The organism is Psychrobacter aquaticus CMS 56 (assembly GCF_000471625.1).
Taxonomy (GTDB): Bacteria; Pseudomonadota; Gammaproteobacteria; order Pseudomonadales; family Moraxellaceae; genus Psychrobacter; species Psychrobacter aquaticus.
The window spans coordinates 230686-396837 of sequence record NZ_AUSW01000035.1 but is presented as its reverse complement, the minus strand read 5'-3'; the positions used below and the strand labels follow the sequence as shown (position 1 = coordinate 396837).

Here is a 166152-nt window from a genome sequence, read left to right as displayed (position 1 = left end):
TATATAGTGGATTTCACAAAGCTTATCCTGAAGGCGATGAACGTAAAAAAATCAATTTGGCCTTTAAGAACTTGTTTGAGGTGATTAAAAGCGAGAAAATCTTTGAGAACGCCACTGCCGATCAAGTCATGATGGATGCTATTTTTGGTGCACCTAGTATTTTCTTTGATGATGAGCAATTAGAGCTTAATAAATTGTTTTCTGATAATTACATGTAAAAAGCGAGTAGGTGTGGGGCGGTCCAGCTATATTAGAGTAGCTCAAAGGATATCGAAAAAAATAATTATTATGATTATAATCCTCTAATAAAACCCACCTTTATGAGGTGGACTTTATTAGAATGCTTTGTCAGTATTGTGCTTATTCTATAAAGAAAATGTAGTCAACGTTTTTATCATTTTTTCCAGAGCCTTCGACTACAACAACTTTAAAATATTTTATTTTGTTTTTAAGAGAATTTTTGAGGAGATAATCAAAATGTCTAAATGCGTCATCTGCAATGCTACCTAGATAATAATTCTCATCTTCATCCTGACTTCCTGCAGACTCTGCATCACGCATACTCCAGTAAGCGTCTTCGATATCCTGATCATCAATTCTTTCTATAACATATTCGCTTAGCTCCCAACACTCAAGCCGTGACAGGTCCAAACCCGAATCTGTCGCTGACTTTTCAAAAATGTTAGGGGATCCGTCATCATATGCTAAATCAGGGTCCGTAAGACCATAAAACCTATCAAAATCTTTATTTATAATCTCTTTGAGAATCTCAAGAATTTCTTCGGTAAAACCATTGCTCTTAGCAAATTCGTTCATTATATTCCCTCTAAAAGTTGTTTACTTTGTTATTAAATACGCATAGTAATATTTTTTGCCTTAGTAAACATATGAAAGCAATTTCTCAGTTTTACAAAAGTTTTTTACTATGAATAACATACCTTAGACTATAATGAATTTACAGACAGTCGACAATGATAATTTTCAACTATCACGCTAATCATCTGACATTGCCACATTGTAATGCTTTTTGAGCTTACACATATGATGATATTTGACCACATGTTGTTGGAAGTCCTGAACAATCTTTGTCTGAGGTAGTAGGGTAGGAGTTCAATTTTAGGCTCAGCAATAGTTATTAATCATTAGTTGCTTTCAACTCATCTAAATAATCAGCCCATGCCTGCATCATGTCACGCCTTTCGTCCAAAAAAACCGTTCTATTATAGGCGCGACCGTGCATATCACGCACGTTATGGCCAAGTTGCATTTCTACTAAGCTTTCAGGGTATTTGAGTTTTTCTACAATCAAAGTTCTGGCTGTCGCTCGAAAACCGTGTATAGTTTGCTTAGTACCGTCATAACCAAGGCGTTTTAAAGCTTGGTTCATTGTATTTTCTGACATAGGTTGCACAGTCGTATGCACAGCAGGGAATAGATATTTACTGCGAGTATGTAAAGACAGCTCGCGTATCAGATCAATCGCTTGTCTTGGTAGTGGCACAATAAGAGATAAGCCCGTCCTACGTTGCGTTTTTCGAGGCGTAAACGTCCAAGTACCCTCGTCTAAACAAAAGTCATTCCATAGAGCATAACGCAGCTCACCAGCCCTCACAAACAGCATAGGTATTAGCTTGATAGCAGTCCTAACCTCAAACGATCCTTGGTAGTCATCGATAGCATTTAGCAGTACACCCAACTCTTTTGGATCGATAGTAGTAGGGTGGTGTTTTGTCACTGGAACCTGTAACGCGCCTATCAAGTCTTGGGTGATATCGCGCTCACATCTAGCGGTTTGCACGCCATACCTAAATACCTGACCAGCCATAGTGCGCATCTTAATTGCTGTTTCTAAGTAACCTTGCGCTTCAGCACTGCGGCAAGCGTCGAGCACATCAATAGGTTTGATATCTCTGATAGGTATATCACCAATAAACTTGTTTAATCGCCTTAACTGCCTGTGGTTATTGGCTGTCGTTGACTTGGCTATGTGTGTTTTTCGGCTCATATACTCTTCTGCTATCGCTGAAAAAGTATTATTTGACTGCAATAATTGCTCGCGCTCATCCTCTATTCTTTGTTGCTGAGGATCAATACCTTCTGCTAATAACGCGCGTATCTCTTTACGTTGTTCGCGTGCTTGTGCCAGTGATACGTCAGGATAAAGTCCAAGCGTCATAGTTGCATGCTTCTTAGTAACCGGCCTTACATAATTCATTCGCCAAGATTTAGCTCCCATTGCAGTGACATATAAATACATGCCGCCACCGTCTGCAAGCTTATAAGCCTTGTCTTGCATCTTTGCCTGCTTAACCTGTGTGTCGGTTAAAGCTTTGATGGTTTTAGCCATAATAAAGGTATCCTGTTTAGGGGTATCGATCGATACCCTGTAGAATACCCTTAAAATAGTGATATGAAAAGGTATCATAAGTTATATCAAGTTATGATACGATATATTAAAACAACAGAAAACCCCACAGCGTAAGGCTTATGGGGTTATTTGATAGATTAAGATAGTGTTTGATGGTGCGCCCACCAAGACTCGAACTCGGATCGATCGCTTAGGAGGCAACTGCTCTATCCTGTTGAGCTATAGGCGCATTATGGAGTGACATTGTAGAAAAAACCCGCTATAAAAGCAATCAGCAAAATCTAAATAAAAACAATTTACGCTCAATCACCGTTGCTAAGGGCGTCAGCAACATCTACAGAAGTATCACCTGATACTTGTTTTGCTTGTGATGTGGGATTAAACAAGTCGTTTACGCTGTTTTTATAACCCTCGATATTATCGTAATCGTATTTTTTTAATACATCTTGGCCTACGCTTGAAACCAAAAAATTGCGGAAATTAATCGCCGCCGTATTGTTTGTCAAAATTACGCCTTCAAGCGCTTGCTCATCTTTTAATGCATAGCTAAAAGAGTTCAATGTGCGCGTCTCTGTACTATTGGTTTTAGCGTTATTGGCTTCGTTGTCTATAGTGTTGGCATCAGCGTTACTGGTATCTGCTTTATTTTGAGCAAATTCTTTTTGAGAATTTTTTAGTTCTGCTTGTAATGGCGCAAGACGTTCTGTCGTTAGAGTGTCATTAGCGACAATCATGTCTGTGCCCACCCCAACGTTTGAGTGCTCACTCTTGCTAGCAGTGTTATTTGGCAAGGTTAAAAGCTTATTAGCAGGGACGTAGTTGGCCATTACTTGTACATTAGGATAGCGAGACTCAAAGCTGACGATGATTTCGTCTAATGGCGCTTGTAAGTTTTCTTCTATTTGCACATATAAGACACTTTTGGAGACGGTCTTTTCGGCATCGCCCTCGGTTATGGTTGTGGGCTCGTTTTGGTTTGCCATGATAGGCAGCGGATCTATATTTTTACGATTGTGAATCCATAACCAGGTGAAGACAGCAATAAAGAGTATCAGCAGCAGTAAAATCAGCCCAGCCAGTAGCAGCTTGTAGTCTCTCATATATTACCGCTCTTCTATTAGTTCGTTTATTTTAAAATTTAAATAAGGTGAGGTATGCGACGCCGCCTTTAGGGTAAAGCGGCGTTTGGTTCAAAGCTGTTGATGCAGCACTTCATCCACCAAATCCGCCAGCATTTGTGCAAAGATATCTGTTTTTGCAGACGCCGTCATTGGCTGCTCACTACTTTTTTGACCCGCATTGTCGTTAGCATTGGGTGCGTCAGGTTGATAGTTTGAAGGGGAAGTGGGCAGATTGTCAATGGCTTTCGCGGAGGCGGTCGCTTGATGCGCTGCCAGTGGGGATTGACCTGTCGTAAGTTTGTCTTTAAGCCATTTAAAACCATGTGTTTCCCACCATGCCTCAAAGCGTGGTAATGGACTGCCACGTAAGGCAACAGGGAAATTTAACGTTCGTAATTTTTGTGCTAATACAGGGTCTTTAATGGTTTGGCGACTACTAAGGTAAAGCGCACTGCTCTCACCAGTATAGAGCCGCCTGTTCTGCCATGATCTATCATCAATTTTCATACGCGGCAATTGCCATAATTCACCGCGATAGTAAACAACATATAAACGTTGTTTGGGACAAACGAAAATGGCATCAATGGGGCGCAAAGGCATAGGATTTAGTCATCTCGTTGGCAAAAAAGTGAGGTGCTAACGATAAAGGGTAAGCGTTGATTTATCAAAAACACCCACCTCATCCTCTCTTTTTTTAATATGGGTAGCATCACAATGTAATCATGGTGGCGATATAATTATAGCAATCATGGCACAAAGCGACACTGACTGTCGCAAGGTATTATAATACTGGCGTCTCTACTAGTAAACGTTCACTTTCAATGGCACACTGATAACCAGCGCGCCTTGTCAGCGTTATCAATTTTTTATATCGATTGAATTGAGGACACGCCCTATACTGTTCTTTAAAGTTGTCATTATATTAGCAGAAATGTAGCCCAGTGACGACTGCCAAACATGTATTGGTGAGTGTCGTAAGCGGCTTGGTTTTTACGTTTATCAAGGCCATCAAGCACAGGTTCTTTTGACTGAGCAACTGATTTTATCTAGCGCGTGCTTATCAGACTTCCTATGCTGTTACTTCAATTTCTATTACCTTAATCAGATTATCCGCTATGTTTACCATTATTCAGTCGCACCGTACCGAAAAACTCGTTGATCAATTGCTTGTGCAATATCAGTCAAAGAATCAATCTGTGTTCGAGCCTTTTATTGTCATTGTACCTTCAATGGTATTGGGTGACTGGTTGGACAAGACGATTGCCAGTCGTGCTGGCATCAGTACGTTGGTGCGTACCAAATTTTGGGGTCAGTATCAGTGGACGCTGATGCAGGACGTGCTAAGCCGTCACAATGCCTATTTGTTAGAGCACAACCCTGAGATAGCCGTTTTAAATGTGCCTGAAGTTGCCGTATTATCACCAACAGTGATGCAGTGGCGACTGTTTGGATATCTGACTTATTATCAAGAGTTGATTGTCAAAAATGAGGCACATCCAGTACATCCACTACTGGCCTCTTTGATTGATGAGCCACAAGAAGGGGTGAAGCAAGAGGCTCTAAAACTAGACGCAGCACAACAAGATAAGCCGCAACAAGATGCGCGCATTTGGCAGCTGGCAAGTGATTTGGCCCGAGTGTTTAACCGCTACTTAACTCACCGTGAGGATTGGCTGGCATTATGGTCACATAACAAGCCGCTTAATGTAGATGAGTTAATAGCAGACAAAGACGCGTTGTCTCTGCGCTTTGATAAGTATGCGCGCGGTACGCCTGAGTGGTTGGTTGAACATTATGTAGAACTGGAAGCTTCGCAGCGATTCTTGTGGTCGCATTTGTTTGCCGATGTTCATCAGCACCGTGTGAGCATTGAGGACAACTTTTGGTCAGCTTTGAAGCACAATAAGGCAAATGAGCGTGATCAATTGCCCAAGGTATTGCGCATCTTTACCATTCAGCAATTGCCTCAGACCGAGCTTGACTTTTTACAGCGCTTATCGCAATACATGGATATTACCTTATTACATTACAATCCCTCAAAGCTGTTTTGGGCAGATATTGTCGATAAGTCGTGGTTACAGCGTCAACAGATCATCAATCCTGAAAGCGTGTTTTTACGTGATTATGGTCACAGTTTGCTGTCACGTTTGGGAAAACAATCTCGCGATACCTTTGCCATGCTTGCCAATCTATCAGGTAATGAGCAGTACCAAGAGGCGCTTGTAGAGTGGCAAGACAATTTTGATGATGGGTTTGGTGATGAGGCAGGTCAAGGTGTTGCTCATGATGCCTACGATATTGATGACAATACTTATCAGCAGACGCAAAATAGCCCAAGCTTGTTGCGACGTTTGCAAAACGATGTGTTGATGCTGGATGAGCAATCGACACAACAGGCGACAGCGGCAAAAGTGTCAGAGGCGGTCAGTCAGCAAATAGAATTGGGCTTTGAGCAAGAAGCGTCAGATACGCCTTGGTACGACGATGAGGTATTAGAAAATAAACGCTTTGAAAAGGATCGTTTTTGGGCCATATCATCGCAAGACAATAGCCTAAGCATTCATTCGTGTCACAATTTACAGCGTCAGCTTGAAGTACTGCGTATCATGATTGGACGCTGGCTCAACGAACCCATTAAAGCCAATGAAAAAAAACGCCATATATCCGACATTGTGGTTTTGTTACCTGATGTTGAGCGTCACCACGCGCTCATTGGCTCTATTTTTGTCAATGGTAAAGGTCAGGATGGTTTGACCCTACCTGCAAAAGTAACGGGTGTTGTCGATACTGATATTCGTCAGCTATGGGAAGCGATTATCGGGTTTTACAAATTGTTGGGTAGTCATAGCGCTCGTTTTGAAGCAGCTGAGGTTTTAGATTGGCTGATGTTACCTCCTTTGTTTGAAAGCTTTGGTCTGACTCATGAGCAAATGAGCCGTGGTTGCGATTTGTTGGTAGAGGCGGGCTTTATCCGCGGTTTTGATGAGCGACACCTTAAGCAAACCTTAGACGCTAATGACTACGACTATCGCTTTAGTTTTGCCCAAGCATTAGACAGATTGGCCTTAGGATTAGTGATGCCAGAGGCCAGTTTGAGTGATTGTTTATATCCTTTGCATGAGGATGACTGGGCGAGTACGGCTTTGCCTGAGATGAGTTTGCCATTGCCACAAGTGAGCCTAAATGATGCAATGGTTGTTGAAGCGCTTAGCCGTATCTATGTAGGTTTGGTTGAACGACGTGACGATCATACCCAACGAATGAAAGCGGAAGATTGGCTCGATCAGATTGAGACGCAAGTGATCCATCGCTATTTTGGCGATGTCGATCAAACTCGTACGATGCGCGCCATATATAATGCTATGAATGGCTTTAAATCAAGTTTGCGAGCCAATCGTCATTATAGACAGTACTCTAGCGGTGATAGCGCCAATAAGGAAGTTGAGCAAAGGCTGGCAGGCGTTGAGCAATTGCCATTAAAACTGAGCTTTATGCTAGATAGTATCGAAGACGAGCTAGAAAGTCAGCAAGTCAGTGCTGAGCCAACGGGCGTGATTACGTTTGGTCGATTTGGGGCGCTTAGGAACGTGCCTTTTGAATTAGTGGTGATGCTTAATATGGATCTCTCGGAGTTTCCTGCGCGTGACCGTGATAACCGATATGATTTGATAAAAGCCACCAATGCTCGTCGCGGTGATAGAGTCAGTGAAGATGATGACAATGGTGCATTTTTGGATGCGCTGCTATGCGCACGTAGCGCGTGCTGGATATTTTATAATGGTCAAAGCCTGACGGATATGCATGAGCACTTGCCAGCCAATCCTGTCAGTGAGTTGCTACAATTCTTACAAGGTGAGGTACAGTGGCAAGTGAATTCGCTTGAAACCTTGCCTGAAAATATCGATCCAACGACTGAGAGCCTCAAACGCTATTTACCTAAGCTGATCAAACAGTGGTTGGTGACGGAACATCCAGCACTGCCTTTTCATCGCAGTCTGTTTGAGACAGAAGTTGAAGATGACACATTTGAGCAGGAAAAACAGACCAACCTATCCAATCTCAGTGTTAATGAGAGTCAGTCCACTGCTGATGCTCAGAATAATAACGCCATCACGGTATCTGATGAGCTAGATACTTTATTAAATAAGGCCATGCGTAAAACCAAATTGGCACAGAAAAAACAATTTCCCCCCGCGCCGTTATGGCAAGCCGTGTTTGATACCTTAAGCGGTAAGATAGCTAGCAAGTACACGCAATTGGTTGGCTTACCTAATAAAGCGCAATACGAAGCAATCGCTACGATGCTTGGTCAAGGCTTGGGTCAATTGGGGGAAATAGATGAGCAAACTTTGTCTGTATTGGCTGATATGTTAGCACTAGAGGGTGCTCTTGATGTCAATAACACGACTAAAGCGGCTGTCCCAACTGTGTTTGATTCCTTATTTGATATTGGGGAGATAGACATTGAAGGGGGATTAGTCTATCAAGTACGTCACCCTGCCAAAGCATTTTTACGTACTCAGAAGGTGCATGTGGTACAAGGCGAAGCAGCGATGGCGCACCAAGAGCCATTGTTTTTGGATAACCTGACGACTTATCAGATTAAAGAACATTTGATTCAGTCATTAGTTGCCGATGCAACCGAGCCAAGTAATGGCAATACGGCCATTGAAAATACCAACGCCACTATGATGTATCAAAAAATGATACCGGCAGGGGTGGCTCGCCAAACCAGCATACCCAACCAAAAGCAAAAACTACAACAGCAATGTGCCGAATTTAGAGAGCAATTGATTGCTAATGGCTTCGATGGTTTCGACATAGGTAGTGGCTATAGAGAGAGATCAGTTAGCAATGGCTTGCAACTGCTTACCCCAACGATAGAAAAACCTATCGAAGTCAGAGATGTGGCAACGGTTTTGAACGCGAGCCATCATCAAGCAGACAGCGACTCAGATCGTCAGGCAAAAACAGAAGCATGGCGTAAATTGCTGCCTGCCTCTATTAAAATAAAAGGCTTAGTACCGATATCAGTATCGCTAAACACGGATAATCAGTCAAACCTGTCTTATGCTGAGCAATCACCCAAGCAATGGTTGAATATCTTACCGAACTCTGCCAGCCCCAGACATTTACTCAAGTTTTGGTTGTCACATTTATATTGGCAAGTGGCCAGACGTACCACTAATGAACAAGTGGCATTGAGTGATGGGGTCAGTATTTGGCGCTTTAATAAAGCCAGCTCGCAAGTGGATAATTATAAAAATGCGATGACATTTAAGCTAAGCCCCATTGTGTATGAAGATGCGGTCATTGAGCTGATTAAGTGGGCGATTTTTGGCAACCTGTCAGGTCAAGTGCCGATTACGCTACTGCCTGAGTATGCACTCAGTTACCTTGGTAAGTGCGCAAAAGCTGAAGAAAATGAGAGTACAACTGAGCGTTATTGGCCAAAACGAGCAGATTTTTCTGATTGGCTAAGACCCAGTTATTATTCAGACGCGGTATACGATACTTGCTCACAGCATGTCATTTGGCAATACGTATTGCGTGATCAAGATGCCTTTCAAGCTTTATCAGGGGCATTAACCACCTTGGCGCAACCATTGTATCAGCCGATGTTTGCTGCATTAAGCGGTTTAGATAATTAGCTAGAACGGCTAACGCCCAGTTTATTTCGCTTAGTTTCTTTTGGCCTCATAGATTTTGACCTTGTAGATAATAATGAAAAGTATCCACCTATATGACAGACTTTAGTGACACAACTGATATCTCTACACAGCCGCATTTATTTGATGAGTATTCAAGTGAATGTGATGATTTGACTGCGATGGCTGAGCCTAAAGCAGATGTGACACCAGCGGTGGCCGTTGAATTAACGGGTAAGCATCTTATCGAAGCCTCAGCAGGGACGGGCAAGACGTGGACGCTAACTGGTATTGTGCTGCGCTTGCTGATTGAAGCACGGCGAGCGCCAGAGCAAATCATTGCCACGACTTTTACGCGAGCAGCTGCAGCGGAGATGCGTCAGCGCATTCATGATCGTTTGGTAGAGTTCTATCAGCTTCTACAATGGATCAATAACCTGAGTGCGAATACCAACAATAAAAACAGCTTATATCCCAATATATTGCAGGTGATGCCTGACAGTAATGAGGATAGACCAGCAGGTAATGATTTAAGTATCGATTCAAACGCTCAGACAGACATTGATGCGTTCAATCAAGATCTTGACCATGACCAACAGGCGGCTAAGGAAAAGCGCGCACAGGTAAGAAAAGCGCGTGACGAGTGGTTAATACAGCAAGCCAAACATGTACGCTTAGATAAAATTATGCAAGATCCTGTGAATCTGCACTTGGTCGGTTATTTATTAGATCATGTGTATAGCTACCCAATGGCGGAGGCGCTTCGACGCACCGCACTAGTATTAACCACATTGGATAAGCTTTTTGTCGGTACGCTGGATAGCTTGGCACAAAAATGGTTGACCGAATACAGTAGCGAGACTGGTCACCAGCAAGGTATGGCGATCATTGAAGACAGCAGCATTGAGCAAGTGACCGACAGTATTATTCATGATGAGCTGCGCCAATTTCAAAGCCGCTTATATCATGAGCAGCCCAAACTGTACGCACTGATGGATCAGCAAGGCAATCTGACAGCAGTGAGCGATCATAAAAAGTTTGTTTCTCGTTCGCTCAATTTTATTTCTGCACCGATTGATGAGATAAGATTGGAAGAAGGTTTTGACTTTACTGCGTATGAAAAGCTTATTGCTGAATTTGCACAGTTAGATTTGGCAGATATTCAGCCCTATTTGAATCCTGATTACAGAAAGTCGCAAGGATTCAATGGACGTTCTAACTTAACTAAACAGTTTGATGCCCTCGTTGAGGTACATCAAAAGATAGCAAAATATCAGTTGGCATTTAATAGTTATTTAAATGAGAGCGAACGTAAGATTTTGACTTCATTACAGGATGCTAGATATCCAGATGAAGACGGCAAAATTAAAAACTTCAATAAGAATAAAGAGAAAGAGCATCAGACGCTTTTTGAATTGGAGACCATTAGCAAGTTAATGACGCTTTTAGACATGGTTGAAGGATTAAATCAGCATATTGTTCTGATATTAGCCAATCTTAACCGTCACATTGTGCTTGCCGTACGTGATAGATTGCCAGTGATTTTAGAGGAACGAGGGGAGACGACCTTTAGCTTACAAATGGTGCGTTTAAACCAAGCATTAACGGGACGACAAGGCCATAAGCTGGCACGTTATATTCGTCATCATTATCCAGTGGCATTGATTGATGAGTCGCAAGATATCAATGGTGAGCAAGCCATTATGATTGAAAGCATTTATTTGCCAAAAAATAAGCAAACACAAGAAGAAAAAGATAAACCGTCAGGATCTAGTAAAACCAATCGTGAGTTTTTGCTATTGGTGGGTGATCCAAAGCAGGCCATTTATGGGTTTCGTGGTGGCGATGTGTCCAACTATAACTATATGAAAGCTCAGTTTGACACCAGCAGTCGTTGGACGCTCGATACCAACCGCCGCTCAAATGCAGGCGTGATTCATGCGCTAAACTGCTGGTTTGGCATGCCAACGGCGACAACTGATAATAATAAATTATCGCAGCTGGGTAGCGGTATTTATTACCAGTATATCAAAGCAGAAAAGCTAGAATATGAATTGTCTTGGTTTAAGTATTTAGACATACAAGGCAATAACTTGGTGACAGAGGTACTCTCTGCTCAGCCAGTAAGCGTATTGCACTTGCCTAGTGGTAAAGACGTAGAGCTTGAGTACGATGAGCATGAAATCACCGCGCGTCATATTGCCACTTTGCTCAGCAGTGGTCAGACACTAAAAGGCAAAGCCATCCAGCCTAGCGATATTGGTGTGCTGGCACGTGCCAAAAAAGATTTAAAGCGAGTTGAAGATGAGTTGGTGAAACTGGGTGTGCCGACTTTGACCACCAGTGATGTCAGTATCTTGGAGACTATTATGGCAGAAGATATCGCAGCACTGCTTAGCGCCATGCTATATCCGTATCGCCATGACATGATTAATCGGGTATTGACCAGTCATCTCTATGGCCTTAGCATCAAAGACGTTAAAGCGATGATGACGGACCATGAGTCAGGTATTATCGAGGCCAGCAGTACAACACGCGCTCATTCAAAAAATGCGTCAACGATCGATAATAACAAAAGCTATCAGGACTTTATTACCTACCTAAAAGAAGGGGCGCAGCGATGGCAGCATTTTGGCATATTGTCGGCGTTACATTACTTACTTGACAAAAGCCCTTTGCAGCCACAAGGTGTTTGGCAATCTTTGGCGGCTCACACTGAAGGCGATCGGCATATCATGGATCTGCGCCATTTAATGGATGTATTGGCGCAGTATGGTACAGGCATGGGTGAGCACGAGTTGTTGGCTTGGTTTAGGCAGCACATAGATGCCGCGCCCAATAGTGATTGGGCCAAGCAGTATCCACTACCGACAGAGTCTGGCGTGCAGCTCATGACCATTCATAAGTCAAAAGGACTTGAGTTCCCCATTGTCTATGTATTGGGTATGGGTAATGCCAGTAGAAAATCTGGTAATAAAGAAAATTATGGCCTCTATTTATATAATGCCGCACAAGCCCCTTCTGCAATGGTGCAGCAATCACTACAAAATCAATTAACTGGCAATAAGCGCCGCTTCTCTCCATTACAAGGCTCTGCCACCACCGACGATTACTACACTGACATCGAGACAAATGAGGGGTTTGATGAGCTGCGTAGGCTTGGTTATGTGGCATTTACGCGCGCCAGTGAGCAACTCTATGTAGTACTGCAAGACCCGAAAAAAAATGTGAATCCTGGGTTAAAACCCGTGTTTTATTGGTTTGACTCGGTAGAAGCAACTTTTGAATTGCCTGATAGACTTAAGGGTACGATAGGCATGATCAGAGGACACAAAGTCAATGAGTTCTATAATGACAACTATGCGAACCATGCCAAATCAGCAGGCTTGAACGATGCGACTCCGCTTACTACGATCAAACCCATGACAGAGACTATTGAGTACGATGCTTTTTCAGAGGTCATGAAAACCAATTATTTTTATGGCTGGGCTAAGACCAGTTTTACTGCGCTGGCCCGTCAGTTGGACGAATCCACACAAGCGATGGTGATAGTGGATGAGCGTATTGATGACGCCATAGATATTGACATGAGAAACACATCCGCTTCGGATGAGCCATTATCCAATAGCAGTGAGTCTCCTAAAGACGTCAATGAACTAACTCTCAAGTTGGAAGATGATATCCGCTTTACCTTTGTTAAAGGCGCTAATGCTGGTACATTTTTGCACGAGATATTTGAAAAAATTGATTTTACCAATAAATCGCAGTGGTCTGGGGTGATTGATAGAGCGGTTAATAGCTATCAGTTGCCGCTGGTCTATAGCAGTGCCGAGCAGCAAAGCCGTCGATTACAAAGCAATAAGGACATAGCGGGCGTTCTGCTTGATCTTGATTCGATAGATACGACGAAACATGACGCATTAATTAATTGGATTGAAGAAGTGATAGATGCGCCGTTATTGGCATCCAATCAACCCTTACGTTCTCTTAGCGCCAGTCAGCGGTTTGCTGAATTAGAGTTCAATATGGGGTTGTCAGAGCGGTTTAAAGCACAGGATATCAATAAGCTGTTTCAACAATATCTGCCTAATGACATAGACAAACACGTCAACCTTGTTGCGCAGAATAAAACGCATTTGTATCGTTATTTGCGCGGCGAAATTGACTTAGTGTATGAGCATGCGGGCAGATATTACGTGGTCGATTACAAAAGTAATTTCTTAGGAAATAGCCTAAGCGATTACGATGAAAGTACACTAAAGCAGGCCATGTCCAAAGCAGGATATTGGTTACAAGCAGCCATTTACCAAGTAGCGTTGCATCGGTTTCTCTCCATGAGAATTCAGGATTACGCAGGCAACGAAGATAAGTATTTAGGCCCTGTAGAGTATGTGTTTTTACGTGGCGTATACGATCCATGTTCCCAAGCGATCAATAACACATCATCTAATACGAGGGAGCCTGATGGTAGCACAGCACATAATAACCGCTATGGACTGGTGACTTGGGATATCCCAATTGATTTTATTAAAGGGTTAGACACGTTATTTGGCTTGCCTGATTCGTAAGTGCTCAATACAAACTAGTCATCCAAAAAAGATCATATCGATTAAGCAGACCAACATAGAGACAAGCATACAATGAGTAATGACAATAAAAGCAAGGCAGCGATTGGCGTACAAGAAAGCTGGGCCAGCAATCTCAGCGACTACATTCTATTACGCCGTCAGCAGACCTATGCAGCGTATAACGCGACACATACAAAAGCTGACACCAATAGTGATCAAATTGATAAAGCAGAAAGCAGTAATTTATTCACTGCTTTTTTGGTTATGTTAGCAAGGCATTTAGAAGAAGGGCATACGGTATTAACTATTGAGGAAGCTGAGGATGAAGTGCCATTGCAAGGCCAAATCAATAATGAGATCGTTGCGCTATATGGGTGGCAACAAGCGTTGTTAACAATGCTAGCAACACCAATCTTTGCCTTGATACAACCTCAGATGAACACGCAAGTAGAAGATGATTCGACAGCTGAAATATCACTATTTGTTTTGCTCGATATTTTATTTGATAAGGGAGGTCAGCTCTGGACGCAACTTGCCCTTAGTAATCACGAAAAGGAGATACTAAACAAGCGCTTTATGACGATTGCCAGCTTATACCAACTACTGAAAAATACAGATTTAAATTTTTTCATAGATTTGGTCAGTCAACACACTTTATTCGCAGAAGTTGACAATAATATTACCAAAAAAAATAGCCTAAGCAAAAATAATCAACCTATTATCTATAAAAAAACTAAAAATCAAAAAGAATCAGCAGTATCGATAACTTTTTGGCTACATCGCTCTTGGCAAGCGGAGTTTAACCTAGCAAAGCATATCAGTACTATTTTAAATCAGCCCATCACCCCTCTAAAATTATCAATACCTAAACATTTAAACGAACAACAAATAAAAGCCATTAACGTGGCCAACAATAATGCATTCAGTATCATCACTGGAGGTCCAGGCACAGGCAAAACCTATACTGTCGCCCAGCTCGTTATTGCGTTACAACAAGCTACAGAGAGTAGGGATGCGCAGCAAGAGAGCATCAAATTCAGTACAGATAGCGCAAGCCTAGCGCTCGCAGCACCGACTGGTAAAGCAGCACAGCGAATGCAAGAGTCTTTGCAAGCGGCTCTAGATGCATCAGACGTTAAAATGCAATTACAAGAAGCCAAAACCATCCATCGCTTACTGGGAATTGGTCGAACGGGTAGACCGCGTTATGATGCCACTAATCCATTGGGTGAGGACATCATTATTATTGATGAGGCGTCAATGCTCGGTGTTGAATTGGCCAATTATCTTGTTAGCGCCATAAAGCCGGGTGCAAGGCTGATACTGTTGGGAGATGCCAACCAGTTAGCAGCAGTAGATGCAGGAGCAGTTCTGGCTGATTTGTGTCATATTCCGATATTGCAATCCATTCATGCAGAGCTACTCGAAAGCCGCCGTTTTAGCGCCGAATCGGGCATTGGTAAACTTGCGAATCAAATCAATCAAACAGAGGTAGATACCCAAAAAATTTGGCAACTGTTGAAACAAGATGATGCATTGAGCTTTCAATACGTGAACACCTTGCAGATAGACGAGCTTAATAATAAGATAAAAAATAGCCTAAGCAAAGAAAAAATATTTTAAAGATAACCAAAAACTACCATCCCTACATAAGAAAGATTAAAAATCTTCTAGAGAATTCGATAGAAAAATCCGTGCCAGCATTAGTAAATTCAACAGTCGCCTCGCTGGTGGAAGTATTTAACCAATTCAGGGTCTTAAGCGCTGGTCATAATGGCGAATGGGGCGATCACTATATCAATAACTATCTGACCCAATGGCACCTTACTGAACTTAAGCTACCACTGGGTCAGAACACATGGTTCCATGGTCGTCCTGTTATGGTTCTACAGAATAACTATGAGCTAGGATTGTTTAATGGTGATATTGGTTTTTGTTTGCAGACAGGCGACGAAAGAGGTCGGTTGGAAGTGTTTTTTGAGAATAAAGCGCAAGGTATCGCTGTCAACCTGCTAAATGAAGAGGTAATTGCTACCGCATATGCGATGACCATTCATAAGTCACAGGGATCTGAGTTTGATCATGTTGCCATTACTTTTGACAATAGTCATGCCAGATTGCTCAGTAAAGAGCTTATTTATACAGCAGTGACACGGGCTAAAAAACAAGTGACCATATATAGTACAAAATACGCGTTTGAAAAAGCGGTTCAGACGCCAACTGAGCGCCAAACTGGCTTGACGTTGCAATTTGAAAACTTAATAGACAAATATTAAGAAATATAAAAAGAGGATTAAAGTTGCATACCTTTGATACTGTGCTAGAGCATATTAATAAAGTTATTTATAAGCCTAACCAATTGACTATTACTTCAACTAAGGAGGAACAACAAAATCTAGAATATGCTGCTGGTACATTTGAGTTAATCAACAAATTGACTGTTAAAACAGTTAGATTCAGAGTGGCTAAGAAAACACCTACCAAAGTAGGGCAGTTTGTTACTTTTTGGGAAAAGGATTCCAAAGGTATTAATCAACCTTTTCAATATGATTCATCACCAGACTTATTAGTAATCACTACATCTAAAGATAACAATACATGTGGGCAGTTTGTTTTTCCAAAAAATGTCCTGCTTAGACATAATATTCTTAAGTCTCATTTTACAAAAGGTAAGATGGGTATAAGGGTATATCCTAGTTGGGATAAGCCAACCAGTAGTACTGCTTTAAAGACCCAAAGTTGGCAGCTCGATTATTTCTTCATGGTTAATAATAAAAGCATACTGCCTATAGCAAAAATAAGAGCATTGTATGAGTAGTAAAATTAATAGTAAGTGTAAAAATCCAAACGCAAAAAAAGCATCCGACTTGGATGCTTTTTAATATAATAAGTAGATAAAGTTTATTAACGTTAAACTTTGTCTTCTTTAATCGCGTAAATACCCGGCAAATGACGCAAGTAACCATGAAAGTCCATGCCACAACCATACACATAGCGATCTGCAACATTGATACCGACAAAATCAACTTCAAAATCTGCAACTTTGCGGTCATGTTCTTTATTAAGTAGAACACAAGATTCGATTGATAGTGGCTTTTCTTTACTCAGTTCTTCGACGACTGCTTTTAACGTGATACCTTCATCAAAAATATCATCAATCAGTAATACATGCTCACCAGCAATATTGACATCAGGCTTGAATTTCCAATCAAGCTCACTGGTGCCTTCATTATCGCGATAACGTGTTGCATGGATATAATGCATACGATGATAGAATGTCAGATGAGTCAATAACTGACCGGCTGGGATAAGTCCACCGTTCATAACGACCATAACAATAGGGTTCAAACCAGCATAATGCAAGTTAAGCTGGGCGGCAAGACGCTCATAAGCAGCAGCGACTTCAATACTGCTGATAAGGCACTCTGAGTTGCGCAGGGTTTTTTCTATTTCTTGATTACTAATTTGGGTCATGAGTTGCGCCTTCGGTAAAAGTGCCGCCTATTTTAGCAAATTTTAGTAAATTTGCCCAACGTTACGTTTCTAATAAAAATAATAATATTTATTACTCTGGTTTTTCTATGATGAAAGGACGGTAATAGTTGGCTAAACGATTCAACGAACGATCTGGTAAGTCAGGCAGCAGCTTGTTAAGTGCCATACTCATGCCTTTATCGATGGCGGCTTTGGCAACGGGTACCGATTTGCGTTTAATCATACCAAGCTTAAGTGTTTCGGCGTAACGACTGATAAAATGCGTTAAGGTCGCTTCATTCATTGTTTCAAGCGCTATTTTAAATGGCTTTGTATCTACATGCTCAGGCGTAATGGCGGCAAAACCTTTGTTAATGACGTCCGCATCCGCTTCAGATAACTTAAAACCCACACGCTTTATACCGTCATTATCAATAAAAGTCGCCTGATCTCTTAAAAAATGAAAGCTCGGAAGTACTTCTTCGTTATTTTCTTTGCCAAGTAAGATATTAAGTAGCGTGTCTGTCGCCCGTTCAACCGTTACCACCACTTTACGCATAGCAGCTTGACGTTCAGGGTTTGGAATAATCTCAACCAAGCCAACCAATAAATTATCGATAAGATCGCGCGCGGTTTGATGGGTCAGTGCGTCACGGTAGGGGTAATAATCTACTTTTTCATTCGATGCAACGACTTGTTCGGCTTCAGTGATGAATGCTTTTAACTTATCTGAAGGTACGAATCCAAAATAATGTGCCATTATACTTCCTTTATTTGTTTTTTTAATGCCTTACGAACGTTACATCTATCGCTAAATCAGTTACTATTTCAGCAGAATACCCAGCAAAGACTCACCACGCTCAATGCGGATTAGTGATGTACCTTGGTTATAACATGCAAGGCTCAGTTGAATAGTGACGATCTTGCAGGATTTTTATGATTTGCCTAACAATCGATGAGATGAGTCACTCATGGCACACTAATTTAGCATATTTTTGATATTTTGATTTAAAAAGCTTGAACTTCTAAGGCTATCTACCACTTATCTAGGGAGAGATAACATGAATAGTGCTATTGTACTGGTGTTTGGCGTTGCCGCCATGCTTTGCGGCTATATATTTTACTCAAAATTTATCGCCACCAAAATTTTGGCGTTGGACAACAGTCGTCCCACGCCAGCGCATACGATGAAAGATGGGGTCGATTACATCCCCACCAATAAGTATGTGTTATGGGGCCATCATTTCACGTCAGTAGCAGGGGCGGCACCGATTATCGGCCCTGCGATTGCAGTCATTTGGGGCTGGGTGCCTGCCATCATTTGGGTGGTCTTGGGCACTATTTTTATGGCTGGTGTACACGACATGTCAGCTATTTGGGCGAGTATGCGTAATAGAGGGCAGTCGATTGGCTCTATTGCTGGTACGGTCATGGGCACCCGTGTTCGAAGCTTGATGATGGTCGTTATCTTTTTATTACTACTGATGGTAAATGCTGTATTTGGCGTTGCTATTGCGAATATGATGATCAAAACACCCTCTGCTGTGTTGCCAGTATGGGGCGCTTTAGTGGTTGCCTTTATTATCGGTCAGTGTATTTATCGCTACAAGATGAATTTGGTTTGGGTGTCCATTATTGGGGTAAGCGCTTTATACGGACTTATTTATCTTGGCCCCATGTTCCCTATTGTATTGCCTGAGACTGTTTTTGGGTTGCCTGACAATGCAGTCTGGATTTTGATTTTATTTGCCTATGCAGCGATTGCATCGTTACTGCCTGTTTGGATGCTGCTGCAACCGCGTGATTATATCAATGGCTTGCAGTTGTTTGTTGGTTTGATTTTATTGTATGCCGCTATTTTTATCGCCACACCCAACATTGTCGCGCCAGCTATCAACACTGCGCTACCAATTGGTACACCATCCATTATGCCGTTATTGTTTGTCACCATCGCTTGTGGTGCAATCTCAGGATTTCATGGATTGGTGGCGACGGGAACCACTTCCAAACAAATTGATAAAGAAGAAGATGCGCGTTTCGTGGGTTACTTTGGTGCCTTTGGTGAAGGCATGCTGGCACTTGGTGCAATTCTCGCTGCCACCGCAGGTTTTGCGACTCTTGGCGATTGGCAAGCGGTTTATCAAAAGTTTGGCGACGGCTCCATTGGTGCCTTTATTGACGGTGGTGCTACCATCCTAAGTGCAGGTGTTGGCATCGATATGGTACTAGCACAGACGATGCTGACTGTAATGGCTGCATTGTTTGCAGGGACTACGATGGATACTGGTGTACGCTTGCAACGTTATATTTTCCAAGAATTCGGTGAGTTTTATAACTTGCCAGTATTGAATAAAAGCGTGGTCGCAACGTTACTTGCCGTCGGTAGCTGTCTGTTATTGGCGTTTGGCGCTGGTGGTATTGATGGTGCGGGTGGTATGATCATTTGGCCACTATTTGGTACGACCAATCAGCTCATGGCAGCCTTAACATTGATGGTCGTAACGGTCATCTTGTTGCGTAAAGGTAAACCCGTCTGGTATACCTTAGCGCCATTATCGTTCTTGTTGGTTATGACAGTCTTTGCGCTATTGATTCAGCTCAAAACTTTTTACACAGATGGCAATTGGCTGCTTATCATTATGGATATCATCATTTTGATAGCAACGGTCTTAGTGACATTTGAGAGTCTGTCAGTGCTACGCAAAGAATGGTCATTGCACAAAGGCAAGAGTGATGTCTAAAATCGATGTCTAAAACCTAGGTATCAGTAAACAAGCATCATTAAAATTGCATTTCTATCAAAAACGCCAGCCGCAATCGCTGGCGTTTTTTGTCTTATATAGGCATGATAGATAATAAGAAATAAGCAAAATATGAGTAGACTATGGAAAATACAACGGAAAACGGAAATACGCCAGACAGCGATACTGTAAGTATTCAGCCGTGGTGGCAGCGGTTTGTGACGGGATTAAACGAGTTTTATCATGCGCCTTATCGCCAAACGATGGCACGTGCCGCACGTGATGAAGAGGATTTTTTTATGCTACTCATGTTTGCCGAAAGCTTAGGAATTGACAATCCTGCCAGCTTTTATACGTTAGAGTTGCAGCCATTGTTCTTAGAAAATTTCCATGAATGGCACACGCGAATGGGTATGGACAGATGTCCTTTTGACCATGTTGGTTGCTGTTAGCTATCGCCAAATCAATATAAAAAAGAGTCTCGATAGAGACAAATGGGACTGAGATAGATTTTTAATGAAGAAATGAGAGACAAGTATGGCACTGCATCCGCTACCTAAATTAGTAGAACAACTCACCACGCAACCGATTATATTTATCGGTGGTAAAGGTGGGGTAGGTAAAACCACGACGGCCGCTGCACTTGCCAGCTATTATGCAAGCCAGCAGCAAAAGACCTTGATAGTCTCAACTGATCCAGCGCATAGCTTGGGCGATGTACTGAATACACGTTTAAATAATGAGAAAACTTCGATAACGCCTTATCTGGATGCCATTGAGCTAAATCCTGATGTTATCGTTGACGAGCATTTTTCTCAAGTTGAGCGCACCATTACCGCCTATGCCAATCCCGATATGATGCCAAAAATCCGTGAGCATCTGCGACTGTCAAAGTCAGCGCCTGGTGCACAAGAAGCGGCGATGCTCGAATCTATGTGTCAGCATTTGGTCACGGCAGCAGATGCCAATTACGAACATATTATTTTTGATACAGCACCGACGGGTCATACCTTGCGGTTACTCGTACTGCCAGAGATGATGGGCGCATGGACAGATGGTCTATTGGCTCAGCAGCGGCGACAAGCAAAACTGCGGTCGGTAGCGACGCATTTGGACAGTCACAACCAAAACCAAAAACAGACCGCGCCTAAACATGATCTAGCCAATCCATTTGCTGCAAAAAAATCTGATCGTTGGGAGCAAGCGGTGTCCGTGCTAGAAAAACGCAAACAGCTGTTCCGTCAGGCAGGATTGCTACTTCATGATCGCGCGCAGACGGCGATTGTGTTGGTGATGACCGCTGATGTGTTGCCATTGGCCGAAACCAAACGGGCGATCGAACAATTAGAAGACAGTAAACTCACACCCGCAGCGATTGTTATCAATCAGTTGATATCACCCACTCAGTCTGATGAATTTTGGCGTCATCGTGCTGAGCGCCAACAGCAACTGATGCAAGATATCGAACAAAATTTTACGAATTATCCGCTTTATCCCATTTATTTACAGCAGACAGATGTGCGCGGTACGGAGGCACTGAGTGCATTATTATATTCCGTGCCATAAAGGACAAAAGCCAAACTGAATGCGTTTTATAGGCAGTGAGAAATTTGCAATCACGATTCTTGCTTATATGATTGCAATTTACCTGACAGTGACCATGCCATGTCTGCTCGTAGCAATTGTGCTTGCTCGGATTTGCCACTACTGAGCGACGACCATTGTGGTTTGCCACGGGCTTTTTTTAGCTCACTTGGTAATTTATGCGGCGGCCACACAGTAATGGGATGATTTTCCTTACTCACATCGTCATCACTGGAAGTTTCAAGGTTATTTTTCTCGCCTTTATGTTCTTTATACAACAGTTGAGTGGCATCTGTAGCAGCATGACCGCGATGACGTAGGGCCGTGAGTAAATCTATTGACCGAGTCGCCAAAAGGGTCAGCGTAGCGGGGTCAATGTATAAACGTTTTACCCCAGTAATCCTATCGGCAATACTGCTGGTATTCGACAGCAATCCACCTGCGATACCGCCTATCGCCGCGCCCAATCCCAATGTCGTTCCCAATGCGGCGGCATCAATGCCTAGCCCTAATAATGCACCGGCGGCAGCACCAGAAGTGGTACGAATGCCATAGCTTTTGAGTAGTTCAGGATCAAACGGATCTTGCTGATATGCTTGCAATTCAAGCGGAGTCGCTGCTACTGCATTGTCATAAAACTTGTATAAATTAAGCAAGCTGTGCTGCATCGTGCGCTCGCTTTGCCGAACGGCTTCTTGCATTTGCTGCAAAACGGGCAGTGGGTCATCATCGTCACCAATCTCGCGCACAAAGGCCGCCACATTTAACAAAAAATCAGCAATGATAATATGGGCTTCGTCATACAGCTGTGCCCAATTTTCGGTACGCCGCGCCATAAGCTGTTCCAGCATTTCAGAGTGGGTGAGCATAGTGGCTAGGTTTTTCCATAGCCGCATCTCATCTTCAAACTCAAAAGCCACCGAGTCAAAGCGCGTCGAGATATGTAGATTTCGTCTTGCCAGCATGGTCTGCCACTCGTCGATATTGGCATCCTGACTGTCAGTAAAATTAAAGACAGGCATAACGGGTATTGCTGCCCATGACAAAATCGGCAACTCATCTTTATACTTACCCAATACAGGCTCTCGAGCATCTACCACGTAGATGGCCATATCACTTGCCAACAACTGACGAATCACTTTGGCTTCTTGGCTATAGTCATCGCCCTGCAAGTCATAACCCTGAGAAGCACCACTGGCTGCACCTTGGGCAATATCTGCCGCTAAAAACTGCTGCAAGCGCTCAATACCATCACGGCGACTGGCAGTATTGTCCTCCAGCCAATCCATGAGTCCTGATGCATCCTCTAAACCGGGAGTATCATATAACGCCACCAACACTTCACCTGTTTGACTGTCTGTTAGCTGTGCTTGCTCGACGTGGCGTGTGGTCGCTGCTTCGTTTTTGACTTCACCAAAATAGACATCACGTAATAGAGTACGCAGTATGGAGGTTTTGCCAGTATTGGTGTGACCCACAACGGCCAATTTGAGCGCTTCACCACTGGCAATGGTTTTTTTTGTGATATTTTTCACTGTATCTGGCATTGTATCTGGTGTTGATGTCTCAGCAAATAACGGCTGCTTACCCTCCGTGTTATCCTGAGTTGGCATTGACTGAGTCACAGGCAGTTCAGGGATATCAGTGTTTGCCTCGTAAGCTTTGTCTGCAAAGAGACCAACAGGCTTATTGTGATCGTGATTATCTTTTTTATTGTCATTATTCATAATAGCGTCTTATATTGATTGATGACCAAAAACAGCAGCCATCTATAGTAAAAATCTGGCTAAGCGTTGATTAAGCGACTACGTTCTAACTAAGCATCGGTATTGACCAAACCTATTTTTCGAGCAGACAGCGCGGTTTGCCACTGTTGGTCACGAACGTTTTTATTATCTGATAATTCCAATCCAGCGCCTTCTTGATCCGATTTATCTTCACTAAAACCCGTTTCACCAAGTAATTGTACAATTAACCCATCTTTTGCATGACTGGCGATTTGGTCAAGTTTGCGTAGCGTGCCGCGGTCAGGCAGCGCTTTGCTATGAATGCCCAACAACACTTGTACAGGATGATGGTCTAAATAAATTTTTAGTCGTGCCATGTCTTCACGATCATCAATGATACCGAAGTTCTCAACGTCATTATTGTCATGCAAATCAGTACCCACACCAGATTGCCACCAGTTGTCTTGCGCTGATGGATATTCTAGTAACGCCACCACTTTCTTGCCAGCGCTGACCGTCGCTTTTGGGGCGATAGGCGCTGGTGCTTGCTTAAAATCATCGGCATCCACGACATGGCGTTGCCAAAAGTTTAGTATTTTTTGATAATAAGGCTGTTTGATGTCCAAACGCATTTTTTTACGGCGAAACATGAGTGCACAAAACATCCATGCTATCGCTCGCGGCACGATACCGTACAGCAATAAACTGCCCACCAACAAGCCCGCCCATTGCCGTGCCACAGAGAGTGACATCGCCTCGGTCACCAATCGGCTCTGTACGATGGAGGCATTGTCCGGTACATCAAATCCCACCATGCTTGGTAACCAGCCAAGTATCTGAGTCAACGTAATGAGCGCCTGATCGGAGAGTAGGGTTGACTCCCAGCTAAAGCTATACTGACGTACGACTAATAAAAATATAATCGCCAGTAGCATACCTGTTAACGTGGCCAGCCATAACTGATGACTGAATTTGCCAAGATACCAGCGCATACCACTGTGCTGCAATTGACGTTCGTACAAGTCGACTGCCGCCTTCGTCACATCATCTTTACCACGGATAAGATAACTGGGACTCACAAAACTGGCAAACCAGTTCGAAGATGGTTTGCCGCGATTGACCAAGGTCAGTAGCAGCCAGCCTACCAGCATAATGGTATGGAAACCCAGCAGGCAGACCAATACATAAAAGAAATTCACCACGTTGGTCTGTAATAACGTAAATAACCCTAAAAACCCTGACAGACACCACACCACACTCATAACAACCATGATGCCTTTAATACGACCCTCAATCTTACCCAGCACTTGTGCCATAGCGCCATTACTGTCGATACGCGATGCCCTGCGCTGCAACTTTTGTATCGGTTTGCCATCCTCGCCTTGTAGCTTTTCGGTGATAAGCAGCGGGTCAGTGGCAAAGACATGATGCTGAGTCTCAAGCGTGCGTACCAGCTCAGTCAATTGATCTTGGGGAGATAGCATAAGGCGATAACATCCGTATAAAAGCGTTTATTTGGAGACATTTCTAATGATTGTAGCGTATATATAATTGAGGTTTTATACCTTTTTGTCATGGTAAATCTGATAAAAATACGCCAAAATTGGTCATAACAGGACGATATTAATGACAAATCTCATAAGACGCCGTTAACAATAATCAAAAAAAGGAATCGTTATGAATCATAAAACGTGTCTAATTATCGGTGGTACGGGTGGCATCGGCAGAGCCATGGTGGAGCAGTTAGTAGACAGCACGACCAATCATGGCGATACAGTTAGCGAAAGCTCTAGTGAAAAAGACAACCGCCAAATTTTTGCGACGTATCATAAAAATGTGCCTGATTTTGCCGCGGACAATTTGCACTGGATACCCATGGACATCTGCGATGAACAGAGCATCAAACAAGCGACTGATGTCATTCGTCAAAAAGCCACTCATATTGACTGGGTCATCAATTGTGCAGGGCTATTACACACGGCAACGCAGCAACCAGAGAAAGCGCTGCGTCAGGTTGAGACTGAGTTTTTTTTGCAGAATATGCAAGTAAATGCGTTGGCAAGCTTGCTCATTGCCAAACACATCAAACCACTATTGGCGAGCGCTTGCCGTAGTAATGACCATCCAGCCGTTTTTGCGACGATATCGGCACGTGTGGGCAGTATCAGTGACAATCAGCTGGGCGGTTGGTACAGCTATCGGATGAGTAAAGCGGCGTTGAATATGGGTATGAAAAATCTGAGTATCGAGTGGAGCAGATCACTCAAAGACGTGTGCGTCGTGGTCATGCAGCCGGGTACGGTAAATACCCAATTGTCAGCACCGTTTCAAGGCAACGTGGCTGACGGACACTTATTCTCGCCAGCCTATAGTGCCGAATGCTTATTAGAAGTGCTAAGCCGTATGACAGGCGCACAATCAGGTAGCTTCGTTGATTGGGCAGGTGAGTCTATACCGTGGTAGTGGGCAATAATAGTAGACAGTAACGGTTTGCTGCGTGACATAAAAAACGTTCGAGCCAGCTAATTCATCAACTGTTTAAATCATCAAGTACAGCAGACCCAAAATAAACAGCGCGGCCATAATAAACAGCAAAAAGCTGATGACTTTGGTCGCGGTGGTGGCCGTACCTGTTTGCTCTTTGCGCACTTTGGTTTTTTTGGCAACGTGCAGAACCATTTTTACATGCTCAATATTATCCTCAAGATAATGATCGCCTTCCGGCACAAAGCCCAAAGACTCGTAAAAGCTGAGCAAATAGACTTGTGCAGAGATGATAATAGGGCGTTTTTTGCCATATTTCTTACGGCAATACGCGATGGCATGAGTCATCATTTGCCTTGATAAACCCTCACCTCGGTGCTCTGGCAGTACGAGCACACGACCAATGGCAGACATGTCGGTATTGCTAGCCTTAATAGTAGGATCGGCTACAGACAAATTGGATTTTAACTTGTTAAATTCAGGCGGAATAATGCGGCAATAACCCACCAAAGCCTCATTTTGATGAGCGACAAGGTGCAGACAATCAAAGTCCACTTCATCCATGTCTTGATAAGGGCAGTTTTGTTCGACCACAAATACTTGTGAGCGCGCTTTTAAGATATGGTAAAGATCAACTGAGGTCAGCTCATCAAACGTTTTGATAGAAAATTCACAGGTCATAATTCAGCAGCTTTTGGCAAATCGATTATTGATGATTCATTAATTGATAGAGATGAAACATTGAGGTGTTGCAAATGAATGGCATTATAACGATATAAACGTCTATCAACCATTGATAGTTTGACTGATCTTGTCCAAGTTCAAACTATCAGACATGGCACTAAATATCTCAAAGTACTTCCCACCTTTTTCATACAGCTCCTCATGCGTGCCATTCTCGACCACTTGACCGTTTTCGATCACCACTAAGTCATCAGCGTCAATGATTTGGGCGATGTTATGCGAAACCATAATCACTGTGCGGTCTTTTTTGATCAAATCTAGGCTTTTTTTGACCTGTTGACTGGCGATGGCATCGAGACTGGCGGTCGGCTCATCCAAAAACACAATGGGCGGATCTTTTAGGAACATCCTTGCCAGCGCAATACGCTGCTGCTGACCACCAGACAGGGATTTTGCCGTACTCTCATAACCATTCGCCAGTTTGATGACTTGGTCATGAATGGAGGCTTTTTTGGCAGCGACAATGATATCTTCGTCACTTGCCTCAATATTACCATAGCGAATATTTTCACTGATTGTCCCTGAGAAAATATGATTGCTTTGTAGCACCAAACCGATACGCTGGCGTAACTCATGGGTGTCACAGTCGGCTAGGTCACGCCCATCTAACAAAATCTTGCCCGCATCTGGCTCATAGAATTTTACCAATAGGCTAATAATAGTACTCTTGCCAGCGCCGCTCAAACCGACTAGCGCAGTAATGCGATTGGGCTTGATGGTAAAGCTGACGTCTTTTAGCGCCTGTGTGCCATTGGGATAGGTAAAATCGACATTTTTAAGCTCGATATGACCTTTAAGATCGGGGTTTTTTATGCCATTGATATTTTCAACTTGCTCGTCATCTTCTAAAATATCAAAAAACCCTTCAGCATAAGTCAGCGCATTATTGATTTGATCATAGATACGGTGCAGCTGCCGGATAGGGGCAGCGACGTTCTGAAACAGCATGACATGAAATAAAATCATGCCGATGGTCATCTCGCCTTTTAACACAAAATAAGAGGTGAGCAAAATAATCACAACCACACCAATTTGTTCAATAAAGGTCTTTATTGCATCATAAATAAAACCAATGCTACGAATACGCAGCTGATTGTCAGTCATGTCTTTTTGAATGGCGAGGTGTTTTTCGGCCTCTATAGGCTCACGAACAAAGGATTTGACCACACTAATAGAGTTAATGATCGAAATCACCAAACCGCTTTTGGCTTCTCGAAACCCTCGCATCTGCCGACGAAACCCTTGCAAACGTCTCGCTTGTTTTTGACTGATAAAAAAGTAAATCGGAATGATGATAAGACCGACCAGACCAATCCAAAAATTGGTCGAAAACATAATAACGAGCGAGACAATCGCACTGGCAAACAACGGTAGCATGTCGATAAAGAAGTTTTGGACTAAGGTCGTCAGGCTGCTCACGCCCAAGTCGATACGGGTTTGCAGTTTACCACTGTCATTCTCGCTACTGGTATAAAATGCCATGCGATACGTCAAAATACGCTCGATGATTTTTTGTGATAAATCCCGAGACAGATTGATACGGATTTTTTCACCAAAAAATCGTTGGCCAAATGAGATAAATATCGACAGTATCTCCTTGGTTAATAACACCGCGCTGATGATCGTTAACATGCGTACACCAGCCGCCCAAGGATCGGACAAGGTGGCGATTTTGGTTAAGGTATCGACAGCATATCGCAGCACAAAGGCATTGACCTGCGCGGTAAATGAGCCAAGCACTGTCAAAATGAGAGTAGCGATAATCAACGTCTTGTAAGGTGCAGCAAAGACGGCAAGTTTTTTGAGGATATCCCATAGCAAAGCCCGCCGCTCCGTTTTTTTGAGCGGCGGTTTTTTGTCTAAGGGTGCGCGGCGTGTCTGGGAAGGTGTTGGCATAATTAGTTTACGTATTATTACATTAGATAAAAAAATTAATTTCTACTAAAACTATAGTTTTTTATCTATTTCTTTAAGTTATTTGTAATCGCATTAGAGTAGTCACTATGAGCCATTATTACTGATTTATATGACATATAAGCTTCAAAATTCAACTCAGCAGAAGGTCTAAAGCCTTTATAGTCAAAAATATCTTCTCCCATTCGTTGTGCTAGTCTAGCCATGGCTATAATAAACATTTCTCCGTATTGACGGCCAAAAGGTGTCATCTTATTCATGTATCGTTGCTTGGCTGAAGGATTAGAGTCTACATGAGCACCACCACCTTTATCTGCTATATCTCTGATAACATCTCTAACTTGTAAAGTTGTAGGATGGTGAGTTAAATACTGTTCAACCCATGTTGGTATATCTATCATTTTTTTTGATTAGCGAATATAAAATTTGGAATTACTAATCCATTAGTATATTGCATCAACTCGAAAGGCATCGTTGCAATTCTGCTAGTATTGCTAGAATTCTGAATTATCTGTACAGAAGAACTCTCATTCTCATCCCAGTTTATATCTTCTAAGGCGTTTAGTTTTATATCTGGGAAAACCCTTGGAAGCAAAGAGTTATCCTTTTTTCTATTTGAATCACAAAATAGAATCCGTAATTGACCTGCAAGAGGCTTATACATATATGGTTCGTTTGCATAATAGGACTTTAAACAAGAATCAATAATAAGGAATGACTCTTTGAGTTGTTCCTTCAAATATGTATCTTCAATCATATTAAAATTTCCAAATTATTAAAACGAATCCGCTGGCACAAACACTTCACCGACCATGATACGCCTTGCCGAGCGACTCATCGACACTTTTTTGGCTTGCCAGCGACCATCAATCAGTTCTGTCTTTCCGCCAACCAATAATGTGCCAGATGGATGACCGAAACGTACTTCGTTCAGCGCCTGACCACCAGCGGCTTCGTTGACCAATGTCCCTTGTGTGGTGGCTGAGGCGGCAATGGCGACGGCTGCTGTGCCCATCATGGCATGATGCAATTGCCCCATACTCATGGCACGCACGACTAGATCAATGTCTTTGGCTTCAACCGCCTTACCGCTAGAAGCGCTGTAGCTTTGGGCAGGGGCTACCCAAGCAAGCTTAGGAATGTGCTGGCTGGTTTGAGCCTCACTTATGTCTTGGAACAGTCCCATAGCGACACCGCCTTTGGCACGGATTGTCTCAAGTTTGGTAAGTAAATCGCTGTCGCTATTAATATCACCTTGTAGCTCAGTCCCTGTAAACCCTAAATCTTCTGCGCGCATAAAGATGGTTGGAATACCTGCGCTAATAAAGGTCGCCTTGACGCTATCGGTCTCTAAGCCACAGCCAGACACATCAAAGTCATCGACCAGGTTGTCCGTAGGGAACATATCACTTGAAGAATCGACAGGATCAATAAATTCAATTTTGACTTCAGCGGCGGGGAAAGTGACGCCGTCTAATTCAAAATCGCCCGTTTCTTGGACGTGAACCTTACCTTGCGCGTCCGTATATACAGGCACATGGGCGATGATGGTTTTGCCGATGTTTTCTTGCCAAATGCGTACTTCGAGAATACCGCTTTCCGCACTTTTTGCCACTTTAGCGGTATCCACCAGCCCCATATTGATGGCACAAGCGCCAACCGCTGCCGTCAAGTTACCGCAATTACCCGCCCAATCAATCATAGGCTTGGCAATATTCACTTGTCCAAACAGATAGTTGACATCATGGTCATCGCTATCCGCTGGTGACAAAATAACCGTTTTTGACGTGCTAGACGTACCATTACCCAAACCGTCAATTTGTTTACCATAGGGATCTGGGCTACCGACGACTCGCAATAAGAAATTGTCACGGTCACTACCTGCTTGCTGACAGCGTTCTGGTAAATCAGACAATTTAAAGAACATGCCTTTTGAAGTACCACCGCGCATATAGGTAGCGGGGATGGAGATTTGCGGGGCGAAAGGTTGATTTGATTCGGTCATTATAGAAAGTCCTTTTTCAATTTATCAGAATGGGATTCGGTAATATCTAATAATTGTGGTAAAATGCTACAACAGTATAACTTGCTGAGTTTTAACTTATTTAGGAGAATATCATGGCAACAGCCAGTATCCGACTTGATCGATCGTTAGTCGACAAAGCGCATGCAATTGCAAAAGCTCAACATCGTACACCACCAAAGCAAATTGAACATTGGGCGACTATCGGTCAAATTATGGAAGATAATCCTGACCTATCCTATGAATTTGTGCGCCAGCTATTAATTGCCAAAGCAGAAGTCGATGCTGGTATGGTTGAGCCTTTCGAATTTGGATAGTTTATGTTGGGAAAATAATGAAGCCATCTTTAAGTATTGTTCAATCACATAGTTTTAAAAAAGCCGTTAAAAAATTACATAAAAACCAAAAGTCTGATTTAGATGACGCTATACGTGCCATCGTTGATGACCCTAATCTAGGTACACAGAAGGCAGGTGACTTGTCCGCTGTACGTGTTTATAAGTTTAAAATGGTAAAGCAGTTAACGCTACTAGCCTATCAAATTGATGATGGTGAATTGGTTTTGACTTTATTAATGGTAGGGGCACACGAAAATTTTTATCGCGACGTTAAATTGATACTTTAGCATAGAGATTCTTCTGAATCTGATCATTTCGATACTGGGCGATAGACGTCGCTAGATGAGCTGCATTAGCAGACGACTTTAACAAATAAAGTGTCTCAATCAAGCTATTGTACAAGCGACATGACAACCATATCATTATCATTCTGACGGTTTATAAAAACTATATCATTACCATCGTTTACTGTATCTAAGACAGCTTGAAAGTCTCTGTTTGCTTCAGAAAAGCTGATAATTTTCATAGAGTCTCTCTTAGTAATAACTTCTATAAAGTATCATACAAATATCCGTTACTATCAACGAAAAAACTGATGTCATATAACCAAGCTATACAACATCGGCGCTTTTATACTTGCTTGCCTGTCATGCTAAACCTTAAACAACCTAAACAATATCTAACGTCCCTTCGATAAACTCTTTAGCAAATCGCTGTAGCATGCCGCCAGCGTTATACATTTTGACTTCATCAGCGGTATCCAATCGGCAGATGATGGGCGTTTCAGTGGTGCTACCATCCGTACGATGAATGACCAAAGTCATCAGCCCGCCAGCAGAAACCTCACCGGTGACATCAAATACTTCTGTGCCATCAATAGCCAACGTGTTTCGCGTCGTGCCTTTTTCAAACTGCAATGGAAGCGCGCCCATGCCGACCAAGTTTTGACGATGAATACGCTCAAAGTCCTCAGCGACGACCGCTTCCACACCCGCCAAGCGCACGCCTTTCGCTGCCCAGTCACGGCTTGAGCCTTGACCATAGCCGTCACCCGCGATAATGATAAGCGGCTGTTCGCGGTTCATGTAGGTTTCAATCGCCTCCCACATGCGCATGACCTGACCTTCTGGTTCTACACGTGCCAGCGAGCCTTGAATCACGTTGCCATGCCTACCATCAATGCCATCACGAACCATCTCGTTGAGCAGTTTAGGATTAGCAAACGTAGCACGTTGGGCGGTTAAATGATCGCCGCGATGGGTAGCATAAGAGTTATAGTCTTCCGCTGGTAAACCCATGGTATCGAGATACTCGCCAGCAGCAGAATCCCCCAAAATCGCATTAGAAGGTGACAAATGGTCGGTGGTGATGTTGTCACCTAATACGGCAAGCGGACGCATACCAGTGAGTTTATTCATCGCCGCCATTTTCCCTTCCCAATACGGTGGACGGCGAATATACGTGGTCTGATCACGCCAGTCATAGAGTGGACTTAATGCTTTACCTGTATCTTTTTTGGCTTCATCAAACATCGGGATGTAGACGGCGTTAAACTGCTCTGGCTTCACCGCTTTGGCAACGATCGCATCCACTTCGTCATCATCGAACCAGATGTCTTTTAGATAAACGTCATTGCCATTTTGATCTTTACCTAGTGAGTCTTTTTCGATATCAAAACGAATGTTACCCGCGATGGCATAGGCAATAACGAGTGGCGGTGATGCTAAAAATGCTTGCTTGGCATAAGGATGAATACGACCGTCAAAGTTACGGTTGCCAGACAGTACCGCCGTGGTGAATAAATCACGGTCAATGATTTCTTGCTCAATATCAGGGTCAAGCGCACCGCTCATACCGTTACACGTGGTACAAGCAAAGCCAACCACATCAAAGCCAATCTCTTGCAGCTCAGGCATGAGACCTGCTTCTTCTAAGTACATTTTGACCGTTTTTGAGCCGGGCGCGAGTGAGGATTTTACCCAAGGTTTACGCAATAAGCCTTTGGCATTGGCGTTACGGGCAACCAAACCTGCAGCCACCATGTTGCGAGGGTTAGAGGTATTGGTACAGCTGGTAATGGCCGCAATAATCACCGCACCATCTGGCATGAGACCATCTTTTGGTTCAGGGAGTTTTTCATCAGCACCATGAGCGATGCCTTTGGCAACTAAATCGGTGGTCGATACGCGTGCATGTGGACGCGACGGCCCTGCCATATTACGGACGACCGCTGACAAATCAAAATCAAGCACGCGCGCGTATTCCACGTTTTCCATACCATCAGCCCATAGTCCTGTTTGCTTGGCATATTGCTCAACCAATTTTATTTGCGCTTCAGAACGACCTGTCAGACGTAAATAGTCGATGGTTTGCTCATCGATATAGAACATCGCAGCCGTTGCGCCATATTCAGGCGTCATATTGGAGATAGAAGCGCGGTCACCAACGCTTAATTGGCGTGCGCCTTCACCGAAGAATTCAATATAAGTCGAAACCACGCCTGCATCACGCAAAAACTCCGTCATGGCCAGCACCAAATCCGTACCCGTAATGCCTTTCTGCAATTTACCCGTTAGCTTGACACCAACATAATCTGGCAGGCGCATGTAGGATGGGTTACCTAGCATGACGCTTTCGGCCTCTAATCCGCCAACACCAATGGAGATTACACCCAATGCGTCAACCATTGGCGTGTGACTGTCTGTACCGACCAAGGTATCAGCAAACGCAACTGACTCACCGGCTTTATTCTGTACCACTTGGACGACAGGCGACATTTTTTCTAGGTTGATTTGATGCATGATGCCGTTACCGGGTGGCACGACGTTGACATTGTCAAAGGCATACTGACACCAGTTGATGAAGTGAAAGCGGTCATCGTTACGGCGCTCTTCGATGGCACGGTTTTTCTCAAAAGCGTTTTCTTCAAAGCCGGCATGTTCAACGGCTAGTGAGTGGTCAACGATGAGCTGGGTCGGCACAATAGGATTGACTTTAGAAGGGTCACCGCCTTGCTCAGCGATGGCATCACGTAGACCTGCCAAATCTACAAAGGCGGTCTGTCCCAAGATATCATGACAAACGACGCGGGCAGGATACCAAGGAAAATCTAAGTCTTGTTTGCCCTCTATATGCTGCTTGAGTGCAGCCGTTAAATCTTCTGGTGGACAACGACGAACCAAATTTTCACACAATACTTTTGAGCAAAACGGGAGTTTGTCATACGCGCCCGCTTCGATATTTTCAATGGCTGCGCGTGTGTCAAAGTAATAAAGGTCAGTGCCGGGCAAGGGCTTTTTAAATTCATCGTTCATTGGCTGTACTAGAGCGTTGTCCATAAGTCACCTTTGGCGGTTGGCTAATTTGAATAGGAGAAAAAAAGGGGTAAATTTTTTAGCAAAATCGTTTATCAATATAAAATTCAATTTTGCTAAAAAAATTAAGCTAATGGTAGGATGCGCATGGCACATCCTACAAACTAAATTCTATTTAATATTAACTTGACGCGCACTCATCTCTGGCACAGCACGCAATTCTTCACCGATATATTCCGCACTTGGGCGAATGATACGGTTGTTGGCACGTTGCTCAAACACGTGTGATGCCCAACCAGTCAAGCGCGAACACACAAAAATTGGCGTGAACAGTTTGGTTGGAATACCCATGAAGTGATAGGCCGATGCATGGAAAAAGTCAGCATTACAGAACAGTTTTTTCTCACGCCACATGACTTCTTCACAGCGTACTGAGACAGGGTATAGCACGGTATCGCCAACGTCAGCGGCCAATTTTTCAGCCCATTCTTTGATGACCACGTTACGCGGATCTGATTCACTATAGATAGCGTGACCAAAGCCCATAATTTTGTCTTTACGTGCCAGCATCGCCATCATCTCGGTTTCAGCTTCATCCGCTGAGCCAAAGCCTTCAATCATATCCATCGCCGCCTCATTCGCGCCGCCATGCAAGTGACCACGCAGTGAGCCAATCGCGCCTGTGATACAAGAATGGATATCAGACAGCGTAGACGCACACACGCGAGCGGTGAAAGTTGAGGCGTTAAACTCATGCTCAGCATACAAGATAAGGGAGACGTTCATGACCTTGGTGTGTAGCTCGTTTGGCTTTTCACCTTTTAGCAGATGTAAGAAATGACCGCCAATGGTTTCATCGTCTGTTTCTGTCTCGATACGCACGTTGTCATGGGTAAAGCGATACCAGTAGTTGATAATGGATGGGAACACCGCCAACATGCGATCGGTTTGATCATTTTGCTCGGCAAAGTCTGTCTCGGTCTCAAGGTTACCAAGCATCGAGCAGCCCGTACGTAATACGTCCATGGGATGGGCGCTGGCAGGAATACGCTCAAGCACGTCTTTGAGCGCTTGAGGCAGACCCCGCAGGGTTTTTAGCTTGGCTTGATAAGCATCAAGCTCACTTTGCGTTGGCAAGTTGCCATAAAGTAGCAAGTAGGCCACTTCCTCAAAAATGCATTTGTCCGCCAGCTCCGACACGTCATAACCGCGATAAGTCAGACCAGAGCCTGATTTTCCGACGGTTGAGAGTGCGGTTTTACCAGCGACTTGTCCACGAAGACCTGCGCCTGAAAGTTCTTTCTGTGCTGCCATGATTAAAATCCTTTTATTGGTGGCTTTTTTAGAGGTTGGTTAAAGTGAAGTGAGAAATACTTATTTGTTATCGGCAAACAATTTGTCTAGCGTTTGCTCAAACTCATGATAGTTTAAGAAGTCATATAGCTCCATACGGGTCTGCATGGTATCAACGACTTTTTCTTGCGTGCCATCATTTATTAAATGCTGATAGACATTCAATGCTGCTTTGTTCATTGCCCGAAACGCTGACAATGGGTACAGCACCATATCGACACCCACGCCATATAATTGCTCGGTGGTATATAAATCGGTTTGACCAAACTCAGTCATATTGGCTAACACGGGAATATCTAATACTTCTGTAAACTTGCGATACATCTCGATATCGGTTAAGGCTTCGGCAAAGATCATATCAGCGCCTGCCTCAGCAAAGGCAACAGCGCGCTCAACAGCGGCATCTAGTCCTTCAACGGATAAGGCATCAGTACGTGCCATTACCACAAAATCAGGGTCAGTTTTGGCATCTAGCGCGGCTTTTAGACGATCGACCATCTCTGAGATACTGACGATTTCTTTATTAGGGCGATGACCACAGCGTTTTTGTGAGACTTGGTCTTCGATATGTACCGCCGCCACGCCTGCCTTTTCCATTTTTCTGATGGTTTGAGCAATATTAAAAGCGCCACCAAAGCCTGTATCGATATCGACCAGTAACGGCGTGTCTACGGCATCGGTAATGCGACGTGCATCTTCTAAGACATTATCCAAACTGGTCATACCTAGGTCAGGCAGGCCAAATGAGGCATTGGCGACGCCTGCACCAGAGAGATATAGTGCTTGGTGACCGACTTGCGTTGCCATCATCGCGGTATAGGCGTTAATCGCGCCCGCAATTTGTAGCGGTTGATTGTTATCGTTTTTTTGTTTCAGGGCACTGCGAAAGCGAGCACCAGCCGTTGCTAAAGTCATGTCGTAATCCTTACATGGAGGGGTGATTATTCTCGTTATTGTCATCGATTATACGCAATTATCAATCATTGCAAAGCAACGTTTCATTATCAATAATTAGTATTATTTAATTTATTTTTAATTAATATTAATATTATTTGATAATTGAATAGTGCTATCCAATTATCAATGATTCGTAAGAGCCAGTATTCAAATTGCTAAAACGATAAAGGTATTAGGCATGTATTTTTTTACATTTATTTACAAATATAAAGGGTAAGTGGTTGCCCATTGTTATTATCTTTTAGGCAGAAAAAAGCCCTTGTAGCGAGGCGACAAAGGCTTTTTTTATTTGAAGGAAGACAGTTTATTTCAGCAGCGTATTATTTAAACAAACACATTTAACCAAATAGACCGGCAAGATTGGCTAGGAATAATAATGCAAAACCTGTCAAGAAGATTAAACCCGCGATAGACAAGGCATTCATACCAACGGACAGTTTTTTATGGCTTTTGACCAATGTGTAGTTCAACCAACCAAAGATAGGAGCGGACACAAATGCTGATACCATCGCAAACTTCAACATAGCGCCTAATTGACCCGTAAAGAAGGTGATAATCACCAAACCGCCACCGATGGCATAAGTCGTCCAAAAAGCGATTTGTTTTTTATTGATCTCGCTCTCACCTTTGAGCAAACGCCAGCACTCAGCGTTGGCGCGGCCATAACCGTCCGCACAAGTGATGGTGGTGCCAAACATACACATAAAGGCGACGAAGGCGACCAGCAATCTCGACCATTCACCAATGGTCGCGGTGTACATGTTAATCAGCTGATTAACATACGCGCCGCCCACCAGCTCAATCTCTTGACCTGAGCCATACTGAACAAACACACCGAGCGCCAAGAAAAACAACGCCAAAATTGCGGAAACCAAGTAACCAACGTTGAAATCAAGTAAGCCCTGACGGTGCGTGGTGTGATCGGCTTTAACCTTGGCCGACGTCCACATAGAGGTAATCGCGGCAAACTCAAGTGGCGCTGGCATCCAGCCCATCAGTGCCACGATGAATCCTAATGTGGCGAGATTCCAAGGCGAGGCGGCAACAAAGTCCACTGCCATGACGGTTGGCTTGCCAGCAGCAATAACCACTGCGGCCACCGTGGCTGCTGTCAGGGCGATCATAATCCACTTGGTCACGCCATCGAGCAGCTTATAATGTCCCGCAATCAGAAAAAACCACGACACAACCACGATGATTAAGGACAGAGTTATCGTCGATAAGGCAAGGGAGGTAGGTAACATAAAGCCCAATATCACCGCAGCAAGCAGCGATACGGCACCTGTACTAATGACGGCTGATAGTATAGATAGAATGAAATAGACCCACAGATAAACCTTTGAGCGTTTGGCATAACCTGCAATCAAACTCTCGCCTGTATCGTAGACGTAGTCGGTGGCAAAACGAAAAAACGGATATTTAAAAACGTTGGCCAAAATAATCATAATCGCCAACTGCCAACCATAGATGGCACCGGCCTGCGTTGAGGAAATCAAGTGCGAGCCACCGATAGCAGCAGTGGCCATCAAAATACCTGGACCAAAGATGCGCCAACTAAAGCCTTCCTGGCTGGTAGCGCTATCAAGGTTCTGTGTTCGTTGTGTGGTCATAAATACCTCAAATTATATCAAGCGACAGCCTATCACTGACCAGTGATAGGCTGTCTGCCACTAGAATAATAGGTTAAGAAACAAGAGAATAAATAAACAAAACAGAAACGTTTAGCAGCGACTTTAGCACACCTATAATGAGACAAGATAATCATTATTTTGCGTACTTAAGCCAATAAATCATTATGAATCGAATTATTGTTTATAAATTATTAACAATTACTATCTATTAGCGCTATTAATTTGATAATGGCTGTCAATATTTAGATATGCTGATTGTTAAGTAAATTGCTGACGCCGATAGGTAATCCCGCGCTGCTCATACACATGATAGATAGCAGTGAGCAGATCGGGTATTTTTGGATGGACAAAGTCTTTTAAGGTATGCAAATAAATAGGGGAGGTGACGTTTTCATGCACCAAGCGTTGATAACTGATTTGTTCGGTACGCACGGTTTGAAGGCTGGCAGGGACCAGCGTAATTCCTTCGCCAGCTGCCACCAAGCCGAGCGCTACTTGTAAGTCACTCACTGTCGTGGTCATAAATGGTGAAATACCGTATTGTGCAAACAAATGCAATAAGGGTTCAGTGATAGGTGCGCTAAACGATACAGGCTCGTTGGTTACACGGTGGCTGTTTGTATGCGTGGCCAGTTTATCGCTTGTTGGCTGTGCTTGTGTCACAGCAGCCGATATGGGCAAATGGGTTTGGTGATATAAAATCAAGCGATTGTTCGCCAAATCTATCAAGCGCTGCTCACGTACATGAGCTAGCGGATGGGATTTTGGCAATGCCACAACGTAACGCTCATGGCGAAGCAATATTTGCTGAATCCAAGGGTCTTGATGAGCAAAGCGCCCAAAACCAATATCTATCTCACCAGATTTGAGCGCATCCATTTGTTGATAGGAGCTGATGTCTTTGAGAGTGACGTCAATATTGGGGCTGGCTTGCTTTAACATGGCAATGATTTCAGGCAGCAAACCATAAAGCACTGAGGGTACAAAGCCTATATTTAGCGCGCTGCTTGGTGCTGATAACCGCTGAGCCATGCTGGTGACGGTATCAATCTCTGTCAATATGGTACTGATTTTGTCGTAAAAAAACGCGCCAGCCTCGGTCAGATGCAGCGGTCTGTGATAACGGTCAATCAATTCTACTCCCATTTCTGTCTCAAGCTGCTTAAGCAAACGACTCAGACTGGGCTGTGATAACCCTGTCTTGGTTGCAGCCGCGCTAAAACTGCGCAAATCTGCAATGGCAATAAACGCATTCAGCTGTTTTAAATCCATGTTTTTTGCCTATATTTTACAAATACTGATACGATAAAATAAATTGTGCTTGAAGATAATGAGACGAGCAATTATATTGTTTGCCAACAGCATTGTTACAATGGTTACATTTTAGCAAGAAACATCATCATACCATTGCCAAAATTTTGAGTCGTCAAGAAATCCTATATCAGTATTGTTTTTGATAGGTTACATGAGTTTGACACTGCAAATCATATTTTTTTGGGATAGGTATCACGTCATTTTGGCAATCATTTAAGGCCAGTCCCATACACTGGTTTGGTATCATCCTATGAGCGACAAAAAAAACGACTTTGAAACGGATTTTGAGGAAAAATGGGCTGAAATTTCCAGTAAAAAATCACGCAATGTTACTAACAATAACATCTACGAACGCTTTATCAGTCGTGTTCAGAATGAGGATGGCAATAATAGTGAGACTGATGATGTCGAACCGTTAGAAAATGCTAAAAACTCATCTGCCTTGAATTCATCTGCTTTTGAGCCTTTGAGTGCAAACGAGCTTGAGTTGTTCTCAGGTCAAGACACGGGTAGAGAAGTAGGGCTGGAGGCAACAGATGCGCCCTTTGATTTTTTAGCTCAAGAAACACAGGTAAGTAGAGACTTATTACCAGATGCACACATATCATCGCAAGACAGTCATTTAAATGAACCTTCATTTAATATTGGATCTGATGGCAGTTATGGCGCTCCTACCAATAAAACCACTGGGCTAGCTGATACTAAAGAAAATACTTACATACCAGACAGTGCTAGCGTGATTTCTCAAGAGTCACCAATACAGTCAGCCGTCAAAGAATCAATACCATCACAAGATAAGCTCGCGAGTAGCAAAAAACCACTCATCATTGGTATGATTTTTGGCTCATTATTGATTGTTATTATTGTCGTAACGCTTATTTTTACTGGTATTTTATCAACTTCAACAGAGAAAGCTGTTCCTGCGGCGACTGAACCTGCCAGTCCGGTCATTACTAGTACAGCGCAGCCAACGAGTACGATAGACAATCCGATTTCTGTTGATGCCAGCTCTACCGATAACTTGGCAGTAGAGGCGCAACAGGGCAATATTAGCGCAACCAATCAGGATCAGAATGCTGTCACTAATAACGTGGTAGTAGTAGAAATGCCTAAAACTGCGCCTGCCATCGCTGACGAATCGAATACTGAGGCAGCCATCACTTACGAGGATTTTAGACAAGAGTCACAGAGCACCTTGTACCGAGAAACCGATGACTAGCGTAAAGAACTACACATCGCCTTTTGCCATATGCTCTTCAAAAGAGAGTCGCATATGGAAAAAGCAGACATCACACTCGATGTCTGCTTTTTTTATTTCAAAACGGCTTTTTTTAACTCATTATCATCTCTGAGGCGTAATCAAATACTTCTCACCAGTCGCTTGTTTGCCATAAGCAGCAATTGACTGTAACTGCAACGCTTCTTGCAGTGTGACTTCATGCGTATAACTGCTGGCAAATATAGTGGTGATTTCTTCTGCCACGCGTTTGCGCATCGATGCGACCGTCTCGGTGCCGAGCTTGCCAAGTACATTGAACAATAAGAACCCATTAACACCCCACGCAAAACCAAAGTTACGGTTCAGCGTAATAGGGCCACGGTCTAATGCACCATAAATATACGCTTGTTTAAACGTGTTTGAGCCATAAACGCTGTATTCTTCCACATCACGAGTGATGGCTGCTTCCATACAGTTCAGAATATCGCTGGTCAATTGACCACCGCCAATAGGGTCGAATGAAATAGTGGCACCTGTTTCGGCAATCGCTGCCGTTAAATCTCCAATGAACGCATCACTGCTTGAATTAACCACATATTTTGCGCCCATATCACGTAATAATTTTTCTTGTTCTTCTTTACGCACGATATTGATCAAATCAATACCATCGGCCATACAGATGCGGTTGAGCATTTGACCGAGGCTAGACGCTGCTGCCGCATGGATGATGGCCTTGTGACTTTCAGCACGCATGGTTTCGACCATCGCTAATGCGGTAAGTGGATTTACAAAAGACGAGGCGGCTTCTTTAGCCGTTGTACCTTCTTTTAATTCTAGGCAGTTTCTTACATTGACGCAGTGATATTGACGATAGGTTCCGCCGCCAATCACAGCCACCATTTTACCCATTAATGCTTCTGCTGCGGGCGATGAGCCTGCTGCTACCACCGTGCCAGCGCCTTCGTTGCCCACAGGCGTGTTCTTATTCACACGCGTTTTGAGTGCTGGCATGACTTTGGCAGGAACATCAGCCGTAATAATAGGGTTTTGATCAGTGCCTGATTGTACAGCAGTTGACATATCAGCCGCGCTAAACATTACCCCAAAATCAGATGGGTTCAACGGTGCCGCTTCAATGCGGACGACGACTTCGTCAGCACCAGGCTGCGGCATCCCGATATCTTGTAAGCTAAGTGTTAGTTTGTTGTCGTCACTGATGGTTGAAACCAGTTGGATATTTTTATCGGTCATAATTTTTTGCTCCAGCGAATGATGAGATATGTGGCACACTTACATTATTTAGACTGCGTTGCTTGTATCTGAGCTTTCACATGCGTCATAAATTTGGGCATACTTGCTACGCGATCTGCTTCTATCTTCTGGCCAATGTCAGATTGTCTCATAGTCTTACTCCATTCTTTCATACCTGGTATCTCTGCCAACACATCCCAGTCAAGCTGGGTCGAGCCAACGACGTTGACAATAGCGTTGACATAATGAACATAAATGTCAGCCATCGTGAACTCTTTACCTGCGATCCAAGGTGAAAAATGGCATAAGCGATTTAAAGCAGGAATGCCACGGGCGAGCACTTGACGTACTTCTTGTTTGAGGGCATCAGGCGCATCGGTGCCTGAAAAAACATAAGAAATCAGGCGACGACTTGGCAATTCAAAATAAAGCTCTGCTATTTTCATAATTTGACGCACAGCTGCACGCTCTGTAGCCGATTCAGGATACAGCGGTATGGCAGGGTAGGTCTCTTCAATGAAGTCGCAAATGACACTCGACTCTGACAGACTAATGCCGTCAGCCGCTGTAATAGCAGGCACTTTGCCCATTGGGCTGACAGCAAGTAGCTCATCGCTACCAGTAAATATAAGGTTTTCTTGAAATGGGATTTCTTTATATAACAGAGTATGTTTTATTATGTTGTAATAGTTGCTCGCAGCAAAACCGTGTAAAGTAATCATAAGTTATTTTTCTATTGTTAATGTGTGGGTTGTTTTTATTAGCGAAGCTTAAGCTAAACATATTATCGCCGTTTTTAATAGAGCAATATATAGCAGAAACCATGACTCACCATTACCTTTAAAACCATAGTAAAGCCAAAACACTTAACGATTGATACTGATATGTTAGTAATTGAGTATTTATTGAAGGGAGGTGATATTGAATCAGGCGCGTAAAATAAGTATCTCGGTAAATTTATCAAAACAAAGAGTGATGAAATCGCTAGCGCGTCACCGAATTTTTTGGAAATGGAAAGCTATAGCGTACCGTACAAAGCCATAGACTTTTAGTTAAAAGAATAAAATTAACCAGCCAATGTTAATTAGGATATAACATCGTAAAACAAACCTTATTTAACATAATATACATTATGCGAAAACAAACCAACGGGTTTGGAGGTTGAGTCATATCCATTCATATTGCTTAATTATATTGGCTTTCTGCTAACGACACGTTTCTAGCAAATGCTTTCGTAAAGATCTACCATCGTTATCCAAAATTACATCTGCCACTTGGCAATCAGCCTTACCATCAGAATCACTACACGACAACTCATAATAGATCTGGCTACCTTTTGCCAAGCTTACCTGAACCAATCCTTGCTCAGTTACCGCAAACTGTTTGTCTTGTTCGTAATCAGGATCTTGCGAGTTCCATAACACATCGTAACCCACATGACAGGACATTTGCGTTTGATCAAAATAATCTCGCTCAGCTTGCATAGCCGCTTGTAATTCAGTATTAGCATATTGCTGCAATACCGTAGGATTATCCATACCTTCATTATCGATATCTTGCTGATACATTTTGGTAATGGTGGCTATTTTCATCGCAGTCATCGTTGGTGCCGGCGCTATACTATCCGCCATGACCGGATAAGTAGCGACTAGTCCCATTGTCAATAACAGCGTCAGTGAGTGATATATCGTCATGGCGTTCTCTACGAGCCTAAATCATATGAGGATCATGACCTATTACATCATACCCATATGCTGACTCTGCTGTATTATCGTATCATTCAGGTTTATCAATTAAAAACCCTATATATTCACAATAATGATTATATCGCCAACCGTTGCGATAAGGATACTTATGACGACATTATCTACACTCAAAGCCCATTCCTTTAAATTGGCTACTGGCGGATTTTTGTCTTTTTTATTGGTGGCAACAGGTTGTCAGTCTTTTGCTAAGCCTAACGCGACTATTTTCAATCCAGCCAAGGTAAACTCATCAACAGCCGTTGTCTCTGATATGAGTCAACAAGCCCTTAGACAACAAGCGTTACGTATCCAGCGTACGCTCGCTAATAAAGACTATGCCAGTATCACCAATGACATTCATCCAACGCGTGGCGTTCGTTTATCAATGTATGCTTATGTGCGGCCTGAAACAGACAAAGTTTTTAGTCGTGAACAATATGCTCAATACTTGCAACAGTCAAAAATCCGCTTCACATGGGGCGAAAAAGACGGTACTGGTGACCTTTTAATCGAGCCATTACCTACCTACTTGGACACTTGGGTAAATGCTAAAAAGTTCAATAACGCGAGTATAGGCATTAATGACTTTAAAAATAATGGCAACTCTATCAATAATTTAAAGAAAATATATCAAAATTCAGATGTGGTTGAGTTTTATTATGCAGGAACTGAGCAATATTCGGGTATGGATTGGCGAGTGCTGCGTCTGGTATTTGATGAGTATCAAGGCAAGCGCTATTTAGTCGCCATTATTAATGACCCATGGACAGTTTGATTAAAAGTATAAACCGTTGATTTTTTATTAAAAAAGGGCAACACATTGCATGTGACGCACCGCCCTTTTCTATTGATTGTCACTGTATTATATTCAATAAATGATATATTCCGAGTTTTATGACTTTGTCTCAAGTGGCGTTTGCCGAAAAAACTTAACCATAATGTTATAAATATCAGGATATGCGTCCACCAGCTTTTGCGGTGTCTCAAAAAACACCTCGCTAAGCACCGCAAAGAACTCTGCTGGATTGGTTGCACCATAACGATCAAGTCCTGACTTGCGATGGGTTTGGAAGTCTTCAAAATCACGGCTCATTACCTCAGTCCACCTAGCGGGATCCATATCTGGTTGCAGCGGCGGAAAGCCATTGGCGCGACCATTAAGCATATCAAGTTTATGCACAAACTCATGAATCACGACATTATGCCCGTCGCGCTCGCCTGAGTGCTTGGCATCTTTCCATGACAGAATGACGGGACCACGCTGCCATGCTTCACCGCTACGGTGTTGCTGACCCTCGTGGACAATGCCGAATTCATCTACGGTAGTACTGTCGCTCTTATATGAACCGTTATAAATGATGACCGACGACCAGCCAGCATACCACTCAAGGCTGAGGTTTAAAATGGGCAGGCACGCTTGTAAGGCGATGGACTGCCTAACAGCGTCAGTAATCTCAAAACCTTGAGCGCCAGTGATCGACTTATCATCCAAAAATAAGGTTGCTAAATCAAATAGGCGGCTTAGCTCGTCTTGATCCAATCTATCAAGTATGACAATACGCTCAGCCGCTTGCGTCCAGTCTTCCGCGGTAAATGGGCTGTTGTCCAATATACGCTGATCGCGCCAGTCTTTTATGATGCTGAACATGTTGGATTTCCTCTATTTTTAGTTTTCAATATACGTCTTTTATTATTACTAAGGTTAAATATTGCCTATCAAACCTCCAGCGACAACATGTTCATAATCAATTTAATTAACGTCTCTTTTTGATTCGGGTCAGACTCAGCGACCAGCAACGTTAATGCGGCAAGCCCCGTATTATTAATAACCATTTCACCTTGCTCATTAAACAGTCGATTATTACGATGTAAAAAATCTACAAACAAAAAAGCACCACTGCGCTTATTGCCATCAACGAAAGGATGATTTTTCACCATAAAATACAATAAATGCGCCGCTTTACTCTCAATCGTTGGATAAGCAGGCTCGCCAAACACCGTTTGCTCTAAATTACCAAGCACACTACTCAAGCCATCGCCACGAGGCTTGGCAAATAGCGCCGTCGCCTCGCCTCTGTCTATTAATTGCAATTTTAAATCATTGAGCGCTGTCATCGCTTCAGTCGGACTGGGTAATACGCCGCCCTCCTGTCCTGCTGGATCATCTAACAGACCTTCATCATAGCGTTGCAACCATAAAAATGTCTGTGTATAGCGACTGATTATTTCAATTAAGCCGCGTCCTTCATCCGTGTTCAGCTCAGGACTTTGGGCAGTTTTTTTGATTAAGTTTAACGCTTGCTGTAATTCGGCAGAGTTTTTATCAAAGCGCTGTTGGTTAAGCGTATATCCTTGCACCAAGTATTCACGTAAGCGCTGGGTTGCCCACCGTCTAAACTGTACACCTTGCGGCGATTTAATACGGTAACCTACCGAAATAACCACATCCAAGTCATAAAAAGTCACGGGTCGATCAGCATTTGCAATATGCATTTTTTGCATATTGCTTTTTTCAAATACTTCTTCATCGCTCATAGCGTTGGCAATATGACGTGAGATAACGGACTGATCACGACCAAACAATTCGGTCATTTGTGCTTGCGACAGCCAAACCGTCTCTTGTTCAAAACGTACGTCTACTTGTGCTTTCCCATCCGCACTCTCGTATATCTCAATTTTTGAGTTCTCACTATTTTCAGTCGCTTTCATTTATGTGACCTCTACTCATACATAAATCATATTTATCAATTGCTGCTAATAGCTAATAACATGAATTACTCAGCAATGGGTGCTCAGAATCCACTTATAGACTACCTTATAATAAGCCCAGGCCCTTTAACTAACTAAATCTTATTTTTACGCATTTTATCGCCTATTTTTTCAGTAAATTTACCATAACAGAGGCAATAAAAAACCCAAGTCAGTACATATACTGATTTGGGTTTGGTTTAACGTCTTGAATGCCATCATTACGATGTCTCATTCGGTGTTGTGTAATCTACCTCATAACCTGGTACATGGAAGACTCACTGGACTGCACCTAGATAACACCTCTAGTGCATTAGCTCAACCACGATTGCGTGGTTGCGCCAGCGAGCTAATGACACTAGAGGTGTTATCTAGGTATTAGCAGGACTGAAACAGTCTTCCTTGGGTAAAATGTAATGGCTTGACTCGTGGACGACGCAGCATCGTCCTTCACCAAGAATGGCGAAACGCTAAATCTCACAACGTCCCTATTTTGCCTGAATCTCAATTAGGCTGTCAATCAATCTTTGTTTAATAATTACAGTTTTTGATACGCATGCGTCATATAGTGTCGCACAATTATGTTTGTTTGCTTGAGCGTCATTCAGTGTCGTGTTTCTATTTTTTGATTGACAAAAGTTCTTGATATTTATTCTCAAATAGGCTTTTATATGCTTACAAAATAACATTCGCTGACACCATTATTATTAAGGCAAACCTCTATGAGCCTTTCATTCAAAAAAATCCAGCATGCTTGGCAGGTACAAGACCCAAGCTTGGTCGAAAAGCTTTGTTTATTAGCTCAGCAGCCCGATCCGTTACCTGAGTCGCCGATACCAGGTGACGAGCTGACATTTGAGCGATTTTTAAATAAGGTAATGAGTTATTCGTTCCGTGAGCAGCACCCTGAGGTACAGTTTGCAGAGCGCGTGGCTATGATTGCAACTTTAGAGGCAGATGAAGGCACATACTCCCTTCCTGATCGCTACAAAATCTACTTGATCTTAATCGCGCTTTGGGAAGAAAAAAGTGCTTATTCACGGGCTATTTTAAAGCAAGCGATTAACGAGCTGCTCTTAAGTTATGGCGTTTGGAAAGGGTTAAAGTATATTTATAAAGTGGCAGAATATGAGCAAGATTATGAGGTTTTTGCGTCTATTGCTGCCAAAATTGATTTGCATCGTTTTGACAAAAGCGCACGAGACCCTGTCAGTCTTGCCACCAAAACCTATATGAGCCTCAGATCATGGCGCTATCTGCGTAAACTTGGGCAACAGATGCCTACTGGCTATATCGACGCAGCCGTCTCTGTACTTGCCAGCTATGATGAAGCCATGACAGTCGGCCAGCCGCCGCAGCTTAATAGCTGGGTGCTCAATCATATTTGTTTTCATAATTCGATTGATTATGGTGTCAATCGCTTTCATAGCCATACACCACGCAAATTATTTGATAGCAAGGGCCGCGCTTTTAAAGAAGCGTGGCAACGTGATACTGCACCACTTATCAGACTGCTGGCCACGGCTAAAAATGAAGCCATACGGCAGTTTGCGACTGACAGCTTAAAGCATGATTTTAAGATTCAGCTGCGTGATGTCAGCTGCCAAACCATTCAATACCTATCTGCAGGCTATGCACACAGTCAGGCACGCGATGAGACGATTGTATGGCTGATTGAGCAATCCCCGAATTTTGAGAAATCTAAATTTATGACACTTGGATTACATGAAGTGGTGCTCAAGTTATTACATTCAAAATATCCTGCCGCCTATCAGTATGCCATCGATTATGCTAAAAGCTATGCCCAAGCACTGCCATTATCTGAGCTGATGCTACTGGCAATCTCAGATTGCGAGCCGGTTCGTGGCTTTGCAATCAATGTTATTTTAAGTCGCAATCCTGTCACTGATGTCGGGGTATCAGGTTGGGGGCAACTACTAGATACGATTTATCACCATCGTATTGCGGCCGAGCAACTTAGTAAACACTTCACACGTCGTGATCTGACTGCTGAATGGTTTTTTGCGCGACTGACCAGCAATCAGCGCTACAGCACACGCTTTGCCGTACGCAGAATGCCTGAGTTATATAGCGCGCATGAGCTTGGCAGTGACTATTTTATTCGTTTAGCAGTACAGCTGGACACCTCTGATAATAATGACAGTGCGTTGCTGTGCATGGAGTTTTTGCTGCAAGAACTCAAACGCCTTGATTTAAGCCATATCGATAGCACAATTTGGCAATATTTATTGCTGCATCCACTGGCGCAAGAGACAATCATTGATTGGATTAATGAAGATATTTTATCAGCAGCCAAGATGGACATGAGTTATTGGCATACCCTCGCCTATGAACCTGATTGGCATAGCAGTAGTGAGGTGGTGCAGCTCAAAACCTCTCCTTATCTCACCAATTATAGCCATGGTCATGATGACATAAATCATCATTTGAACTCAGATACGGTCAAACAATGGCAAAAAAACTTAGCCTTTGATGACTATTTGGCAGATACCGTACGTGGCTGGCTCGCTGATGTGCGAAGGTTTGCGCCAACGCAATTGACATTTGATTGGCTAATGACACTTGCACGCAGCGAGCAGACAGCCTACCGCGAATTTGCGATTGAGCGTATCAATAAAGGCTTTCTACCTGCTGATTTTTTAGTTAATCAGAACACACTCTCAGAAGAAAACATAAACCAAGAAGTACACATCGCTGTCGCTGATACTGAGGTTGATTTGGCTGGTCAACGCTATTTGTTCACTGGGAAAATGCAAAGCATGAGCCGTGGCGACGCTGAAAAACTGGTCAAAGCCGCCAATGGCGCTATCAGTAGTGCCGTTAATAATAAACTGGACTATCTAGTGATTGGCGATGAAGGCTCGCCTCTGTATGGTGCAGGTCGAAAAGGCAGCAAGCAACTCAAGGCCGAAGAGTTGATCACCGCAGGAGCAACACTCAAGATTATCTCCGAAACCGCGTTTTTGCAGATGCTGACCGGACAATCGCGCGCAGTATCCGAAGACGACACCATGGCAGGTTCTGAAGTATTGTGGGCAATGGCGGTTGATGACCCTACTGCTCCCATCAGTGAGCTTGCTATCCATTATTTGAGCCATCACCATGAACAGATTTGCATGGCATTGACGGACAGACCTGTCGATCCGGATGCCATTATTCCTGCTTCTTTTTTTAGTGCGGAACGCGTCATTCCTTTATTACAAAGCAGTCAGCAAGCGCTACGCAACTTTGGACTTTTATTGACAGAGTATGAACTGGCAAGATGGTCCCCGACTCCGACGTTGTGGCTGATTATGGCAGAGTCTCCTTATACAGAGGTCACGCAGTTATTACAGCGAGCACTATTGGCAGCCCCATCTGTTAGCAATCGCGCTTATCATGTGTCTGCAGAAAAATTAAACGAGACCATGCTCAACACATTCATTGGCAGCAAAAAACGACGGGCGCGACAACTGGGCATGACATTATTACAGCGTCATCGCCAATTTCAGAACCCACAGGCGCTTTATATACTCAGTCAAAGCACTGATCGTGAAGTACGCTATGCAGCGGTGACCATGCTTTGGCAACATTATAAGACGCGCCATGTCTCACCACATTGGCAGCCAGCCGATCAATACTATAAATCTCAAGCTGATGACGTTGACACAAAAAACACAAGCCACGCCCAGCCAAGTGATTGGTCCACCAATCCCCCTGCCGATTTAAATCAGTTATTAATGCTCCTAAAACGTGGACTGTTTGAGTTGCCACCAGGACGACTGAGCAACTCACAAGGCGACAATCGCGTAAGCACGCAAAAGCATGAATCAAGCCGTTACTCACAGCGCACTGATAAAACACACGTGGCGACAGACCAAAAGCAAACTGTCTCGCCCAAACCCATACCTGCCAGCCAAGCAAAATTGGCCTTGATTGAGACGTTCCGTGATGTGGGATTGGCCGATGAGCATTTTGCTGCACTGATAATGCCTTCCTTATTCACCTTTACCCATTCAGCAGGCAAGATGGAGCGTCATGCATGTTTGGTCGCGGTCACGCGCTTATTGCACCGCTACCCCAATCTGTCCATGCATTTGTAGCCTATAGCCGCCATTTCAACTGAGATCAGATCATGAACACAACCACATTGCCCTATTGGGGTCATATCATAGGCTTGGTCAGCAGACAGCCTGATACTGAGCACGTATCAAAAAACACAAAGTCATCAGCGTTACCAAGCACGCAAGGTCGCAGTTTATTTATCACCCACCAGTCATTAGGCACTGACGGTAATAATATGGCTACTAACAATGCAACCTTGTATCGACTCGATAATATGGGTGCACAAGTAAGCTTATCAACAACAGCTTTACCTTGTGCGATGGATGCCATTATTACTACTGCCAATGACAGTATCATCATGCTCGGCTGTAACGGTCATTTATATGAGACTGACTGGCAGGCAGAGGTTATCAATCAAATCAGTACTGATTCGTTACTCACAGTTATTACTGATACGGCAAATAATACCAAAGACGCAGCGTCTGCATATTTGCCAGCAGATAAATCCCCACAAGCCATTGCTATGAGCACGCTGCATCAAGCTGTCATCGTGCTATATCCTCACCATATTGTCATTTGTCCGTTTTTTGGTAACGCCTCTTCACAATCGTCAGCGCAAGTAGGAGCGACAGGTGCAAGAATTATTGTACAGCCTTATTCTGACAATCAGCCACAGCGCGCCACCGCCCTTGCTACCTCAAGCGATGGTAAATGGTTGGTGGTAGGAGATGATCTGGGTATCGTCAGCAGTTATCAATGGATAAATAGCGATGATAATACGAATACCAACGCTCAGTTGATACAAAGTAGCAGTAAGCCACTACACCAAGGCCGCGTCAATGCCTTATGTTTTGAGCCTATCAGTCATTATTTTTTTTCGGTCAGGTACAGACAAGCATCTTTATCGCACCCATGTACAAGGGGAGCTACAGGCGATAGATAGAGCCAAGTCCAGCCATCATGGTCAAATGATCACCGCGCTTTGTGTTTCAGATACACGCCTATTTAGTAGTGCAGATGATGGCAGTATTAAGTCATGGGCATTTGAGAAAGGTCAACCAAGCACTTGCAAGGAAGACATTGGTAAAACGCAGCGACTGGCATATACAAGCTATGCAGAAAAACCTGCGCTACTTGCCGTTGGTACGGATCAAAGTTTGCGTTTTTTACCCATTGATGAAGAGCAAAACGGTAAGCTGCTGACGGTCGCCCATGTCATTAAAGACGGTTATCATCGCATTCAGCAGCTACTAACCGACAGCAGCAATAATAGTGAAGCGGCATTTTTAGACGGTATCGCACTGCTTGAATCACAAGTCGATCATCAGACCCTCAAGCTGATTGAACGCATTCTGGCAGATCGCAGCAATGGCTTGAGCGCCAGCCGTGCATTACAGCTGGTGCAATGGCTGGCAGGTACAGAACTTGCGGCGCGTTTACCGATACTTGAGGAACAACTCGGTTCAGCACGCAGCAGCAGTGTCCGCCTTGCAGCATTTGATGGGTTAGCAGCGGCTACCGCTGATACCAGTAGCTTGCACACCTTGCCAGCCTATTTAGAGTATGCCCTTAGTCGCACTAATGAAGATGTCATTAGTGCAGCGCTACAAGGCTATCTAAAAATTGCCATTGGTGACGTGGACAGACAACGCCGTGTTTTACCGATTTTGCAGGGTGCGTTGTCGCACTCTATGCTACCCATTCGCCGCCAAGCCTTAGCAGCACTTGAGTATTTACTACCAGACGCCAGCCCAAAAGCGGATTTTATGGCTTTGGACAGCCGCTATCCTGATACCATTCAGACAGGACTGATTCGGCTATATCAGCGTGGCTTATTAGACCACCCAGAAGTGGCGCGCCAGTTGATGTTGCTACAAGGTCATCATCAAACTGACGTTAGACAAACTGCCTTTTATACCGCTTTACTGGCGCAGCCTGAGCTTATTACTGCCTTAAAGCACCAAGCTAATGCTCAAAATGATACACAACTGCTGCGCACCCTAACTGACTTTGATGATTTTCGCTTATTGCGTGGTACGGTCTTTGATAACTTAAAAATTGATAAGCGTACGACAGATCATTATGAGCTATTAAATACCAAGATAGGTACACGTCTTGAGCATCAAAACAACAGCCAAAATACGGATAATAACAACGTCACTGAAAATGCACCTAATAGCCAAGCTGTTAGCCTTGCCCTAAGTACGCAAGATTTTGTCACGCAAACAGAGCAAACACCTGCGAAAAAAGTAAAAGAAGTATCAAAAAATACACCTAACGCGGCCGTATTGACACGTCCCATACTCAGCAACTCCTGCCTTGATCCGCTGTTACAAAATCTGAGCAACCGCCACGACGACATCAGTTTTCGCGCCGCCTATGCACTCGCCTGTTTACAGGATAAACGCGCATTTGGCACCTTAATACGTTTTATGCATCATGATAATGATGCGTTCGTTCGTACAGGGGTCGCGGCAGCGCTCGGCCATCTACAGATCGCCGACGGTCAAGCCATTTTGCCTACCTTGCTTGACGATGCCGATGCTGGCGTACGCCAAGTAGCCATGAGTGCCTTGGGCAAGTTGGTGAATGATGACTTATCTTGGGTAGCGTTTGGTTTTGCTTCAACGCATCAAGACATTCATGAGCGCGCGCTTGCGATATTGTTAACGCAAGTACTTAATAACAAAAAAAAGTCCGTTGACTCACCCAGCATGAGCGCGATATTAGAGCAGGCACTGAATAATCCCTTTACTAGCATCCGTCTCGAGGTGGTTAAAGTACTGCTTAATCGAGCACTTGAACGCGCCTCCAAAACCGCCATCATCAGTATGATTGAAAAGCTACAGCACAGTCTGTTTGAAGACGTGCATCAAGTAGCACTAGAAGAATGGCAGCGATTGCTATTACAAAATCCATCAAAAACGGGTGAGAATCCAGACGATGTAGACATTAATCAATCCGTACTGACCTTACTGCTTGCAGATACCTTTGCCAATATTCGTAAGCAAGCCTTTGATACCGCGCTTAAAAACAGCAAGCGATTGGGATTCACCAATCTGCTACTGACCGCGCTTGCCAGCCCTCATCTCGATACCAAACGTTTGGCGCTTAATCATTTACAAGCCAAAGCCAGTAAACAGCAGCTACGTGCGCTAATGCCTGCCTTAATGGCGTTATTGGCAGACAATAGTATAGATTTGCGCCAACAGGCATTAGAGGTCGCTTTAACCCTAACCGACAGCGGTGTGTTATCCAATCACAGCTCAGATGATGCTGCAAATGACAATAATATCAGTTTGGTCGATTATGAGGCGTTACTTAACGCAGGATTAAATAGCCCTTACCCTGATATTCAGCTGACCGTTGCCAAATTGCTGGCAAGTCAAGCCAGTAGCTACCCCGAGCCCATAAAAGCACAGTACGAAACAAAAGCTTATGAGGTATTTACACAGTACCTGAACAAAGATATGCCCATATCCACGGGCAAAAGTAAAAACAACGACGATTACCAGCAGTGGCATCAGCATATCACCGAAGCGCTGACTGGTTTGGCCGCACTCTCTGATCCAAAAAACCATAACGCCTTGGACTGGTATGCACGCTATCTACACCATTCTGATGCCGATTTTAAAGGGCTTGCACCTAAGCTTATGTACATTACCACGGCTCAAGATGCCGAGTTACTGGCCACATGGCAAAAAGATGAACGCCCCCTCGTCCGTCAATCCGCCAGTTTGGCCTTGGCGGTTTGGGGCGATGGTCGCGGGCAGCACTTTTTTAACAATACCGCGAGTAATGGTGCGCGTACCAGTGACAGCCATAATGATAGCTTGCGCCATCTTGTCGAGCCTATGAGTCCTATTCAGTGGCTGCAAGCACGATCGGGTTTGGGTATTACTCAAGCTCAGCAACTGCACGTGTTATTTGACAACCAATCTTATGCGCCTGCTGCCGGATTATTGCTGATATTTGATGCCTTAGCAGCGCCGCTTACCCGACCTAAGCGCTTAATAGAAGCGCTTAGCTTTGCAGATAATGATACCGCCGTTGTGTATGCTCATATTTTGGCGCGCTTTGGTCTACCTATGATGTCCAATTGGCAATATCTCAGTGAACACCTTACTTTAAAGATTGGCAATATTTTGTCTGCGCACCCAACCGTTTTGACGATGCTATCAGAGACCAGCGGCGTAAACGCGTGTAACACTATTGACGCGCGTGCCAGCATATTCAGTACTGTGGATATCAACAGCTTACAGCAGCTTGCATATTTGACTCAGCACGAGCAGCCCTTAATACGCGCTCACGCAGTGCAGGTGTTGTGCAATTTATCGAATCTATTGACGCTACGACCTTATGACCAAGAGGCACAAGTGCTTACCGCCCTACAAACGTGGCAGCGCAGCATCAATGCCTTACTTCAGCGTCATCACTGCCCAAAGCATATCGATGATCTTAACCAAATAAGTGCGAGCAACACAGCTACTGACTATGATTATCAAACACTGGCTTTTGGTGCATGGCTTGGTGTTATTCGTGAAAGCGAGGATAATCACAGCAGCACAGAGCAAGCCATTCGCGGGCTCATGTGGCTTACTACGCAGCCTGTAGTATCAAACACGGTATCAGCCAGCATATCAGACGACGACTATCAACCTGCGGTGATGGAGGCGACGGACTGGTCAGACAGTGTCAGTCGTGTGCTGTTGCCCCTATTGCACCGCCATCATATTGAGACACGTGAGCTGGTTTGGGACTGCTTGTCTCAGCTGCCCATACCTGCATCAAGACTGGCAGAACATGCAATGAGCGCGCCTTATCGCGATATGGTCAAGCGCGGTTTGCACTGTCTAATTGGTAGCCTAGAGACTGAATCGACCGTGATTGACAACAAAGATGACGCCAGCAATCAACAACTGAGCAATTTGCTAACCACCAATCATGAGCTCTTGGCAGAAGAGACTTACCAGCTACTAAAAGAGCGTCTGGGTCATTTGCCAGCCAGCTTAATGGCGCTGAAAACCGAGAGCCTGCCACTCTTGCGACAACTGGTTAGTGAGTGGCGTCAGGTCACAACGCGCACCTCTAACAAAGCCGCCCTAGCAGCCAACGCCTCTGAGCAAATATTATCAGAGCAAGCATTGCGCCAAGACAAGTTGACCTTTTTATTACAAGCGCGCCATTGTCATGATTGGCAAACACGCTATCAAACCTTTATGCAGCTCATCGATTTTGATGAGGTATTATTTGCTGATACAAGGTTTAGCGATACTCTGCTGATTGACGATTTATTTGTCTTTTTAGTGGACAGTACGAGCAAGCATGAGCAAGGTCAAGTACTCTCTCTCATCACTCAAGCATTGCAATCTTATCAGCGTATTAGAGCGGCGCAGATTGAGAATTTTGATAAAAATGCGATCGAGCAAGTCGCTCAGACGACTTACAGTCAACTGCTTGCTTTACTGGACAACTCATCGATCAGGCTGTCAAACGCGGACGTATACAGGTGTATTGCCGCGCTTCGCGATACGAATTTGGCCGCGCCACTACGGCAACGCTTGCAACAGTTGTTTGAGCATCCGGAGAGCGACGCACCTCAAGAGCGCCAGCAGCTGTTTGACGTATTAGTGATGATAAGTGGCTATGATCAACCCATTGACGATTATCTGAGTGAGCATAAAGACTTACGCTGGCTGCAACGCCAGCACCCAAGAGACCTTGAAGCGCTATTGTCCTTATTTACTTTATTACTTCGCTATGCCGACTACGCACATGCCGCCCAGCTGTTCAGATCATTGGCTTGGATGCCTGCCGTGAGCATGCCAGATGATGCTGAGGATAGAAATGATATCGCGGGGCGTATCGATAATGTTTTGGCACTATCTTATGACCAGCTACCCGACAAATATGTTCAAAACCTGATCAAAGCGGTCTCTTACCGTGTTAAAAAACGTGAAAACAATGCAAGTATACTAAAAAGCATACTCAAAAAAGCGCTGTCACATAAAGAGGCACAAGTACCGTTTTTGGCAGCAGAGGGCTTGGCACACTGCGGCAATAGCGAAGGATTGAGCACCTTAATGGCCAGTATTGACTACCATGCCGATGGTAGTGTTCGCCGCCGTAGCGTACTTGCCATCGGCGAGATGATGCGCGTTAAGCCAGCAGACATGCCAGCACAGTCGCCTTTAAGCCAAACGACTGAGACGACAGCTGCGCTATATAAGGCTTATGATAAGTTGATCAAACTGGCAGAAGAGAATGAGCACTATTTACAAGATGTGGCTTGTGAAGCCTTGGGACATATCGCTCATGGTGGCCACTTTGAATACAGTGCGCAGATTTTTGCATTATTAAAATCGCAGTTATCAGACCCTGAATTGCAGCCTTATAATCCTGCGATCACTCATTGGCTAAATGGGCTACGTTGGCTAAACACAGCCGCCGCTTGGGCAGAGATTCGTCGCTATATACAGCGTCAGTTGTCTGAGCAATTACCGTTTGCACCGCAGCAACATGCCATCTCGCTACTAGCGCATCACGACAGTGAGGCGAGCAAGGCGTTACTGATAGATATTCTTAGCCAACATACCAATCATGAAGCGATACTGGAAGCCGCTTATACGGCCGCGCAAAACCTGTGGGGTGACCGTACTGATCACATTTATCCATACGATTGGGCCGCAATACAAAACATCCATGAAGATTTTGCTGCCAGCTTAGCAACGCTTAGTTTAAAACGTATTGTCAAGCATAGCAGCATTGATACGCTTGCACCATTTATCACTCAGTATAGCCACCAACTGCCCACGCAGACGTGTATCACCCTACAAAACGCCTTACTGGCGAAACCTGAGATGAGTCCGTCACAATTGGGCAGTTTGATTGATAGCTCTGATGCGCAGATACAGCATTTGGGACTGCGCTATTTAACACAGTACCCTAGCCAGTATTTCGATACGCAGATGCAAGCCGCCTGCAAACGCTATCTGACAGCCGCACAGCACAAATGGCAATCCTTACTTGATAGCGTCACCGCGCAATCAGCGATGATGAGTCATACTGCATGGCTAAATGATGTGCAGCAGGTGATGAACACTATCACCACGCTGTTATGGCTCATTTGTCGCTACACCGCACCCAGTGATTCAGTGTTTGAGTGGTTAGCTTCGCAACTGTCATCACCTGTCATCAGTAGCGTCACCACGCTTGCCACTGCGGTCAATCAGTATTGGCAGCAAGCCTTATTGGGGCTACTGGCACGGCAAGAAAACGACGATCATCTGCTTATTGAGCTGATGCCAATCTTGACGACCATAGCAAATGCCCAGATAGTACAACTGGCGGCAGACAATAGAGCCCTACTGTCTACCTTGCTTGAGCGTCTCAGTTTGCAAGGCGATCAATCGGTCAAACTAAATGAAACAAAAACACTGCCTACCGACACGCCTCAAACAAACCTAAACCAGCAGCTACTGGTATGGATAAAAGCAAAAGACGCCGCCGCGCTATATCACTGTGCGCAGGGCAACAACGTTGATACGTCAATACAGGTAGGTGCCATCGAAGCACTCGGACAGCTGCACGACCCCAAGATTGGCACGTGGCTTGAGTCTCTAATAAATACAATTGCTAGTGCTGACCACCATACTGACGTTGAGCTGAAAAAACTGGCTTACAAAGTTTTGCGGCGCTGGCAACGGGGTATGGAACGTGCGCAGCAAAAACGCCCACAAGCGCCAAATATAGAGGTGCTGAAGGCCGCTCATACAAAGCGGACAGCCAAGCAACAGAATCAGGTCGAAGGACATCATTATGACCAATAATCTAGTAGAAAACACAATCGAGCAAAATGCAGATAGCACGCCAGCAGACCATGTTAATAGTGCTAATGGCATGATGATGCAGCTACAGTATGCCGCGCCCAGCCATGTGAGCTTATCTGAGAATAATCAATCTGATCACACCCAACATGTGGCGCTGTTTACACAGATGCATCGCGATGCAGTCAGTTTTCATGGCAGAGTCAAAGATCCGCTTGTGTTTCGAGACAGCTTGCTCGCCTTATTTGACGTGGTCAGTAGCGATTACCGCTATGTACCAAAAGATCGCGCCGCTTATACAGTTTTTAGGCAAATGCGCCGTGCCAGTCGCAACAAAAACTTGTTTTCTGCCCAGCGTGATTATTTCACGTGGTTATTTAATAACGATCCTCTCGCCTTTTGTATCCTTGACCCTATCATTCAAGTGCATCAAGAGGGTGTCAGCTTTGAGGTGTTTAGCCGTGATGAAGGCTGCTATGCGCAGTTGACTTTGCAGCGTGATTTGTTTGAAATGGACTCTGATACGGTGCTAGGTACCACCAGTATCGACTACAGCAGCGCCTTGTTTGACGGTATAGAGCAGATTCGTGATCATCAGACGACCACGTTAGATATTGGTCAAGAGGCTGTGCGTTTGCAACGATCAGAATCCTCAGAGACAGATGACGGCGAACCTGAAGACAAAAATGAAGTCATCGAAAAACGCATCAATGTGCCCAAAAGCTGGATACGGGCATTATTGCAAGTACAGTCAGCAGGTCAGCTGGCCAAAGAGCGTATTGATCTCGACCCTATTGCTTTGTACAACGTGTTGTTTGAGCTGCGCATGCATGCCGATATCAAGGGTAAGCGCCGCGGCTTATTAATCGAGCTGATACCGCAGCAGCTACCCGTGATAATTTTAGAGCCATTTGACATCGCCGTCACCAGCCAAGTGAGTCGCCAGCAAACCCCGTATCAAGGACAAAAATCCAAGCTCATTCGCTTGTGGGGTCGCCGTCGTCTGAGTTTGTTAAAGCGCTTGTTACCGCATACTGATACCGTTAGTGTGTCGTTGCTTGGACAAGGTATGCCAAGCTACTGGACGCTCACAGGTAAAGGATTTCATTTTACCTTTGCCATGACAGGCTTTAGCCAAGCTAATTGGTCGCAGTCACTAAATTTTGATTTACTATTGCCCAAACGTCCGCAGTACAATGTGCTTGATAGTGATTATAAAGAAAACAATAACGTATTGCCGTTGATGCAAGCACTGGCCGAACAGCCAAGCGGTATTGATGCTTTGAGCGAGCGTTTAAGTACGCAAGACAACCCCATTACAACCAGTTATGTACGCCAGCAGCTGCTATCAGGTGCGCAGCAGGGTTTGATTCGCTATGATATTGCCAATCAATCTTATTACTATCGTCCGCTGACGCAAACGCCGCTAGAGATGGCGCAGTTTGCACATCATAACGAGGCAGAGAAACAGGCCTTTGACTTAGTGAGCCGCGAAGATAGCGTACAAAATCTCAGCGTGCAAACCGTGGTGACGCAAGGCGTATCCATCAGCGCAGATATTCAGGTTAAGGAAGATCGCCGCACCTATCGCAGCCAGTTGCAACTGGGCGAGGATGGCTTGGTCAGCCGTGCCGAGTGCAGCTGTCCGCAGTACTTGCAGCATCGCCTCAGCCAAGGTGTATGCGCGCATCTTATTGCTCTACGCTTGAGCTACCATCAGTACGACCACACGCAAACAAACAGCTGGCATGACACGCGCACACTCAGCAAACGTGTTCCCAAGCATCATCAAAAATCACAGAAAGCAGCACCATACCCAGCGCAAAACGTATTTAAGACGAAACAGCAATCAGCCAACAATGCTGCTCGATCAACGCTGTCCGCCAATGACATATTGGATTTATCGGCTCTTGCACAAGGTTTGACGCCAATTGACACGGATGCAAGGCAGACGACACGTAAACATACTGGGCACACTATCAGTTATGTGCATTTGACTTGCGACCATAAAAAAGTGCTGATCGAACATATTATGGATAATGACAGTACGCGCCAGCAGTTCGTATTTAACCAACCTGCCCAAGCACACGCCGCATTTTTACAACACATTGCCAGATTTGAAGCTCAAGGCTTTATCGAAAATAAAGGGGTATGATTTATGAGCACAGTAAACAGTCAGCAAACCGACTATATCAGCCCCGCGCAGACGATGACGCCTGCTGAGCGCCAATGGCAACAACTTTGGCAAGATATTGAGGAAGCTGGCGGACGCTATCAATATATCCAGCAGCAAATGCTGCAACACGGCTTTATAGTCGAGCGTAAGCCCATTGATAATATGACGGCAAAAGAGCGCGAACGTTATAAAAAGTCCCTCAAAAAAGAAGCCGCTGAAGAAAAAAGTCTCAAAAAACAGGCATGGCAAGCTTACAAAGCGCAGCACATCGTTTATCTGGGTCGCCATATCTATTGGTCAGATGATACCAGCATGGACAAATGGGATGTCAAAGACGCTAGCAATCGACTCATTGAAAACAAACTGCCACTTATAAGCAAACATACTCAATTGGCAGAAGCCGTCAATCTGACTGTACCGCAGCTAAAAGGGCTTTGCTATCAAAGAGACGTGGCTACCAATATTCCCTACACGCATTTTACGATTAACAAACGTAACGGCACACCTCGGCATATATGGTCGCCTATTCCTCGTCTAAAATTTGTTCAGCGCTGGATTCTAGAAAACATCTTAAATAACTTAATGACGCACGGCGCAGCTCACGGTTTTGTCCGCGGTAAATCCATTGTTACCAACGCAGCCGTGCACAGCAATAGTGCCCTATTAATCAAGCTTGATGTAAAAGATTTCTTCCCTAGTGTACATTGGCGACGCGTCAAAGGCGTGTTTCGTCACGCAGGCTACCCTGAGAAAATAGCCATTTTACTGGCTTTATTATGTACGGAATCACCAAGGCAGGTCGTTCAGCAAAATGGCACAACTTATTATGTCGCCCTTAGTGACAGAGCGTTACCGCAAGGCGCGCCTACCAGTCCGGCATTGACAAATATTGTGTGTTTGAACCTTGATCGTCGCCTAACAGGACTGGCAGATAAAGTTGGTCTGCGCTATAGCCGCTACGCCGATGATTTAACGTTTAGCTTACCTGTCAGTTCTACGAGCGCTGAAAATAATGTTCAGGCTAATGTTCAGGCTAATGTCCAGCCTGCTGATCACAACCAGTTGATTGGACAGCTACTGGGTTCCGTACAGAAGATTTTGCGTGAGGAAGGATTTACTTTAAACAATGATAAGACGCGTGTCATTCGTACTGGCAATCAGCACAATGTGACGGGCATGGTGATCAATGGCGAAGGCGTACCAAGAGTACCGCGTCACATAAAACGTATGCTACGTGCAGCGCTTCATAACCTAGCCTCAGGGCAGCCTTTACGTGAGGATGAAACGCTTGAAACTTTATCAGGATATGCCTCTTGGATCGCCTCAGCAGAGCAGGAACTGGGTCAAAACTACTTAGCAAAAATTGATACGCTGCGCGAGCAAGCCAAAGTAGTAGAGACTAAGAGTAGCGCTGAAAGCACATCTTTGCTGAATGAATAATTTTATGGGCGGGTAATATCGGGCAGATAAAATGCTGTTTTACCTGCCCATATCTTTACTAAAACTTTATTGTGCCATGCCTTCATCTTGTAAATACTCATACAGGCCTTCAGCAAAATGCCGGTAGCCTGCCTGATTGGCATGAATTCGATCGGATTTTAGAGTGTCATCTGATAGTACCGCTGACCAACCGCCAGAGTATAAAGGCACATCTTGAGCACTAGCAATATCTTCGTACAATGGATTGTCACTTGCTTTACCGAACAAGGCACTGGTACTAAAGTATGGCTCTGCAATGAGGACAACGTCGATATTCGCAGACTTTAACGTATCAATAGTGGCAATAATGTTGGCGCGCGTCTTATCAGGCGGCAGACGTTGCAACACATCATTACCTCCAACGCCAAGCAGCACCAATTCAGGCGCTTGTTTTACAATCTCATTCACTCGAGCGAGCACATCTGCGGATGTGTCACCATTGACCCCTGCATTGATGACTTTCCATGTACTCAGTTCAGCCAGTACCATAGGATAAGCTGTTTCTAAGTTTGTACCATAACCATAAGTCAAAGAGTCCCCGAGCGCAACGACTGTACTACCCGCTGGCAAAACTGCTTGCTGTGGCTCGCTGCTACAGGCAGTCATACCTATGCTGGCTGCTAATCCCACACTGACCAGCGCTAAAAATCTCTCCGCGAATTTCATGTCTGCTCTTCTCCTATCACTCACATCAATTCAATTTATTGCATTTAAGTTAAGATTGCTCAATAACCATTACTTAACTCTTGTTGTATATTGTTTAGCATACGTTGTATAGTTATTACAAGATATAGACTACCTGTTGATTGTAATACAAGTGCTAGCCGACTGAGCATAGACAGTGTGTTTGTCATAAATGATAACTTTAACAAGGATATGTGAGGTATTTATGAATCAGAAGTCATCTCAAAGTCAATCTCAGACTCAAAACAAAGACGAAGGAAACACTAAAAACCAGAGTCAGAGCCAAAGTCAATCCATAAAATCACACAATGCTGATAGCGACAATCTTACAGTGACAACTGCCAAAGAACCTTTGCCAAAGTCTGAAAAAAAGGCAAAAAGTTTCGATGAGCTGCAGACGGGTAAAGGCCAGTATCGGCCAGTTGCACAAGTAGTTGGTAACTGGCTTGACAATATCAACATGGACGCCCTTAACTATTTAAATGAACAAGCAGAAAACATTTTTTACCGCAAAGGGGTTACCTTTACGGTTTATAGTGATGCTCAGAATATCGAGCGTATGATTCCATTTGATATCATTCCACGTATTATCGCCGCAAGCGAATGGAAACAGATAGAAGCTGGTTGTAAACAACGTATCACCGCGCTCAACGCTTTTTTGCATGACATCTATCATGACCAAGCCATCATGAAGGCCGATATCGTGCCTGCCAGTTACGTCTATGCCAGTGGCTGCTACGAGCCTTGGATGATGGGCATTGAGCTGGACAAGCCAATCTACTCGCACATCAGCGGTATTGACTTGATTCGAGACGAGACGGGCAAGTTTTGTGTTTTAGAGGACAATTTACGTACTCCGTCAGGCGTCTCGTACATGCTTGAAAGCCGTAATATATCAGAGACGCTATTGTCGGATATATTCGCTGACACCCCTATTATGGGCATCAGTGATTATCCCAACCGTCTCAAAGCCTGTCTTGCCAGCTCAACGTCCAAATATGATCCACAAGTCGTCATCTTAACCCCAGGACGTTTTAATAGCGCCTATTATGAACATGCCTTTTTAGCGCATGAAATGAATGTGCCACTGGTACATGGTTATGATTTGGTTGTTGAAGACAGCAAAGTCTACATGCAAGGCATTCGTGGTAAGGTACAAGTCGATGTGATCTATCGCCGTATTGATGACCCATATATTGACCCGCTGGCCTTTCAGTCTGATTCTATATTGGGCGTGTCAGGACTCATGAGTGCCTACCGTGCTGGCAATGTGGTTATCGTTAATGCACCCGGTACTGGTGTCGCTGATGATAAGAGTCTATATCCTTTCGTGCCAGATATGATTAAGTTCTATTTAAATGAAGAGCCTATTTTACCCAATATCGAAACCTATCAGTGCCGTAAGCCTGATGAGCTAAAATACGTACTCGATAATTTAGACAAACTGGTGGTAAAAGAAACTCAAGGCTCAGGCGGCTATGGGATGCTTATTGGCCCAACGTCGACCAAAAAAGAGATCGAAGAGTATCGCCTGCGCCTGCTTGAAAATCCAGCTGGTTTTATTGCCCAGCCGACCATCTCTTTATCCACTAACCCCACTGCCGTAAGTGACGGTATCGCGCCAAGGCACATTGATTTGCGTCCCTTTGTTCTCAGTCATGGCGATGGCTCAGTGGACATTGTGCCAGGTGGCTTAACGCGAGTAGCAATGGTTGAAGGCTCGCTAGTCGTCAACTCCTCTCAAGGCGGTGGTATTAAAGACACGTGGGTCGTCGATGACAGCCATTTACCGTCCTCTACCAAAAAAACCAATGGTCAAGCCGACAGATGCACGCCTGCCTCATTAGACTCCAATAGTTCAGCTCATACCAACTATTATAATCGTGTACAACCGCTAGAAGCTGGCTATGAAACGCTAGATGATGCGCCAATGATACTGCTACTCTCCACCGCCAGTCATTTAATATGGCTAGGTCGATATAGCGAGCGCCTGTATTACTATGACGATGTTATGAAAAAACTCATCAAAGATGATCTCAAAAAATCACAAGTGAAGCACTTAATCAGCCATTTAGGTTTTGATGTAGATGAAGATGAGTCGCTTAGAACCATGAAAGCGCAAATGCTGTCTGATTTAGAAAAAAATATCATCCCAAACATCGTGCAGTCGATTGATGACAATGTGCAGGAGGCCAAAGGCGTCATTGGTAAAGATACCGCCGAGTTATATAACTTGATCAAGCGGCTCTCAAGCGCAGGCACGTATCGGGCAGCGACCTTGCAGCTACATGCTTGTAATGCTGCTATGAAACAAGAACACCCGACGGTGACTGGATTTTGGCAATTAGGTCGTCATTTTGAGCAGCTAGAGCGTGCGGTTTTGTTAGAAGAAGACTCAATAGAAATCAGTCTTGAATTTAAGTACTGGATCAATGAGTTACCGGAGAACACGCGCTGGCGTGAGCTGACGCGTCTGGCCAATCAGATGATCAGATCGAAGAAATTCAGTGATTTTGAGCTGATTAGTAAAGAGTTCAATATCATATTGCGTCAAGGTGTCTAGCCGCAAACCAATAATAGGTGTTAATGAGACATATGAAATAAACAGAAAAATAGGAAGATATTATGAAACTTCAAATCAGCCATCAAACCAACTATTATTATGGCGAGCTTGCACAACGTAGCGTCCAGTACATACGCATGACGCCCATGCAGATGCCGCACCAAATCATTCATAAATGGGAGGTGATGCTCCCCAAAGTGGCCACCAATCAAAAAGACGGTTTTGGCAATGACTGGCTCACTCTCAGTCGTAACGAGGCTCATAACAATCTACAAATGCAAGCGTCAGGTATCGTCGAGATCGATACGGAGACCACCCGTGTAGAGGATACGCCTCATGTCCCCTACCTATTGTTTACAGTACAAACACCTCTGACCAAGTGTTCAGAAGAGATGCGCGAATTTGCTGCGCCTTATCTAAAAACCCCGACCCATGACAGCCTAAAAGCATTGGCCAATGCTCTCATCATGAAAATGCCTTTTATAAAAAATGTGACTCATGTCGGTACGACTGCTGCAGAATCTTTTGCGACAAGCGCAGGCGTGTGTCAAGACCATACGCATGTGTTTTTGAGTCTCTTACGAGATCAACAAATCCCAGCCCGTTATGTATCGGGCTATCTGTATGACGACACCGAAAATCACATGGCGAGTCATGCATGGGCAGAGGTATGGTTGGATGGTTACTGGTATACTTTTGATATCTCAAATCAGCTGTTTCAACCAAACTCGCATGTCTACGTCGCTGTTGGTCGAGACTACTTAGATACCGCTCCTGTGCGCGGTGTCAGAATGGGCGGCGGTTACGAAAATCTTTACAGTCAAGTACTGGTCACAAGACTATCATAACATTCACTAATTTTATTACGTTTATGCATTAAAGGGTTTTTATGACTTATTGTGCTGCTATTCGCCTAAAAGACGGTATGGTCTTTGCTAGCGACACCCGTACCAATGCGGGCGTTGACCATATATCGACATTCAGGAAACTGTATCAATATGGCATTGAAGGCGAGCGGTTTATGGTGCTACAGACAGCTGGTAGCTTAGCGACATCGCAAGCGGTATTCAACAAACTACAAAACGACATTGATCAGCGCCTTGAGAGTAATCTCAATACTGTCACGACGTTATTTGATGCCGCGCAGATGGTTGGTGAATGTATGCGCGAAAAAATGAACCATGCAAAAAAAGTCGCTAATGCTAGTGTCGATGGCGCATTTACTAGCTCATTTATGCTCGGCGGTCAAATTAAAGGCCAGCCACCTGAGCTATATAGAATCTATCCTGAAGGCAACTGTATCAAAGCCACTGAAGATACACCGTTCTTTCAATTAGGTGAGAGCAAATACGGCAAGCCTATTTTGGATCGTTCTGTCAGCTATGACACGGATGTGAAACACGCAGCGCGGGCGTTAATGCTATCCTTTGACTCAACGATTCACTCAAACTTATCAGTAGGCATGCCGATAGATTTTGTGCTTTATAACAATGATAGTCTAACCCTGCCCAAAGGCCGCCGTATCGATGAGCATGATGCGTACTTTAATACCATTCGTCATCAGTGGTCAGAGGCATTACGTCGTACTTTGGTTGAATTACCTAAGAGCCCTGACGACTACTGGGAATAACAGCCTCGTGCTACATAAGGCTTTGGTTGTGTCCTAATCTGAAAACGGTCGTGACGCCAATAAAAATGGTGCGGTACGACTCTCTTTTGATTGGGCGACAATATCGGGCGTGCCTTGTGCGACAATCAAGCCGCCCGCATCCCCTGCTCCTGGCCCAATATCGATAATCCAATCGCTGTTACTGGCCACTTGCATATCGTGCTCAACCATAATGACGGTGTTGCCAGCATCGACCAGACCATTTAATTGTGCCATGAGCATGGTTACATCGGCAGGATGTAGACCCGTGGTTGGTTCATCCAATATGTATAGCGTGTCGCCGCGTTGTATCCGTTGCAGCTCAGTTGCCAGCTTGATACGCTGAGCTTCACCGCCTGACAGCTCGGTAGCTGGCTGACCTAGGCGTAAATAACCAAGCCCCACTTGTAGCAAAGCCTCTAAGGCGCGTAAAATAGGCGCTTCATCAATAAAGAACGCATGAGCTGCTTCGACCGTCAAATCCAGCACTTCGGCAATATTTTTGTCTCGATAAGTAATGGCCAAGGTTTCCTCATCATAGCGCTGACCATGACAAACCTGACAAGGCGCATAGACGCTCGGCAAAAACAACAGCTCGACACTGACAAACCCCAAGCCTTCGCAATTTGGGCAACGTCCCTTTGGCGTATTGAATGAAAAGCGACCCGCATCAAAACCATGAGCTTTTGCTTGTTTGGTTGCCGCAAACCGTTTACGCACCTCATCAAATAATCCTGTATACGTTGCCAGATTGGATCGCGGCGTCCGTCCGATTGCTTTTTGATTGATATTAATAAGGCGGCGTACGTATTCCATACCAGCAATGATTTCACCGCTCGTTACGGATTCAAGCTCTTGTTCAAGCAGATCCGCCTCACCTACAGGTGACTCCGCGACCATTTTTTGACCCAATGCCTCATTGATAAGCTCTACCAATGCTTGGCTGACAAGACTCGATTTTCCTGAGCCTGAGACGCCAGTGACACTGGTCATCACCCCAAGCGGAAACGCCACGTCTAGACCTTTTATATTATTGCGTTCAATATTTGCAAGCTTGAGCCATGCGCTTGGCTGTCTTATGCTAGATTTTGACTGATCGTTAGTCGTATCGGCAAAGAGGTATTGACCAGTATGCGACTGCGCAATCTCACGCAGCCCCTCGATAGGCCCGCTATAGACAATCTGTCCGCCATGTGTGCCAGCCTTTGGCCCGACATCAACCACCCAATCTGCGTGCCTAATTACGCTAACGTCATGCTCAACCACAAACACGGAGTTACCAGCCGTGATTAACTCATCCAAGGCACCTAGTAATGCTTGAGTGTCGGCAGGATGTAAACCTGCCGATGGCTCATCAAGCACATAAACCACGCCAAAAAGTTGCGAGCGAATTTGCGTCGCTAGTCGCAGACGCTGTAGCTCACCTGGCGACAACGTTGGTGTTGTGCGTTCTAGCGATAAGTAGCCAAGTCCGAGCCTAGTCATCGCGTCCACACGGGAGAGAATATCACTGGCAATACGCTGGGCAACGATGGCTTTTTCACGGTTTGGTATGTCATCGGCTAGCTTTGTATGAGCGGTCTTCTCAAGTTTGAGTGCCAGCTCCGTGAGGGTCAGCTGTGACAGCTCGCCAATATCCAATCCTGCAAATTTAACGGACAGCGATTCTTTTTTTAGCTTCTTGCCATGACACTCTGGACACTCAGATATTTGCATAAACTGCGAGACGCGTTTTTTGGTACGCGGGCTTTGGGTAGTGGCAAAAGAATGCAAAATGAAATTCTTGGCACTGGTAAAAGTGCCCATGTAGTTCGGCTTTTCGCCTGTCTCAATCGCCTCGCGCGTTTGCTCAATATTGTATTCAGGATAGACCGGCACCGTGGGTGTTTCATCAGTGAACAAGATCCAGTCACGGTTTTTTTTTGGTAGTGTGTGCCAAGGCTCATCAATATTATGTCCTAGCGTGGTTAATATACGGCTAAGATTTTGACCTTGCCACGCAGGCGGCCATGCGGCGATCGCCCGTTCACGAATGGTCTTGGTGTTATCTGGAACCAGTAGCTCTTCTGTCACCTCAAACACGCGGCCAATGCCCGAACACCTCGGACAAGCGCCATCTGGCGTATTGGGCGAAAACGCATCAGCATACAGCATTTCTTGTCCTGCTGGATATGCGCCTGCTCGTGAGTACAGCATACGTAAACCATTGGAGATGGTAGTCACACTGCCCACGGATGAGCGTACCGAGGGTGTACCACGCTGCTGTTGCAGAGCGACAGCTGGTGGCAACCCTTCTATTGCATCGACGTCTGGCTCATCGACTTGATCGATCAGGCGTCTTGCATAAGGAGACACGGAATCAAGATAGCGGCGTTGAGATTCGGCAAACAACGTCCCAAATGCCAATGAGGATTTGCCTGAACCTGATATACCTGTGAAGACCACTAACGCATTGCGCGGTAAATCAACATCAATGTTCTTTAGGTTATGAACACGCGCGCCCCTAACCTGAATATTGTTGTTATTGTTAAGATAGCTTTTACGCTTATTCGGAGTGTTTTTATTATTTGTATTAGCCATAAAGTTATGAGTCCTTTTAAATCACTGTTTCAAGGGTAACACGTACTCATCAAAGGCTAAGGCTAGGCTTACGTATTAGTAGTACAGAGAGACAAAACGATAACTTAAATGATGGGCATTTTGACAACAAAAAACCCGCAGTAAAGCGGGCTTAGTTCGGCGATAAGACAATATTAAGCCAATAGTGGTTTATATCTTGGGATACGATCAATAACACCAACTGCATCCTGATATAACTACCAAGTATATTTAATGCATATGCTATATATTCACACAAATGATCAATCATTCAGTCATGAAGACTAATTACAATATAGATAAAAAAAGTTGAATAAAACCCTCTTAAAGACCAAATACTAGATTTTGAGTGGGTTTATAAAATACTAGCTTGGTACTTAGTTAGTGGTTTTTTCGAATTCCTTAAAATCTGACTTACGAATTTTTGCATGTACCCCTTTGGTTTTATCAACTACTTGCGACACCTCAAAATCGGTTGCAGCGCTTAAATAAGCATAAGCTATTGATTCATCGATGCCATACTCCTGATTCAAGAAACGAATGGCTTCACGAGTAGACTTCTTCATTGCTTCATCTAGATCTGCATCTAAGCCCGGTGTGATCCAAAACTCAGCGTTCTCTGCCAAAGGTTGCTCAATTTTTTTACCCGGTACAGGGTCCTTCCCCGCTTTTAACAATGTGAATTTAAACGTCGCACGGGCAGACGCTTCTAGCGCTGTCAGTGCCACCTCGCCGTCACCTTGTGCAAAATGACTGTCGCCTGTATAAAACAAAGCACCGTCTACTTGCACTGGATAGTAGACAGTGGAACCAGCGCCCAATTCATTAATGTCTATATTACCACCATAAAACGAAGGAGGTACTGAATGTACTTTTTCTGAGGTGTTAGCCGCAACACCCATTAATCCCATAAACGGGCTAAGTGGAAAACGGATAGACGAACCAGAATCAGCCTCTAAAACACCTTCATAATCACCTGAGGCATTTTTTTCTATGGGTGTGAATACTGAAACATTGCCATAGCGTTCAGGATTATCAGCGGAGGCACCTGCTTGGGGTGTCTTTTTAGGAAACTCTCCAGGTAAAGCGCCCTTACCATGACGATTAGAAATCACACCATAAGGCACACGCGGCTCTACTTTTAATACCTCTACTTTTAATACGTCACCAGGTTTCGCTCCCTTTATTTCAATAGGACCCGTCACGATATGAGGCCCATCTTTATCAAAATCGTGGCTCAATGTGGAATTGGTGATCGCTTTTGCTTCATCCAAAATAAATGCTGCGTTGACTCCTTTTGAAGTAAAAAACTTTTCAGCGTCACGTCCCTGATCTTCAAGTAATCCCTCATGGGACACCGTATCAAATGTGACAGTGCTACCAGATGCCACAGATAGCACTGGCTTGGCATCTTTATTGGGTAAATAACCCCACGTGATGGTATTCAAAGTTGATGGTACGTAATAGTTTCCTTTATAGTCACCTTCTGTTAACCGAACAGGTTTGTTAGACATTTGCTTGAGCATAATAAAACTGTCTGCATAAGATGCCGAAGTACCAAGTGCGCTAAGAACAAACAAGGAAAGAACTGTATTTTTAAACATAAAACATACCCTTAATAGTTAAATAGATTATAAGTACATCTATCACGTGGCAAGTTTTATACCATTCCAAAAACGCCGTTTTCGCTAAGCATTGCACTATTTTGTGACATCGATTTGACTTAACTTAGTGCATTGCCGAATAAAAAGAACCCCTTTAGAGCATCAATCTATTTTAACGATACTCTAATGCATCAAGACACCACCAACCGCATCAGGTGGGTACTGATATAACCGCCAAACGTGCCCACCGCATAACCCAAAATTCCCAAAAATACGCCTACTGGCGCAAGCGACGGATGAAATGCCGTCGCGACAATTGGGGCTGATGATGCGCCGCCCGTATTAGCATTGGAACCAACCGCCAAAAAGAAAAATGGCGCGCGGATGAGTCTAGCGACAGCAAAAATGATGATGACATGGATACTCATCCATAAAAAGCCAATAAGCAATAGTCGCCACTGCGAGACAATGCCAGCCAAATTGATCTGCATACCGATTGCCGCAATCAATACAAAGATAAACACTGTACCGATTTTAGACGCGCCCGCATGATCGAGCCTGCGGACTTTGGTAAATGAGAATCCAACACCGATTAAGGTAATAATGACCACCATCCAAAAAAACGCACTAGCAAAGCTGTATTGTACCGCCCATTTATACGGCGCAAAAAATTCTGCAATTTGCTCGCCCAAAAAGTGCGCCACCCCGACCATGGCAAAGCACAAACCAAACATCACCATCAAATCATTTAAGGTGGCAGGACGAGCATGGTCACGCTCATAACTCTCGACCGCTTTAACAACTTTATCGATGCTACTGGTATCTGCCTTTAGGAAACGGTCTATTTTGTCACTGTGTTTTGCCATCACCAAAATCGCTAGTAACCACAGTGAGGCGTTGGTGGTATCCACCAAAATCATCATGCCAAACAAATCATCGCTGACCCCAAACAGCTCCTTCATTGCCGCTTGGTTGGCCGCGCCGCCAATCCAACTCCCCGCCACGGCCGAAAACCCGCGCCATAACGTATCATCGGTAAACATCGAAGGCGACACCCACTTAGCTATTCCTAAACTAATGGGGCCACTGATGATAATGGCGATACTGGCAGCGAAGAACATGGCAATCGCTTTCCAACCTAAGCCAAGTATTTTGGGCACATCCATCGACAAGGTCATCAATAGCAAACTGGCTGGCAATAGATAAGTCGCAGTAAAGCCATAAATTTGTGAGCCGATACCGTCAGCAAAAACCCCTAAACTATTTAGTGTGGCTGGTATAAAGCAGCATAGTACAATACCGGGCAATACCGCATAAAATCGTTGCCAGAATTTACTGGGCAACCCTTGGGTATAAAAAACCAAACCGATGATGGCCATAATAATGCCAAACGCTAACGGCAGGCTATCAATGGCTAAATGTGAGGTAACAGGCATCAAGGCGCTCCGAGAGATACAACTGGCAAAAGTGAATCAGTATAGACAAGGCGAAAAAGACGCGCAAGCCACTATCTTGTACTCGCCACTCAAGACAGCCATAGATGCAAAGCAAGCAAACGCAAAAAAGCCAGATAACAAGTATCTGGCTTTTTTTGTACTAGGTTATATAGTTAGATCAAAAGCTTCGATCAACCATTAACAATAGTGTTATTACGAGTTGTTACCACGGTTGCCGCCGTTCGGACGACCTTGACCACGGCTGTCAGAACGACCTGCTGGACGACCTTGGCTGCCACTTGGACGACCACGACCAGTTGCTGCACGCTCACCACGTGGAACGCCAGTGCTATCGCCACGGCTTGGGCCGCCAGTACGCTTGCCTTGATACGGCTTGCCACCTGAACGCTCATTTGGTTTGCCTGACGCGTCACGTGGCTTACCTTGATAACCGCTGTCATTGCTGGCGCGTTGACCAGTAGGTGCGCTGTCGCTTGAACGACCACGAGCATTAGCGGGATTACCTTGATAGCCACCGCTTGAGCGACCACGGCCTTGACCATTACCGCCGCCACTTGAGCGACCACGACCACGGCCACGACCATTACCTTTGTTTTCGCTAGGTACATAAGTCTTCTTAGGCTCCATGCCTTCGATGATACATACTTCCATTTTGCGATCTAAATAACGGTTGATAGCGTTTAGCTGTGGACGATCATCCATGCTACATAAGCTGATAGCGATACCAGTACGACCAGCACGACCACAACGACCGATACGATGGACGTAATCTTCTGTTTGACGCGGTAAGTCATAGTTAATGACGTGCGAGATGGCTGGTATGTCTAAACCACGAGCGGCAACATCCGTTGCTACTAGGATTTTAACTTTGCCATTACGCAAGTCTTGAACGATACGGTTACGCTTGCTTTGTGGCAAATCACCATGTAGGAAGCTGGCTTTATGACCGGCTTCTTGTAGCTGCTTGGCCAGTTTTTCAGTGCTACGTTTAGTAGCAGCAAAGATAATTATCTGTTCCATATCTTGCTGGCAAACGATTTTGTCAAGCAATCTGTTTTTGTGATCAAAGTCATCACAGTAATACACTTTTTCTTCGATGTGTGCAGATTCTACTTTGATTGATACACGCTCAGGGTTCTTAGTGAAGCTGGCAGCGATTTTACCTACTGGGCCATCCCAAGTCGCTGAACACATAATCGTTTGACGATCAGTAGGCGCGGCACGTAGGATGTCACTGATATCATCAGCAAAACCCATGTCAAGCATACGGTCAGCTTCATCAAGTACCAATACTTCTAGGTTTGATAGGTCAACACGGCCCGCATTGATATGGTCAAGTAGGCGACCAGGAGTCGCAACAATCACTTGAACGCCTTTTTTCAAAGCAGTGATCTGACCATTGTATGGTGCGCCGCCCACTAATGGCACGCAGAATAGACCGCGCATGTCTTTAGAGTAAGTACGGACACTGTCATGTACTTGCTGAGCAAGCTCACGCGTTGGCGTTAGGATAAGGGCTTTGGTTAGTTTGTCAAAGCTAGTAGCACGGCTTAAGCGATCAAGTACTGGGATGACGAATGCCGCCGTTTTACCACTACCCGTTTGCGCTGACAATAAAAGGTCACGACCGGCTAGAGCAAAAGGAATGGCTTGTTCTTGAATAGGTGTTGGATTGGTATAGCCACTGCGATCAAGCGCAGTAAGAATTGGCTTAGCAATACCAAGATCGGTAAAGGTGACTTTATTATTTTCTTCAGTGGCGTCAGTAGCAGCCGCTTGAGTGTCAGTGTTTGCAGTAGCGTTTGGTGTATTGGTGCTTTCGATGATGCCGTTTTCAGCGGCGATTGCAGATAAGATGTCAGTCATAAGAATCCTTGGTAAGTATAAGCTGCTGTAAATTCAGCAAGCTTGATGCATACCACTGATAACCGTTCACCACGCTGCCTTTATTAAAGAACTATCGGACCACATAAAAGTGTCGATAATCAGAAGCCAAGCCAATTAAGCTTAGAGCCTCTACAATAAATGCGTTCGTGCTGTCTGACGTATTTTGGTGGTAGTGCCGAGTGTCTCATCCTTGATCGATATAAGCGCATTATTGATGCTTTGTCCAAAGCAAATAACCGCAAACAACAACCAATTTAGTCCAAATTTATAGACTAACAGATAAGATATGAGTCAAAAATAACTGATATATTTATAAGGCGTTATTTAAGTACACAAAATCATCGGCAACAATTACTTATGGTCATCCTAGACCCAAAATCGCAGGCGATGTTATCAATCTCATAATTCACGAAAGCATAAGCTAACGTGGCGACGCAGTATAACACATTAAAAAATTATCTGTACCTATTTTTTAAATTATTGTAGAAATTCGTTCGATATTATCAATCATGACCCGCTTAAATCAGTCATGCAACAAGTAATTCGTTGATTGCGTTAGCCGCTATGACATTATTTTAACGTCAGTGACATAAGTGGGTAGCTGCCATGCCCCGCCTGCTTCAATCAGTCGACACAGTCCAGTGGTGCTTTCGTGACTTTTTTCAAAGCCGCTACCAGTCCATACCCAATCGACCTTACTTAAACAGTCACCAATACCGCGCCCTTTGAGAACTGAGGTTATTTTACCTTTATCGTAGCCAGTAGCATCAGTTGTGACCAGCTTCGGCTTATAAGGCTTGCTATCATTAATGACCCACATACCTATGCCTGTGTTGTAAGCGCCTGTCCAACAATCATGCTGTACTAGCAGCTGCGAGCTATTTAGGCGGCTGACACGCCATGGCGATTTATCTGACAGATTTGGGCAGTCAATATCGACCTCTTTTATCGTACCTTTCATTAGTGTGACTAATTGCGAAGCTCGCATAGCAAACTTCTTGTTGGTATTGGAAACGGCTTTCGGGTTAGGCGCTACAAAGCGCAGGGTTGGCATAGATTTAGGCGACAGTACTCTACTATTAGGCTTGGTCGCGGCATCATTATGAATAAAGGCGCTTGATGTTCCTACTCGGCCTTGAGCATCGTCGGCCTTGAGCATAACGGCACTCGCGCCTTTGTCAGAAAGCTGCCAGCGCGAGTTACGCAGTACCAGTTCGATCTTGCTGGATTTAGTCAGAGCTTCTAATAGAGCGCTTACTTGCGTAGCGGTCAAATCAGCACTCCCCGCTGCGGCTGAAAAAGGTTTGATCTCGCCATAATTTCTATCGTTAATAAACAAAGAGATACGGTGACGATTGCCCAGTTGCATTAAAGCCTTGGATGAACTTTCTTTGGCACCGCCAAGCTTTACTTTGCCATCGACAACAGCGTTTACGCCAGCGCGACGTACCAGCAATACCGATATAGGAAATTCGCTATTGTTTTCTGCTTGGTAGCCAGCTAGCCGGCAAGTACGAGTATTGTCACAGACGACCTGCCAGTCTTGACTGGTAAATTCAATCCCCGTGCTTGCCATACTTGCTGTGCTAAAGAAAGCGGTGCTTATAACCGCACATATGGATATAGGGAGTAGTATTTTATTTTTTATCATTAATAATAGCGTCTTTTTTATTTTTTTAATATTGATGTTCGAATACGTGATGTAATACGATTTTGAGTAACTAAAAACGTATCTACATTGCCGCTCCTGATTGGTACTAACGTTAGGGTGAGAAAAAATGAGATCGCCAGTGCTTTCCTGTAAAGGCAGGGTCATCAGCTTACTACTATCATTCTTCATAATCGTTACTCATCAATAGAAGAAGTATAAACACCAGTCCATTAGGAGTAGTGCACCGCTATCTTAACGTACCAATGTTTCTATCTGTTATACTAATGTATTTTTATGTAAAAAATCAAAGTATGTTGCTATTAGGTATAATCATATATGAGTATATACAAACAATAAAGTCAATAAAAAAGCTGATAAACGAATCGCTTATCAGCCTTATTGCTACTATAAATGCCTGTTATCCATTGAAAAATTAAACCATTGGTTGTAACGGCAAGTCTACAGCACGTTTAATGGCAGGACGTTCGGCAATTTTCTGCGCCCAACGTTTTACATGTTCATAGTCATCTACTTGTAGAAACTCTGCGGCATCGTAGAGCTTGCCAAGTACCAGTTGTCCATACCATGCCCAAATAATCATGTCGGCAATATTATAATCTTCTTCCTTATCGCCACACATATACTCACTATTTTTGAGATGGGTATCAAGTACGTCAAGCTGTCGTTTGGTTTCCATCGTATAGCGGTTGATTGGATACTCAAGTGGTTCAGGTGCATACGCGTAAAAATGTCCAAAACCGCCGCCTAAAAAGGGCGCGCTGCCCATTTGCCACATGACCCAAGACAGACAGTCGGCCCGAGCTTTGCCAGCCTCTAAAGGAATGAATTTGCCAAATTTTTCTGCTAAATACATCAAGATTGCACCGGATTCAAAGACAGCAATAGGCTCGCCCCCTTCTTTATTAGAATGATCGACCAACGCTGGAATCTTTGAGTTGGGATTGATAGCCACAAACCCCGAACCAAACTGATCGCCTGCCGAGATATCGATTTTGTAAGCGTCATATTCAGCGCCTTTGAGACCAAGCTCTGCCAATTCTTCTAGCAGCATATTGACCTTGACGCCATTTGGCGTGTTTAGTGAATAGAGCTGTAGCGGAGCTTCGCCTACTGGTAGCGTTTTATCATGGCGCGCGCCAGCTGTCGGACGATTGATGCTGGCAAACTTACCGCCGTTGTCTTTATCCTGTACCCAAACCTTTGGTGGTACATATTTATCATTTTGGCCATCGGCATGGTTGCTAGATTTAGTATTGTCCTGACTCATAACATATCCTCAGTTGGTGTTTTTGGTGTTATTAATACTTCTGCTAACGTTATTTACCTATGTTTTTTTCTTAAGCCGTTAGCGAAAGTCCACTATAGCGAGAACCAACCCCTACATTAAAGTCCTCTCTTGTAATCAGTGTGATTGTCTATTTGCTTGTGGTTTTATAACATTGTTCCAGAGTTGTTACCTTGCGTCACTTTTATTATGATTCAGTCTTTCTTATACTAGTCCGCTTATATAACGATTGGATCGTAAATGTACTATTTATTTTATTTACGATGCCATATCTAATGAGATTGAGATGGTAACGCTAACCCCAACACAAGAAAAATACCTGCCCTATGTCCTAGCGGTAGCGCTATTCATGCAGATCCTAGATGCCACCATTTTAAATACGTCATTACCGCAAATGGCACAAGCGCTGGGTGAGTCGCCCCTAAAGATGCAATGGGCCGTGATCAGTTATGCGTTGACCTTGGCTATTTTTATTCCTATTAGTGGGTTTTTAGCCGATAAATATGGCACTCGTCGAGTGTTTTTATCAGCAATCATCATCTTCTGTATTGGCTCGCTACTATGCGCCGCCTCCCCTACGTTAGATTTTTTGATTGGTTCGCGCATCATTCAAGGTATTGGCGGTGCCATGATGACCCCCGTTGCCCGTTTAATATTGGTCAAGTCTTATCCACGCAATAAGCTTTTAACGGTAATGAACTTTGCGGTGATTCCCGCATTGGTAGCGCCTTTGGTAGGGCCTGTTTTGGGTGGTTACATCGTACAATACACCAGCTGGCATTGGATTTTTTTGATTAATATACCAATGGGGTTGGTCGGCTTTATCTTGGGTAAAAAAATGGTACCCGCTTTATTTGAGGATACCAAACGTCTCGATTGGACGGGGTTTTTATTGTTTGCAGCAGCGGCTTGTGGATTTACTATGGCCGTTGAATTTGGGTCGCAGACAGGTCGTGGATTTTATGGGTTATTAATGGGTTTGGGCGCGAGTATATTGATTGGTGCTTACGTCTGGCATGCCAAGCGGCGAGCTATGCCGTTATTTCCCCTGAGTTTGTTTGATATTCGCACCTTTCGTGTTGGTATTACTGGCAATCTATTCACGCGCCTCGGTATCAGTGCCGTGCCATTTTTATTGCCGCTATTATTACAAGTGGTATTTGAGTATTCACCTTCGCAAGCTGGCTGGCTACTTGCGCCCATTGCGGTGGGCGCCATTGGGGTTAAGCCATTTGTCAGTAAAATCATTCAACGCTTTAGCTACCGCAAAGTTCTGGTCTACAATACCTTATTTATGGGATCGCTTATCCTTGTCTTGACGCAGTTCAATGATGCCTCACAATGGCTTTGGTTTATACCTATTCTGACGGTGATGGGCGCCTGTAACTCCATGCAGTTTAGTGCAATGAACACCATTACTATCGGTGATTTAGAAGGCGCGCAGACCAGTAGCGGCAACAGCTTGATGGCAGTCAATCAACAGCTGGCTATTAGCTTTGGTATCGCTTTTGGTGCAGCGGTGCTCAATATCTTACGTGAGCAGTTTGAAATGGACACCTTAACGGCATTCCATATCACTTATTGGATAATGGGAGTTTTAACCATTCTGTCAGGATTGTACTTTTTGCGCCTAAAGCCTGAAGATGGTCGTGGTTTATATTAGACACAAAAAAGCCAGCGGGTAATTGATATTTATCAAACACACGCTGGCAAGTTTGAACGGCTGAGCTGCTCATTCCGTACGCAGAAATGATTTAGGGCGTATCGTCGTCATTGATTTTCGATTGGATATATCGTTCTACTCCAATGCTTTCAATCAAGTCTTCCTGCGTCTCTAACCAATCTTGATACTCTTCATTGCCATCTTTTAAAGTAACCAGTAGTTGACGAGAGACATAGTCAGCCTGCGTCTCACATAAGGTGATAGCATCCGTAATAATGGCAAATTTTTGCTTTTCTAATCGCAAATTACAGTCAATCATTTCTGGTACATCTTCACCTACCAGCACTTTACCCAATTCTTGTAGGTTCGGCAGACCACCCAATAACAAGATACGCGCAATCAGCTCATCTGACCACTTCATCTCGGCGATAGACTGTTTGTACAACGAGTCATTAAGCGCTTCTAATCCCCAATGACGGGCAATACGCGCATGTAAAAAATACTGATTAATGGCAATTAGTGACTGTCCAAGCACTTTATTTAAAGCGCGAATGACCTCTTTATTTCCTTTCATTGTCTCTCTCCTTTTCTGTTTGCTATTCAAAATAAATATTGTCGTCGATCTTAATATCTACAAGGATATTAAACAAGATTGGGAGTGACTTCAGCCATTTGACTTTGTAAATAATTGGGCAAACCTATCATGTTGATAAGGCGTAACTGTTGTTCGAGCCAATGTGCGTGATCTTCTTCGGTGTCTTTGAGCTGTTCAACCAGCATCTCACGTGTGACGTAATCGCGTTCTGCTTCACAAAGCGCAATACCGTCTTTTAGATGCTGCTGTACTTGATACTCTAAATCCAAATCAAGTTGCAGCATTTCAGGAACAGTGCTGCCAATATTAATGGAATCGACAGTCATTTTTGGCGTGCCACTCAGCATGAGAATACGGCGGATAATCGCTTGAGCGTGCAAGGTCTCATCTGCCATCTCATGATGAATACGCTCATACAACTTGCCATAATGCCACTCAGCATACATTTCTGAGTGAATAAAATACTGGTCACGAGCCGCAAGCTCACCACCTAACAAGAAATTCAAATAATCAATGACTTTTTGGCTACCTATCATAACCCATACTCCCCTATTTATATTTTACGGATATTAGGGCGTGTTCTCATTCTTGTTCAGATTGAGGACATACCCAAGTATATTCACAATAATTTATATAATAAAAGCATTATTGGTGAACTGATCCGTAAAAATCAGAATCAACAAAACGTCCTATAACGTTACAAAGATATAGTAACATATGGGTTCTGTAGAGCTTGTAATATTATGAACTAAGAATAAGATGCTAATTGAGAATCATAATTAGCTCGCATGGCCGTCAGCGATTTTATAAAGCAGTTATATGCAGATAGATGCGTAATTATTTGAGTCATTAAAGATAGAGAGTGCCTTAACCAGTTATGCTAAACGGCATAGGCCAAGACATCTAAGTTGGCGTGATGCTCATCTAAATAATCATTGACCATGGGTTCACAGCAGCCACAGCAAGTCGCAACGTCGAGAGTATTTTTTAGACCGTCAAGGGTATCAATGCCTGCAGCAATGGCGGCTTTGATTTGCTTTTCTTTTACGTCGTTACAGATACATACGTACATGGACTGCTCCTCTGAATACCGCTATTTTTTACTGCTTATGTATATAAAGTGTCGCTAAGGCAAATCTTAGATGAACTGCTTGCTTTGCCTTATGACGCAACATCATGTTAATTGCTTTGTGTATAATAACGATAACTATTATCGTTTGCAATAGTATTTGCTGATTAATTTTGCATAAAATATTGTTATATTACACGTACTTAATTAATGTAAGTAAATACAAGCATTCATGTAACCGGATTATATCAAAGGTAGTAGATTAACGACGAACTGTAAATTAGCTCATTTTTTAATCGATTTTGTTTATTACTGCTGGTATATTGAACGCCTATTAATGAAGCCCTATTGGAATTGCTCTATGTCTGATAATAATTTTACGATACAACCTATCGAGTTATTTAAAGTTTTATCCGATCCGACACGCTTAAAAATATTTCAAATTCTATTCAAAAAAGAAGCGCGCTGTGTGGGTGAGCTGGTGGAAATACTCGATCAACCCCAACCAACAATATCGCGTCATTTGAATCATTTAAAGAAACTGGGTGTTTTACACTGTGTTCGTGATGGCACGTGGATGTGGTACGAAGTTGCTGATGACCTGCCAGAATGGTGCCGAGACATTTTAGATATCACTTATGAGCAAATACTCACCAAAGATATCAATATGCCAAAGCCTGCCTAAATCCTCCTGCCTAAATAATATTGGTATTAAGATGTGCTTAGACATGCTTGAACGCATAAAAAAGACCTATGAGTAATAGGTCTTCTTTTATTTTGGAGGATATGGTTGCTGATAGGACTGTTGCCTCAAACCTGTTTATACCAAATCTAAGAAGTCACTGATAAACGCATTGGCGGGCTGGTGTATCAGCTCCTCTGACGTCCCTACCTGCTCTACTCGTCCTTGGTTCATGACAACAATCTCATCAGAGACCGCACGGGCTTCTTCTTGATCATGCGTCACCATAATACTGGTGATGCCCAGCTCATGATGAATGTTTTTTAGCCAAGTACGTAGCTCTTTACGCACTTTGGCATCCAATGCCCCAAATGGCTCATCGAGTAACAATAATTTTGGCTTCACCGCTAAGGCTCGGGCCAACGCAATGCGCTGACGCTGACCACCCGATAACTGATGCGGATAAGCATTGGCAATGTGTGGTAACTGTACTAAATCTAGTAGCTCAGCGACGCGTTTATTGATATCAGCCTTGCTTGGACGCTCGTTTTTTGGCAATAAGGTCAAGCCAAACGCGACATTGTCCGCGATATTTTTATGACGAAACAGGGCGTAGTGCTGAAACATAAAGCCAATATGGCGTTTTTGTACAGGCGTATCGGTTACATCCAGCTCATCGAATAATATTTGCCCAGAGTCGGCATATTCTAAACCCGCGATAATACGCAGCAACGTGGTTTTACCGCAGCCTGATGGCCCCAGTAACGTAGTCAATTTGCCAGTTGGTACGGTGATATTGATATCGTCCAAGGCGGTGAATTGACCAAATTTTTTATTAACGTTGCGAATCTCGATGCTCATAATGGGTTCTCTTATTATATCTTTTGACGTGTCGTGGTGGTTGTCCCAGCAACGACTCATTTATAAAATATTCGGTTTTCTATGGCTTATCTAATACTACGCATTTAAAAAGTATCGTTTAAGACTTATCTTGACTTTTTGGAACAGTCGCGTTGGCGCTCACTGGCAGCTCAGGCGCACTTGCCAGCCGCTCAGACTTGGCAAACTTACGCTCTTGTAGCTTGGTCATGACTTGCTGAATAAGGAGTGTCACCAGTGCCAGTGCCGCCAGTAAGCTCGATAGGGCAAAAGCGGCCGTAAAGTTATAATCGTTATAAGCAATCTCAACCAATAATGGCATGGTATTGGTCTCCCCGCGAATGTGACCTGACACCACACTCACCGCGCCAAACTCACCCATCGCTCGTGCATTGGTCAAAATCAAACCGTAAAGCAGCGCCCATTTGATATTTGGCAACGTCACATGCCAAAAAGTCTGCCAACCAGTAGCGCCCAAAGTCAATGCGGCTTGCTCCTCAGAGTCGCCTTGAGTCTGCATCAGCGGTATCAGCTCACGTGCCACAAATGGGAAAGTGACAAATAGGGTTGCCAAAATAATACCTGGAACCGCGTAAATCACTTGAAAACCCATGCTCTCAAGCCAGCCACCAACCGTGGAGTTGAGGCCGAATAACAATACAAACATCAAACCTGCCACAACGGGCGACACCGAAAAGGGTAAATCAAGCAACGTGGTGACCAGCTGTTTGCCTTTGAACTGATAACGCGTCACGAGCCATGCAATCGCAACACCCATTACCATGTTGATGGGCAAGACAATGGCCGCTGTAATTAAGGTAAGTCTGATCGCTTGTAGCGCTTCAGGATCAACCAGCGATGCGATATACAACTGCCAGCCACCTTTGAATGCTTCGTAAAACACGGCCAGCAATGGGACGACCAACATGATAACCATAAATAGCACAGCGATAACGATAAAAGTGCGGCGTATCCATGGCGTATCTTTGGTTGCTGGATTGCTTTGGTAGTCGTAGCTATTGGAGATTTGCATATTAGCGAGCTCCTACACGGCGCGACAGCTTCCACTGTACGATATTGATGGTCAATAAAATGACAAATGAGATCATTAGCATAAATAATGCAACCGCAGAAGCGCCTTGAACGTCGAACTGCTCAAGCTTACTGATGATAATCAGTGGTAAAATCTCAGACTGCATCGGAATATTGCCTGCAATAAAAATCACCGAACCATACTCGCCCGTGGCACGTGCAAACATCATCCCCGCACCCATCAACAAAGCGGGTAGCAGCTCTGGTAGGATAACCTTGCGAAACGTCGTTAAGCGATTGGCGCCCAGTACCGCTGAGGCTTCTTCAAACTCAACCGACAGCTCCGCTAAAACAGGCTGGACAGCACGAACAATAAAAGGAAAACTCACCACAACCAAGGCCAACCAAATACCTATTGGCGTAAAAGCGACCTGAATATCAAATTTGGCGAACCATTGTCCTATGAGGCCGTTTGGGGCATAAAGAGTGGCAAGCGAGATACCAGTGACTGCCGTTGGCAAAGCAAATGGCAGATCAACCAGCGCATTGATTAGTGATTTACCCCAAAATTCATAACGAACCAACACCCATGCCACCAGCGTACCGAATACCATATTGGTGAGCATGGCTAAAAATGACATCCATAAGCTCAGCTTGATAGCAGCAGTGACCTGCGGTTGAGTAATGGTTTCCCAAAACCCCGTCCAGCCCATTTGTGTGGTGGTATAAGCCATCATGGCAAACGGTAATACCACCAATAACGATAAACTAAAGACAGTAATGCCCATGCTCAGACCGAACCCCGGCAACACATTGCGTTGACGCAAACGTGTCAGCCACCCTTTTTTAGCAAGGGGTTTGCTGGCAGAAGAAGATGTTGCACTCATAGTGATGTCCTATTGCCTATCTGATGGTACTTATCGTAAGACCATGTTGTATCAAAGTTATGATTGGTCCGTCTATTTTATAAAGGACTGGTTTACAAATAATTATGTCATAAAGGACATAGCGTAGAACGCCATGTCCTTTATGGGTTTTTTTATGACTTAATGCCTATACTAACTGCTGGGCGTTTATTAGTGCGGTTACTGCGCTTTAATAATGATTATTGCGGCGCATTAATGGCCAGCTGATCGAATACCCCGCCATCACTGAAATAAGTACTCATGATTTCATCCCATGTACCAAAGGCATCATTTGGGCTGAAAGTATCAAGTGGTGGCAATTTGTCACTGTTTTTATCAAGCACACTTTTGACGCTAGGACGTAAGTATAAATCGGCCGCCAACTGCTGAGCAGGCTCGCTCCATAAGTAATCAAGATAGGCTGTTGCGGCCTCGGTTGTGCCTTTTTTGTCAGTCACTGATTTCACAACTGCCACTGGGCTTTCTGACTTGATAGAATATTTTGGATAAACGATATCTACTTTACCGGCACCAAAATCATTGACTGCCAAATTGGCTTCGTTTTCAAAAGTCACTAAAACATCACCAATCCCGCGCTGTACAAACGTCGTCGTGGCGGCACGTCCGCCGTTCTCATAAACTTTGACGTTTTTGAGCATGTCTCTGACATAGTTTTTTGCTGCTGCTTCATCATTGTTAAAAGCGTTTAAACCATAACCGTAAGCACCCAAGAAGGCATAACGACCATTACCCGTGACTTTTGGGTTGGCCATGACAATCTCAACGCCTTCTTTGGTCAGATCCTGCCAGTCATTGATGCCTTTTGGATTACCTTTACGCACCAACAAGACGATAGTACTGGTAAATGGCACGGCATTATCAGGGAATTTGCTTGCCCAATCGGATTCAACCAAGCCTTTTTTCTCAAGCAGCTCAATGTCAGAGCCTTGGTTCATGGTTGCGACATCTGCTTGCAGACCACTAGCAATCGATAGTGCTTGTTTACTGGAGCCACCATGTGACTGCTTGATGAGAATCTCGCTGTCTGGATTTTCAGCTTTGTAGTGCTCAACAAATAGTGGATTGTAGTCTTTATAAAAGTCACGGGATACATCATAAGAAACGTTTAGTAGCTCGATATTTTGACCTGTTGCCGTACCATCCGCACCCGCCTCTGCCTGTTCATTGTTGCTACAGCCAGCAAGTCCCAAGGTCAATGCAACGCCAGCAATGCTCAAGACGTTAAGTGTTTTGCTTTTTTGTTGATAACGCGTGGCGTATGTCATGAGTCCCTCGAAGGTATCTGTTGAGTAATACAAGTATGCTAACAGCGTCGTCTTATTATGTTTAATGATGAATATGCGTATGTTATTGCCAAAAAGGAATAACCAGCGGCTATTTTACTCGTGCCAGCTGATCAAAACGTCCCCCATCGACAAAGAATGTCTCCATAATCTGATCCCACGAGCCAAAGACAGTTGTTGGCTCAAAAGTAGTGATGGCAGGTAAAGTGTCTTTGTGGGCCGCGAGAATTTGCTCATTACTAGGACGCATATACATCTGTGCCAGCAACTCCTGTGCAGGTGCCTCCCATAGGCCTTTTAAATACGCATTGGCTGCCGTCGTCTTGCCACCTTTATCAGTGACCGCAGTCACGACTGCAACTGGATTGCTAATCAAAATAGAATAGCTTGGATAAACGATATCAACTTGTCCCTTGGCAAATTGATTGGCGACCAGATGTGCTTCATTTTCGGTAGTAATCAGCACATCACCTAGGCCGCGCTGGGCGAAGCTGGTCGTCGCGGCCCGCGCCCCATTGTCATAAGTGACCACATTTGCTAGCAGTTTTTGGATAAAGGCATTGGTTTGGACAGGGTTTTGGTTGCTGTCTTCTTTAAAACGGTGCAAGCCATAGCCATAAGCGCCTAAGAAGGCATAGCGTGCAGTACCACTGGTTTTTGGGTTGGGGATGACCACATCAATGTCACTGCGTGCTAAGTCTGACCAATCTTTGATGTTTTTTGGATTGCCATCGCGCACCAATAGCACCATGGTGCTGGTATAGGGTACGGCATTGTTTGGTAATGCTTGTTGCCAGTCATCAGCGACCAAGCCTTTTTCGACCAGCAGGTTTACATCGCTTTCTTGGTTAAAAGTCACCACATCCGCTTGCAAGCCGTTAGCAACGGATAGCGCCTGTTTGCTCGAGCCACCATGCGATTGATTGATATTTACTTTACTGTTTGAATTTGCTTTTTGATAGTCATCACTAAACAGTACGTTGTATTCTTTATAAAAATCACGTGACACATCATAAGAGACATTTAATAGCTCGATATTTTGCTGCTCGCCTGCTGCATTGGTGTCGTTGGAGCTACAGCCGATCGTAAACAAAGTAACAGCCAGTAGGCTACTAATACTAAGAATGCGCGTTTGCACGCCTGTGTTAGTCATTTTTTTGCTCATTGGTTGCATAGGTGTTCTCAATAAAGTGAATAGAACCATTTTTTCAACATACCGATAAAAATATAAAACCGATAACGCCTTGAGTGCGGCTCTATGGATAATGAGAACCATGCTAGCAGTTTGTTTGACAAAGTCTTAATGATGAATCCGCTTATCGAGTGTTTAACTTGGCATAAGTCAGTGTGGTATTTGGTCTCATGTTGAAGCGTGTCCTTATTCTTGAATTTTTCACAAAAAAAGGGATTAGACGATAAGCCTAATCCCTTTTTCCTAGTTCCTTTTTTTACTGCTCAATGTTCTTGATACTTAGCTATTTGGCAGGTTTTTATACAGCAGAGGCACCCGTTAGTTTGACCTCAGCGCGTTCCTCGCGAGCGATACCAGCATAATAAGCACGCAGTATCTCTAACACTTCTGGACGGCTAAAGTTCTCTGGCACGTCTTCATCTTCTGATAGCGCTTTACGCAGCTTTGTCCCTGACACTTTGACATGTTCAGTGGCATCATGTGGGCAAGTTTTGTCAGAAGCCATTGCGTTACAAGCGTTGCACCAGAATGTCCAGCCGATTTTTAATGGTTGGGTAATCAGATCGTCTTTACCGACATATTCAAAGATAGTCTGCGCGTCAAATGCGCCATAATAATCACCAACGCCTGCGTGGTCACGGCCAACAATCAAATGGCTACAGCCATAGTTTTGGCGAAAGACTGCATGCAATAATGCTTCGCGTGGTCCAGCGTAACGCATATCTAATGGGTAACCCGCTTGAATCACTGTGTCTTTTCTAAAGTAGTTATCAATCAGGGTTTTGATCGCTTCTTGGCGTACTTCTGCTGGAATATCGCCCGGCTTTAATGCGCCTAGTAATGAATGTATCAATACGCCATCACAAATCTCGATGGCAATCTTGGCCAAATATTCGTGCGAGCGATGCATCGGGTTACGAGTTTGAAAGGCCGCGACCGTTTTCCAGCCTTTGGCATCCAAAATCTCGCGCGTTTCGGCGGGCGTTTTGTAGATTTCTGGATATAGCGCTGGGAACTCGCCTTCACTCAATACTTCAACACTGCCAGCGACATTGACCGCTTCTTGATTCAGTACTTGCTGAACGCCCGGATGCTCTGGATCGGTCGTGGTAAATACTTGTTGGCACTCATGTGCTTTATCAATCGTATACGTCTCTTCTACCGTTAAGATGCCCATGATTTCGCCATCTTGTGCGACCAAGGCCACTTTGTCACCTTGAGTCAAACTGTCGGCAGTGGCTTTAGGCGATGACAAGGTAATAGGAATTGGCCAAAACAAGCCAGCATTGTCACCACTTTGCAAGCGCATGTTATCTACCACGCCTTGCCAGTCGGCTTGATTCATAAAACCATTCAACGGCGTAAAACCGCCAATACCAAACATGATCAAATCACCACGCTCACGAGAGCTTAGAGTAATGGTCGGCAATGTGCTGGCAAGTGTCAATGCTTGATCACGAGCCTCACCATTTAACAACAGAGGCTTAAGCGTTGAGCTACCGTGCGGAGGTACGAGTTTTGATGATGCTTGATTATTAGTGGTAGATGTCATATTGATTTTAAAACCTCAAAGGATGATATGAAAAAAATTGATGAATAACTGGTAAATGAATGATTAAATAGCGTCAGAACAATTTTTTGAATTTATGGATTACATTCGATAAGCATAGGCTACCTAACTTTCGTTATGAAAATTTATGCTGTGTTTGGATATGGATATGTCTGAAAGGAATTTATGTTTCAAGCGCCAAGCTTATATGATGGTAAACTGAATTATTCATAATGCGATTGGCAATAAAACCTATTACACACGCAAATCATTTTCGTCGCTGCCTTTAAGCCAAAAAACAAAATTGAGATTACGTCATGTATCAATATAATTACGCTGACCAAACCTTGGTAGAGGAACGAGTTGCGCAATTTCGCGACCAAACCGAACGGTTTTTGGCAGGTGAATTGCCAGAAGAACAGTTTTTACCGCTGCGCCTGCAAAACGGTCTTTATATTCAACGTTATGCGCCAATGTTGCGCATTGCTATTCCTTATGGATTACTTGCCAGTTACCAATTGCGCAAGTTGGCAGAAATTACCCGTAAATATGATAAAGGTTACGGGCACTTTACCACTCGTACCAACATTCAGCTGAACTGGCCAAAACTCGAAGAAGTGCCAGATATTTTGGCGGAGTTGGCCACCGTACAGATGCACGCGATTCAGACGTCGGGCAACTGTATTCGTAATACCACGACCGATCCTTATGCGGGTATTCACCAAGAAGAAATTGCCGACCCACGCCCCTATTGCGAGATTATTCGCCAGTGGTCAACGTTTCACCCTGAGTTTGCTTTTTTGCCACGTAAGTTTAAGATTGCCGTCGTTGGTACTGCCAATGACCGTGCTGCGACACAAGTACATGATGTCGGACTGCACGTAAAAACCAATGACGAAGGCGAGCTTGGTTTTGAAGTGTTGGTTGGTGGCGGACTGGGGCGTACGCCAGTGATTGGTAAGGTCATTAACGAATTCTTGCCGCGTCAGCATTTGCTCAGCTATTTGGATGCGATTCTACGCGTCTATAATCTGCACGGTCGCCGCGATAATAAGTACAAAGCCCGTATCAAGATATTGGTTGAAAGCATGGGCGGCCCCGCCTTTGCTAAATTGGTCGATGCCGAGTGGCAAGCGCATACCAAAGATGGCCCACTTACCTTAACCGATGCCAATTTTGCGACTGCCAGTAGTTTTTTCACTGAACCTGATTATGTGGCCTTTGATGCACTACAAACGCAGTCTGAATTGCAGCAGCAACTCAATGCAGATAAAGACTTTGCCAATTGGTATAACCAAAACACTGTGGCGCATAAAATCGCTGGCTATCGTGCTGTGGTGATTTCCTTAAAAGCAGGTTTGGTGGATGGTCGCTACGTGCCTTCAGGTGATGTTAGCGAATCACAAATGGATGCCTTAGCCGATCTTGCTGATAAATACAGTTTTGGAGAGCTGCGCGGTACTTATCAGCAGAACTTGGTATTTGCTGACGTGCAAGCTAATCATTTGTACGAGTTGTGGCAACAGCTGTCTGATCTACACTTGGCCCGCGCCAACATCAATACGCTAACAGACATGATTGTTTGCCCAGGTTGGGACTATTGCTCACTGGCCAATGCCACCACTCATAATATCGCTGAGCAAATCGAAAAACAGTTTGATGATCTCGACTATCTTTATGACTTGGGTGAGATTCGCCTCAATATGTCAGGCTGCATGAACGCCTGTGCGCATCACCATACAGGTGATATCGGTATCCTTGGTGTCGATAAAAAGGGTGAGCATTGGTATCAAATCAGCCTTGGTGGCAACTCCAGTAACGATGCAAAAATCGGTAAGATATTGGGCAAAGCCGTACCAGCTGATGACGTAGCTGTTACCCTACAAAAAATATTAGACGTCTATTTAGAGCAGCGTGTGAGTAACGATAACGACGTAGAGCGCTTTGGTGATTTGGTCGATCGTGTTGGTATCGCCCCATTTAAGGAGAAGGTCTATGGGTAATCATCATGTATTAAACAGCGATGGTATCGATATCAGTCAAGACGACACATGGTTGGCCCTGAGCACCAATGAGGTGCCCGATGGCATTGCCCTAACCCATATATCATTACTTGAGCTGCTGCAAAAACAAGAAAAGCTTGAGATTGTTTTGCCGTTTGCTGATTTGCTCGATAATGAAGGAAAAATAGCTGGCGGGCTACTACAACAAGTACGTGAACTGGTTAGCCAACATGCCAGCCGAGTCGGCGTTTGGGTGACATCTGATAGCGATGCCGATGTATTGGCTGGCTTGCCTGAGTTTTTATTACAGCAAGACTTAATCGTCATTCATGTCCCCGCCTTTACTGATGGTCGCGGCTTTAGTTATGCCCAAACGCTGCGTCAAATCGGCTATCAAGGGGAGATTCGCATGGCAGGCAAGTTTGGTCGTGATCAAATTGCCTACCTGTTGCGTGCGGGTGTCGATAGCTTTGTGCTCAGTGAGCATGATATGCATTCTATCTCCGATATCAGTCAAGCCTTTAACGCGCTTGCCAGCAGTTACGATGGTCGAGATGCCTCAGCGTTACCAATGTTCTCAAACGTTTAGTACGTATTGCTATGAACCAATTTTTATAAAAATTTTATTCTTACTACCTTTTATATGAACCATTATTAAGGAATATATTATGAGCCAATTACACCCAAATCTAGATATCGATCAAGCCAACCAAGAACTACAAGGCAAGTCGCCAGAAGAAATCGTCGCGTGGGCATTGACTCAAGCAAAAAACCCAATTATCACCACCAATTTCCGCCCTTACGAGTCAGCGATATTGCATTTGGTCGCCAAGCAACGTCCTGACATTACCGTATTGTGGGTTGATTCAGGCTATAACACTGATGCCACCTATCAGTTTGCCAATAAGGTCATCCGTGATTTGAACTTAAACGTTGTCACGTACATTCCTAAGCAAACGGCTGCGCATCGTGATTCGACCATGAACGGTATCCCAGGTATCGACAATCCACAGCACGATGCGTTCACTGATCAGGTAAAACTTGAGCCATTCCGCCGTGCCTTAGATGAATTAAAGCCTGACGTTTGGTTTAATGCGATTCGCAAAGATCAAACAGAGTTCCGCCAAGGTCTTGACGTGCTTAGTTTGTCAAAAGATGGTGTCTTAAAAGTAGCGCCGTTGTTCGAAAAAACAGATGCTGATTTGGATATTTATCTTGAAGAGCATAACTTGCCAAATGAGTTTGATTACTTTGATCCAACTAAAGTAGAAGAAAGCCGTGAATGTGGTTTGCATACACAGTTGTAGACAAACACCGAGCAATCAACAGTTTTAAGAAAAAAGAAGCGCTGACATTAAAATCACCGCTTCTTTTTTGCATTTGGTATTGCCCATCTGATTTAAATAAGACATAAAAAGTAATATTTTCAAAAAATCAGAGATTACTTTTTACGTTTTATCGTATAACATTGAGTCACTTTATGGCTTATCTTCAAAACCTGCACGTCATTGACCCATTTTTTACGTTAAACAATGAATGATGTTGTCGCCTTCATCAATATGGATATCTGTTATGCGCTCTATAAAAAAAATCGATTCACTGTACGAAAAGCTTCATGATAAATTGCCTTCAGTAGGCAAAGCCGCCTCTTTTTTGACAGGCGCTGGTGTCCTCACTGCCAATAGTATGGCCGTTGGTCTACCCATCTGGACTTTGGGCGCTGCTAAAGTATTGACCGGATCAAAGCTCGCTGACGATGCCTTGGTTGAGATTACCAAATACTGGATTAATAGTAATAATGCCGTGATTGACCATGCGCTACCCCATAAAGACTGGCGCATCAACCTTCCTGAAGACCTTAGCGAAGACAAGCAATATCTGCTGGTCAGTAACCATCAGTCTTGGGTCGATACCAGTATTGTGCAATACATAAGCCAAGACAGGTTGCCTTTAACGCGGTTCTTTACTAAGTTTAATTTGATTTATATTCCCGTTATCGGCCAAGCCTTTTACTTCTTAGACTTCCCAATGATTAAGCGCTTTTCTCCCAAAGCGATGGCGAAGAACTCAGAACTTAAAAATAAAAATTTAATTGAGGCCAAGCGCGCGTGTCGTCAATTAAAAAACAAACCTTTTGCCTTACTTAACTATTTAGAAGGGACGCGTTTTACTGCAGAAAAACACGACAAGCAAGGCTCACCTTATCAGCATTTATTAAAACCACGGGCTGGCGGTTTGTCATTAGCGATTAATGCGCTGGGCGAGCAACTAGACTCGATCTTAGACGTTACTATCGTATATCCCGATGGCACTCCTGACTATGATGATTTGTGGAAAGGTAATATTCGTCGTTTGGGCGTCGATGTGACGCGTTTGAAGATTCCAGATGAACTATTTGCTGCGATTATGGATGGCGGTTATGACCGTGATGAAGCCACCAAAAAGATGATGTTTGATTGGTTAGAGAACATTTGGCAACAAAAAGATGCGCGTATTACTAAGATGCTGAGTGAGTTTGCATAACTTGTTGGTAGCGGTTAAATATTATTTATTTTCTTGAATAAGACATACACTATTTTGTCACTTTCACCTCAATTGTGTATGTCTTTTCAAAATTTTTACCAGAAAAATTCGTGCCGTAGGTGTTGCCTGATATATAAACGCTTAAAATTCATATTCATAATATGATGTCCATTTATTTACTGGGCATCACTTCAATCGTATATTTCTTTTCAAATTGTTTACCAGGGAAATTGGTTCCATATGTATCTCCTGCAATATAAATATAGATAGGATTTGATGTTGTAGGTGTGCCAGTAACGGTCAAAAGGTTATAGTCTTTATAGCCTCCCTCTGCAATACTTGGAATAATTATAAAATTAGCATCAGACACTTCAGAGTAAAAACCAACTCCAACCACCACACCGCCTGAAATATCTATATTCGTCTCATAAGGCTGATTTAGGTAAGCATCAGGCAATCTATCAGGCGATACTTTCACAGGATCGCTGCATCCTATTACTAACAAGCTTGACACAAATATTATATATTTTTTTATCATTTTATTTTCCAATCACAATCGCTTGAAAATGGTATTTTTGAAATTCTGCGAAACTCAAGTTCAATTTTATAGGTCTGGCTATTTCTCCCCATGTAAATAATTTTAGCTTGACAGTATCAGAGGATTTTATGTCAGTCCTTATAGGGATGCCGTCACTATTGCGTAGCTGGTCAGTCCACATTATCCAATGGTTAGGGAGATTAATAGTCGGTAAGTCTTGCCCTGAAATAAACCCAGAGTTCACCAAAGAGATGACGTGATAATTAGGATTACTCTGATAGCTGTTTATTTTTATGATGTTTGTTGGTCTATCTAGAACGAATGTTTCAACATGTCGATAGTTTGCATTTTTTACATATCACCTTATCGCCCATGCGAGCGACTTGAACGCCGTTGTGCGTGGTATGCGGTGAACCTGTAATGACCTTGCCGCCGTGAGTGGTCTTTGCACCCACGGTGATATAAGCTGCCATGGTCTTATCCTAAACTGCCTATTTTAAAACTGATACTATCATATAAAGTCATTAGCAAACAATTATCTATTTTTATAAATTTACTATTCCGTTTCTCAGCAAAAACTGTCATTATCATGTCAAAAACGAATATACTAATGCCAATTCACTACGTGAGCGTGCGCCTGTGATACCTCATAATGAGAATACATTTACATTGACTGAATAACTGGTGATGCTATGAACACCTTCCCGCTATTTTTTAAACTAGAAGATCGCAAAGTACTTATCGTGGGCGGCGGTGAAGTGGCGCTGCGTAAAGCTGATTTACTCAGCCGTGCAGGGGCTTGTATCACTATTCTTGCACCAGATATTAGTCATGAGATACAAGAGCTGTTAAGTGATAGCAAGCACGAACTGATTTATGAGAATTACGATAAAGCGCATATGTCAGGCTCGCGCGTTATCATTGCAGCGACCGATGATGAGACCCTAAACCATCAAATTCATGCCGACGCCACTGATCTAAATATTCCCGTAAACGTGGTCGATACCCCTCCTTTATGCGATTTTATTTTTCCAGCAATTATAGATCGCAATCCCATTGTGATTGGTATCTCATCCAATGGCAAAGCGCCTGTGCTCGCCCGTCTATTGCGGGCACGTCTTGAGACATTGATCCCGCAGGGTTATGGAAAATTGGCCAAGCTTGCTGGCGATTTTCGCGCTGAAGTGAAAGCCAAAATTCCGACTTTGACTGGACGTCGGCAGTTTTGGGAGCGCGCATTTGAAGGTCAAGTCAGTCAGCTGATGTTTGCTGGTAATGAAAAAGAAGCGGCCGCACAACTGCAAGCTGACTTAGATAGTACAGCGGCCGCCATTCACAAAAAAAATGACGCTGAACCAGTAGCAAAAGAAGCCACTACGATCAATCCTATAATGTCAGATGAGTCTATAGAAGAGACCTCGGCGGTGGGAGAGGTATATATTGTCGGTGCAGGCCCAGGCGATCCCGAGCTCCTCACTTTTAAAGCGCTGCGTTTGATGCAGCAAGCGGATATTGTTTATTATGATGCGCTGGTATCACCGCAAGTATTAGATCTATGCCGCCGTGACGCTGACAAAGTGTTTGTCGGCAAAAAACGCAGCAACCATACAGTGGCACAGCTTGGTATCAATGAATTATTGGTCAATAGTGCCAAAGAAGGTCGGCGTGTGGTACGCCTAAAAGGTGGCGATCCGTTCATCTTTGGCCGCGGCGGCGAAGAGATTGAAAGTCTGCGCGCACATGGCGTTCCTTATCAAGTCGTACCCGGTATCACTGCTGCTAATGCCGCTGCCAGCTATGCAGGAATCCCCCTAACCCACCGTGATCATTCGCAGTCAGTGCGCTTTGTCACTGGATTTTTGAAGGCGGGCGCACCGAATAACAACTTTAAGAGCTTTTTAAATACCGATGAGACAGTGGTGTTTTATATGGGGCTGCATTCGCTGCCACGTTTGATAGAAGGGTTGATTGACGCAGGGCGCAGTGCGGACACGCCCATCGCCATTGTCTCTAATGCCAGTATGCCAAACCAGCAAGTATTGACTGGAACGCTTGCAACCATTGTTGCTCAGCAAGAAGAGGCACAATTACCAACGCCTGCCCTACTTATTATGGGCGATGTGGTCAGTCTTCAGCACGATTTGTCTTGGTATAATCAGCACAATCAAAATAGTGATCACACAGCGGACAACTGGCTACGTGAAGGCGTTTTTGCTATCAATAAAGACAAAAAGACATCTACACGTCAGCAAGCCCATGCGCTGTCTATGGTTGCAAATCTTGCAGAGTAATAAGATAAGGTTTGAGACAGTAGGCTAGAAAACGTTTATCATTAATTTCAAGTATTTCCCAAAAGCCCTACCAGAATATTGGTAGGGCTTTTTTAATACGTTGCAACAGAGCAAACCGCTACAAATCTTGCTAGAATGACAGTCTTTTAATATATGTCATTAAGCGCACCTATGCCCACACCTACCGTCTTAAAATCCATGCCCACCAAAGCGTTAAACGTTTTGCACACATCCGACTGGCATTTGGGGCGAAGGCTTTACGGGCGACTGCGCTATGATGAATTTGCCGCATTTTTAAATTGGCTACAAGACACTATTAGCGCGCAGCATGTGGACGTATTAATCGTCGCTGGTGATGTCTTCGATACTATGACGCCAAGCAATAAAGCCCAAGCGCTGTATTATGAGTTTTTGGGTAAAGTGTCAAAATCATGCTGTCAACATGTGGTCATCGTGGCTGGCAATCATGATTCACCGACATTTTTGGATGCACCAAGCCATGTCCTAAAGTTTTTAAACGTTCATGTGATTGGTACTGCTTGTGAAGACTTAAACGATGAGGTATTGGTTTTAGATGATGTAAATGGTACGCCGCATTGCATCATTGCCGCTGTGCCCTACCTGCGTGACCGTGATGTACGTAGCAGTCAGGCTGGCGAGTCCGGTCAAATCAAAGATGCCAATGTCATTGCTGGTATCCGCGCGCACTATGACAAAGTTGCAGACATCGCCAAAGTGAAGCAAGTCGAATTAATCGAAGCACATCAACGTCATATTCCCATTATTGCCACAGGCCATCTATTCGCTGCTGGTGGTCAAACGACCGATGATGATGGGGTACGCGAGCTTTATGTTGGTTCACTTGGCAAGGTCTCAGCCGACATGTTTGATGCTGGTTTTGATTATGTGGCGCTTGGCCATTTACATGTTCCGCAGCGCGTGGGTGGTCGTGAGCACATTCGCTACTCAGGCTCACCCATTGCTATGGGCTTTGGTGAAGCGCGGCAGCAAAAACAAGTATTGCTCGTACAGTTTGGGGCAGCAGCGGACGTTTTTTTTGATAAAGAAGAAATAGCGTCAAACACAATCATTGAAAATGCTACAGCTGCAATTGTGCCGATGAAAGAAACAGCTAGAAAAGCTGTGAATCAAGCAACTGACTTTATGGATGATTTATTTGGTTTCGATGAGCCATTAGAAGATAGTGAATTGGCAAATATTGCTGCCAAAGAGAGCAATATCGATCAGCGTAATGAAGATATCCAATCAACTCCTACTGATTTGACTATTTCTAACAAGACTTCTAACAAAGTACTGCACCAAGATGGCTCGAATCAGATGCAAGTCACTTCCTTACCCATTCCAAAATTTCAACAATTGGCGCAAATATCTGGTGACTTAACAACGATTGCCCAAACCATTGACGCACTTACCAAAAATGAATCCATTTGGTTGGAGATTATTTATACAGGTGATGACGTTATTAGTGAGTTGCGTGAGCATATTCAAGCAATGATAGATGGGCTGCCGTGTGAAGTGTTAAAAATCAAAAATACGCGCACGTATAATAAAGTCCTTAATCAACAACAAAACTCTGAGACGCTACAAGACCTAGACGAGCAAGAAGTTTTTGAGCGGTGCTTGATGGCTCATAATGTCCCTGATGAACAAAAACCAACCTTACGAGATGCTTATGAGCAAATCGTTCATGGCTTGCATCACGAAGATAAACAGGCCGAATAATACAAGTTGCTTACAAACCGCTTACTCCGTTTTTCCATCATCATCAGCACCATTGCTACCATATGTTTCATAATTATTCTTCACAATAATTCTCATAAAAATAAGAGTTGCCCATGCGCTTAATTGAACTCAGACTCAAAAACCTCAACTCGCTAAAAGGTGAATGGCATATTGATTTTGCTGACACGGCTTTTACCAATGAAGGGATATTTGCAATCACAGGACAGACTGGGGCTGGCAAAACCACCATATTGGATGCTATTTGCTTGGCACTCTATAGCCAAACGCCAAGATTGGGTGATATCACTGGGTCGACAAATGAGATCATGACACAAGGCACAGGTGAATGTTCGGCAGAAGTCATCATTGAGATAGATGCCATACGTTATCAATGCTCATGGTATCAGCATCGCGCTCACAAAAAAGCCAAAGGCAACCTACTACCGATCAAGCATGAAATCAGTGAGGTGAAAACGGGTAAAATCTTGGAGGAAAAAAAATCCAAAACATCGGCCTATATCCAAGAGTTAATAGGTATGGATTTTAACCAATTTACTCGCTCCATCATGCTCGCACAGGGCAGTTTTGCCGCCTTTTTAAAATCAGATATTGGCGACAGAGCCGCCATTTTAGAAAAAATAACGGGTACAGACATCTATGCCAAAATCTCATTAAATGTTCATGAAAAAAAACGCACTGAGGAAGAAGTGCTTGGTCAATTGCAGGCGGGTGTGAATGGCTTATCCTTGTTAAACCTTGAAGACGAAACCCTATTATCAGCAGAGCTAGAAGACCTTAACGAGCAGCAAAGCAGGCAGCGCCAAACCTTTAATGCCTTGAGTGCGCAACTTCAATGGTTGGATAATGTGCAGCAGTTGCAGCAAAATCTCTTAACTTACCAGACCGAATTTTCAGCAGCACAGCAAGCACAGAAAACCTTTATTCCAGAAGCGCAGCGCTTAGAAGTGGCTAATAAAGCCTTAGAGATTGACAGCCAATTTCGAGAGCTTAGCTATAGCCGAGATACGGTCAAGAGAATGGGTCTTGAGCAGCAAGATTTACTTAATAAGATTCCAACTCAGCAAGAAGTACTGACACAAGCTTCAACCCATCTAGAGAATATCAATACCACTGCAAAGCAAGCCACGGACCGCCTCCAGACCACCTTGCCTGTCATTGCAAAGACACGTGCCTTGGATGCTGAGATAAAACAGCAATCCCATTCTTTAACCAACGATAATCAACGTAAAGACATATTAGTCAATAGTACGAAACGATTACGCCAAGAAATAGCTAGCCACCGGCAAAAAGAACAAGAAACAAAGGCTCAGCTTACCAGTATAGAAAAGTACTTTCGCGATCATCAAGAGCTAAACGATCTTGATAAAGATATGGAGAAATTTGATAACAGCTGTCGCCAATTAAAGATGCTGTTAGAAGATAATTCCAACCTAACGACCAACAAAATTGCCTATAGCAATCAAGCTCGCCAGCTACAGATTGATCTTGATAAATTATCTAAGCAGCAAGATGCAGAGAAGTTATTAATAACGCAGCAACGCGGGCAACTTGCCAGCCTACAGCAGCAGAAAGCCACACTCATTCAACATCAGCCCATTGCTAATATGCGTAGCGAGCAAGAGCAAATTGATCGAAGCTGTACTCAGATTGTGCAAGCCAATATAAAGTTAGAACAGCTGTTGGAGCGTACTAGCCAAATTGAATATATCAATGCAACGTTACCCAAACTGAACCAAGAGCTTAAGACTTTAGAAGATTTGATTGTCAGTCGCAAGATAGATATTGAAGACGCTAAGAGTAAACGACAAGAAAAAAACGATCATCTGAATTTACTGCAAAAGGTCGCTAAGCTTGAAGATTATATAGTAGAGCTAGAGGATGGGTCGCCCTGCCCACTTTGCGGTGCGCATGAGCATCCTTATGGTAAACAGCACCCGTTATTAGACAAAGATACCGACGCCAATGCTGCCCAAAAACAACCGTCTAAGACGCAATTAACTCAGCAACACATAGCTGAAATAAAAACCGTTATTGATAACCTTGAACAGGCTTTATCCAAACATCATATCGATCATGCCACCAAAAAAGAAGCCATCAAAAATCAACAGCAGCAGTTAGCGCCCTTACAGCAGCAATCTAAAATATTACACGCTGATATTCAGTCTTACTTCTCCTCGCTATTTGATACTGAGAATAGTTATTCTGAATTGACTATGGCGATTATCCATCCGCTTGCACAGATGAGCAGTGATATCAATACAACCGATATTAATATCAATCACTGTTTATCCTTATTAGACACCGTAAAACACAAACTGACTGAGCATAAACAGTCTCTTAAAACGATAGTGGTCAAATATGACAATCTAACTGAAAGTGCTGTAACACTCAGCACTAACATCGAAGCCGATGAAAGGCAGCAACAGCTACTTAGTCGTGACATTAATAATCTGACGACTGATATCAAGCTTAATACTCAAAAAATTGAAAGTGTCGAAGACAAGATCACCACTAATTTTTCTGAACTAATACCCATAACTACCAATATTTCATCTTTAGTGAGTAAATACCCAACGGATAAATATAAAAATTGTTTAACTATGGCGCTCAAATCGACAGACATTCAAGACGCATTGAAGCAACTGGATAATAGTTTTGATAAACAAACGGTAATAGACAGCGCAGACTATGACAGTCATATTGAAAAACTTCGTCAGCAGCGCAGCGTTTTGAATCAGCTAAAACAACAGTTTAATGAGCAGAAGAACAGCCAACAGCAATTCATAAATACTTTGAGCAGTCTGACGGCAAATATTGGTAGCAAGCAGACACAGCTCACCGATGATGAGACAGCGCTCACAGACTTAGAGGAGTTGATTGATAATAAAACAGATGACATCGAAAAACTAAAGACAAACAGAAAGGCGCTATTCGCAGATAAAGAGACAGACCACGAAGAAAACCAGTTACGTGGTGCTGCTGATGAAGCTAATGCCAAACAAGTCATAGCGCAAAGACAGCTAGATACTATACAACAGTCTCTCGCGCAGTTAAAGATTAGAGAACAACAGCTAGCCACAGAGCTAAAATCGGCGGCGGCTATACTACATACTCAGCAACACATCTTTACTGACTTACTGGTAGAGTCACATTTCGTAGATGAAGCCGCTTTTGTTAGTGCGCGTCTGCCTAAAGAAGCGCGTGAGGCACTACATATACGTAAACTGGCAATTGATAGCGCGCTACAACAGGCTAAGGTACAGTTAGACAATACCCAGCAAGCGTTAGAGCAAAAAATTGCCACACCTATGACAGATGAAGACCGAGAAACACTTGCTGGCAAGTACCATCAAATACAGACAGATATTGATGGGTTAAGTCAAAAAATCGGTGCGCTTGATCAAAAGCTCAAGGATAACGACAACCAAAAAGGACAACAGGCCACGCAGCTGATTGCGATTGATGAACAAAAACAAAAATTGCAAGTGTGGCAGCAATTACATACGTTAATCGGCTCAGCAGATGGCAAAAAATACCGTACCTTTGCACAAGGACTGACGTTTCAGGTCATGATCAAACATGCCAACAGCCAACTACAAAAAATGAGTGATCGCTATTTACTCATTCATGATGAAGACAGCCCGCTTGAGCTCAATGTCATTGATAATTATCAAGGCGGCGATGTTCGCAGTACCAAAAATCTATCAGGCGGTGAAGGTTTTATTATCAGCTTAGCGCTCGCACTCGGACTGTCACAGATGGCCAGCCATAATATTCGTGTGGACTCGCTATTTTTGGATGAAGGGTTTGGCACACTTGATGAAGAATCGCTTGATATTGCGCTTGATACCTTAACCAGCTTGCAACAAGAAGGAAAATTGATCGGCATCATCTCGCACGTACAGGCTTTAAAAGATCGTATTTTAACTCAAATAAAAGTAGAAAAAATCTCAGGCGGTTTCAGTCAGATTACTGGTCAAGGTTGCCAAAAAGTCATCAATTAAAACCTATGGTCGGTGAAAAGTGATATCGATACCACGCATACTGCTGGTGCGACTTTAAAGTATTTCAACATTTATGAATATAAAAAACCACCGTTAATCAATAACGGTGGTTTTTTTAAACGAATAAACTGATTTAATATATGTTACTTAGTGACCAGACCACTTAACTCACTCATCAATACTGAAAGAGTTGATAGCCCCACTTGAGTGTTTTCATTATTGCTATGAAGCTCATCAAGTTTGTGCATTTCTGCCTCTACTGACGCCAGCTGATCTAAATGGCGTGAGCGCCACTCGCTAAACGCTTGCTTCGCATCAGGTTTTGACAGTACCGCATCCATCAATAGGCGCAAGCTACGTGACAGCTCGTTCACTAAAGCATGGCGGGCACGGCGATCCCAATAATCTTGCTGCGGTAAAATGGCGATATGGTCCATCATCCAATCTAACTGCAATACTTGATAGGCCTCAAAGTATAGCGTTGCAATCTCATCGACAGGACGCGCATATTGCTCAGCCAAAAGAGCGGCATCTAGCGCATCGACATGATATGGCAGCATGGCAAACAAGGCAGCATCATTATTGGACAGATCATTTTGCATCAAGCTTGTGGTGTCTTCTTGCAAATACTGCGCAAATTGCTGTTCGATGAAACCGCCTGATTTGGTCAGTTTTTCGACACTATTGCCAAAGCGGCTAATCATATCAGCGACTTGGAGGTCTTGACCAAAGGCATTGATGAACCACACGACACCGCGCTCAAGCGCATCACGCAGACGTAGCTCAAGATTTAGCAGCAACTTGGCATCGACTTGATTGTCCAACGCTTCAAGCGTATTCCAAGCTTTTGATACATTAAAGACATCACGGCTAATGGCATAACCACGAACGATGGTTGCCAATGATTGATCGGTCTCTTCATAGAGACGGAACAGTGCTTCAATACCCAAACGGTTGACGACACTGTTGGTCAAATAAGTACTGATTATTTCACGATGCAAGCGGTGTTCAGTCATCTCATCAAAGAAGCGCGACGCCAGCTCATCAGGGAAGTATTTACGCAACTCGTTGATGAAATATGGGTCATCTGGTAAGTCGGATAATAGCAAGTTGTCATAAACCCACATTTTACCATAAGCCATGACAACGGCCAATTCAGGATTGGTCAGACCGGTATCTACTTTTTGACGTTTTGCAATTTCTTCATCTGATGGCAGATATTCGATCGCACGGTCAAGACGGCCTTCACTTTCTAACATTTGAATAAAACGTTGATGCTCGCTCAAATTTGCTGTTGCAAGGATATGGCTAAGCTCAAGCGCTTGCGGTTGTAGGTAGTTTTGGCGCAATACCAACTCTGCCACTGTATCGGTCATGCTCTCTAACAGCTCATTGCGCTGCTTTAGCGTCATATCCCCTTGCTCAACGACCTTGCCAAGTAGGATTTTGATATTGACTTCGTGATCTGAACAATTAACACCGCCTGAGTTGTCAATGGCATCGGTATAAATGCGGCCACCTGTTTGTGCGTATTCGATACGCCCTTGCTGGGTAAAGCCTAAGTTACCGCCTTCACCAACGATGGCAGCACGCAGCTCATTACCATTGATACGCAGCGCATCATTGGCACGGTCTCCAACATCAGCATGCGTTTCATTAACGCTTTTGACATAGGTGCCGATACCGCCATTCCAAAGCAGATCAACAGGTGCCCGTAGTAAGGCACTAATCAAATCGTTAGGCGTCAGGCTGTCTTCACTAATATCAAAAACGGCCTTCATCTCTGGGCTAATTATGATGGTTTTGTCTTGACGAGAGAATATACCACCGCCTTGGCTGATTAATGATTGCTCATAATCTTCCCACGATGAGCGCGGCATCTCAAACAAGCGGGCGCGCTCTGCATAAGAGCTAGCAGTATCTGGATTGGGGTCGATAAAAATATGTAGATGGTTAAAGGCTGCAACCAGCTTGGTATGGGTTGAGAGCAACATACCGTTGCCGAATACGTCGCCACTCATATCACCAATACCAACCACGGTAAAGTCATCACGGTTTTGGATATCCATACCGCGCATACGGAAGTGACGCTTGACAGACTCCCAACCACCGCGTGCCGTAATACCCATTGCCTTATGATCGTAGCCTACCGAGCCACCTGAAGCAAAGGCGTCATCCAGCCAAAAATTGTATTCGGCAGCCAATGCGTTGGCGATATCAGAAAAAGTCGCGGTGCCTTTGTCTGCAGCAACCACCAAATACGGATCGTCTTCATCATGGCGCACGGTGTTGGCTGGCGGGACAATGTTACCATCGATAATATTATCGGTAATATCAAGCATACCTCTTAAGAACGTCTGATAACAGGCGATACCTTCAGCTTGGAATACTTCACGGCCATCTGCCATAGTTTTATTTTTGACAATAAAGCCACCTTTTGAACCGACAGGGACAATGACCGCATTTTTGACCATCTGTGCTTTGACCAAACCCAGCACTTCGGTACGGAAATCTTCCATGCGATCCGACCAGCGCAGACCACCGCGAGCCACTTTGCCGCCTCGTAAATGCACCGCTTCAACACGTGGTGAATAGACAAATATCTCAAACATCGGCTTGGGCAATGGGAGATTTGGAATGTCTGCTGCCAAAAATTTAAATGACAAACGGTCTTTACGCTGACCATTTGCATCCGTTTGATAAAAGTTGGTGCGAATCATGGCGTTAATTAAGTCTAAATACCAACGCAAGATACGGTCTTCATCTAGGCTATCCACATCTGCGAGTGCTGCATTGATCTGTGCTTGAAACTGAGCGGTTTTTTCTTGGCGCTCATTCGTACTATATTTAGGATTCATACGTGCATCGAACAGACTACCCAGCGCTACACTGATATCGTTGTTTTTTACAACCGTTTGTTGAATATAGGTACTAGAGAATGGTGCTTTTGCTTGCATCATATAACGCGATAATGCCCGTAGCAACACCACATCATAAGTATCAAGATTGGTCGTCAATATTAGCTCATTGAAAGAATCGCTTTCGACCTGTCCTGCCCAAATCTGCTTAAGGCTGTCTTCAAACTGACCACGTACCACTTGCATATTGACAGTATCAACATGCTCTAGCGTCAGCTCATACTCTTGCATCCAGATAGGTTGCTCTGGTAGGTCGAACTCATAAGTCTGGGCTGAAATGACCGATACCCCAAAGTTTTCGAGGATTGGCAATACTTTGGATAAGATGACCGGTTGCTCACGACCATACAGTTTGAGGTGTAGCTGGTTTCTGGCATCACCCGTTGACTGATACAAATGCCAAATCATTGGCTGCTCTGCTGTCAGTTTGGCCAAGCGTTTGGTGTCTTCAACGGCAGTACGGGCATCAAAACTTTCTTGATAAGCGGCAGGAATATAGTTCAAAAAGCGACGGTTTAACGCATTGGCTTGCTGCTCACCCACATTATCGAGTAGCATTTTTTGATAGCTGTCACTCCATGATTGCATTAATGCAGACAACTTAGCTTCAAGCGCTTCTGTATTAACGTCATTCACTTGACCTGGCACCGTGCGTACATGCACATGGACGCGAGCGTGAGCAGATTCGTTGAACTCAGTCGTAAATCCTGATGATGTCCCACCATAAGCTTCTTTTAGGACGTTTTGTACCTTGATACGCAGCTCAGTGTTGAACTTATCGCGTGGAATATAGACCAAACACGAGACAAAACGCTGATAATGATCGACACGGCTGAACAGGCGCAGACTTTTCTTGTCTTGCAATTGGCTAATACCAGAAACGATAGGATACAGTTCCTCGACGCTGGCTTGAAATAAGTCATCACGTGGCAGTGTGTTAATCACATGCATCAATTTATGATGAGCATGACCATCACGTGGCAATTCTGCCATCATCATAATTTTATTGGCTTTGTCACGTAACAAAGGTATTTGTTGTACAGTAAGTTGATAGGCTTGTGACGTCAGTAAACCAATGAATCGATATTCACCGACCAGCTTGCCATTGTCATCAAACTTATGAATACCCAAAAAGTCCATATATACCGAGCGATGTATGGGTGATACACGGCTTGATTTCGAGAGCATCAGTACACGAGGCTCAGTCAATAACTGCTTTAATACTTTAGGCAACTGACTAAAGCTTGCTGACAACTTATCTTCTTCAGCACCACGCAACAAACCGAGACCGCTATTGCCAATGGCAAATAAATCCAAGTCGACAGGTTCAGCATTGGTTTTTACTTCGATAGACTGACCGCCTTCTAAACGGTATTCACGGTAACCCAAGAAGATAAAATGGTCGTCCAATATCCAATCTAAAAACGCTTGTATCTCTTGCTGTGAATAAAACACTTCTGGCAACGGCTTATTGGCCAGTTCAGCTTTGATATCAGTCAGCTGCGCACGCATTTGTTTCCAATCACCAACGACCGTATCTAGGGTATCGATTTTGGCCAGCAGCGTTTGTTGCAGCGTGTCCAAATTTTCATTATCTTGATACGCAATTTCGCAATGAATCAAAGACAAATGAGAGGTCGCACTTTCATGTGCGCCTTCGACATGCGTAATTTGTCTATTATCGTCACGCTTAACGCTAACAATGATGTTATAAGTACGGTGTACATCAATCCCTTCTGCTTCCAGACTCATTAGGATCGTGTCGACTAAAAATGGTCTGTCATAAGCCACGATTTGAATAACAGTATGCGAGCTATGAAAATGTTGCTCTTCTGCCTTTGGATTGAACACCGACAATTGCGGCTTGCTACCATCATAGGCTTTAAGGAGCGTAAAATGATGGAGTGCCATGCCTGCCAAGTCAGCATTGCTGATGGCTTTTGCTGTCTCTTGATGCAGCGGCTGATAATAGCTATGAATAAAATGGTCAAATAACGATTTGTCTTTTTGTACATAACTGGTAGCAATATCGCTTATTTGGCTGATGCGCTCTTTTGCGATACTGAGGGAGTTTGGCATGTCCTTCGTCCTTTTTTACAAGTTTGGTTTGTCATTTATTTATTTGAGTTTATTAATCGGTATTACCTACTCACACCGCATCAATATATTAAATGTTATTTATGAGGCGAAGCAGTCTATCCATTCATGCAAATTATTCTAATTTTTCTTGGTTTTTTAAGTTTTTCTCCTTGTTTTACTCTTATATTTTAGGAATATTTAGCAATCAGGATTTAACACCATTAATCTAGTGAAGTTTAACGCACATGGGCCGCCAGCTAAAGCGTACAACATCATTTCATGAATCAGCAACACTTCGATAACATTTGCTAATGAGACATGCCGACGTTTTGACGTTTTATTGGGGATTCATAGCTAGCAAGTGGATACTCATGGCAATCGGTACACACTTTTTGTTAGAATATGCCGATGTACTGAAAAGTGTGTGAATAACTCATTATTAACTTTAAGGGTCAGATGTATGATGAATATTTTGGTGATTGGTTCAGGTGGTCGCGAACACGCACTAGCATGGCAATGTGCAAAAGATAACAATGTAAAAAATATCTACGTCGCGCCGGGTAATGCAGGCACTGCCCTTGAACCTAAATGCCAAAACGTTGTTTTAGAAACAAGCGATGATGCTAACGAACACAGTGCGGTCATCGAATTTTGTCAAAACAACGCTATTGATATGGTCATCGTTGGTCCAGAAGCGCCGTTAGTTACTGGCATCATCAATGCTTGCCGTGATGCTGGTATCAAAGCATGGGGGCCAACGGCATATTGTGCGCAGTTAGAAGGCTCAAAAACATTTGCCAAAGAATTTATGGAAAAGAATAATATTCCAACGGCGGCTTACCAAGGTTTTACGGATGCTGATGCTGCCAAAGCTTATATCGATGAGCAAGGCGCCCCAATCGTTATCAAAGCAGATGGACTCGCCGCAGGTAAAGGCGTCATCGTTGCCGAAACTATCGAACAGGCGCATGAAGCAATAGATGACATGCTTGCGGACAATAAATTCGGTGATGCTGGTAGCCGTGTGGTGATTGAGCAGTTTTTGCAAGGGGAAGAAGCCAGCTTTATTTGTATGATCGATGGCGAAAACATTTTACCAATGGCAACCAGCCAAGATCACAAACGTGCATTTGAAGGTGATACAGGCCCGAACACAGGCGGCATGGGCGCATACTCTCCTGCTCCAGTCGTGACGCAAGCAGTCCATGACAAGGTGATGACCCAAGTTATCCAGCCAGTGGTTGATGCGATGAAAGAGGCTGGTCACCCTTATACTGGGTTTTTGTATGCAGGTTTGATGATTGATAAAGCAGGCGACCCTTATGTGATTGAATTCAATTGCCGTTTTGGCGACCCAGAAACACAGCCTATTTTGATGCGTTTGCAATCTTCGATGGTTGATTTGGTCACCCAAGGGCTGGCAGGTCAATTGCCTAGTGATGCTAAATGGGATACGCGCCCAGCTCTAGGTATCGTTGTTGCCTCAAAGGGTTATCCAGAAACCTCATCAAAAGGTGATGTGATCGCTGGCTTGCCAGAACTTGAAAACTCTAACTCCAATGCCGTTAAAGTATTCCACGCTGGCACTGCATTTTCTGACAGTGATGCTGTAGATAATGAAAAAGAAGTGATAACCAATGGCGGACGTGTATTGTGTGTCACCGCGTTGGCAGATAGTATCTTGGATGCTCAACAAGCCGCATTAGCCGTCACAGGGGCGATTAGTTTTGATGGTGCGCAGTATCGTCGCGATATTGGTCATCATGCCATCGCTCGTGAAAATGCTAAATAAACTATTAGCAGTCAGTCGATAAATTATTTGGGCTGATTTATATCCTTGTTCTTATTCGACCTAGCCTTATGCTAGGTCTTATTTTTATCATCATTATTTACAATCATACTTCAGCTTACAAAGTCACAGCCATCGTTCAGCTAAGGCTCATCAACCAAATGTGCTTTATATGGTACAATTTTGTACCTGTGCATCACATCTCCCTTGTATTGTAGGTTTCGAACCCACACATCAATAGCAACTGGATGAATGATTATATTTATGGCAAATGATACGTCTAAACCTGTTAGCAATAAGCAATCAATTGATAATTTAAAAACCTCAGGATTTGAGCGTCGAATGTCGATTGCCAAAACTTCCTTAAATATTGGTCGCCGTTGGGCGGGCAATAGTGTGTCTGGTATGTTCTTAAATAAAGAAGCGCGTACAGCACGTAACCAAATATTTATGGAAGCACAGGCCAATTATCTTGCGTCAGAGCTTGGTAAGTTAAAAGGTTCGGTCGTTAAAATTGGTCAAATGCTGGCGATCTATGGTGAGCATATATTGCCACCCGAAATCACACGTGCGCTGCAGACGCTGAATGATGATACAGCGACCTTATCATGGCCAACGATGGAACTCACATTACGTCAGTTGTTGGGTGATAAGTTAAATGATCTTGACGTTGACCCTACTCCTATTGGAACCGCTTCTCTCGCCCAAGTCCACCGTGCTACAGTCATCGCAACTGGTGAACAAGTCGTATTGAAGATCCAATATCCGGGTGTGGCAGATGCGATCAACTCAGACCTTGCTTTATTTAAGCAACTATTAAAAGTGAGTAATATCGTTCCGCAAACCCGCTCACTCGATGCGTGGTTTGAAGAGATACGCGACCTCCTACATCACGAGGTTGATTACGAAGCGGAAGCCGCGACGACAGAACGCTTCTATGAACGTTTAATCAATGATCCACGTTATATAGTTCCTAAAATTAACCGTACTTATTCTACAAAACGTCTACTGTGCATGTCTTATGAGCCAGGTATTACGGTGATCTCTGATGCGCTGCAATTGCTGCCTCATGAGCGCCGTAATGCTATCGGTCAAGCGGCCATTGAAATCATGATGCAAGAGATTTTTGTGTGGGGTGAGATGCAGACGGATCCAAATTTTGGTAATTATTTGGTTCGTGTGAGTGATAATGAAGACGATATCGACAAATTAGTATTGTTAGATTTTGGTGCTATTCGTGAGTTTGATAATCATCTGTTAACTATCGCTCATGGCTTATTAAAAGCGGGTTATCGCCATGACCATCAAGCAATGATGTTGGCAATGACTGGTTATGATTTTTTCGATAGTATGAGTGACAAGGTACGTTTTGATATTGCTTCGTTGTTTCTATTGGCTACGGAGCCTTTTAGTGACCCTGCAATAAACCCTGATATTCCTGCTGATTGTTTGGATGAGAACAATCGTTATATTTGGGCAAACAGTAAGCTGCACTCGCGCCTTTCTACCAAAGCCACACGAGCGATGCAATCTTTTGAATTTAATCTCCCACCAAAAGAGTTTATGTTTATCAGCCGTAAGTTCATTGGCGCTTATACTTTTTTGACGGTTTTAGACGCATATACGAATTCTAATAAGTTGGTAAAGCCGTACTTATAATGCAGATGGCTACCGATTTTTTGACCGCTCTTTTAGGAGCGGTTTTTATAGTTTATCTTTTGTCTGCTTAGGCTATTTTATATATAATAACATTAGGTATTAGTATATGACGTGATTATTTTTATATAATAAGTACTTAGGCTATTTTTTGATTAACAGCATCAACCTGCCAATCGTCAAATCTTGTTTTATAACCTTCCGGTTTTTGCATGCACAGCTCCCAACAGGTCTCGCCGCGTGCTAAATACTTAACCTCAAAGTGCGTACGTTGGCTGTCATCAATGACTTGATAGCGCTCATTAGGTAATGACCATGTATCAGTTGCTTGCTGCTCAGCGTTGTCCATATATGCTTCGATATTGGTTACTAGCGTCACTTCCCCGCCTACTTGTAAGCGTGATAATAGGAATTCAAAAAAAGGCATATTCAACCATTGTTGGTTTGGGTTGTGCTGTTCGGGATTGGGATAAAGAATAAAAATTTTCGCCACACTATTAGGCGCGATCGCATGAACGATCCAAGCGATTGCATCAGCATGGATAGCATCCAAATTTGATGCGTTTTGCATCGTTGCCAATTTTGCAAAAGCCTCAAACTTATTGCGCGTACGCTCAATCGCAATCAAATGCTTATCTGCGTTTTGTGCTGCAAAGCTAAGCGCATGCTTGCCCTTCCCTGCACCAACCTCTAATATCAAAGGCACATTGTCTTTATTTTCACCAATTATGTTTGGAACCAAAAAATCACGCGGTGGCGATAGTTTGTCTGGTCGAAATGCTCGCGCTTGTTGATGCGTAAGCTCGATATTGTCAGTCATCTACTGTCCTTAGGGTATTTGTCTTTTGTCATTATTCGGCCACATGCTATTATATAGACAATCGATTTCGATAGTAATAAGCGATCACGCGCAACCCGCTACTATAGTCTATAGTCAAACCACAATAGAAATGGTGCATACGTGAATTGTGTTCTACTGGTATAAATTTTTTTCGCTGGCTGTTCGCAAACGTGACAGATGCTTCATAAAATTTACACCAGCAGAACTTTAACCTCTTTAAAATGGATCAACTATATTAATTGTAACGTAGATAGAGACATACAAGCCGCCATTCGCTGATGATACCAATTGTTCAAGCAACCTCAAGGATATGCTCACCTTTATTATGAATGACTCTACTTCCAAGACCTCACCCAAGACTTACCCTTGTCCACGTTGCGGTACGCAAACGGCATGGCAAGACAATAAATACAAGCCATTTTGTAGTAGTCAATGCAAACTGATTGACTTAGGTGCATGGGCAAATGAAGATTACACCTTACCTGCAGAAACCACGCCCTTCTCTGACGAACTATAACCCCTACTTTTCAATCTACCACACCAAGGATATTTTATATGTCTGCTACTTACCTGATGCCCACTTATAACCGTCAACCAATCAGCTTTACGCGTGGTTCAGGCAGTTGGCTGTACACCAAAGACGAAACCCCTTACCTAGATGCATTGACCGGCATTGCGGTGTGTGGACTGGGGCATTGCCATCCACAAGTGACTGACGCCATTCAGCAGCAAGCGGCGACCTTAGTACATACGAGTAATCTATTTGGCATCGATTGGCAAGAGCGTGCTGGAGAAATACTCTGTACTTCTGCCCAAATGGATAGCGTGTTTTTTGCCAATAGTGGTGCTGAAGCAAACGAAGCGGCGTTAAAACTCGCTCGTCTGTATGCCCATAAACAAGGTTTTAAACGTCCTAAAGTCATTGTTATGGAACAGTCATTTCACGGTCGTACATTACTGTCATTATCAGCCACTGCCAATCCGAAAGCGCGTGAAGGATTTTATACCTTAGATGATGACTTTATCCGTGTACCTTTTGGTGACATTGCCGTGATTAAGCAAGCTGCGCAAGATCATGACGATATTTGTGCCATCTTTGTAGAGCCTATTCAAGGTGAAGGTGGCCTCAATACGGCTGCCAATGGTTTTACTTATCTTGAAGAATTACAAGCAGAATGTGAGGCGCATAATTGGCTATTTATGCTGGATGAGGTACAAACAGGCAATGGACGTACAGGTAAATATTTTGCTTATCAGCACAGCAAGGCGCGCCCTGATGTATTGACGACAGCCAAAGGCTTAGGTAACGGCTTTCCAATCGGTGCTTGTATGGTACGTGGCCGCGCAAATGGCTTATTCGGTGCTGGCAGTCACGGCTCTACTTATGGGGGTACGCCACTCGCCAGTCGCGTGGTACATAGCGTCTATGACGTGCTAGCAAACAGTGACATCATGGACAATGCCGTCACTGAAGGGCTATTCATCCGTGAGACCATAGTTGATGCATTAGGGCAATATGGTGTGAGTAGCCGCGGTGCTGGCATGATGATTGGTATCTCATTACCTGAAAACATGGATTGTAGCCAGCTGGTAGATCGTGCGCGTGATGAACAAAAACTCATCATCAACATCACTGGTGGTCATGTTGTACGCTTATTACCGCCGCTTAATATGAGCCGTGATGAAAGCACACAAGTGGCTGAACGTTTGATCGATTTATTAAAACCGTCTTTTTAGAACATATCTTGAGAGTCAGCCATTCTTAAGCTAAAAAAGCCGATAGATATACATTATCTATCGGCTTTTTGCTTGGTGCTAATTAACTGTTATCAGCCTGTCATCAAATCACTATTTAGTTCGCATGAAAATATTTTTTTAATACTTCTAAACAGCGAGTGATTTTGGCTGGCTGTTGTTCGCGATTTAAGGTAACCGCGTAGAGCACAAAGCTTGGCAGCTGATAACCAGTCAATACTTCGACCAAATCGCCACTTTCAAGCTCCTTTTTGATATCCATCTCCATCATTCTAACCAAACCATGACCTTCTTTGGCCAATGTCGTAGCCATAAAGACGTTATTGGTATAAATGCGCGAATTCATTTTGGTGCGGGTTTTTTTACCCGTTTCTGTTTGAACCAAATCAATCTGGTTGGCGTCTTTCATGATTTCAATACAAATCAGTTGATGATCGGCCAAATCTTTGGGCGTTTGCAGCTTGGTATGCTGACGTAAATACTGCGGTGAGGCGACAAGCATCTGACGCACATCCGTCAATGGATGATTGCTTAGATTAGAGTCATTAATAGTAGGACTCATACGAATGGCGATGTCGATGCGTTCATCAATCATATCAATATAATGATTGTCCGCCAAATAAGTGATACTGAGATCATCATGAGCCGCCATCCATGTAGAGAGTGCTGGCAAAATATGATTGACACCAAGCTCGGGCGTGGTCGCCACGCGCAAACTGCCCGCTAGCTCGTCACGCAACTGATTGACCTTAATTCGACCTTGCTCGGCAGCACTGACCACATCTTTGGCGGCCTCATAAAAGCTCTCACCAGCTTCTGTTAAGCTCAGCTTACGAGTTGAGCGATGCAATAGCACCACGCCCAGCTCATTCTCTAATGAACGAATTTGTTGACTCACTGCACTTGTTGTAATACCAAGCTCACGAGCAGAGCCGCTGAAAGAACCATGTCCAACCACACTGGCGAACACAGCCATACCGCGTAAATTATCTAACATATTCTCACCTAAGCTACGTTTTAATTTTTAATATAACTTAACCATTATAACGGATTTTAAATACCTCATTGATATTAAATACTTTGCTATGATTGGGATAGACTTATTTTACCTATAATAAAAGCAAAAATATCAAGGCGATGGTAACAGATCACCTTGATATTCTATATGAGGATTGTGTCTAATAACTATATATACTTTTAAATAGTTTTAACAAAAATCTTTTTGATTGTTTAATACAACTGAATCTTACCCATTTTCCCTTCGCCGCGCTCAGTCAGATATTGCATCACTGGCGTATTAAGCAGCTTGGATTCTGCCACAGTTTTGGCCTGTACCAAACGTTTTTGTTGGCGGCGTTCAGGTGTTTTATCATCAGCTTGCATAACACTACCATCAATTTTTAGGTCAATTTCTGCTTGCATAAATTGCTGTTGTAACTTTGCTGCTAATTGTTGAAAAGTAACTTGCAGATGCCGACTGTCCACACTTGTAATAAAAGTGGCTTTACCATTACACAGGCCTGTCATCATACCTTGACGCGCCAGCGCCAATTCATCTTGAGCAAGCACATCGGCTTCACGCGCCGTTTGTAGCCAATAATCCCATTTCTCTGGTGTCCACTCACCTATCAACTCTTGAGGAGGACAACGCAGTAAAGTACGGGGATCATCAGATTCTGATAATAATTGAGAATCATTTACATCAGGCTCAACAATCGGTTCAGGCTCAACAATCGGTTCAGGCTCAACAATCGGTTCAGGCTCAACAATCGGTTCAGGCTCAACAATCGGTTCAGGCTCAACAATCGGTTCAGGCTCAACAATCGGTTCAGGCTCTTGGCCATAAATCTCATCTATGCTTGACTCATTATCATCATAGTTGGTGTTTTTCAACACTTCACTGCTTTGTACTTGATAATCGACATCATAAGGCTGTAATGGTGGCACTGAAGCCAGATGTGCCTGAACGTTTGCAGGCTGCGGCGCAGAAGGCGTATGTTCTATCGCTGGTGTTTTTTCAGATGAACCAGAATGCTCATAAGTAGGGCTGAGCACTTCGTCTACAGGTAGTGGACGAAAGGCCAATAAGCGCAAAATACACATTTCGAGCGCTTGCATTGGCGTACTGGCCAGCTTAACGCCCTCTCGGGCTTGCACAACAATCTCATAATAGAGCTGTAATACATCAGGGCTGATATGCTGTGCAAGCGCATTGATATCTTGTGCCTGTGCCTCATTCACATTAAGGGCAACGTCAGGTAATAATTGAGTCAAAGCCAATTGATGTAATAGCTCAGCGAGTCCATCAAACATACTGGTGGCATCGACCATCTGCGCACGCATTTGCTCAATATGAGCGGCGACGGCAGATTTGTCATGGTTATAAATATCTGTAATTAAACGCACCAAATCCGCGGCATCAATCAGTCCAAGCATCGCATTAACAGTGGCATCATCTAGCGCCCCTTGACCAAAAGCGATGGCTTGATCGGTCAATGACAAGGCATCACGTACCGAGCCTTTTGCCGCACTCGCTAACTGCCAAAGCGCGGGCTGTGTGTACGCGACGTGCTCTTGGGTAAGGATGTTTGCTAAATGCTCGCTGAGTAGCGTTTGCGGCAGCGGGCGCAGCACAAATTGCAAACAGCGAGATATAATGGTAATCGGTAATTTCTGTGGGTCAGTCGTCGCGAGCAGAAACTTCACATGCTCCGGCGGCTCTTCTAGCGTTTTAAGTAGCGCGTTAAAACTATGCGTCGACAGCATATGCACTTCATCAATGAGATATACCTTATAACGCCCTTGGCTTGGCGCATAAGGAACGTTGTCTAGCAGCTCACGCGTGTCTTCAACCTTAGTACGAGAGGCGGCATCAATTTCAATAAGATCAATAAAACGCCCTTGATCGATAGCCACACAGTTATCACACACACCGCAAGGCGTGCTGGTAATACCCGTATCGCAGTTCAAACATTTAGATAAAATACGCGCAATCGTCGTTTTACCCACACCGCGCGTACCAGTAAAAAGGTAGGCATGATGCAGACGATTATAATCAATCGCATTGATCAGCGCTTGCGAGACGTGCGTTTGTCCAATCAACTCATGAAAGTTTTTGGGACGGTACTTGCGAGCCAAAACTTGATATTGCTGCGACATAGCTATCCATTGTGCCAAGTAGTTAAAGTGCTTATTTTAAGTGTATTTTTGAATGCCTATTATAGCAAAAAGCCAGCGCATTCGTCTGGCTTCTTACCGATTCTATAATAGCTTATCTCACGAATAATAAGCCATTTTAATTAAAGACTGACTAACTATTAGTCATGTTTACGGCGCATATGCGGGAATAAGATTACATCACGAATACTGGCAGAGTCAGTCAACAACATCACCAAACGATCAATACCAATACCCTCACCTGCTGTTGGCGGTAGGCCGTAAGACAAGGCTTCAATGTACTCTTCATCAAAATGCATGGCTTCATCATCACCAGCGTCTTTTTCAGCGACTTGTCCGCGGAAGCGTTCAGCCTGATCTGCTGGATCATTAAGCTCGCTAAAGCCATTAGCCAATTCACGACCGCCGACAAACAGCTCGAAGCGATCCGTAATCTCAGGGTTGTCATCACTACGGCGTGCCAATGGTGACGTTTCTGCTGGATATTCAGTAATAAAAGTTGGCTGGCGCAATTGATGCTCAGCGGTTTCTTCAAAAATAATGGTCTGCAACTTACCCACCCCAAAGACATCTTTGACTTGTTGCTTAAGAGTTGTTGCTGCGTACTCTGCTAGATACTCACGATCATTAATACGGGTCATATCAAAGTTTTCTGCATATGTTGCAATCGCATCCGACATAGACAGACGTGCAAATGGCGCTTTTAGGCTAATGGCTTCTTCTTGATAAGTGATCTCAGTGGTTCCCAATATATCCGTCGCCAACTCGTTAAATAAGCGCTCAGTCAAGTCCATCAAATCATGATAATCAGCATACGCTTGATAAAACTCAATCATGGTAAATTCAGGGTTATGACGGGTTGATACGCCTTCATTACGGAAACTACGGTTAATCTCAAATACTTTTTCAAAACCACCAACGACTAAGCGCTTGAGATAAAGCTCAGGAGCGATACGCAGATACAACGGCATATCAAGCGCATTATGATGGGTCACAAACGGACGCGCCACCGCACCACCTGGAATGGGGTGCATCATTGGCGTTTCGACTTCCATAAAACGCTCATTCAACATAAATTTACGAATACCGCTAATGACTTGACTACGCACCATAAAGGTATCACGGGTCGTCTCATTGGTCATCAAATCAAGATGACGGTTACGGTAGCGAGCTTCCACATCAGCCAAACCATGAAACTTATTCGGCATTGGACGTAAGGATTTGGTCAGAAGACTGATTTCTTCGATGTGCACATACAAATCACCTTTGCCCGAGCGACCGATATATCCTGAAACACCAACGATGTCTCCCAAATCTAGTGACTTAATGCTTGCACGTGTCTCGTCATCAAGCTCTTTGCGTGCCACATATAGCTGAATACGGCCCGTCATGTCTTGGATCACAATAAATGATCCACGGTTCAGCATGACGCGACCCGCTACGTTTACTTCTGTTTTTTCGCCATTAGCAGCCTTTTCTTCGATTTCTTGTTTTGAGACGCCATCAAAAGCCGTTTGTAAATCTTGCGCATAATCCGTACGTTTAAATGTATTCGGATACGGCTGTTTACCTGACGCGCTGATATCGTCTAGCTTGGCTTGCAGCTGTGCAATCAGCTCATTGGTATCTTGTACTGGAGTTTGTTCTTGATTTTGATTATTGGCTTTTGACATAACGCTCTCAAATTTTGATAAGTTAGTTTTTATATTTAAAAATTTATAAGATTAATCTACACACAAAAATCCTTTAGCAACGCCACCTTCAATGGTTTGACTGCAACCAAAAGGGCTATCATTGGCCGCGCACGTTCCTTTTACGTTTGCCGTGCCAGCCTCAATAGCAGTATCCGAATTGGTACATTTGCCTTGGCACTCAGAACTATTACTACAAGATTTTCCGGCATCTGAAAACTGCTGTACACAGCGATATGCTTGTAGTCGACCTTCTTTGGTGTACTTACCACCTTTTGCAAGGCATTCTTTTGCCAGTATCTCTACGCTTTTGGAGGGATAGGTGGCGTCGCTTTGTTCACTAGTCATTGCTGGTGTCTGACAGGCAGATATAAACAATAAAGAAAACAAACCCATAAAAAACAAAGCCAAACGATTATTCATAATAGTGCTCACAGGTAAAATATGGATCGATTTATAGGACGATTTAGGACAATACTGGTTTTTGCTGCTGCACTCACTAATAAAATATTACTGGTCACCGCCGATACTGGCCATCAAGTCAGCCTGATGCTCACGCAATAGCGCATCAAGGATTTCATCCAAATCGCCTTCCATAATAGCATCGAGCTTGTACAACGTTAGGTTAATTCGATGATCGGTCATACGACCTTGCGGGAAATTGTAAGTGCGAATACGCTCTGAACGGTCGCCACTACCTACCAAATCACGACGTATGGTGTCGGCGGCATCAACCTGCGCTTGTACCTTAACTTGCTGAATTTTGGATACCAGCATTTTCATGGCTTGGGCACGGTTTTTGTGTTGGCTGCGTTCTTGTTGACACTCTACCACGGTACCAGTAGGAATGTGCGTCAAACGTACAGCTGAGTCCGTGGTGTTAACATGTTGACCACCCGCACCTGATGAGCGGAAGGTGTCAAAACGAATGTCTGCTGGATTAAGGTCAACCGTATCATCAATCTCAACTTCAGGCATGACGGCGACGGTACAAGCTGATGTATGCACACGGCCTTGGCTTTCCGTTTCAGGCACACGCTGAACACGGTGCACACCAGATTCGAACTTGAGACGACCATAGACGCTATTACCCGAGACGCGAGTAATGATTTCTTTATAACCACCGTGCTCACCTTCACTGGCTGACAGCACTTCCACCGTCCAGCCCTGAGTCTGTGCGTACTTTTGGTACATACGGAACAAATCGCCGGAGAAAATTGCCGCTTCGTCACCGCCTGTACCTGCACGAATTTCCAAAAACGCTGGCACTTTGTCATTGGGGTCTTTTGGTAGCATCATGAGGTTGAGCGCTTCTTCCATCTCTACGATGGTGTCACGTGCATTATCAATCTCTTCTTGCATCATCTCTTTCATGTCAGGATCTGAGGCTTCTTTTAGCATGGCCTCTGCATCGGCCTGATCCGTTTCTGCACGCACATAGTTCTGCCATAAAGTAGTGATGTCCATCAAGTCGCTGTGTTCGACAGACAGTTCACGGAATTTATTATTATCACTGATGACGCTAGGATCTGATAATAAGGCGGTGACCTCTTCATAACGGTCTACCATCTGGTCTAAACGCAGGCGTAAGGATTCTTTCATAAAAGGACTTTTAATTAGATAAGAGGAATAAGAGCGTGATTATAGCAAATTTTTCGGGGTAAATTAAAACCTCTGAGCAATCTTGTGGTTATTGTGGACAATCGGGCCAGCATAAACCTCGCACCTCTCCTTGTACTGATATATTGTCATCCGTATCATCTTATGTTTATAACATGCTAATCATCAAAAAATACTGACACAAAAAAATAGCTAAGAACATTCTTAGCTATTTTGGTTACTACAAAAAACTCAGGATAAAAATTAAACTTTACGAACCAGTACCGAGCCGATTGAGTAACCAGCGCCAAATGAGCAAATAACACCCAAATCACCTGATGCTAACTCATCTTTATAGCGGTGGAAAACAATCATCGGACTGGCTGAGCTGGTATTGGCAAACTCAGCAATGACGCTCGGCGCAATTGATTTATCTGCGTCTTTGCCAACTACTGTACGCAATATCAGATCAAGCATGTTAGCATTGGCTTGGTGTAGCCACATCATCTTCACATCGCTGGCTTGCAGTTCATTCTCATGCAAATGCTCGGTGATAATCTCTGATACTTTGGGACAAACTTCGCGGAATACTTTACGGCCATTTTGCAAAAATAACTTAGGTGTGACAGGTTCATTGATATCAGCATACATCTCAGTCTGCGCGGCCAAATACTCAGAACGATCCATAAACCCATATTCATTGGTGATATTTGTCGAAAATTCTGTAAATAGCTTAGCATTAAGGATTTCATAGCCTCTTGGCGTATCTAAATCTTCAACAATAGAAGCCGTCGCTGCATCACCAAAAATGAAATGGCTATCACGATTGCGCCAGTTTAGATGCGCTGAGGTAATCTCAACGTTGACCACAGCAACACGTTTGGCAAGACCAGAAACAATAGAACCATGCGCTTGTGATAGACCAAAAGTTGCCGCACTACAGGCGACGTTCATATCATAAGCAAAACCGCCGACCATACCAATCTCATTTTGAATTTCGATGGCAACGGCAGGATAAGTGCGCTGAAAGCTTGAACAAGCAAGAATGATACCATCTAAATCATTGGCCTCAAGCCCTGCGTCAGCCAGTGCGTCTTTCAACGCTGCAGCACCCATTTCTGCCATGACAGACAGCTCTTCGCCCAAATTACGGTAAGCAATAACAGGTGCCATAATCTCAGGGTTTAAAATACCCTCTTTTTCCATCACATAACGTGATTTGATACCAGATACCTTTTCGATAAAGGCCGCTGATGAAGGTTGAAGTGCCGTCACAGTCTCTGCTGCTATCTCATCAGCATGCTCTGTATTATAATTATCAACATACTGGTTAAATGACTCTACCAATTCTTCATTACTAATACTATAAGGTGGGATATACAGGCCTGTGCCTGTGATACAAGTCGTCATGATAAGCTTCCTTGTCTACTACTATAGGGCTTGGGATAAGCATAAAGGTGGAAAAATAACCGTCATTCGTTTTCAGTGAATAACTGTAAACTTAAAATCAGTGCCTTTATTATGCCTGAATATTATTATTTTTCTAATACTTTGTTACAAATAACCTGTTTGTTGCGAAAAATTAGCAAAGATTGCCTCATTTTTAGGCAGCTACGTTATAATTAGCACGGTTCAGTAACCATCAGCTCGCCTGATTTCTGCTAAATACCATTTTCTACTAAATACAATCAATGCTCACATTTGGAAATGCAATGATAGAACTTGTTCACTGGTTATTTGGTCAATACGCTGATTATTCAACCCTATTCATAATGCTTGAGTTGATTGCTGTTATATTCGGTGTGGCAAGCGTCCTGCTCGCAAGCAAAACCAATATTTTGGTCTTTCCTATTGGCCTAGTTAGTACCGCTATTTTTGTTTATCTGTTATGGAAATGGCAGCTGTTTGGCGATATGTTTATCAATGCCTATTACACTATCATGAGCATTTATGGCTGGGTGAATTGGTCGAAAAGTAAGAAAGATAAAGAATATAAGCAATATCAAGATCATATACACCCAACTGGACAACAAAAAAACCAGATATCAACAAGCGTGAACACCCAACATACTATTGAGGTGACTCACCTAAATGCAAAAGACATACCGATATTAACGGCTCTAGCCACGGCGACTATCGCCTTTGTCGCGGGTGTTTATTACTTTCGGCCAGTGATTAATAATGGTTTTAGCTTCGATGGTGCGACCCTGGGTCTGCATTTATTTACATGGGTTGACTATACCGATATGCTAACCACTGCCTTATTCTTAATGGCGATGTGGCTCATGGCGCGGCGTAAAATTGAGCATTGGATACTTTGGATAATTGCCGATGCTATCTCCGTCCCTTTATACTTTTATAAAGGTCTCACCTTTACCGCGCTACAATATGTCGTTTTTACTTTCATCGCAATCTGGGCTTATTATGAATGGCAACGTCGCTATCGCCTCCAATCTCATCCAGCATACGCCTAAATCTGTCGTCAATGTAGCGATATTAGGGGCAGAAAGTACTGGCAAGACCACGCTGTGCCGTGATTTGGCGAGCCATTTTGGCAGCCCTTGGGTCGCAGAATACATGCGCACTTACCTGCAAGCGAAATGGGATGACGAGCAATTAACTTGTACGCGGGAGGATCTACTTCCTATCGCGCAAGGCCAAATAGCGTTAGAGAACCAACTGGCCAAACAAGCGGCGCAAATGCCAGACAAACATCATTATTTGTTTTGTGATACCAGTCTGTTTGAACTGATGGTTTACGCCAACTGGTATTATGGCGACTGCCCAAAAGCGTTAACTCATGCAGCATTGGCGCATCATTATGATCTGATACTATTGACTGACGTTGATGTCCCATGGGTCGCTGATGATCTACGTGACAGTCCGCACCAGCGTGAAGAAATCAGCCAGTATTTTGCCAGTCAGCTAAATAGGCATCAAAAACCATTTAGGCGTATTAGCGGCGGACGAGTTGAGCGAGTACAACAAGTGGTTGAATGGCTTGCTGAAATAACTAATATATCATCTGTGAAGTAGACAACTTATCCTTCTATTTTTAGAAATCTTAAGAGATATCCATGCTAAAAAACCTTGAACGCTACTTAGAAAGAACCATATTTAATAGTCGCTGGATACTAGCGCCTTTTTATTTAGGGCTCGTCTTAGGGATTATTTTATTATTTATAAAATTCATTCAAAAAACAATCATGATGTTCACTACTGTAGTGAACGCTTCTGTATCAGATGTCATTGTTAATATATTGGTGTTAGTCGATCTCTCCTTAGTAGCCAGTTTATTATTAATTATCATATTTAGTGGCTATGAGATATTTGTCTCAAAAATTGACACGGGTGATCACGTTGATCGACCTAGTTGGATGGGAAAAGTAGATTTTTCTGGTCTAAAATTAAAAGTCATTGGAGCCATCGTCGCTATTTCTGCTATTGATCTTTTAAAATCATTTATGGATATCCCTGATGAATTAAGTGATGCTGAAGCGGATAAACTGATGTGGAAGGTAATTATTCATATGACTTTTGTATTTTCTGGTTTATTGTTTGCAGTAATGGATAAAGTGGTTGGCGATACCAAAAAGCACTAGCATTACTTGTCTTATACAACCCGTTTGCTTAGTGCTCTTTGAATGTTTGTTATCTAACAATCTGGCTATTTAACGCCTTTGCCCATTCTTTACAGTTGTTCTCACAACGTTCACAGAGCTGGTCGGGCTCAGAGATATGATCCACATAGCCACAATGCATACACGCGTAATAAACCCCCGACTCTATCTTTTCGACTGGCTGATATTGTTTAGGGAAAAGCGGCATGCCATAGCGAGTTTTTTCAGGTGCATATAACAATACACTAAAGTTACCATCTGTCTCTAGCAGTCCAGTACGCACTTGCCCCAGATGTTCAACACCTTGTTGGCGCATTTCAGCAAAAAATTCATCATGTGACATTTTGCCTTTTTTAATCTTATCAAGTACCAGCTTACCTTCCTCTACAATATAAAGCGATTGACCCTCCAAAAGATTTTCAAACGCCTGAAAACTCGTCATAGCCCAAGTGCACAAACGATAAAGAAAGATAACGATACTCATAATAAGCACTGCCTGAATAATCGGCAAGTCCTCAGTAAACATAGGATCACCAGCGATAGATCCTAGAGATAAAATAATCGTCAGCTCAAAGATAGACAGTTGACGGACACCGCGCTTGCCTGTGAACCGTAAACACGTAATAATCAGCACGAACATCACTATGACACGTATTAAAATTTCAACGGCAAACGCCCAAGTCGTGTCGTAAATAAAAATACTTGCCCAATCCATATTTTTGTTTCCTATGTATCATTTAAGAAAAAGTTCGCGTATTTTATGCGAAAACTCACTTACCAATTGTAGGAATTATTTTGAAAGCCACGCTTTATACCGTCATTGCATTGGTTGCATTTGCCGCGAACTCTTTGTTTTGTAGAATGGCATTGGCAGAGGGGTATATAGATGCATGGAGCTTTACCATCATTCGGCTCTTAAGTGCTGCCGCCTGTCTGGGTATTATCATGACAATCCATACTTACCACTTACGGCGTCAAGCAGCAGAGCTTGGTAGTATCATCTCGACGGAGGCCATTTTAAACGATAAAGGCAGCTGGTTGAGCAGCAGCAGCTTGGTAGTTTATGCATTGTGCTTTTCGATTGCTTATGTGGCACTTGACACTGGCACAGGCGCGTTGATTCTATTTTCAGCTGTTCAGCTCACTATGATTGGTTGGGGTATTTACAAAAAAGAGCAATTAAGCGCCTTACAATGGATGGCATTTATCGTAGCAGTAATAGGATTTATTTATCTAATGCTACCTTCAGCCGCTGTCCCTTCACTGATGGCTGCGACACTCATGGCCATGAGTGGTGTGGCTTGGGGCGTGTACAGTATACGCGGTAAATCGTGCGTGTCACCGCTACGAGCCACAGGTTTTAATTTTATTAGAAGTCTAACAGCGATTCCGATACTGGCATTTGTAGGAATTTATCTGGGTGATGTAGCCATCAATAATTTCAGTTTAGACCATATAACAACCAAGGGAATAGTACTAGCATCTGTGTCAGGGGCGATCGCCTCTGGCATGGGCTACAGTATTTGGTATACCGCAATGCCTTTATTAAAAACCACACAAGCTGCCGTTGTACAACTGTGTGTGCCCGTGCTTGCAGCGACACTCGGCGTGGTATTTTTATCTGAGCCATTAACGATGCGGTTCGTTGTAGCAAGCGCAGTCATCTTAGGCGCTGTTTTGGTGTTTATTTTAAATAAAAAAGTACCGATAGCAGCAACTAAAAAAATAATGTAGACCGACTAATACTCGACAACAACAGTTTTGTCTATTGCCCTTGCAATAAACGACAATTCACCCTTATCAACAACATTCAGTCAAACTGCCTTATCAAAAACTACGATGTTTTGTTGCAGACTTATGCTTTTCTCTTTCCTCTTCAATTCTTGATAATATCTCAATAAACTCTATGATTTGTGCGCTATTTATTAGATAAGGATCAAAGTTAGTGCCTACCGAAAACTTACGCACGTATTCTCTATCCTGATCGCTAAGACTTAGATGCTTCATTGACCATTTACCCCAGCGTCGCTGTTTAACTTCAGTGCATTCTATAACTTGTAACGAAAAATGCCTTTCATCTTTAAACAACTTTCTCAACAACTCATTAATAACAGGTCTTGGACCTTCAATACTTTGGAGAAAATAGTCTTCACTGATTACTAAAGCACCAGTAACACCATTGCTCTGATTATTTCTATGTGCTTGTGCAAGGATACGAGTCACTTCCACATTTTTGTTACTTGCGTTATGACGGCTAACATAAGTCAAACGTAAAATAATATGCTCGCCTTGAGGCATATTTGAGTCTCCTTTTGCGAAAAGCTCAGACTGCTCCATAAAACTCCCCCGTGGCTTGGCTAAAATTTAATTAAATAACGTATCAAATAATTGATCAAGACAAGGCTAACTCATTCTGCATTTAAGCATTTTATAAAACCTATTTACATTATTTAGTTGTTTATGATCAATAGTGACCACTCTCTACTAGCTATAACCTAAAAAACCGATTCAAACAGTCTTAACGAATTTTTATTCTTTATCAAGCATATTGAAGTAACACTAATAGGTATTGCTAATGCTAATCGCCCTACTAAACAAGTGACTTGTTTTTATATTAGGCTCTGCAAGTAGCGTATGACTGTTTATTGTATTTAAACGACGAGTCCTCAATGCAGCTGCCAATAAAGCGGATTTCCATACACTTTGGCAAAGTAATCAATCAACGTTCTAACATTTAGTGAAACATGACGAGTGTTGGGATAGATAGCAGCTATATGTTGGGGCGTTGTTTTCACGGCGGTATTATAGTTGGGCAGTAATTTCACTAATGTACCGTCTTTTAAGTGATCGCCAATTAGCCAATCAGGGAATAGGACAATACCCATGCCTTTTAGGGCGGATACCAATAAGGATTCTGCATTATTGGACATAAGTAAGGCAGGCGCCAAGCAAGAAATCCAGTCTTCGTTTTTTGTCTTAAACAGCCAACGATTTGGGCCCGACGAACCTTTATATACCAACCCTTTATGATGGATCAAATCTGCGGGCGTTTGCGGTTTACCGTGTTTGTTTATGTACTCTGGAGCGGCGGCAAGATGATAAGTTTGCTCACCAAAAATACGTGCATGAAAGGCCGAGTCATTCAAAGTTCCAATTCTAAAAATAACGTCTGTCGCATCATGATGAGGGTCAATAAAGTCATCAGTCAACGTCAAGTCTAGCTGTAATTTGGGATACTGCGCACTAAGCTCTGGCAACCAAGGCGCGATATGTCGTTGTCCAAAAAATACGGGAGCATTGATTCTTAGTAACCCACCCGGCTCTAATGTCCTATCTTGCAACTCCTTTTTTGCCGCGTCCATGCTTTCGGTAATGGACTGTGCATAGATCATAAATACGCGACCCGCTTCAGTTGGGATAACGGCACGGGTATTACGATAAAAAAGCTGTTGCCCCAACGAGTCTTCTAATTGCTTGATAATACGGGACACTTTAGAGGCCGACACGCCTTCTTTTCGAGCCACCACCGAAAAACTCTGAGCATTAAAAACATTGATATAAAAAAGTAAGGTTTTTATGCTGATGCTATCTACCGTATTCATTTGTGCAACTTATGCAAAGGTCATTTCCATATTATAGCGTTTTTTGTGGGGATAAGCTGCTGTAGACTACACGCTATTGCTCATTAAGGATTTTTTCATGCAAATATTATTAGTGCTTATTGTCGTTTTAGGCGGCATGGGTTTATCTGTAGAAGCGGGACTACTTGGACCCTTAGGGAGTCAGGTTGGTGAGCTGTGGGCGACACTGAGTATTTTTGGTGTAGGTGCAGCACTGACATTCTTTTTAATGTTGTTTTTTAGTCCACGAGACAGCCCTTCGTTCTTCTCACAGCCGCCTTTATTGCTCGTGGGTGGTGTTTTAGGCCCTATTTACGTTGTGATATTGACGGTGGTGACTCCTGTCATTGGGGTGGCGATGACCATGATTGGCATACTTGCTGGGCAGGTATCTAAGAGTTTGATAATAGATCACTACGGGCTATTTGGTACTACGGAAAGAAAAATAGACAAGAGAAGAATTATTGCTTTGTTGTTTATTATTGCAGCACTGTTTTTCATGGCAAAGGGGTAAAATAAATGACGCTTTTTTTGATGATTATATTAGCAATAATTGGCGGCGCTACTTTGAGCGTTCAAGCAGCATTAAATGGTCGCCTTGGCGGCAACGTGGGCGTGTTCAAAAGTGCTTTTTTAACCTTTTCTGTGGGCGCTGTCGTGACAGCCTTACTTATCTTCTTCTTTGAACCAAATCATCCTGTTACCTTGATGGATGTGCCCAAGTGGCAGCTTTTGGGCGCATTGTGCGGCGTTCCTTATATTGTCATTATGGTGGTTGCAGTACAACGTATTGGTACGGCAGTAGCAACTGTAGCCGTTATTTTTGGGCAACTGAGTATGAGCGTGTTAATCGATAACTTTGGTTGGTTGGGCAATGAAGCAATCAGCTTATCTGGTAGTCGTATCAGTGCTTTAATCTGTCTCGCTATTGCCCTTTATTTTATTCATTCTAGTAGCAAATCAGAACCCAAAATCGCTTAATAACATGGTGTACTCTTGCTGACTGACCTGTGTTTATACTGAACCTTTTTATTAGCTATGTTCTATGTCTCTACTTTTTAAGATTCTGAATTTCTTCATCAAGCTGCACGCGTCGTTGATGTGTATACGTTGTTAAACAGCCATTGAGCGCCATTGAGTAGGCACTGCCACCAGTAAAATTGCGAGCAGAAAATTTACAGGCTTTGTCTCTAAAGTCAATCCATGCTAGTTGCACTGTCTTTAACTGCTTTTTCTCACTGCTATTTAATAGACGCTGTAGATCACTGTATGAACGATTCAGTTTCTTGTCTTCAGCTGACAATTCAGTTGCTGTGCATTTATTCATATCTGCCTGCGTATAAGCATTGTCGCAGGCATTGGCTGCTGATGCTTGCGCAGTAGCGAATAGTCCAACTGAAAACAGTGCAATACCAGACATTTTTTTCAAATTATTTTTAATCAATTGCATATGACACCTCGTAGCTATGATGGAATTCAAGAATTTTAGCATAGGGGTTACTCGACTTTTATCTCAATCCTGTTAAGAAAGGTCACAAGCCCGATTTTGAGTAAAACGACTATTACGATTTATACCACTGTAAAGCAGCAGTTCTCTACAACCCTTAACGATAAAGGCTTTATCGATGAATGATAACTACTGTATATAACCTTATAGGGGTTGTCATAGCCGTTATAAAATTTGATTTATCGAGTATAACGGTTGAAAACCCAAGATCTCAGGCCCTTTATTTACATTAAGATACTGAATAAAAGAAGTGACTAGCTTAATATCGAGTATTGATATCTTTCAATGAATAATTTAAAAAGGGCTATAAACCATGTCAAACAACTCCCCTAATAATAACGTAGAAAATGACTCACCAGAAACTCGTAAAAACAGTCCTGTCACATCTGTAGAAGTCTTAAAGGGTGATGATGTCATTTCTGATGACGAACATTCTGATCATCAAGACGATAAGTCTAATAAAGACGATAAGTCTAATAAAGACGACACGTCTGATAAAGATGACACGTCTGATAAAGACGACACGTCTGATAAAGACGACACGTCTGATAAAGACGACACGTCTGATAAAGATGACAAGTCTGATAAAGATGACAAGTCTGATAAAGATGACAAGTCTGATAAAGACGACACGTCTGATAAAGACGACACGTCTGATAAAGACGACAAGTCTGATAAAGATGACAAGTCTGATAAAGATGACAAGTCTGATAAAGATGACAAGTCTGATAAAAGCGTGACGATAGCCAATATCTATCAGTGGGCTACTAAACTCAAAGATGACTTTATGTCTGATAAAAGCGATAAGTCTGACGACAATAAGTCTGATAAGTCATCCGATAGTGACAACTCTAATGATGATAGATCAGACAGCGATAAGTCTGACAAAGATGACAAGTACAGTGCCACAGTAGCCAATATTTACCAATGGGCTGCTAAGCTTAAAGACGATCTTAAGTCTGAAGCTTCTGGTATGACTCATGGGGTTTCTGAAAAAGCAGTTGCATTACTATTAAATAAACTCTTAGTTGGCGTAGATGCTGAATTAGAGGCCTTTGATAAAAAGGTAGAAGATTCTGAAGAATCAGTACCTAATGCAAAAGAAGAACGCAGTAAGCTTGTCGATAAAAAAGAAAAATACCAAGGTATGATCGATCAATTAGAAAGCTAATCAGCCACTTGCCCAGTCTATTCGTTTTAGGCTAAAGGCACCATAAATCCAGTGTTAGATGTTTGCATAAAACGTCTGACACTGGATTTTTTATTGTCTTTTTTTCCTAACTCAGTGCTAGTCACATTTTTATAAATAGTATAGCTATTAATGTCTCGATGGTACGTTCTGTTGATTGTCGTTAGCCATGATAAGGATAAAAAGAAAAAAATAGTTGACTTAATGCATAAATTCATATTATAACATATATAATATTCGTTATTTTGAATATAATGAGATACTCTTTTTTCTAGGCACGCTCATAAGAAGAACTATGGAGGAACCAACATGATGTATTTAAGCTACACTCTCAAATGCTGGGCATTAGGTGTCACTTTTTTCTTGGTTTTTTATTTTATGGTGGTTATGAGTGATCCAAGCTTTAGCAAATATCTTTATATGCTGGCACTCAGCACTTTATTATTTCCCATTGCTAAGCGTGCCATCGATACGATGACAGATTTTTTCACATCAAAAAATGTATTATTTAATGGCTTATTACTTTCGATGTTGATTAATATTGTCATTTGGATATTTACGCCATTTATCGTGGCGCTCACCGCGATTGCATTTATATTCTATAGCGTGGGTGTGCTGACAGAAAAAATCAGTCATTAGGGCATGTTGGAACATTCAAACATGACACTGACAGAGACTATTTATGAATATCAAACCCGCCTTAATTTTTTCAAATAAAAAGGCTGGATTAGTAATTACCAATCCAGCCTAAAAAATCAAAAATACTTTCTGATTTTAACCCACCTTATCCCACACTTTACTCAGACGTTTCGGCGATACCGCCATACGAGTTTTCATCGGTTGCGCAAATAATTGAATACGGTACTCCTCCACCATCCAGCGATACTCACTGATGGCTTCTTTGTCCGCACGCCCTGCCAGCCGCTCCATATGTAAATCCAACGCATAGACACCATCAAGGTCAGCATCCAAATTGTGCTCGAGGCGCTCAAGACGTATCTCTAGTGCTTCAAGATAACGCGGATACTGTTGCCAGTGGCTATAATCCATCCGATAAACAAAATCAGCCAAATGCAGATCTTCTAGCTGATCTTCGATATCTTCGATAGATTCACCGAATATCTCACGATCAAGCATCAATAACCCTTGGCGGATACGCTGCCAGCGGGTATAGACGTTTTTGAGCGTTTTTATCACACTTTGTCCCGTCAATAAGAAGTTGCCAGCCACTACTTCCAAAGTTTGCTCATACTCCGCTGGGGTAAAAGGCAATTCTTCAGCCAGACCAACGGCAATGCTATCAGCGCTTTCAGGCAAATCCATACTGTGATCAAACAATACATAGTGTTCTTCAAGCGCCGCATCTAATGCCGCATCAATGACGATGGTTTTAAGCTTTTCCATATCACCGAGTGGCGCAAATGCCAGCTTGAATATATTGTCAATTTGACTGGTTAGCTGTTTTTTCTTGGCACCAAGCTTGCTTTTTATTAAGGTTAAGACACCGATTCGGTGCGCTTGTAATGCTGCATTAACGTCCGTATATTGATGAATCGATACCGCTTCGCCTGCCTCATCAGCGACGAGCGCCGCAAACTGCTTCATCACCACGCCTGCGCTATGATGGTTTTTACTAAAGGCAAAATGCTCAGGAAATTCTGTGTGTACCCCTTGCTGCTCATTTACCGCTTGACTGGTCTCTGAGGCATGACGAATCTGTAGCGTCTGCAAATCACGGCCTTTTTCGATAATACGGTTTTTATCATCGACCACACAGATTTGAGGCTGCAAATAACGATCAATCGTAGCTGGATTAAAATTCTCTGGCGTCACTAATATGATGCCGCGACGGTTTAGCGCTTGGCACAATTGTTTTAGCAACCCCTGGCCAACAGCAGGCTGTAACTCGTCAAACAAGCTATCGGCAGTGTCAGGAATCGGTACAATCTGACGGCGAATATCTTTTGGTAATGACTTGAGTAATTGCAATACCAGCTCAAAGCGCCAACCGGGTACGCCCCAAAGCAGCTCAATCGCATCTAACTGCGGTAATGCAGCAAGTGGCACACGAATGGTCACACCATCGTCATCGCTCGCTGGATCAAAGACATAACGTAATGGTAATTTTAGATCACCCAATTTCCACACTTCTGGAAAATCGCCTGTGGTCGGTGCTTGGCTATTGAGCACGTCATCATCAGTAAAGAATAAATGCTTGGTGTCCGTTTTTTCAACCTCGGCACGCCAGTCTTCAAAGGCTTTGCGACTGGCAATATGTTCAGGGATTTTCTTATCATAAAACTGATACAGTGACTCTTCATCAACCAATAAATCACGGCGGCGTAATTTGTCTTCAATGCGTTCGATGTCGGCGATTTTGTCCATATTATGCTGCAAAAATGGCGCTTGCCGACCCAAATTGCCCGTTACCAAACCATCGCGGATAAAAATTTCCCGTGATTCGCTGAGATTGACTTGTTCATAATTGGTCAGCTGCTTACTGATAATAATAAGACCAAACAAGCTGATCTGAGCATAGGCTTTGACACGGCCGGTTTTTTTCGACCAATGCGGCTCAAAATAGTGATACTTTAACAAGTTGCCTGCTGCTGAAATGATCCATTCTGGTTCAATCTTGGCAACGGTACGCATAAACACTTGCGAGGTTTCGACCATCTCAAACGCCATGACCCAAGGTGGTATTTGTTTAAATACTGTACTGGCTGGGAATATTTTGGCTTTTTGCTGACGAGCTGCTAAATATTCGCCACGATTTTCAGTTTTATGAGCAATAATAGATAACAAGCCTGTTAACAATGCTCGGTGTAAATTGGCATACTTAACAGCGCGCAGTTCTTCATCATCGATTGCTGTAGGGTCGCTGGTCACATTTTCTATAGAGGTACTTTTGTCAGTGCCTTTATCAGCAATTTTTACCTCATTAACATCGGTAAGATTCAGCTCGGTCACCATTTGTACCAATTGCCGATGCGTCTGATGCCATTCACGCACACGCGGAAAGCTCAGATAGTTTTTCTTAGCAAACTGCTTGCGCTGATTACCAGACAACTTATTACCGTCTTCATCTTTTTCAAATAAGGCTTTCCAGAGACTTAAATAGAATAAAAAGTCAGAGTCATCTTGACGGAAGATGGCATGCTTTTGATCGGCTTGGGTGCGTTTATTAGCAGGACGCTCACGTGGGTCTTGTACGGCAAGCGCGGCCACCACAATGAGCATTTCACGAATACAGTCAAAATCAGAGCCAGCAACCAACATACGTGCCAGCCTTGGATCAATTGGCATACGCGCCATTTTTTGACCTGTCGCTGTCAGACTTAGGTGATCAAGTCCTTTTTTAGATTTCGGCTTGCTGGTTTGATTAACAGGAGCGGATTCACTTTTGACCGTAATCGCGCCCAATTCATCAAGCAATTTGTGCCCATCCGTCACCAATCGGCTATCAGGCGGCTCGATAAACTCAAAGTCATCGACACTGCCCAAACGTAAGTTCGCCATCTGTAAAATAACAGACGCCAAATTCGTACGTAAAATCTCAGGCTCCGTAAACTCAGGACGACCACTAAAGTCTTCTTCGCTATAAAGACGAATACAAACACCTGGTGCAACACGACCACAGCGACCTTTACGCTGGTTGGCGGCAGCTTGTGAGATTGCTTCAATCGGTAAACGCTGCACGCGTGAGCGATACGAGTAACGCGAAATCCGCGCAAATCCCAAGTCAATCACATAGCGAATACCGGGGACAGTCAATGCGGTTTCGGCAACGTTGGTCGCGATGACAATCCGTCGACCGCGACCTGATGGCTGAAAGATACGCTGCTGCTCTTCATAGGTTTGCCGTGCAAACAGCGGCAGTACTTCTGTATGCTTGGGGCCATGACGCTCAAGCACTTCTTGTAACTCACGAATCTCAGCTTCAGTCGCCGCAAATATCAAAATATCCGCTTGGTCGGCATGACCTTTATTTTGTGCATCGCTAAAGCATTCTTCTACCGCCGCAACCACTGCGCGAGGCAAATTTTCTTCAAAGTCATCGTAGCTGTCATCGTCCGAGCTGGTCACAGGCTCATCGGTCAGCGGACGATAACGAACTTCTACTGGAAAGCTGCGCCCTTCAACATTAAAGATAGGCGCAGGTACTTGACGTTTTAGCTTAGTATCGTAGCGACTAAAGTATTCACTAAAGCGCTTGGTATCTAACGTGGCTGAAGTAATAATGACTTTTAAATCAGGACGTTTGGGCAGTAACTTTTTGAGATAGCCCATAATAAAGTCAATATTTAAGCTGCGCTCATGGGCTTCATCAATGATAATGGTGTCGTATTTACTTAAGAAGCGATCATGGCCCAACTCAGCCAGCAAAATACCGTCAGTCATGAGCTTAACGACGGATTGCGCTGTGCCTTGCTCATTAAAACGAATCTTGAAACTAACCGTATTACCCAATTGTTCGCCCAATTCTTCTGCAATACGGTTTGCCACACTGCGTGCTGCCAATCTGCGCGGTTGCGTGTGCCCTATTTGCCCCGTGATACCACGTCCTGCCAGCATCGCCAGCTTGGGTAATTGTGTTGTCTTACCAGAGCCGGTCTCACCCGCGACAATGATGACTTGGTTATCAATGATGGCTTGTACTAAGTCTTCTGCCCGTTGACTAACAGGTAAATCAAGGTTTAATTTGGCAGGTAAATCACTCGGAATACTATCCATACGCGCCTGCACTGCTTGCTGTGAGCGAGTTTTTATTTTGTCGTATTGCGCGCGTTTTTTAGTAAGGACATCATCTGCTTTGTCACTTTTGCCTACATTATTATCACTATTATCTTTAGATTTCTTACTAGACACAGCTGCGCGTGCCAACTCTCGCTCAAGACGACTCAGTAAATAGCTGTCTTTGGCAAGCACTGGCAAATCAGTAGTATCATCTATCGAAGATATTCTTTCATTATTTGGTTCAATAACTGAATGCTCATAGTCTTGTAGCGTTGACTTATTTGTATCGTGATTATCCGCTGTAGTAGATTTGTTTAAAGTGTTATTCTTGGAAGTATTGGGCATATTTACTTAGGCTATTTATTATTTGGAAGTGCTTAGATTATGGGGGTAATTTGAGTGTGATTCAAGCGGGTTATTTTTGGTTGCGAACCTACATTTTGTTCCACAACCACTGGGCAATAAAATATCTTTCTTAGATTTAATAAATAGTATTAAATGAAGTAGCCTGGTTATGAACATTGAGTTACATATATTCAAAGCTAAATAGATGGCCTAAATAATAAAGTCAGTCACTACTGGTATAAATGATCTGTTGGCTGGTAGCAGCTCCCTCAAAAAAGGTATGTATTTTCTGTAGTGCCAGCCTAGGAAAAGGAAGATGTAACGAAAGTATTAGTTTTTCAAACGCTACCACCTCATTAGCTAAAGCTCTAGCTGTTTCAGGTTGAATCTGCGGATTATCATAAAGATTGTCAATCAACCACGTCAATTGTGGAAAGTTAACATTATCGTGAATTTGATAAAAGGTGGGTAGTATCTCATCAGAGATTTGGCAGCGCCTTTTGCGAATCATTCCAATTTTGTAGTACATATCTAGTGACATATTACGATAACTTCCTTAAATTCTTAATACTCAAGTATCCCACGTATTCTTTATCTTCACTAGTACTGATACTCTCATTAATTGCATCGCAAATAGGCTCAATCAAAAGCTGAGCGTTTGAGATAAGATCGTTTACGTTGTATATCTCATCTATGTCGACCTCAAACTTATCATCGATATGCGAGGCGGCATTGAAAGATGAGTCTTTATCTTTAAACGTAAACTGCTTATAAAACGCGCTTTGTTTTGCTTGTTTAATAGCAGCTGCCTGACTGGTGGCGACAATAAGTAATTTGTAATGAAATTCTTCAAAGCTGCCCTGCTGATAGCCACCTAAGTTGATAAAGAATAACTTTAAATCTGGATTATTCTCTGTTCGGTTACTTGACTCAACCAAACGAATAGCATAATTGTCTACTCTGGTAATCGCTCGGTACGAATCAATATGCCACTTATTTTTTACTTCAGGCCAGTGACTATTGATATCCGCTATTAGCCCGCTGACATGATTGGCAACGCCAAAAAAAATATCGTGCTGTTCAATCAAACGGCCTTTGGGGCGACCGCCAAGTTGAACCATATATAGCGTTAGCATATTACGCAGTCCTTATTAGCAACTCATCATAGATAGTATTTATTTGATGGCCTTTGTCGCCTTATCCGAAAACATTTTAACAGTATCACAATGACAATACTCGCCCTGTCTTTAAGGCAAATGCCCAATCTTCACGCCCATTTTGTAAAGCCAGTGTTGCCGCGGCTTCATGATCATAAGCCACATTGATATGCTCAGTCTGCCAGCGTTTACCCTGCTGGGTCTCAACATAACTAATAAGGGCGTAATTGGCATGGGGAGAATAGGTTTGCATTTTATGAACAATCGGCAAATCATCTTCATAAGCCGGATAACCAACGCTACCTGTGTTGATAATAGTTTGTCCTGATGACAGCTTTACTGTACGCGGGATATGCGTATGACCACAGATGACAACAGCACTATCAATACCGTCAAGCAATGCCAGGATATCTGCATCACCACGCACTATCGGCTGACCCGTTTCTATATTCTCCAGCAAATACATCATGTCATCAGTTGGTGATCCATGGCATAGATAGACATCTTCACTTAATTGATAATCAAATGGCAAAGAGCGCATCCAGTCCAGCGCCTCTTTAGGCAAATTTTTTGACAATAAGATCCAGCGTTGCATTAGCAGCAATATCCGCTTCAGTCGCCTCATAAATCTGTCTATCCTGATTACCGCAAATGGTAACAATATCGTCTCGGTACGTCATCAGTAGCTTATAAGTTGCCTTAGGAGCAATTGGCCCGTATAAGATATCACCAAGATTGACAACTTGATCGACATCGCGATTTTTGATGTCAGCCATGACGGCTTCAAGAGCAAAGACATTGCTGTGAATATCCGAAATAGCAGCGATTGTATTCAGATGTTTAGTATTAGAGTGCATCATGAGATTTATTTTTCCTTACAAATACATATATCAAAAATAAAAGTGAATAAAAAACCCGATCTCTCAACAGTCGTGAGGAATCGGGTTTTTATTTAACCATAAAATTCTAATAAACAACTTTTTTACAACAAGAAGAAGTAAGCCCATAGACCCACAATAAATGTGGCGATGATATTAAGAATAACACCAACACGTATCATCTCTGTTTGCTTAATCAGACCCGTACCAAACACAATAGCGTTTGGCGGCGTGGCAACAGGTAGCATAAAGGCACAAGAAGCGCCAATACCGATGATAAGTACTAAGACCTCGCTCGGTATACCCATGTGCTCAGCAATTGCCACAAATACAGGTACCAAGAGCGCTGCTGAAGCCGTGTTTGATGCAAACTCTGTCAAGAAAATAATAAAAGCGGAGATCGCAAGCATCACAACCAATAGTGGTGCTGTTTGTAAGCCATTAGCAACCGTCTCACCCAGTACTAATGACGCACCTGATACTTTTAGGATATTCGATAGCGCAATACCGCCACCGAATAACATCAATACGCCCCAATCCGTGTTGTCCGACACTTGTTTCCAAGATACTAGACCCAAACTCACGACCGCCACTGCTGCAAGCAATGCAATAACTGCATCCGTATCTTCGATACCAACTGCAGCACCAATTTGTTTAGAAAGTATCCAACTGACTGCCGTTACAATGAAAACTGTAATTGTCAATATGCGTGTCTTGTTCCAAGGAATGAACTCATCTTGCTCTAGCTTCATAGTACGGTTTAGGTTGGGCTTTAGATACAAATACATCGCACCCAATAATACTGGTAATAGGACCAGCATCATTGGAATACCAAACTTCATCCAATCAACAAACGCAATATCCAAGGCTTTTGCGGCAATCGCATTGGGTGGCGAGCCAACAATCGTACCCAAACCACCCAAACTTGCTGAATAAGCAATACCAAGTAGTACAAATACAAATGTACCGCGGTCTTCTTTACTATCTACTTGCGTTAAAATACCGAGTGCAAGTGGTAGCATCATTGCCGTTGTTGCCGTATTTGAAATCCACATTGACAAAAACGCAGTGACACCAAAAATTAATAATACAGCGGTACTTAGCTTGCCACCTGATAACGATAGAATCTTTAGAGCGATCTTTCTATCAAGCTTTTGTACATGCAATGCGGCAGCCAAGGCAAAGCCACCAAAGAAAAGATAAATAATGGGGCTAGCAAAGCTTTGCAGACCTACTTCAGCATTAAAATCAGGAATGCCAATCAATGTCCCAACCACAACCACTAAGATTGCAGTGATAGTGACGTGTATTGCCTCAGTGAGCCATAGCACACCAATAAAAAATAACAATGCGAGCCCTTTATTGGCACTGACCTCAAATGGTAATACGCTATAAATAATAAAACTAATAATTGCTGCAATGGCGACAACAATCAATCCTTTTCCCGTTCCCTTTGGGAACGTATCCGTAAATAAATACTCGTTACCATCATCAGGCAGATGGCTATCCAGTTTTTTCTCTGACATAAATTATCCTTATCGCATCCAGAGTGAGTATGAAGTCGAAAATTATTGCAACACATACTTGTTATAAAACATCATGATATTCATATAGCGAACATTACGCGCGAAAATATCATATCAGAATAACTTATATATGAATACATTTTGATTAATTTTGTTTTTTTAAGATATCTGTTTGATTCGTTAACAGTAATTACCTCTCGACTTTGTTCGATTTTTCAACAATGGTTCTCTCACCGCTTTGTATGAAGACCCTGATTGATAAAAAATTACATAAAGCCCCTAAACATTCATCATTTGGGACTATACAAGCAAAAACTGATACCACATAATCGAAAGGTTAAATAGAAAATCATCAATAAAAACAAAAGGAATGACGTTATGACAGACGCAAACAAAACTGATGCAACCACCAAAATGGCACCAAAAGATATCAATCAAGATGGTTTGGCCAAAAAAGACCAACAGCGTACTGATGACTCTGCGCTGGATATGATGCAAGGTTTGCACGAACATGAAGACCATAAAGAAGAAGGCAAAAACTAAAACCTTGCCTCAAATTTAAGGTAAAACTATTATTAGATTAAACGTTAAAAGTATCAGCTAAACACATAGCTTTAAAATATAAGATAAAACATGAAAGGCACTTATCACTATGATGAGTGCCTTTCATGTTTTGGCACTCTTTTTTCTGGTAAGTGATCTGAAGCATGGTTATATAAAAATGCTGCCGTCAGTACAATCGCAATCGGTACAAATAAAGCTTCATAACCGACTTTAGCAAATAAGAATGCTCCTACTGTACTGCCTCCGCAAAAACAATACCAAATAATGGCCTGAAAACCTAGTGTGGGTTTACTGATAGGTCGACCTGCCAGCCAATTGCCGATGGCAGCACCCATATCTGACGTTAGCCCTGTCAAATGGGTGGTACGAATAACTGCCCCACTATAAGTTGCCACCATAGCATTCTGTAATCCGCATGCCATCGCTGCTGCTAGCTGTCCCAAATAATCATGCTGCTGATATAACCAATAGCTAATCAACAGCAGTGCTGCTTCTATATATAGGGCGCGTCCGTAGCGGCTTCCCAATTTCAATGAGACTTGTCCTATGATAAAACCGCTCAATATCGCGCCTGCCAAAAAGGACAACAACAGCGCACCGATATACAAAATACTGCGGGTATCTAAGTAGGCAATAGCCGCTGCAAATAAGCTCACATTACCAGTGACATGCGAGACCGACAAATTGGCAAAACCCATCAACGCTGCCGTATTAACACAGCCTGCACTAAAGGCCAGTACCGCGCCGCCCCACAATATCCATCTTGGTAATTTGGTTATCACATCTGTCACCTAAGAGTCGTCTCAAAACAGCGACCAGTATAACCAAAAAAGACAGCCCGTTGGCTGCCATCCTTGTGTCTCAAACTATACAATCAATAATCAAGAGTCATTATTTCGGCTCATCGAGCATCATTAACTGCTCACTGATGGCAACGGTATTAAAACCGGCATCAACAAACATAATCTCACCTGTGATACCAGAAGCCCATGGTGACAGTAAGAACAAAGCGGCATTGCCTACTTCCGTCTGCGTGATATTACGCTGTAATGGCGCAATCTTTTCGCTAATATCAAGCATTTTGCGGAATGATTTGATGCCACTAGCAGCAAGCGTACGGATAGGACCTGCCGAGATGGCATTAACACGAATGCCTTCACCGCCCATAGAGGTCGCAAGATAGCGAACACTGGCTTCAAGACTGGCTTTTGCCATACCCATCACATTATAATTTGGCAATACCGAAATACTGCCTTCATAAGTCAACGTCAACATAGAACCATGACGCATCGCAAGCAACGCACGCGATTCTTTAGCCAATGCGACAAAGCTATAACTTGAGATATCATGTGCGATATGACTGCCTTCACGAGTCGTCGCGTTAACAAAATCGCCATCCAACTGATCCATCGGCGCAAAGCCAATGGCATGTACCACACCATCAATACCATCACCCCAATGTGCAGTCACTTGCTCAAAGCAAGCAGTAATAGAGTCATCCGATGCGACGTCACACTCTAATACCAAATCCGCTTCAAATTTCTCTGCGGCCATATCCACACGTTTTTTGATTTTATCGTTTGGATACGTCAGAATCAATGATGCGCCTTCACGGTGTAGCGCTTCAGCGATTGCCCAAGCGATAGAAAGTTTGCTTGCGATGCCAGTTACGACAAACCGTTGTCCTTGCAGTAGCATAGTGTTTCCTTTTGAATCGAACAAGATTATTTGAATTATAAAATGATCTAGCGTGGTCAGATATGATAGATATCACGTAGTGACCAAATACAAATTAAAAAATAACATTATACACGAATTCATTTAAGTAAACAGTCGTAAACTCTATTCACTTACCGTAGCGCTTAATAACGATTAAACGCTCAACTGCTTGCTACAGCAGTATGAAGTTCAGGAGATTTCAAGTATAATCACAGCCCTTCCAGCTTGCACAATTTTTATAAGAATCCTTACATAATAGGATTTAGCGTTAAGCTACACCCACATTTTGGATGGCTGCCAAACTTATGAGTAACACCCCAATCATAACATCAGATTACCAAGAAAGCGTCGAATCATATCGTCAATTGATTCTCTCAACTGGCGAAGATTTAGAACGTCCTGGTCTTGCAGAGACGCCGCTGCGTGCCGCAAAAGCTTTTGCTCATTTGACCCAAGGCTATCATCAAAGCTTGGACGAAGTCGTCAATGATGCCCTCTTTCCATCGAACAATCGCGAGCTAGTATTGGTACAAAATATTGAATTTTATTCGTTGTGCGAACATCATATGTTGCCTTTTCATGGTGTCGCGCACGTGGGTTATTTGCCCAACGGTCAAGTATTGGGGTTATCAAAATTTGCCCGTATTGTCGATATGTTCGCCCGTCGTTTACAAGTTCAAGAAAATTTAAGCGATCAAGTCGCCCAAACCATTATGGATGTGACTGGCTGCCGCGGTGTTGCCATAGTGATGGATGCGGCGCATATGTGTATGATGATGCGCGGTGTGAATAAGCAACACTCCACCACCCGTACGACATCAATGCTGGGCGAGTTTGTCCATGATAATCAGGCGCGCACTGAGTTTTTGAGCGCGATACCTAGACGTCAACCAGCGTTTTAACGCTTTAAAAAACAATAAATAAAGAAAAAAGGATACTTAGGTATCCTTTTTTTATGCGCATCGTTCAACGTAGCCGTGATTCATACCAATCCCAAAAATCAGAGTAGCAAGAAAAACCAGCGCCTGTACTACGCAGGTAAGCTACACGAGTTTGACACGGCTAATCGTATTTTTTGGTTTGATATAACAAGGTTTAATTGGACGACTATACTTCATCAACCCAATTACCGTAGCCTTCTGCCTCCATTTGCGCCAGTGGAATGAAACGCATCGCTGCTGAATTCATGCAATAACGCTTGCCAGTCGGTGCTGGCCCATCGTCAAACACATGACCCACGTGTGAATCAGCGTAGCGGCTACGAATTTCTGTACGAGTGCCAAATATTCCCCGATCTTCCTTTTCAACCACACTATCAGCGCTCAATGGACGAGTAAAGCTTGGCCAACCAGTTCCGGACTTGTATTGATCCCGAGAAGAATATAGTGGCTCCCCCGAGATCACGTCAACATATAAACCAGGCTCTTTATTATCCCAATATTCATTATCGAAAGCGCGCTCAGTACCGTCTTTTTGAGTGACCTCGTATTGAATGTCACTGAGTGATTTCTTTAGCTCATCCTGCGTCGGCTTCACAAAAGTATCTGGATTAAATCCTGAGCTAGCATTAATGATTGGCGCATTGCTCGATGCTACTTGTTCACCAGTGGCCGTAGTAGGCTTGAATTGACTAAAATCCAGCTCGTAGTTTTTGCCATAGACACTTTCTATAAACTGATAGCGACCAGAATTGAAAGTATAAGCCTTATAGCGCAGTGGGTTCTTTTTGTAATAATCTTGATGATATTCTTCTGCTGGATAAAAAGTGCTGGCAGGTACAATCTCAATCACGACTGGCTTATCATAGACACCAGCGTCTTGTAACGATTGCTTAGCAGCTTCCGCTATCTGCTTTTCTTGCGCATTGTTATAAAAAATTGCAGGACGATACTGCGTCCCGCGGTCTACAAATTGACCTTGATCATCGGTAGGATCTGCCATTCGCCACAATGCCTGAACGATACCATTGTAGGTAATTTTCGTTGGATCATAATATACTTGTGCCGCTTCAGTATGACCCGTACTACCCGCTGACACGGTACTATAAGTTGGATTGGTGGACTGACCACCTGTATAGCCTGAAACCACTTCAACAACACCAGGTATTTTTTCATAACCAGCTTCCACACACCAAAAACAGCCACCAGCAACCGTAGCTACTGCCAAATTTGGATCAGTAGGCGCATAAGGATTATCGACGGGCGTATTTTTCACAATAGAAGTATTTTCGGGAACGGTACAACCAACATAAAGAACACTACTCGCTATGATGACTATACCAACGACTTTGGCCTGTAACTTATAACTCACTGATAATTGGCGTGTCATAAAAAGCTCCTAAAAGTAATGTCATGTAGCCATCGTAACCGTTAGGTATCACTGAAATATTCCTAAATTGTTATATATTGAACGGTTCAAAAAATAAAGCCAATTATCCTTTGGATAATAGACTTTATTTTGTATACAGTTATGCGACCTTATCGCTATTTTTAGCTTGATCTACCTGCTCGTCACTTACCTGCTTAATTTTCATTAAAATCTCTTTTATCTCAGACGCTGATAAATAAGTTGGCACCGCATAAGTATCACTGACTTCTTTGGCAGCGGCTTTGGCAATGCTATCAAAGTCACTAGTTTTCATACCTTTGACAGTCGGATTAATATTTAGAGTTTTAATCAAATCACGTACTTGAGTGATAAAGTTATCGGTTATGTTACTGTCACTACCAATAGTTTGACCCTCTTTTATCATGCCAGTTTTTTTGGCCAAGGACGCCAATCTTTTTTTGCTGGCGTCACGGTTTACATCAAGCACATAAGGCAACACAATAGCGTTAGCGCGACCATGAGGAATACTATAATACGCGCCCAATTGGTGAGCAATCGCATGTACATACCCAAGGCCAGCTTTGTTAAAGGCAATACCACCATAATGCGCTGCAATACCCATCTCTTCTCTTGCTTTTAGATCACTGCCATCTTTATAAGCCAATGGTAAATAGTGCATTACAGATTTGACCGCAGAGGCCGCATAATAATCAGTCTCGACGCTGGCGTTTGCACTCATCCACGCTTCTAATGCATGCGTCAATACATCAATACCAGTGTCTGCCGTAATATGCGCCGGCATTCCTTTCATAATAACAGGGTCGATAGCCGCCGCTAATGGCACTATTCGTGGGTCGATAGACAGAGATTTTTGATGGGTTGTATCGTCTGATACGACCGCGCCAAGCGTGGCTTCTGAGCCAGTTCCAGCAGTGGTAGGAACACAATATAAAGGTACTGAAGGCTTTCTTGCTTTAAGAATACCAATGAGCTTTTTAGGTTGACAGTCATTGCCTTGCGACATAGCAATCATCTTAGCGGCATCAATCACTGAGCCGCCGCCAATAGCGATTATCGAATCGCACTCAGCCTCTAAAGATTGGCGCAGTCCTTCTTCGATTACCTTAAAAGTAGGGTCTGGCGTCACACCATCATAGAGTTTATAGCTGATATTTTTTGCGTCTAGATAATCAGTGACTTTGGCAGGTATACCCAGCTTAGTTAGCACGGAGTCTGTGACGATAAAAACATTGGTATTGCCTTCGCTAATGAGCATGTCGCATAGCGCTTCACAAGAAGTCTCGCCGACAAATAACATAGGTCTTCTGATAGGTATCACATGAGAAAATACTTTTAGCACTTTGGCGCGAGTTTTGGCAACGGCCAAATAACCTGCGTGCTGTAATCCATCTGTACTCATCAATTTAGCAATGCTTTTTTGTTTTTTCATGGGCATAAAATCCTTTTTAGTGATGTGAGTAATAGCAATGACGATCATTTTAATGAGCAAATGATGACTGCCAAAACTTATTGTACCACTGCCATTTTTAGTATGTCGCTATTATTATGAACGGCTATGTTTTGACATTTTTTATGGTGAATAAACTAAACCATGCTTGCTTGCAATAACTGCTTGGCATACGGATGTTGTGGGTTATTGAAAATATCTTCGGTACGTCCTGACTCTACGCACATGCCGTCTTTGAGCACCATAATATGCTGACATAACGCCCGTACTACTTTTAAATCATGACTGATAAAGACATAACTGACGTGCAATTTTTCTTGAATTTCACGGAGTAAGTTAACTACTGTTACCTGCGTGGTACTGTCAAGCGCAGAGGTAGGCTCATCCAATATTAAGAGACTTGGCTTCATGATAAGTGCGCGCGCCAATGCCACACGTTGACGCTGACCCCCTGACAACTCATGTGGATAACGCTGCGCAAACTCAGCTGGCAAATATACAGTAGCCAAACTGTCTATCACTGCTTGCTGCCGCACAGCTTTATCGACGCCTTGTACGAGTAGCCCTTCTTCAATGGTCTGCATAACGGTCATACGCGGATTGATACTGGCAAATGGATCTTGAAAAACCATTTGAATCTGCGAGCGGAACTGGCGTAACTCGCTTTTTGACAATGCTGAAATATCTTGGTCATTGACTACTATCTGTCCACTCACCTGTGCTTGATTACTGAGTAACTGACTAAGCGCAAGTGCAATCGTCGTTTTTCCAGAGCCTGACTCACCAACGATACCCAATGCCTGCCCTTTTTGTAGCGTCATATTGACGTTTTTGATTGCATCGAACCAACGTTTGGTACTACCAAATAAGTTTTTTTCCATTGGAAATCGTACTTGAAGGTTATTTACTTCCAATACTTTTAAATGCTGACTTTGTTCATTGACTGATAAGTTCAACGCCTGCCCAAAATCTTGCTTAATAAGCGTTCGTGTGTATTCTGCTTTAGGTTGGTTAAACACAGTAGCAGTTTGACTTTGCTCAATTGTCTGTCCTTGACGCATCACGATGACCTCATCACTATAACGCCTGACCAGATTCAGGTCATGACTGATTAGTATCATCGCCATATTGTGCTGGCGTTTTAGATCATCTAATAGCGCAAGTATGTCATGTTGCAAGCTAATATCAAGCGCAGTGGTTGGTTCATCAGCAATTAAAACGTCAGGCTGCTGTGCCAATGCCATAGCAATCATCACACGTTGGCGCTGACCGCCTGATAATTCATGCGGATAGCGTTTCAGCTTATCGGCAGGGTCAGTGATGTTGACATCCTCTAACAAAGCGATGCTTTTGTCTCGCCATTGCTTTTTGGGTACACCGCTGAGGCGCAGTGATTCAGCGATTTGCTTGGCAACCGTATGTAATGGGTTGAGTGCTGTCATCGGCTCTTGAAACACCATGCCGATGCGCTGACCGCGAATCGAACGTAATGCGGCATTACGCAGCCTATCATTTGCTATGGGTAGTGCCGCCATTCCTGCTGAGCTTGCCAGCTTCACATCACCACTAATGAGTAAGCTATCTGGGAGCAAGCCTAACAGCGCCAGACTCGCAATTGATTTGCCAGAGCCTGATTCACCAACGATGGCCAAGGTTTGTCCTTGTCTTAACTCATACGAGAGTTTATCGACCAGTTGGATACCTGTGACAGTAGTGATACTGAGCTTATCCACGGTCAGTATTAGCTTATGTGGTGCATTGCTAGGGCTTTCTTTTAGACTGTTATCTTGTACCATAATCTTGGTCATATTAAGAGCGCCTCGGATCAAACGCATCACGTAGTGCTTCGCCAACGAAGATAAGCAATGACAAAATAAAGGTTAAACTAAAGAATCCTGATAGCGCAAGCCACGGTGCATCCAAGTTGTTTTTTCCTTGTACCATCAGCTCGCCCAGCGACGGTGAGCCAGGCGGCAAGCCATACCCCAAAAAGTCTAGCGCCGTTAAGGCTATAATATTCGCAGTGAGGATAAATGGCAGTTGCGACAGGCTTGAGGCCAGCGCATTGGGTAAAATATGTCTAAGCATGATTTGACTGTCCGACACCCCCAGATTACGGGCAGCGCGCACATAATCAAAATTACGGGCACGCAAAAACTCTGCCCGCACCAAACCGACCAATCCCATCCAACCAAACAACAGCATCATGGCAAATAGCATGGTGATACTAGGGCTAAATAAGCTGACTAGGATAATAATCATAAATAGCTGCGGCATACCGCCCCACACCTCCATAAACCGCTGTCCAGCTAAATCCACCCAACCACCATAATACCCTTGCATCGCACCAATGATAATACCAATCAAAGCACCCGCCAGCGTCAAGGCCAGACCAAACAACAATGATACCCGCATACCATAAAGTATTCGCGCCAGCACATCGCGACCCAAATCATCAGTACCCAGCCAATTCTGACTATTAGGCGGTGCTGGATATGGCATGCCCAGCTCAACATTGGGTGTCTGGTCGGCAAACGGAATGGGCGGCATCACATAATAACCCTGATCATTGATTAAGGCTTGCACTGCAGGGTCTTTGTAATTGGTTTCAGTCTCAAAGACGCCCCCAAACGTCGTTTCAGGATAGGCTTTTAAGATAGGAAAGTAATAATCATCTTGATACTGCACCAACAGGGGTTTGTCATTGGCAATCACATTGGCGGCCATACAAATGATAAATATCATCACAAACACAAACAGCGATATCACCCCGAGCCGATTTTGGCGAAAACGCTGTAAACGTGCCTGCCAGATAGGGTTTAAACGGCGTTTTTTTTGTACAAAGACAGCAGGTGATGTTGAGGATACTGGATGACTTGACATTAGCGACCCTCAAAATCAATGCGAGGATCAATTAAGTGATAACTTAAATCACTGATTAGCTGTAATAGCAGTCCTACCAATGTAAAAATAAATAGCGTGCCAAATATCACTGGATAATCACGTTGCTGAATGGCCTCAAAGCCAAGCAATCCCAAACCGTCTAATTTAAAGATAATCTCAATCAGAAAGTTCCCAGCAAAGAAAATTCCGACGATAGCTGCTGGAACACCAGCGATAATAATCAACATCGCATTACGAAACACGTGCCCGTACAAAACCTGACGCTCACCCAACCCTTTGGCACGCGCAGTGAGCACGTACTGCTTACCGAGCTCCTCTAAAAAACTAAATTTGGTCAAATACGTCAAGCCAGCAAAGCCACCAACTGTACTCGCTAAAAGCGGCAAGGCCAAATGCCAAAAATAATCTTTAATCTTACCAAGCGTGCTTAATTGATCGAAATTCTCAGAGGTCAATCCTTGCAGTGGGAAAATATTCCAGTAACTGCCACCAGCAAAAAACACCAATAGTATGACTGCAAAGACAAATACCGGTATCGCATGGCCAATAGCTAGGAGCATGGCGGTGACTTTATCGATCCCTGATCCATGATGCATGGCTTTATAAATACCGAGTGGGATGGCAATCATATAAATGAGCAGCGTACTCCATAGTCCAAGCGAAATTGAAACAGGTAGCTTTTCTATAATCAGATCTGTCACCGATTGCCCTTTAAAAAAAGACTCACCAAAATCCAGCTGCGCATAGTTTTTTAACATGAGCCAAAAACGCTCAGGCGCAGATTTATCAAAACCGTACTGGGCATTGATGGCGGAGACCATCTCCTCCGATAAGCCGCGCGTTCCTTGATAGGTACTATTGCCGCCAGCACTACCTGCACCAATATTACCGCCAAGCGCGTTGTCTTTTGCCCCTTGTTCGATAAGTGCCAGCTGCTGTTCAACTGGGCCGCCTGGGGCTGCTTGTACAATCACAAAGTTTGCCAGCAATATCAAAAAAAGCGTCGGTAATATCAGCAATAACCTTTTTAAGATATAACGACCCATAATGGCGGTTTCCTAAAATATAGTAAGTTCAGTATAAAATGAGTCAGCGGAACTGGTATGCTTATCTTTAAACGAGAAGTTTCGCCGCATCGAGCTGCGAAGACACAGCAAGCAAGAAAAATTTATATCCGTTCAGCCTTGAAATATAATATATCTGTTTTATTTAGAATCGACTATAAAGACAGTTGACAAAGAAAAATATGATTGATCGCTTAAAAGTTGTTTTTCAGCTCACGTAGAGCCGCGAACACAGTCAATGGCTGATCGTCGACCATATTCATTTTAGACTGAACACCAGCTAGCACACTCGGCTCTTGCGTACGCAAAAACACATTTACCGCCCGCTCATGCGCTAAGGTAACTGGCAGTGTCGGCATGCCTTGAGCTGTTTTTTCTGTTGCTTGTAATAATGCCTGTTGCATTGCTTCATTGTCAGGCTCAATAGACAAACCAAAACGTAAATTACTGGCGGTATATTCGTGCGCTGGATACAGTAGCGTTTCAGCTGGCAAGCTGTTTAAACGCTTAAAGCTGTCATACAATCCATCAATTGTGCCCGTAAACACACGGCCACAGCCTGCACTAAATAAAGTATCGCCACAAAAGCAATGTTTTTGCCCATCGATATCTAACACATAGGCCATATGACTGGCAGTATGACCCGATACATCCCATACTTGTGCCGCACAGCCCCAGGCACTTACCGTGCTACCGTCCTTTATCGTCTGATCTTCATCCACATTATGCTCAGCATGTGCAACCAGATGCGTCATGGGATAAGACTCTTGTAACTCCGCAACACCGCCAATATGATCATGATGATGATGAGTGGTCCAAATCGAGGTCAGCTCTAATTCACTCTCTTCTAAATAAGCAATGACAGGCTCAGCTTGACCTGGATCAATGACAATCGCTTGTTTATTATTTTCGTTAATCAATGTCCAAATATAATTGTCGTTAAATGCCTTAATCGGGTGAATACGAATAGTCATATAAAATCCTTACTGGTAGTTGTCTTTATTGCGCGTGCTTTTTATGCAAATGTTTATAGATTACAAATGATGCTTACTTACTTTTTTAAGTACTGATTGACACGTGCTTCTGCTTCTTTATCTGTCCACCAATAGTCAATACCGACAGCGTTGGTAGGCAAGGTTTCGGTATGACGATATTGATCCCAGTAAGCGACATTGGTGCCAGACTTACCGTATAGCGGCACCAAATAATGGCCTGCGCGCAACAAGCGATCTAGCACATGAGTATAAAGAACAATCTCTTGGCGATTTTTGGCGCTACCCAGTTTTTCTACTACCCTGTCAATCACCACATTTTTGATACCGACCGTATTTCTATTGCCAACTTGGTCAGCGGCGTCGCTGCCCCAAAATCCGAACTGCTCTGCGCCCGGTGACAAACTCTGAGCAAATACATCAACCACCATATCATAATCAAAAGTGCGCATACGCTCATAATATTGTGGACTATCCACTTGCCGCAGCGTCGCGTCAAACCCCAAACGTTTTAGATTGCGGATATAAGGTAGCAATACGCGGCCTACGGTTTCGCCCGTCATCAAAATCTCAATGTGCGCACGCTTGCCATTCGGTTGATACAGTTTCATATCTTCATAATAAAACCCAGCATCTAGCAATAACTGCCTTGCCTCTAACAACCCTTGACGATTAAAGCCACTACCATCACTGGTTGGCAGCTGCCATTCGGCTAATACCGCTTGGCGCTGAATCGGCTCAAGCTTGGACAATAATGGACTGAGTACCTTCATCTCGGCAGCAGAGGGCGTCCCTGTTGCAGCCAGTTCCGAACCATGAAAAAAGCTTTGCAAGCGCTCATACTGTCCATGAAACAACGTCTTATTCATCCACTCAAAGTCATACGCGGCGGTCAATGCTTGGCGAACCCGAATGTCTTGGAAGATTGGCTGGCGCATATTCATAACCAAACCTTGCATCGGCACTGGGTTTTGACTGCTTATTGCCTCTTTCTCAATCATGCCAGCCTTGACGGCAGGGAAATTATAGCCTGTGGCCCAATTAGAGGCTTTATTTTCGGGGCGAAAACGATATTGACCAGATTTAAAGCCTTCAAAAGCAATCTCATCACTTTGATAATACACAAACTTAATCATATCAAAGTTATAACGACCGCGATTGACCATTAGATCACGCCCCCAGTAGTTGGGATCACGCACGTAGCTGACCGAACGACCTGCATCGACGCGACCAAGCTTATAAGGCCCACTTCCCATCAACGGCGTCAAGGTGATTTTTTCAAAATCGGCGTCGATAGACGACTTGGCAAATACTGGAAACTGCCCTACTGTTAATAGAATTTCTTTATTGTCATCGGACGTAAAAACAAACTTTACTTGTTGCTTGTTAATAATTTGTACTTCTTGGATATCACCCAGATAACTGCGAATATACATCGGCCCTTTATTTAATAGTGCATCATAAGTCGCTTTGACATCGCTACTGGTCACGGGCGACCCATCCCAAAAACGGGCAGCAGGATTGAGGTGATAGACAATCCAGCTGGTGTCATCCGGATCGTAAGTGACCTTGCTTGCCAACTGCGGATACATGGTAAATGCTTCGTTTAATGAGCCAGTCATCAAAGTATCATACAAATAGTCAGTGCCAACCATAGCTACACCAGTGGTCATCCATTTGTTGGCGCTATTGAAGGTGCCGCGTGCATCTAATGAGAGTGTGCCACCTTTGGGCGCATCTGGATTGGCATAAGGCATATAAGGCGCATTCATATACTCCGTAGGACTGTTATGACCAAGCGCAGTCGTTGTAATAGGCTCGGCAAAACTGACTGGCATCCAGCTGAGGGCAATGGCTAGCAAGACGGTTGGTAGCATGGCATTTTTAATCATAATCAAGTGACAACAACCCCCTGTGCTCAATCAATGGATGTATTAGAGTTTAGCTAATGACTAAAAACTATTGTAAATTATTGACAAATAACTGAAAACGATACGTATCGTAAAATTTCATCATAACAAATTTAGGTTTTTTAACCTAATGGTTTGCCATATTAAGAAAGGCTACGTTTGCGTCTTTAAAACATTTTAACGATAGCCATTTAAAAACCACCAAAAGCCCAATAAAAAAGACGCAACTCTTATGAACGGCGTCTTTTTTATTCTAAACATTTACCTCTATTTAAGCATATTTTTTTTCAAACGCTATCATAAAGTCAACCAATTGCTGTACCCACTCAAGAGGTACGGCATTGTAAATACTAGCACGCATACCGCCAACATCACGGTGGCCTTTTAGGTTCATCAAACCTGCTGCGGCTGACTCTTCTAAGAATACTTTATCAAGGCTACTATCCGCTAAAGTAAACGGTACGTTCATGATAGAGCGGTACTGAGGGGCAACAGGATTACTATAAAAACTACTATCATCAATGGTCTTATAAAGAAGATCTGCTTTTTGCTGGTTAATTTTTCCAATAGCAGCGACACCACCCTGCTCTTCTAGCCAATCAAAAACCAATCCTGCCAGATACCAAGAATACGTCGCTGGCGTGTTCGACATGGATTCTTTTTCGGCCTGATGCTTATAATTCAGCAGCAGTGGACACCACTCACTTGCCTGCCCCAATAAGTCCTCGCGGACGATCACGATAACCAGTCCAGCAGGACCAATGTTCTTTTGTGCGCCCGCATAAATCATTCCGAACTTTGACACATCGATTGGCTGTGACAAAATGCAAGACGACATATCAACGATAATCGGCGCATCGACTTTTGGTGGCTCAAATATCTGCAAGCCATGAATGGTCTCATTGGCACAGTAATGGAAGTATGCGGTATCATCACTCATGTTCCAATCGCTTTGCGCTGGCACATCGGTAAAGTTACTGTCTTTACCAGTCGCGACCATATTCACCTCACCAAGGCCTAAATTGGCATAACGTTTCGCTTCCTTGATGGCTTTATCCGACCAAGTACCAGTCGTCAAATAATCTGCGCGCCCACCATTTAATAGGTTTAACGGAATCGCGGAAAACTGTAAGCTAGCCCCACCTTGTAAGAACAACACTTTATAATTGTCTGGAATCTCCATCAATGAGCGCAGTTTGGCTTCGGCTTTTTCAGTAATTGCTAGGTACTCTTTACTACGGTGACTCACTTCCATCACCGACATACCGCGCCCTTGCCAATCAAGTAACTCTTCTTGAGCACGTGATAACACCGCAGTCGGTATCGTAGCAGGTCCCGCTGAAAAATTGGGTAAGCGATTGGGCGTTGAAGTATTGAAAGTTAGTGTTGTTTTTGTGGATACTGGGTTTGTAGACATGGCTATTATCCTAGATGTGACGGGGTCATCGTTGTGAATTGATACTGAAAAATTAATTATTAAAACAGGTTTGACCATTCTTCTTATATTTAATGAGTGCCACTCCTAATCAGAGAGCTGCATCCAAAACTGACGCTTTATACTACTATCTGCAAGCATCTCATCTAATGTAGGCGCAGTCGTAAGATTAGGATGCTCAAGTCCGGCAGGCAGCGCCGTCAATGCAGCGACTTTTATCTCTTCACTTCTACCGATTTTGAACACATAACCAGCAAGGCTGGCATTGGCAAGTTCAGCTGTGTCCATACCTTCACAAATGGGGAACGACGTTGTCTCACAGGTTATTGATAGTGCTTGCGTGATGTTTTTCCATAACTTTTGACTGTTATGGTTGAGTGCTTGGATGTCAACAAAAACTACCCAATCCCCATAGCGGCCGCCTTGCAAATCAAAGGGTGTTACTTTGACAGTATTGTCATAGTGATTTTCGGCAGTATGAATTTGTTCAACATAGGCCGCTGCTGGCTGTAACTCTATATCTGTGTTTAGTACAGGCGCGGCAGCAGAATTACTGGTATCAAAATGATAGCTTACTGGACTTGGTTGATTGTGATGCTGTAGGTCAATATTATTGACATCAATATCATTATGATCGCTGGTATTAGCGTCATTGTCATAACTATCAATCTCATCATCTATTGTGTCCGATACCAGGCCCATAGACTGAGTATTTGACATATCATTGCTTGAGACGTCACTATTTTCGAAAACCCTGTTTAGAGCGTCAACACTTGGTTGTTCAGCACTCATATCAGAAGAGATAGGCTGAGTTGTCATGTGAGTCGCGACAGGAGCCGCGATGTCTGCGATATTCATGGTCTCTGAGTGTGGCTGTATCCACTGATTAATACCCATCAACGCTAGAATTTGACGCTGCTGCATACGCTGCTGTAATACCATTAGTGGGTCTTTAATATCACTCATGCGTGTCTGCTGTCCTACTTGTTTCAAAGGGGTTTACAAATTTCTATAGGCGATACTATCGTCAATCCATTATAAAATGAGTATAGCGCTGCTAGAATAATATCTTCTTGCGTGCTGTGCCTGCGCAGCTCGATGCTACGAAAATTTATTCTAGCAGCACTTCACAATGGCTATACTTTTTATTTAGTATCCACTATAAAAAAGTGACTATGCGACATTATAATGCGGCAATACAGTCGATCAAAAAAGCTGCCGAATGCCTAGCCAACGCTCTGACAATGAAAGCAAGCAATCGTATTCATCTTGACTGACTATCGTATCGTGTAACATCATCGTATGCAATGTGCTCAGCCACTGCCGATAGTTATTATAAGCATAAGAATTATTAATAGTGACATTATCAACATAGCTACTGTTTACGCAGTCATTATAATCTATTTGACAACTGCTCTGTTGCCTCTCTCGATAATTATCCTCACGCTTGTTCTCTGTTCTAAACGGTTGCAAGATAGGCACAGCGTTAATCACAGCCAATAGCTGCACGCTATTGAGACTTTGCGCTGTCAATAGCAGCCATTGTAAATTGGCATCGCTAACTGCTGTCAATTCAATATCAATCAAACGCGCATGGCGTCTCAAGTCGACGATATAGTGCGTCATACTAGCATGATTGTAGCTGAGTGCCGAGCTGTCAAGCGCAGATACCATCTGACCTTTTTTATCTTTTGCCAAACGATAGGCCAATAGTATGAGCATCGACTTTTTAGCATTATCAAGGCTAGCAAATACTTGTCCTGAAGGATCAAGCTGGGCGTAAATAGTGTCCCTGCCAGCTTGCAATGCTTGCTGCCATAGCGCTGGCATGATTAAATGTTTGTCATTTAATACGGTAGATAGTATGGGTAACAATTGCTGTAAATGCAGTGCTTGCCATAGTGATAAGATCGAAGGTATCCGAGATGCCTTATCCTCTGCATGATTGAACACTGGCTTTTGATTGTCAGTACAACTTCGTTCCCTTATCACCTCATCAGCAAAATATTTGCTTAAATCAGCGCTGAGCTGCCTTTTAACCAACTCAATTATACCTTGCTGATAGCGCATGAGCATCTGACGACATTTTTCTTGCTGGCTATAGTGCTGATGACTTTGGTTACTATGGTCTCTTTCATGTTTTGAGCGTAATTCATTGATAGTGCTTTCGGAGAGATCATGTTTACTGAGCTGCTTTACTGCCAGCGCAAACAAAGCACTGTCCAAGCGACGATCCATATTCGCTACCATCTCTAATAATTGAGAGTCTATGGTATGCGGTAAAATTTTCTCATAGCTGACGACGATATTGGTCGGCTGACTATCAGCATCAGTATGATTGTCAATGTTGTCAGTGAGCATTCCATGCCAAATATCTGCCAAATCATAACTCACTGCCGTTGACAGCGTGCGGCCTTGATGACAGAGCATCACTGCCTCAATCAAGGCTTGCGCTTCTAGCGGATGATGACTGTGATTGAGCACATAATGTGGTAATGCAACTGTCTGAATATCATTAGCATTTATTAAGGTTGCGGATGGCAAATCACTGTCAGGTTTTGCTTGCCACGGCTGTAGCCGTTTACGAGTATCTTGCTCTTGCGGTTTTATCTGCAAACGCCCTTCTATAATAATGTCTTCCTCTACGACAAATTCAAGTCCTGCTTCTGAGTGATTGTTTGTGTCAATATGGGATGGTGATGATTTGTGAAATGATTTTTTATTTTTTCTATATTGCTTAGGCTATTTTCTTTTACCTTTCCCCAATTACCCAGTCGGCGCTGCTCATATATCTCTTTGATTTTTTGTTGATTCAAACGCTTCTCTTTAGCGACTTGTACTGCAAATCGCTGGTAAGCGTGAGCATTGATGGCACTCATACGCTCAGCCAAGCTGGGATGAGTGGCGAACCATGACACATCGCCCAAATCCGCTCCACTGCTGGCAAAAAAGAAATGACTGAGTCCATTGATATCAGCGATATTGGTTAAACGCGAGCCAAGAGAGTCTTGATGAATCGCTTGTAACGTCTTCATAATGGCAGGCGAGCGCGTAAGCTGTAAACTGGTCGCATCGGCCAGCAACTCACGCTCACGGTTAAAGCTGTGTTTAATCAGTTGAGCACTTGCCATACTTGAGAAACTTAACCCATGCAAAAGCAATGTCCAAATACTACGGGGCGCTTGTCGATCAATGATGGGGCTATTCTGTCGCCACACTGATTGGCTTTTGGCTTGTGACTCTGACTTTTGCGATTGCATCTGCCAGTAGTTTACCCACTCGCTATATGTCGTAAAGCTTGCTGTTTGCGCTTCAATATGACGTGCTTGAGTGTCAACAGTGTGCTGTGACAAAGGCATCTGTCGTTTGACTGATTTATCTAAATAAAGGTTTTGATTGTCTTGATGTCTAACGCCGATGTTATTGATAGGATCGCTCCAGTCATACAGCAACTGCAAGCCTGCAAGCACCACCATCAGCTGTAGATTGAACGCCGCATCACCATGCAAGATATGACCATATTCATGACCAATAAGCCCATAAAGCGCTTCATCGGACAGTTTATCAAGCGCACCCTGCGTCACCACCAGCACCATATCTTGGCTATGACGTCCCGCCACAAAAGCATTAATCCCTTGCTCATCCGGCAGTACGTACAAGATCGGCATACTCAAACCCGAAGCAATGGCTAACTGCTGGGCAATCTCATGATAACGACGATAAACAGGCGGAAAATCACGCTCATCACGTACCGCTATATGACGTGAACTATAACGAACCTTTTGTATAGGCTCATGCTGATGGGCAATCCCGCGGCTTTGCTCCCAAGCCTCTTGACTGCGATCAATAAATAATCTCACTGCCCCGACTCGCTGGGCAATAGCACGACCGCCTGCCTTTAAACGACGATATTCTAAAAAGCTACCAGCGCCAAAGCTAGCCACCGTCCATATCATGATCAGTATCAATACCCAATGATAAATGCCGCCAGTAAATAGGGTCAGCAGCAGCGCCATGACAGCGAGCGCCACCGCCATATGGGCAAAGACAATGAAAAAAAACAACCCATAAAGTAACAAGCTGCGCTGAGTACGGGTGCGCTGTTCACCAAAAAAATCCATCTAATTTTCTAACCCAAAAATAACCACATACATATAAGTATCAGCTCATATCGACGATGGGAGCTTGAGCAATCACCTTTCTATCTTCAAAGACCAAGGGACTTAAAGGACGAAACCCAAAAGTGCTGCTAATGAGATTATTGGGAAATACTTCGCGATCATTATTGTAAAACATAACACTGTCATTATAATGCTGGCGCGCAAAGCCGATGCGGTTCTCTGTATTGGTCAGCTCATCCATCAGCTCTTTGATCATGCTGTCTGCTTTTAGCTCAGGATACGCTTCCACGACAGCTGAGAACTGCCCTAAGGCTTTGGACAACATGCCTTCTGCCTTGGCAAATAGCGCCATATGCTCGAGCGAATCTGGCTGATGTGAACTTGAATCTTGTAAGCTTTGGGCATGATTACGTGCGCCAATCACCCGTGTCAACGTCTCTTGTTCATGCGTCAAATAACGCTTGGCTGTCTCAACCAAGTTCGGAATCAAATCATGACGGCGTTTAAGCTGTACATCGATCTGCGCAAAGCCATTTTTTGCCTGATTGCGCGCGCGTACCAATTTATTAAATATCGATACCCCAAACACAACCGCTAGAATGACAAATATAATAAATAGCCAAACGAAAATTTTCATAATACTATTCCAAAGGGTTTAAGGCGTTTTGAGGTTAGATTTCATAAAGATAATTACATTGTATTTTAACCGATATTAATCGATAAAATATCAGAATTGGATAAAACATTAGACAAAAAAAAGCCCTTTACAATGAAGGGCTTAATACAATACGCAAGCATTTTTAATTATTTACTGAGACAGTTGTCAAATTTTAGGCAAAAAAAAGCGACTCCAAAAGCACATCCTCGGCACACATTATAACTATTACCGTTGCTACCTTCCGGTCCTGGCGGGGTTCATAGAACAATGTTGCGAGGCTACCAATGGAGCCACCAGTTGCAAATTATACAAGAATTTCTCAGTATTACAACCCCTTTTATAAAAGCATTTGTTTTAGAACACAAAACAAATAGTAACCTAAGTGACAAAATTCTCACAGCAACGCTTTTAAATTTTGCTATTTTAGTGAGTGAAGCTGGGCACACAACAAATAAAATGACCAGCTTCTAGGGTTTGTCTTCATATAACGAGATGTTTTATTTGGAGACAACTCACTTAAAACTATAAATATTCACTGAGGAAACAACATGAAAACGACATTACTTAATAAAGCAGCGCTAGCGACAGGCACAGCCCTTTTATTGACAGCCGCCATGGGCAGTGCGCATGCAGAGACAACAGGCTATGACCAACTTACTTTTCAAACAGAAGTAAAAGAAGACATTCAAAACGATGAAGTACGAGCCAGCTTGTATAAAAAAGCACAGGCCACGGACTCTAAAACCCTAGCCACAACTCTTAACACTACCATCAACAATGCAATGAAAATTGCTAAACGCTACCCTAGCGTCACAGTCAGCACCGGACAGCAGAGCACTTACCCCCGCTATGATAAAAATGACAAAATCATTGGCTGGACGGGACAGGCAAATATAGATCTGAAGAGCACAGATTTTGCTGCAACCAGCCAGCTCATTGCAGATTTACAATCAACCTTAGTCATGGACAATCTAACTTTTGGTGTTTCAGAAGCCAAAAAAGACGCGATCGAACAAAAACTGATGACTGACGCTTCTCGCGCCTTTCAGCAGCAAGCTAAAAATCTCACTCGTGCTTGGAATGCTCGCGATTATCGTGTAGTAAATGTTAACTTAAACACAGGTAGTAACTATCCACGTCCTATGTATAGCGCCATGAGTATGAAAGCGGAATCTGCTGATGCTGTGCCAAGTCAAAATTTTCAGTCGGGTGACAGCACCATTTCAGTAACGGCCAATGGCACTATTGAGCTGACCAAATAACATTGTTTATATCTAAAAAACGATATTATTTAAAAATGATGTATGTAGACAAAAGTTAGTCTAGTCGTATCAAAAAAGGCAAGCGCCATATTGGTGCTTGCCTTTTTATTTGGATATACAGCCGATGCTAAATAAAACCGAACCATTATATTGGAACGCGAAACTGGTATAAATTTTTCTTGCTTGCTGTGCCTTCGCAGCTCGATGCTGCAAAAAATTCACTCCAGTCCCGCTGACTTATTTTTATACAAAACTCACTGTATTAGGGCGTGGCAGTTTTTTTCTGCCGCAATTTCAACAGAACTTTTTGATGCCATGGCAGATTTTGATAAGCCAAAAGCTGCTTAGCAATTTTCTTGTTATTTTGTATCGTTGTATTATTTTGAATCACATAAATAGTACGTGCCACTTGCTGCAGCACTTGACCTTTCTCATTTTTAATTACTGCTTTTACAGTGTGCTCACCCGGTAAGATATCAACCGTTGCAATCGAGGCGCTTAGACCTTGCGCAACTTCACTCTCATCAAGATAAATACCAATACTATCGCCTGCTTGCAAAGCTGGTTTTACCTGCACCCTTACATTGATATTTTGTGCGGGACGGCGATAAGCACGTTCTTCGCTAGGCTCAGTGATCGCCATCTGATAATTCACTGGTGTCTGAGCGGCAGTGCTTGTAACAGCCACAGCGGCAGTTTGCGACATATTCGATGACTGGCTGCGTGTACCGTTGCTACTTATATTATTGCTACTCGATCTATTGGATTCATTGCCTGTGGTAATAGCCAACTGACTCACTTGTTTGTCAGCTTGTTGCTCATAACTTTGTGGTCGATCGGTAAAGGTTACTTGACCTGTTTTTTCATCAACGATTTTATAGATAGGCGCAGCGTTTGCAGTAGCCGTATAGAAGCTGGCTGTGCTAATAATCGTAGCACACAGTAACCCTAGCTTTATGTTAGTTTTTGAAAAACTTGATTTTGATAATACAGTCATGTTCAGTCAACCCACTCAGTGTCTAGCGTTGATGTGTTTTTATACAAACTATTATGCGACAATTTTTCTATGAAAGCAGTAATGATTTTACAAAAACCGTTTTTAACTACTTTAAATAAGTTATTGTTAACCATAAAAAAACCAGCCAAGTTTACTTGACTGGTCTTAATTCATCACAGTACTGCTTATTATAAGTTAAAAATTAACAGCTATAGTACATATCAAATTCAACTGGATGCACAGTCACATTCAGACGTTGTACTTCTTCTTCTTTCAATGCGATAAATGCTTCTAGCATATCTTTAGTAAACACATCGCCTTTTAACAAGAACTCATGGTCGTCACGCAAAGCCTGTAGCGCCACATCTAAGCTTTCAGCAACCGTTGGAATTTGTGCTTCTTCTTCTGGTGGTAAGTCATACAGGTTTTTGTCAGCTGCTTCGCCAGGATGCGTTTTGTTCTGAATACCATCAAGACCTGCCATTAATAGCGCTGCAAATGCTAAGTATGGGTTTGCCGTTGGATCAGGGAAACGCGCTTCAACACGAACTGCTTTAGGGCTGCTCACATGTGGAATACGAATAGACGCTGAACGGTTAGACGCTGAATAAGCCAGTTTAATCGGCGCTTCATAATGTGGCACCAAACGCTTGTAGCTGTTGGTCGATGGATTGGTAATCGCATTCAAGGCACGAGCGTGTTTGATGATACCACCGATGAAATACAAAGCGGTTTCAGACAGACCAGCATACTCATCACCAGAGAACGTGTTGACGCCATCTTTTGAGATCGACATATGCACATGCATACCTGAACCATTGTCACCAACGATTGGCTTTGGCATAAAGGTCGCCGTTTTGCCAAACTGATGCGCTACGTTATGAACCACATATTTTAATTGCTGAACTTCATCCGCTTTACGTACCATGGTATTGAACGCAACACCAATTTCAGACTGGCAAGAAGCCACTTCATGATGATGTACTTCTACACTGCCTTTACCAACGATCTCTTCGATACGCTCACACATCACAGCACGCATATCATGCGAGCTATCGATTGGTGGTACTGGGAAATAGCCGCCTTTGACACGTGGACGATGCGCCATGTTGCCCCACTCGTAAGTCTCGCCTGTCGACCAAGCCGCTTCTTCCGCCGTGATTTTATGGCTAACACCTGACATGTCGATTGACCATTTTACATCATCAAATACAAAAAACTCAGGCTCAGGACCGAAGTATGCAGTATCACCAATACCAGTAGACTTCAAATACTCTTCGGCACGGCGCGCGATAGAACGTGGGTCACGATCGTAACCTTGCAAAGTTGATGGCTCGATAATATCGCAAGTCACTACCACTGTCACTGCATCAAAGAATGGGTCAAGAAAAGCAGTCTCTGGATCAGGACGTAAAATCATATCTGACGCTTCGATACCTTTCCAGCCTGCAATAGAAGAACCATCAAACATTTTACCGTCTTCCATGACTTCTTCATCAACGCTATGCGCTGGGAAACTGATGTGCTGCTCTTTACCGCGTGTGTCGGTAAAGCGGAAGTCGACCCATTTGGCATTAGAGGATTTGATAAGGTCTAGTAGTTTGTTCGACATAAATAGTCTCCGTTGTGTTGATCAGGTTATTGCGATTTAAAGTTATTGATGCAATTTTCTGGTTGTAAGAATGTTAGATGTGCTTATGAAGCCAAATAGCGCATTCAATATCATACTTATTATTAGCACTGTCAATGCTATTGTTCAAGATACTCTGCTAAAGCATAGCGGTAATTGAACCAATAGTCATCATTAATTCTAACAATATATAACGTTTGATGTTGAACTCTTCAGCCATTTATTAACAATTATTTTTGAATCATGTTACAGCGGTAAGCACACTTGAATGCAATGCTGCAAAGCCTATGCCAATCTTTTAGAAATAATATTTTATAAAACCGCTATCGTATTAATCGTTAATATTTTCAATTATTTATAAGATAATTACTGATATTATTGAAGTGTTTTGAAATGATTGACCTCTAGTTCATCGCCCATTCATAGTGATTAACTACAATAATTACGCACCAAATAATCGCATAAATATTATGTTATGTGCTTTTTTAGTGCATGTATAGTCAGATCAATGCAAAAAAGACTACATTTTTGTTTCACCCTTATCTATATAGCCTGCCCTTCACATTTGATAGATAGCAGAATAGTGGTAAGATAACGGCGTTATACAATCACCTCAAGTTATCCAATCACCTCAATAAGTAGAACACCAATGATTTTGATGATCGATAATTACGACAGCTTTACGTACAATATCGTACAGTACTTCGGTGAATTACAGCAAGACATCACCGTCTGGCGTAACGACCAAGTCACCATCGAACAAATCAAAACATTGGCACCTGACGTGATCGTTATTGGCCCCGGCCCTTGTGATCCTGATCGTGCTGGAATCTCGCTAGCAGTTATCGACACCTTTAAGGGCGTTATTCCGATATTAGGGATTTGTTTGGGTCATCAGGCGATTGGACAAGCATTTGGTGGACAAGTGATCAAAGCTGGTGAAGTCATGCACGGGCGTTTATCAGCCGTTTATCATAAGAATGTCGGTATCTTTGCAGGACTGCCCAATCCTTCACAAGTCACGCGTTATCACTCACTGGTCATTGACAAAACCACTCTGCCCGACTGTCTGGAGCTGACCGCATGGACTCAAAATATTGATGGCAGTATCGGAGAAATCATGGGCATCCGTCACAACACGTTTGCTATCGAAGGGGTGCAATTTCACCCTGAGTCAATCTTGAGCGAAGCAGGTTATCGGCTGCTCAATAACTTTTTGCAGACTCATCATTTGGCAGTATTAACCTCAGACAAGTTACCGCAAGTTGGTTAACATTTTGTAAAAAATCACTAATAATAATAGCAAAACAAAACCCAATCCATTTAACACAATATATAAAAAAATATGAAGCGAGATAATAATGAGCACTGAAAAAATACAGGAAATTCAAACCCCAGATAATATGGCGCAACTGTCTGATGAAGATATCCATCAATTACTAACAACCGCCTTAGGTCGAATCTTTCAGCACATCGACCTCACCTTTGATGAGATGTATCAAGTAATGCTTATCATTATGCAAGGCAGGTGTAGCGATGCCATGATGGGTGCTATTTTGACTGGACTGCGGATGAAAGGCGAGTCCATTGACGAAATCACCGCTTCTGCTAGTGCCATGCGCGCTTTAGCAGCTAATATCACGCCTAATAATTGCGATCATCTGGTGGATATCGTTGGTACGGGCGGTGATGGTGCCAATTTATTTAACGTCTCTACTGCCTCGGCTTTCGTTGCGGCAGCAGCTGGTGCGCAAGTTGCCAAACATGGCAACCGCGGTGTCTCTACCAAATCTGGTAGCTCAGACTTATTGGAGCAAGCAGGTATTAGTCTTGCCCTCACACCCGAACAAGCGAAAGACTGTATCGAAAATCAAGGCGTTGGCTTTTTGTTCGCACCCAATCATCACAGCGCGATGCGTTATGCCAATCCAATACGCCGTGAGTTAAAAGCACGGACGATTTTTAATATTTTAGGACCATTAACCAACCCTGCCGGCACACCCAACTTAGTTATTGGCGTTTTTACCGCCCAGCTTTGCGAGCCTATCGCTAAAGTGATGAAAAACTTGGGCGCACGTCATGTCATGGTCGTCGGCGCAAAAGATGGCTTAGATGAAATCAGCTTGGCAACCTCTACAACGGTCGCTGAGCTAAAAGACGGCGAAATCTCCGTTTATGACATAATGCCAGAAGATGCGGGTATCGAATCACAAACACTTATCGGCCTCGATGTCGATTCTCCAGCGCAAAGTCTTGAGCTAATTTGTGCGGCTTTATCAGGATCAGAGACCACTGACCGCTCGGTCCTCAAAGCGCGTGACATGATTGCATTAAATGCAGGTGCTGCGATATATACCGCAGGACTTGCCAGCAATTATCCTAATGGCGTGAGCCGCGCACAACAAATCATCCAAGATGGTGAAGCATTGCGTAAGCTTGAATCGTTAGCCAAATACACGCAGCAGCTGGCAGAAAAAGTTTAATAAATAACCACTATTAATACGTAAGTTTAGCCATTGTTATCTATTGATATTTAACCATATTCGGATACCCTCATGACCACAACCAATACAGCCATTCCGTCAGTATTACAGCGCATTGTTGCTACCAAATTAGAAGAAGTAAAAGCGGCTCGTGAGGTATTATCTCTTGAAGATTTGCAAGCGCAAGTAGCGGCTGACAACAACCCTCGTCGCGGTTTTGCTGCTGCCCTACGAGCTGCCAGTTCTTACAAAAACGGTATCGGTATCATTGCTGAAATCAAAAAAGCCTCGCCTTCTAAAGGCGTTATCAATCACAATTTTGCGCCTGCCCTATTTGCGCTGCAGTATGAGCAAGCGGGTGCCAGCTGTCTATCCGTATTGACGGATCGTGATTATTTTCAAGGCGATGACAGCTATCTTATTCAGGCCGCCAATGCCGCAAGTCTGCCGATCTTACGTAAAGACTTTATGATTGATGAATATCAAATTTATCAATCTTATCTGCTGGGTGCCGATTGTATATTGTTAATTGTGGCCTGCCTTGACGATACGCAATTACAAGAACTGCATGCGCTCAGTATCGAATTAGGAATGGATGTGCTGATAGAAGTACATACCAAGGCTGAGCTTGAGCGCGCTCTACAGCTACCCCGCTCAGAGCATAATATTTATGGTATTAACAACCGTAATTTGAATACTTTTGATGTGAGTTTACAAACCACTCTTGATCTAAAGAATATTTTAATTGAAGCTTTGACCACTGATGCTGATAGTACAACGTATAAGCCGCTTATCGTCACCGAAAGCGGCATTCATAGCAGTGACGACATTCGTTTGATGCTAGATCACGATATTCAGCACTTTTTAATCGGTGAGCAGTTTATGAAGACCGATCACCCTGGACAAGCGTTACAATCCTTACTTGCGGGCGTCGCAGCAGACGAGTAAAGTAGCGGACATAGTCTGGACTTCAATTATCAGACCATTCATTCATCAACCAACGATACGTTAACTTTTATGTCAAATTCTCTATTTTCAAAAGAAATGCAAGACCAGCTCAAAGAGCTAAAAGGCCAACTGAGCAAAGGACGTGATACCAGTACTCCTGAAGGCGACAGCCAAAAGCCCACCGAGCCTGTGTCACTACCGACCCAAAAGCAAGTCAAAAAAACAGTGAAACAGTTAGACAGTGAACATGTTGATGATGATAAAGTGCTATTTATGCAAGCGATGCACGGTGTCAACCAACTTGAAGACAAAAACGTCCGCTCTCCTGCCAGCGCTGCAAAAGCACGCAAACCCGATGCGGCTACGTTATCGAAACGCGCGGCCGCTCAAGGCAGTGAGGCCAGCAATTTGGGCGCAGGCTTGTCAGATATGCAAGCGCTACTGAATCCTGTTGCTAGCGAAGCGTACTTGTCATATAAACAGCCAACCTTACAAAACAAGATTTTTGATCAACTCAAAAAAGGCAATCTACGTTGGTATGACGCGGTAGATATTCATGGTTGCACCATTGAGGAAGCTCGCGATGCCATGACGCAATTACTGAGCCAAGCAAAGCAAAACAATGAGACAATGGTAAAAATTGTTCATGGTAAAGGTAGTGAAGCCATTCTAAAAACGTGCGTCAATGGTTGGTTACGTCAATTGCCAGAAGTACTGGCATTTTGCTCGGCCCCGCCAAAAGATGGTGGCAACGGTGCTGTACTGGTACTACTTAAAAAGCCTAAAGTTGATGGCGAATAAGTACCTCTGTTTTACTGTAAAAAAGGACTGCTGACTTGCAGTCCTTTTTTATATCAGTAATTCGTACGTTTATCTTCGCACTACACCTAGGCAAATCTTACTACTACTTTTATACAAGCATTTTTCTAACGATTAAGGCGAGTCAATTATGAGCATACACACCATTGAACACTCTCAGGAGTTAGAGACGCATATTACAGCATTAATTGCTATCGAGCCAAGATTTGCTGCTGTCTACAGCCAAGTTGGCATGCCCAGCCTCAGACATAATGTTGGTGGCTTTGAGCAATTAATGAGAGCGATGGTCGGTCAACAGCTGTCTGTGGCCGCAGCAGCCAGTATTTGGCAGCGCTTGATAGATGCAAATTTGACCACGCCGCAGGCCATTCATGAAGCGACAGATGAGACATTACGGGCGCAAGGATTGTCTAAACAAAAAACGCGGTATGTGCGATCATTGGTCGAGCATGATATCGACTTCGTCGCCCTAGAATCAATGCCAGACGAAGAGGTAATAAAAACACTAACTGCCGTCATTGGTATTGGCCGCTGGACGGCTGAGATGTACTTATTGTTTTCATTAAAACGAGTAGATGTACTGGCCGTTGATGACTTAGCGATTAAAGTTGCAGCGATGGACTTACTAGCTTTGGCTGAGCGCCCAACACCAAAACAACTAAAGCACCTCACCCAAGACTGGTCACCACATCGTAGCGCGGCCAGCCTGTTGCTATGGTCATACTATGGTTTATTACGCAATAAGACCGCAGTACCTTTATAGAATTAGGGTTTGGTATTTATATAAATATTCTACTTAATCTGCCCTATTCTATTAAGGCTGATTCCATATAGAAAAACCTAACTTCTTTTTTGTATGCTTAAAAGTGCTTTTCTTTAATATACGGCTTTTATTCTTTAGCTTTCTGAAGGTATTACTCTTTTTACGATTGACTGAGCCAGCCATTGATTGGCTAACGTTGTTATCATCTTCAGTGCTGTCGCTCTCTTTATTTAAATTTACAGTATTCTGACTGACATTATCAGCGCTGTCAGGGGTATCAAGATCGTTGACATTTGACGTATCCGCTACCGATTCATCAGTAACCGTATCTTCGACATCGTTTTTCATGTGATGCTCAGGCTCATCTTGATTGAGAATAAGCTGCTGCGTTGGTAGCGCGTGCTCGACCTTGTATTTTGCCACTTCATTTAACATATCAACAAACAAGACATTTTGTTTGTCGTAAAACTCAGCCACGCCATTGGCATTAATATAAGCCTGAAATTGAATGACATAGCAGTCTTGACGTAGCTCTGAGATATGGACCTGATTCCATTCTTGATTGGTCAGATAGTGCTCACGGATAAACTCATCCAAGTCTTTTACCATTTTAAAGACCACATCAATATCAGCGGTACGCTTGAGATATAACTGATGAAAAAATCGAAACATATCACGCGAGGTAAAATTTTCAATCTGCATCGATGAAAAATCGCCATTTGGTACCGTGACAATGGTTCGTGATGGGGTGCGCACACGTGATGAGCGGATACCAATATCAATGACGGTGCCTTCATACG

General features: G+C 43.4%; 128 protein-coding genes, 1 tRNA gene and 1 other RNA gene (1 of these 130 only partly in view). 51 read left to right on the top strand and 79 right to left on the bottom strand.

Annotation, left to right across the window (positions count from 1 at the left end; translation table 11 throughout):
- Positions 1–218, top strand: a 218-nt coding sequence (locus M917_RS13370; protein WP_040642818.1) for a hypothetical protein, incomplete at its 5' end; no start/stop codon positions are given.
- Positions 219–360: 142 nt separating this feature from the next.
- On the opposite strand, the gene M917_RS13365 is transcribed toward M917_RS13370, so the two are convergent.
- The 5 genes from M917_RS13365 to M917_RS13345 form a co-directional block, all read right to left on the bottom strand.
- Entirely contained in the window at positions 361–816 is a 456-nt protein-coding gene (locus M917_RS13365; RefSeq protein ID WP_021815415.1) for a hypothetical protein, read from the bottom strand.
- Between the two features lie 319 nt (positions 817–1135).
- Positions 1136–2347, bottom strand: coding sequence for a tyrosine-type recombinase/integrase (locus M917_RS13360; RefSeq protein WP_021815414.1), 1212 nt, complete (start codon positions 2345–2347; stop codon positions 1136–1138).
- A gap of 174 nt (positions 2348–2521) precedes the next feature.
- Positions 2522–2597, bottom strand: a tRNA-Arg gene (locus M917_RS13355).
- 73 nt (positions 2598–2670) lie between these two features.
- Complete coding sequence (locus M917_RS13350; protein ID WP_021815413.1) at positions 2671–3468, bottom strand: hypothetical protein; 798 nt, start codon at positions 3466–3468, stop codon at positions 2671–2673.
- A 90-nt stretch (positions 3469–3558) separates the two neighbouring features.
- Positions 3559–4089, bottom strand: coding sequence for a hypothetical protein (locus M917_RS13345; RefSeq protein ID WP_021815412.1), 531 nt, complete (start codon positions 4087–4089; stop codon positions 3559–3561).
- Between the two features lie 515 nt (positions 4090–4604).
- On the opposite strand from M917_RS13345, the gene M917_RS13340 reads away from it, so the two are divergent.
- The 5 genes from M917_RS13340 to M917_RS13325 all read left to right on the top strand — a co-directional run bounded on the left by M917_RS13340 (position 4605) and on the right by M917_RS13325 (position 16523).
- Positions 4605–9140: an exodeoxyribonuclease V subunit gamma gene (locus tag M917_RS13340; protein WP_021815411.1), complete on the top strand. Its 4536-nt coding sequence runs from the start codon at positions 4605–4607 to the stop codon at positions 9138–9140.
- 92 nt (positions 9141–9232) lie between these two features.
- Positions 9233–13705 carry a UvrD-helicase domain-containing protein gene (locus tag M917_RS13335; protein ID WP_021815410.1) on the top strand — a complete coding sequence of 1491 codons (4473 nt, stop codon included), beginning with the start codon at positions 9233–9235 and terminating at the stop codon, positions 13703–13705.
- A 72-nt stretch (positions 13706–13777) separates the two neighbouring features.
- Positions 13778–15328 (top strand): ATP-dependent DNA helicase, encoded by a 1551-nt coding sequence (locus M917_RS13330; protein WP_021815409.1) that lies wholly within the window; start codon positions 13778–13780, stop codon positions 15326–15328.
- A 71-nt stretch (positions 15329–15399) separates the two neighbouring features.
- Positions 15400–15981 carry an ATP-dependent DNA helicase gene (locus tag M917_RS14585; protein WP_021815408.1) on the top strand — a complete coding sequence of 194 codons (582 nt, stop codon included), beginning with the start codon at positions 15400–15402 and terminating at the stop codon, positions 15979–15981.
- Between the two features lie 23 nt (positions 15982–16004).
- Positions 16005–16523: a MepB family protein gene (locus tag M917_RS13325; RefSeq protein ID WP_021815407.1), complete on the top strand. Its 519-nt coding sequence runs from the start codon at positions 16005–16007 to the stop codon at positions 16521–16523.
- Positions 16524–16615: 92 nt separating this feature from the next.
- Here M917_RS13325 and M917_RS13320 read toward each other — a convergent pair whose 3' ends face one another.
- The gene (locus tag M917_RS13320) at positions 16616–17179 is read right to left on the bottom strand and encodes a hypoxanthine-guanine phosphoribosyltransferase (RefSeq protein WP_021815406.1); all 564 of its coding nucleotides are present in this window, start codon (positions 17177–17179) and stop codon (positions 16616–16618) included.
- Between the two features lie 91 nt (positions 17180–17270).
- The gene (locus M917_RS13315) at positions 17271–17939 is read right to left on the bottom strand and encodes a hypothetical protein (protein ID WP_021815405.1); all 669 of its coding nucleotides are present in this window, start codon (positions 17937–17939) and stop codon (positions 17271–17273) included.
- A 301-nt stretch (positions 17940–18240) separates the two neighbouring features.
- On the opposite strand from M917_RS13315, the gene M917_RS13310 reads away from it, so the two are divergent.
- From M917_RS13310 to M917_RS13300, 3 genes are all read left to right on the top strand, one after another.
- Complete coding sequence (locus M917_RS13310) at positions 18241–19920, top strand: carbon starvation CstA family protein (protein WP_021815404.1); 1680 nt, start codon at positions 18241–18243, stop codon at positions 19918–19920.
- A gap of 143 nt (positions 19921–20063) precedes the next feature.
- The gene (locus tag M917_RS13305; RefSeq protein WP_021815403.1) at positions 20064–20372 is read left to right on the top strand and encodes a cory-CC-star protein; all 309 of its coding nucleotides are present in this window, start codon (positions 20064–20066) and stop codon (positions 20370–20372) included.
- Between the two features lie 85 nt (positions 20373–20457).
- Positions 20458–21486: an ArsA family ATPase gene (locus M917_RS13300; protein ID WP_021815402.1), complete on the top strand. Its 1029-nt coding sequence runs from the start codon at positions 20458–20460 to the stop codon at positions 21484–21486.
- A gap of 50 nt (positions 21487–21536) precedes the next feature.
- Here M917_RS13300 and M917_RS13295 read toward each other — a convergent pair whose 3' ends face one another.
- Both M917_RS13295 and M917_RS13290 read right to left on the bottom strand, forming a co-directional pair.
- On the bottom strand, positions 21537–23051 hold the full coding sequence (locus M917_RS13295) for a DUF3482 domain-containing protein (RefSeq protein ID WP_406622054.1): 1515 nt from the start codon (positions 23049–23051) through the stop codon (positions 21537–21539).
- A gap of 269 nt (positions 23052–23320) precedes the next feature.
- Positions 23321–24715: a DUF2868 domain-containing protein gene (locus tag M917_RS13290; protein ID WP_021815400.1), complete on the bottom strand. Its 1395-nt coding sequence runs from the start codon at positions 24713–24715 to the stop codon at positions 23321–23323.
- 193 nt (positions 24716–24908) lie between these two features.
- Between M917_RS13290 and M917_RS13285 the strand changes: the two genes are divergently transcribed.
- Entirely contained in the window at positions 24909–25694 is a 786-nt protein-coding gene (locus M917_RS13285; protein WP_021815399.1) for an SDR family oxidoreductase, read from the top strand.
- Positions 25695–25769: 75 nt separating this feature from the next.
- Here the strand turns inward: M917_RS13285 and M917_RS13280 are convergent, their stop codons facing one another.
- From M917_RS13280 to prpF, 5 genes are all read right to left on the bottom strand, one after another.
- Positions 25770–26396 (bottom strand): GNAT family N-acetyltransferase, encoded by a 627-nt coding sequence (locus M917_RS13280; protein ID WP_021815398.1) that lies wholly within the window; start codon positions 26394–26396, stop codon positions 25770–25772.
- A gap of 105 nt (positions 26397–26501) precedes the next feature.
- Entirely contained in the window at positions 26502–28355 is a 1854-nt protein-coding gene (locus M917_RS13275; protein WP_021815396.1) for an ABC transporter ATP-binding protein, read from the bottom strand.
- Positions 28356–28420: 65 nt separating this feature from the next.
- On the bottom strand, positions 28421–28774 hold the full coding sequence (locus tag M917_RS13270; RefSeq protein WP_040642817.1) for a hypothetical protein: 354 nt from the start codon (positions 28772–28774) through the stop codon (positions 28421–28423).
- On the bottom strand, positions 28771–29130 hold the full coding sequence (locus M917_RS13265) for a hypothetical protein (protein ID WP_040642816.1): 360 nt from the start codon (positions 29128–29130) through the stop codon (positions 28771–28773). Before M917_RS13265 ends, M917_RS13270 begins: the two co-directional genes overlap by 4 nt.
- Before the next feature lie 18 nt (positions 29131–29148).
- On the bottom strand, positions 29149–30378 hold the full coding sequence (gene prpF, locus M917_RS13260) for a 2-methylaconitate cis-trans isomerase PrpF (protein WP_021815394.1): 1230 nt from the start codon (positions 30376–30378) through the stop codon (positions 29149–29151).
- A gap of 113 nt (positions 30379–30491) precedes the next feature.
- Between prpF and M917_RS13255 the strand changes: the two genes are divergently transcribed.
- On the top strand, positions 30492–30713 hold the full coding sequence (locus M917_RS13255; RefSeq protein ID WP_021815393.1) for a TA system antitoxin ParD family protein: 222 nt from the start codon (positions 30492–30494) through the stop codon (positions 30711–30713).
- Positions 30714–30730: 17 nt separating this feature from the next.
- A complete protein-coding gene (locus M917_RS13250) occupies positions 30731–31021 on the top strand; it encodes a type II toxin-antitoxin system RelE/ParE family toxin (RefSeq protein WP_021815392.1) in 291 nt (96 codons plus the stop codon).
- A gap of 104 nt (positions 31022–31125) precedes the next feature.
- Here M917_RS13250 and M917_RS14570 read toward each other — a convergent pair whose 3' ends face one another.
- From M917_RS14570 to M917_RS13220, 6 genes are all read right to left on the bottom strand, one after another.
- Positions 31126–31260: a type II toxin-antitoxin system Phd/YefM family antitoxin gene (locus tag M917_RS14570; protein ID WP_021815391.1), complete on the bottom strand. Its 135-nt coding sequence runs from the start codon at positions 31258–31260 to the stop codon at positions 31126–31128.
- Positions 31261–31402: 142 nt separating this feature from the next.
- Positions 31403–34072 carry a Fe/S-dependent 2-methylisocitrate dehydratase AcnD gene (gene acnD, locus M917_RS13240; RefSeq protein ID WP_021815390.1) on the bottom strand — a complete coding sequence of 890 codons (2670 nt, stop codon included), beginning with the start codon at positions 34070–34072 and terminating at the stop codon, positions 31403–31405.
- A gap of 147 nt (positions 34073–34219) precedes the next feature.
- The gene (gene prpC / locus M917_RS13235) at positions 34220–35362 is read right to left on the bottom strand and encodes a bifunctional 2-methylcitrate synthase/citrate synthase (RefSeq protein WP_021815389.1); all 1143 of its coding nucleotides are present in this window, start codon (positions 35360–35362) and stop codon (positions 34220–34222) included.
- Between the two features lie 60 nt (positions 35363–35422).
- The gene (gene prpB, locus M917_RS13230) at positions 35423–36316 is read right to left on the bottom strand and encodes a methylisocitrate lyase (protein ID WP_021815388.1); all 894 of its coding nucleotides are present in this window, start codon (positions 36314–36316) and stop codon (positions 35423–35425) included.
- Positions 36317–36696: 380 nt separating this feature from the next.
- A complete protein-coding gene (locus M917_RS13225) occupies positions 36697–37968 on the bottom strand; it encodes an NRAMP family divalent metal transporter (protein ID WP_021815387.1) in 1272 nt (423 codons plus the stop codon).
- Positions 37969–38247: 279 nt separating this feature from the next.
- Positions 38248–39261 carry a LysR family transcriptional regulator gene (locus tag M917_RS13220; RefSeq protein ID WP_021815386.1) on the bottom strand — a complete coding sequence of 338 codons (1014 nt, stop codon included), beginning with the start codon at positions 39259–39261 and terminating at the stop codon, positions 38248–38250.
- Positions 39262–39553: 292 nt separating this feature from the next.
- On the opposite strand from M917_RS13220, the gene M917_RS13215 reads away from it, so the two are divergent.
- On the top strand, positions 39554–40522 hold the full coding sequence (locus M917_RS13215; protein WP_021815384.1) for a hypothetical protein: 969 nt from the start codon (positions 39554–39556) through the stop codon (positions 40520–40522).
- Between the two features lie 123 nt (positions 40523–40645).
- On the opposite strand, the gene M917_RS13210 is transcribed toward M917_RS13215, so the two are convergent.
- The 3 genes from M917_RS13210 to M917_RS13200 all read right to left on the bottom strand — a co-directional run bounded on the left by M917_RS13210 (position 40646) and on the right by M917_RS13200 (position 43467).
- The gene (locus M917_RS13210; RefSeq protein ID WP_021815383.1) at positions 40646–41773 is read right to left on the bottom strand and encodes a zinc-binding dehydrogenase; all 1128 of its coding nucleotides are present in this window, start codon (positions 41771–41773) and stop codon (positions 40646–40648) included.
- Between the two features lie 44 nt (positions 41774–41817).
- Positions 41818–42495, bottom strand: coding sequence for a glutathione S-transferase family protein (locus M917_RS13205; protein ID WP_021815382.1), 678 nt, complete (start codon positions 42493–42495; stop codon positions 41818–41820).
- A gap of 483 nt (positions 42496–42978) precedes the next feature.
- A complete protein-coding gene (locus tag M917_RS13200) occupies positions 42979–43467 on the bottom strand; it encodes a hypothetical protein (RefSeq protein WP_021815381.1) in 489 nt (162 codons plus the stop codon).
- Positions 43468–43627: 160 nt separating this feature from the next.
- On the opposite strand from M917_RS13200, the gene M917_RS13195 reads away from it, so the two are divergent.
- Entirely contained in the window at positions 43628–44293 is a 666-nt protein-coding gene (locus M917_RS13195) for a hypothetical protein (protein WP_021815379.1), read from the top strand.
- Positions 44294–44410: 117 nt separating this feature from the next.
- Here M917_RS13195 and M917_RS13190 read toward each other — a convergent pair whose 3' ends face one another.
- Both M917_RS13190 and rhuM read right to left on the bottom strand, forming a co-directional pair.
- Positions 44411–45166: a M90 family metallopeptidase gene (locus tag M917_RS13190; protein ID WP_021815378.1), complete on the bottom strand. Its 756-nt coding sequence runs from the start codon at positions 45164–45166 to the stop codon at positions 44411–44413.
- A 68-nt stretch (positions 45167–45234) separates the two neighbouring features.
- Entirely contained in the window at positions 45235–46227 is a 993-nt protein-coding gene (gene rhuM / locus M917_RS13185; protein WP_021815377.1) for a RhuM family protein, read from the bottom strand.
- 761 nt (positions 46228–46988) lie between these two features.
- On the opposite strand from rhuM, the gene M917_RS13180 reads away from it, so the two are divergent.
- From M917_RS13180 to M917_RS13160, 5 genes are read left to right on the top strand one after another with little or no spacing between them, the layout of a single operon-like run.
- Complete coding sequence (locus tag M917_RS13180; protein ID WP_021815376.1) at positions 46989–50369, top strand: BRCT domain-containing protein; 3381 nt, start codon at positions 46989–46991, stop codon at positions 50367–50369.
- Positions 50370–50401: 32 nt separating this feature from the next.
- Complete coding sequence (locus M917_RS13175) at positions 50402–51274, top strand: hypothetical protein (protein ID WP_021815375.1); 873 nt, start codon at positions 50402–50404, stop codon at positions 51272–51274.
- The gene (locus M917_RS13170; RefSeq protein ID WP_084606263.1) at positions 51171–58160 is read left to right on the top strand and encodes a HEAT repeat domain-containing protein; all 6990 of its coding nucleotides are present in this window, start codon (positions 51171–51173) and stop codon (positions 58158–58160) included. The genes M917_RS13175 and M917_RS13170 overlap by 104 nt, the downstream gene beginning before the upstream one ends.
- Positions 58150–60312 (top strand): hypothetical protein, encoded by a 2163-nt coding sequence (locus tag M917_RS13165; protein ID WP_021815373.1) that lies wholly within the window; start codon positions 58150–58152, stop codon positions 60310–60312. Before M917_RS13170 ends, M917_RS13165 begins: the two co-directional genes overlap by 11 nt.
- Before the next feature lie 3 nt (positions 60313–60315).
- Positions 60316–61773 (top strand): reverse transcriptase family protein, encoded by a 1458-nt coding sequence (locus tag M917_RS13160; RefSeq protein ID WP_021815372.1) that lies wholly within the window; start codon positions 60316–60318, stop codon positions 61771–61773.
- Between the two features lie 66 nt (positions 61774–61839).
- On the opposite strand, the gene M917_RS13155 is transcribed toward M917_RS13160, so the two are convergent.
- On the bottom strand, positions 61840–62478 hold the full coding sequence (locus M917_RS13155) for a GDSL-type esterase/lipase family protein (protein ID WP_021815371.1): 639 nt from the start codon (positions 62476–62478) through the stop codon (positions 61840–61842).
- 223 nt (positions 62479–62701) lie between these two features.
- Here M917_RS13155 and M917_RS14565 point away from each other — a divergent pair, with 223 nt between their 5' ends.
- The 3 genes from M917_RS14565 (at position 62702) to M917_RS13140 (ending at position 66689) form a co-directional block, all read left to right on the top strand.
- Positions 62702–65059, top strand: a complete 2358-nt coding sequence (locus tag M917_RS14565) for a circularly permuted type 2 ATP-grasp protein (RefSeq protein ID WP_021815370.1) — start codon at positions 62702–62704, stop codon at positions 65057–65059.
- 62 nt (positions 65060–65121) lie between these two features.
- Positions 65122–65907 carry a transglutaminase family protein gene (locus tag M917_RS13145; protein ID WP_021815369.1) on the top strand — a complete coding sequence of 262 codons (786 nt, stop codon included), beginning with the start codon at positions 65122–65124 and terminating at the stop codon, positions 65905–65907.
- Between the two features lie 41 nt (positions 65908–65948).
- Entirely contained in the window at positions 65949–66689 is a 741-nt protein-coding gene (locus tag M917_RS13140; RefSeq protein WP_021815368.1) for a hypothetical protein, read from the top strand.
- Between the two features lie 33 nt (positions 66690–66722).
- Here the strand turns inward: M917_RS13140 and M917_RS13135 are convergent, their stop codons facing one another.
- The 6 genes from M917_RS13135 to yghU all read right to left on the bottom strand — a co-directional run bounded on the left by M917_RS13135 (position 66723) and on the right by yghU (position 77192).
- Entirely contained in the window at positions 66723–69287 is a 2565-nt protein-coding gene (locus tag M917_RS13135) for an excinuclease ABC subunit UvrA (RefSeq protein ID WP_021815367.1), read from the bottom strand.
- Positions 69288–69682: 395 nt separating this feature from the next.
- Positions 69683–70909, bottom strand: a complete 1227-nt coding sequence (locus tag M917_RS13130; protein ID WP_021815366.1) for an acetamidase/formamidase family protein — start codon at positions 70907–70909, stop codon at positions 69683–69685.
- Positions 70910–71100: 191 nt separating this feature from the next.
- Complete coding sequence (locus tag M917_RS13125; protein ID WP_021815365.1) at positions 71101–72345, bottom strand: DUF819 family protein; 1245 nt, start codon at positions 72343–72345, stop codon at positions 71101–71103.
- A 213-nt stretch (positions 72346–72558) separates the two neighbouring features.
- Complete coding sequence (locus M917_RS13120) at positions 72559–74232, bottom strand: DEAD/DEAH box helicase (protein WP_021815363.1); 1674 nt, start codon at positions 74230–74232, stop codon at positions 72559–72561.
- Between the two features lie 583 nt (positions 74233–74815).
- Positions 74816–75829, bottom strand: a complete 1014-nt coding sequence (locus M917_RS13115; protein ID WP_227500837.1) for a DUF1176 domain-containing protein — start codon at positions 75827–75829, stop codon at positions 74816–74818.
- A gap of 508 nt (positions 75830–76337) precedes the next feature.
- A complete protein-coding gene (gene yghU / locus M917_RS13110; protein WP_021815360.1) occupies positions 76338–77192 on the bottom strand; it encodes a glutathione-dependent disulfide-bond oxidoreductase in 855 nt (284 codons plus the stop codon).
- A gap of 304 nt (positions 77193–77496) precedes the next feature.
- Here yghU and M917_RS13105 point away from each other — a divergent pair, with 304 nt between their 5' ends.
- On the top strand, positions 77497–78873 hold the full coding sequence (locus tag M917_RS13105) for a DHA2 family efflux MFS transporter permease subunit (RefSeq protein WP_021815359.1): 1377 nt from the start codon (positions 77497–77499) through the stop codon (positions 78871–78873).
- 91 nt (positions 78874–78964) lie between these two features.
- On the opposite strand, the gene bfr (M917_RS13100) is transcribed toward M917_RS13105, so the two are convergent.
- From bfr (M917_RS13100) to M917_RS13090, 3 genes are all read right to left on the bottom strand, one after another.
- A complete protein-coding gene (gene bfr / locus M917_RS13100) occupies positions 78965–79447 on the bottom strand; it encodes a bacterioferritin (RefSeq protein ID WP_021815358.1) in 483 nt (160 codons plus the stop codon).
- Between the two features lie 68 nt (positions 79448–79515).
- On the bottom strand, positions 79516–80004 hold the full coding sequence (gene bfr / locus M917_RS13095) for a bacterioferritin (protein ID WP_021815357.1): 489 nt from the start codon (positions 80002–80004) through the stop codon (positions 79516–79518).
- Between the two features lie 344 nt (positions 80005–80348).
- Entirely contained in the window at positions 80349–80540 is a 192-nt protein-coding gene (locus tag M917_RS13090) for a (2Fe-2S)-binding protein (protein ID WP_021815356.1), read from the bottom strand.
- A 358-nt stretch (positions 80541–80898) separates the two neighbouring features.
- On the opposite strand from M917_RS13090, the gene M917_RS13085 reads away from it, so the two are divergent.
- Complete coding sequence (locus tag M917_RS13085) at positions 80899–81222, top strand: ArsR/SmtB family transcription factor (RefSeq protein WP_021815355.1); 324 nt, start codon at positions 80899–80901, stop codon at positions 81220–81222.
- 135 nt (positions 81223–81357) lie between these two features.
- On the opposite strand, the gene M917_RS13080 is transcribed toward M917_RS13085, so the two are convergent.
- The 6 genes from M917_RS13080 to sat form a co-directional block, all read right to left on the bottom strand.
- Entirely contained in the window at positions 81358–82080 is a 723-nt protein-coding gene (locus M917_RS13080) for a sulfate/molybdate ABC transporter ATP-binding protein (protein ID WP_021815354.1), read from the bottom strand.
- 118 nt (positions 82081–82198) lie between these two features.
- Positions 82199–83131 (bottom strand): sulfate ABC transporter permease subunit CysW, encoded by a 933-nt coding sequence (gene cysW / locus M917_RS13075; protein WP_021815353.1) that lies wholly within the window; start codon positions 83129–83131, stop codon positions 82199–82201.
- 1 nt (position 83132) lies between these two features.
- The gene (gene cysT, locus M917_RS13070; RefSeq protein ID WP_021815352.1) at positions 83133–84017 is read right to left on the bottom strand and encodes a sulfate ABC transporter permease subunit CysT; all 885 of its coding nucleotides are present in this window, start codon (positions 84015–84017) and stop codon (positions 83133–83135) included.
- A 218-nt stretch (positions 84018–84235) separates the two neighbouring features.
- Positions 84236–85321, bottom strand: coding sequence for a sulfate ABC transporter substrate-binding protein (locus tag M917_RS13065; RefSeq protein ID WP_021815351.1), 1086 nt, complete (start codon positions 85319–85321; stop codon positions 84236–84238).
- Between the two features lie 109 nt (positions 85322–85430).
- Positions 85431–86492: a sulfate ABC transporter substrate-binding protein gene (locus tag M917_RS13060; protein WP_084606284.1), complete on the bottom strand. Its 1062-nt coding sequence runs from the start codon at positions 86490–86492 to the stop codon at positions 85431–85433.
- Between the two features lie 337 nt (positions 86493–86829).
- Entirely contained in the window at positions 86830–88083 is a 1254-nt protein-coding gene (gene sat / locus M917_RS13055) for a sulfate adenylyltransferase (RefSeq protein ID WP_021815349.1), read from the bottom strand.
- 314 nt (positions 88084–88397) lie between these two features.
- On the opposite strand from sat, the gene M917_RS13050 reads away from it, so the two are divergent.
- From M917_RS13050 to M917_RS13035, 4 genes are all read left to right on the top strand, one after another.
- Positions 88398–90083, top strand: coding sequence for a nitrite/sulfite reductase (locus M917_RS13050; RefSeq protein ID WP_021815348.1), 1686 nt, complete (start codon positions 88398–88400; stop codon positions 90081–90083).
- Entirely contained in the window at positions 90076–90672 is a 597-nt protein-coding gene (locus tag M917_RS13045; RefSeq protein ID WP_021815347.1) for a DUF934 domain-containing protein, read from the top strand. Before M917_RS13050 ends, M917_RS13045 begins: the two co-directional genes overlap by 8 nt.
- 79 nt (positions 90673–90751) lie before the next feature.
- Complete coding sequence (locus M917_RS13040; RefSeq protein WP_021815346.1) at positions 90752–91390, top strand: phosphoadenosine phosphosulfate reductase domain-containing protein; 639 nt, start codon at positions 90752–90754, stop codon at positions 91388–91390.
- Positions 91391–91655: 265 nt separating this feature from the next.
- Positions 91656–92606, top strand: coding sequence for an acetyltransferase (locus M917_RS13035; RefSeq protein ID WP_021815345.1), 951 nt, complete (start codon positions 91656–91658; stop codon positions 92604–92606).
- Positions 92607–92778: 172 nt separating this feature from the next.
- On the opposite strand, the gene M917_RS13805 is transcribed toward M917_RS13035, so the two are convergent.
- Both M917_RS13805 and M917_RS14075 read right to left on the bottom strand, forming a co-directional pair.
- Positions 92779–93144 (bottom strand): hypothetical protein, encoded by a 366-nt coding sequence (locus tag M917_RS13805; protein WP_051354290.1) that lies wholly within the window; start codon positions 93142–93144, stop codon positions 92779–92781.
- Between the two features lie 326 nt (positions 93145–93470).
- Positions 93471–93617, bottom strand: coding sequence for a PAAR domain-containing protein (locus tag M917_RS14075; protein WP_021815343.1), 147 nt, complete (start codon positions 93615–93617; stop codon positions 93471–93473).
- 219 nt (positions 93618–93836) lie between these two features.
- Here M917_RS14075 and cysG point away from each other — a divergent pair, with 219 nt between their 5' ends.
- The 3 genes from cysG (at position 93837) to M917_RS13010 (ending at position 101203) form a co-directional block, all read left to right on the top strand.
- Entirely contained in the window at positions 93837–95435 is a 1599-nt protein-coding gene (gene cysG / locus M917_RS13020; RefSeq protein WP_021815342.1) for a siroheme synthase CysG, read from the top strand.
- Between the two features lie 171 nt (positions 95436–95606).
- Positions 95607–97178 carry an exonuclease SbcCD subunit D C-terminal domain-containing protein gene (locus M917_RS13015; RefSeq protein WP_152513987.1) on the top strand — a complete coding sequence of 524 codons (1572 nt, stop codon included), beginning with the start codon at positions 95607–95609 and terminating at the stop codon, positions 97176–97178.
- A gap of 113 nt (positions 97179–97291) precedes the next feature.
- Complete coding sequence (locus M917_RS13010; protein ID WP_021815340.1) at positions 97292–101203, top strand: AAA family ATPase; 3912 nt, start codon at positions 97292–97294, stop codon at positions 101201–101203.
- A gap of 143 nt (positions 101204–101346) precedes the next feature.
- On the opposite strand, the gene M917_RS13005 is transcribed toward M917_RS13010, so the two are convergent.
- Positions 101347–106200 carry an NAD-glutamate dehydrogenase gene (locus M917_RS13005; protein ID WP_021815338.1) on the bottom strand — a complete coding sequence of 1618 codons (4854 nt, stop codon included), beginning with the start codon at positions 106198–106200 and terminating at the stop codon, positions 101347–101349.
- A gap of 463 nt (positions 106201–106663) precedes the next feature.
- Between M917_RS13005 and purD the strand changes: the two genes are divergently transcribed.
- Both purD and M917_RS12995 read left to right on the top strand, forming a co-directional pair.
- Positions 106664–107992 carry a phosphoribosylamine--glycine ligase gene (gene purD, locus M917_RS13000; RefSeq protein ID WP_040642864.1) on the top strand — a complete coding sequence of 443 codons (1329 nt, stop codon included), beginning with the start codon at positions 106664–106666 and terminating at the stop codon, positions 107990–107992.
- Positions 107993–108253: 261 nt separating this feature from the next.
- Complete coding sequence (locus tag M917_RS12995; RefSeq protein WP_021815336.1) at positions 108254–109648, top strand: ABC1 kinase family protein; 1395 nt, start codon at positions 108254–108256, stop codon at positions 109646–109648.
- A gap of 136 nt (positions 109649–109784) precedes the next feature.
- Here M917_RS12995 and M917_RS12990 read toward each other — a convergent pair whose 3' ends face one another.
- Positions 109785–110465: a class I SAM-dependent methyltransferase gene (locus M917_RS12990; protein ID WP_021815335.1), complete on the bottom strand. Its 681-nt coding sequence runs from the start codon at positions 110463–110465 to the stop codon at positions 109785–109787.
- 346 nt (positions 110466–110811) lie between these two features.
- Here M917_RS12990 and M917_RS12985 point away from each other — a divergent pair, with 346 nt between their 5' ends.
- Together M917_RS12985 and M917_RS12980 are read left to right on the top strand one after the other, a co-directional pair.
- Positions 110812–111003 (top strand): DNA gyrase inhibitor YacG, encoded by a 192-nt coding sequence (locus tag M917_RS12985; RefSeq protein ID WP_040642862.1) that lies wholly within the window; start codon positions 110812–110814, stop codon positions 111001–111003.
- A gap of 38 nt (positions 111004–111041) precedes the next feature.
- Positions 111042–112223, top strand: a complete 1182-nt coding sequence (locus M917_RS12980) for an aspartate aminotransferase family protein (protein WP_021815333.1) — start codon at positions 111042–111044, stop codon at positions 112221–112223.
- 115 nt (positions 112224–112338) lie between these two features.
- On the opposite strand, the gene M917_RS12975 is transcribed toward M917_RS12980, so the two are convergent.
- From M917_RS12975 to M917_RS12950, 6 genes are all read right to left on the bottom strand, one after another.
- Positions 112339–113238: a LysR family transcriptional regulator gene (locus M917_RS12975; protein WP_021815332.1), complete on the bottom strand. Its 900-nt coding sequence runs from the start codon at positions 113236–113238 to the stop codon at positions 112339–112341.
- 233 nt (positions 113239–113471) lie between these two features.
- Positions 113472–115400, bottom strand: coding sequence for a DNA polymerase III subunit gamma/tau (gene dnaX, locus M917_RS12970; protein WP_021815331.1), 1929 nt, complete (start codon positions 115398–115400; stop codon positions 113472–113474).
- Positions 115401–115558: 158 nt separating this feature from the next.
- Positions 115559–117091: a lysine--tRNA ligase gene (gene lysS / locus M917_RS12965; protein WP_021815330.1), complete on the bottom strand. Its 1533-nt coding sequence runs from the start codon at positions 117089–117091 to the stop codon at positions 115559–115561.
- A 51-nt stretch (positions 117092–117142) separates the two neighbouring features.
- A complete protein-coding gene (locus tag M917_RS12960; protein ID WP_021815329.1) occupies positions 117143–117532 on the bottom strand; it encodes a hypothetical protein in 390 nt (129 codons plus the stop codon).
- 87 nt (positions 117533–117619) lie between these two features.
- Positions 117620–118711 (bottom strand): peptide chain release factor 1, encoded by a 1092-nt coding sequence (prfA, locus tag M917_RS12955; RefSeq protein ID WP_021815328.1) that lies wholly within the window; start codon positions 118709–118711, stop codon positions 117620–117622.
- 261 nt (positions 118712–118972) lie between these two features.
- Positions 118973–120118, bottom strand: coding sequence for a beta-ketoacyl-ACP synthase III (locus M917_RS12950; protein WP_021815327.1), 1146 nt, complete (start codon positions 120116–120118; stop codon positions 118973–118975).
- Between the two features lie 302 nt (positions 120119–120420).
- Here M917_RS12950 and pnuC point away from each other — a divergent pair, with 302 nt between their 5' ends.
- The 3 genes from pnuC to M917_RS12935 are packed head-to-tail and all read left to right on the top strand — an operon-like array spanning position 120421 to position 122310.
- A complete protein-coding gene (gene pnuC / locus M917_RS12945) occupies positions 120421–121182 on the top strand; it encodes a nicotinamide riboside transporter PnuC (protein WP_040642812.1) in 762 nt (253 codons plus the stop codon).
- A complete protein-coding gene (locus M917_RS12940) occupies positions 121133–121744 on the top strand; it encodes an AAA family ATPase (protein WP_021815325.1) in 612 nt (203 codons plus the stop codon). The genes pnuC and M917_RS12940 overlap by 50 nt, the downstream gene beginning before the upstream one ends.
- A 41-nt stretch (positions 121745–121785) precedes the next feature.
- Positions 121786–122310, top strand: coding sequence for a TIGR00645 family protein (locus M917_RS12935; protein ID WP_021815324.1), 525 nt, complete (start codon positions 121786–121788; stop codon positions 122308–122310).
- Between the two features lie 49 nt (positions 122311–122359).
- Here M917_RS12935 and M917_RS12930 read toward each other — a convergent pair whose 3' ends face one another.
- A complete protein-coding gene (locus M917_RS12930; RefSeq protein ID WP_021815323.1) occupies positions 122360–123043 on the bottom strand; it encodes a DUF421 domain-containing protein in 684 nt (227 codons plus the stop codon).
- Positions 123044–123123: 80 nt separating this feature from the next.
- Between M917_RS12930 and M917_RS12925 the strand changes: the two genes are divergently transcribed.
- Positions 123124–124062: a DMT family transporter gene (locus M917_RS12925; RefSeq protein ID WP_021815322.1), complete on the top strand. Its 939-nt coding sequence runs from the start codon at positions 123124–123126 to the stop codon at positions 124060–124062.
- A gap of 93 nt (positions 124063–124155) precedes the next feature.
- On the opposite strand, the gene M917_RS12920 is transcribed toward M917_RS12925, so the two are convergent.
- The gene (locus M917_RS12920; RefSeq protein ID WP_040642811.1) at positions 124156–124665 is read right to left on the bottom strand and encodes a BLUF domain-containing protein; all 510 of its coding nucleotides are present in this window, start codon (positions 124663–124665) and stop codon (positions 124156–124158) included.
- Positions 124666–124994: 329 nt separating this feature from the next.
- Entirely contained in the window at positions 124995–125930 is a 936-nt protein-coding gene (locus M917_RS12915) for a LysR family transcriptional regulator (protein WP_021815320.1), read from the bottom strand.
- Between the two features lie 97 nt (positions 125931–126027).
- Between M917_RS12915 and M917_RS12910 the strand changes: the two genes are divergently transcribed.
- Both M917_RS12910 and M917_RS12905 read left to right on the top strand, forming a co-directional pair.
- Positions 126028–126462 (top strand): DMT family transporter, encoded by a 435-nt coding sequence (locus M917_RS12910; protein ID WP_021815319.1) that lies wholly within the window; start codon positions 126028–126030, stop codon positions 126460–126462.
- A 5-nt stretch (positions 126463–126467) separates the two neighbouring features.
- Positions 126468–126929 carry a DMT family transporter gene (locus M917_RS12905; RefSeq protein ID WP_040642810.1) on the top strand — a complete coding sequence of 154 codons (462 nt, stop codon included), beginning with the start codon at positions 126468–126470 and terminating at the stop codon, positions 126927–126929.
- A 70-nt stretch (positions 126930–126999) separates the two neighbouring features.
- Here the strand turns inward: M917_RS12905 and M917_RS12900 are convergent, their stop codons facing one another.
- Complete coding sequence (locus tag M917_RS12900) at positions 127000–127398, bottom strand: lysozyme inhibitor LprI family protein (protein ID WP_021815317.1); 399 nt, start codon at positions 127396–127398, stop codon at positions 127000–127002.
- 370 nt (positions 127399–127768) lie between these two features.
- Here M917_RS12900 and M917_RS12895 point away from each other — a divergent pair, with 370 nt between their 5' ends.
- Positions 127769–128626 carry a hypothetical protein gene (locus tag M917_RS12895; RefSeq protein WP_021815316.1) on the top strand — a complete coding sequence of 286 codons (858 nt, stop codon included), beginning with the start codon at positions 127769–127771 and terminating at the stop codon, positions 128624–128626.
- A gap of 327 nt (positions 128627–128953) precedes the next feature.
- Positions 128954–129283 carry a hypothetical protein gene (locus M917_RS12890; protein ID WP_021815315.1) on the top strand — a complete coding sequence of 110 codons (330 nt, stop codon included), beginning with the start codon at positions 128954–128956 and terminating at the stop codon, positions 129281–129283.
- Positions 129284–129418: 135 nt separating this feature from the next.
- Here M917_RS12890 and hrpA read toward each other — a convergent pair whose 3' ends face one another.
- From hrpA to M917_RS12865, 6 genes are all read right to left on the bottom strand, one after another.
- Positions 129419–133726: an ATP-dependent RNA helicase HrpA gene (gene hrpA / locus M917_RS12885; protein WP_021815314.1), complete on the bottom strand. Its 4308-nt coding sequence runs from the start codon at positions 133724–133726 to the stop codon at positions 129419–129421.
- A gap of 223 nt (positions 133727–133949) precedes the next feature.
- Positions 133950–134267, bottom strand: a complete 318-nt coding sequence (locus M917_RS12880; RefSeq protein WP_021815313.1) for a hypothetical protein — start codon at positions 134265–134267, stop codon at positions 133950–133952.
- Between the two features lies 1 nt (position 134268).
- Positions 134269–134862: a DUF1543 domain-containing protein gene (locus tag M917_RS12875; RefSeq protein ID WP_021815312.1), complete on the bottom strand. Its 594-nt coding sequence runs from the start codon at positions 134860–134862 to the stop codon at positions 134269–134271.
- Positions 134863–134947: 85 nt separating this feature from the next.
- Entirely contained in the window at positions 134948–135478 is a 531-nt protein-coding gene (locus tag M917_RS12870) for a metallophosphoesterase family protein (protein WP_264629468.1), read from the bottom strand.
- On the bottom strand, positions 135441–135743 hold the full coding sequence (locus M917_RS14560) for a metallophosphoesterase family protein (protein WP_021815310.1): 303 nt from the start codon (positions 135741–135743) through the stop codon (positions 135441–135443). Before M917_RS14560 ends, M917_RS12870 begins: the two co-directional genes overlap by 38 nt.
- Positions 135744–135865: 122 nt before the next feature.
- Positions 135866–137287: an SLC13 family permease gene (locus tag M917_RS12865; RefSeq protein WP_021815309.1), complete on the bottom strand. Its 1422-nt coding sequence runs from the start codon at positions 137285–137287 to the stop codon at positions 135866–135868.
- 378 nt (positions 137288–137665) lie between these two features.
- Here M917_RS12865 and M917_RS14335 point away from each other — a divergent pair, with 378 nt between their 5' ends.
- Positions 137666–137830 carry a hypothetical protein gene (locus tag M917_RS14335; RefSeq protein ID WP_021815308.1) on the top strand — a complete coding sequence of 55 codons (165 nt, stop codon included), beginning with the start codon at positions 137666–137668 and terminating at the stop codon, positions 137828–137830.
- A gap of 107 nt (positions 137831–137937) precedes the next feature.
- Here M917_RS14335 and M917_RS12860 read toward each other — a convergent pair whose 3' ends face one another.
- Together M917_RS12860 and M917_RS12855 are read right to left on the bottom strand one after the other, a co-directional pair.
- Positions 137938–138633: a YoaK family protein gene (locus tag M917_RS12860; RefSeq protein ID WP_021815307.1), complete on the bottom strand. Its 696-nt coding sequence runs from the start codon at positions 138631–138633 to the stop codon at positions 137938–137940.
- 109 nt (positions 138634–138742) lie between these two features.
- The gene (locus tag M917_RS12855) at positions 138743–139549 is read right to left on the bottom strand and encodes an enoyl-ACP reductase FabI (RefSeq protein WP_021815306.1); all 807 of its coding nucleotides are present in this window, start codon (positions 139547–139549) and stop codon (positions 138743–138745) included.
- Positions 139550–139875: 326 nt separating this feature from the next.
- On the opposite strand from M917_RS12855, the gene folE reads away from it, so the two are divergent.
- The gene (folE, locus tag M917_RS12850; protein WP_200861771.1) at positions 139876–140472 is read left to right on the top strand and encodes a GTP cyclohydrolase I FolE; all 597 of its coding nucleotides are present in this window, start codon (positions 139876–139878) and stop codon (positions 140470–140472) included.
- Between the two features lie 205 nt (positions 140473–140677).
- On the opposite strand, the gene msrB is transcribed toward folE, so the two are convergent.
- From msrB to ffs, 13 genes are all read right to left on the bottom strand, one after another.
- A complete protein-coding gene (gene msrB, locus M917_RS12845) occupies positions 140678–141898 on the bottom strand; it encodes a peptide-methionine (R)-S-oxide reductase MsrB (protein WP_021815304.1) in 1221 nt (406 codons plus the stop codon).
- Positions 141899–142037: 139 nt separating this feature from the next.
- Positions 142038–143348, bottom strand: a complete 1311-nt coding sequence (locus M917_RS12840) for an iron-containing alcohol dehydrogenase (RefSeq protein WP_021815303.1) — start codon at positions 143346–143348, stop codon at positions 142038–142040.
- Between the two features lie 155 nt (positions 143349–143503).
- On the bottom strand, positions 143504–145174 hold the full coding sequence (locus M917_RS12835; RefSeq protein ID WP_021815301.1) for a dipeptide ABC transporter ATP-binding protein: 1671 nt from the start codon (positions 145172–145174) through the stop codon (positions 143504–143506).
- A gap of 1 nt (position 145175) precedes the next feature.
- Positions 145176–146249, bottom strand: coding sequence for an ABC transporter permease (locus M917_RS12830; protein WP_021815300.1), 1074 nt, complete (start codon positions 146247–146249; stop codon positions 145176–145178).
- On the bottom strand, positions 146249–147316 hold the full coding sequence (locus tag M917_RS12825) for a microcin C ABC transporter permease YejB (protein ID WP_021815299.1): 1068 nt from the start codon (positions 147314–147316) through the stop codon (positions 146249–146251). Before M917_RS12825 ends, M917_RS12830 begins: the two co-directional genes overlap by 1 nt.
- Before the next feature lie 212 nt (positions 147317–147528).
- Entirely contained in the window at positions 147529–148308 is a 780-nt protein-coding gene (gene gloB, locus M917_RS12820; RefSeq protein WP_021815298.1) for a hydroxyacylglutathione hydrolase, read from the bottom strand.
- 77 nt (positions 148309–148385) lie between these two features.
- Positions 148386–150218, bottom strand: a complete 1833-nt coding sequence (locus tag M917_RS12815; RefSeq protein WP_021815297.1) for an extracellular solute-binding protein — start codon at positions 150216–150218, stop codon at positions 148386–148388.
- 289 nt (positions 150219–150507) lie between these two features.
- Positions 150508–151653 carry a 3-phosphoserine/phosphohydroxythreonine transaminase gene (gene serC / locus M917_RS12810; RefSeq protein WP_021815296.1) on the bottom strand — a complete coding sequence of 382 codons (1146 nt, stop codon included), beginning with the start codon at positions 151651–151653 and terminating at the stop codon, positions 150508–150510.
- 105 nt (positions 151654–151758) lie between these two features.
- Entirely contained in the window at positions 151759–152637 is an 879-nt protein-coding gene (locus M917_RS12805; protein ID WP_021815295.1) for a hypothetical protein, read from the bottom strand.
- A gap of 240 nt (positions 152638–152877) precedes the next feature.
- Positions 152878–154287 (bottom strand): hypothetical protein, encoded by a 1410-nt coding sequence (locus tag M917_RS14470; RefSeq protein WP_021815294.1) that lies wholly within the window; start codon positions 154285–154287, stop codon positions 152878–152880.
- Positions 154288–154313: 26 nt separating this feature from the next.
- Positions 154314–155792, bottom strand: coding sequence for a M48 family metalloprotease (locus M917_RS14465; RefSeq protein ID WP_021815293.1), 1479 nt, complete (start codon positions 155790–155792; stop codon positions 154314–154316).
- A gap of 40 nt (positions 155793–155832) precedes the next feature.
- Positions 155833–156429 (bottom strand): LemA family protein, encoded by a 597-nt coding sequence (locus M917_RS12795; protein ID WP_021815292.1) that lies wholly within the window; start codon positions 156427–156429, stop codon positions 155833–155835.
- Between the two features lie 211 nt (positions 156430–156640).
- An RNA gene (ffs, locus tag M917_RS14070) (signal recognition particle sRNA small type) lies at positions 156641–156737 on the bottom strand.
- Between the two features lie 261 nt (positions 156738–156998).
- Between ffs and M917_RS12790 the strand changes: the two genes are divergently transcribed.
- Positions 156999–157712 carry an SIMPL domain-containing protein gene (locus M917_RS12790; RefSeq protein ID WP_021815291.1) on the top strand — a complete coding sequence of 238 codons (714 nt, stop codon included), beginning with the start codon at positions 156999–157001 and terminating at the stop codon, positions 157710–157712.
- 262 nt (positions 157713–157974) lie between these two features.
- Here M917_RS12790 and M917_RS12785 read toward each other — a convergent pair whose 3' ends face one another.
- Both M917_RS12785 and glnA read right to left on the bottom strand, forming a co-directional pair.
- Positions 157975–158709, bottom strand: a complete 735-nt coding sequence (locus M917_RS12785) for a DUF4124 domain-containing protein (RefSeq protein WP_021815290.1) — start codon at positions 158707–158709, stop codon at positions 157975–157977.
- Positions 158710–158911: 202 nt separating this feature from the next.
- Positions 158912–160321 (bottom strand): type I glutamate--ammonia ligase, encoded by a 1410-nt coding sequence (gene glnA, locus M917_RS12780; protein ID WP_021815288.1) that lies wholly within the window; start codon positions 160319–160321, stop codon positions 158912–158914.
- A gap of 667 nt (positions 160322–160988) precedes the next feature.
- On the opposite strand from glnA, the gene M917_RS12775 reads away from it, so the two are divergent.
- From M917_RS12775 to M917_RS12755, 5 genes are all read left to right on the top strand, one after another.
- The gene (locus M917_RS12775) at positions 160989–161612 is read left to right on the top strand and encodes an anthranilate synthase component II (protein WP_040642809.1); all 624 of its coding nucleotides are present in this window, start codon (positions 160989–160991) and stop codon (positions 161610–161612) included.
- An 88-nt stretch (positions 161613–161700) separates the two neighbouring features.
- Positions 161701–162822: an anthranilate phosphoribosyltransferase gene (gene trpD, locus M917_RS12770; protein ID WP_021815286.1), complete on the top strand. Its 1122-nt coding sequence runs from the start codon at positions 161701–161703 to the stop codon at positions 162820–162822.
- A 72-nt stretch (positions 162823–162894) separates the two neighbouring features.
- Positions 162895–163770: an indole-3-glycerol phosphate synthase TrpC gene (trpC, locus tag M917_RS12765; RefSeq protein ID WP_021815285.1), complete on the top strand. Its 876-nt coding sequence runs from the start codon at positions 162895–162897 to the stop codon at positions 163768–163770.
- Between the two features lie 69 nt (positions 163771–163839).
- A complete protein-coding gene (locus M917_RS12760; RefSeq protein WP_021815284.1) occupies positions 163840–164571 on the top strand; it encodes a Smr/MutS family protein in 732 nt (243 codons plus the stop codon).
- A gap of 148 nt (positions 164572–164719) precedes the next feature.
- A complete protein-coding gene (locus M917_RS12755; RefSeq protein WP_021815283.1) occupies positions 164720–165352 on the top strand; it encodes a DNA-3-methyladenine glycosylase family protein in 633 nt (210 codons plus the stop codon).
- A gap of 51 nt (positions 165353–165403) precedes the next feature.
- Here M917_RS12755 and M917_RS12750 read toward each other — a convergent pair whose 3' ends face one another.
- On the bottom strand, positions 165404–166152 hold the 3' end of the coding sequence (locus tag M917_RS12750) for a mechanosensitive ion channel family protein (RefSeq protein ID WP_051354289.1). 1219 nt of this gene lie beyond the right edge of the window; 749 of the gene's 1968 nt are visible here — the last part of the coding sequence; the start codon falls outside the window, past its right edge; the stop codon is at positions 165404–165406.

Coding starts and splice junctions, on each gene's coding strand:
- M917_RS13005 (WP_021815338.1), bottom strand. CDS start 106,200: ATGCCAAACTCCCTCAGTATCGCAAAAGAGCGCATCAGCCAAATAAGC.
- M917_RS13155 (WP_021815371.1), bottom strand. CDS start 62,478: ATGAAATTCGCGGAGAGATTTTTAGCGCTGGTCAGTGTGGGATTAGCA.
- M917_RS13300 (WP_021815402.1), top strand. CDS start 20,458: ATGGCACTGCATCCGCTACCTAAATTAGTAGAACAACTCACCACGCAA.
- M917_RS13280 (WP_021815398.1), bottom strand. CDS start 26,396: ATGACCTGTGAATTTTCTATCAAAACGTTTGATGAGCTGACCTCAGTT.
- cysG (WP_021815342.1), top strand. CDS start 93,837: ATGAACACCTTCCCGCTATTTTTTAAACTAGAAGATCGCAAAGTACTT.
- M917_RS13350 (WP_021815413.1), bottom strand. CDS start 3,468: ATGAGAGACTACAAGCTGCTACTGGCTGGGCTGATTTTACTGCTGCTG.
- M917_RS13010 (WP_021815340.1), top strand. CDS start 97,292: ATGCGCTTAATTGAACTCAGACTCAAAAACCTCAACTCGCTAAAAGGT.
- M917_RS12870 (WP_264629468.1), bottom strand. CDS start 135,478: ATGCAACGCTGGATCTTATTGTCAAAAAATTTGCCTAAAGAGGCGCTG.
- M917_RS12825 (WP_021815299.1), bottom strand. CDS start 147,316: ATGGGTCGTTATATCTTAAAAAGGTTATTGCTGATATTACCGACGCTT.
- hrpA (WP_021815314.1), bottom strand. CDS start 133,726: ATGCCCAATACTTCCAAGAATAACACTTTAAACAAATCTACTACAGCG.
- M917_RS12785 (WP_021815290.1), bottom strand. CDS start 158,709: ATGACTGTATTATCAAAATCAAGTTTTTCAAAAACTAACATAAAGCTA.
- M917_RS12960 (WP_021815329.1), bottom strand. CDS start 117,532: ATGAATAATCGTTTGGCTTTGTTTTTTATGGGTTTGTTTTCTTTATTG.
- M917_RS13035 (WP_021815345.1), top strand. CDS start 91,656: ATGCGCTCTATAAAAAAAATCGATTCACTGTACGAAAAGCTTCATGAT.
- M917_RS12915 (WP_021815320.1), bottom strand. CDS start 125,930: ATGAATACGGTAGATAGCATCAGCATAAAAACCTTACTTTTTTATATC.
- M917_RS13135 (WP_021815367.1), bottom strand. CDS start 69,287: ATGGCTAATACAAATAATAAAAACACTCCGAATAAGCGTAAAAGCTAT.
- M917_RS12920 (WP_040642811.1), bottom strand. CDS start 124,665: ATGGAGCAGTCTGAGCTTTTCGCAAAAGGAGACTCAAATATGCCTCAA.
- M917_RS12875 (WP_021815312.1), bottom strand. CDS start 134,862: ATGCTAACGCTATATATGGTTCAACTTGGCGGTCGCCCCAAAGGCCGT.
- M917_RS12855 (WP_021815306.1), bottom strand. CDS start 139,549: ATGCTACTGCAAGGACAACGGTTTGTCGTAACTGGCATCGCAAGCAAA.
- M917_RS12910 (WP_021815319.1), top strand. CDS start 126,028: ATGCAAATATTATTAGTGCTTATTGTCGTTTTAGGCGGCATGGGTTTA.
- cysT (WP_021815352.1), bottom strand. CDS start 84,017: ATGAGTGCAACATCTTCTTCTGCCAGCAAACCCCTTGCTAAAAAAGGG.
- M917_RS12900 (WP_021815317.1), bottom strand. CDS start 127,398: ATGCAATTGATTAAAAATAATTTGAAAAAAATGTCTGGTATTGCACTG.
- M917_RS13290 (WP_021815400.1), bottom strand. CDS start 24,715: ATGCTATCTCCCCAAGATCAATTGACTGAGCTGGTACGCACGCTTGAG.
- M917_RS12835 (WP_021815301.1), bottom strand. CDS start 145,174: ATGACCAAGATTATGGTACAAGATAACAGTCTAAAAGAAAGCCCTAGC.
- M917_RS12795 (WP_021815292.1), bottom strand. CDS start 156,429: ATGAAAATTTTCGTTTGGCTATTTATTATATTTGTCATTCTAGCGGTT.
- M917_RS13265 (WP_040642816.1), bottom strand. CDS start 29,130: ATGATTGAAGATACATATTTGAAGGAACAACTCAAAGAGTCATTCCTT.
- M917_RS12985 (WP_040642862.1), top strand. CDS start 110,812: ATGAATGACTCTACTTCCAAGACCTCACCCAAGACTTACCCTTGTCCA.
- M917_RS13220 (WP_021815386.1), bottom strand. CDS start 39,261: ATGGATTTAAAACAGCTGAATGCGTTTATTGCCATTGCAGATTTGCGC.
- M917_RS13195 (WP_021815379.1), top strand. CDS start 43,628: ATGACGACATTATCTACACTCAAAGCCCATTCCTTTAAATTGGCTACT.
- folE (WP_200861771.1), top strand. CDS start 139,876: ATGAGTAACACCCCAATCATAACATCAGATTACCAAGAAAGCGTCGAA.
- M917_RS12790 (WP_021815291.1), top strand. CDS start 156,999: ATGAAAACGACATTACTTAATAAAGCAGCGCTAGCGACAGGCACAGCC.
- M917_RS13180 (WP_021815376.1), top strand. CDS start 46,989: ATGAGCCTTTCATTCAAAAAAATCCAGCATGCTTGGCAGGTACAAGAC.
- M917_RS12815 (WP_021815297.1), bottom strand. CDS start 150,218: ATGATTAAAAATGCCATGCTACCAACCGTCTTGCTAGCCATTGCCCTC.
- lysS (WP_021815330.1), bottom strand. CDS start 117,091: ATGTCAAAAGCCAATAATCAAAATCAAGAACAAACTCCAGTACAAGAT.
- prpB (WP_021815388.1), bottom strand. CDS start 36,316: ATGACTTTAGCAACGGCTGGTGCTCGCTTTCGCAGTGCCCTGAAACAA.
- M917_RS13805 (WP_051354290.1), bottom strand. CDS start 93,144: ATGATAAAAAAATATATAATATTTGTGTCAAGCTTGTTAGTAATAGGA.
- M917_RS13175 (WP_021815375.1), top strand. CDS start 50,402: ATGAACACAACCACATTGCCCTATTGGGGTCATATCATAGGCTTGGTC.
- M917_RS13340 (WP_021815411.1), top strand. CDS start 4,605: ATGTTTACCATTATTCAGTCGCACCGTACCGAAAAACTCGTTGATCAA.
- gloB (WP_021815298.1), bottom strand. CDS start 148,308: ATGACTATTCGTATTCACCCGATTAAGGCATTTAACGACAATTATATT.
- M917_RS13285 (WP_021815399.1), top strand. CDS start 24,909: ATGAATCATAAAACGTGTCTAATTATCGGTGGTACGGGTGGCATCGGC.
- M917_RS14560 (WP_021815310.1), bottom strand. CDS start 135,743: ATGATGCACTCTAATACTAAACATCTGAATACAATCGCTGCTATTTCG.
- prpC (WP_021815389.1), bottom strand. CDS start 35,362: ATGGCAGCACAGAAAGAACTTTCAGGCGCAGGTCTTCGTGGACAAGTC.
- glnA (WP_021815288.1), bottom strand. CDS start 160,321: ATGTCGAACAAACTACTAGACCTTATCAAATCCTCTAATGCCAAATGG.
- dnaX (WP_021815331.1), bottom strand. CDS start 115,400: ATGTCGCAGCAATATCAAGTTTTGGCTCGCAAGTACCGTCCCAAAAAC.
- M917_RS13345 (WP_021815412.1), bottom strand. CDS start 4,089: ATGCCTTTGCGCCCCATTGATGCCATTTTCGTTTGTCCCAAACAACGT.
- M917_RS12830 (WP_021815300.1), bottom strand. CDS start 146,249: ATGTCAAGTCATCCAGTATCCTCAACATCACCTGCTGTCTTTGTACAA.
- M917_RS14465 (WP_021815293.1), bottom strand. CDS start 155,792: ATGGATTTTTTTGGTGAACAGCGCACCCGTACTCAGCGCAGCTTGTTA.
- M917_RS13045 (WP_021815347.1), top strand. CDS start 90,076: ATGGGTAATCATCATGTATTAAACAGCGATGGTATCGATATCAGTCAA.
- M917_RS12890 (WP_021815315.1), top strand. CDS start 128,954: ATGATGTATTTAAGCTACACTCTCAAATGCTGGGCATTAGGTGTCACT.
- M917_RS13365 (WP_021815415.1), bottom strand. CDS start 816: ATGAACGAATTTGCTAAGAGCAATGGTTTTACCGAAGAAATTCTTGAG.
- M917_RS13120 (WP_021815363.1), bottom strand. CDS start 74,232: ATGACTGACATCTTATCTGCAATCGCCGCTGAAAACGGCATCATCGAA.
- msrB (WP_021815304.1), bottom strand. CDS start 141,898: ATGACACGCCAATTATCAGTGAGTTATAAGTTACAGGCCAAAGTCGTT.
- M917_RS12775 (WP_040642809.1), top strand. CDS start 160,989: ATGATTTTGATGATCGATAATTACGACAGCTTTACGTACAATATCGTA.
- M917_RS13125 (WP_021815365.1), bottom strand. CDS start 72,345: ATGCCTGTTACCTCACATTTAGCCATTGATAGCCTGCCGTTAGCGTTT.
- M917_RS13140 (WP_021815368.1), top strand. CDS start 65,949: ATGACTTATTGTGCTGCTATTCGCCTAAAAGACGGTATGGTCTTTGCT.
- M917_RS12805 (WP_021815295.1), bottom strand. CDS start 152,637: ATGAGTGATATTAAAGACCCACTAATGGTATTACAGCAGCGTATGCAG.
- M917_RS14335 (WP_021815308.1), top strand. CDS start 137,666: ATGACAGACGCAAACAAAACTGATGCAACCACCAAAATGGCACCAAAA.
- M917_RS12950 (WP_021815327.1), bottom strand. CDS start 120,118: ATGACGACTTGTATCACAGGCACAGGCCTGTATATCCCACCTTATAGT.
- prpF (WP_021815394.1), bottom strand. CDS start 30,378: ATGACCGAATCAAATCAACCTTTCGCCCCGCAAATCTCCATCCCCGCT.
- M917_RS13320 (WP_021815406.1), bottom strand. CDS start 17,179: ATGACCCAAATTAGTAATCAAGAAATAGAAAAAACCCTGCGCAACTCA.
- M917_RS13130 (WP_021815366.1), bottom strand. CDS start 70,909: ATGTTTAAAAATACAGTTCTTTCCTTGTTTGTTCTTAGCGCACTTGGT.
- M917_RS13040 (WP_021815346.1), top strand. CDS start 90,752: ATGAGCCAATTACACCCAAATCTAGATATCGATCAAGCCAACCAAGAA.
- M917_RS14565 (WP_021815370.1), top strand. CDS start 62,702: ATGAATCAGAAGTCATCTCAAAGTCAATCTCAGACTCAAAACAAAGAC.
- cysW (WP_021815353.1), bottom strand. CDS start 83,131: ATGCAAATCTCCAATAGCTACGACTACCAAAGCAATCCAGCAACCAAA.
- M917_RS12880 (WP_021815313.1), bottom strand. CDS start 134,267: ATGTCACTAGATATGTACTACAAAATTGGAATGATTCGCAAAAGGCGC.
- bfr (WP_021815358.1), bottom strand. CDS start 79,447: ATGAAAGGAAATAAAGAGGTCATTCGCGCTTTAAATAAAGTGCTTGGA.
- M917_RS13225 (WP_021815387.1), bottom strand. CDS start 37,968: ATGACCACACAACGAACACAGAACCTTGATAGCGCTACCAGCCAGGAA.
- M917_RS13315 (WP_021815405.1), bottom strand. CDS start 17,939: ATGGCACATTATTTTGGATTCGTACCTTCAGATAAGTTAAAAGCATTC.
- M917_RS13215 (WP_021815384.1), top strand. CDS start 39,554: ATGAGCGACAAAAAAAACGACTTTGAAACGGATTTTGAGGAAAAATGG.
- M917_RS13270 (WP_040642817.1), bottom strand. CDS start 28,774: ATGATAGATATACCAACATGGGTTGAACAGTATTTAACTCACCATCCT.
- M917_RS12755 (WP_021815283.1), top strand. CDS start 164,720: ATGAGCATACACACCATTGAACACTCTCAGGAGTTAGAGACGCATATT.
- M917_RS13190 (WP_021815378.1), bottom strand. CDS start 45,166: ATGTTCAGCATCATAAAAGACTGGCGCGATCAGCGTATATTGGACAAC.
- M917_RS12840 (WP_021815303.1), bottom strand. CDS start 143,348: ATGAAAAAACAAAAAAGCATTGCTAAATTGATGAGTACAGATGGATTA.
- sat (WP_021815349.1), bottom strand. CDS start 88,083: ATGACATCTACCACTAATAATCAAGCATCATCAAAACTCGTACCTCCG.
- M917_RS12980 (WP_021815333.1), top strand. CDS start 111,042: ATGTCTGCTACTTACCTGATGCCCACTTATAACCGTCAACCAATCAGC.
- M917_RS13160 (WP_021815372.1), top strand. CDS start 60,316: ATGAGCACAGTAAACAGTCAGCAAACCGACTATATCAGCCCCGCGCAG.
- M917_RS13360 (WP_021815414.1), bottom strand. CDS start 2,347: ATGGCTAAAACCATCAAAGCTTTAACCGACACACAGGTTAAGCAGGCA.
- pnuC (WP_040642812.1), top strand. CDS start 120,421: ATGATAGAACTTGTTCACTGGTTATTTGGTCAATACGCTGATTATTCA.
- M917_RS13200 (WP_021815381.1), bottom strand. CDS start 43,467: ATGACGATATATCACTCACTGACGCTGTTATTGACAATGGGACTAGTC.
- M917_RS13205 (WP_021815382.1), bottom strand. CDS start 42,495: ATGATTACTTTACACGGTTTTGCTGCGAGCAACTATTACAACATAATA.
- M917_RS12930 (WP_021815323.1), bottom strand. CDS start 123,043: ATGGATTGGGCAAGTATTTTTATTTACGACACGACTTGGGCGTTTGCC.
- yghU (WP_021815360.1), bottom strand. CDS start 77,192: ATGAGTCAGGACAATACTAAATCTAGCAACCATGCCGATGGCCAAAAT.
- M917_RS13255 (WP_021815393.1), top strand. CDS start 30,492: ATGGCAACAGCCAGTATCCGACTTGATCGATCGTTAGTCGACAAAGCG.
- M917_RS13060 (WP_084606284.1), bottom strand. CDS start 86,492: ATGACTAACACAGGCGTGCAAACGCGCATTCTTAGTATTAGTAGCCTA.
- M917_RS12995 (WP_021815336.1), top strand. CDS start 108,254: ATGGCAAATGATACGTCTAAACCTGTTAGCAATAAGCAATCAATTGAT.
- M917_RS12975 (WP_021815332.1), bottom strand. CDS start 113,238: ATGTTAGATAATTTACGCGGTATGGCTGTGTTCGCCAGTGTGGTTGGA.
- M917_RS13085 (WP_021815355.1), top strand. CDS start 80,899: ATGTCTGATAATAATTTTACGATACAACCTATCGAGTTATTTAAAGTT.
- M917_RS13145 (WP_021815369.1), top strand. CDS start 65,122: ATGAAACTTCAAATCAGCCATCAAACCAACTATTATTATGGCGAGCTT.
- M917_RS12905 (WP_040642810.1), top strand. CDS start 126,468: ATGACGCTTTTTTTGATGATTATATTAGCAATAATTGGCGGCGCTACT.
- M917_RS14570 (WP_021815391.1), bottom strand. CDS start 31,260: ATGAAAATTATCAGCTTTTCTGAAGCAAACAGAGACTTTCAAGCTGTC.
- M917_RS14075 (WP_021815343.1), bottom strand. CDS start 93,617: ATGGCAGCTTATATCACCGTGGGTGCAAAGACCACTCACGGCGGCAAG.
- M917_RS13015 (WP_152513987.1), top strand. CDS start 95,607: ATGCCCACACCTACCGTCTTAAAATCCATGCCCACCAAAGCGTTAAAC.
- M917_RS13165 (WP_021815373.1), top strand. CDS start 58,150: ATGACCAATAATCTAGTAGAAAACACAATCGAGCAAAATGCAGATAGC.
- M917_RS12760 (WP_021815284.1), top strand. CDS start 163,840: ATGTCAAATTCTCTATTTTCAAAAGAAATGCAAGACCAGCTCAAAGAG.
- M917_RS13295 (WP_406622054.1), bottom strand. CDS start 23,051: ATGCCAGATACAGTGAAAAATATCACAAAAAAAACCATTGCCAGTGGT.
- M917_RS13080 (WP_021815354.1), bottom strand. CDS start 82,080: ATGAGCATCGAGATTCGCAACGTTAATAAAAAATTTGGTCAATTCACC.
- M917_RS12940 (WP_021815325.1), top strand. CDS start 121,133: ATGAATGGCAACGTCGCTATCGCCTCCAATCTCATCCAGCATACGCCT.
- M917_RS13250 (WP_021815392.1), top strand. CDS start 30,731: ATGAAGCCATCTTTAAGTATTGTTCAATCACATAGTTTTAAAAAAGCC.
- rhuM (WP_021815377.1), bottom strand. CDS start 46,227: ATGAAAGCGACTGAAAATAGTGAGAACTCAAAAATTGAGATATACGAG.
- serC (WP_021815296.1), bottom strand. CDS start 151,653: ATGTCTACAAACCCAGTATCCACAAAAACAACACTAACTTTCAATACT.
- M917_RS13335 (WP_021815410.1), top strand. CDS start 9,233: ATGACAGACTTTAGTGACACAACTGATATCTCTACACAGCCGCATTTA.
- prfA (WP_021815328.1), bottom strand. CDS start 118,711: ATGAAAGAATCCTTACGCCTGCGTTTAGACCAGATGGTAGACCGTTAT.
- M917_RS13065 (WP_021815351.1), bottom strand. CDS start 85,321: ATGACATACGCCACGCGTTATCAACAAAAAAGCAAAACACTTAACGTC.
- M917_RS12865 (WP_021815309.1), bottom strand. CDS start 137,287: ATGTCAGAGAAAAAACTGGATAGCCATCTGCCTGATGATGGTAACGAG.
- M917_RS13115 (WP_227500837.1), bottom strand. CDS start 75,829: ATGGCAAGCACGGGGATTGAATTTACCAGTCAAGACTGGCAGGTCGTC.
- trpD (WP_021815286.1), top strand. CDS start 161,701: ATGAGCACTGAAAAAATACAGGAAATTCAAACCCCAGATAATATGGCG.
- M917_RS12935 (WP_021815324.1), top strand. CDS start 121,786: ATGCTAAAAAACCTTGAACGCTACTTAGAAAGAACCATATTTAATAGT.
- trpC (WP_021815285.1), top strand. CDS start 162,895: ATGACCACAACCAATACAGCCATTCCGTCAGTATTACAGCGCATTGTT.
- M917_RS13310 (WP_021815404.1), top strand. CDS start 18,241: ATGAATAGTGCTATTGTACTGGTGTTTGGCGTTGCCGCCATGCTTTGC.
- M917_RS12990 (WP_021815335.1), bottom strand. CDS start 110,465: ATGACTGACAATATCGAGCTTACGCATCAACAAGCGCGAGCATTTCGA.
- acnD (WP_021815390.1), bottom strand. CDS start 34,072: ATGGACAACGCTCTAGTACAGCCAATGAACGATGAATTTAAAAAGCCC.
- M917_RS13090 (WP_021815356.1), bottom strand. CDS start 80,540: ATGTACGTATGTATCTGTAACGACGTAAAAGAAAAGCAAATCAAAGCC.
- M917_RS13170 (WP_084606263.1), top strand. CDS start 51,171: ATGCCTTATGTTTTGAGCCTATCAGTCATTATTTTTTTTCGGTCAGGT.
- M917_RS13275 (WP_021815396.1), bottom strand. CDS start 28,355: ATGCCAACACCTTCCCAGACACGCCGCGCACCCTTAGACAAAAAACCG.
- M917_RS12895 (WP_021815316.1), top strand. CDS start 127,769: ATGTCAAACAACTCCCCTAATAATAACGTAGAAAATGACTCACCAGAA.
- purD (WP_040642864.1), top strand. CDS start 106,664: ATGAATATTTTGGTGATTGGTTCAGGTGGTCGCGAACACGCACTAGCA.
- M917_RS13050 (WP_021815348.1), top strand. CDS start 88,398: ATGTATCAATATAATTACGCTGACCAAACCTTGGTAGAGGAACGAGTT.
- bfr (WP_021815357.1), bottom strand. CDS start 80,004: ATGATAGGTAGCCAAAAAGTCATTGATTATTTGAATTTCTTGTTAGGT.
- M917_RS13210 (WP_021815383.1), bottom strand. CDS start 41,773: ATGACCGATAAAAATATCCAACTGGTTTCAACCATCAGTGACGACAAC.
- M917_RS13305 (WP_021815403.1), top strand. CDS start 20,064: ATGGAAAATACAACGGAAAACGGAAATACGCCAGACAGCGATACTGTA.
- M917_RS13105 (WP_021815359.1), top strand. CDS start 77,497: ATGGTAACGCTAACCCCAACACAAGAAAAATACCTGCCCTATGTCCTA.
- M917_RS13330 (WP_021815409.1), top strand. CDS start 13,778: ATGAGTAATGACAATAAAAGCAAGGCAGCGATTGGCGTACAAGAAAGC.